The sequence below is a fragment of the Bradyrhizobium japonicum USDA 6 genome, from assembly GCF_000284375.1.
Lineage (GTDB): Bacteria > Pseudomonadota > Alphaproteobacteria > Rhizobiales > Xanthobacteraceae > Bradyrhizobium > Bradyrhizobium japonicum.
The window spans coordinates 1,019,251-1,249,936 of record NC_017249.1; the positions used below are offsets into that span (position 1 = coordinate 1,019,251).

General features: G+C 64.9%; 205 protein-coding genes, 1 tRNA gene, 2 pseudogenes and 1 riboswitch (2 of these 209 running past the window's edge). Of the genes and pseudogenes, 117 read left to right on the plus strand and 91 right to left on the minus strand.

Annotated features, from left to right (window positions below):
* The 3 genes from mtgA to BJ6T_RS04695 form a co-directional block, all read left to right on the plus strand.
* Positions 1-123: the end of a monofunctional biosynthetic peptidoglycan transglycosylase gene (gene mtgA, locus BJ6T_RS04685; RefSeq protein ID WP_014491140.1), read on the plus strand. It extends 552 nt beyond the left edge of the window; only the last 123 of its 675 coding nucleotides appear in the window; its start codon lies off the left edge, out of view; the stop codon is at positions 121-123.
* 168 nt (positions 124-291) lie between these two features.
* Entirely contained in the window at positions 292-474 is a 183-nt protein-coding gene (gene rpmF, locus BJ6T_RS04690) for a 50S ribosomal protein L32 (protein ID WP_007598106.1), read from the plus strand.
* Positions 475-617: 143 nt separating this feature from the next.
* Positions 618-1,253 (plus strand): hypothetical protein, encoded by a 636-nt coding sequence (locus BJ6T_RS04695; RefSeq protein ID WP_014491141.1) that lies wholly within the window; start codon positions 618-620, stop codon positions 1,251-1,253.
* Between the two features lie 22 nt (positions 1,254-1,275).
* Here the strand turns inward: BJ6T_RS04695 and BJ6T_RS04700 are convergent, their stop codons facing one another.
* Positions 1,276-1,536 carry a hypothetical protein gene (locus BJ6T_RS04700; protein ID WP_014491142.1) on the minus strand — a complete coding sequence of 87 codons (261 nt, stop codon included), beginning with the start codon at positions 1,534-1,536 and terminating at the stop codon, positions 1,276-1,278.
* 221 nt (positions 1,537-1,757) lie between these two features.
* Here BJ6T_RS04700 and BJ6T_RS04705 point away from each other — a divergent pair, with 221 nt between their 5' ends.
* Together BJ6T_RS04705 and BJ6T_RS04710 are read left to right on the plus strand one after the other, a co-directional pair.
* Positions 1,758-3,452: a bifunctional diguanylate cyclase/phosphodiesterase gene (locus BJ6T_RS04705; protein WP_028170380.1), complete on the plus strand. Its 1,695-nt coding sequence runs from the start codon at positions 1,758-1,760 to the stop codon at positions 3,450-3,452.
* Between the two features lie 168 nt (positions 3,453-3,620).
* A complete protein-coding gene (locus tag BJ6T_RS04710) occupies positions 3,621-4,799 on the plus strand; it encodes an IS481 family transposase (RefSeq protein ID WP_014490322.1) in 1,179 nt (392 codons plus the stop codon).
* Positions 4,800-4,913: 114 nt separating this feature from the next.
* Here BJ6T_RS04710 and BJ6T_RS04715 read toward each other — a convergent pair whose 3' ends face one another.
* Complete coding sequence (locus BJ6T_RS04715) at positions 4,914-5,282, minus strand: antibiotic biosynthesis monooxygenase family protein (protein ID WP_014491144.1); 369 nt, start codon at positions 5,280-5,282, stop codon at positions 4,914-4,916.
* A gap of 97 nt (positions 5,283-5,379) precedes the next feature.
* On the opposite strand from BJ6T_RS04715, the gene BJ6T_RS04720 reads away from it, so the two are divergent.
* Complete coding sequence (locus BJ6T_RS04720) at positions 5,380-5,844, plus strand: MarR family winged helix-turn-helix transcriptional regulator (protein ID WP_014491145.1); 465 nt, start codon at positions 5,380-5,382, stop codon at positions 5,842-5,844.
* On the opposite strand, the gene BJ6T_RS04725 is transcribed toward BJ6T_RS04720, so the two are convergent.
* The 7 genes from BJ6T_RS04725 to BJ6T_RS04755 form a co-directional block, all read right to left on the minus strand.
* Positions 5,845-7,353 (minus strand): tripartite tricarboxylate transporter permease, encoded by a 1,509-nt coding sequence (locus BJ6T_RS04725; protein WP_014491146.1) that lies wholly within the window; start codon positions 7,351-7,353, stop codon positions 5,845-5,847.
* A 4-nt stretch (positions 7,354-7,357) separates the two neighbouring features.
* Positions 7,358-7,843 (minus strand): tripartite tricarboxylate transporter TctB family protein, encoded by a 486-nt coding sequence (locus tag BJ6T_RS04730; protein WP_014491147.1) that lies wholly within the window; start codon positions 7,841-7,843, stop codon positions 7,358-7,360.
* 148 nt (positions 7,844-7,991) lie between these two features.
* The gene (locus tag BJ6T_RS04735; RefSeq protein ID WP_014491148.1) at positions 7,992-8,966 is read right to left on the minus strand and encodes a tripartite tricarboxylate transporter substrate binding protein; all 975 of its coding nucleotides are present in this window, start codon (positions 8,964-8,966) and stop codon (positions 7,992-7,994) included.
* Positions 8,967-9,172: 206 nt separating this feature from the next.
* Positions 9,173-12,040, minus strand: a complete 2,868-nt coding sequence (locus BJ6T_RS04740; RefSeq protein WP_014491149.1) for a PAS-domain containing protein — start codon at positions 12,038-12,040, stop codon at positions 9,173-9,175.
* A gap of 206 nt (positions 12,041-12,246) precedes the next feature.
* Entirely contained in the window at positions 12,247-13,122 is an 876-nt protein-coding gene (locus BJ6T_RS04745) for a GNAT family N-acetyltransferase (protein ID WP_014491150.1), read from the minus strand.
* Positions 13,123-13,237: 115 nt separating this feature from the next.
* Positions 13,238-14,218 carry an amino acid--[acyl-carrier-protein] ligase gene (locus tag BJ6T_RS04750; RefSeq protein WP_014491151.1) on the minus strand — a complete coding sequence of 327 codons (981 nt, stop codon included), beginning with the start codon at positions 14,216-14,218 and terminating at the stop codon, positions 13,238-13,240.
* A 65-nt stretch (positions 14,219-14,283) separates the two neighbouring features.
* On the minus strand, positions 14,284-15,501 hold the full coding sequence (locus tag BJ6T_RS04755) for an acyl-CoA dehydrogenase family protein (RefSeq protein ID WP_014491152.1): 1,218 nt from the start codon (positions 15,499-15,501) through the stop codon (positions 14,284-14,286).
* Between the two features lie 359 nt (positions 15,502-15,860).
* Here BJ6T_RS04755 and BJ6T_RS04760 point away from each other — a divergent pair, with 359 nt between their 5' ends.
* From BJ6T_RS04760 to mtnA, 3 genes are all read left to right on the plus strand, one after another.
* Positions 15,861-16,133 carry a phosphopantetheine-binding protein gene (locus BJ6T_RS04760; protein WP_014491153.1) on the plus strand — a complete coding sequence of 91 codons (273 nt, stop codon included), beginning with the start codon at positions 15,861-15,863 and terminating at the stop codon, positions 16,131-16,133.
* A gap of 269 nt (positions 16,134-16,402) precedes the next feature.
* Entirely contained in the window at positions 16,403-17,278 is an 876-nt protein-coding gene (locus tag BJ6T_RS04765; RefSeq protein WP_014491154.1) for an S-methyl-5'-thioadenosine phosphorylase, read from the plus strand.
* A gap of 18 nt (positions 17,279-17,296) precedes the next feature.
* On the plus strand, positions 17,297-18,406 hold the full coding sequence (mtnA, locus tag BJ6T_RS04770) for an S-methyl-5-thioribose-1-phosphate isomerase (protein WP_014491155.1): 1,110 nt from the start codon (positions 17,297-17,299) through the stop codon (positions 18,404-18,406).
* A gap of 75 nt (positions 18,407-18,481) precedes the next feature.
* Here mtnA and BJ6T_RS04775 read toward each other — a convergent pair whose 3' ends face one another.
* Positions 18,482-19,117, minus strand: coding sequence for an HAD-IA family hydrolase (locus BJ6T_RS04775; protein WP_014491156.1), 636 nt, complete (start codon positions 19,115-19,117; stop codon positions 18,482-18,484).
* A 108-nt stretch (positions 19,118-19,225) separates the two neighbouring features.
* On the opposite strand from BJ6T_RS04775, the gene BJ6T_RS04780 reads away from it, so the two are divergent.
* Together BJ6T_RS04780 and BJ6T_RS04785 are read left to right on the plus strand one after the other, a co-directional pair.
* Positions 19,226-19,984, plus strand: a complete 759-nt coding sequence (locus BJ6T_RS04780; RefSeq protein WP_014491157.1) for a S1 family peptidase — start codon at positions 19,226-19,228, stop codon at positions 19,982-19,984.
* Positions 19,985-20,110: 126 nt separating this feature from the next.
* A complete protein-coding gene (locus BJ6T_RS04785) occupies positions 20,111-21,613 on the plus strand; it encodes a flavin-containing monooxygenase (RefSeq protein WP_014491158.1) in 1,503 nt (500 codons plus the stop codon).
* Between the two features lie 236 nt (positions 21,614-21,849).
* Here BJ6T_RS04785 and BJ6T_RS04790 read toward each other — a convergent pair whose 3' ends face one another.
* Positions 21,850-22,776 (minus strand): response regulator, encoded by a 927-nt coding sequence (locus tag BJ6T_RS04790; RefSeq protein ID WP_014491159.1) that lies wholly within the window; start codon positions 22,774-22,776, stop codon positions 21,850-21,852.
* Positions 22,760-26,131, minus strand: coding sequence for a hybrid sensor histidine kinase/response regulator (locus BJ6T_RS04795; protein ID WP_014491160.1), 3,372 nt, complete (start codon positions 26,129-26,131; stop codon positions 22,760-22,762). The genes BJ6T_RS04790 and BJ6T_RS04795 overlap by 17 nt, the downstream gene beginning before the upstream one ends.
* A gap of 170 nt (positions 26,132-26,301) precedes the next feature.
* Between BJ6T_RS04795 and urtA the strand changes: the two genes are divergently transcribed.
* From urtA to BJ6T_RS04840, 9 genes are all read left to right on the plus strand, one after another.
* Positions 26,302-27,561: an urea ABC transporter substrate-binding protein gene (urtA, locus tag BJ6T_RS04800; RefSeq protein WP_028169955.1), complete on the plus strand. Its 1,260-nt coding sequence runs from the start codon at positions 26,302-26,304 to the stop codon at positions 27,559-27,561.
* A gap of 124 nt (positions 27,562-27,685) precedes the next feature.
* Positions 27,686-28,612, plus strand: a complete 927-nt coding sequence (gene urtB, locus BJ6T_RS04805) for an urea ABC transporter permease subunit UrtB (RefSeq protein WP_014491162.1) — start codon at positions 27,686-27,688, stop codon at positions 28,610-28,612.
* Positions 28,613-28,630: 18 nt separating this feature from the next.
* A complete protein-coding gene (gene urtC, locus BJ6T_RS04810) occupies positions 28,631-29,773 on the plus strand; it encodes an urea ABC transporter permease subunit UrtC (protein WP_014491163.1) in 1,143 nt (380 codons plus the stop codon).
* Positions 29,774-29,837: 64 nt separating this feature from the next.
* On the plus strand, positions 29,838-30,593 hold the full coding sequence (urtD, locus tag BJ6T_RS04815) for an urea ABC transporter ATP-binding protein UrtD (protein ID WP_014491164.1): 756 nt from the start codon (positions 29,838-29,840) through the stop codon (positions 30,591-30,593).
* Positions 30,594-30,663: 70 nt separating this feature from the next.
* Positions 30,664-31,353 carry an urea ABC transporter ATP-binding subunit UrtE gene (gene urtE / locus BJ6T_RS04820; protein WP_014491165.1) on the plus strand — a complete coding sequence of 230 codons (690 nt, stop codon included), beginning with the start codon at positions 30,664-30,666 and terminating at the stop codon, positions 31,351-31,353.
* Between the two features lie 28 nt (positions 31,354-31,381).
* On the plus strand, positions 31,382-32,611 hold the full coding sequence (fmdA, locus tag BJ6T_RS04825) for a formamidase (protein WP_014491166.1): 1,230 nt from the start codon (positions 31,382-31,384) through the stop codon (positions 32,609-32,611).
* Positions 32,612-32,705: 94 nt separating this feature from the next.
* Complete coding sequence (locus BJ6T_RS04830; protein ID WP_014491167.1) at positions 32,706-33,083, plus strand: FmdB family zinc ribbon protein; 378 nt, start codon at positions 32,706-32,708, stop codon at positions 33,081-33,083.
* A 55-nt stretch (positions 33,084-33,138) separates the two neighbouring features.
* Positions 33,139-34,179: an aliphatic amidase gene (locus BJ6T_RS04835; protein WP_014491168.1), complete on the plus strand. Its 1,041-nt coding sequence runs from the start codon at positions 33,139-33,141 to the stop codon at positions 34,177-34,179.
* Between the two features lie 187 nt (positions 34,180-34,366).
* Positions 34,367-37,501: an autotransporter outer membrane beta-barrel domain-containing protein gene (locus BJ6T_RS04840; protein ID WP_014491169.1), complete on the plus strand. Its 3,135-nt coding sequence runs from the start codon at positions 34,367-34,369 to the stop codon at positions 37,499-37,501.
* A gap of 197 nt (positions 37,502-37,698) precedes the next feature.
* On the opposite strand, the gene BJ6T_RS04845 is transcribed toward BJ6T_RS04840, so the two are convergent.
* The 5 genes from BJ6T_RS04845 to BJ6T_RS04865 all read right to left on the minus strand — a co-directional run bounded on the left by BJ6T_RS04845 (position 37,699) and on the right by BJ6T_RS04865 (position 45,297).
* Positions 37,699-38,529 carry an MlaD family protein gene (locus BJ6T_RS04845; protein ID WP_014491170.1) on the minus strand — a complete coding sequence of 277 codons (831 nt, stop codon included), beginning with the start codon at positions 38,527-38,529 and terminating at the stop codon, positions 37,699-37,701.
* Positions 38,530-38,673: 144 nt separating this feature from the next.
* Entirely contained in the window at positions 38,674-40,893 is a 2,220-nt protein-coding gene (locus BJ6T_RS04850) for an acetate--CoA ligase family protein (protein ID WP_014491171.1), read from the minus strand.
* 215 nt (positions 40,894-41,108) lie between these two features.
* Complete coding sequence (locus BJ6T_RS04855; protein WP_014491172.1) at positions 41,109-42,101, minus strand: glycosyltransferase family 2 protein; 993 nt, start codon at positions 42,099-42,101, stop codon at positions 41,109-41,111.
* A gap of 152 nt (positions 42,102-42,253) precedes the next feature.
* The gene (locus tag BJ6T_RS04860) at positions 42,254-42,823 is read right to left on the minus strand and encodes a class GN sortase (RefSeq protein WP_028169956.1); all 570 of its coding nucleotides are present in this window, start codon (positions 42,821-42,823) and stop codon (positions 42,254-42,256) included.
* A gap of 209 nt (positions 42,824-43,032) precedes the next feature.
* Positions 43,033-45,297: a marine proteobacterial sortase target protein gene (locus tag BJ6T_RS04865; RefSeq protein WP_014491174.1), complete on the minus strand. Its 2,265-nt coding sequence runs from the start codon at positions 45,295-45,297 to the stop codon at positions 43,033-43,035.
* Positions 45,298-45,483: 186 nt separating this feature from the next.
* Here BJ6T_RS04865 and BJ6T_RS04870 point away from each other — a divergent pair, with 186 nt between their 5' ends.
* The gene (locus tag BJ6T_RS04870) at positions 45,484-46,254 is read left to right on the plus strand and encodes a helix-turn-helix transcriptional regulator (protein ID WP_014491175.1); all 771 of its coding nucleotides are present in this window, start codon (positions 45,484-45,486) and stop codon (positions 46,252-46,254) included.
* Between the two features lie 48 nt (positions 46,255-46,302).
* Positions 46,303-47,793: a glycosyltransferase family 2 protein gene (locus tag BJ6T_RS04875; RefSeq protein ID WP_014491176.1), complete on the plus strand. Its 1,491-nt coding sequence runs from the start codon at positions 46,303-46,305 to the stop codon at positions 47,791-47,793.
* Here BJ6T_RS04875 and BJ6T_RS04880 read toward each other — a convergent pair.
* Both BJ6T_RS04880 and BJ6T_RS04885 read right to left on the minus strand, forming a co-directional pair.
* Complete coding sequence (locus BJ6T_RS04880) at positions 47,790-49,010, minus strand: ABC transporter substrate-binding protein (protein WP_014491177.1); 1,221 nt, start codon at positions 49,008-49,010, stop codon at positions 47,790-47,792. The genes BJ6T_RS04875 and BJ6T_RS04880 overlap by 4 nt on opposite strands.
* Positions 49,011-49,098: 88 nt before the next feature.
* Complete coding sequence (locus tag BJ6T_RS04885) at positions 49,099-50,649, minus strand: acyl-CoA synthetase (RefSeq protein ID WP_014491178.1); 1,551 nt, start codon at positions 50,647-50,649, stop codon at positions 49,099-49,101.
* Positions 50,650-50,915: 266 nt separating this feature from the next.
* Between BJ6T_RS04885 and BJ6T_RS04890 the strand changes: the two genes are divergently transcribed.
* The 8 genes from BJ6T_RS04890 to BJ6T_RS04925 all read left to right on the plus strand — a co-directional run bounded on the left by BJ6T_RS04890 (position 50,916) and on the right by BJ6T_RS04925 (position 60,788).
* Positions 50,916-52,052: an acyl-CoA dehydrogenase family protein gene (locus tag BJ6T_RS04890; RefSeq protein WP_014491179.1), complete on the plus strand. Its 1,137-nt coding sequence runs from the start codon at positions 50,916-50,918 to the stop codon at positions 52,050-52,052.
* Between the two features lie 113 nt (positions 52,053-52,165).
* Positions 52,166-53,329, plus strand: a complete 1,164-nt coding sequence (locus BJ6T_RS04895; protein ID WP_014491180.1) for an acyl-CoA dehydrogenase family protein — start codon at positions 52,166-52,168, stop codon at positions 53,327-53,329.
* Positions 53,329-53,985 (plus strand): glutathione S-transferase family protein, encoded by a 657-nt coding sequence (locus tag BJ6T_RS04900; protein ID WP_014491181.1) that lies wholly within the window; start codon positions 53,329-53,331, stop codon positions 53,983-53,985. The genes BJ6T_RS04895 and BJ6T_RS04900 overlap by 1 nt, the downstream gene beginning before the upstream one ends.
* Before the next feature lie 173 nt (positions 53,986-54,158).
* Complete coding sequence (locus tag BJ6T_RS04905) at positions 54,159-54,959, plus strand: helix-turn-helix domain-containing protein (protein WP_014491182.1); 801 nt, start codon at positions 54,159-54,161, stop codon at positions 54,957-54,959.
* 200 nt (positions 54,960-55,159) lie between these two features.
* A complete protein-coding gene (locus tag BJ6T_RS04910) occupies positions 55,160-56,026 on the plus strand; it encodes a beta-keto acid cleavage family enzyme (RefSeq protein WP_014491183.1) in 867 nt (288 codons plus the stop codon).
* Positions 56,027-56,139: 113 nt separating this feature from the next.
* Positions 56,140-57,756 (plus strand): acyl-CoA carboxylase subunit beta, encoded by a 1,617-nt coding sequence (locus tag BJ6T_RS04915; protein ID WP_014491184.1) that lies wholly within the window; start codon positions 56,140-56,142, stop codon positions 57,754-57,756.
* Positions 57,753-59,726: an acetyl/propionyl/methylcrotonyl-CoA carboxylase subunit alpha gene (locus BJ6T_RS04920; protein WP_028169957.1), complete on the plus strand. Its 1,974-nt coding sequence runs from the start codon at positions 57,753-57,755 to the stop codon at positions 59,724-59,726. Before BJ6T_RS04915 ends, BJ6T_RS04920 begins: the two co-directional genes overlap by 4 nt.
* Before the next feature lie 249 nt (positions 59,727-59,975).
* A complete protein-coding gene (locus tag BJ6T_RS04925) occupies positions 59,976-60,788 on the plus strand; it encodes a hypothetical protein (RefSeq protein ID WP_014491186.1) in 813 nt (270 codons plus the stop codon).
* Here the strand turns inward: BJ6T_RS04925 and BJ6T_RS04930 are convergent.
* The 7 genes and pseudogenes from BJ6T_RS04930 to BJ6T_RS04960 all read right to left on the minus strand — a co-directional run bounded on the left by BJ6T_RS04930 (position 60,760) and on the right by BJ6T_RS04960 (position 69,507).
* On the minus strand, positions 60,760-61,746 hold the full coding sequence (locus tag BJ6T_RS04930) for an ABC transporter ATP-binding protein (protein ID WP_014491187.1): 987 nt from the start codon (positions 61,744-61,746) through the stop codon (positions 60,760-60,762). The two genes, BJ6T_RS04925 and BJ6T_RS04930, sit on opposite strands and share 29 nt — an antisense overlap.
* Positions 61,743-62,750, minus strand: coding sequence for an ABC transporter ATP-binding protein (locus BJ6T_RS04935; RefSeq protein ID WP_014491188.1), 1,008 nt, complete (start codon positions 62,748-62,750; stop codon positions 61,743-61,745). Before BJ6T_RS04935 ends, BJ6T_RS04930 begins: the two co-directional genes overlap by 4 nt.
* Positions 62,750-63,643, minus strand: a complete 894-nt coding sequence (locus tag BJ6T_RS04940) for an ABC transporter permease (RefSeq protein WP_014491189.1) — start codon at positions 63,641-63,643, stop codon at positions 62,750-62,752. Before BJ6T_RS04940 ends, BJ6T_RS04935 begins: the two co-directional genes overlap by 1 nt.
* 189 nt (positions 63,644-63,832) lie before the next feature.
* Entirely contained in the window at positions 63,833-64,780 is a 948-nt protein-coding gene (locus BJ6T_RS04945; RefSeq protein ID WP_014491190.1) for an ABC transporter permease, read from the minus strand.
* Between the two features lie 35 nt (positions 64,781-64,815).
* Positions 64,816-66,414, minus strand: coding sequence for an ABC transporter substrate-binding protein (locus tag BJ6T_RS04950; RefSeq protein ID WP_014491191.1), 1,599 nt, complete (start codon positions 66,412-66,414; stop codon positions 64,816-64,818).
* Between the two features lie 371 nt (positions 66,415-66,785).
* A pseudogene (locus BJ6T_RS04955) lies at positions 66,786-68,334 on the minus strand (AMP-binding protein).
* 18 nt (positions 68,335-68,352) lie between these two features.
* On the minus strand, positions 68,353-69,507 hold the full coding sequence (locus tag BJ6T_RS04960; RefSeq protein WP_014491195.1) for an iron-containing alcohol dehydrogenase: 1,155 nt from the start codon (positions 69,505-69,507) through the stop codon (positions 68,353-68,355).
* A gap of 344 nt (positions 69,508-69,851) precedes the next feature.
* Between BJ6T_RS04960 and BJ6T_RS04965 the strand changes: the two genes are divergently transcribed.
* From BJ6T_RS04965 to BJ6T_RS04975, 3 genes are all read left to right on the plus strand, one after another.
* Positions 69,852-71,057, plus strand: coding sequence for an efflux RND transporter periplasmic adaptor subunit (locus BJ6T_RS04965; protein ID WP_014491196.1), 1,206 nt, complete (start codon positions 69,852-69,854; stop codon positions 71,055-71,057).
* Positions 71,054-74,224 (plus strand): efflux RND transporter permease subunit, encoded by a 3,171-nt coding sequence (locus BJ6T_RS04970; RefSeq protein WP_014491197.1) that lies wholly within the window; start codon positions 71,054-71,056, stop codon positions 74,222-74,224. Before BJ6T_RS04965 ends, BJ6T_RS04970 begins: the two co-directional genes overlap by 4 nt.
* A gap of 193 nt (positions 74,225-74,417) precedes the next feature.
* On the plus strand, positions 74,418-75,611 hold the full coding sequence (locus BJ6T_RS04975) for an ABC transporter substrate-binding protein (RefSeq protein WP_014491198.1): 1,194 nt from the start codon (positions 74,418-74,420) through the stop codon (positions 75,609-75,611).
* Positions 75,612-75,815: 204 nt separating this feature from the next.
* On the opposite strand, the gene BJ6T_RS04980 is transcribed toward BJ6T_RS04975, so the two are convergent.
* Genes BJ6T_RS04980 through BJ6T_RS04995 form a run of 4 tightly spaced genes read right to left on the minus strand, consistent with a single transcriptional unit; the run spans position 75,816 to position 80,414 of the window.
* Positions 75,816-76,202, minus strand: a complete 387-nt coding sequence (locus BJ6T_RS04980; RefSeq protein WP_014491199.1) for an MAPEG family protein — start codon at positions 76,200-76,202, stop codon at positions 75,816-75,818.
* Positions 76,203-76,229: 27 nt separating this feature from the next.
* Positions 76,230-77,312, minus strand: coding sequence for a lipocalin-like domain-containing protein (locus BJ6T_RS04985; protein WP_014491200.1), 1,083 nt, complete (start codon positions 77,310-77,312; stop codon positions 76,230-76,232).
* Positions 77,302-79,764 carry an FtsX-like permease family protein gene (locus BJ6T_RS04990; protein WP_014491201.1) on the minus strand — a complete coding sequence of 821 codons (2,463 nt, stop codon included), beginning with the start codon at positions 79,762-79,764 and terminating at the stop codon, positions 77,302-77,304. The genes BJ6T_RS04985 and BJ6T_RS04990 overlap by 11 nt, the downstream gene beginning before the upstream one ends.
* Positions 79,761-80,414, minus strand: a complete 654-nt coding sequence (locus BJ6T_RS04995) for an ABC transporter ATP-binding protein (protein ID WP_028169958.1) — start codon at positions 80,412-80,414, stop codon at positions 79,761-79,763. The genes BJ6T_RS04990 and BJ6T_RS04995 overlap by 4 nt, the downstream gene beginning before the upstream one ends.
* A 146-nt stretch (positions 80,415-80,560) precedes the next feature.
* Here BJ6T_RS04995 and BJ6T_RS05000 point away from each other — a divergent pair, with 146 nt between their 5' ends.
* Entirely contained in the window at positions 80,561-81,898 is a 1,338-nt protein-coding gene (locus BJ6T_RS05000) for an MFS transporter (RefSeq protein ID WP_014491203.1), read from the plus strand.
* A gap of 52 nt (positions 81,899-81,950) precedes the next feature.
* Here the strand turns inward: BJ6T_RS05000 and BJ6T_RS05005 are convergent, their stop codons facing one another.
* The 11 genes from BJ6T_RS05005 to soxX form a co-directional block, all read right to left on the minus strand.
* Positions 81,951-83,669, minus strand: a complete 1,719-nt coding sequence (locus BJ6T_RS05005; protein WP_014491204.1) for an N-acyl-D-amino-acid deacylase family protein — start codon at positions 83,667-83,669, stop codon at positions 81,951-81,953.
* Between the two features lie 80 nt (positions 83,670-83,749).
* Positions 83,750-84,967, minus strand: coding sequence for an MFS transporter (locus tag BJ6T_RS05010; RefSeq protein WP_014491205.1), 1,218 nt, complete (start codon positions 84,965-84,967; stop codon positions 83,750-83,752).
* Between the two features lie 280 nt (positions 84,968-85,247).
* Entirely contained in the window at positions 85,248-85,415 is a 168-nt protein-coding gene (locus BJ6T_RS46935; protein WP_014491206.1) for a hypothetical protein, read from the minus strand.
* Between the two features lie 82 nt (positions 85,416-85,497).
* Entirely contained in the window at positions 85,498-86,535 is a 1,038-nt protein-coding gene (locus BJ6T_RS05015) for an MBL fold metallo-hydrolase (RefSeq protein WP_014491207.1), read from the minus strand.
* A gap of 359 nt (positions 86,536-86,894) precedes the next feature.
* Positions 86,895-87,347 (minus strand): DsrE family protein, encoded by a 453-nt coding sequence (locus tag BJ6T_RS05020; protein ID WP_014491208.1) that lies wholly within the window; start codon positions 87,345-87,347, stop codon positions 86,895-86,897.
* Positions 87,347-89,098 (minus strand): thiosulfohydrolase SoxB, encoded by a 1,752-nt coding sequence (soxB, locus tag BJ6T_RS05025; RefSeq protein ID WP_014491209.1) that lies wholly within the window; start codon positions 89,096-89,098, stop codon positions 87,347-87,349. Before soxB ends, BJ6T_RS05020 begins: the two co-directional genes overlap by 1 nt.
* A gap of 56 nt (positions 89,099-89,154) precedes the next feature.
* Complete coding sequence (locus BJ6T_RS05030; RefSeq protein WP_014491210.1) at positions 89,155-89,460, minus strand: hypothetical protein; 306 nt, start codon at positions 89,458-89,460, stop codon at positions 89,155-89,157.
* A complete protein-coding gene (soxA, locus tag BJ6T_RS05035) occupies positions 89,457-90,320 on the minus strand; it encodes a sulfur oxidation c-type cytochrome SoxA (protein ID WP_014491211.1) in 864 nt (287 codons plus the stop codon). Before soxA ends, BJ6T_RS05030 begins: the two co-directional genes overlap by 4 nt.
* Complete coding sequence (gene soxZ / locus BJ6T_RS05040; protein WP_014491212.1) at positions 90,320-90,631, minus strand: thiosulfate oxidation carrier complex protein SoxZ; 312 nt, start codon at positions 90,629-90,631, stop codon at positions 90,320-90,322. Before soxZ ends, soxA begins: the two co-directional genes overlap by 1 nt.
* A 10-nt stretch (positions 90,632-90,641) precedes the next feature.
* Complete coding sequence (gene soxY / locus BJ6T_RS05045; protein WP_014491213.1) at positions 90,642-91,127, minus strand: thiosulfate oxidation carrier protein SoxY; 486 nt, start codon at positions 91,125-91,127, stop codon at positions 90,642-90,644.
* 25 nt (positions 91,128-91,152) lie between these two features.
* Positions 91,153-91,509 (minus strand): sulfur oxidation c-type cytochrome SoxX, encoded by a 357-nt coding sequence (gene soxX / locus BJ6T_RS05050; RefSeq protein WP_014491214.1) that lies wholly within the window; start codon positions 91,507-91,509, stop codon positions 91,153-91,155.
* Positions 91,510-91,756: 247 nt separating this feature from the next.
* Here soxX and BJ6T_RS05055 point away from each other — a divergent pair, with 247 nt between their 5' ends.
* Complete coding sequence (locus tag BJ6T_RS05055; RefSeq protein ID WP_014491215.1) at positions 91,757-92,428, plus strand: DUF938 domain-containing protein; 672 nt, start codon at positions 91,757-91,759, stop codon at positions 92,426-92,428.
* Positions 92,429-92,641: 213 nt separating this feature from the next.
* Here BJ6T_RS05055 and BJ6T_RS05060 read toward each other — a convergent pair whose 3' ends face one another.
* Positions 92,642-94,711 carry a prolyl oligopeptidase family serine peptidase gene (locus tag BJ6T_RS05060; protein WP_014491216.1) on the minus strand — a complete coding sequence of 690 codons (2,070 nt, stop codon included), beginning with the start codon at positions 94,709-94,711 and terminating at the stop codon, positions 92,642-92,644.
* Between the two features lie 197 nt (positions 94,712-94,908).
* On the opposite strand from BJ6T_RS05060, the gene BJ6T_RS05065 reads away from it, so the two are divergent.
* Both BJ6T_RS05065 and BJ6T_RS05070 read left to right on the plus strand, forming a co-directional pair.
* Complete coding sequence (locus BJ6T_RS05065) at positions 94,909-96,156, plus strand: MFS transporter (RefSeq protein ID WP_014491217.1); 1,248 nt, start codon at positions 94,909-94,911, stop codon at positions 96,154-96,156.
* Between the two features lie 183 nt (positions 96,157-96,339).
* Positions 96,340-97,578, plus strand: a complete 1,239-nt coding sequence (locus BJ6T_RS05070) for an MFS transporter (protein ID WP_014491218.1) — start codon at positions 96,340-96,342, stop codon at positions 97,576-97,578.
* A 127-nt stretch (positions 97,579-97,705) separates the two neighbouring features.
* Here the strand turns inward: BJ6T_RS05070 and BJ6T_RS05075 are convergent, their stop codons facing one another.
* On the minus strand, positions 97,706-98,200 hold the full coding sequence (locus BJ6T_RS05075) for a VOC family protein (protein ID WP_014491219.1): 495 nt from the start codon (positions 98,198-98,200) through the stop codon (positions 97,706-97,708).
* A 90-nt stretch (positions 98,201-98,290) separates the two neighbouring features.
* Positions 98,291-98,836: a carboxymuconolactone decarboxylase family protein gene (locus BJ6T_RS05080; protein WP_014491220.1), complete on the minus strand. Its 546-nt coding sequence runs from the start codon at positions 98,834-98,836 to the stop codon at positions 98,291-98,293.
* 136 nt (positions 98,837-98,972) lie between these two features.
* Between BJ6T_RS05080 and BJ6T_RS05085 the strand changes: the two genes are divergently transcribed.
* Positions 98,973-100,172: an acyl-CoA dehydrogenase family protein gene (locus BJ6T_RS05085; RefSeq protein ID WP_014491221.1), complete on the plus strand. Its 1,200-nt coding sequence runs from the start codon at positions 98,973-98,975 to the stop codon at positions 100,170-100,172.
* Between the two features lie 123 nt (positions 100,173-100,295).
* Positions 100,296-101,435 (plus strand): acyl-CoA dehydrogenase family protein, encoded by a 1,140-nt coding sequence (locus tag BJ6T_RS05090; RefSeq protein WP_014491222.1) that lies wholly within the window; start codon positions 100,296-100,298, stop codon positions 101,433-101,435.
* 288 nt (positions 101,436-101,723) lie between these two features.
* On the opposite strand, the gene BJ6T_RS05095 is transcribed toward BJ6T_RS05090, so the two are convergent.
* From BJ6T_RS05095 to BJ6T_RS05140, 10 genes are all read right to left on the minus strand, one after another.
* Entirely contained in the window at positions 101,724-102,761 is a 1,038-nt protein-coding gene (locus BJ6T_RS05095) for an amino acid ABC transporter substrate-binding protein (RefSeq protein WP_028155208.1), read from the minus strand.
* 85 nt (positions 102,762-102,846) lie between these two features.
* A complete protein-coding gene (locus tag BJ6T_RS05100; protein ID WP_014491224.1) occupies positions 102,847-103,440 on the minus strand; it encodes a L,D-transpeptidase in 594 nt (197 codons plus the stop codon).
* Positions 103,441-103,751: 311 nt separating this feature from the next.
* On the minus strand, positions 103,752-104,726 hold the full coding sequence (locus BJ6T_RS05105) for a hypothetical protein (protein ID WP_014491225.1): 975 nt from the start codon (positions 104,724-104,726) through the stop codon (positions 103,752-103,754).
* A gap of 84 nt (positions 104,727-104,810) precedes the next feature.
* Entirely contained in the window at positions 104,811-105,374 is a 564-nt protein-coding gene (locus BJ6T_RS05110; RefSeq protein WP_014491226.1) for a thioredoxin family protein, read from the minus strand.
* Between the two features lie 31 nt (positions 105,375-105,405).
* Positions 105,406-106,104 carry a cytochrome c biogenesis CcdA family protein gene (locus BJ6T_RS05115; RefSeq protein ID WP_014491227.1) on the minus strand — a complete coding sequence of 233 codons (699 nt, stop codon included), beginning with the start codon at positions 106,102-106,104 and terminating at the stop codon, positions 105,406-105,408.
* A gap of 318 nt (positions 106,105-106,422) precedes the next feature.
* On the minus strand, positions 106,423-107,034 hold the full coding sequence (locus BJ6T_RS05120) for a sigma-70 family RNA polymerase sigma factor (RefSeq protein ID WP_014491228.1): 612 nt from the start codon (positions 107,032-107,034) through the stop codon (positions 106,423-106,425).
* Positions 107,035-107,352: 318 nt separating this feature from the next.
* Entirely contained in the window at positions 107,353-108,084 is a 732-nt protein-coding gene (locus BJ6T_RS05125; RefSeq protein ID WP_014491229.1) for a response regulator, read from the minus strand.
* A gap of 24 nt (positions 108,085-108,108) precedes the next feature.
* Positions 108,109-109,854 carry an ATP-binding response regulator gene (locus tag BJ6T_RS05130; protein WP_014491230.1) on the minus strand — a complete coding sequence of 582 codons (1,746 nt, stop codon included), beginning with the start codon at positions 109,852-109,854 and terminating at the stop codon, positions 108,109-108,111.
* The gene (locus tag BJ6T_RS05135) at positions 109,824-111,824 is read right to left on the minus strand and encodes a sensor histidine kinase (protein ID WP_223154137.1); all 2,001 of its coding nucleotides are present in this window, start codon (positions 111,822-111,824) and stop codon (positions 109,824-109,826) included. The genes BJ6T_RS05130 and BJ6T_RS05135 overlap by 31 nt, the downstream gene beginning before the upstream one ends.
* A gap of 83 nt (positions 111,825-111,907) precedes the next feature.
* A complete protein-coding gene (locus BJ6T_RS05140) occupies positions 111,908-112,903 on the minus strand; it encodes a TRAP transporter substrate-binding protein (RefSeq protein WP_028169961.1) in 996 nt (331 codons plus the stop codon).
* Between the two features lie 201 nt (positions 112,904-113,104).
* On the opposite strand from BJ6T_RS05140, the gene ugpB reads away from it, so the two are divergent.
* From ugpB to BJ6T_RS05190, 10 genes are all read left to right on the plus strand, one after another.
* On the plus strand, positions 113,105-114,430 hold the full coding sequence (ugpB, locus tag BJ6T_RS05145; RefSeq protein WP_028169962.1) for a sn-glycerol-3-phosphate ABC transporter substrate-binding protein UgpB: 1,326 nt from the start codon (positions 113,105-113,107) through the stop codon (positions 114,428-114,430).
* Positions 114,431-114,654: 224 nt separating this feature from the next.
* A complete protein-coding gene (locus BJ6T_RS05150) occupies positions 114,655-115,614 on the plus strand; it encodes an aminoglycoside phosphotransferase family protein (protein ID WP_014491234.1) in 960 nt (319 codons plus the stop codon).
* 245 nt (positions 115,615-115,859) lie between these two features.
* On the plus strand, positions 115,860-117,482 hold the full coding sequence (locus tag BJ6T_RS05155) for an ABC transporter substrate-binding protein (RefSeq protein WP_014491235.1): 1,623 nt from the start codon (positions 115,860-115,862) through the stop codon (positions 117,480-117,482).
* A 232-nt stretch (positions 117,483-117,714) separates the two neighbouring features.
* Positions 117,715-118,728, plus strand: coding sequence for an ABC transporter permease (locus BJ6T_RS05160; RefSeq protein ID WP_014491236.1), 1,014 nt, complete (start codon positions 117,715-117,717; stop codon positions 118,726-118,728).
* 3 nt (positions 118,729-118,731) lie between these two features.
* Positions 118,732-119,631: an ABC transporter permease gene (locus BJ6T_RS05165; RefSeq protein WP_014491237.1), complete on the plus strand. Its 900-nt coding sequence runs from the start codon at positions 118,732-118,734 to the stop codon at positions 119,629-119,631.
* A 310-nt stretch (positions 119,632-119,941) separates the two neighbouring features.
* On the plus strand, positions 119,942-121,678 hold the full coding sequence (locus BJ6T_RS05170; RefSeq protein ID WP_014491238.1) for a dipeptide ABC transporter ATP-binding protein: 1,737 nt from the start codon (positions 119,942-119,944) through the stop codon (positions 121,676-121,678).
* 19 nt (positions 121,679-121,697) lie between these two features.
* Entirely contained in the window at positions 121,698-121,877 is a 180-nt protein-coding gene (locus BJ6T_RS05175) for a DUF4089 domain-containing protein (protein ID WP_014491239.1), read from the plus strand.
* A 6-nt stretch (positions 121,878-121,883) separates the two neighbouring features.
* Positions 121,884-123,278, plus strand: a complete 1,395-nt coding sequence (locus tag BJ6T_RS05180) for an AtzE family amidohydrolase (RefSeq protein WP_014491240.1) — start codon at positions 121,884-121,886, stop codon at positions 123,276-123,278.
* Between the two features lie 12 nt (positions 123,279-123,290).
* Positions 123,291-123,683, plus strand: coding sequence for an oxalurate catabolism protein HpxZ (gene hpxZ / locus BJ6T_RS05185; RefSeq protein ID WP_014491241.1), 393 nt, complete (start codon positions 123,291-123,293; stop codon positions 123,681-123,683).
* A gap of 4 nt (positions 123,684-123,687) precedes the next feature.
* Positions 123,688-124,410, plus strand: a complete 723-nt coding sequence (locus BJ6T_RS05190; RefSeq protein ID WP_014491242.1) for a GntR family transcriptional regulator — start codon at positions 123,688-123,690, stop codon at positions 124,408-124,410.
* A 108-nt stretch (positions 124,411-124,518) separates the two neighbouring features.
* Here BJ6T_RS05190 and atzF read toward each other — a convergent pair whose 3' ends face one another.
* Complete coding sequence (gene atzF / locus BJ6T_RS05195; RefSeq protein ID WP_014491243.1) at positions 124,519-126,324, minus strand: allophanate hydrolase; 1,806 nt, start codon at positions 126,322-126,324, stop codon at positions 124,519-124,521.
* Between the two features lie 203 nt (positions 126,325-126,527).
* Positions 126,528-127,034, minus strand: coding sequence for a MarR family winged helix-turn-helix transcriptional regulator (locus tag BJ6T_RS05200; protein ID WP_014491244.1), 507 nt, complete (start codon positions 127,032-127,034; stop codon positions 126,528-126,530).
* Between the two features lie 149 nt (positions 127,035-127,183).
* On the opposite strand from BJ6T_RS05200, the gene BJ6T_RS05205 reads away from it, so the two are divergent.
* Positions 127,184-129,034, plus strand: coding sequence for a feruloyl-CoA synthase (locus BJ6T_RS05205; RefSeq protein ID WP_014491245.1), 1,851 nt, complete (start codon positions 127,184-127,186; stop codon positions 129,032-129,034).
* Between the two features lie 352 nt (positions 129,035-129,386).
* Here the strand turns inward: BJ6T_RS05205 and BJ6T_RS05210 are convergent, their stop codons facing one another.
* A complete protein-coding gene (locus tag BJ6T_RS05210; RefSeq protein ID WP_014491246.1) occupies positions 129,387-129,893 on the minus strand; it encodes a MarR family winged helix-turn-helix transcriptional regulator in 507 nt (168 codons plus the stop codon).
* 83 nt (positions 129,894-129,976) lie between these two features.
* Between BJ6T_RS05210 and BJ6T_RS05215 the strand changes: the two genes are divergently transcribed.
* From BJ6T_RS05215 to BJ6T_RS05225, 3 genes are read left to right on the plus strand one after another with little or no spacing between them, the layout of a single operon-like run.
* Positions 129,977-131,185: a cytochrome P450 gene (locus BJ6T_RS05215; RefSeq protein ID WP_014491247.1), complete on the plus strand. Its 1,209-nt coding sequence runs from the start codon at positions 129,977-129,979 to the stop codon at positions 131,183-131,185.
* A gap of 12 nt (positions 131,186-131,197) precedes the next feature.
* Positions 131,198-131,521 (plus strand): 2Fe-2S iron-sulfur cluster-binding protein, encoded by a 324-nt coding sequence (locus tag BJ6T_RS05220; RefSeq protein WP_014491248.1) that lies wholly within the window; start codon positions 131,198-131,200, stop codon positions 131,519-131,521.
* Between the two features lie 52 nt (positions 131,522-131,573).
* Positions 131,574-132,785 (plus strand): ABC transporter substrate-binding protein, encoded by a 1,212-nt coding sequence (locus tag BJ6T_RS05225; protein WP_014491249.1) that lies wholly within the window; start codon positions 131,574-131,576, stop codon positions 132,783-132,785.
* Between the two features lie 213 nt (positions 132,786-132,998).
* Here BJ6T_RS05225 and BJ6T_RS05230 read toward each other — a convergent pair whose 3' ends face one another.
* Positions 132,999-134,261, minus strand: coding sequence for an NAD(P)/FAD-dependent oxidoreductase (locus BJ6T_RS05230; RefSeq protein ID WP_014491250.1), 1,263 nt, complete (start codon positions 134,259-134,261; stop codon positions 132,999-133,001).
* A gap of 314 nt (positions 134,262-134,575) precedes the next feature.
* Here BJ6T_RS05230 and BJ6T_RS05235 point away from each other — a divergent pair, with 314 nt between their 5' ends.
* The gene (locus BJ6T_RS05235) at positions 134,576-135,748 is read left to right on the plus strand and encodes an ABC transporter substrate-binding protein (RefSeq protein ID WP_014491251.1); all 1,173 of its coding nucleotides are present in this window, start codon (positions 134,576-134,578) and stop codon (positions 135,746-135,748) included.
* A gap of 209 nt (positions 135,749-135,957) precedes the next feature.
* Positions 135,958-136,251: a hypothetical protein gene (locus BJ6T_RS05240; RefSeq protein WP_144037983.1), complete on the plus strand. Its 294-nt coding sequence runs from the start codon at positions 135,958-135,960 to the stop codon at positions 136,249-136,251.
* A gap of 41 nt (positions 136,252-136,292) precedes the next feature.
* Here BJ6T_RS05240 and BJ6T_RS05245 read toward each other — a convergent pair whose 3' ends face one another.
* The 9 genes from BJ6T_RS05245 to BJ6T_RS45220 form a co-directional block, all read right to left on the minus strand.
* Positions 136,293-138,164 carry a bifunctional sugar phosphate isomerase/epimerase/4-hydroxyphenylpyruvate dioxygenase family protein gene (locus BJ6T_RS05245; protein WP_014491253.1) on the minus strand — a complete coding sequence of 624 codons (1,872 nt, stop codon included), beginning with the start codon at positions 138,162-138,164 and terminating at the stop codon, positions 136,293-136,295.
* A complete protein-coding gene (locus BJ6T_RS05250) occupies positions 138,161-138,898 on the minus strand; it encodes an ABC transporter ATP-binding protein (protein WP_014491254.1) in 738 nt (245 codons plus the stop codon). Before BJ6T_RS05250 ends, BJ6T_RS05245 begins: the two co-directional genes overlap by 4 nt.
* A 9-nt stretch (positions 138,899-138,907) precedes the next feature.
* A complete protein-coding gene (locus BJ6T_RS05255; RefSeq protein WP_014491255.1) occupies positions 138,908-139,651 on the minus strand; it encodes an ABC transporter ATP-binding protein in 744 nt (247 codons plus the stop codon).
* A complete protein-coding gene (locus BJ6T_RS05260) occupies positions 139,648-140,646 on the minus strand; it encodes a branched-chain amino acid ABC transporter permease (protein ID WP_014491256.1) in 999 nt (332 codons plus the stop codon). Before BJ6T_RS05260 ends, BJ6T_RS05255 begins: the two co-directional genes overlap by 4 nt.
* The gene (locus BJ6T_RS05265) at positions 140,643-141,518 is read right to left on the minus strand and encodes a branched-chain amino acid ABC transporter permease (RefSeq protein WP_014491257.1); all 876 of its coding nucleotides are present in this window, start codon (positions 141,516-141,518) and stop codon (positions 140,643-140,645) included. The genes BJ6T_RS05260 and BJ6T_RS05265 overlap by 4 nt, the downstream gene beginning before the upstream one ends.
* A 193-nt stretch (positions 141,519-141,711) precedes the next feature.
* Complete coding sequence (locus tag BJ6T_RS05270) at positions 141,712-142,842, minus strand: ABC transporter substrate-binding protein (protein WP_014491258.1); 1,131 nt, start codon at positions 142,840-142,842, stop codon at positions 141,712-141,714.
* A gap of 57 nt (positions 142,843-142,899) precedes the next feature.
* On the minus strand, positions 142,900-143,778 hold the full coding sequence (locus tag BJ6T_RS05275; RefSeq protein WP_014491259.1) for a shikimate dehydrogenase: 879 nt from the start codon (positions 143,776-143,778) through the stop codon (positions 142,900-142,902).
* 144 nt (positions 143,779-143,922) lie between these two features.
* Entirely contained in the window at positions 143,923-144,861 is a 939-nt protein-coding gene (locus BJ6T_RS05280) for a LysR family transcriptional regulator (RefSeq protein ID WP_028169964.1), read from the minus strand.
* Positions 144,862-145,110: 249 nt separating this feature from the next.
* Positions 145,111-145,287: a hypothetical protein gene (locus tag BJ6T_RS45220; protein WP_014491261.1), complete on the minus strand. Its 177-nt coding sequence runs from the start codon at positions 145,285-145,287 to the stop codon at positions 145,111-145,113.
* Between the two features lie 165 nt (positions 145,288-145,452).
* Here BJ6T_RS45220 and BJ6T_RS05285 point away from each other — a divergent pair, with 165 nt between their 5' ends.
* The 9 genes from BJ6T_RS05285 to BJ6T_RS05325 all read left to right on the plus strand — a co-directional run bounded on the left by BJ6T_RS05285 (position 145,453) and on the right by BJ6T_RS05325 (position 154,225).
* Complete coding sequence (locus tag BJ6T_RS05285) at positions 145,453-146,190, plus strand: helix-turn-helix transcriptional regulator (protein WP_014491262.1); 738 nt, start codon at positions 145,453-145,455, stop codon at positions 146,188-146,190.
* 83 nt (positions 146,191-146,273) lie between these two features.
* Positions 146,274-146,933 carry an acyl-homoserine-lactone synthase gene (locus BJ6T_RS05290; RefSeq protein WP_014491263.1) on the plus strand — a complete coding sequence of 220 codons (660 nt, stop codon included), beginning with the start codon at positions 146,274-146,276 and terminating at the stop codon, positions 146,931-146,933.
* 1 nt (position 146,934) lies between these two features.
* Entirely contained in the window at positions 146,935-147,153 is a 219-nt protein-coding gene (locus BJ6T_RS05295) for a hypothetical protein (protein ID WP_014491264.1), read from the plus strand.
* 295 nt (positions 147,154-147,448) lie between these two features.
* Positions 147,449-148,366, plus strand: a complete 918-nt coding sequence (locus BJ6T_RS05300) for a branched-chain amino acid ABC transporter permease (RefSeq protein ID WP_014491265.1) — start codon at positions 147,449-147,451, stop codon at positions 148,364-148,366.
* Positions 148,363-149,307: a branched-chain amino acid ABC transporter permease gene (locus BJ6T_RS05305; RefSeq protein WP_014491266.1), complete on the plus strand. Its 945-nt coding sequence runs from the start codon at positions 148,363-148,365 to the stop codon at positions 149,305-149,307. The genes BJ6T_RS05300 and BJ6T_RS05305 overlap by 4 nt, the downstream gene beginning before the upstream one ends.
* Positions 149,300-150,067, plus strand: coding sequence for an ABC transporter ATP-binding protein (locus BJ6T_RS05310; RefSeq protein WP_014491267.1), 768 nt, complete (start codon positions 149,300-149,302; stop codon positions 150,065-150,067). Before BJ6T_RS05305 ends, BJ6T_RS05310 begins: the two co-directional genes overlap by 8 nt.
* Positions 150,060-150,788, plus strand: coding sequence for an ABC transporter ATP-binding protein (locus BJ6T_RS05315; RefSeq protein WP_014491268.1), 729 nt, complete (start codon positions 150,060-150,062; stop codon positions 150,786-150,788). Before BJ6T_RS05310 ends, BJ6T_RS05315 begins: the two co-directional genes overlap by 8 nt.
* 153 nt (positions 150,789-150,941) lie before the next feature.
* Positions 150,942-151,823, plus strand: a complete 882-nt coding sequence (locus BJ6T_RS05320; protein ID WP_014491269.1) for a helix-turn-helix transcriptional regulator — start codon at positions 150,942-150,944, stop codon at positions 151,821-151,823.
* A gap of 110 nt (positions 151,824-151,933) precedes the next feature.
* Positions 151,934-154,225 carry a TonB-dependent siderophore receptor gene (locus BJ6T_RS05325; protein WP_014491270.1) on the plus strand — a complete coding sequence of 764 codons (2,292 nt, stop codon included), beginning with the start codon at positions 151,934-151,936 and terminating at the stop codon, positions 154,223-154,225.
* Between the two features lie 308 nt (positions 154,226-154,533).
* Here the strand turns inward: BJ6T_RS05325 and BJ6T_RS05330 are convergent, their stop codons facing one another.
* The gene (locus BJ6T_RS05330) at positions 154,534-155,970 is read right to left on the minus strand and encodes a glutamine synthetase family protein (RefSeq protein WP_014491271.1); all 1,437 of its coding nucleotides are present in this window, start codon (positions 155,968-155,970) and stop codon (positions 154,534-154,536) included.
* 199 nt (positions 155,971-156,169) lie between these two features.
* A complete protein-coding gene (locus BJ6T_RS05335) occupies positions 156,170-157,528 on the minus strand; it encodes an aromatic ring-hydroxylating dioxygenase subunit alpha (protein ID WP_014491272.1) in 1,359 nt (452 codons plus the stop codon).
* 113 nt (positions 157,529-157,641) lie between these two features.
* Here BJ6T_RS05335 and BJ6T_RS05340 point away from each other — a divergent pair, with 113 nt between their 5' ends.
* The 4 genes from BJ6T_RS05340 to BJ6T_RS05355 all read left to right on the plus strand — a co-directional run bounded on the left by BJ6T_RS05340 (position 157,642) and on the right by BJ6T_RS05355 (position 160,861).
* Positions 157,642-158,427 carry an IclR family transcriptional regulator domain-containing protein gene (locus BJ6T_RS05340; protein WP_014491273.1) on the plus strand — a complete coding sequence of 262 codons (786 nt, stop codon included), beginning with the start codon at positions 157,642-157,644 and terminating at the stop codon, positions 158,425-158,427.
* Between the two features lie 68 nt (positions 158,428-158,495).
* Positions 158,496-158,828 (plus strand): PRC-barrel domain-containing protein, encoded by a 333-nt coding sequence (locus BJ6T_RS05345; RefSeq protein WP_014491274.1) that lies wholly within the window; start codon positions 158,496-158,498, stop codon positions 158,826-158,828.
* A gap of 85 nt (positions 158,829-158,913) precedes the next feature.
* A complete protein-coding gene (gene ybaL, locus BJ6T_RS05350) occupies positions 158,914-160,650 on the plus strand; it encodes a YbaL family putative K(+) efflux transporter (protein ID WP_014491275.1) in 1,737 nt (578 codons plus the stop codon).
* Positions 160,601-160,861, plus strand: a complete 261-nt coding sequence (locus tag BJ6T_RS05355) for a hypothetical protein (protein WP_014491276.1) — start codon at positions 160,601-160,603, stop codon at positions 160,859-160,861. The genes ybaL and BJ6T_RS05355 overlap by 50 nt, the downstream gene beginning before the upstream one ends.
* A gap of 109 nt (positions 160,862-160,970) precedes the next feature.
* Here the strand turns inward: BJ6T_RS05355 and BJ6T_RS05360 are convergent, their stop codons facing one another.
* Positions 160,971-161,651, minus strand: a complete 681-nt coding sequence (locus tag BJ6T_RS05360) for a transglutaminase-like domain-containing protein (RefSeq protein WP_014491277.1) — start codon at positions 161,649-161,651, stop codon at positions 160,971-160,973.
* A 223-nt stretch (positions 161,652-161,874) separates the two neighbouring features.
* Here BJ6T_RS05360 and BJ6T_RS49560 point away from each other — a divergent pair.
* Positions 161,875-162,150 (plus strand): annotated as a pseudogene (locus BJ6T_RS49560) (B12-binding domain-containing protein); the annotation flags it as partial.
* 469 nt (positions 162,151-162,619) lie between these two features.
* Here BJ6T_RS49560 and BJ6T_RS05370 read toward each other — a convergent pair.
* Both BJ6T_RS05370 and BJ6T_RS05375 read right to left on the minus strand, forming a co-directional pair.
* Positions 162,620-163,015, minus strand: coding sequence for a group II truncated hemoglobin (locus BJ6T_RS05370; protein ID WP_014491279.1), 396 nt, complete (start codon positions 163,013-163,015; stop codon positions 162,620-162,622).
* A gap of 95 nt (positions 163,016-163,110) precedes the next feature.
* On the minus strand, positions 163,111-164,127 hold the full coding sequence (locus BJ6T_RS05375) for a helix-turn-helix transcriptional regulator (protein ID WP_259198793.1): 1,017 nt from the start codon (positions 164,125-164,127) through the stop codon (positions 163,111-163,113).
* Positions 164,128-164,155: 28 nt separating this feature from the next.
* Here BJ6T_RS05375 and BJ6T_RS05380 point away from each other — a divergent pair, with 28 nt between their 5' ends.
* The 5 genes from BJ6T_RS05380 to boxB all read left to right on the plus strand — a co-directional run bounded on the left by BJ6T_RS05380 (position 164,156) and on the right by boxB (position 170,593).
* On the plus strand, positions 164,156-165,697 hold the full coding sequence (locus BJ6T_RS05380; RefSeq protein ID WP_014491281.1) for a benzoate-CoA ligase family protein: 1,542 nt from the start codon (positions 164,156-164,158) through the stop codon (positions 165,695-165,697).
* 126 nt (positions 165,698-165,823) lie between these two features.
* Complete coding sequence (locus tag BJ6T_RS05385) at positions 165,824-166,642, plus strand: alpha/beta fold hydrolase (RefSeq protein WP_028169967.1); 819 nt, start codon at positions 165,824-165,826, stop codon at positions 166,640-166,642.
* 18 nt (positions 166,643-166,660) lie between these two features.
* Positions 166,661-167,188: a DUF309 domain-containing protein gene (locus BJ6T_RS05390; protein ID WP_014491283.1), complete on the plus strand. Its 528-nt coding sequence runs from the start codon at positions 166,661-166,663 to the stop codon at positions 167,186-167,188.
* 116 nt (positions 167,189-167,304) lie between these two features.
* Positions 167,305-168,993, plus strand: coding sequence for a 2,3-epoxybenzoyl-CoA dihydrolase (gene boxC / locus BJ6T_RS05395; RefSeq protein ID WP_014491284.1), 1,689 nt, complete (start codon positions 167,305-167,307; stop codon positions 168,991-168,993).
* A gap of 148 nt (positions 168,994-169,141) precedes the next feature.
* The gene (boxB, locus tag BJ6T_RS05400) at positions 169,142-170,593 is read left to right on the plus strand and encodes a benzoyl-CoA 2,3-epoxidase subunit BoxB (RefSeq protein ID WP_014491285.1); all 1,452 of its coding nucleotides are present in this window, start codon (positions 169,142-169,144) and stop codon (positions 170,591-170,593) included.
* Positions 170,594-170,766: 173 nt separating this feature from the next.
* Here boxB and BJ6T_RS05405 read toward each other — a convergent pair whose 3' ends face one another.
* Together BJ6T_RS05405 and BJ6T_RS05410 are read right to left on the minus strand one after the other, a co-directional pair.
* On the minus strand, positions 170,767-171,567 hold the full coding sequence (locus tag BJ6T_RS05405; RefSeq protein ID WP_014491286.1) for an SDR family oxidoreductase: 801 nt from the start codon (positions 171,565-171,567) through the stop codon (positions 170,767-170,769).
* Positions 171,568-171,671: 104 nt separating this feature from the next.
* Positions 171,672-172,730, minus strand: coding sequence for a polysaccharide deacetylase family protein (locus BJ6T_RS05410; protein ID WP_014491287.1), 1,059 nt, complete (start codon positions 172,728-172,730; stop codon positions 171,672-171,674).
* Between the two features lie 164 nt (positions 172,731-172,894).
* On the opposite strand from BJ6T_RS05410, the gene BJ6T_RS05415 reads away from it, so the two are divergent.
* The 13 genes from BJ6T_RS05415 to phoB all read left to right on the plus strand — a co-directional run bounded on the left by BJ6T_RS05415 (position 172,895) and on the right by phoB (position 184,814).
* Positions 172,895-174,289: an OmpA family protein gene (locus BJ6T_RS05415; protein ID WP_014491288.1), complete on the plus strand. Its 1,395-nt coding sequence runs from the start codon at positions 172,895-172,897 to the stop codon at positions 174,287-174,289.
* A gap of 2 nt (positions 174,290-174,291) precedes the next feature.
* On the plus strand, positions 174,292-174,588 hold the full coding sequence (locus BJ6T_RS05420; RefSeq protein ID WP_014491289.1) for a hypothetical protein: 297 nt from the start codon (positions 174,292-174,294) through the stop codon (positions 174,586-174,588).
* 232 nt (positions 174,589-174,820) lie between these two features.
* The gene (locus tag BJ6T_RS05425; protein ID WP_014491290.1) at positions 174,821-175,411 is read left to right on the plus strand and encodes a TetR/AcrR family transcriptional regulator; all 591 of its coding nucleotides are present in this window, start codon (positions 174,821-174,823) and stop codon (positions 175,409-175,411) included.
* Positions 175,408-176,340, plus strand: coding sequence for a haloalkane dehalogenase (locus BJ6T_RS05430; protein ID WP_028169968.1), 933 nt, complete (start codon positions 175,408-175,410; stop codon positions 176,338-176,340). The genes BJ6T_RS05425 and BJ6T_RS05430 overlap by 4 nt, the downstream gene beginning before the upstream one ends.
* A gap of 11 nt (positions 176,341-176,351) precedes the next feature.
* The gene (locus BJ6T_RS05435; RefSeq protein WP_014491292.1) at positions 176,352-176,579 is read left to right on the plus strand and encodes an Rdx family protein; all 228 of its coding nucleotides are present in this window, start codon (positions 176,352-176,354) and stop codon (positions 176,577-176,579) included.
* A gap of 439 nt (positions 176,580-177,018) precedes the next feature.
* On the plus strand, positions 177,019-178,074 hold the full coding sequence (locus tag BJ6T_RS05440) for a lysylphosphatidylglycerol synthase domain-containing protein (RefSeq protein ID WP_014491293.1): 1,056 nt from the start codon (positions 177,019-177,021) through the stop codon (positions 178,072-178,074).
* Between the two features lie 32 nt (positions 178,075-178,106).
* Entirely contained in the window at positions 178,107-179,405 is a 1,299-nt protein-coding gene (locus BJ6T_RS05445; protein ID WP_014491294.1) for an ATP-binding protein, read from the plus strand.
* Positions 179,406-179,549: 144 nt separating this feature from the next.
* A complete protein-coding gene (gene pstS / locus BJ6T_RS05450) occupies positions 179,550-180,563 on the plus strand; it encodes a phosphate ABC transporter substrate-binding protein PstS (RefSeq protein WP_014491295.1) in 1,014 nt (337 codons plus the stop codon).
* A 143-nt stretch (positions 180,564-180,706) separates the two neighbouring features.
* The gene (gene pstC / locus BJ6T_RS05455; RefSeq protein ID WP_028148027.1) at positions 180,707-181,696 is read left to right on the plus strand and encodes a phosphate ABC transporter permease subunit PstC; all 990 of its coding nucleotides are present in this window, start codon (positions 180,707-180,709) and stop codon (positions 181,694-181,696) included.
* Between the two features lie 4 nt (positions 181,697-181,700).
* The gene (gene pstA / locus BJ6T_RS05460; RefSeq protein ID WP_014491297.1) at positions 181,701-182,546 is read left to right on the plus strand and encodes a phosphate ABC transporter permease PstA; all 846 of its coding nucleotides are present in this window, start codon (positions 181,701-181,703) and stop codon (positions 182,544-182,546) included.
* On the plus strand, positions 182,543-183,364 hold the full coding sequence (gene pstB, locus BJ6T_RS05465) for a phosphate ABC transporter ATP-binding protein PstB (protein WP_014491298.1): 822 nt from the start codon (positions 182,543-182,545) through the stop codon (positions 183,362-183,364). Before pstA ends, pstB begins: the two co-directional genes overlap by 4 nt.
* An 11-nt stretch (positions 183,365-183,375) precedes the next feature.
* Positions 183,376-184,092, plus strand: a complete 717-nt coding sequence (gene phoU, locus BJ6T_RS05470; RefSeq protein WP_014491299.1) for a phosphate signaling complex protein PhoU — start codon at positions 183,376-183,378, stop codon at positions 184,090-184,092.
* Positions 184,093-184,106: 14 nt separating this feature from the next.
* Positions 184,107-184,814: a phosphate regulon transcriptional regulator PhoB gene (gene phoB, locus BJ6T_RS05475; protein WP_014491300.1), complete on the plus strand. Its 708-nt coding sequence runs from the start codon at positions 184,107-184,109 to the stop codon at positions 184,812-184,814.
* Positions 184,815-184,921: 107 nt separating this feature from the next.
* On the opposite strand, the gene BJ6T_RS05480 is transcribed toward phoB, so the two are convergent.
* Positions 184,922-185,434 carry a GcrA family cell cycle regulator gene (locus BJ6T_RS05480; RefSeq protein ID WP_014491301.1) on the minus strand — a complete coding sequence of 171 codons (513 nt, stop codon included), beginning with the start codon at positions 185,432-185,434 and terminating at the stop codon, positions 184,922-184,924.
* 456 nt (positions 185,435-185,890) lie between these two features.
* Between BJ6T_RS05480 and BJ6T_RS05485 the strand changes: the two genes are divergently transcribed.
* From BJ6T_RS05485 to BJ6T_RS05495, 3 genes are all read left to right on the plus strand, one after another.
* A complete protein-coding gene (locus BJ6T_RS05485) occupies positions 185,891-187,099 on the plus strand; it encodes an aspartate aminotransferase family protein (RefSeq protein ID WP_028169969.1) in 1,209 nt (402 codons plus the stop codon).
* Positions 187,099-188,022 (plus strand): ornithine carbamoyltransferase, encoded by a 924-nt coding sequence (argF, locus tag BJ6T_RS05490; protein ID WP_014491303.1) that lies wholly within the window; start codon positions 187,099-187,101, stop codon positions 188,020-188,022. Before BJ6T_RS05485 ends, argF begins: the two co-directional genes overlap by 1 nt.
* 255 nt (positions 188,023-188,277) lie before the next feature.
* Positions 188,278-189,285 (plus strand): Hsp33 family molecular chaperone, encoded by a 1,008-nt coding sequence (locus BJ6T_RS05495; RefSeq protein WP_028169970.1) that lies wholly within the window; start codon positions 188,278-188,280, stop codon positions 189,283-189,285.
* A gap of 167 nt (positions 189,286-189,452) precedes the next feature.
* On the opposite strand, the gene apaG is transcribed toward BJ6T_RS05495, so the two are convergent.
* On the minus strand, positions 189,453-189,845 hold the full coding sequence (gene apaG, locus BJ6T_RS05500; protein WP_014491305.1) for a Co2+/Mg2+ efflux facilitator ApaG/CorD: 393 nt from the start codon (positions 189,843-189,845) through the stop codon (positions 189,453-189,455).
* 179 nt (positions 189,846-190,024) lie between these two features.
* On the opposite strand from apaG, the gene BJ6T_RS05505 reads away from it, so the two are divergent.
* The 3 genes from BJ6T_RS05505 to BJ6T_RS05515 are packed head-to-tail and all read left to right on the plus strand — an operon-like array spanning position 190,025 to position 193,071.
* A complete protein-coding gene (locus tag BJ6T_RS05505; RefSeq protein WP_014491306.1) occupies positions 190,025-191,290 on the plus strand; it encodes an OpgC domain-containing protein in 1,266 nt (421 codons plus the stop codon).
* Positions 191,290-192,069: an SGNH/GDSL hydrolase family protein gene (locus tag BJ6T_RS05510; protein ID WP_014491307.1), complete on the plus strand. Its 780-nt coding sequence runs from the start codon at positions 191,290-191,292 to the stop codon at positions 192,067-192,069. The genes BJ6T_RS05505 and BJ6T_RS05510 overlap by 1 nt, the downstream gene beginning before the upstream one ends.
* Positions 192,070-192,081: 12 nt before the next feature.
* A complete protein-coding gene (locus tag BJ6T_RS05515; protein ID WP_014491308.1) occupies positions 192,082-193,071 on the plus strand; it encodes an SGNH/GDSL hydrolase family protein in 990 nt (329 codons plus the stop codon).
* Positions 193,072-193,195: 124 nt separating this feature from the next.
* On the opposite strand, the gene BJ6T_RS05520 is transcribed toward BJ6T_RS05515, so the two are convergent.
* Positions 193,196-194,383, minus strand: coding sequence for an O-succinylhomoserine sulfhydrylase (locus BJ6T_RS05520; protein WP_014491309.1), 1,188 nt, complete (start codon positions 194,381-194,383; stop codon positions 193,196-193,198).
* Between the two features lie 74 nt (positions 194,384-194,457).
* Positions 194,458-194,537, minus strand: a riboswitch (SAM riboswitch).
* Positions 194,538-194,646: 109 nt separating this feature from the next.
* On the opposite strand from BJ6T_RS05520, the gene BJ6T_RS05525 reads away from it, so the two are divergent.
* The 4 genes from BJ6T_RS05525 (at position 194,647) to BJ6T_RS05540 (ending at position 199,176) form a co-directional block, all read left to right on the plus strand.
* Positions 194,647-195,753: a 2'-deoxycytidine 5'-triphosphate deaminase gene (locus BJ6T_RS05525; protein WP_014491310.1), complete on the plus strand. Its 1,107-nt coding sequence runs from the start codon at positions 194,647-194,649 to the stop codon at positions 195,751-195,753.
* Positions 195,754-195,997: 244 nt separating this feature from the next.
* Positions 195,998-196,411, plus strand: coding sequence for a PAS domain-containing protein (locus BJ6T_RS05530; protein ID WP_014491311.1), 414 nt, complete (start codon positions 195,998-196,000; stop codon positions 196,409-196,411).
* A gap of 104 nt (positions 196,412-196,515) precedes the next feature.
* Positions 196,516-197,568 (plus strand): hypothetical protein, encoded by a 1,053-nt coding sequence (locus BJ6T_RS05535; RefSeq protein WP_014491312.1) that lies wholly within the window; start codon positions 196,516-196,518, stop codon positions 197,566-197,568.
* Positions 197,569-197,730: 162 nt separating this feature from the next.
* Positions 197,731-199,176 (plus strand): MATE family efflux transporter, encoded by a 1,446-nt coding sequence (locus BJ6T_RS05540; protein WP_014491313.1) that lies wholly within the window; start codon positions 197,731-197,733, stop codon positions 199,174-199,176.
* Here the strand turns inward: BJ6T_RS05540 and BJ6T_RS05545 are convergent.
* From BJ6T_RS05545 to BJ6T_RS05565, 5 genes are all read right to left on the minus strand, one after another.
* Positions 199,173-199,679: a hypothetical protein gene (locus tag BJ6T_RS05545; RefSeq protein WP_014491314.1), complete on the minus strand. Its 507-nt coding sequence runs from the start codon at positions 199,677-199,679 to the stop codon at positions 199,173-199,175. The genes BJ6T_RS05540 and BJ6T_RS05545 overlap by 4 nt on opposite strands.
* Before the next feature lie 100 nt (positions 199,680-199,779).
* Positions 199,780-200,181: an SRPBCC family protein gene (locus tag BJ6T_RS05550; RefSeq protein ID WP_028169971.1), complete on the minus strand. Its 402-nt coding sequence runs from the start codon at positions 200,179-200,181 to the stop codon at positions 199,780-199,782.
* 143 nt (positions 200,182-200,324) lie between these two features.
* Positions 200,325-200,684, minus strand: a complete 360-nt coding sequence (locus BJ6T_RS05555; protein ID WP_014491316.1) for a VOC family protein — start codon at positions 200,682-200,684, stop codon at positions 200,325-200,327.
* A gap of 55 nt (positions 200,685-200,739) precedes the next feature.
* Positions 200,740-201,579, minus strand: a complete 840-nt coding sequence (locus BJ6T_RS05560; protein ID WP_014491317.1) for a helix-turn-helix transcriptional regulator — start codon at positions 201,577-201,579, stop codon at positions 200,740-200,742.
* A gap of 94 nt (positions 201,580-201,673) precedes the next feature.
* Positions 201,674-202,249 (minus strand): methylated-DNA--[protein]-cysteine S-methyltransferase, encoded by a 576-nt coding sequence (locus tag BJ6T_RS05565; protein ID WP_028169972.1) that lies wholly within the window; start codon positions 202,247-202,249, stop codon positions 201,674-201,676.
* A 173-nt stretch (positions 202,250-202,422) separates the two neighbouring features.
* On the opposite strand from BJ6T_RS05565, the gene BJ6T_RS05570 reads away from it, so the two are divergent.
* The 13 genes from BJ6T_RS05570 to BJ6T_RS05630 all read left to right on the plus strand — a co-directional run bounded on the left by BJ6T_RS05570 (position 202,423) and on the right by BJ6T_RS05630 (position 216,842).
* Positions 202,423-202,496: transfer RNA gene (locus tag BJ6T_RS05570), tRNA-Gly, on the plus strand.
* A gap of 692 nt (positions 202,497-203,188) precedes the next feature.
* Positions 203,189-206,287: a VCBS domain-containing protein gene (locus BJ6T_RS05575; protein WP_014491319.1), complete on the plus strand. Its 3,099-nt coding sequence runs from the start codon at positions 203,189-203,191 to the stop codon at positions 206,285-206,287.
* Positions 206,288-206,477: 190 nt separating this feature from the next.
* On the plus strand, positions 206,478-207,059 hold the full coding sequence (locus BJ6T_RS05580; RefSeq protein ID WP_028169973.1) for a helix-turn-helix domain-containing protein: 582 nt from the start codon (positions 206,478-206,480) through the stop codon (positions 207,057-207,059).
* Entirely contained in the window at positions 207,059-207,571 is a 513-nt protein-coding gene (locus BJ6T_RS05585; protein ID WP_014491321.1) for a GNAT family N-acetyltransferase, read from the plus strand. Before BJ6T_RS05580 ends, BJ6T_RS05585 begins: the two co-directional genes overlap by 1 nt.
* 2 nt (positions 207,572-207,573) lie before the next feature.
* Entirely contained in the window at positions 207,574-208,038 is a 465-nt protein-coding gene (locus BJ6T_RS05590; protein ID WP_014491322.1) for a GNAT family N-acetyltransferase, read from the plus strand.
* An 88-nt stretch (positions 208,039-208,126) separates the two neighbouring features.
* Positions 208,127-209,170 carry a LacI family DNA-binding transcriptional regulator gene (locus tag BJ6T_RS05595; RefSeq protein ID WP_014491323.1) on the plus strand — a complete coding sequence of 348 codons (1,044 nt, stop codon included), beginning with the start codon at positions 208,127-208,129 and terminating at the stop codon, positions 209,168-209,170.
* An 84-nt stretch (positions 209,171-209,254) separates the two neighbouring features.
* Positions 209,255-210,712: a xylulokinase gene (gene xylB / locus BJ6T_RS05600; RefSeq protein WP_014491324.1), complete on the plus strand. Its 1,458-nt coding sequence runs from the start codon at positions 209,255-209,257 to the stop codon at positions 210,710-210,712.
* Entirely contained in the window at positions 210,709-212,031 is a 1,323-nt protein-coding gene (gene xylA / locus BJ6T_RS05605; RefSeq protein ID WP_014491325.1) for a xylose isomerase, read from the plus strand. The genes xylB and xylA overlap by 4 nt, the downstream gene beginning before the upstream one ends.
* Before the next feature lie 12 nt (positions 212,032-212,043).
* Positions 212,044-212,802 (plus strand): ATP-binding cassette domain-containing protein, encoded by a 759-nt coding sequence (locus tag BJ6T_RS05610; RefSeq protein ID WP_014491326.1) that lies wholly within the window; start codon positions 212,044-212,046, stop codon positions 212,800-212,802.
* Positions 212,802-213,884, plus strand: coding sequence for an ABC transporter permease (locus tag BJ6T_RS05615; protein WP_014491327.1), 1,083 nt, complete (start codon positions 212,802-212,804; stop codon positions 213,882-213,884). Before BJ6T_RS05610 ends, BJ6T_RS05615 begins: the two co-directional genes overlap by 1 nt.
* Before the next feature lie 94 nt (positions 213,885-213,978).
* Positions 213,979-214,911, plus strand: coding sequence for a sugar-binding protein (locus tag BJ6T_RS05620; RefSeq protein WP_014491328.1), 933 nt, complete (start codon positions 213,979-213,981; stop codon positions 214,909-214,911).
* A 106-nt stretch (positions 214,912-215,017) separates the two neighbouring features.
* Complete coding sequence (locus BJ6T_RS05625) at positions 215,018-215,995, plus strand: aldo/keto reductase (RefSeq protein ID WP_014491329.1); 978 nt, start codon at positions 215,018-215,020, stop codon at positions 215,993-215,995.
* A gap of 4 nt (positions 215,996-215,999) precedes the next feature.
* The gene (locus tag BJ6T_RS05630) at positions 216,000-216,842 is read left to right on the plus strand and encodes an amidohydrolase family protein (protein WP_014491330.1); all 843 of its coding nucleotides are present in this window, start codon (positions 216,000-216,002) and stop codon (positions 216,840-216,842) included.
* Positions 216,843-217,043: 201 nt separating this feature from the next.
* On the opposite strand, the gene BJ6T_RS05635 is transcribed toward BJ6T_RS05630, so the two are convergent.
* From BJ6T_RS05635 to BJ6T_RS05650, 4 genes are all read right to left on the minus strand, one after another.
* On the minus strand, positions 217,044-217,409 hold the full coding sequence (locus BJ6T_RS05635) for a nuclear transport factor 2 family protein (protein ID WP_014491331.1): 366 nt from the start codon (positions 217,407-217,409) through the stop codon (positions 217,044-217,046).
* Positions 217,410-217,564: 155 nt separating this feature from the next.
* Positions 217,565-217,915 (minus strand): RidA family protein, encoded by a 351-nt coding sequence (locus tag BJ6T_RS05640; protein WP_014491332.1) that lies wholly within the window; start codon positions 217,913-217,915, stop codon positions 217,565-217,567.
* 80 nt (positions 217,916-217,995) lie between these two features.
* Positions 217,996-218,904, minus strand: a complete 909-nt coding sequence (locus BJ6T_RS05645; RefSeq protein WP_028169975.1) for a CE1 family esterase — start codon at positions 218,902-218,904, stop codon at positions 217,996-217,998.
* A gap of 3 nt (positions 218,905-218,907) precedes the next feature.
* Positions 218,908-220,578 carry an FAD-binding dehydrogenase gene (locus BJ6T_RS05650; RefSeq protein WP_014491334.1) on the minus strand — a complete coding sequence of 557 codons (1,671 nt, stop codon included), beginning with the start codon at positions 220,576-220,578 and terminating at the stop codon, positions 218,908-218,910.
* Positions 220,579-220,827: 249 nt separating this feature from the next.
* Here BJ6T_RS05650 and BJ6T_RS05655 point away from each other — a divergent pair, with 249 nt between their 5' ends.
* The 5 genes from BJ6T_RS05655 to BJ6T_RS05675 all read left to right on the plus strand — a co-directional run bounded on the left by BJ6T_RS05655 (position 220,828) and on the right by BJ6T_RS05675 (position 225,332).
* Complete coding sequence (locus BJ6T_RS05655; protein ID WP_014491335.1) at positions 220,828-221,349, plus strand: Clp protease/crotonase-like domain-containing protein; 522 nt, start codon at positions 220,828-220,830, stop codon at positions 221,347-221,349.
* 121 nt (positions 221,350-221,470) lie between these two features.
* Positions 221,471-221,665 (plus strand): hypothetical protein, encoded by a 195-nt coding sequence (locus BJ6T_RS05660; protein ID WP_028160269.1) that lies wholly within the window; start codon positions 221,471-221,473, stop codon positions 221,663-221,665.
* 24 nt (positions 221,666-221,689) lie between these two features.
* Positions 221,690-222,280, plus strand: a complete 591-nt coding sequence (locus BJ6T_RS05665) for an SCO family protein (protein ID WP_014491337.1) — start codon at positions 221,690-221,692, stop codon at positions 222,278-222,280.
* Positions 222,281-222,527: 247 nt separating this feature from the next.
* Positions 222,528-223,463, plus strand: a complete 936-nt coding sequence (locus BJ6T_RS05670; RefSeq protein WP_028169977.1) for an ABC transporter substrate-binding protein — start codon at positions 222,528-222,530, stop codon at positions 223,461-223,463.
* Positions 223,464-223,688: 225 nt separating this feature from the next.
* Positions 223,689-225,332: a lysine--tRNA ligase gene (locus tag BJ6T_RS05675; RefSeq protein ID WP_014491339.1), complete on the plus strand. Its 1,644-nt coding sequence runs from the start codon at positions 223,689-223,691 to the stop codon at positions 225,330-225,332.
* 144 nt (positions 225,333-225,476) lie between these two features.
* Here the strand turns inward: BJ6T_RS05675 and BJ6T_RS05680 are convergent, their stop codons facing one another.
* The gene (locus BJ6T_RS05680) at positions 225,477-226,130 is read right to left on the minus strand and encodes a S24 family peptidase (RefSeq protein ID WP_014491340.1); all 654 of its coding nucleotides are present in this window, start codon (positions 226,128-226,130) and stop codon (positions 225,477-225,479) included.
* Positions 226,131-226,423: 293 nt separating this feature from the next.
* Here BJ6T_RS05680 and BJ6T_RS05685 point away from each other — a divergent pair, with 293 nt between their 5' ends.
* Positions 226,424-226,768 carry a DUF952 domain-containing protein gene (locus BJ6T_RS05685; RefSeq protein WP_014491341.1) on the plus strand — a complete coding sequence of 115 codons (345 nt, stop codon included), beginning with the start codon at positions 226,424-226,426 and terminating at the stop codon, positions 226,766-226,768.
* Entirely contained in the window at positions 226,765-227,862 is a 1,098-nt protein-coding gene (locus tag BJ6T_RS05690; protein WP_014491342.1) for a quinone-dependent dihydroorotate dehydrogenase, read from the plus strand. Before BJ6T_RS05685 ends, BJ6T_RS05690 begins: the two co-directional genes overlap by 4 nt.
* Before the next feature lie 135 nt (positions 227,863-227,997).
* Here the strand turns inward: BJ6T_RS05690 and BJ6T_RS05695 are convergent, their stop codons facing one another.
* From BJ6T_RS05695 to BJ6T_RS05710, 4 genes are all read right to left on the minus strand, one after another.
* A complete protein-coding gene (locus BJ6T_RS05695) occupies positions 227,998-229,323 on the minus strand; it encodes an MATE family efflux transporter (RefSeq protein ID WP_014491343.1) in 1,326 nt (441 codons plus the stop codon).
* A 1-nt stretch (position 229,324) separates the two neighbouring features.
* Positions 229,325-230,059 (minus strand): MBL fold metallo-hydrolase, encoded by a 735-nt coding sequence (locus BJ6T_RS05700; protein ID WP_014491344.1) that lies wholly within the window; start codon positions 230,057-230,059, stop codon positions 229,325-229,327.
* A gap of 22 nt (positions 230,060-230,081) precedes the next feature.
* Positions 230,082-230,387, minus strand: a complete 306-nt coding sequence (locus tag BJ6T_RS05705; protein ID WP_014491345.1) for a DUF6460 domain-containing protein — start codon at positions 230,385-230,387, stop codon at positions 230,082-230,084.
* A 71-nt stretch (positions 230,388-230,458) separates the two neighbouring features.
* Positions 230,459-230,686, minus strand: partial view of an ATP-dependent DNA ligase gene (locus tag BJ6T_RS05710; RefSeq protein ID WP_014491346.1) — the end only. 1,461 nt of this gene lie beyond the right edge of the window; only the last 228 of its 1,689 coding nucleotides appear in the window; its start codon lies off the right edge, out of view; its stop codon occupies positions 230,459-230,461.

Genomic DNA, 230,686 nt, shown 5'->3' on the forward strand with positions numbered 1-230,686 from the left:
CTGCCCAATCCGGTCAAACGGAGCGCCCGGACCCCCGGGCCTGGCGTCCGGCGGCTGGCGGGGACCTATGTGGCGAGGGCGCAGGCGAACTCGCTTTTGACCTGCTGGAGGGAAAATCGCTGATTTGGGCCCTTTTTGGACGCATTTTCCGGTTCAAAAGCCTAGATTTACGGCCAGCCTTCCTCTATAAGCCCGGCCTTGATCGGCATTCAGCTCGCCTCGGTTTGCGGGTGCTGAGCCGTCCCCTCGCGGACGATGCCCTGACAACACCAATCCCTAGAGGATATTGAAATGGCCGTTCCGAGAAGAAAAACCTCGCCGTCGCGTCGTGGCATGCGCCGCTCGGCAGACGCCATCAAGAAGCCGACCTATGTGGAAGACAAGGACTCCGGCGAGCTCCGTCGTCCGCACCATCTCGACCTCAAGACCGGCATGTACAAGGGCCGTCAGGTCCTGAAGAAGAAAGAGTCCTGAATTTAGGACCTTTCTCCGGGCAGGATCATTTCGCCTGCCTGATTTCGGCCACCCAATGAGATATGACAGTGACGGCGGCGGAGCCAATGCTTCGCGGCCGCATTGTCTTGTCCGGATATCTTGATCGAGAAGGCATTTCGCCGATGGTCGGTTTCCCGCTGCTCCTGATTCCACTCGCGGTCTACAACATCATCGCCTTCCTGATGCCGAGCGTGTCCTTCACGGACGTGCTGTTCAAGGTGCCGATGATCACGGGCGAGACCTGGCCGGTCACGCTCGCCGATGTGATGCTCGCGCTCGGTATCGTGTTGCTGCTGTTGGAGGTGGTCAAAGGCGCGCGGCCCGGCTCGAAATTCCTAATGGATCATCTGCTGTCGCTGATCGTGTTCGGTGCTGCCGCGGCCGAATTCGTGATGTGGCCCAAATTCGGCAACTCCACCTTTTTCCTGCTGGTGCTGCTCGCGATGGCCGATTTCCTCGGCGGTATCGCCCAGCGCACGCGCCGCCGCGTCACCTATGTCGCGGAGACGACAGTGCCGGCGCCGCGCAAGGCCAAGCGCCAGGCCGAAGCGGCAACGGACGACGCGGCGCCCGAACCCAGGTTCGAGCCGGTGCCTGCGCCGGCGGTGCCACCCGCGCCTTCAGCGCAGTCGGTCGCCGAATCCGTGCTGAAGGATCATCCCGCGCCGAAGCCAGCGAACCCGCCCTCGCCGGAAATCCCATCGCCGGATTTGCAACCGGGCAACGGCACGCCGCCGTCTCCCGACGCGCCGCGCTGATCTGCTTCAAGCCACCTCTGCTTCAAGCCACCTGCCGCGTGCGCGCGGTGACGCTTCCGAGCGGGTGCTTGTCGCCATAGGCCATCTGCGCATCCTCGGACGAGGCGCGGCCGAGCCGGCTGGCCTGAGGCAGGTGCTCAGCGTTGGCGATGAGTTGGGTGACGAAGCTCGGATCGGGACGGGGCAGCGGCGCCTTGTGGACCCACTGCAACGTCGGCAGCAGCGGCACCAGGTCCGTGCCCGTGCCGCTGTCCGCGCAGTCCGATCGATCAGTACTCAACATCGCAATCACCGTTGATCCGGCGAGGCCTGTCGCGTTTCGAGACGCTGGCGCCGGTGCGTGTCATGTACTCGCAAGGCTTATGCCGGCAGGGCCGGTTTGGTTCCGCGGGCCTGCGAAACATGGTTTCCAAATTGTTTATGAACTTGGCCTAGAGTCGGAGTCGAATCTGGCCGTATTCTGTGCCGACTCAGGACTCCCTGCTGTCCCGAAACGAGGCGATCTTGACCCCTGCATTGCCGCAAGCCTCCGACATCCTGGCCGCCCTTGGTCAGGCCGTTTTCGCCTGGGACATCGCCAGCGATTCCATCGTGTGGGGTGAGCAGGTCGCCAGCGTCTTTCCCGGCATCCCGCCCGAGCGGCTCGCGACTGGCGCCGAATTCGCCAAGCTGATCGAGCCCGCGCAGACGTTGCGGACCGCCGCGCTGGCGCAGACCTCGCCGGTGCACGGTGCCGACGGCACGCCCTACCGGGTCGAATACGGCGTGCGCATGAGCGCCGCCGATCCCGTGGTCTGGATCGAGGAGACCGGCCGCTGGTTCGCCGGCCCCGATGGCCGCCCGGTGCGCGCGATCGGCTCCATCCGCATCAACAATGAGCGCCACGCCCGCGACGAGGAATTGACCAAGCTGGCTCGCCTCGATCCCCTGACCGGCGAGCTCAATCGTTCCCACCTGATCGCGGCGCTGGCCGAGGCGATCGAGGAGACGACCCGCTTCCGCTCGACCGCAGCCTTCATGCTTGTCGGCATCGATCATCTCGCCCGCGTCAACGACGCCTTCGGCTTCGATGTCGCGGACGCCGTGATCCTCGACGTGGCCAAGCGCATCCGCGCGCGCCTGCGTGGCGGCGACGTGCTCGGCCGTTTCTCCGGCAACAAGTTCGGCCTGATCCTGAAGAACTGCACCGTCGATGACATGAACGTCGCCGCCGAGCGCTTCCTTGCCGGCATCCGCGACGAGGTGGCGCCGACCAAATCCGGCCCGGTCTCGGTCACGGCGTCGATCGGCGCGGTCAGCGTGCCGCGCTATGCCCGCAGCACCGACGAGGCCGTCAATCGCGCCCATGAAACGCTGGACGCGGCAAAACAACGCCGCGTCGGCTCGTTCGCGGCGTGGCGCCCGGATGCCGCGCGTGACGCACAGCGCCGCGTCAACATCCGTGTCACCGACGAGATCGTCACCGCGCTGAACGAGCGCCGCATCAAGCTCGCCTTTGAGCCGGTGGTCTCGGCCGCCTCGCGCGAGCGCGCGTTCCATGAATGCCTGGTGCGGATGGACCAGGGCGACGGCCAGGTGCTGCTGGCACCCGACATCGTGCCGGTCGCCGAGCGGCTCGGTCTGATCCGCCTGGTCGATCACCGCGTGCTCGAGCTCGTGGTTGCCGAACTCGCGGCCGCGCCCGACATCTGTCTCAGCCTCAACATTTCGCCAGACACGACGATGGATCCGGACTGGTGGGCGGGAATTGAGTCGCTGATGCTGGCCCACCCCGGCGTCGCCGAGCGGCTGATCGTCGAGATCACCGAGACGGTCGCGATCCAGGACATCGATGACGTGCGCGGCTTCGTCACGCGGCTGAAGAATTTCGGCAGCCGCATCGCCATCGACGATTTCGGCGCCGGCTACACCTCGTTCCGAAACCTGCGCAAGCTCGGCGTCGACATCGTCAAGATCGACGGCGCCTTCGTGCAGAACATCACCCGTTCCGCCGACGACCGCGCCTTCGTGCAGACCCTGATCGACCTCGCCCGCCGCCTCGACATCAAGACGGTTGCCGAGTGGGTGCAGGACGAAGAGGCCGCCGCCATGCTGCGCGACTGGGGCTGCGATTACATCCAGGGCCGCCTGATCGGGCTCGCCTCAGCCGACCGCCCATGGGGCACGCCGCCGGACAGCGCACTGCCCGCTGCGGGATAGAGCTGCGTCCTCGGCTTCGTCGGGTAACGACAAACTGTGGGGTGTGCTATCCACATGCTCGCTGTCATCGCCCGACTTGATGTTTAGACCGGACAGATCACTGACAGGTGTTCGGAGACATAGCTGACACATCAAACTGGCTGGATTGGTCGATTTGGGAGGCCGTCCATGCCCTGGAACGAGGTGTCGGTAATGGATCAACGACGCGAGTTTGTGCGGCTGGCTTTGCAGGAAGGCGCGAACCGGCGGGAGTTGTGCCGGCGGTTTGGGATCAGTCCTGAGGTCGGCTACAAGTGGCTGAAGCGTTGGCAGGCAGGGGACCATGATCTTCGGGATCAGTCCCGCCGACCGAAGAGTATGCCCAGGCGGAGCGAGCCTGCGATCGAGGCTCAGGTCTTGGCGATGCGCGACACGCATCCGGCCTGGGGGGCGCGCAAGATTGCTCATTGTCTGAAGCGCGCTGGCCAGGCCGTGCCGGTGCCTTCAACGGTCCATCAGATCCTGTGCCGGAACCAGCGGATCAAGCCGAGCGAGCAGGCTGCAGCTGGCTCTCCAGGGCATCGCTTTGAGAAGGACGCGCCCAATCAGCTCTGGCAGATGGACTTCAAGGGCCATATGCCGCTTGCCGGCGGGACGCGGTGCCATCCGCTCACCATGGTCGACGATCACTCGCGCTATGCCCTGTGTCTGAAGGCCTGCGCCAACGAGCAGCGTCCTGACGTGCAGAAGCACCTGACCGACACCTTCCGACGCTATGGGCTGCCGGAGGCCTTCTACCTCGACAACGGTTCTCCGTGGGGCGACACGTCCGGCGTCCGCTGGACCGCGCTGAAGGTATGGCTGCTCAGGCTCGGCGTCAGGGTCGTCCATGCCAGGCCGCGCCATCCTCAGGGCCGGGGCAAGAACGAACGCTTCCATCGCAGCCTGAAGGCGGAAGTGTTCGCCCTGCGCACGTTCCGCACCCTGGCGGAAGTTCAGCGGGCTCTCGATCGCTGGCGCATGCTCTACAATCTGGAGCGGCCTCATGAGAGCTTGGGCATGGGTGTCCCCGCCGATCGCTATCGGCCGAGCTCTCGCCCCATGCCGGACCGTGTCCCGCAGGTCCAATACGACGCCGGAGAGACCGTTCGCACGGTCTCCTCGACCCGGAGCTACATCGCCTTCAAAGGCCGAATGTGGAAAGTCCCTCAAGCCTTCTGCGGCGAGCAGCTCGCCGTCAGGCCGCTCGACCGCGACGGCCGTTATGGAATCTTCTTTGCCAGCTGGCAGGTCGCATCAATCGACTTGACCCGCGGCCAACCTGTCAGTGATGTGTCCGAACAGGTGTCAGCTATGTCCCCGGTCTAAACACTTGATCGGGCGATCCAGTATTCCAGAGACGGTTGTGTTTAAGCCGAGAAGCCGCGACGTCTGGATGCCCCGGTCAGGCCGGGGCATGACAGCTGAGTGGGAGGCGCGCAGCTATGCCAAGCAAATACCGGGCACCGCGACCTTCTGGAACAGATGCGGGCTCGCGACGGCGGATGCGGGATAAGCCGCGATCTTTGCGCGGAATTCCGGGTGGGTGAAAGCGGCGCGGAAATGCGCGTTGGATTCCCACACCGCGTAGTTCAGGTAGGTCGGGCTGTCGCCGACGGCGCGGTGAAGCTGGGTGGAGATGAAACCGGGCTGGCGCTTCATGAACGCGGCGTCGTCTCGCCACGTCTTGAGGAAGCCCTGCTCGTCCTCGGCGTCGAGCGTGAACACGTTCACGAGCACCACGGGGCCGGTTTCGAGCGCGATCTGACGGTCGATCGGGAAGGCAGGGTCGAGAGGGCGCATGAGGGGCACGACATTGCTCCGGTCAATTTGGTGTCATAATGTCAATTCGACAGTCCCGGATATAGTTGATTGACATCATGATGTCAATACGGATCAGTGGTGCCAAATGAACAAGACCAAACGGAACCCGGCGGGCGAAGCCCTGACCGGCCTCATCCTCGACCTGTTCCGTGCCAACAGCCTGCTTCTGACCGCCGGCGACCGACTGGTGACGTCGCTCGGCCTCACCAGTGCGCGCTGGCAGATCCTGGGGGCGATCGCCGACGCCGAGCGCCCGGAGCCGGTCGCCTGGCTCGCCCGCAATCTCGGCGCCAATCGTCAGAACGTGCAGCGGATCGTCAACGACCTCGCGCGTGATGGTCTCGTTGTCTTCGAGACGAACCCGCATCATCGCCGGGCGCAGCTTGTGGTGCTCACCGACAAGGGCAGGCAGGTCTACGATGCCGCCGGCCGCCTGCAGGTCCCGTGGGTCAACGGCCTGTCCGATGGCTTGTCAGTGAAGGAGATCGAGATCGCCCACCGGGTCCTCAACGCTCTGCGTGATCGACTCGAAGGAGCCGGCGAGGACTGATCACGCCCCCTCGTCCAGCGCCACCAGCTCGCGCTTCTTGCGCAGTGCGGGCAGCAGGGGCGCGATCAGCAGCACCATCGCCAGCGCGAGGCACGTCGCCGAGATCGGCCGCTGCACGAAGGTCCAGAGATCACCCTGCGACAGGATCAGCGATTTTCGCAGATTGTTTTCCAGCATCGGCCCGAGCACGAACGCCAGCACCAGCGGCGCCGGTTCGTAGCCGAGCTTGCGCATGAAATAGCCGATGATGCCGAACGCGATCATCACATAGACGTCGAACACGTTGTTGCTTGAACAGTAGACGCCGAGAATCGTGAACAGGATGATCAGGGGGAACAGGATGTTGTAGGGCAGCTTCAGGAGCTGCACCCACATGCCGATCATCGGCAGATTGAGGATCAGCAGCATGACGTTGCCGATATACATGCTGGCGACGATGCCCCAGAACAGGCCGGGGTTTTGCGTGATCAACAGCGGTCCCGGCTGGAGGCCGTGGATGACGAAGGCCCCTAACAGCAGCGCCATCACCACGTTCGGCGGGATGCCCAAGGTCATCAGCGGAATGAAGGCGCCGCCGGCCGCCGCGTTGTTGGCGGACTCGGGGCCGGCGACACCCTCGATCGCGCCATGGCCAAAACGCTCTGGTGATTTCGATAGCCGCTTCTCCAGCGCGTAGGAGGCGAACGAGGCCACCACCGCGCCGCCGCCAGGCAGGATGCCGAGTAAAAAGCCGAGCAGCGTGCCGCGCGCCACCGGGCCGGCGCTCGCCTGCCAATCGGCCTTGTTGGGCAACAGCTGCGTGATCTTGGCGTTGATGATGTCGCGCTTGATCGCCTGCTCGGTGTTGAGCAGCACCTCGGCGACGCCGAACAGGCCCATCACGACGGGCACGAGACCGATACCGTCGATCAGTTCCATGCGGCCGAATGTCAGCCGCGGCTGCGCCGTGATGCTGTCGAGCCCGATCAGCCCGAGCACGACGCCAATGCACGCCATCAAAAGCGCCTTCGGCATCGAGCCCTGGGTCAGGAAGGTGAGCACCACGAGGCCGAGCACCATCAGACTGAAATACTCGGCCGGGCCGAACGCGATCGCGATGCCGGCAAGTCGTGGCGCCACCAGCATCAGTGCGACCAGCGCAAACGTGCCGGCGATGAAGGAGCCGAACGCGGAGATGCCGAGCGCGGGGCCCGCGCGACCCTGCTTCGCCATCTGGTGGCCGTCGATGCAGGTGACGACGGAGGCGGCTTCGCCGGGGATATTGACCAGGATCGAGGTGGTCGAGCCGCCATACATCGAGCCGTAGTAGATGCCGGCCATCATGATGATGCCGGATTCCGGCGTGCCCGACAGCGTCACGGGCAGCAGCAACGACATCGCCGAGATCGGCCCGATGCCGGGCAGCACGCCGACCAGCGTGCCGATGAAGACGCCGATGAAACAGTAGAGCAGGTTGATCCCGGTCAGTGCGACGCCGAACCCATGCGCGACATTGGCAAGCGTATCCATGGGGTCAACCGATCCCGAACAGGCCCGAGGGCAACTGGATCAGAAGCAGCCGCTTGAGCACCCACCACATACCTGATGGCACCAGCACGGCGATCGGGATCGCCAGCGTCCAGCGCACGGGATCGATCAGCCGCAACAACAGCAGCAGCAACGGGATCGACGACAGCAGGAATCCCAGCGGCTCCAGGGCGAAGGAGAACGCAGTGAGGCAGGCGATGACGAGAAGCGGCTTGCTCCAGCGCACGTGCTCCCAGCGCGAGGCCAGCGTCGGGCCGCCCTCGGTGATCGCCGAGATGATGATGCTTGTTGCAAACACGCACATCAGGATGCCCGTGTAGAACAGCACGTAGCCGGAGCCGGGATCGTTGATGGTGCCGAGCTTCAGCTTCAGCCCCGACCAGATCACGAAGCCGCCGAGCGCGAGCCCGATCAACCCGCCCCACAGTTCGGAGTTGTCGAGGCGGAGTTTGACGTTGGTTTGGTTGTTCATGCGTGTTGCTCTCCGATCACCGTCACCCTGAGGTGGCGGAGCGCAGCGAAGCCCTCGAAGGGCGACGGTGCCCGTCCCCATCCTTTGAGGCGAGCCGCTAGGGCGGCTCGCGCCTCAGGATGACGCCAGCATATGTGGCAGCAGAACGCTACTTCTTCGCAAGCCCGAGCGTGTCGATCACCTTGCGCTCGGAATCCGTGACCTCGATGACGAATTTCTTGTAGTCCTCGGTGTTCTTGTAATTCGGCACCATGTCGTATTTGGCGAGCGTCGCGATGACCGCGGGGTCCTCGACCGCCTTCTTGAAGGCATCGTGCAGCTTGGCGACGATTTTTGGATCCATCCCCTTCGGGCCGGCGATGCCGAACGGGGAATCGTAGACCATGGGATAGCCGAGCTCCTTCAGCGTCGGCACGTCAGGGTAGTTCGGCGATCGCGCGCCGGTCCACACCATCAGCAGCTTCAGCTTGCCGGCATCGACCAGCGGCCGCCAGCCGGTGGAGTCGGCCTGCAGCATGGTGTGCTGGCCGAGCACGGCGGCGTTGGTCTCGGCGCCGCCCTTGAACGGCACTTGCGTCAGCTTGATGCCGGACATCGCCGCGATCTGCTCCATGCCGATGTGCAGTGAGGTGCCGGTGCCAGGCGTCGCGTAGGTCACCTTGCCGGGATTTGCCTTCGCGAACTCGACGACGTCCTTCCAGGACTTGAACTGCGACTCCGCGCTGGTGGTCACGCCGAACGTATAGCCGGTGAGGTGAATGATGTAGGAAAAGTCCTTTGACGGATCCCATGACACTTCCTGCATCAGCGGCAGGCGGAAAACGGTAATGGGGAGCTGTGAGATGGTGTAGCCATCCGGCTTCGCGGCCGCCGCCATGGTCGCGGGTCCCACCGTGCCGCCGCCGCCGGCCTTGTTGTCGATCACGATCGGCTGCCCCAGCACTTTCGAGGCGCTGTCGGCGATCGCGCGCATGGAGATGTCGGTTGATCCGCCGGCCGGCCAGGGCACGATCAGCGTGATGGGTTTGACGGGAAAGTCCTGTGCGCCGGCCGCGGTCGCGAGCAGCGCGCCCACAACATGCATGGCGGCAAAGGCAATCGTCTTCAGCCCGTATCGCGACATCCAAAATCCTCCCTCGCGGCGGCCTCGTTGGATCGCCGTTTCTCGTTGTTGTGACAACGATTGTTCCTGAAATCATGGGAGAAGAAAAGCGTATTGCGCGGACTGCCCGCAGGGGACGAGACGGCGATCCCGCCGGAAAAGGCACGTGCGACAATTCGTCGTTTGGACGCGTGCCGAGAGGCGGAATTTAAAGGGAGCCGGAGCCCTTACGCCACGCGCCGGACCGCGTTCAGCGTCTCGATGGTGCGTCCGACCTCGGCTGCCGGGCACGGCCTGCCGAAATAATAGCCCTGGACTGCGGTGCAGCCGCATTCGCGGACGAAGTCGAACTGCTCGATCGTCTCGACACCTTCCGCCGTGGTCTCGACGCCGAGCACGAAGCCGAGGCTGGCGATGGTGCGGACGATGGCGACGCTCTCCGGGCTTTCGCCGAGCGTGCCGACGAAGGAACGGTCGATCTTGATGCGGTCGAACGGAAACTTGCGCAAATAGCTCAGCGAGGAATAGCCGACGCCGAAATCGTCGAGGCTGACGCGCACGCCAAGCGCGCGCAGCTGGTGCAGGATCTCGATCGTCGCCTCGCTGTCGTCGAGCAGCGCCGTCTCGGTGACCTCGAGCTCGAGCCGCTGCGGCGGCAGGCCGGCTTCCGCAAGCGCGCTTGTGACCATCGCCACCAGTCCGCGCGAGCGGAACTGCACCGGCGACAAATTGACCGCGACAGTGACATCGGGCCAGGACGCCGCGGTCGCACAGGCCGTGCGCAGCACCCATTCGCCGATCGGGACGATCAGCCCGTTCTCCTCCGCGAGCGGAATGAATTCGGCGGGGGAGACGAAGCCGCGCGAGGGATGTTTCCAGCGCAGCAGCGCCTCGAAGCCGGTGAGCTCGGTGGTGTCGAGCCGCACTTGTGGCTGGAACACCAGATGGAATTCGCTGGCCTCCAGCGCTCCGCGCAGATCGTGCTCCAGCGCGTGCCGGCTGCGCGCCTCTTCCTCCATCTCGGGCTCGAACAGCTGGTAGGCGCCGCGCCCCTTGGCCTTGGCCTGGTACAGCGCGAGGTCGGCGCATTTCATCAACTCGTCCGCATCGAGCCCGTGATCCGGAGCGATGGCGATGCCGACGGAAACGCCGACATGGATCGACTGGCTTTCCAGCGGCGGCGGGTGGCCGATGATCTCGACCAGGCGGCGGGCGAGCCGTTCCGCCGATTGCGGCTGCGGTCCGCGCTGGAGAACGGCGAACTCGTCGCCGCCGAGGCGGGCGACGGTGTCATGCTCGCCGACATTCTCCTTCAGCCGTGTCGCGACCCAACGCAGAAGCCGATCGCCGGCGGCGTGGCCGAGGCGGTCGTTGACCGTCTTGAAATTATCGAGGTCGAAGCACAGCACGGCCATCGCACCGCCGGCGATCGCGACCTGGTTCAGTCCCTCGCCCATTTTCTCGCGGAACAGCGTGCGGTTGGGCAGGTCGGTCAGTGAATCGTGCTGCGCCATGTGCGCCACGCGGGCCTGGGCCTTATGGCGCTCGGTGACGTCCTCATAGGTGACGACCCAGCCGCCATGCTCCATCCGCTTGTGATTGAGCTTGATGATGCGGCCGTCGTTCAGGTGGCGGTGCAGCGTGTGCTCGCCCTCGCGCAGCCTCTCGACATAGTCGGCATAGATATTGGCGGCGGTCGTGTTCGGATGGATACCGAGATCACAGCTATGCTCCATGATCTCGCGCATCGAGACGCCGGGCTTCACGATGTCGGGCGACAGCCCATACATCTCGATATAGCGGCGATTGCAGACGATCACGCGCAGGCTCGAATCGAGCATGCACAGGCCCTGGCTCATGTTGTTCAGCGCGGCGTCGAAGCGACGATACTGCTCGCTTAGCTCCTCGATCGCGCGCTCGCGGTCGGTGATGTCCTCGTAGGTGGCGACGAAGCCGCCTTCGGGCAGCGCGCAGTAGCGCACCGAGACCACGGTGTCGTTCGACATGCGCCGGCGCATCGGCGAGGAATCGTGGTTCGCGATCCTCGCGCTGGCGGCTTCCAGCAGCTGTTGCGGACTGTATTCGGACGCGAACGCCCCGTTCGCCATCGACCGCTCGATCAGCTCGCCGAGATGCGTGCCAGGCCTGGTCTCCTCCGGCGACAGCCGGTAGATCTTGCGGTAGGTGGTGTTGCAGACGCGCAGGCGCATGTCGCTGTCGTAGAAGGCGAGCCCGTGCGCCATGTTCTCCAGCGCCGCATCGAGGATGAAGTTTTGCTGCCGCAACGCTTCTTCGTATTGCAACCGCTCGGTGACGTCCTCATGCACCGTCACCCAGCCGCCGTCGGGCAGGAAGCGGGAGACTGCCTGCACCATCCGGCCGTCATAGCGCATCACCAGCAGGGTCTTCGCTTTCCTGGCGCGCACGTCCTCTAGGCGCGTGTGGCGGAATTCATCAATCGGCATGCCCGGCAGGTTGCCGCGCGACAGCCAGTGTTCGATGGCCGTGTTGTGCGTGACGCCCGGTTTCACGATTTGGGGGTCGAGATTGTAGAGGTTCAGGAACCGCTCGTTGCAGACGACGACACGGCTGTCGGCATCGTACATGATGAGCCCGTGCGACATGTTGGCGAGCGCGTGCTGGCTGCGCTCGGTCTGTACGCGCAATTCCGCCTCGAGCCGGGCGAGCCGGCTGACGTCATCGCAGATCGTCATCCAGCCGCCGCCGGGAAGCGGCTTCAGCTCGAGCGCCATGACGAGTCCGCTCGCCAGTTTCTGCTCCGTGCGGAACGGCTTCCCGCCTGCGATCTGCGCGATCCGCTTGGTATACAGCGCGTCGAGCTCGTGTTGCGGGAAGTTGCCGCGCGCCGCGCTGTGCGCAAGCACTTCGCGGTAGCTCGTGCCGACATGCACGATGTCGGCCGACATGTTGAACAGCGACAGATAGCTCTGGTTGACCAGCACGATCCGGTTGTCGGCATCGTAGACGCAGACACCCTGCTCCATGTGGTCGAGCGCGAGCTGACTCAGCGAGACCAGGGCCTGCGGGCCCTGTTCGCGGCGTGCACCAGGTTCGTTGTCGCGGGGCGACGTCATGGGATCGACCGGGTCTCGGCGGGCAATAGACCTAACGCAACTTAATTCAACCGCGGAGGGTAACGAAGAGGCGGGAAAATTCCCTTAAGCGCCGTAGTTTACGGAGGGTGACCGGGGATGGAGAGACGTGTGCCGAGCGCGCGACAAACTCCGCTGTCGTCCCTGCGTTTGCATGGACGGCAGCGCATTCTTGGGCCGAGCGTCCCCTACGGCCCGTACAGCACGAGTTCCGTATCCGTGAGGTCGCCGAGCTGCGGCCGGTGCGGACCCTTGAAATACTTACGGCCGCGCCGCTCGGTGTAGATGCCGGCGAGGCCGGGAATCGGGCCATTGGAATCGATCGCCACCGAGATCTTGCCGAGCCGTAGCAGCAGCCGGCCGATGCGGCCTGCGCAGGCGGCGTATTCGGCGGCGCTGCGGCAATAGATCAGCTTCATCGCCGGCGGCGCGATGAAGCCGCGGCGGATGCGCACCGGCTGCAGGATGAAGGGGAACGTTCCCTTCGGGGTGCGGCAGACCAGGCTGAGGCAATTGTAGCGGGCATGCCGCGTGAGGAGCTGCGTCTCGTCGTCGGTCAGCCCTTCGATCGTCTTGGCGTGTTGCGAGATGACCTCGATCTTGCTCCAGCGCGGAGGGCGCGCGAGTGCGGGCACGGAGAAGAAGATGCCGTGGCAATAGGCACGAAAGCCCTGCGTCTCGATGATCGGCCAGGTCCACGGGGCCGGGCTGATGTTGAGATAGGTGACATCCTTGTGCCGCTGCGCGATCTTGGTCAGCAGCGGGGCGTAGTTGCGGTAGGCCGGATCGACAAACCAGCTCGACAGATTGCACTGGATGGCGGTCTCTTCGCCGTGCTTCCGCGCTGTGTAGATCAGCAGCAGCACGCCGACGGGCTCGCCGTCATTGTCGAGCATGTAGCCGAAGCGCGGATAGCCCTCCGGCACGGGCCGGAAGGCCTGCCGGCGCAGGCCCTGGATCCAGTAGTTGCGCGAGCGGCCGACGAAGCCGCGCGTCAGCAGGTCCGCGACCGCATCGACGTCGGCCTCGGTGATCTCGCGGCATCGGACCTTGGTGTGGATCACGCTCGTTTTACCCGTGGAAATGGCAGGCCTCGTTCGCTCTATCGCTTCAGCACGATCTTTTCGGAAAACCGCCCCGCACTTTGCGCTAACGCGGCCCTTCGGTCCGGATCAGGCTCTAGCGCCAGCCTTCACCATGGGCATCGGCCGTGGCCAACGGCTGCATGCCCATGATCTCCCGCACCTTGGCGGGCCAGGCGGCGAGATCGGTGCCGTGGGTGTGGAACATGGCGACGGCCAGGCGGTCCATGCCGAAGGCGACGCAGCCGGTATGCGCGGGTTCGCCATTGGCGTCCTCGATGCCCCAGGTCGTGCCGAAATGCTCGCGGTGATAGTTGAAGCTCATGCAGGCGGTCGGCTGATCCTCCGAACGGAGCGGGATCAGGAGCTCGAACTTGAGCTGCTGCTGCTTCTGGCTGACCGCCTTGATCTGGCCGACGCGGCCGAAGAAGGGGTCGCTGGCATAGTCGACGCGGAAGGTCAGGCCGAGGTCGCGGGCAATCGCCTGCGCGCGCACCATCCAGCGCTCGCGGAAATCGGCGACGTCGTCGGGGCCGCCGATGCAGACATATTCGCGCATCCGGAACGATTGCAGCCGGTCGAGATGTTTCGACGGCTCGCGGCGGAAGCAATCGGCGGCGACGTCGAAGCGCAGGCCGCCCTTCGGCAAAGGTCCGCGGCTCGCCGCGATCGGATAGACCGGGTAGCAGGCGGCGGGCGACAGCACGAGGTCGGCCGGCGAGAGCGATGAAGTCCAGTCGCCGCCGGCATCGAAGCGGCTCACCGCCGCGTTGATCTCGCGTTCGGTACCGTGCAGGCCGCAGACGCAGCCGAGCAGGTTCGGAAAGCTCTTGAGATAGCCGGATTTCTCGAGCTGGGCCCGGCTCATCACCGGAGGAAAGCGCATGACCTCGGTGCCGGTCTCGCGATGGCTCGTGATCAGCGCGGCGAGACGCTCCACGACGCCCTCATAGAGCGCGGTGCGGGCGTAAACGCCGTCCGAGCCCATGGGGTGGAACAGTTTGTCGGCGAGATGATCGAGCGGATCTGCGATTTGCGGCGCGGTCTCGGGCGAGCTGGGGAGAACAGCAATGTTCATGTTCGACTTCCTGCTATCTGAAATTGTTCTTTTTGGCCGAAAGGCACGTCAGTCGCGAAGGCTTTCTAGTCTCGAAGGCTTGCCGGAATGCCGCTCATCAGCGTCGAAGTGGCGGCGTTGGCGAGAATGCGGTCGTTGTTGATCATGATCGGCGAGGACAGCACGTCGCGCAGGTGGCGGCCCATGGTGAACTCGCCGTCGTTGCGGTAGCCGGAGAGGCCCGCGGTGCGCATCGCATGCATCACGGTCTCGACCGCGAGCTCGGAGGCCTGCACCTTCAACAGCGTGATCGAGGACTGGAAATCGAGCGAGCCCAGCGCGCGCTCGTCATGCTCGGCGCGGGCAAAGGTGTCGACATTGGCTGCGATCAGCGCGCGCAACTTGGCCAGCGACATCTTCGCGGCCGTGAAATGCGCCGCGGCGGGCGGCATCTGGCCGCCCGAGGTGCGGGCCGCCTTGCGAACGAAAGCCTGCGCACGGGTCACGGCCGCAGCGGCGATGCCGGCCCAGGCCGAGGACCAGCACAGATGCGCGAACGGCGTCATGGTCTGGGCATGGATCTTGTCATAGGATTCCGGAAAGATGCGGTCGGCCGGGCAATCGACCTTCAGCTCGAAGCCGGTCGAGCAGGTGCCGCGCATGCCGAGCGTCTCCCAGCCCTGCGTCTGCTTCAGCGAATAATCGTCCTTGGCGAGCGCCAGCAGAACCTGGTCGGAGGCGGCGGCCTCGGTGGCACGGCGGGCGATCGTGACGAGGCCGTCGGCCTCCGCACCGTAGGAGATCACGGTGGCGTCGCGCACCAGCGAGACTACGTCGCCGGCGTGGTCGACCGCCGCGGCGCTGGCGCGAATGTTGCCGCCGTTCTGGCCTTCGGTGGTGGAGGAGGCGAGCAGCCACTGGTCGCGGGCGACCCGGCGCATCATCGTTTCCATCCAGGGGATGCCGTGGCCGTGCCTGATGACACAGGCGACCTTGGTCGTGTGCATCGCGTAGATCATCGCGGTCGAGGCGCAGGCACGTCCGAGCGTGTAGCAGATGTCGGTGACGTCGTAGATCGAAGCGCCAAGACCGCCGAACTCGACCGGGATCATGACGCCGAGCAGCTTCTGCTCACGCGCGACCTCGAAAGCCTTGTGGGGGAAGCGGGCGTCGCGATCGACCCCGTTCGCGTCGGCAGCCGCCGCAGTGGCTGTCAGGGTAGCGCGTTCGATGAGGGAGGGGCCGTGTTCGAGAAAGCTCGCTTGCGTTTCGTCGACAGTGAGGACTGCTTCACGCACGTTCATACCCGTCCGCCTCCGGTTTGCCGTTCAGGATCGCCGGCATCATTCGCGATGCCGTGCAAGCGATCCTCCGACCATCTTTGCTTGTGAGACGAGGCTACGGATTTAATTCAAATTCGTCGATGAAATAGAGGGTAAACAAACCGCAATTCCGAACGAACAGTTAAGTTCGGGTTGTTTGCATCGCCGACAATTCCGCGATCGTGTTAGGGATCTGGAAGAACCCGGAATTCCAGACAATCTGAGTCATCGTTTACTAAGAAAGGCGAAGTAATGGTGGCGCCCATTGTCGGATCGGCCCGTCGCGCCCATCGTAGCCGGCAACCGGTCCGACCGTTGAATAGACAGATGGGAATTTACCGATGCAGGCCTTCGATACCGACGTGCGCGATCGCATCATCAAGCTGGTGAAGGGCATCCTCGAGCAGAACTCGCTCACCGCGGACATCACGCCACAGGCGAAGCTCGTCGATGCGGGCCTGACCTCGATGGACATGGTCAATCTGATGCTCGGCGTCGAAGCCGAGTTCGACTTCACCATCCCGCAGTCCGAGATCACGCCGGAGAACTTCCAGTCGGTCGAGACGCTGGAACGGATGGTCGCAACCCAGCTGCAGCTGGCGGCGGCGGCTTAATCAAGACCACCGGTGTCGTCCCTGCGAACGCAGGGACCCATACCGCGGAATCTATCGACCTGTTGAAGGTCGCGGCTCAGAACGACGAATCCTCGCCAAACTGCGCCCTGTGGCTATGGGCCCCTGCGTTCGCGGGGACGACAGTGAGTATGCAGCGCCGCTTTTCCGCTCCTCACAGCACCGGCATCGCCCCAGCGTCCCCGTTCCAAAACCGCCGCAAAACTGGCATAGCTTAACCATGTCGCACATGGCGAACGGGTGGAGCAGGCATGACGCAAGCGGTATTGGGCATCATCGGTGGCTCCGGCATCTACGATCTGCCGGGTCTCGAGGGCGCGCGCGAAGAAGTGATCAAGAGCCCCTGGGGCGAGCCGTCGGCCCCCCTGCGGCGCGGCTCGATTGCCGGCCTGCCGATCGTATTCCTGCCGCGGCACGACAAGGGTCACCGGCTGTCGCCCTCCGACATCAATTATCGCGCCAACATCGATGTTCTGAAGCGGGCCGGCGTCACCGACCTGATCTCGCTGTCGGCCTGCGGCTCGTTCAGGGAGGAACTGCCGCCCGGCACCTTCGTTCTTGTCGACCAGTTCGTCGATCGCACCCACAAGCGCGAGAGCTCGTTCTTCGGCAGGGGATGCGTCGCGCATGTGTCGATGGCGCATCCGGTCTCGCCGCGTCTGCGCATCCATCTTGCGGCGGCAGCTGAAGCCGAGGGCATCGCGTTTGCGCGCGGCGGCACCTATCTCTGCATGGAGGGGCCGCAATTCTCCACCTACGCGGAGAGCATGACCTACAAGACATCGGGCTATTCCGTGATCGGCATGACCAATATGCCCGAGGCAAAGCTCGCGCGTGAGGCCGAGATCTGCTACGCCACGGTCGCGATGGTGACGGATTTCGACTGCTGGCATCCCGATCACGATGCCGTCACCGTCCAGGACATCATCCGCGTGCTGACCTCGAACGCCGACAAGGCCAAGGCGCTGGTGGCGCGGCTCGCGAGGGACTTTCCGCGCGAGCACGAGCCGTGCCCGATCGGTTCGGACCGCGCGCTCGACACCGCGCTGATCACGGCGCCCGAGGCGCGCGATCCCGAGCTCTTGAAGAAGCTCGATGCGGTGGCCGGGCGCATCCTGCGGGCGTGATACGAAAGGCAGAATGCCATGAAGGTTGACGGCAAGCATTTCCGCAGCATCTGGCGCGAGCGCGACGGCTGGTCGGTCGGAGCGATCGACCAGCGCCGGCTGCCGCATGAGTTCGTCGTCGCGAAGCTGACCTCATGCGAAGACGCTGCGGTCGCCATCCGCGACATGCTGGTGCGCGGCGCGCCGCTGATCGGCGCGACCGCGGCCTACGGCATGGCGCTCGCCATGCGCGAGGACTCATCCGACGCCGGTCTCAAGCGTGCCTATGACACGCTGGTCGTGGCGCGGCCTACGGCGATCAATCTGAAATGGGCGCTGGACGAGATGCGCACGGCGCTCACGCCGGTCGATCCGGTTGAACGGGCGGAGGCGGCCTATGCGCGCGCCGACGAGATCGTCGAGCAGGACGTCGAGATCAACCGCGGCATCGCCGGCAACGGCCTGAAGCTGATCGAGGCGATCGTCGCAAAGAAGAAGCCGGGCGAGACGGTCAATGTGCTGACCCATTGCAATGCCGGCTGGCTCGCCACCGTCGACTGGGGCACCGCAACGGCACCGATCTATCTGGCGCATGAGCGTGGCATCAAGGTCCATGTCTGGGTCGACGAGACCCGTCCGCGCAACCAGGGCGCCTCGCTCACAGCCTGGGAGCTCGGCCATCACGGCGTGCCGCACACGGTCATCCCCGACAATACCGGCGGACACCTGATGCAGCACGGCATGGTCGACCTCGCCATCGTCGGCACCGATCGCGTCGCCGCCAATGGCGACGTCTGCAACAAGATCGGCACATATCTGAAGGCCCTTGCCGCGCACGACAACGGCGTGCCGTTCTATGTCGCGTTGCCATCGCCGACGATCGATTTCGCCGTTGACGACGGTATCCGCGACATCCCGATCGAGCAGCGCAGCGGCACGGAGGTCACCGACATGACCGGCCGCACCGCGGACGGCCGGCTGGAGACGGTGCGCGTCGTGCCGGAGGGCTCGCCGGTCGCGAATTACGCGTTCGACGTGACGCCGGCGCGGCTGGTCACCGGTCTCATCACGGAGCGCGGTGTGCTGAAGCCGGATAGAGCATCGCTGGCGGCCGCCTTTCCGGAGCGGATCGCCGCCGCGGCGGAGTAGTCAGTCAGCCAGGCAAGACCGTGCCGCGCAGTCATTGCTTCGCTGCGCTCGCAATGACGGAGAATGACGCGCCAGCTACCCCAGCTTCAGCCCCGTCGCCGCCTCAAGCTCCGCAATCGCCTGCGCCCCGCTCGTCACCTTGATCGTGGTCATGCCCATCTCACGCGCGGGTTTCAGATTGACGCCGAGGTCGTCCAGATAAACGCACTTCTTCGGATCGACCTTCAGCGTCTCGACCATCATCCTGTAGATGCGCGAGTCGGGCTTGCGCAGGCCGATCTTGGCGGATTCGATGACGTGGTTGAACAGAACCATCACCTCGGCGACGTAGAGCGAGCGCCCGGTCATGCTGCCGATCGCGTTGGCGGGCAGATTGTTGGTGATGCAGCCGGTCTTGAATTGCGCCTTGATGCGCTTGAGGGCCTCGACCATCTCGGGACGCAGATCGCCCTGAAGCAGCGGCAGCACGTCGCGGCCGCGCACCTCTGCGCCGAGCGCGCGCGATTCTTCCGCGAACAGCTTGTCGAAGGTGTCGATATCGACCTCGGCCCGCTCGAACTTCGCCCAGGCGTTTTCCAGGTGATTGGCGGCGTTGGTGCGCCGGATGATGTCGATGGGCAGGCCGCGCTCGGTCTCGTACCGCGCGAAGGCCTCGAATGGCGAGCTCGTCAGCACGCCGCCAAAATCAAAGATCACAGCCTCGATCGTCAAGATCCCGCCCTCGTCAATTCCTTTCCAAGAGCGCTAGCATGGGCTATCGGCAAGGGCCAGTCCGAAGCAATCCCGCCGTCACCGATGCCGACGCCAAAGCGTGTTCCCATGAAGAAGCTTGCAACCCTCATCGCAGCAGCGCTGCTGCTCGCCACGCCCGCACACGCCATCGTCGGTGGCGGCACGCCGCAGGCCGATGGTGTCGCGCGCGCGGTCGTCACCATCGTCGGCTCGCGTGGCAATTTCTGCACCGGCAGCCTGATCGCCCCGAAGGTCGTGCTGACCGTCGCCCACTGTGTGCAGCCCGGCGCGGATTACAAGATCGTCGATCGCGGCGCTGACGGTACGCCGCAACTGCTGAACGTGCGCACCGTCGCGATCCATCCCAACTTCAACATGCAGGCGATGCAGGCGCACCGCGCCACCGCGGACGTTGCATTGCTGCAACTGGAAATTCCACTCAAGGGAAAATCGACGGCGTCAGTCGGCGCGCCGACCATTCCAATCCAGGTCGGCAGCCGCTTCGTCATCGCCGGTATCGGCGTCACGGTGCGTGGCGACGGCAAGAGCGGCGGCGCGACGCGCGTTGCCGGGCTCGTGGCCACGGGCCAGCCCGGCACGTTCCAGATCCGGCTGGTCGATCCCGTAACCAACGGTGTTCGCGACGGAATTGGCGCCTGCACCGGCGATTCCGGCGGTCCGGTGTTCGAGGACAAGCCGAACGGTCCGGTGCTTGTCGGCGTCATCAGCTGGTCCACGGGGCCGAACGGGGCCGCCGGCTGCGGCGGATTGACCGGCGTCACGCCGCTCACGCTCTATCGCGACTGGATTTTGCAGACCGCGCGGAGCTGGGGTGCGGCGTTATAGTTTGACCACGAATTGATCTATGTCATTTTGAAGTGGAAGCGCGATGGGCGACCATGCCCGTCGCGGAGGAAACGCGCCGTCCGGTCAAGGGCGGCCACAAAAACAAGCAAGGCATAGAAGCAACAAATGAATGTCGCTGTTCGCAGTCACGCCACCACCAAACAGGTTTCAGAGCACTTCGATGTGCTGATCGTCGGCGCCGGCATCTCCGGCATCGGCAGCGCCTATCACATCGAAAAACAGCTTCCCGGCACGAGCTACGTCATCCTGGAAACGCAGGCGACGTTCGGCGGCACCTGGAGCACGCATCGTTATCCCGGCATTCGCTCGGACAGCGATCTCCATACCTTCGGCTACAGCTTCAAGCCCTGGGTCGGACCGCCGATCGCGACCGCCGAGGAAATCCTCGCTTACATGAACGAGGTGATCGACGACAACGATATCGCCCGGCACATCCGCTACAAGCACAGGATCAATTCCGCGAGCTGGTCGAGCGAACAGAATCTCTGGACCATCGAGGCGACGACGACGGACACCGGCGAGGCGAAGACCTTCACCGCCAACTTCCTGTGGATGTGCCAGGGCTACTACCGCCATTCGGAAGGCTACACGCCGGAATGGAAGGGCATGGACCGCTTCAAGGGCCGCATCGTCCATCCGCAGAGCTGGCCCGACGATATCGACCTCGCGAACAAGAAGGTCGTCGTGATCGGCTCGGGCGCGACAGCGGCGACGCTGGTGCCGAACATCGCCGACGCCTGCGCGCATGTCACCATGCTGCAGCGTTCGCCGACCTATTTCCGGCTTGGCCGCAACGCCATCGAGATCGCCGAAGAGCTGCGCCGGCTTCAGGTCGACGAGGAATGGATCCACGAGATCGTCCGCCGCAAAATATTGTTCGAGCAGGATGCTTTCACAAAGCTCTGCATCGCCAAGCCGGAGCAGGTGAAAAAGGATCTGATCGACCAGATCCGCGCGGTTCTCGGGCCGGACTACGACGTCGAGACGCATTTCACGCCGACCTACCGGCCGTGGCGACAGCGCATTGCCTTTGTGCCCGATGCCGATCTGTTCAAGGGCATCGCCAGCGGCAAGGCCTCCGTCGTCACCGACGAGATAGAGTGTTTCGTCGAGAACGGTATCCAGCTCAAGTCCGGCAAGCTGCTCGAGGCCGATATCGTCGTCACCGCGACCGGCTTCAATCTCGCCGCGCTCGGCGACATCGCCTTCGAGATCGACGGCAAGCCGCTCGCCTTCGGCGACACCGTGACCTATCGCGGCATGATGTTCACGGGCGTGCCGAATATGGTCTGGGTGTTCGGCTATTTCCGCGCGAGCTGGACGCTGCGCGTCGACCTCGTTGCCGATTTTGTCTGCCGGCTGCTCGGCCATATGAAGGCCAAGGGCACGAAGAAAGTCGAGGTCAGGCTGCGGCCTGAGGACCACAACATGCCGATCCTGCCCTGGATCGATCCGGAAAACTTCAATCCCGGCTACATCATGCGCAACATGGACCTGCTGCCCAAGCGCGGCGACAAGCCGGAATGGCAGCACAGCCAGGATTACTGGACCGAGAAGGACGAGATCCCGAAGACGGATCTGGACGACGGGGCGTTTGTTTACGGATGAGGGAGTCGTTGGTGTGGGGGGTGGCTGCGATCACCACACACCCTCCTGTCGTCCCGGGGCGCGCGTAGCGCGAGCCCGGGACCCATACTCCCAGGCGGTGGTTGTCCGGTAAGCTGGCAACTCCGAGTCTTCGCCAAATATCTCCCTGTGGCTAGTGGGTCCCGGGCTCGCGCTACGCGCGCCCCGGGACGGCACCGCTGGTTGGCGAATGGCGTACCAACTCAACAACAGGGCGCTCACGAATTCCTTCTTGTCGCATTCGTTGCAATCGCCGCCGCCGCGGTGCGGTTCTCCACGCCGAGCTTGGCGTAGATCTGCTCCAGGTGCTTGTCGACGGTGCGCGGGCTCAAGCCCAGGATCTGCGCGATGTCGCGGTTGGTCTTGCCCTTGCTGAGCCACGCCAGCACTTCGCCCTCGCGGGTGGTGAGGCCGAGCTCGCTGGTGAATTCGGGCGGCAGCGCAGTGCCGGACTCCTTGGACAGCCGCAGCAGGAATTCGTTCGGCGCGGTTTCGCCCATGTAGTAGAGCCGCAGTTGCGGATTGTCGGGCAGGGGAGCTGCCTGCGACTTCGAGCTGCCCTTGTCTTTCGCTTGCTCCAGCCATTGCAGGAGCGATGGCGGCAGGACGAAGTCGTCGGCCTGCGCGCCATGATGATCGGCCAGCAGTTTTTGCGCCTGCGGGGTGGCCCAGAGCACGTGGCCCTGGCGGTTGACCGCGAACAGGAAGCGGCCGGAGACGTCGAGCGCGGCGCGCGCGCTCTGGGTCAGGCGGGCGTTGCCGAGATGGACGCGGATGCGCGCCAGCATCTCTTCGATCACAATCGGTTTTGTCACGTAGTCGACGCCGCCGGCCTCCAGCCCACGCACGATGTGCTCGGTCTCCGCAAGGCCCGTCATGAAGATCACGGGCACGTTGGCAACGCCCGCATCGCGCTTGAGCCGGCGGCAGGTCTCGAATCCGTCCATGCCGGGCATCACGGCGTCCAGCAGCACGATGTCGGGCGTGATCTGGTCGACGATGCGCATCGCGGCCGCGCCGTCGAGCGCCACCATCACCGTCATCCCGGCGCCGTCGAGCGCGTCGGTCAGGAGCCGCAGCGTCTCCGGGGAGTCATCGACAACGAGCGCGACATCGCGCTTCCTCGACTCAATGCTCATGCGCATGCAACGTCTTCAATGTGGCCATGTACCGGTCGAGATCGAAGCGGTCGACCAGCGACCGCATTTCCGCGACGAAGTCGGCATGCTCGGGGTGCTCGCTGCCGATCTCGTCCAGCTTCAACTGGATGCCCTTGACGTAGCCGATCTGGCCGAGCCCCATCAGCGCCTCGATGTGCCGCACCGGTGGCCTTGATCCGCTCTCGGGCCGCCAGAACGGCACCGCGATCTGGTCCGAGCCGTACTGCCATTCGATCTTCAGGAGCTGGCGGATCGTCTCCAGCAGCCGGGGAATGTCGATCGGCTTCATCAGATAGCCGTCGTGGAAGGGCTGCGCCAGCGGCGTGCCGTGAGCCTCCAGGGCGCTCGCCGACACCATCAGGATGCGCGCCTGGTGATGGCCGCTCTTGCGCAAGGCCTCCGCGACGGCCCAGCCGTCCATGGTGGGCATCGAGATGTCGAGCAGGAACAGGTCGGGCCGGCAATGCTGTGCCAGCGCGAGGCATCCTGGCCCGTCGGGTGCGCTGAGCAGGATGAAGCCGAGCGGCGCCAGCACCTCGCGCAGGAGGTCGCGATGCACGGGGTCGTCGTCGGTGATGAGGATGGTCTTGCGTGCGCCCCGATAGCCGGAGACCGGCGCCTCCACCGGCGCGATGCGCAGCGGATTGGCGACTTCCGACAGCAGGATCTTGACCTTGAAGGTACTCCCGGCGCCAACCGTGCTCAGGACCTTGATGTCGCCGCCCATGACGCCGGCGAGCAGCCGGCTGATGGTCAGGCCCAGCCCGGTGCCGGTCTGCGGCTGCGAGACGCCGAGCGCGCCACGCTCGAAGGGCGCAAAGATGCGTTCGAGGTCGTCGCCCTGGATGCCGGGGCCGGTGTCGATCACTTCGAACTCGGCAACGGGGCTGCGATAGTGCACGACGAACTGCACGCTGCCGGTCTGGGTGAACTTGATCGCGTTGGAGAGCAGATTGATCAGCACCTGGCGCAGCCGCTTCTCGTCGGCGTAGACCACGACCGGCAAATGCGCGGGCCGCCTGAACACGAAGTCGATGCCCTTGGCGGCCGCCTGGAGACGGAACATGCCGACCAGCTGGTCGAGGAAATCGCTCAGCCGCACCTCGTCGCGCGACAGATACAGCCGCCCCGCCTCGATCTTGGAAATATCCAGAATGCCATCGATCAGGCCGGAGAGGTGATCGGCGCTGCGACGGACGACGCGGACTTGGTCGCGCGGCTTGGTGCTGAGCGTTGCGTCCTGTTCCAGGAGCTGGGCATAGCCGCTGATCGCGTTCAGCGGCGAGCGCAACTCGTGGCTCAGCCCCACCACGTAGCGGCTCTTGGCGAGGTTGGCGGATTCGGCGACCTCCTTGGCGCGCTGAAGCTCGGCGTCGGTGCGCTTGTGCGCGTCGATCTCCTGGATCAGCAGCGTCGTCTGCCGCCGCGTCTCGGCCTCGGCGGCGCGGCGGCTCTGCTGCGCCAGCACGAACAGCCAGGCCACCACGCCGATGATGATGCTGAGCGAGAAGAACACCTTCCAGAGCACGTTCGAGACGAGCAAATTCTCGCCGGGCACGCTCGCCGAGGTCTGGAGATAGATCAGTCCCAGCACCAGCGCGACGAGGCCGGCGGAGACCACGAACACCCCGACATAGTGGCCGAACTGCGAGTTGATCCGCTGATAGATCGGCTGCGGCAAGATCCTGCCGAGCGCTTCGGCGAACTGCACCTGCGCGCGCGCATGCGGTTTGCAGAGGTCGTGGCAGCGTGCATCGAGCGAGCAGCACAGCGAGCAGATCGGGCCGGCATAAGCGGGGCAGGACGTCGTGTCCTCCGGCTCGAAGCTGTGCTCGCAGATACAGCACTGGATCGACTCGATATTGGCCCAGCTCTTCTTCGGTTTGCGCGCGATGTAGTACTTTCCGTCGGTGAGCCAGGCGATGACGGGCGCGGTGACGAACGCGACCGTCAGCGCGACGAAGGCGGCGAGCGCCTTCATGGTCGGGCCGAACAGGCCGTAAAACGCCGCGATCGAGACGATGGTCGCGATCGTCATGGCGCCGACACCGACCGGATTGATGTCGTAGAGATGGGCGCGCTTGAACTCCATCTGCGGCGGGCGCAGGCCGAGCGGCTTGTTGACGACGAGATCGGCGACGAGCGCGCCGACCCAGGCGATCGCGACATTGGAATAGAGCGCCAGCGTCTGCTCCAGCGCCTTGTAGACGCCGATCTCCATCAACAGCAGCGCCACCGTCACGTTGAACACCAGCCAGACCACCCGGCCGGGGTGGCTGTGCGTCAGACGCGAGAAGAAGTTCGACCAGGCGATCGAGCCGGCATAGGCATTGGTGACGTTGATCTTGAGCTGCGACAGGATCACGAACGTGCCGGTGAGCGCCAGCGCCAGGTCCGGTTGCGACAGCACGTAGCGAAACGCTTCGAGATACATGTGCGCGGGCTCGGCCGCCAGCTCGCCCGAGAGGCCGTGGCTCAGCGCAAAGAAGGCGAGAAAGGAGCCCAGCAACAATTTCAGTGCGCCGAAGATGATCCAGCCCGGGCCCGCGATCAGCAGGGCGATCCACCACGACGTCCGCGACGTGCGGCGATCGCGCGGCAGAAACCGGAGGAAGTCGACCTGCTCGCCGATCTGCGCCACCAGCGAGAACACCACGGAGGATGCGACACCGAACAGCAGCAGATCGAAATGCCCGCTCGGGTCGCCATGCTCGCCGGCGAACTTGCGCCACTCCGTGAACGAGTAGGGGTTGGCCCAGGCGATCGCGGCAAAGGGCAGGATGTGCAGGATGATCCAGATCGGCTGCGTCCAGAGCTGGAAGCGGCTGATCAGCGTGATGCCGTAGGTCACGAGCGGAATGATCGCGACCGCGCTGATGAGATAGCCGATCGGGCGCGGAATGCCGAAGCACATCTCCAGCGCCGTTGCCAGGATCACCGCCTCGATGGCGAAGAAGATGAAGGTGAAGGAGGCGTAGATCAGCGACGTGACGGTCGAGCCGATATAGCCGAAGCCGGCGCCGCGGGTGAGCAGGTCAATGTCGATGCCGCATTTGGCTGCGTAATAGGCAATCGGTACGCCGCAGAAGAAGATGATGGTGGAGACGACGAGGATCGCGGCGCTCGCGTTGGTGACGCCGTAGTTCAGCGTGATGGTGCCGCCGATCGCTTCCAGCGCCAGAAAGGAGATGGCGCCGAGTGCAGTGTTGGCGACACGGGCGGCAGACCAGCGGCGCGCGCTCTTGGCGGTGAAGCGCAGCGCGTAGTCTTCCAGCGTCTGATTGGCGACCCACTGGTTGTACTGGCGCCTGACGCGGTCTATTCGCTGCCGCCCTGCCACTCGTTACCCCACTTCCGATACGGACCCGGAGCTCTCGCAATTTCCGTACCAGAAGCCTACGTCGGTATTTTGCGGTGCAGTATACGCGATCTTGCGTATGCTTGCGCTGCACAAATTCGAGCCATCCTCACGGCACCAATCGCGTGTCCTCGAACAAAAGTGGGGTGCTCATGTCAGACGAAGCAAACAAGGGCCTGTTGTCGCCGCTCCGGCGTAAACTATTGATGGGAATGGCCGCCGTGCCGGCCATCACGATGCTGCCGCGGGCGTCTTTTGCGCAGGCTCCTGCGACCTCGGCGGTCAACACCACGGGCCTCGCGGTCACCGACACCGAGGTGACGGTCGGCATCCTGCACTCGGCGACCGGCACCATGGCCATCTCCGAGACCGGCTCGATCGAGGCCGAAAAGCTCGCCATCGAGCAGATCAACGCCATGGGCGGCGTGCTCGGGCGCAAGATCAAGTTCATCCAGGAAGACGGCGCCAGCGACTGGCCGACCTTCGCGGAGAAGGCCAAGAAGCTGCTCGTCAACGACAAGGTCGCGGCGATCATGGGCTGCTGGACCTCGGCCTCCCGCAAGGCGGTGCTGCCGGTCATGGAGCAGTACAACGGCATGCTCTATTACCCGACCTTCTATGAAGGCCTCGAGCAGTCCAAGAACGTGATCTACACCGGCCAGGAGGCGACCCAGCAGATTCTCGCCGGCCTGAACTGGATCGCCAAGGAAAAGGGCGCCAAGTCGTTCTTCTTCATCGGCTCCGACTACATCTGGCCGCGCACCTCGAACAAGATCGCGCGCAAGCACGTCGAGAACGTGCTGAAGGGCAAGGTCGTCGGCGAGGAGTATTATCCGCTTGGCAACACCCAGTTCAACTCGGTCATCAACAAGATCAAGCTGACCAAGCCCGACGTGATCTTCACCGACGTCGTCGGCGGCTCGAACGTCGCGTTCTACAAGCAGCTCAAGGCCGCCGGCATCGACCTTTCCAAGCAGGCGTTGCTGACGATCTCGGTGACCGAGGACGAAATCGACGGCATCGGCGGCGAGAACATCGCGGGCGCCTATGCCTGCATGAAGTACTTCCAGTCGCTCGACAATCCGAACAACAAGGGCTTCGTGCCCGCGTTCAAGAAGATGTGGGGCGAGAAGACCGTGATCGGAGACGTCACCCAGGCTGCCTATCTCGGCCCGTGGCTGTGGAAGTTAACGGTGGAGAAGGCGGGCTCGTTCGACGTCGACAAGATCGCGGCGGCCTCGCCCGGCGTCGAGTTCAAGGGTGCGCCGGAAGGCTATGTCCGCATCCACGAGAACCATCACCTCTGGTCGAAGACCCGGGTGGGACGCGCCAAGCTCGATGGTCAGTTCGAGCTGATCTACGAGACCGCCGATCTCGTCGAGCCGGATCCGTTCCCCAAGGGCTATCAGTAAGTCGCGGCATCAGTCGCGCTTTCTCCCAAGCCTCTCCCTGGCGTGGACAGCAAATCCACGCCCAAGACCCCCGCGTCGCGAACCTGCTCGCGACGCGGGACCTTACCCCTGACGGAGAACATCGATGTTCGGCGACTACTCGCTTGGTGATCTTGGCTCCATCTTCGTCATGCAGGGTTTTGCGGGACTGATCCTGTTCTCGGTCTACGTCCTGATGGCGCTCGGGCTTGCGATCATCTTCGGCCAGATGGGCGTCATCAACATGGCTCACGGCGAGTTCATGATCCTCGGGGCCTACGTCACCTGGATGACCTCGAATTTCTTCCAGGCCTATTTGCCGAGCCTGTTCAGCGGCTACTTCTTCCTGGCGATGATCCTGGCCTTCGTCGCATCCGGCGCGCTGGGAATGCTGGTGGAATGGGTGCTGATACGGCATCTCTACAAGCGTCCGCTCGACACGCTGCTGGCGACCTGGGGCCTCAGCCTGATGCTGCAGCAGGCCTATCGTTCCGTGTTCGGCGCGCGCGAGGTCGGCGTCGAGCTGCCGCAATGGATGCTCGGCTCGCTGCACGTCACCGACAGCATCGAGGTGCCGATCAACGGCGTCTTCGTGATGTGCCTCACCGTGCTGATCACCATCGGCGTCGCCTATGTCATGTACAAGTCGCGCTGGGGCCGCCAGGTTCGCGCCGTCGTGCAGAACCGCATCATGGCCGGCGCGGTGGGCATCAACACCGAAAAGGTCGATCGCTACACCTTCGGTCTCGGTTGCGGCATCGCCGGTGTCGCCGGCAGCGCCTTTACGATGATCGGCTCCACCGGGCCAACCTCCGGACAGCTCTACATCGTAGATACATTCCTGGTGGTCGTGTTCGGCGGCGCCGCCAGTCTGATCGGCACCATCGCCTCGGCCTTCTCGATCTCGCAGACGCAATCCACCCTCGAGTTCTTCATGTCCGGCTCGATGGCGAAGGTGCTGACGCTGCTCGCGGTTGTCGGAATCCTGATGCTGCGGCCGCAAGGGCTGTTCGCCCTCAAGGTCCGCAAGTGAGAAACTGGGGCTGATGCAATGACCGACAATCGCTTCTTCAATCGCTCGGAGTTCATCGGAATTCTGGTGCTCGCGGTCTTCCTGGTGGTGGTCCTGCCGCTCACGCTCGATGTCTTCAGGCTCAATCTGGTCGCGAAATATCTGACCTATGCCTTCGTCGCGCTGGGGCTGGTGATCTGCTGGGGTTATGGCGGCATTCTCAGCCTCGGTCAGGGCGTGTTCTTCGGGCTCGGCGGCTACTGCATGGCGATGTTCCTCAAGCTCGAGGCATCGAGCGTGGAGAACACCAAGATCCAGTCGACGCCGGGCATCCCTGATTTCATGGACTGGAATCAAATCACCGCGCTGCCGCTGTTCTGGAAGCCATTCAGCAGCCTCACCTTCACGATCGCCGCCATCATTCTCGTGCCCGGCATCTTCGCTCTCATCATCGGCACCGCGATGTTCAAGCGCCGGGTCGGCGGCACCTACTTCGCCATCATCACCCAGGCGGTCGCGGCCATCCTCACCATCCTGATCGTGGGACAGCAGGGCTACACCGGCGGCATCAACGGCATGACCGATCTGCGGACGCTGAAGGGTTGGGACATCCGGCCCGATCACGCCAAGATCGTGCTGTACTTCTTTGAAGTCGGACTTCTGTTCGCCTGCATCATGATCGCGCAGTTCGTCCGGCACTCCAAGCTCGGACGCATCCTGGTCGCGATGCGCGAGAAGGAGGATCGGGTCCGCTTCTCCGGCTACAGCGTCGCGAATTTCAAGATCTTCGCCTTCTGCATCGCCGCCGTGTTCGCCGCGATCGGCGGCGCCATGTTCGCGCTCAATGTCGGCTTCATGTCGCCGTCCTTCGTCGGCATCGTGCCGTCGATCGAAATGGTGATCTACACCGCCGTCGGCGGCCGGCTCTCGATCCTAGGCGCGGTCTACGGCACGCTGCTGGTCAACTTCGCCAAGACCAGCCTGTCGGAAACCTTTCCCGAATTGTGGCTGTTTGGCCTCGGCGGCCTGTTCATCGCCGTGGTGCTGGCCTTCCCGAACGGCCTTGCCGGGATCTGGGGCGACTACGTGCAGCCGCGCATCGATCGCCTGATCTCGTCGCGCAAGCCGAAGCCCGAAGGTTGGACCGACAGCTCCGTCGCCGACGGCGCCCCGGCGGAGTGAGGAGATCATCATGCTCGTAGGTCACCACGATGCCGATGCCGCGCTGGCAGTGAGGAGATAGATCATGCTCGTCGGTCACCAGCCCGAGGAATTCCTGCTCGCCGTCGAAGCACTGACCGTGTCGTTCGACGGGTTCAAGGCGGTCAACGATCTCTCATTCTACGTCGACGAGAACGAGATCCGCGTCATCATCGGTCCCAACGGCGCCGGCAAGACCACCGTGCTCGATTTGATCTGCGGCAAGACCAAAGCAACGTCCGGCTCGATCCAGTTCCGTGGCAAGGAGCTGACGCGGATGAAGGAAAATGAGATCGTCAAGACGGGCGTCGGCCGTAAATTCCAGAACCCGTCGATCTACGACGATCTCACGGTGTTCGAGAATCTGGAGATCTCCTATCCGCGCGGCCGCTCGGTGTTCGGCGCGCTGACCTTCACCCGCGACGCCGCCGTGCGCGACCGGGTGCACGAAGTCGCCGAAATGATCTTCCTGAAGGACCGGCTCAACGTGAACGCCGATCTGCTCAGCCACGGCCAGAAGCAGTGGCTCGAGATCGGCATGCTGCTGATCCAGGATCCGGACCTCTTGATGCTGGACGAGCCCGTCGCGGGCATGAGCGTGTCCGAGCGCGCCAAGACCGCCGAGCTGCTCAACCGCATCATCAAGAACCGTTCGGTGCTGGTGATCGAGCACGACATGAAGTTCGTCGAGGACATCGCGCACAAGGTCACCGTGCTTCACCAGGGCCAGATCCTCTCGGAGGGCACCATGGAGAAGGTGAAGAACGACCCCAAGGTCGTCGAAGTCTATCTCGGCCATTAGCACATGATCCCGGAAAGTGGCGTCCAGTTTCCGGACAAGATCATGTGCAAGAAGTAAGGAGCGCGCGACGATGCTGGCTATTTCCGATCTTCACGTCGCCTACGGCCAGAGCGAGGTGCTGCACGGGCTCAACGTTAAGGTCGCGCCCAACGAGATCGTTGCGATCATGGGCCGCAACGGCATGGGCAAGACCACGCTGATGAAGTCGCTGATGGGCATCCTCCCCGCCAAGAGCGGCTCGGTGACCATGGACGGTGCCGAGCTCGGCGGCCTGCCGAGCTACGAGCGCGTCGCCAAGGGCCTCGCCTATGTGCCGCAGGGCCGCATGATCTTCTCGACCATGACGGTGAAGGAGAATATCGAGACCGGCCTCGTCGTTTCCGGCGGATCGGAGGTGCCGGCCGACATCTATGAATTGTTTCCGGTGCTGCTGGAAATGAAGGGCCGCCGCGGCGGCAATCTCTCCGGCGGACAGCAGCAACAGCTCGCGATTGCGCGTGCGCTCGCGACCAAGCCGAAAGTGTTGCTGCTGGACGAGCCGACCGAAGGCATCCAGCCGTCGATCATCAAGGAGATGGCGCGCACACTGAAGCGCATCCGCGACGAAAAGGGGCTCTCGATCGTGGTGTCGGAGCAGGTCCTGAGCTTCGCGCTCGACATCGCCGACCGTGTGCTGGTGATCGAGAACGGCGAGATCGTGCGCGACGATCCGCGCGACGCCGTCGATGCCGCGCAGGTCTCTAAATATCTGTCCGTCTAACCAACCGTGTAAAAAGGGGAGCATCTCGATGCCAGAGACACTGATCAAGGTCGATCTCACCAAGTCGGCTTACGATAATGACATGGTGCACAACCGCTGGCACCCCGACATCCCGATCGTGGCCTGGGTCAATCCCGGCGACGACTTCATCATCGAGACCTATGACTGGACCGGCGGCTTCATCAAGAACAACGATTCCGCCGACGACGTGCGCGACATCGATCTGTCGATCGTGCACTTCCTCTCCGGCCCGATCGGCGTCAAGGGCGCCGAGCCCGGCGATCTCCTCGTCGTCGACCTGCTCGATGTCGGTCCGCTGAAGGAGAGCCTCTGGGGCTTCAACGGCTTCTTCTCCAAGCAGAACGGCGGCGGCTTCCTCACCGACCATTTCCCGCTGGCGCAGAAGTCGATCTGGGACATCAAGGGTCTCTACACCTCGTCCCGCCATGTGCCCGGCGTCAACTTCGCCGGCCTGATCCATCCCGGCCTGATCGGCTGTCTGCCCGATCCGAAGATGCTGGATACCTGGAACAAGCGTGAGGCCGAGCTGATCTCGACCAACCCGACCCGCGTGCCCGGCCTTGCCAATCCGCCATTCGCGCCGACCGCCCATGGCGGCCGCGCCAAGGGCGACGTCAAGGCCAAGATCGGCGCGGAAGGCGCGCGCACCGTGCCGCCGCGTGAGCATGGCGGCAATTGCGACATCAAGGATCTCTCGCGCGGCTCGAAGATCTACTTCCCGGTCTATGTGCCCGGCGCCGGTCTCTCGATGGGCGACCTGCACTTCAGCCAGGGCGACGGCGAGATCACCTTCTGCGGCGCGATCGAGATGGCCGGCTGGCTGCATCTGAAGGTCGAGGTGATCAAGGACGGCATGGCGAAGTACGGCATCAAGAACCCGATCTTCAAGCCGTCGCCGATCACGCCGAATTACAAGGACTATCTGATCTTCGAGGGCATCTCGGTCGACGAGGCCGGCAAGCAGCACTATCTCGACGTTCACATCGCCTATCGCCAGGCCTGCCTCAACGCGATCGAGTATCTGAAGAAGTTCGGCTATTCCGGCGCCCAGGCCTATTCGATCCTCGGCACCGCGCCGTGCCAGGGCCACATCTCCGGCGTGGTCGACGTTCCCAATGCCTGCGCCACGCTATGGCTGCCGACCGAGATCTTCGACTTCGACGTCATGCCGTCGGCGGCAGGACCCATCAAGCACATCACCGGCGACATCCAGATGCCGATCTCGCCGGACAAATAGTCTCCCTGCGCGACGGGATGCGGGACGGCGCGACTTTGCCGCCCTGCATCCGCCGCAGGAATTCTCTCACAGGCAACAGCGTAGGGATGATGCGATGCCGGTCTATGAATATCTCTGTGACGATTGCGGGCCGTTCAAGGACCTGCGCCCGATGGCGGAATGCGACGATCCGCAAAGCTGTCCGCACTGCGAGACGATGGCGCCGCGAGTGATCCTGACCGCGCCGAATTTCTTCTGCATGCCGGCGGAAAAGCGCAAGGCGCACGCCGTCAACGAGCGCAGCACGCATGCGCCGCAGACGCTCGCGCAATACAAGGCCTCGCACGGTCCCGGCTGCGGCTGCTGCTCGTCGGGCAAGACCGTGAAAGACAAGAGCTCGTCGGACAGAAAGAAGCCGGCGCGACTCATGACCAAGAGCAGGAGCGGCGCCAAGGGCTTTCCGACCGCGCGCCCCTGGATGATCAGCCACTAACTCGGTCGCTCGATCGTCGGCAACCTCAAACAAATAAAAGACAGGAGCGCTCAAAATGCTTCACGGTGACATTTCCAGCAGCAACGACACCGTCGGCGTCGCGGTGGTCAATTACAAGATGCCCCGCCTGCACACCAAGGCCGAGGTGCTCGACAACGCCCGCAAGATCGCCGACATGCTGGTGGGCATGAAGGCGGGCCTGCCCGGCATGGATCTCGTGATCTTCCCGGAATACTCGACCCAAGGCATCATGTACGACTCCAAGGAGATGTACGAGACGGCCTCGGCGGTGCCAGGTGAGGAGACCGCGATCTTCGCGGAGGCCTGCCGCAAGGCGAAGGTCTGGGGCGTGTTCTCGCTGACCGGCGAACGCCACGAGGAGCATCCGCACAAGGCGCCCTACAACACCCTGATCCTGATCAACGACAAGGGTGAGATCGTCCAGAAGTACCGCAAGATCATGCCATGGGTGCCGATCGAGGGTTGGTATCCCGGCAATTGCACCTATGTCTCCGACGGCCCGAAAGGGATGAAGGTCAGCCTCATCATCTGCGACGACGGCAACTTTCCGGAGATCTGGCGCGACTGTGCCATGAAGGGCGCCGAATTAATCGTGCGCTGCCAGGGCTACATGTATCCGGCCAAGGAGCAGCAGGTCATGATCTCCAAGGCGATGGCGTGGGCCAACAACGTCTATGTCGCCGTCGCCAACGCCGCCGGCTTCGACGGCGTCTATTCCTACTTCGGTCACTCCGCGATCATCGGCTTCGACGGCCGGACGCTCGGCGAGTGCGGCGAGGAGGACTACGGCATCCAATACGCCCAGCTGTCGAAACATCTGATCCGCGATGCGCGCCGCAACGGCCAGTCGCAGAACCATCTCTACAAGCTGGTCCACCGCGGCTACACCGGCATGATCAATTCCGGCGAAAGCCCGCGCGGCGTCGCGGCTTGCCCCTATGATTTCTACAAGAACTGGATCGCCGATCCGGAAGGGACGCGGGACATGGTCGAGGCGATGACCCGTTCGACGCCAGGGACGGAAGAATGTCCGATCGACGGCATCCCGAATGGGTCGGCCCCGAGCAACTATTGAGCTGTTGGGGCGCGCTTTCTGCGCAAAATGAGAATTTGGCCCCCGAAACCGTGGCGCGGTTGCAACATGACCGCGGGATTCTGCCTCGGTTGTGGGTCAAACGGACGCATTCGGGCGGCGCCTTGGTTCTACGGAGCCTCGTCATGGCCTAAGTTCCCGGCGGAACTGCCGGGAATGGGGGCGTGGCGTGAGGGGCAAGGGGCTATGGAGGCGGCAGGGTCGGCTGCGCCGATGCGGCGCTGCGTCGCTCGCCGGCGCATCGCTGGTCTTCGTTGGCCTCGGCCTTGGCGCGACGCCGGCCAACGCGGCTTGCGCGCCTGATCCGGCCACGAGCGGCCAAACCGTCACCTGTAGCGGCACCGACACGGACGGCTTTCAAGCCGGGGCCGGCGTCGACAGCCTCAATGTCAACGTGCTCTCGGGCGCGATCGTGAACGACAACGGCGCGCTCTCGATCGGCGTCAACGATTCCAACACCGTCACCAACAATGGGACGGTGTCGGCAGGCTCGGGCCTCACCGGCATTGCCGTCGGAAATTTCAACACCGTGATCAACAACAGCACCATCACGGTGCTCGACAACGGCCTCGGCATCCAGGCCATTGATCACAACGTCATCACCAATGCCGGAATGATCACGACGGGCGACAGCGGCGCCGCGATCTCGGTTGGCGACAACAACACCGTCACCAATAGCGGCGCTCTGTCGGTCGGTGCGTCGGGCGCGGGCATCTTCGCCGGCCAGAACAACACGATCACCAACGCCGCGACCGGCACGATCGCGGGCGGCGACGGTGCAAGCGGCATTTTTGCGTTCGGCAGTGCAACCATCACCAATGCCGGCGCGATCACCGTCGGCGATTCCGGCGGGTTCTCCGGCGGCATTCTGGCGATCAGCAACAACAACACGGTCACCAACACCGCCACCGGCACGATCACGGTCGGGCAGAATGCCGCCGGCGTCTTCCTGCAAGGCGACTTCCAGACCGTCAGCAATTTCGGCACGATCACGGCAGGCGATTTTGGCGTCGGCATCGCCGTGCTCGGTGACGATGCCAAGATCACCAATGCTGGCACGATCACGGCGGGCGATAGTGGAACGGCGGGTATTTCGCTGCAGGGCGACCGGGCCACGATTAGCCAAAGTGGCACGATCAATGTCGGCGTGGGCGGTGCGGGTATCGCCTATACCGGCTCGTTGACCACGATCACCAACAGCGGGCGGATTACGGGCGGCGATTTTGCCGAGGGCATCCTGGCGTTCGGTGATTCCAACACCGTCACCAACAGCGGCACGATCACGGTGGGTGCGGCCGGCCTCGGCATCGACGTGAGCTCGTTCAGTACGACGAACCAGGTCGTCAATACCGGCACCATCACCGTCGGCGCAGGCGGCATCGGCATCAGCGTGAGTGGCGGCGGCAACGTCTTCAACTCGGGAACCATCAACGCCGCGACCGGCAACGCCGCGATCGAGTTCTGCAGCTGCGGCCCGAACATGCTCACGCTCGGGCCCGGCAGCGTCATCAACGGCTTCGTGGTTGGTGCCGGCACCGACACCTTACAGCTCGGCGGCGCCGGCAAGGATACGTTCAATCTCGACCTGATCGGCACCGGTCTCCAGTACGACGGCTTCTCGACTTTCAACAAGGTCGACAGCTCGACCTGGACGGTCACCGGCACCGGCAATCAGGACTGGAACGTGCTCGGCGGCACGCTTCTCCTCGCCGGCACCATCAACGGTACTGTATCCGTCTCCGCGGGCGGCACGTTCGGCGGCGTCGGCACGGTCGGCAACACCGTCGTCAATGGCGGCACGCTGGCACCGGGCAATCCGACCGGGACGCTCACCGTGTCCGGCGACCTCTCGTTTACATCGGCGTCGAGCTACATGGTGCAGGTCTCGGGCGCCAGCAATGGCTTTACGGTCGTGACCGGCACGGCGACGCTTGGCGGCGCCACCGTCGTCGTCGTTCCGACCGGCTCGATTGCGAAGCACTACACGATCCTCAATGCGGCAACGCTGCCGGATGCGTTCAATCCCGTTGTCGCGGGTCTGTCGTCGAACCTGCACGCGACGCTCAACTACGATCCCAATAACGTGTTCCTGGATCTCGCCTTGGGCTATGGCAGCGGCCTCAATATCAACCAGCAGAACGTCGCCAACGTGCTGACGAATCACTTCAACAGCACCGGCAGCTTGCCTGTGGCGCTCGCCAACCTTTCGCCGGCCGGCCTGACGCAGGCTTCCGGCGAGTCGGCGACGGGTGCTCAACAGACGACCTTTGACGCGATGAACCTGTTCATCAACCTGTTGACCGACGTGTTCGGCTCGGGGCGCGGCAGCACGCCGGGTGCGACGCCCTATGCCGACGAGCCGGGCGTGAATGCCTATGCCGCGACCGGCAAGGGCGCGCGTGACAAGACCACGCGCGATGCCTTCCCCTGGATCTACCGCAAGGCACCGGCCGCAACCTTCGCGCAGCGCTGGGATGTGTGGGCGGCCGGCTATGGTGGCTCGCAAACCACCGACGGCAATGTCGCGCTCGGTTCGAACAACACCACCAGCAGCGTCTATGGCACCGCCGTCGGCCTCGACTATCGCTTCTCGCCGTCGACGATCGCCGGCTTTGCGCTTGCCGGCGGTGGGACCGGCTTCAACGTCAACGGGCTCGGCTGGGGCCGCTCCGACCTGTTCCAGGCCGGCGCCTTCGTTCGTCACACGGCAGGGCCTGCCTATATCACGGCCGCGCTGGCCTATGGCTGGCAGGACGTCACGACCAACCGCGTCGTCACGGCCGCGGGCGTCGATCAGCTGCGGGCGCAGTTCAACGCCAACGCGCTCTCGGGCCGTGTCGAGGGCGGTTACCGTTACGCTACGCAGTGGATCGGCCTCACGCCCTATGCGGCGCTCCAGGCCACCATGTTCAGCCTTCCGAACTATTCGGAGTTCGCGATGGTCGGCAACAGCACCTTCGCGCTCAACTATGCCGCCAAGGACGTGACCAGCACCCGCACCGAGCTCGGCCTGCGCGCCGACAAATCATTCGCCGCCGCCGGTGGCCTGATGACCCTGCGCGGCCGCGTCGCCTGGGCGCATGATTACAATCCGGACCGCAACGTCGGCGCGGTGTTCCAGACCCTGCCGGGATCGGCCTTCGTCGTGAACGGCGCAGCGCAGGCGCGCGATTCCGCGCTGACCACCGCGGCGGTGCAGATGAACTGGATGAACGGCTGGTCTGCGTCGGCGACCTTCGAGGGCGAGTTCTCGAACGTCACCCGCTCCTACGCCGGCAAGGGCGTCGTGCGCTACGCGTGGTAGGGGCGACCTGCAAGCCACGGCGAGACTGCCATCCTCCCCTGGAGGGGGAGGATCGGTTCGCATGGAGCAAAGCGCAATGCGAACCGAGGTGGGGTGACAGCCTATCCGCATTGCGCGCTGCCCGTGGGGAGAGATCACCCCGCCCCGCTCGCGCTGCGCGCGATCGACCCTTCCCCTCCAGGGGAGGGTAAGAGTCTCTACTGCTTCTTCTGCGCAGGCTTGCGCGGCGGGCGCGGGGCGGCGGCAGGCGTCGGCGTGCCAGCCATCTTGTTGGCGGCTTCGCTGACGTCGAGCAGCGAGCGGCGGATGTCCTCGACGTAAGCAGCCGACTTCTTCTTCATGGCATCGGCGAGCTCGTGCAGTCCCCTGATCTTCTCGAACAGCTCGTCGGCCTTGCCGTCGGAAAAGCCGGGGACCACGCCTTCGATCTTGGTGACGGCCTTGTCGAAGCCCGCGAAGGCGCTGTCGACCTTCGCCATGACGGAGTCGATTTCGCCGCCCTTGCTTCTGAGATCGGCGGTGTAGTTCTCGAACGTGCGCAGGCCGTCCTTGATCGCGGGGGCATTGCTGACGATCGTGCGATCGACGCTGTGCAGGGTGTCGACGATGGATTCGGCGTCGCTGAGATCGGCGGTCAGCACGGGGATGCCGTCCGTATCCAGCGGCACCGGCGGCGCGGAGGGCGCGCCGCCGATCAACGAGATCGCGGCAACGCCGGTGAGACCCTGGAACTCGATGCCCGCAACCGTGTCCTTGCGGATCGGCGCGGTGTTGTCGAGCATCACCAGCGCCACGATCTTGCGCGGATTATCCAGCTTGATCGACAGGATCTGGCCCGCGGGAACACCGTCGAAATTGACCGGCCCGCCGCGGCGCAGGCCGCTGGCGGAGCCGCCCTCGAACACCACGCGCAACTGGCTCCGGTTCTGGGCGGTGCGCCATTTCTGCACGCCGAGCACGCCGCCGAACGCCACGGCGATGACCGCCAGCGTCGCCGTTCCGATTACGAGGTTGCTCGCGCGTGCCATGCAGGGCGATTTTACGGCCAAAGCGGGATGGTTGGAAGGACGATGCTGCGGCCGCAATACTAGAGCGGGCGGGTTAACGACTTGTCCGCCGTAGCTCGAAGCGCGAAGGCGGAAGCGTAACCCGCCAATCCGCCTTACGCGACATCAATGCCCTGCCGCGCGTTTTGCCGCAGCATTGTTCAATACGATCAGCGCGTCGACGGCGACGCCCGTTTTGGTGTTGATCAGGAACGGATTGACGTCGATCGAGGCGATCCGGTCGCCGGCATCTGCGATCAAATTCGACAGGCCGACCAGCGCCTTCACCGCGGACGCCTCGTGCAAGGCCGGCTTGCCGCGATAGCCGCGCATCTTGATGCCGGCCTTGGTGCGGCCGATCAGGAGCCGGGCCTCGGCCTCGTCCAGCGGTGCGCCGGCGAGCGCGACGTCCTTCATCAGCTCGATGTCGATGCCGCCGGTGCCGAACAGCACGACCGGACCCATCTCGGCATCGAGCGAGGCGCCGACCACGAGCTCGAGATCGGCCTTGACCTGCTGCGCGATCAGGATGCCGTCGAGCTTCGGCTTGCCCTTCAGCTTCGCTACCCGCGCGGTGATGTCGGCGAAGGCCTTCTTTACCTCTGCCGCGCTGGCGAGGTTCAGCACCACGCCGCCGATGTCGGATTTGTGCAGGATCTCGGCGCTGACGACTTTTGCCACGACCGGGAAACCGATCTGCTTCGCGATCTTCGCGGCGTCCGCCGCCGTCTGCGCAATCGCTTCCTTCGAGATCGGGATGCCATAGGCCTTCAGCAGCTTCTTCGAGGCGACCTCGTCGAGCGCGGCACCGCTCGCCGATTTCAGCGCCTTCTCCAGAACGGCGCGGGCGGCAGGCTTCGAGCTCGAGACGATGTCGGGTACTTCCTTGCGCAGCTTCGCATAAGCGAGCAGCGAGTTGATCGCGGTCACTGCGCGGTCCATGCCCTGCATGACCGCGAGATGCGGCAGCGATTTGCGCAAGCCCTTGGTGAACTCGGTGAAGCCGATCGACATCGCGCTGATGTAGATCACCGGCTTCGACGCCCGGCTCGCCATCTCGTCGACGATATGCAAATTGCGTTCACGCAGTTCGTGCGGCGCCTTGGGCAGCTCGGCATCGATGATGACGATGTCGATATCGGGATCGTCGATCATCAGCTTGATCGACTTCATGTAGACGGAGGGATCGACCACCGCGGCGAAGCCGGCATCGAGCGGATTGCCGACGATCGAGCCGGGCCCGAGCATCTTCTCCAATTCGGAGCCGACGTGCGGGCTCAGCGGTGCAAAGTTCAGGCCTTCCGCATAGAAGGCGTCAAGCAGCATGCCGCGCTTGCCGCCTGATAGCGTGACCGCGGCGAGCCGGTCACCCCTGGGGACGGCCGAGTGAACGAAGCATTCGGTGGTCTCGATCAGCTCGTCGAGCCCGCCGACCCGGATGACTCCTTCGCGCGTTGCGATGGCGTCGAAGGTCTCGATCGATCCTGCGAGCGCACCCGTATGCGCCATCGCCGCCGCGCGGCCGCCCTCGGAAGAACCGAGCTTGAGTGCGATCACCGGCTTGCTTGAGGCGCGCGCGGCCTTGCAGGCGTCGCGAAACGCCTTGGTGTTGCGCACACCTTCGAGGTAGACCACGATGACCTTGATGCTCGGATCCTCGGCGAAATAGCGCATCAGGTCCGGTGTCTCGAGCCCGGCCTCGTTGCCGGTCGTCACCATGTAACCGACCCCGACGCCGCGATCCTCCAGCGCCTGCCGGATCGCCATCACGATGGCGCCGGATTGCCCGGCAATCGCCACCGCACCCTGTTCCATGGTGACGACACGGTCGTCGATATTGGTGAAGAGCTTTTCGCCCGCGCTCAAATTGCCGAGGCAGTTCGGGCCGGTGACGGCGAGCCCCGTTTCGCGTATCGCGGCTTGCAATTCGGCAGCGAGCTTCTGGCTCTCCTCATCCTGCAGCTCGCTGAAGCCCGAGGTGACGATGGTGGCCGAGCGCGCGCCGGCCGCGGCGGCGTCGCGGATCACCTGCACGGCAAAGCGCGCGGGCACCAGCACCAGCACGTGATCGGGCTTTTCCGGGAGGCTCGCAAAATCCTTGTAGCAGGGCACACCCCAGATCGTCTCGCGCTTGGCGTTGACCGGATAGAGCCCGCCCTCGTAGCCGTACTTGACGAGGTTGTTCCAGATGCGCTCGGCATAATTGCCGGGCTTGTCGGTCGCGCCCACCAGCACGATGTTGTGCGGGTGCAGCATGGCGTGGATGCCCTTGACGACGTCGCTGGCATCGGGCGCTGGAGTCCATGGACGCGGAGAAACGGACGCAGCAGGTACCTGGGCTTCCATGGCGCTTTACCTCTTGTTCTTGTTGCAGCGCCCTGACTTGCACCGGCGTCTGGCGGGACTGATCGTGAAGGCTCCATGCCGCGCGGCGGAATGGTGCGTGCTTCACGACAAGGCTAGCATCACCAGACTTTTGGCGAAAGTGCGAACGATCGGACGACGTGCCACGACTCCGTGACGCTCATTCATTCAAATCGTGATCATGCCTCTGCCGTCGTTCAGTAACGCAGCAGGCGCAGCTTGTAGGCGTAGTGATAGGCCAACTGCCTCGCGAGATAGGGAGCGATGGCGCGCCGGATCTGCATCTGCGTCGGATCGAAGCCGAGAACACGGCGCCGCAGGATGCCCATCTCCCTGACGCCGAGCGCGTAGGTCGAAGCCGTCTTCTGTGCATCGTGGATGCGGAAGCAGGCGAGAAATCGCGGCAGGCGCACGAACTTGCATTCCGCGGCTTGCGCCCGCAGGATGAAATCCCAGTCCATCGCGTAGTGGAAGCTCTCGTCGATCGGCCCGATCCTGTCCCACACGCGCTTGCGCCAGAACATCGTCTCCTGGGGGATGTAGTCGGCATACTGCAAAGCCTTGCCGTCATGGGGCGGCAGCACGGCGCGTCCGACCTCGAGCCCCTCGCGGTCGACGAAGACGCGATGGCCGTAGACGACGTCGACATTGGGATGCGACATGAAGTAGTCGGCGACATAGGCGAGCGCTCCAGGAAGCAGCATGTCATCACTGTTGAGATAGGCCATGATCTCGCAATCGGCACCGGCGAAGCCGAGATTGATGGCGTTCGACTGCCCCTTGTCCGGCTCGCTCGTCCAGCTGATGCCCTCGCCTCGGCTCTTCAAGAGATCGAGCGTGCCGTCGATCGAGGCGCCGTCCTGCACGTGATAGGTCAGCTTCGGATAGTTCTGGCTGACGATGCTCTCGATCGTGGCGTCGAGATATTGCGCATGATTGTAGCTCGGCGTGACCATCGTGATCCGCGGCGCATTCGCCGGGATCGCAGGCGCGGGCGGGAAGGCAGTCAGGTTGAGCAGGCGCGGCGGATATTGCTCGAAGGTCCACATCGGCGGGCGTCGCCAGAGGCTCCGCAGCGAGGATCGTCTCTGTCCGGCAGCAATGAGGTCCTGATTCCGTTCCAGGAGCGCCACACGATTTTCGAGTTGCTCCAGCCGCTGTTCGAGGCGCTGCCTGAACTCGTCGTCCATTACAGGTTGTCCTGAAGATTACGGCGTCAAAAGATCAATCCGCTGTTCTTACAGGTCTATGGGCGACGACGCCAGTTCAGCGGTTCCATCAAGCGCGGTGCCCGGCTGTTCGGCGCGGTCTCTACCGATCCTGGATGGCCGTTTGCGAACCGCTATTCACCTGTCTCGATCAAGGTGGCATGCAGGACGTAGCGCTCGGGTCCGGGTGTGACGGCGTCAAAGGGCCAGCAGGTTGTGAGCACCAGTTCGACATCTTGCGCCGCGGGATCGATGCCGGACTCATCGAAGCGAACCACAGCGGAGGAATCCGCTCGATAGCGAAAGTGCTTTCCGTCACGGCGTGTGACATCGATTACGTCGCCAATGGCGACATTCCGCAGGAAGCGGAAATGTGTATCGCGGTGCGCAGCATATACCGCAATGCCGCGCTCGCCGGCATCAGCCGTTCGGTGGATATGGCCGGGTCCGAAAGCGAGGGCCTGGCCGCTGGTACCTTCCAGCACAATCGCGCTGGCGCCGATCCGCTTCACCTCGATCCGTGCGACCGGCCAGGTGTCGGCCCATGACCATGGCTTGACCACACCGCCGGTCGTAACGCTCCTGTCGAACGCGCGCTCCAGCAGCACCTGGGCGAGCCATGCCTTGGCATGAATGTAGGCGCCGTCGCCGAACAGGACAGTACCGATCAAAGCCAAAACCAGAGGCGAGATGAGGCGGGGCATGGTCTCCACATTCGTCGTTGCGAGCCACCGGGTCCGCGCAAAGCGCGGCCCGATGACAGGCTCCGCGAAGCAATCCAGAGTCTTTCCGCGGAGGCAGTCTGGATTGCTTCGCTGCGCTCGCAATGACGGCTGATAAAAAGGCGCGCGCGGCCGTTGGTATGGGACGGGCAGCCGCGCGCGCTGACAGAGGAGTTCGGGGGGCTCCTCTCTCAAGCGGCGTCGGTGAGCAAGGGCCGACGCCGGTTGAACACGAACAGGATCAAGGCGAGGACGATCAGGATGAAGCCTGCGATCATCTTGAGCTCGGCCGAGGTCGCGGTCTTTGGCAGGCGGATCGCATCCGGCGCTGCGGGCGTCGGCCGCTTCGTCGCCGGCTGGTTGCGCGCATCTGCATGACGTTCGCGCAACTGTGTGGGCGTCAGATGCAGCCGCTCGCCAAAAACCTTCTCGAAATCCCAGCCGGCCGGCAGGTTGAGCGGCAGCTCGCTGAGCTTGAGCGGCGCGCCCTCGGGGCGGCTCGGCGTCTTGTCGACCGCGACGAGGCTGGTCAACCGCGTGACGATCTGGTGGTCGAGCGCCAGCGTCAGGATCGCCTTGTCGGAGTCTTCGGGCGTCATCTCACGCATGGTACGCGCCACCTCGGCGTCGCCGATCTTGCGCTTGGCCCAGAGTTTTGACAGGCCCTTGCCTTCGGCGGCGTTTTGCAGCGGCAGCGTCACCGACCACGGGCGGTCGCCGACGCGTCCCTTGATCTCGAGCGAGCCGGCGAGCTTGTCGAGCTTTGCCGCCAGCACCAGCGGCTCGTCGCGATAGACGTCGGGAATGATCGCCGGCGTGACGTCGGCTTTGGCTTCGGAGAATTTTGCACTGAGGCCGGTCACTGCCGGGTTCTCGAGCTTGGCGAACAGGCCGCGCATGCGCTCCTCGACCTGTTCGACGGAGCCGATATGGGTGAAGGCGCCGCGGCCGAGCTCGGCGGCGCGCGTCATCAGATAGGTGTTGGGCGCGGATCCGATGCCGACCATGAACACGCGCGAGCGGCCCCGCATCGCTGTGATCGTTTCGAACAATTGCTGCTCGTTGCCGACCGCACCATCGGTCAGGAACACCACCTGGCGCACCATGCTGGTGTCGCCAGCCTTGTCGGTCAGCGCCGCGCGCATCGCCGGCACCATCTCGGTGCCGCCGCGGGCCTGCAAGGCACTGACGAACGAAGTGGCTTCACCGACATGCGTGGCGTCGGCCGGCACGGAGGCCGGGAAGAGCACGTCCATGGTGTCGTCGAAGCGGATGACGTTGAAGCGGTCGTTGGGTTGAAGGCGGGATAGGGCGTAAGTCAGGCTGGCCTTGGCCTGAACGATCGACGTACCGCCCATCGAGCCCGAATTGTCGATGACGAACACCACCTCGCGCGGCAGCGGCTTTTGCGTCGTCTGCTCGGCACTGGGCGGGGTGACGAAGGCGAGCAAATAATCGGCATCGCCGACACGCTCGCGGAACAGGCCAACCGACGGTGCCTTGTCCGCGGCCGGTTTCCAGGTCAACTCGAAATCGCGGTCGGCGGCCACCGCGCCGTCAGCGAGCGTGACGATTCGCGTCGCATTGTCCGGGCTCTCGACCTTGACATTATGGTGGTGACTCCTGACCTCGCCGAGCGCGAAGCCTGCCTTCAGGCGCATCGTGATGCTGGTCGGATTGACTGGCGCGTTCCTTGCGGGATCCAGCACCGGCGGCGAGATACGGTCGCGATCCGGCACCGGCTCTGAATTGCTTGCGCCCCAGCCCGAGCCGTCCTTGCGGAAGTCGACGCTCTGCACGATCGGCGCCGGATTGTAGCGCGGCCCGACCACCAGCGGCAGCCGCAGCGAATATTCATTGCCGGATTGATGCACCGGCTCCTGGTATTCGATCTGCACCAGCACGGTTTCGCCGGGGCCGATATTGGCGACCGAATTGGTGAAGATGTTCGGCCGCTCCTGCTCGGTGAGCGCGGCCTTCTGGCCGGCGCGGCGTGCCTGCTCGTAGATCACGCGTGCCTGCTGCCGCTCCTTGATGTCGCCGATGATGACGCGGTCGCCGACCACCATCTTCAGCGTGTCGACGGCGCCGCCGGCGGGAAGCGGATAAACGTAGGTCGCCTCGACCCAGTCCTTGGTCGGATTGCGGAAGGCCTGGGTGACGCGGGCGCGCAGCGTCGGGCCTGACACCGTGATGTCGACGTCGATGCCGAGGCGGATCGCCTCCGTGTAGGCGCCGTCCTCCTTCAGGAGAAGGGTGCCGGATTTGGCATCGCCGGGCTGGAGCAGGCTGGCCTGCTCCGTCGTCGCCGACCATCCGGGCTCAAAACTCACGAGCAGGGCCACGAAGGCGACCAGCATCACCGCGATGCCCTGCACCAGAAGAAACAATCCGAGCTTGATCAGCCGGCCCAGCATGGGGTGCTCGTCGCCGTCGGCTGTGTCGTAGCTATCCATTTCGCCTGCTCCCGAAGGGTGTTTGCTGGCTCGGAGCATCCGTCGGGAGCGCCTGAATGCGCGAGCAGAATGATCGGCAATGTTCCGCCGCGGCCGGCCCGGCGGGCCGCGGCCGGGATGGCCATGTACGGTTTTGTGCTGGTTTGTCCGCCCTGCTAGACTGGCGTCCGTGGAGCAGGGTTGACGATGCAGACGCAGGATAAAGTCACCGACAGGCAGCTTTCGGACGAGCAGAGCCGCGAGATCGCGGAGACCATTCGCGAGGAGCTCGCCAGGCGCCGGATTTCCCGGCAGGCGTTGGCCGAGCAGGCCAAGCTCAGCCTCTCGACGCTGGAGAAGGTGCTCGGTGGCCGCCGGCCGTTCACGCTGGCAACGACCGTGCGGCTGGAGCAGGCGCTGGGCGTCTCCTTGCGCAAAAGCGCCGCCTTGGTGACGCCTCCGGCCGCAAACGATGTCGCGCCCGACAGCCTCGGCTCGTATGCGCATCGCGCGGTGACCTGGCTCGAGGACGTCTACATCACGCTGCGGCCGTCCTTCGGCGCCAAGGATGCGATCTTCGCCTATCGCACCGAGATCGTCTGGGAGCCGAAGGTGTCTTCGCTGGTGTTCCGCGAGGGCGAGCGGACCGATGCCGCCTATGAGCACACCGGCGAGGTTGCGGTGCCGCATCAGTCCGGCTTCATCTATCTCGTCATCATCAAGCACGGCCAGCATCGCGTGATCACGGTGTCGCGGCCGACGGTTGCCGGCGAGATGTACGGCATCATCTCGACGCTCCGCGCCGGACCCGGCTCGCAACTGACACCGATCGCGGCGCCGATCGCCTATGTGCCGCTCCGCAACGTCGCGAAGCCGTCGCTGGGACGGGTCGGCCCCGACGACGCCAACCACGCATTGTATGGAAAGCATCTGCGCCGCACGGTGGAAGAATCGTTCGCGTTGTTTCTGTCGGTATAGTCCGCGAGAAAGAGTCGGGAATGGCGTCGCGTGCGGCTATAAGGGAACATGCAGGACGTGCCCGCACCATACGGCGGTGAATCTCCGCTGTTCTCCATCATCATCCCGCTGGAACATCACCGCGGGCAGTGGGAGCTGTCCTGGCTCGGCTGGACGTCGCAGACCGCCGACAAATCGCTCTACGAAATCATCCTGGTGGTGCCGCCTGATTTCAAGGCCCTCAACGAGCTGAAGGCGCTGGCCGGCGGCAAAGCGCGCCTCGAATTCACCAATTCGAACCATGACATCGGGCTCTGCGCCTTCGGCGCCGCCAAGGCCCGCGGCAAATATCTGTTCTTCACAGAGTCGCATTGCCGGCCCGAGCCTGACGTGATGGAGGCCTGCATCCGCGCGATCGGCGCTCGTCCCGACTGGGCCGGGTTCTCCTGCCAGTCGGTGCCGATCTGCCATAACCGGCTGTCCGTGGCCGAGGCCGCCATGTACCAGGACGACATCGAGTTCGGCATGATGCAGCATCCCTGGCGCAAGGTGCTGGACCAGTGCTTCGTGACACGGCGCGACGTCTATTGGGAATGCGGCGGCCTGCGCGAGGAGCTCGGCCATTTCGCCGAATGGGTGCTCGCCGCCGCGTATCACGCGAGGGGCCATACGATCGGCTATCTCGAGGAGGCGCGCTTCCATCATTACTATATCGGCGAAATAGGCGAGCTGAAGACATTCACACTCGATTTCGTGCGGGGCGAGATCCGCTATCTCAGCGAGGCGCGCAACGATCCCGGCAGCGAGCTGCTCGACATTCCGATCGAATGGAGCAGCCGCGGCAATTTCAACGTCGCGCTGGCGCGCAGCGCTTTTGGTGCACGGATGCGCGCCGGCGGCGTGACCGGGGAAGGCCTGCAGGCGATCGGGCGTTGGGGCGCGATCGCACTGGCCGGCGACCGCCTTGCGCTTGGTCTTGCACGTTTGTCGGCAGGCTATGCGTGCTGCGGCCTGACCCTGCTCGCCATGAGCGGCTCTCGCGGCAGCATCGCGCGCGGGCTGAAGCGTTATATCGCCGCGCTGATCCACTATCAGCGCCTCTATTGTATCCGTGGCATTCGGGGGAGCCTCGGCGGAGCTGCGCAGAGTCTCGGCGATCAGATGGTCGCACAGGCCGGCTTCCATGCCTGGGAGGTCTGGCAGGGCCGCAGCTTCCGCTGGAGCGAGCCGGAAGCGGCCGTGCGGATCGAGGCGCCGCCGGGGCGCGCCATCATTCGCATCGCGTCGCCGGAGATTCGTGGGCCGCTGGATCGGATCGGCGTGCAATTCTATCTCGACGGCGTGCGCGTTGCGGATGCCGCGACCGCGATCGACGCGGGTGCCTTCGTTCTTCAGCTCGATCTGCCGCCATCGGGCGGGGCGATCCTGGCATGGGCATGTCCGCGCTTTGCGGCCATCGATGACCCGCGCCGGCTCGGCCTGCCGGTCGCGGGGATCGACGTCAGTGCAGGCGAGGACGTCAACTGCACGTCTCCGCCCGTTGCTGCGATGCGTGGCTAGCCGCCCGTTTCGGCGCTGATGATGTCGCCGAACAGCTCCCACTGGCCCTTCTTGAACCGCCACATCTTGAGCTGCTCGATCGGCGCGAAGTCGGTGGCCGAGGTGTTGATCTTGATCCCCGGGATCAGCGTATCGGGGACGAAATCCTTAAGGCTCGCGGCCTGCTTCATCACGTTCTCACGGGTCAGATTGTCGCCCGACTGCTTCAGCACCTGCACCATCGTCTGGGCTGCGGCATAGGCGTAGACCAGATTGGCGTCCGAGATGTTCGCGCCGGGCATGTACTTGTCGATGAAGGTCATGAACTTCTTCATGCCCTCGTCGTTCTTCCACTGCGGATCCGACGCATCCTTCAGATAACCGGCCGACAGCACGCCCTCGGATGCTTCGAGTCCGGCCGGCTTCATCACCGCGCCGATCGACACCGAGACGTCCGTCATCAGGTGCATCGGCTTCCACTCCAGCTCCGCGATCTTCTTGATGGCCTGGGCCGCGAATTTCGGGGTCGCGATGTTCACGAAGACATCGGCGCCGGTGCCCTTGAGCTTGACGATATGAGCGTCGATCGACGGCTCCGAGGTCTCGTAGCTCTCTTCGGCCACGATCAGCTTCGATGCCTTGTCGCCGAACACGTCCTTGATGCCGGCGAGGTAGTCCTTGCCGAAATCGTCGTTGGCATAGAAGATCGCGACCTTGGCGTCCGGCTTCTCCTTCAGAATGTATTTTGCGAAGATCTGCGCCTCGACCCGGTAGCTGGGCTGGAAGCCCATGGTCCAGGGGAAGTTCTTCGGGTCGTTCCATTTGCTGGCGCCGGTGGCGAGGAAGAGCTGCGGCACCTTCTTGGAATTGTGATACTTCTGCACGGCGGTCTGGGTCGGCGTGCCCAGCGCGTTGAAGACCAGGAAGACCTCGTCGCTCTCGATCAACTTGCGGATCTGCTCCACGGTCTTCGGCGGCGAGTAGCCGTCATCGTAGGAGATCCAGTTGATCTTGCGGCCGTTGATGCCGCCCTGGTCGTTGATCATCTTGAAATAGGCTTCCTCGGTCTTGCCGATGATGCCGTAGGCGGAGGCGGGACCGGAATAGGCCTCGACATTGCCGATCTTGATCTCGGTGTCGGTGACGCCGGTGTCGTACGCCTTCTGCGCATACGCGGACGGGGTCGCAAGCAGCGTCAACGCCGTTGCTGCGGCAAGCAGGGAGAGTTTCTTGTTCATGAAAATTCCTTGGGGTTTTCTTTGCGGTTTCTTCTGGGTTGGAGCAGGCACGTCAGAAACGAAGAAGCGCCCGCAAGGGGCGCTTTGATCAGGCGTTGGCGACTTTCTTGTCGACTTCGGAGGCCACCGAGAATTCCTTCCGCAAGGTCGGCTTGTGGATCTTGCCGGTGGCGTTGCGCGGCAGCGCATCGACGAAGCGGACCTGTCGCGGGCATTTGAAGCGCGCGAGATTGGCCGCGCAATGGGCGAAGACATCCGCCTCGGTCAACCGCTGACCGGGCTTGGCCGCGACGATGGCGAGGCCCACCTCACCCCATTGCGGATCGGGAATGCCGATCACCGCGGCTTCCGCGATCGCGGTGAGCTGATGCAGGACGTTCTCGACCTCGGCCGGATAAACGTTCTCGCCGCCCGAGATGTACATGTCCTTCCAGCGGTCGACGATATAGTAGAAGCCTTCCTCGTCGACGCGCGTCGCATCGCCGGTGTGCAGCCAGCCGTCGGTGAAGGACGTCTTGTTCGCCTCCGGCCTGTTCCAGTAGCCCGGCGTGATGTTCGGGCCCTTGACCCAGAGCTCGCCGAGTTCGCCGACATCGGCATCGCTGCCGTCGGGGCGCACGATGCGGACTTCCGTGTGCAACACCGGCTTGCCGGCCGAACCTGCCTTGCGTGCCGCATCCTCACGATCCAGCACCAGCACGGCCGGCGAGGTCTCGGTCATGCCGTAGCCCTGCTGCAGCGCGACCCCGCGTGCCTCCCACACTTTGAGCAGCGGCACCGGCATCGGCGCGCCGCCGACACCGCAGACGATCAGTCGAGTAAGGTCGGTGGTCGTGAAGGCAGGATGCTGCGCCATGAACTGGTAGATCGCGGGCACGCCGAAAAAGACGTTGATGCCCTGCGCGGGATCGTTGATCAGGCCGAGCGCCGCGCCGGGATCGAAGGCGCGCATGATCATCACGGTGCCGCCGGCATGCAGCACCGGGTTGGTGTAGCAATTGAGCCCGCCGGTGTGGAACAGCGGCAGCACGGTCAGCAGCACCGAGGCCGGCCCGATGCAGGCGGGGCCGCCGAGATTGACGCAATTCCAGAAGGTCATGCCATGGGTGATGGTCGCGCCCTTCGGATGGCCCGTGGTGCCCGACGTGTACATGATGGTCGAGACGTCATCGAGCGTGACCTCCTCGGCGCGGGCGAGCGGCTTGGCGGCCGCGATCCCGGCCTCATAGGTGCCGCCGGGGCCCAGCAGCAGGCTGGTCGCGACGTTGCAGAGTTTTGCGACGCTCAGCGCGGTCTCGGCGAGATCGCCGTCGTGGATCATCACCTTCGGCGCGCAATCGCCGGTGATGAACTGGAGCTCGGGAACGGTGAGGCGGGTGTTCAGGGGGACGAAGATCGCACCTAACCGCCCGCAGGCGAACTGCACCTCCAGCGTGTCGGTCGTGTTCAGCGCCAGCACCGCGACGCGGTCGCCGCGCGACACCTTGAGCGCGTCACGGAGAAATCCGGCCAGGCGCGAGACGCGGTCGTCGAGCTGCGAATAGGTGAAGCGGCGCGCGCTCGCGAGGTCGATCACTGCGACCTTGTCAGGCGTGCGGCGGCCGTGATGGACGATCCAGTCGTAATAACGAACGGCCAAAAATCCCTCCCTCGGCGGTCTTGTGCCGCCTGTGTCCCTATTTGCCGGCACCATGCCCGGCGTGGCCCTGGGGCCAGCCGGAGTTTGTGTGCCACGTCTTTTTTTGACCCGGAGTTGGCCTGCGGGGGGCGAAAATCGTCTTGCGTTGAGTTGCTAGGCCTTAGGCTGCGTGGAGTGGTTCCTCCGGTCAGCCACTCTGCGCAAGTGAACGGCAGACGTTCCGGCCATGGTGGTCAACACGAATCCGCCAGCAGGGCGAGAGTACGATGAAGAGCCCGTTCTATACCGCCGAGCATGATGCCTTCCGCGAGGTGATGCGCCGCTTTGTCGAGAAGGAGATCACGCCCTTTGCCCATGAATGGGACGAGGCCGGCGAATTTCCCCGCATGCTCTATCGCAAGGCGGCCGAGATTGGCCTGTTGGGGCTCGGATTCCCCGAGGAATATGGTGGGATCGCCGCCGACCAGTTCATGAAGATCGTCGCGAGCCAGGAACTGGCGCGGGCGGGTGCCGGCGGCGTCAGTGCCAGCCTGATGAGCCACACCATCGGCTCGCCTCCGATTGCGCGGGCGGCGCGCCCCGAGCTGAAGGCGCGCGTGCTGCCGCAGGTGCTGTCGGGCGAGAAGATCTCCGCGTTGGCGATCACCGAGCCGGGCGGCGGCTCGGACGTCGCAAACCTCCGCACCAGGGCGCGGCGCGATGGCGATCACTACGTCGTGACCGGCGAGAAGACCTTCATCACCTCGGGGGTGCGTGCCGATTATCTGACCGTTGCGGTGCGTACAGGCGGCGAGGGCGCCGGCGGCGTCAGCCTGCTCCTGATCGAGGGCGACACGCCCGGCTTGTCCAGGACAAAACTGAAGAAGATGGGCTGGTGGGCCTCCGACACCGCGACGCTGCATTTCGACGAGTGCCGCGTGCCGGCCGAAAACCTGATCGGCGAGGAAGGCCAGGGCTTCAAGATCATCATGCGGAATTTCAACAGCGAGCGCATGGGCATGGCGGCCGGCTGCACCGCCTTCGCGCGGGTCTGCCTCGACGAGGCGATCGCCTATGCCAAGGAGCGCAAGACTTTTGGCAAGCCGCTCGCCCAGCACCAGGTCATCCGCCACAAGATCGTCGACATGGCGCAGAAGGTTTCGGCTTCGCAAGCGATGCTCGAAATGCTGGCCTGGCGGCTGGAGCAGGGCGAGAGCCCCGTCGCCGAAATCTGCATGATGAAGAACCAGGCGACGCAGACCATGGCGTTCTGCGCCTCGGAAGCCGTGCAGATCTTCGGCGGCGCCGGCTTCATGCGCGGCATCAAGGCCGAGCGCGTCTACCGCGAGGTCAAGGTCAACGCCATCGGCGGCGGCACCGAGGAGATCATGAAGGATCTGGCGAGCCGGCAGATGGGCTTGTGATGAGAGTCGTCCTGGGGCGCGCGGAGCGCGAACCCGGGACCTGGAGATGAGTTCTAACATATCGAGATTCCGGGTTCGACGCTTCGCGCCGTCCCGGAATGACAGGAAGCAAAATGCTATTCACCGCCGACCACGACGAGATCCGTCGTTCCCTGCAAAAATTCATCGCCAACGAGATCAACCCTCATGTCGATGAATGGGAGAAGGCCGACATCTTCCCGGCGCACGAGCTGTTCAAGAAGATGGGAAGCCTCGGTTTCCTCGGCTTGAACAAGCCAGCCGCGTTCGGTGGCTCCGGCCTCGATTATTCCTACGCCCTGATGATGGCGGAGGAGTTGGGCGCCATCACCTGCGGCGGCGTGCCGATGGCGATCGGCGTGCAGACCGACATGGCGACGCCGGCGCTGGCGCGATTCGGCTCGGACGAGGTGCGGCGCGAATTCCTCAGCCCCTCGATATCAGGCGATTACGTCGCCTGCATCGGCGTCTCCGAGCCCGGCGCCGGCTCCGACGTCGCCTCGATCAAAACCAATGCGCGCTCAGACGGCGACGACTACGTCATCAACGGCGGCAAGATGTGGATCACCAACGGCACCCAGGCCGACTGGATCTGCCTGCTCGCCAACACCGGCGATGGGCCGGTTCACCGCAACAAATCACTGATCTGCGTGCCCATGAAGAGCAAGGGCGTCACGGTGGCGCGAAAGCTCGACAAGATGGGCATGCGCTCCTCCGACACCGCGCAGATCTTCTTCGACAATGTCCGCGTGCCCAAGCGCAACCGCATCGGCGAGGAGGGCAAGGGCTTCACCTACCAGATGATCCAGTTCCAGGAGGAACGGCTCTGGGGCGCGGCGGCCTGCCTGAAGGCGCATGAATACATCATCAACGAGACCATCGAGTACACAGGCAACCGCAAGGCCTTTGGGAAGTCGATCCTCGACAACCAGGTCGTGCACTTCAAGCTCGCGGAGATGCAGACCGAAGTCGAGCTGTTGCGCGCGCTGATCTATCGCGCCGCCGAGCAGCTCGTGGCCGGCGAGGACGTGACCAGGCTTGCGACCATGGCCAAGCTGAAAGCCGGCCGGCTCGGTCGCGAGCTCACCGACGCCTGCTTGCAATATTGGGGCGGAATGGGCTTTACCAACGAGACGCCGGTCAGCCGTGCCTATCGCGACAGCCGGTTGACATCGATCGGCGGCGGCGCCGACGAGGTCATGCTGATGGTCCTGTGCAAGATGATGGGCACGCTGCCCGGCAGTAAAGGTATTTCCTGATGATCACGCTCTATCACTGCGACGCCGCGCGCTCGTTCCGTCCGCTCTGGATGCTGGAGGAGATGGCGCTGCCGTATGAGCTGAAGATGCTGCCGTTCCCGCCGCGCGTCTTCGCCAAGGAATATCTCGCGCTCAATCCGCTGGGCACGATTCCCTTCATGGTCGACGGCGAGACCAAGATGACGGAGTCCTCCGGCATCTGCCATTATCTCGGCATCAAGCACGGGCCGACGCCATTGATGGTCGGCCCCGAAGATCCCGCCTATGGCGCGTTCCTGAACTGGATGTATTTCAGCGATGCCACGCTGACCTTCCCGCAGACGCTGGTGCTCCGGTACACCCAGCTTGAGCCGGAGGAGCGCCGCAATCTGCAGGTCGCCACCGACTATGCAAAATGGTTCCTGGGGCGGCTGCGCGCCGTCGAGGCAGCGACGGCGAATGCCGAAACATTGTGCGCGGGCCGCTTCACCGCCGCTGACATTGTCATCGGCTACGCGCTCCGCCTCGCCAGCAACATCGGGCTCGCCAAGGATTTCGGGCCAAATGTCGCAGCCTATTGGGCGCGGTTGCAGCGGCGCGACGGCTTCAAGCGCGCGGTTGCTGCGGAGCAGAAGGCCGGTGCCGAGCAGAATGTTGCGCCGCGCGTGAGGGCGTAACCTGCGAGGATTGGGACTGCAGTCTCATGACGGTTCCGGATTGGCACATCGCCGTCCTGGAATGCCAAGGCTTTGCGCGTCATGACAGCGCTATCGCGCCGTGACAGCGCCCAAATTTCCGCTAAGGTGACCTCCGTCCGCAGCGGCCAAAGAGCCGCGCGAGGAGGATCCCAATGGAAGACAACGGTCGCGAATCCGACCATCTGATGCTGATCACGCCGGAGCGGGTATTCTATGCCGGCCTGCTCGGCCGTCCCCGCAAGCGCACTCCCGGTTGCTGCCACGTCTATGTCGCGGTGAAGGGCAGCCTGCATCTAACGATCGACGACGTTCTCGCCACCGGCGAGCTGTTCGTGACCCTGCCTAACCAGCGGCATTCCATCGCCAGCGACTATCGCACTGCAATCAGCGTGACGCTCGAGCCGGAAAGCATGCCGGACGGCGTGATCGAGGCCCTGGCCGAGCGGCTGACCGGACCCGACCGGGCCGTCTATGCCCGCAAGATCCTCGCCGCCTACGCCCTGCTGCGCCAGCGCCGCTATGGCGACATCACCACCGCCGAATTCGACGAGATGTGCTTTGGCGAGGCGTTGCCGCGTCGCGTGCTCGATCCGCGCGTGATGCGCGCCGTCGCCCGCATCGGCCGCTTCTCCGGCGAGCCGGTGACGGCGGATACGTGCGCCGCCGAAGCGGGCCTCTCGGCCTCGCGCTTCCTGCATCTGTTCAAGGAGGAGACCGGCATCTCGTTCCGCTCCTTCCGCGCCTGGAAGCGTGCGCGGCATTTGCTGCACTTCGCCAACCAGGACCTCAACCTAGCCCACCTCGCGCAGGACATCGGCTATCCCGACTCGACCCATTTCAGCCATTCGATCCGGCGCTTCTATGGATTGAAACCGCGTGCAATCTTCGTCGGTTCGCGCGACCTTGCGATCTACCGCAGCACCGAGACGGTGCGGCTGGCGGAGGCCAGCTAGGCGCGCTCTCGTAGGGTGGGCAAAGCGAAGCGTGCCCACCATCTTCGCCAGGCGTTGAGACGTGTGGCGGGCACGGCGCAAAGCCCCTTTGCCCACCACACGATAGCTCGTCTTTAGCTAGCTTCTCCGCGCAAGAAGCCGCATGCCGCTCATCACATGATCGCAAGCGTTGAATTCTCAACGTGCGAGATATTAGTGGCATGAGCGACAAGGCCGTCATCACCTGCGCGCTGAACGGCGTGCTCACCGACCCGAAGCAGCACAACGTGCCTGTGACGCCCGAGCAGATGGCACGCGAAGCCAAGGCTGCGTTCGATGCCGGCGCCAGCATCATGCACATCCATCTGCGCCAGCAGGCGCCGGACAAGGGACATCTGCCGTCCTGGGACGTGAGCGTCAGCAAGGAGATCCAGCAGGCCATCCGCGAGGCCTGCCCCGGCGTCATCATCAATCACACCTCGGGCGTCTCGGGGCCGAACTACAGCGGCGCGCTCGACTGCATCCGCGAGACCAGGCCCGAGATTGCGGCCTGCAACGCCGGCTCGCTGAACTATCTGAAGGTCAAGGCCGACAACACCTGGGCCTGGCCGCCGATGATGTTCGACAACGCGGTCGAGAAGGTGAAGGACTATCTCGACGTCATGAACGCGGTCGGAACCATCCCCGAGTTCGAATGTTTCGACGTCGGCATCGTCCGCTGCGTCGGCATGTACCACCAGGTCGGCATGTACCAAGGCCCGCTGGAATATAACTTCGTGATGGGCGTTGCCTCCGGCATGCCGTCCGATCCTGATCTCTTGCCGATCCTGATCAAGCTGAAGCGCCCCGAGGCGCATTTCCAGGTCACGGCGATCGGCCGCGAGGAGATATGGCCGCTGCATCAGCGCTGCGCCGAGCTCGGAGGCCATCTCCGCACCGGTCTGGAGGACGCCTTCTATCTTGCCGACGGCAAGAAGGTGACGTCGAACGGCCAGCTGATCGAGGCCATCGCCGCCTGCGCCCGCCGTGCGGGCCGCGAGATCGCAAGCCCCGCCGAGGCGCGGAAGATCTTTGGGACGAATCGGTAAGGTATCGCCTCAACCGTCATTGCGAGCGAAGCGAAGCAATCCAGGGTTTTCCGCGGTGACGGTCTGGATTGCTTCGTCGCTTCGCTCCTCGCAATGACGAGCAGGATAGAGTTATGTCCATTCTCGACAACACCATTTCCCCCGGCAGCACTGCCTATCACGCCAACCGCGACGGCATGCTCGCGCTGATCGAGCGCATGCGCGCGCTGGAAGAACGCACGCGTGCGGCGTCGGCGGCGGCAAAGGATCGCTTCCACAAGCGCGGCCAGCTGCTGCCGCGCGAACGCGTCGCGCTGGTGCTCGATCCCGGCGCGCCCTTCATCGAGCTGTCGACGCTTGCCGGCTACATGTTCGACGTGCCGGATGCGAACAAGAGCGTGCCCGGCGGCGGCGTCATCGCCGGCATCGGCTTCGTCTCCGGCGTCCGCTGCATGGTCAGCGCCAATGATGCCGGCATCGATGCCGGTGCGCTCCAGCCTTACGGCCTCGACAAGACGCTGCGGGTGCAGGAGCTCGCGCTCGAAAACAAGCTGCCTTACGTTCAGCTCGTCGAAAGCGCGGGGGCCAATCTGCTGCGCTACCGCGTCGAGGACTTTGTCCGCGGCGGCAACATCTTTCGCAATCTCGCGCGGCTTTCGGCGGCCGGGCTGCCGGTCGTCACCGTCACGCACGGCTCGTCGACCGCGGGCGGCGCCTACCAGACCGGCCTGTCCGATTACATCGTCATGGTGCGCGGCCGCACCCGCGCCTTCCTTGCCGGACCGCCGCTGCTGAAGGCCGCGACAGGCGAGATCGCGACCGAGGAAGAGCTCGGCGGTGCCGAGATGCACACGCAGGTCTCCGGCCTCGGCGATTACCTCGCGGAGGACGACCGCGATGCGCTGCGCATCGCGCGCGAGATCATGGCGGCGCTGGAATGGGAGCGGCCGGGCCGGGCGGTTTCACAGTTCAAACCGCCGCGCTACGACCAGGACGAGCTGCTCGGCATCATGCCGATGGACCACAAGCGCACCGTCGACATGAAGCAGGTGATCGCGCGCATCGTCGACGATTCCGACTTCACCGAGATGGCGCCCAATTACGGCCCCGCCACCGTCTGCGGTCACGCCCGCATCGAGGGCCAGGCGATCGGCATCATCACCAACAACGGCCCGCTCGATCCCGCCGGCGCCAACAAGGCGACGCATTTCATCCAAGCCTGCTGCCAGACCCGCACGCCGATCCTCTATCTCAACAACACCACCGGCTACATGGTCGGCAAGGCCTATGAAGAAGCCGGCATGATCAAGCATGGCTCGAAGATGATCCAGGCGGTCACGTCTGCGACGGTGCCGCAGATCACCATCTATTGCGGCGCCTCGTTCGGCGCCGGCAATTACGGCATGTGCGGGCGCGGCTTCCATCCGCGCTTCTGCTTCTCCTGGCCCAACGCCAAGACCGCCGTGATGGGCGGCGAGCAGGCTGCCGAAACCATGGCGATCGTGACCGAGGCCGCCGCCGCGCGTCGCGGCAAGCCGGTCGAGAAAGAGAAGCTGGACGCGATGAAGGCGCAGATCATCGGCGTGTTCGACGGCCAGATGGACGTGTTCTCGACCAGCGCGCGCGTGCTCGACGACGGCGTGATCGACCCGCGCGACACCCGCGCGGTGCTGTCCGAGGTGCTCGCGATCTGCCGCGAGGGCGATGCGCGCACGCCCCAGCGCATGCAATTCTCGGTGGCCCGCCCATGAGGAACGGATCAGTGCAACACCGGCCGTTCTTCAAGGTCTTGGTCGCCAACCGCGGCGAGATCGCACTGCGCGTGATGCGCAGCGCGCGGCAGCTCGGCCTCGGCGTCGTTGCGGTCTATTCGGATGCCGATCGCGATGCGCTCCATGTGCGACAGGCCGACCAGGCCGTGCGCATCGGCGAAGCCCTGCCGGCGCAATCCTATCTCAACATTCCCGCGATCATCGCCGCAGCCAAGGCGAGCGGCGCGGATGCCGTCCATCCCGGCTACGGCTTCCTCGCCGAGAACGAGGAGTTTGCGCAAGCGTGCAAGGATGCCGGCCTCGCCTTCATCGGCCCCTCGCCGCAGGCGATCGAGGCGATGGGCAACAAGGCCGGCGCCAAGGAGATCATGAAGAAGGCCGGCGTGCCCTGCGTGCCCGGCTATCAGGGAGCCGACCAAAGCGACGAGGTCATGCTCGCGGAAGCCAGGAAGATCGGTTTCCCCGTGATGATCAAGGCGGTCGCCGGCGGCGGCGGCCGCGGCATGCGGCTCGTCACCGATGCCGCATCCTTCCCCGATGCGCTGCGCAGCGCGCGGTCGGAGGCGAAGGCCTCGTTCGGAGATCCCACGGTCATCCTCGAACGCGCCATCCAGAATCCCCGACACATCGAGATCCAGGTGTTCGGCGACAGCCACGGCAACGCCATCCATCTCGGCGAGCGCGACTGCTCGGTGCAGCGGCGACACCAGAAGCTGATCGAGGAGGCGCCGTCGCCGGCGGTCACGCCGGAGTTGCGCGCGAAAATGGGCGAGGTCGCTGTCGCCGCGGTCAAGGCCTTGCGCTATGAGGGCGCCGGCACGCTGGAATTCCTGCTCGACGCCAGCGGTGAGTTCTACTTTATGGAGATGAACACGCGGCTCCAGGTCGAGCATCCCGTCACCGAGGCGATCACCGGGCTCGATCTCGTCGAGCTGCAGCTGCGTGTCGCGCGCGGCGAGCCATTGCCGGTGAAGCAGCAGGATATCCGATTCACGGGCCACGCGATCGAGGTGCGGCTGTGCTCGGAAGATGCCGCGCAGGATTTCATGCCGCAGTCCGGCCGCATGGCGCGCTGGCAGGTGCCTGACAGCATCCGCGTCGAGCACGCGCTGCAATCGGGCGCGGAGATCCCGCCGTTCTACGATTCCATGATCGCCAAGGTGATCAGCCATGGCGCGAATCGCGAGGAGGCGAGGGGGCGGCTGATCGTCGGCCTGGAGCAACTCACTGCGTTTGGCGTGACCACCAATCAGGCGTTTCTGATGTCCTGCCTGCGCCATCCCGGATTTGCCAGGGGCGAGGCGACGACAGCCTTCATCGGCGCACATCGCGACGAACTGTTGGCGCCGCCGGCGAATGCTGCATTCGATACGGCGCTGGCGGGCTTGCTGCTCTATGTCACCAATCCGCGCGCGCCGTCATGGCAAGGTGGCCGGAGCCTGGCGGCAACGTTCCCGCTGCCGGCGAAAGTCGAGATCGCCGGCCACACCCACGAGCTCGAAGTCACGCGTGAGCGCGATGGCGGCTACATCGTCGCCGCCGACGGCCGTCAGGACAAGTTCGAGATCGACCAGCTCGATCCCGACGCCATCCGCTTCCGCCACGACGGCGTGATGGACAGCGCGAAATTCCTGCGCGACGGCGACCGGCTCTACCTCCAGCATCGCGGCATGCCGCTTGCGGTCACCGATCTCACCCTCGCCGCGCCCAAGGCGCCCGCAACCAATGGCGGCGATGGCAAAGTCCGCGCCGCCATGAACGGCCGCGTCGTCGCCGTGCTGGTCAAGCCCGGCGACCGCGTCACCGCCGGTCAACCGGTGATGACCTTGGAAGCAATGAAGATGGAGCACGTCCACAAGGCCGGCATCGACGGCGTGGTCGCCGCGATCGACGTTGCGGAGGGCGAGCAGGTCACGACGGGCAGGATAGTCGCGGAGATCGGGACTTAGTCGGCGCGGCGAGCGCCGCACTCGTAGGGTGGGCAAGGGCGCGTAGCGCCGTGCCCGCCAACGTCCGGCGATTGCGAGGGCGGGCACGCTTCGCTTTGCCCACCCTGCGCCACTGCACTCGGGCGCCCCAATAAATCCAAATAATTCCAATATGATGCGACCTGCTTGATCTCGCTCATAATTATTATTGAACATTGTTCAGTTTTGGGCTACTAATATTGAGCGATGTCAAATCATGTGGAGGCCTGCGTGTTGCGCGCAAATCACCACGCCCGAGAGACCGATGCCTTGCTGCCGTCAGGGTCCCGCCGGCTCTCGTTCGCCGCGCCGCAAGTCCGCGAAAAATATCTGATTGGCGCGCTCTCCATCCTCACGCTGGTGGCGCTCCTCGCGCCCGCGCTGCCTGCCTCCGCGTGGCACACACCGCATTTCGTCGACACCCGCACGTGGCTGGGTCTGCACAACGCCGGCGATGTGCTGAGCAATCTCGCCTTCCTGGCAATGGGCGTCTGGGGCCTGGTGCGGCTGCGAGCCCGCAATGATGCGCTCGTGGGTGCACGCTTTCTCTTTGTGGGACTGATCCTCACCTGCATAGGATCGAGCATCTATCATCTCGACCCCGACACGCCGCAGCGGCTCGTCGCCGATCGTCTCGGCATGGCGGTGGCGTTCGCCGGCTTTCTGGGCATCGCGGCCGGCGAGCGCGTCAGCGTGCGTGCCGGTCAGGCGGTGGTGGCGCTGGTGACGGTTGCGGGCCTGCTCGCGGCCTGGGTGGCACGTGAAAACCTCACGCCATGGGTGGTCGTGCAGTTCGGTGGGATGGCACTCGCTGTGGGACTGGCGTTGACCCCGCCTCGGCCCGGCGCCCTTGGCGTGCCGTTCGGCGGCGTGATCTTCTTTTACGCGCTGGCCAAGCTTTTCGAACTGGGTGACGTGACCATATTTGAAGCGACAGGCCACATTGTCTCGGGCCACACGCTCAAGCATCTGGCCGCCGCGCTGGCGGCCTGGCCGGTGATCCGGGCGTTGGGCTCTACTGACCCTGCCCCGTCCCCTCGTTGAGCAGACACGCCACCTGATGCCTATCACCAGCGTCCACCAGCGCCGGCCGCTCCGTCTTGCACCGCTCCATCGCAAACCGGCAGCGGGTGTGAAACGCGCAGCCAGATGGCGGATTGACCGGGCTCGGCACGTCGCCGTCGACCAGCGGCGCGAGCTTCTTGGCAAACGGGTTTGCAACCGGCACTGACGCAAGCAGGGCCTGCGTGTAGGGATGGCGCGGATTGCGGAACAGCTCGTCCTTGTCGGCGATCTCGACGATGCGGCCGAGATACATCACGGCGACGCGGTGGCTGATATGGGCGACCACGGCGAGGTCGTGGGCGATGAAGAGATAGGAGAAGCCGTGCTGCTTTTGCAGGTCGATCAGGAGATTGATCACCTGCGCCTGGATCGAGACGTCGAGCGCGGAGACCGGCTCGTCGCAGACGATCAGGCGCGGCCCCAGCGCAAGCGCCCGCGCGATGCAGATGCGCTGGCGCTGGCCGCCGGAAAATTGGTGCGGGAAGTTGCGCATCTGATCGGGCCGCAGGCCGACCTGCTCGAACAGTTTTGCGGTACGCGCTTCCAGCTCCTTGCCGCTTGCGAGCCCATGCACGGCGAGCGGTTCACCGACGATGTCGCCGGCGGTCATGCGCGGATTGAGCGAAGCGAACGGGTCCTGGAACACGATCTGCATTGAGCGGCGATGCGGCCGCAGCGCGGTCTTGGAGAGACGGGTGATGTCCTCTCCATCAAGGCGGATCTGGCCTGAAGTCGGCTCGACCAGCCGCAGCACGCTGCGCGCCACCGTCGACTTGCCGCAGCCGGATTCGCCGACAAGGCCGAGCGTTTCGCCGGTATGAACCGAGAACGAGACGCCGTCGACCGCATGCACGGTGCCGACCTGCCGCCGCAACACGCCGGCGCGCACCGCATAGTGCTTCTTGAGATCGGTGACTTCGAGCAGCGCCTCGGTCATGCCACCTCCGCCACTTCGGCTGCGCGCCAGCACGCGGCGAGATGGCCGCCGCCCCAGTCCGCCAGCGGCGGATATTCGGCCTCGCAGCGCTTGATCGCGAGCTTGCAGCGTGGCGCGAAGGCGCAGCCTTTCGGCAACCGCACCAGCGACGGCACCGTGCCGGGAATCTCGTTCAGCCGAGCCTGCGCCGGCATGCCGGACGCCGGCACCGCCGGGATCGAGGCCATCAGCCCGCGCGTATAGGGATGCTTTGGCGCCGCGAACAGCGCCTCCACCGTTGCCTCCTCCACCTTCTTCCCCGCATACATCACGATCACCCGCTGCGCGGTCTGCGCGACGACGCCGAGATCATGCGTGATCAGCACGAGGCCGGTGCCGAGCTCCTTCTGAAGGTCGAGGATCAGCGCCAGGATCTGTGCCTGGATGGTGACGTCGAGCGCGGTGGTCGGCTCGTCCGCGATCAGCAGCGCCGGCCTGCAGGCCAGCGCCATCGCGATCATCGCGCGCTGGCGCATGCCGCCGGAGAGCTGATGCGGATATTCCCGCGCGCGCCGCGCCGGTTCGGGAATGCGTACCAGCCGCAGCATCTCGACCGCGATGTCGCGCGCTTCTCTGGCCGGCATCGCCCGGTGCAGCCGCACCGCCTCGACGATCTGGTCGCCGATCCGCATCACCGGATTGAGCGAGGTCATCGGCTCCTGGAAGATCATGGAGATGCGATTGCCCCTGACGGCGCGCATCTCGGCTTCATCCAGCGCCAGCAGCTCGGTGCCTTCGAGCGAGACCGACCCGCCGACGATGCGGCCGGGCGGATCGGGCACCAGCCGCATCAGGGACAGCGCGGTGACGCTCTTGCCGCAGCCGGATTCGCCGACGATCGCCAGCGTCTCGCCGCGCCTCACGGTGAAGGAGACATCGTCGACGGCTTTGAACAGGCCGGAATTGGTGAAGAACACCGTCTTCAGGTTCTTCACATCGAGCACGAGATCGGATTTGTCTGCCATCAGCCGCGCTGCCGGGGATCGAGGATGTCGCGCAGGGCGTCGCCGAACAGATTGGCGCCGAACACGGCGAGGCTGATCGCGATGCCCGGGAAGATCACCAGCCACGGCGCGGTGCGGACATATTCGGCCGCGGATTCCGAGAGCATGCGGCCCCACGACGGATAGGGCTCGGGAATGCCGAGGCCGAGGAAGGACAGGGAAGCCTCGGTGAGGATGGTCGAGCCGAGTTGCGCGGTCGCGAGCACGATCAGCGGCGCCAGCGTGTTCGGCAGCACGTGGCGCAGCGCGATCCTCACCTCGCTCATGCCGATCGACTTGGCGGCTTCGACAAAGGGCAGTTCGCGCAGCGCCAGCGTGTTGGCGCGAATGACGCGCGATACCGTCGGGATCAGCGGAATGGCGATGGCGATGATGACGTTCGGCAGGGACGGGCCGAGCGCGGCGGTCATGATCAACGCCAGGACCAGCAGTGGAAGCGCCTGAAGAATGTCGGAGATGCGCTGGAATACGAGATCGACCCAGCCGGAGAGATAGCCGGAGGTCAGCCCGACAATGACCCCGATGGTGCCGCCAAGTGCCGTCGAGCCGATACCGACGGCCAGCGAAATGCGCGCGCCGTGGATGATGCGGCTGAACACGTCGCGGCCGAAGGAATCCGTGCCCATCCAGTGCGTCGCGCTCGGCCGCGCCAGCGCACGGGCGGCGTCGATGGTCAGCGGATCGTAACGCGCGATGAAGTCGGCGAAGATCGCCGTTAGCACAAACAGCGTCATGATGATCAGCCCGGCCGCGCCCAGCACGTGGCGCTGCGCCAGGAATAGCACGCGCCGCCAGCCGCCGGTCGCATGCGCGCCGGCCCGCCTCAGTTCAACGTCATAGTCGATTGCGGCCATGGGGCTCTATCTTCCCCCTCTCCCCGCGCGCGGGGAGAGGGTTGGGGTGAGGGGGCTCTCCGCGGAGGAGGTGAGAGTTGGACGCGCGGAGACTCCCCCTCACCCGGATTGCTGCGCAATCCGACCTCTCCCCGCAAGCGGGGAGAGGTGAAGGAGAGTGCGCTCGCGGCGTGAACAAAAATCATGCGGCTAATCCGTGTACCGGATACGTGGGTCGAACACCGCGTAGAGCATGTCGACGATGAAGTTCGCGCTCACCACCACGACCGCAATCAGCATCACGAGGTTCTGCACGATCGGGTAGTCGCGCCAGCGGATCGCCTCGACCAGGAAGCGCGCGACGCCGGGGATGTTGAACACGGTCTCGGTGACGATCAGGCCGCCGATCAGGAACGCCGCCTCGATGCCGATCACGGTGATGACGGGCAGGATCGCGTTCTTGAGCGCGTGATGATAGTTCACCGCGGCATCGGACGCGCCCTTGGCGCGGGCGGTGCGGATATAGTCCTGCCGCAGCACCTCGAGCATCGAGGATCGCGTAATGCGCATGGTCAGCGCCGCGCTGCGGAAGCCGACGGCGGCCGCCGGCACGGCGTAGGTCGCGAACGCCTCGAGCCAGGTCTTCGGATTCGGATTGAAGATCGGCATCTGGTTGAACATCGCCACCGACGCGGTGAGGATCAGCAGGCCGAGCCAGAACGAAGGCAGCGACAAGCCGCTGAGGCTGACGACGCGCAACGCGTAATCGAGCCGCGTGCCCTGCTTCACCGCGCTGATGACACCGAGCGGGATGCCGATCGACGCCGAGAACAACAGCGCCAGGCCCGCGAGCCGCGCGGTGATCGGGATCCGCGGCAAAATCTCCTGAAGCGCGGGCTTCTCCGAAACATAGGAGTAGCCGAAATCGCCGCGCAGAAAGCCGCTGATCCAGTGCCAGTACTGCACGACCAGCGGCTGGTCGATGCCGAGCTCCTTCTCCAGATTGGCCTTGTCGGCGGGATCGACATAGCCGGCCGCGGCAAACAGGATGTCGACGATGTTGCCGGGCACGATGCGCAGCAGGAAGAAGATGACGACCGAGATCCCGAACAGGGTCACGAGCATCAGGAACAGGCGCCGCACCAGATAGGCAAACATGCATCGCCTCCTGTCGAAACCGTCAGCCGCCTGCGCTACTTGTCCATCCAGACGTCCTCGTAGCGATACCCATTATAGGAGCTGTTCGACATCACCGTTACGCCCTTGACATAGGGCTGCCAGCAGGAGCCGGTGCGCGCGTGGAAGATGATCGGGCGGGCGACGTCCTCCTGCAGCTTCTTGTCGATGTCCCACACCAGCTTCTTGCGCTTGTTGACGTCGGTCTCCTGCGACTGCACGTCGAACAGCTTCTCGATCTCCTTGTTGCAGTAATTGGTGTAGTTGCGCTCGGAGCCGCAGGAATAGTTCTCGTAGAACGACTGGTCGGGATCGTCGACGGCGTTTCCGGTCAGGTTGAGCCCGAGCATGTAGTCCTTGCGTGCGATCTTCGGGAACCAGTTCGCGGTCTCGACCACGTCGAGCTCGCCGTCGATATAGATGCTCTTGAGCTGGTCGATCAGGATCACCGCAGGATCACGGTAGACCGGGATGTTGCGGGTCGAGACCTTGACGGCGAGATGCTTGTCCGGCCCGTAGCCGGCCTTCTGCATCAGCTTCCTGGCTTCCTCGCGGTTGGCGTTCACGTCGGGGCCATAGCCGGGAATGCTCTCGAGCATCTCCTTAGGCATGCCCCACAGCCCGTTCGGCGGCGGCAGCAAGGTGCCGCCGACATCGCCCTGGCCCTCGAACATGATCGAGATGAACGCCTTGCGGTCGAGCGCCAGCGCCATGGCGCGGCGGATGTCGATGTTGTCGAACGGCGGTGCGGAGGAATTGACGATGATGTTGGTGGCGACATTGTTGGGCTCGACCACGCAGACTGCGTTCGGCGCCTGCGATTTGACGTCTTTCAGCAGCGGAATGCTCACTTCGGTCGGGAACGCCATGTCGAACTTGCCGGCGACGAAGGCGAGGATCGCGGTCGAACGGTTCGGGATGATGGTGAACTCGATGCCGTCGAGATAGGGCCGCCCCTCGCGCCAATAGTCGGGATTGCGGGTCAGCTTGATCGATTCATTGGCCTTGAACTCGACGAATTTGAACGGGCCGGTGCCGATCGGGTGCGTGCGCATGTCGCCGGGCGAGACGTGACAAGGATAGACCGGCGTGTAACCCGAGGCGAGCAGGGCCAGCAGCGACGGCTGCGGCCGCTTCAAGTTGAAGGAAACCTCGAGGTCGCCCTTGGTGGAGACGTCGTTGACCTGTTCGTACCAGGTCTTGCGTGGATTCTGCCGGAACTTCTGCTGCGACTTGCCCATCAGCATGTCGAAGGTGCATTTGACGTCTGCGGAGGTGAAGGGCTTGCCGTCATGCCATTTCACGCCCGGGCGCAGCTTGAAGGTCAGCGTCTTGTTGTCGTTGACCCAGGCCCAGCTCTCGGCGAGTTCCGGAATGATGTTGTCCATCCTGTTCTGCGCCTCGTCCTGCTTGTAGATGACGAGGTTGTTGAACACAGGCATGAAGGGAACATTGAGCGAATAGGTCGCGCCTTCATGGATCGAGGCATTGCCGGGGCTGTCGCGGTGGTACATCCGCAGGATTCCGCCCTGCTTGGGCCCGCCGGCGAGCACGGTCGTCGAGGCCGTCAGCACAGATAGCGCCGCCACTGCGGCGAGCGCCCACACGCTCCGCATGCTCATCCTCCCTGGACATTCGTCTTTTGGGCCTTTGCGGCCTGTTTGTCAGACGATAGCGACGCGCGTGCAGCGAGGCAACCGGCAAGGCCGCTCGCCGCCTCGACAATTCGGATGACGGAAGGCCGCAGGCGTTCACACTCTCTTCATGTGAGAGTGCAGGTGCGAACAAGGACCAGATGTAACGGCGTTGCCTCTAGCCGCGATGAAGGTGCGCTCCCTCGCCCCGCTTGCGGGGAGAGGGTTTGGGGTGAGGGGGAGTCTCCGCGAGGGGGTGACAGTTGGATTCGCGGAGAGTCCCCCTCACCCGGAATCCGCGCAGCGCGCGCATTCCGGCCTCTCCCTGCGCGCGGGGAGAGGCGAAGAGCATCTCACACGATCCGCGACGTCTTGTTCCCCCAATAGCGGTCCCGCAGCAGCCGCTTGTACAGCTTGCCCGTCGGCAGCCGCGGCAGTTCCTTCTCGAAATCGACCGAGCGCGGCACCTTCTGCCGCGACAGCGATTGACCGCAGAAGGCCATCAGTTCCTCGGCGAGCGCCTCGCCCGGCACCACGCCGGGCATCGGCTGCACCACCGCCTTCACCTCTTCGCCGAGATCGGGGTTGGGCACGCCGAACACCGCGGCATCGGCGACCTTCGGATGGGTGATGAGCAGGTTCTCGCATTCCTGCGGATAGATGTTCACCCCGCCGGAGATGATCATGAAGGTGGCGCGGTCGGTCAAATAGAGGAAACGATCTTCGTCGACATAGCCGACATCGCCGACCGTGCTCATGCTGCCGTCGGCCGAGCGCGCTTCCCTGGTCTTCTCGGGGTCGTTGAAATATTCGAACGGCGATGCCGTCTTGAACCAGACCTGGCCCGGCGTGCCGGTCGGGCACGCCTTCATGTTGTCGTCGAGGATGTGGAGGTCGCCGAGCAGCACCTTGCCGACGGTGCCGCGGTGGCTAAGCCATTCCGCGCTGTTGCAGGCGGTGAAGCCGAGGCCCTCGGTCGCGCCGTAATATTCGTGGATGATCGGCCCCCACCATTTGATGATGTCATCCTTGACCAGTGCCGGGCAGGGCGCTGCGGCGTGGATCGCGATCTCCAGCGATGACAGGTCGTAGCGGCCGCGCACCTCCTCCGGCAGCTTCAGCATGCGCGAGAACATCGTCGGCACCAGCTGGGTGTGGGTGATGCCCCATTGCTGGACGAGCTGGAGATAACGCTCGGGATCGAACGTGTCCATGATGATCACGGTGCCGCCCATGCGGATCGTGAGGTTCACCGCGGCCTGCGGCGCCGAGTGATAGAGCGGGGCAGGCGACAGATAGACCATGCCCTCGCGGTAGTGCCAAAGCTTTGTCAGGAAATCGAACAGCGGCAGATTGTGTTTGGGCGGCTCCTCCGGCAGCGGGCGCAGGATGCCTTTCGGCCGCCCGGTCGTGCCGGATGAATAGAGCATGGCGGTGCCGAGCCATTCATCGGCGATCGGAGCCCTGGGCAGGTCGGCCGTCACCTCGGCAAGGCCGACGATGCGGTCGCTCTCGCCGGGGCCGTCGGCGACGATGCAGAGCTTGATGTCCGGACAGGCCTTGATCGCCTCGCGGGCGATCGAGTTTCGCGACGGAGGTGATCAGGATTTTCGACTGGCTGTTGACGAGGAGATAGGCGAGCTCGCCCGGCGTCAGGAATGAGTTGATGCAGGTGTAGTACAGCCCGGAGCGCTCGCCCGCGCCGCAGGCTTCGAGGTAGCGCGAATTGTTCTCCATGAAGATCGAATAATGGTCGAGCCGCTTCAAGCCGTGCCTGCGGAACAGATGCGCCAGGCGGTTGCTGCGCGCATCGAGCTCGCGATAGGTGACGGCCTCGCCGGTCGCAGCCATGATGAAGGCGGGCTGGAGCGGACGTAGACGGGCATGCTGACCTGGATACATCAGTCCTCCGGCTTGAAATTATGCGGCGAGAAGCAGTATTTCGCGAATGTCGGCGGGGCCCTCGATCTTGCGCGGGTTGCGCGGGATCCAGTTGGTGCGCATCGCCTGTTCGGCGATGGCGTCGAAATGCTCAGGCGAGACGCGCACGTCCGATAGGCTGCGCGGCATGCCGAGCGAGCGGATGAAGGCATCGAGCACGTCGCCGGCGTTGTGGCCGGGAAAACCCATCGCGGCGGCGACGATCGTCTGGCGCTCGGCGTTGTCGCGCGCATTCCAGCGCATCACCGCCGGCAGCATGATGCAGGAGGTGTAGCCGTGCGGCACGTCGAAGGCCGCACCGAGCACATAGCCGATGCCGTGGCTCGCGCCCATCGGCACGCCGGCGGCGAGCGCGCCCATCGACAGCCAGGTGCCGATCTGCGCATCCATGCGGGCGTCGAGGTCGGCGGGGTCGGCCTTCACCCGCGGCAGCGCGTCGGCGAGCATGGCCAGCCCCTTCACCGACTGCGCATCGGCATAAGGGTGCGTCTCGCGCGAGCAGATCGCCTCGACGCAATGGTCGACGGCGCGGATGCCGGTGGAGAGAAACAGCCATTCCGGCGTGTGCACGGTGATGGCGGGATCGAGGATGGTTGCACGCGGCACCGTGAGCGGATGCCGCAGCATCTGCTTCACATGCGTGGCGCGGTCGGTGACGCCGGCGATCGCGCTGAACTCGCCGCCGGCGATCGTGGTCGGCACGCTGACCTGGCGCACGTCAGGGGCGGTCATCTCGGGCGCGACGCCCTTGTGGACGCGGATGCGTTCGATGCCCTCGACGTCGTCGATGCCGTTGGCAAGGCAGAGCTGCACCGCCTTGGCGCCGTCGGTGATCGAGCCGCCGCCCACGGTGACGATCAGGTCGGCGTTCACTTCGCGTGCGGCATTGGTGGCGGCGATCACCGCCTCGCGCGGCGTATGCGCCGGCATCGCGTCGAACAGGCCGGCGCAGCGCGCGCCGAGCGCGTCTTTGATCTTCGCGATTTCATCGGTCTGCCGGTTCAGCGTGCTGGAGACCATCAGGAAGGCGCGGCGCGTCCCCAGCCGGTCCATCTGCGCAACGACGGCCTCGGCCGCGGGATGGCCGAACACGACCTCCTCGATCGCGCCGTAAACGACACGTCCCTGGTGCACGCCTGTCCTCCCAGGACAATTTGGCTTTGTTTTTCTGGGAGTAATCTAGCCGAGCGGACGGCGTCCGTCATGTGTGAAGGCGCTGGCGGCTTTCTCACCCTCCCCCTCCAGGGGAGGGTGGCGAGCGCAGCGTCTTGATTGCTGACCTTACGCCGACGCGCATGCGCATCAACCGCCGCTTGCCATCATCTCGCTCGCTGTCAACCCGCCATCCGGCCAGGGCATTCTTCGAAGCATTGCGCGTGGATTGGTCTTGAAGAGTTCATCATTGCCAACCATCTTGTGGCGCCCGCGGGTAGAGGCGTACCCTGCGTTTTTCGGCGGCTCTTATGCGAGGACCTGGGATGACTGAACCGGACGGAAGCGAGCAGTTTGACAAAAAGCACGATTTCGTTCAGTCGCGGCCTTATGCAATTGCCGGCATTCTCGCAGCGGCGTTCGCGCTCGCCGGTTGTGGGCAGCCCGCCTCGCAGGCGTCGGCGCCACCGCCCGCGCCGGTGACCGTCGCCCAGCCCGTCAAGCGCACCGTCACCGATTGGGACGAGTTCACCGGCCGCTTCGAGGCGGTCGAGGAGGTGCAGGTGCGCCCCCGTGTCGGCGGCTTCGTCAACTCCGTCGAGTTCCAGGACGGCGCGATCGTGCATCAGGGCGACCTGCTCTACGTCATCGACCCGCGCCCGTTCGAGGCGGTGGCCGAGCAGGCGGACGGCCAGTTGTCCGACGCGCGTGCCAAGGTGGAGCTTGCCAAGCGCGAGCTCGACCGTGGCCTGAACCTGGTCCAGACCAGCGCGGTCTCCGAACAGGCCGTCGACCAGCGCCGCCAGGCCCTGCAGGCGGCGCATGCCGCGGAGACGCAGGCCGCAGGCGCGCTGAAGGCCGCCCGGCTCAATATCGAGTTCACCCATGTGACCGCGCCGCTCACCGGCCGCGTCAGCCGCCATCTCGTCAGCCCCGGCAACCTCGTGCAGGGCAGCGATACCGGCACCTCGACATTGCTCACCTCGATCGTCGCGCTCGATCCGATCTACGTTTATTTCGACATGGATGAAGCAACCTTCATCAAGTACAGCAGGCTGTGGTTCGAAGGCCGCCGCCCGAGCTCGCGCGACACCGCGAACCCGGTGCAGGTGACGCTCGCCGGCGAGACGAAGCCGTCGCATGAGGGCACCATCAACTTCCTCGACAACCGCCTCGATGTCTCCACCGGCACATTGCGCAGCCGCGCCGTGATCAAGAACACCGACCTCTCGATCCTGCCGGGCCAGTTCGGCCGTGTCCGCCTGATCGGAAGCGCGCCGTATGAGGCACTGCTGATTCCCGATGTCGCGGTCGCGACCGACCAGTCCCGCAAGATCGTGTTCGTGGTCAAGCCGGACGACACCGTCGAGGCGCGTCCCGTGGTGCTCGGTCCGCTCGATGACGGCCTGCGCGTGATCCGCGAGGGGCTGAAGGCGGAGGACCGCGTCATCGTCAACGGCATCCAGCGCGCCCGCGTCGGCGCCAAGGTCGCCCCGCAGACGGCTCCGGCCCCGGTTGGTGGCAAGTCATGAACCTTGGCCGTCTGTCCATCAACCAGCCCATCCTGGCGATGGTGCTGTCGATCGTGCTGCTGATCGTCGGCGCGCTCGCCTACACCACGTTGCCGGTGTCCGAATATCCGCAAGTGGTGCCGCCGACCGTGGTCGTCACCACGCAGTACCCCGGCGCCTCCGCCCAGACCGTGTCCGACACGGTCGCAGCTCCCATAGAGCAGGAGATCAACGGCGTCGAGGACATGCTGTACCTCTACAGCCAGGCCACCTCGAACGGCCAGCTCACCATCACCGTCACCTTCAAGCTCGGCACCGACCTCGACAAGGCCCAGGTGCTGGTGCAGAACCGCGTCGCGATCGCCCAGCCGCGGCTACCCGAGGAAGTCCAGCGCAACGGCGTCACCACGCGCAAGAACTCGCCCGACATCCTCATGGTCGTGTTCATGCTGTCGCCGGACGACACGTTCGACCAGCTCTACATCTCCAACTACGCGCTGCTCCAGGTCCGCGACCAGCTGCTGCGGCTCGACGGCGTCGGCGACATCCAGATCTTCGGCGCACGCGACTATTCGATGAGGTTGTGGCTCGACCCCGACCGTATCGCCAATCTCGGCCTGACCTCCACCGAGGTGATTGCCGCGATCCGCGCGCAGAACATCCAGATCGCGGGCGGCCAGGTCGCCGAGCCGCCGATCACCGACCGCGCCTTCCAGCCGAACCTCGTCTTCACCGGACGGCTGAAGGATCAGAGACAGTTCGAGGATATCCTGATCAAGGCCGGCTCGGACGGCCGAACCGTGCGCCTGCGCGATGTCGCCCGCATCGAGCTCGGTGCGCTCTCCTACTCCACCAACAGCTTCCTGTTGCGCAAATCGGCGGTCGGCATGCTGGTGACGCAGCGGCCCGGGTCGAACGCGCTGGCGACCGCGAAAAGCATCTCCGACACCATGGCCAAGCTGAAGGAGAGTTTTCCGAGGGGCCTCGACTACAATATCGGCTACAATCCGACCGAGTTCATCGCGCAGTCCGTCCATGAGCTGATCAAGACCATCTACGAGGCCATGCTGCTGGTGGTCGTCGTCGTGCTGGTGTTCCTGCAGGGCTGGCGGCCGGCGATCATCCCGATCATCGCCATTCCGGTCTCGCTGGTCGGCACCTTTGCGGTGATGGCGGCGCTCGGCTTCTCCATCAATAATCTCACGCTGTTCGGCCTCGTGCTCGCCGTCGGTATCGTCGTCGACGACGCCATCGTGGTGGTCGAGAATGTCGAGCGGCACCTCGAGCATGGCCTCAGCCGGCGCGATGCGGCACTCAAAACCATGGAGGAGGTCGGCGGCGCGCTGGTCTCGATTGCGCTGGTGCTCTGCGCCGTGTTTGTGCCGACGGCATTCCTCGGCGGCATTTCCGGGCAATTCTTCCAGCAATTCGCCGTCACCATCGCGGTTGCGACCGCGATCTCCTGTTTCTGTTCGCTGACGCTGTCGCCGGCGCTGGCCTCGCTGATCCTCACGCCGCACGAGGAGAAGCGACCGCCGGCTGCCTGGAACGTCATCGCGCGGGCGTGGGGTGCCTTTACCGGCGTCTTCAACCGCGTGTTCGACCGGCTCTCGCATGGCTATGCGGGCCTTGCCAATTTCGTGATCCGTCATTCCGTCGCGATGCTGCTGATCTACGTCGTGCTGATCGGCAGCGCTGGCTGGCTGATCGGGACCACGCCGCAGGGCTTCATCCCCGCGCAGGATCGCGGCTACGTCATCGTTTCCGTGCAATTGCCCGGCGCGGCGTCACTCGCGCGCACCACCGAGATAGTGCGCGAGATCGAGCGGATTGCGCTGGATACCCCGGGCATCATCCGTGTTGCCGTCTTCGCCGGATTCTCCGGGGCCACGCGCACGCAGCAGGGCAACGCAGCGGCGCTGTTTCCGGTGTTCGACGAGCCCGAGGCGCGGCTGAAGAAGGGGCTGACGGCGAACGCCATCACGGCCGAGCTGCGCAAGCGGCTCGCCGCGCTCCAGGGCGCGTTCATCATCGTCATTCCGCCGCCGGCCGTGCCCGGCATCGGCACCGGCGGCGGCTTCACCATCCGCATCCAGGACCGCCAAGGCCGCGGGCCCGAGCTGCTCGCCGCAGCCACCGACGAGCTTGTCGCCGCGGCGCGCAAATCGCCGTTGCTGCTCGGCCCCACAGTGTTCTCCCCGTTCACGGCCAACACGCCGCAGCTCTTCGTCGACATCGACCGCACCAAGGCGCAGAAGCTCGGCGTACCCATCGCCAGCATCAACGACACGATCCAGACCTACTTCGGATCGACCTATGTCAACGACTTCAACCTGTTCGGCCGCACCTATCACGTCACAGCGCAGGCGGACTTCCCGTTCCGGAAAGAGCCAAGCGATCTCTCGCGCCTGCGCACGCGCAACGCCTCCGGCGACATGGTGATGCTCGGCAGCGTGGTCGAGTTCAAGGACGTCTCCGGCCCCGACCGCGTCGCGCGCTACAATCTCTATGCTGCGTCCGAGCTCCAAGGCGAGCCGGCGCCGGGCGTCAGTTCGACGACGGCGCTCAACACCATCAAGAAGCTCGCGGACGATATCTTGCCGAGCGGCTTCACCTTCGAATGGACTGACCTCTCCTACCAGCAGATCACCGGCGGCAATGCCGGCCTGCTCGTGTTCCCGATCTGCGTGCTGTTCGTCTATCTCGTGCTCGCCGCGCAATATGGCAGCTGGACGCTTCCATTCGCGGTGATCCTGATCGTGCCGATGTGCTTGCTCGCCGCTACCATTGGCGTGCGGATCATGGGGCAGGACGTCAACATCCTCACCCAGATCGGATTCGTCGTTCTGGTGGGGTTAGCTGCAAAGAACGCGATCCTGATCGTCGAGTTCGCGCGCGACATCGAGAAAGAAGGCAAGCCCCGGCTGGAGGCCGTGATCGACGCCTGCCGCCTGCGCCTGCGGCCGATCCTGATGACCTCCTTCGCCTTCATCCTCGGCGTGCTGCCGCTGGTGATATCGTCCGGCTCCGGCTCGGAGATGCGGCAGGCGGTCGGCGTCGCCGTGTTCTTTGGCATGATCGGTGTCACCCTGTTCGGCCTGCTATTCACCCCGATCTTCTATGTGGTGGTGCGGAACCTGGCGGAAGGGCGGAACGAGGGGAAGAAGCCGGAGGTGGTGGCCTCTTAGTGCAAGTGGTGACCGCCAGCGTACCTTCACTCCCTGTGGTTATGGGTCCCGGCTGCGCGCGCCCCGGGACGACAGCGGTTGTTTGGCGCGCAGAATCCCATACTAACGACCAACATGAAATGGATGGGCAGGCGCGGGGTTCTTCACTAGTATCCGCGCGATTTCAAAACAGAAAACTGCTGGGAGCCAACATATGAAATCAGCACTTTTGGCCGCTGTCGCAACCTCTGCTCTGTTGCTCGCCGGGCCGGCCTCCGCGCAAGGCGTCAAGATCGGCATTCTCAACGATCAGTCCGGCGTCTATGCCGATTACGGCGGCAAATACTCGGTCGAAGCCGCCAAGATGGCGATCGAGGATTTCGGCGGCGAAGTGCTTGGCCAGAAGATCGAGATGGTCACCGCCGATCACCAGAACAAGCCGGATCTCGCCACGTCGATTGCGCGGCGCTGGTACGACGTCGAGAACGTGGACATGATCACGGAGTTGACGACCTCCTCGGTCGCGCTCGCGATCCACGAGCTCTCCAAGGAAAAGAAGAAGATCGACATCGTCGTCGGCGCCGCGACCTCGCGCCTCACCGGCGATGCCTGCCAGCCCTACGGCTTCCACTGGGCCTATGACACCCGTGCGCTTGGCGTCGGCACCGGCGGCGCGCTGACGAAAGCGGGCGGCGACACCTGGTTTTTCCTCACTGCCGACTATGCCTTCGGCTATGCGCTGGAGAAGGACACCAGTGAGATCGTCACCGCCAATGGCGGCAAGGTGGTCGGCTCGGTCCGCGTGCCGCTCAACTCGTCGGATTTCTCCTCCTTCCTGCTCCAGGCGCAGAGCTCGAAGGCGAAGATCGTCGGCCTCGCCAATGCCGGCCTCGACACCACCAACTCGATCAAGCAGGCGGCCGAGTTCGGCATCGTCTCTGGCGGCCAGAAGCTCGCCGGCCTCCTGATGACGCTCGCCGAGGTGAACGGTCTCGGCTTGCAGGCCGCGCAAGGCCTGGTGCTGACCGAGGGCTATTACTGGGATATCAACGACCGCACCCGCAAATTCGGCGAACGTTTCTTCAAGCGCACCAGCCGGATGCCGAACATGATTCAGGCCGGTACCTATTCGGCGACGCTGAGCTATCTCAAGGCGGTCAAGGCCGCCGGCACCAAGGATCCGGATGCGGTCGCCAAGAAGCTGAAGGAGCTGCCGGTCGACGACGACTTTGCGCAAGGCGGCAAGGTGCTCGAGAACGGCCGCATGGTCCACGACATGTATCTGTTCGAGGTCAAGAAGCCGTCGGAATCGAAGAAGCCGTGGGACTATTACAAGCTGCTCGCAACCGTCCCCGGCGACAAGGCGTTCTTCGCCGCCAAGGACAGCGGCTGCCCGCTGACGAAGTAGCGGGAAGAGACGGGGTCAGCGCCACGATCTCCCTGTCGTCCCCGCGAACGCGGGGACCCATAACCCCAGGGAGAAGTGTGGCGCGAGACTCCCACTACGAGCCTTCGCAAGACTACTCCCTGTGGGCATGGGTCCCGGATCAGCGCTCCGCTTCGCTGCGCTTGTCCGGGACGACGGCGGAATTTGTGGCCGCAGCTCGTCTCCTCACACCAGCCGCAGCACCACCGCCCCCAGCGCCCCCGCCCACAGCGCAATCGCTGCGATGCCCTGGATCGCAAAGCCCGGGCCGCGCTTTGCCGCCGCCTGCGAATAACCGATGAAGTAGACGATGCGGCCGATGATCCAGACCGCGCCGATTCCCGCTGCAATGGCGTCGCCGATATAGATCGCGAACAGCCAGAGCGCCGGCAGGAAGACCGGCATCCATTCCAGCGTGTTTGCCTGGATGCGGAAGGCTCGCTCGAAATCCGGATGGCCCGACATCGCCGGCACCTTGACCCCGGTCTTGGTGCGCGCGCGCGAGACGTTGATGCAGGTGAACATATAAAATGCGATCGCCAGCAACGTGACGAGGGCGGTGAGATGATACATCACTGTTTTCCTTGAAGAGGTCGCGCCTCAATAGCCGGTCAGCTCGAGATAGCCAACGCCGTCATGCGTGCCGGCAAAGCTGATCGGTCCTTCCCAATAGGAGAAGCCGGTCCCCATCCAGGCTTTTGGATTAAGCGGCCTGCAGACAATCGAAAATGATCGTGAGGGGATCGCGATCTGCCATTCCACCGGCAGCTTGCGTCCCGCGATCTCGGCGGTCGCTTTCGGACTCATCTGGATATCGCCACCCGCGATCATCTGCGTGTCGCCCGCGGCGCTGATCCAGTTGCCGAACGGATAGTCCTGGCCGTCCTTCTGCCGCAACCGGTACAGCATCAACTTGTCGCCGGATGCGAGATGGAGCGACAGCCAGTCCCAGCCGGTCTGGTCGGTATCGAGCGGCTGGCTGCTCCATTCGCGGTCCATCCAGGCCTGACCGGAAACATCGGCCGGCCTGTCGTCGATGGTGAGCGTGCCGCGCGCGCGGTAGAACGGCTGGCTGTAGTAGTAAGAGGCCTGCCCGCGCTCGGACTTGCGGCTGAAACCGTGATCGCCCTGCAGCACCACAGGTCGGTCGGCCTCCAACGTCAACGCGTAGCTGAAGTCGGTGCCCGAAGCCCTCAGCGTCAGCGGCGCCAAAATGCGATCGTCGGTACGCTCGGACCCTTTCATCTCCCAATCGTCGATCCACGCCGCAAATGGCTTTGCGGTGACGCCGGCCTGTCCAATGCCGCCGCGCGCAAACACCTCGCTGAAGCGGTGGGTGTCGGCGCGCGTCACTGCCGCATGCGCCATCCAGATCTGCTGATTGGCCCAGCCTTCGCCTTGCGGGCCCGGCTGCGCCGCCTGGCGGAACAGCGTCCATTGCAGGCCGCAAGCCGCGCCGCTGCCATCGACGAGATTCGCGGTGAGATACCACCATTCGATGCGGAACTCCGGATGGGGACCGTGATCGGCCGGAAAGCTGAACGTCTTTCCCGGCGTCACCTTCGCAAAGCCGTCGGCGGTCTCGCCGAGCCCGGCATAGCCCTGCGCGCCGGCGCGGCGGGCAGCCGCGAGGGCGAAGATGCCGCCGGCGAAGGCGCGCCGCGATATTCTGTCAGCGCTCATTGGCAAACACCTTGACGAGGCTCGCCGGCTGCATCCGCGCCAGTCGTATCATCGGCAGCAGCGCGGCAAGCAGCGAAGCGATCAGCGCGACCGCGACCAGCTCCACCAGCTGCAGCGGAAACACGTGGAACGGCAGCCGCCAGCCGAACGCCTTCACATTGACGATGGCGATCAGGCACCACGCCACCAGCAATCCGAGCGGCACGGCCAGCAGCGCTGTGAACAGCGCAACCGACAATGTCTTGGTCAGTTCGATCGCGGCAAGGCGCGGCCGCGTGATGCCGATCGCCCACAGCGGCGCGAGCTGGGGCAGGCGTGAATTCGCCAGTGTCAGCAGGCTGGTCAAGAGCGCGATGCCGGCCACGCCGAGCGTGAAGGCATTGAGCGCCGACGTCACCGCAAAGGTGCGGTTGAAGATCCGGATCGATTCCGCCTTCACCGTCGCCTGGTCCGCGACGCTGCGGTCGTCGAGCGCGAATTGCTTCTGCAACGCCGCGATCAGGCCGGGGATATTTTCCTTCGCGACCATCAGGCCGATCCGCGTCTGCGGCGTCTGCGGAAAGTGCCGGATCAGCGCCGCGACGTTGACGGCGAGCTGCCCCTTGGGGTTGCCGTAGTCGGCATAGATGCCGGCGATGTCGAGCTCCCAGGTGCCGCCCGGCGCCGGCACCTCGATGACATCGCCGACGCGCACATTCAGCCGTCGGCTCAGCTGCTCGCTGATGAAGGCGGCATTGCCCGGCACGAGCTGGGTCCAGGCGCGCGGCGCGGCCTCCAGCAGTGGCCAGCGCTCGCGATAGAGTGCGTGATCGGGCAGGCCGAGCAACTCGACCGGCTGCCCCTGAACCTGCGTATCGGCGCGTCCGCCCGACAGGATCGCCTGTACGTCGGCGCGCTCCTTCAGCCAATTCCGGATCGCCACGCCTTGCGCATTGTCGGAGGCGCTGATGTAGACGTCGGCGGCAAGCCGGCCGTTGAGCCAGCCGACGAAGGTGCGGCTGAAGGTTTCCACCATGGTGGACACCCCGACATTGACGGCCAGCGCGAGCAGCAGCGCCATCAGGGCCAGCGACAAGCCGGAGAGCTGTTGCCGGCTGTCCGCCCAGAACCACAGCGCCAGCGGCCCCTTCGCCCAGCGCTGGCCCGCGAGCAGGATGATCTCGAGGAAGGTAGGCAGGATCAGCGCCGCGCCCAGCATCAGCGCCCCGAGCACGCCGAATCCCGCAATCAGCGATTGCCCGTAGTGCAGGAGCAACAGCGCGACCGCAAACACGGCGCAGGCCGCACCGCTCTGCAGGACCAGCCAGCGGCGCTGCCGCTGCTGCCAGGCGTACGGCTGTGCGGTCGCCAGCACCGGCATCCTGACCGCCTTGATCAGGCTGGTCGCGGCGGCCACGATCGCGCCGGCGATGCTGATGCCGATGCCGGCGAGCCACCATTCGGAGCGCAATGTGAGCTGTCCCGGGATCTGCGCGCCATAGAGCCCGCGCAGCGACGCCGCGACGTCGGGCAACAGCGCAGCCGCGATGAAATAGCCGCAGACGAGCCCGATCAATCCCGCGACCAGCGCCAGCGCCACCAGCTCCACCACCAGCACCGTGTTGACCAGCCGCGCCGAGGCACCGCAGGCCCGCAACGTGCGCAGCATCGGCAGCCGCTGCTCGAAGGCGAGGCCGACGGCGGAGTTGACGATGAAGAGACCGACGAAGAACGACAGCAGGCCGAAGGCGGTGAGGTTGAGATGGAAGCTGTCGGTGAGGCGCTCCAGCTCCGTCTCCGCATTCGGCTCGACCCGTTGCAACTGCTCGCCGACGATACTGGCCAGCGGCGCCGGCTTGCCCTTCGGCTTGCCGATCAAAAGCCGCGACACCTGGTCCGGCTTGTTCAGCAGGTGCTGCGCGACGCCGATGTCGACGACCAGCACGCCGGGCACGAGCTGCGGCAGCACGCGCAGCGGCGGCAGTTTTGCGCCGTTGCTGATCGGCGGTGCCGCGCCTTCCTGTTCCTGCAGATCGGTCAAGGTCTCCCGCGCCGCCAATGTCTGGCCGGGCGGCGCAACGAAACTGCTCAAATCCGAGGCGCCAAGGCGTGGCGCGTTGCCGACGTCGGCCGGCATCGTCACCGGCTCGATGCCGAGCAGCCGCACCGAACGTCCGTTGACCTGGACGCGGCCTTCCAGCACCGGCGAGACCGGCCAGCCCGCGCGGCGGAGTTTTATGAACAGCTCCTGCGAAAAGGTCGCGGCATCAGGCGCCACCAGCATCGCCGTGCGCACGCCGCCGAACGTCGCCGCCGCGCGGTCATAGGCATTGCGGGCCTGCTGGTTGATCGCCTGCACGCCGCTCCACAATGCGGTCGCCGCGATCAGTCCGATCAGGAGCGTCGCGAACTGCATCTTGTGCCGTCGCCAGTGGCTCAGCAGCACCGCGAGGACCCAGAGCGCGCGCCTCATGCGATCCGCCCCGCATGCAAGGTCACGTGGCGGTCGAGCGTGCCGGCGAGATGCAGGCTGTGCGTCACCATCAGGAAGCCGCAGCCGGTGCGCGTGACGAGGTCGCGTGTCAGCGCCAGCACGTCGTCGGCGGTATCCTCGTCGAGATTGCCGGTCGGCTCGTCCGCGAGCAGCAGTGAGGGCTTTGTCGCCAGCGCCCGGCCGATCGCGACCCGCTGCTGCTGGCCGCCCGATAATTGCTCTGGATAACGCTTGAGCAGATTGCCGAGCCCGAGCCGCTCGACCAGCTCCTTTGACCATGCCGCATCATGCCGGCCGGCGATCCGCGCCTGGAAGGCGAGATTGTCCGCCACCGACAGGCTCGGGATCAGGTTGAACTGCTGAAAAACCAGGCCGATCCGGTCGCGCCGCAGCTCGGCCCGGCCCGCGTCCGAGAGCTTGGTGACCTCGGTGTCCTCCAGGCGAATTGTGCCGCTGTCGGCCGCATCGAGACCCGCGATCAGGTGCAACAGCGTGCTCTTGCCGCTGCCGGACTCGCCGGTCAGCGCGACACGCTCGCCGGCCTTGAGGTCGAGGTCGACACCGCGCAGCACATGGACCGGCTCGCCGGCCGAGGAGAAGGTCTTTGAGAGGTTTCGGATGCTCAGCAAGGTCAATGCGCCGGACGGAATTAACTCAATGCTGCGTAGCACACTTGCCGTGGAAATGCCGGGGTTGCGTTGGCCTTGAAGCCGTTGTTAGCTCCCAAGACGGCCAAATCAAAAACGTGCCGACAAAAAGACATACGGGGAGATTGATGAGCGCTCAGGGAACGCCCGACGTTGCGGGCAGGACGGCAGGGGAAGGCAAGGCAACGCCGAAGGGCGCCTGGACCGTCACATTTCTCCTCTTTCTCTTCATGGTCGTGAACTTCGCGGACAAGATCGTCGTCGGTCTCGCCGGCGTGCCGATCATGACAGACCTGAAGCTCGACGCCGAGCAATTCGGCCTGCTCGGCTCCTCGTTCTTCTTCCTGTTCTCGATCTCGGCCATCGTGGTCGGCTTCATCGTCAACAAGGTGCCGACGCGCTGGGTGCTGCTGACGCTGGCGGTGATCTGGGCGCTGGCGCAGTTCCCGATGGTCGGCACCGTCTCGTTCACCACGCTCCTGATCTGCCGCATCGTGCTGGGCGCGGGCGAGGGCCCGGCCTTCTCGGTCGCGGCGCACGCCATCTACAAATGGTTCCCCGACGAGAAGCGCACGCTGCCGACCGCGATCCTGTCGCAAGGCTCGGCCTTCGGCGTCATCCTGGCCGTGCCGGCGTTGAACTGGGTCATCGTCAATCATTCCTGGCACTACGCCTTCGGCGCGCTTGGCGTCGTCGGCCTGCTCTGGGTCTGTGCCTGGCTGACGTTCGGCAAGGAAGGCCCGCTCGAGGACACCCAGGTTCTCGCCGTCACCGAGCCGAAAATCCCTTATGTGCAGCTTCTGACCTCGCGCACCTTCCTCGGCTGCGTGATCGCGACCTTCGGGGCCTATTGGGCGCTGTCGCTCGGCCTCACCTGGTTCACGCCGTTCATCGTCAAGGGCCTCGGCTTCTCGCAGAGTCAGGCCGGCTTCGTCTCGATCCTGCCCTGGGTGTTCGGCGCCACAATCGTCATCCTCACGGGCTGGATCTCGCAGGTGATGATGGCGCGCGGCTACACCACGCGCATCTCGCGCGGCGTGCTCGGCTCGGTGCCGCTGATCCTCGGCGGCCTGATCCTGGCGATGATGCCGCATGTCTCGGGCGCTGGCTGGCAGATCGCGTCGCTCGTCATCGGCTCGGGCCTCTGCGGCGCCATCTACGTCGTCTGCCCGCCGATGCTCGGCGAGTTTACGCCGGCCTCGCAGCGCGGCGCTGTCATCGCCATCTATGGCGCGCTCTACACGCTCTCCGGCATCATCGCGCCGAGCGTGATGGGCGCCGTGATCCAGCGCGCCGGCAGCATGCTCGACGGCTACCTGACCGGCTTCACCATCAACGCGGTGGTGATGGTTGGCTCCGGTGTCATTGGCCTGCTGCTGCTGTGGCCGAACACGGAAAAGGCCAGGCTGACCCGCGGTGCGGCCCCGCAAGGCGCAGCACTGAAGGGTGCGGTCTCGCCGACGTAAGGGCGGTCTTCTTACCCTCCCCCTCCAGGGGAGGGTAAGCGGCCACGCTGCGCTAGCTCGCCACCCCCTGCGCACCCCGGATCAACTTCCCCGGCCGGCGTCCCGTCGCCTCACCGTGCCGCCGCGTCACCACGCCCGACACGATCGTCGCCTCATAGCCGTCGACATCCTGCAACAGCCGCCGCCCGCCGACCGGCAGATCGTAATGCACCTTCGGCGGATGCAGATGCAGCCGGTCGTAGTCGATCACGTTGACGTCGGCCTTGTAGCCGGGCGCAACGAGCCCGCGATCGGTGAGGCCGACCGAGAGCGCGGTCTTGCGCGACTGCGCGGCGACCACGAAGGGAATCGTGAGCTTCTCGCCGCGCGTGCGGTCGCGGGTCCAGTGCGTCAGCAGATAGGTCGGGAAGCTCGCGTCGCAGATGATGCCGCAATGCGCGCCGCCGTCGGAGAGGCCGGGCACCGATTGCGGATCGATCAGCATCTCCCGCGTCGCGTCGAGATTGCCGTCGGCATAGTTGAGGAAGGGCACGTAGAGCATGCCCTTGCCCCCATCCGACAGCATCGCATCGTAAGCGAGCTCTTCCGGCTGGCGGCCCTGCTTGCGCGCCTGCGGGCCCAGCGCGTTCTCCGGCGGCTGCTCGTAATCGGGGGGATCGCCGAGCAGGAACATCTTGTCGTAGTTGGGCCGGAAGAACAGCGGATCGTCGGTCGCGGTCGCCGTCTCGCTCAGGATCGCCTTGCGCACCTCCGGCTGGTGCAGCCGCGCCAGCCGCTCCTTCAGCGGCAGATGCGCGATCGCCTTGTAGCTCGGATGGGTCTGGAACGGATTGCGCGACAGCTCGAGCCCGAGCAGCAGGCCGACCGGGCGCGCCGCGATCTGCGCGGTGATGGAAAGGCCGCGCCTGGCGGCCGCGTTGATCTCGTCCAGCGTCTGGCGCCAGCGCTGCGGCGCCTTGTCGTTCTGCGTGATCGAGAACGAGATCGGGCATTTGGTGGCGTCGGCCACCCGCAGCATCATCGGCAGATCTTCGTGGAGGGTGGAGAGGTCGAGCACGAATTGCAGCACGCTGCGGCCCTCGCGATGCATCGCGCCGGCAATGGCGGTGAGCTCGTCCTCGCCGGCCTTCAGCGTCGGCGTGAAATCGCCGGTCGAAGTGCGGTGGTTGAGCGTGCGCGAGGTCGAGAAGCCCAGCGCGCCCGAGCGCACCGCTTCGCCCGCGAGCTTCGCCATCGCCGCGTTGTCTTCCGCCGTCGAGGGATCGCGGCGTGCGCCGCGCTCGCCCATGACATAGACGCGTAGCGCGGCATGCGGCAGCTGCGCACCGACATCGATGTCGAAATCGCGCTTCGACAGCCAATTCATGTAGTCCGGAAAGCTCTCCCAGGCCCAGGGAATGCCGGCGCTCAGCACCGGCTCCGGAATGTCCTCGACGCCCTCCATGAGCTGGATCAGGCGGGTGTGGTCGGCGGGCTTGCACGGCGCGAAGCCGACGCCGCAATTGCCCATGATGGCCGTGGTGACGCCGTTCTGCGACGACGGCGTGATGTCCTGGCTCCAGGTGACCTGGCCGTCATAATGGGTGTGGACGTCGACGAAGCCGGGCGTGACGAGCTTGCCGCGCGCGTCGATCTCTTCCCGTCCCTTCGCGGAGATCTTCCCGACCTCGGTGATCTTGCCGGCAGTGATGGCGACATCAGCCTCGAACAATTCGCCGCCGCTTCCATCCGCGACGGTGCCGCCGCGGATCACGAGGTCAGGGGTGCTCATGGTGTTTCTTCCCAGTTTGTCGTTTTGCTTGAGCGCATTTTCGGGCGCGCAAGCGAAGTGTCAACCGCGGGGAAGTGCGCTCAGGGTTGCGTCGCAGCCTTGGCAGGCTTCCGTTCCGTGAACGGCGACAGCACCACGGTTGCCACCATGAAGATCACGGACGCCCCGAACACCCAGTGCGGCGCGCTCTGGTCCATGATCCAGCCGAACAGCAGCGGGCTGACGATGCCGCCGAGATTGAAGCCGGTGGAGACGATGCCGAAGGCGCGGCCCGCGGCGCCGGCAGGCGCGGCATTGCGCACCAGCATGTCCCGCGAGGGCGCGATCACGCCGGAGAGGAAGCCCGCCATCATCATCGCGGCCGTCAGCATCCAGCCGGGCAGCGTGACCAGCGCGATCAGCAGCACGATCGCTGCGTTCGCGGCAAAGCAAGCGGCTGCGACATAGCCGTGGCGCGCGGTGTGGTCGGCGAGGAAGCCGCCGGCGAGCACGCCTGCGGCGCTGGCGGCGAGGAACGCGGTGAGTGCGACGTTGGCGGCGGAGTAGGACGCGCCGTAGCCACTCATCAGCGCCACCACGCCGAAATTGTTGATGCCGGCGACCGACAGGCTGAGCAGCATGAACAGCGCGGTGAGCGTGATCAGCGCCGGCGTGATCACGGCCTGCTTCGGCGCGTTCTCGTTGCCCGGCTTGGTCTTGTGCGCGCCGGCATCGGGAATGTTCATGACGACCAGCAGCAGGGCCACCAGCACGGCGATCCCGCCTGACGCGATCAGCGCACCCGTGCCGCCGGAGATGGTGACGAGCGCCGCGACGATCGCCGGCGCCACGGCGCCGCCGAGATAGCCGGCAAAGGTGTGGACCGAGAAGGCGCGGCCCATCCGCGCCTCATCCATGTGTTCGGCCAGGATGGCGTAGTCGGCGGGGTGGTAGACGCTGTTGGCGAGACCCAGCAGCACCGCGCAGGCAATCAGCGAGGCATAGCTGAGATGCAGGCCGAGCAGGATCAGCGCGAAGCCGCCGAGCGCGAGCCCGCCCAGCAGGATCTTGCGTGCGCCAAAATGGTCGACGAGATAGCCGGTCGGCGCCTGCGTCAGGCCGGATACGACCGCCGAGACGGTGAGCGCGAAGCCGAGCTCGATATAGCCGACGCCGAGCTGGCTCTTCAGGAACGGAAACAGCATCGGCAGGACCAGCAGATGGAAATGGCTGACCCAATGCGCGATCGAAATCCCGGTCAGCGTGCGCAGCGCGCTGTCCGCCTTGCCTTGTTGCGGTGCAGCGAGAACGTCGACCATTGCAGTTCCGTTTCACGTCCTAAAGGGGGACGCGCAAACTATCGGGCAGAGCCGTTATTTGTCCATGAACGCGGGCGCATGGCAGGTAGCGCGGACGCATCCCGCTGTCGTCCCTGCGAACGCAGGGACCCATACCGCGGAATCTATCGATCGTGGTTGGTCGCAGTACCGAACGACGCCCCCCCGCCAAACTACTGCCTGGGATTATGGGTCCCTGCTTTCGCAGGGACGACAGCGGAGAGTGTGGCGCCAGGGTCGGGTCAAAACCAGCAGCGATCCCTCACAACGGCTCGTCATCATTGCCGTAGCGGTCGCGTTTCGGCGTCGCGATGTCGCCGTCGTCGCAATCGTCGTCGTCGAGCGGAGGCGGGGGCTTCTTCGCCCTGTCGTCCGCTTGCTTGTCATCAGCGACTTTGGGCGGCCTGCTGGGCTTGCCGGTCTTGGCCATGGATGAATCCCGGATGGTGATGCGTCATCCGCTTCTACCCCGAAAATATGTGCGGTTCCTGACTTACCGCAAGAAGGGGGCGTCAGTGCATCACCGGCCCGCCGGCCTTCTTCCAGGCATCGATGCCGCCGGCAATGTGGGCGGTGTTGGAAAGACCGGCTTCCTTGGCGGCGGCCACCGCCATCGCCGAGCGTTCGCCGAAGGCGCAGAAGAACACGACGCGGCGGCCGGTGGCGGCCGCGACTTCGCGCAGCATGCCGCCGGGCTTCAGGCTGTCTTCGACGGACGGATAGGGCGTATGCAGCGCGCCTTCGAGCATGCCGTGCTTCAACCGCTCATTGGTCTCGCGCAGATCGACCAGCAGGATGTCGGGACGGCCGAGGATGCGGATCGCCTCGACGGCGCTGACCGCGCGGCCCTCTTTCTCCAACTCCTCCTGATGCAGGCCGACATGCATGTTGGCGGGCACCGCGACGTCCATCATCTTCGGATTGGGCAGCTTCAGGTTCGCCATCAGCTCGATATATTCGTCGACCGAACGCACCTGGAGCCGCGGATTGTAGCGCCTCTCCTCGCCGATGGTGGAGACGGTGTCGCCCTTGTAGTCATGCGCCGGGAACACCATCGTCTCGTCCGGCAGCTTGAGCAGGCGATTGAAGATCGAATCGTATTGCGCGCGCGACGAGCCGTTCTGGAAATCGGTGCGGCCGGTGCCGCGGATCAGAAGCGTGTCGCCGGTGAAGACGCGGTCGCCCATCAGGTAGGAGTAGGAATCGTCGGTGTGGCCGGGCGTGTACATCACGTCGAGCGACAGGCCCTCGATCGTCACCTTGTCGCCGTCGGCGACCCGCATCGCCACCACGTCGGCCTTGGTCTGGTCGCCCATCACGGTCATGCAATGGGTGCGGTCGCGCAGCTCGCCGAGACCGGTGACGTGGTCAGCATGGAGATGGGTGTCGACGGCTTTCACCAGCTTGAGGTCGAGCTCGCGCAGCAGCTGGCAGTAGCGGTCGACCTTCTCCAGCACGGGATCGAGGATCAACGCCTCGCCGCCGGGGCGGCTGGCGAGGACATAGCTGTAGGTGCCCGAAACGCTGTCGAAGAGCTGGCGAAAGATCATGGCAAGACCCGGCGTGGAACTGGTTTCGAGGATTCTACTACGCCAGAGGCTGGAAAGAGAAGCAATTCACTGTGTAGAGAGTGAAATTTAGAAAATTCTTACTCTGCGTGATGGGGCGGGGGGCGGTTTTGCCGCAGATCCTCGCCCCACCACCGCTGTCATCGCCCGCGAAGGCGGGCGATCCAGTATTCCAGAGGCCGTGGTGGGATACGGAGGGGCCGCGGCGTACTGGATTCCCCGCTTGCCGCCTACGCTAAAGCTTCGGCGCCCCTAGACCTCAGCCCCGGCGAAGCCTTGGCGTAGCCGGGTCGCGGGGAATGACACCGAGGCTGTCGCGGCGTCGTGCCACGGCCGAAGGCTCAGGGCCGCACCACCGTGTACCCATTCTCAGCCAGGAACAGGATCTGCCCGACCCCGACCTGCACCGGCGTCGCAGCGGGGATGAACTCCGGCCGTTTTCCGCTCTCCCGCTCGATCGTGTCGAGCGTGTTGAGGCAGATATCGAAGCGCACGCCCTGTGCGATCAGGCTTTCGACCTGCTTGCGGCGTTCGCTGCCGGTGAACAGGAGATCAATGCCGGGGCCGAACGCCACCACCTCGATCGCGACCTTGTCGGGATCGTAGGCCTTCAGGAGATTGTTGGCGACGCTCAGCACCAGCGCGTGCTTCTTCACATCGCCGTCGGAGAGCTGAAGCACGATCCTGTGCTCGGCGAACGGCTTGTCCTGGAGCGGCACCTGCTGTGCCGAGGCCCATGGCGTGGCGAAGGTGAGCGCCGCCAGCAGCATCGCGCGACAGATCCGCCACCGCATCATCCCTGTCCTGCAATGCCTGGATTGCCCTCGACGCCCTTCAGCGTCACGCCGGAGCCGAGTCGCTCCTGAAACATCCGGCCCGAGCGCAGATATTTGGCGACGACATCCCACACGGGTGCGCCCTGCTGGCCGTTGACCGAGGCCCAGCCCGCGACCTTGTAGCGGTGGCTCGCGCTGAGCGCCTTGCCGCCATTGAGCTTCAGCTCGGAGATGCGGCTGCCGACCGTACCCGTTGGCGTGCAGGTGTAGCTGAGCCCGCCGGCGCGCACCATGTCGCCGCCCTGCTGGTAATAGGGGTCGGGGTTGAAGAGGTTGTCGCAGATGTCCTCCAGCACATCCTTGATCTGGGCGCCGGTCATCTCCTGCACATAGGTCTCGGGATAGGTGATCGCGGTTTCCGCGAGCACATCCTCCATGGTCAGCGGCTGGCCGGATAGTGCGGTGACGCCCCAGCGGAAGCCCGGCGATAGCGCGATCTCGGCGTCGAGTTCGCTGCGCAGCGCGGTGCAGATCAGCTCGTCGACGGGGCCGGCGAAATTGTCGCGGCGATAGAGCAGGCGGTCGGGCGTTGCGATCTTCTCCGACCAGTCGGTCACATGCGGCGCGCGCACCCGGCCGATCAGCTCGGCCATGCCAGGGTCGGGCTTCAGCAACTCGGAATAGACCGGCAGCAGATGATACCTGACATCGCCGACCTTGCCCTTGTCGAGCGCGAGATCGAGGACGCCCAGGAATTTTCCGTTGGAGCCGGCATTGGTCACGAGCGTGGTGCCGCTGGCGTTCTTCACCGCGATGGGCTGCGGGATCGCATCATGGGTATGGCCGCCGAGGATGACGTCGATGCCGGTGACGCGGCTCGCGAGCTTGAGATCGACGTCCATGCCGTTGTGCGACAGCAGGACGACCGCATCGACCTTCTCGGTGGCGCGCAAGGCATCGACATGCTTCTGCAACTCCTCCTCGCGGATGCCAAAAGTCCAGTCCGGCGTGAACCGCTTCGGATGCGCGATCGGCACATAGGGGAAGGCCTGGCCTATGATCGCAACGCGATGGCCGCCGAGCTCCTTGATCATCGAAGGCTTGAACACGCGTCCGCTCGCCTTGTCGAAGGCGGGAGCGTCGTTGAATGCGGCTTCCTCGGTCAGGAAGACGTTCTGCGCCAGAAATTCGCCCTTGAAGCGCTCGAGATTGTCGCGCAGCGCCTGCTCGCCATAGGTGAATTCCCAATGCCCGGTCATCGCCTCGATGCCCAGCAGATTGGCGACCTCGACCATGTCGCGGCCCTGCATGATGTTGGCAAGACCCGTGCCCTGCCAGAGGTCGCCGCCGTCGACGAGCACGGAGTGCTTTTCGCCGGCATCGCCGCGCAAGCGATCGATCAGTGTCTTCAGATGGGCGAAGCCGCCGAGCTTGCCGAAGCGGCCCGCGGACTTCTCGAATTCGAAACAGCTGAAGGCATAGGCATCGGCGCTGTCCGAGCGGATCCCGAACCGTTCGAGGAAGGCGCGGCCAACCAGATGCGGCGGCCGTCCTGCCATCTCGCCGATGCCGATATTGACGCTGGGCTCGCGGACATAGACCGGGTTGAGCTGCGCATGCGTGTCGGTAGTGTGCAGGATGCGCGCATTGCCGAACCGTTCGAGGTCGTAAATGCTCGCGGCCTCGGCGCCGCGCGCGAGCCGCGGCAGGCTGAGCGATGTGGCGACAGCAGCGGTGCTCTTCAGGAAATCGCGGCGGCGGATGGCCATCCAGAAATTCTCCGCGCCTCTCAACGGCAATTCGACGGTTCCACGAGATTTTTAGTCTAGCGGATTTCCATCGCCTTCCACGCCTCTTTTTCAGACGTCGCCTGGAAGATCGAGGCCTTCGCCAGCGCCTCGGCCTCCTTGGCAGCGGCAACCGCGCGGTCGAAATCGCCGCCGTCGGCCGCCTTCTTGGCTGCCGCCAGCGCAGATACGGTCACGGTCCACTGGTTGCGCATGCCGGCTGCCTCCTTGGAGGCGGCCTCCGCGGTGGCATAGGCCGCCTTGTAGTCCGCCTCGTTTGCCGCGCGCGCCGCTGGCGCGAGGCTCAATGCGAGCAGCATGGCGAGAGGAAGTGACAGCTTCATGGCCGCGCTCCCGGCCCTGAAATCGGCAGGCCGTTGGCGACGTAGGACAGGAAATATTCGACGTCGCGATATTCATCGGCCTGTGGCTCCAGCGGAACCGCGCGGGTCTGGCTGTTGCAGGTGACGAAGCGGCGGCTGGTCGTGCCCATGCCGCTCCATTCGGAGCGGTAGATCGGCATCGCGTTCAGAATGCCGAGTGCCGGCGCCAGGATCTCGGCGCGGATGCGCTCGCCCGGGCTCTGCACATGGCAGCTCGCGCAGGAGAAATTCATCTGGCCGCGGCGCGTGTAGAAGTAGCGCTTGCCGTTCTCGTACGCGGCGAGCGCGCGCGGGTCGTCGGGGATCTTGATGTCCATCGGCTTGCCGCGCGAGGTGAACGCCATGTAGGCGGTCAGCGAGGCCATCTCGTCCTTGACGTAGGAGTAGGGCGCCTCGCCATTGGCCTCGCGGCAGCGGTTGAGCGCGAGCTCCAGCGTGACGACCTTGCCTTCCGCAGTGTCGAAGTAAGGATAGTTCTGGCGGATGCCGATGCCGCCGTTCGGGAAGCAGTCGGCATAGGTCTTGCCGTTCCTGAACGGGGTCGCAAACATCTCCTTGCCGGCGTCGAGCGCGAACTCGTAGGGCGGGAATTCCTCCTTCTCCTGCCACTGCCGCTTCATGTCCTCGTTCATCGAATAAGGACCGTTGACGAAATCCTCGTGCTTCACGGTCGGAAACTTCTGGAAGAAGAAGTTCTGGAACGCTTTCGCATCGGCAACGGGATCGACCTTGTCGGCCGCGATCACGCGCGGAGAGGTGAGGGCGAACGCGACCAGCGCGGCGCTCACCGAACCAAGCAGGAGACAGAAGCGGACATTCATCACGAAATCTTCGCGGTGGTCGTGTCCGATCCGCCCTTGTTGTCGGTCCAGGAGACCTTGAGGTCGTCGCCCTTCCTGGCGCCCTTGAAGCTGAACTTGACGTAGGGGTCCTTGGAGACCGCGGTGCCCCAATCCGCGACGAAGACGTCCTTGCCGTTACATTCGAACTTCAGCCGCTGGACGAAGTGCGCCGGAATCACCTCGCCCTTGGCGTCCTTCACCAGGCCGGTGTCCATGGGGTGCTGGATCAGCGCCTGCACCTCGGTGATGTCGCCGTTGGCCGTGGCGCGGACGCGAATGCTGGATGCCATCTGGATTCTCCTAACCGCCGCAGCCGCCGACTGTGACTTTGACTTCCTTGGTCGCGCTGTAGAGCTTGCCGTCGGCTTCCACGATCGCGGTCACGTTGGTGGTCTTGGCCATCTTCAGGCGGTTGGCGACAGCGGGGACCGTGCCATCGGGAATCTTGTAGCTTGCCGCGAGCGCGTTCGGATTCTCGGCCACGAAGAACGAGATCGAGGTGACCTTGTCGAGCGTCGTCGTCACCGAGATCGGCACCACGCCGCCGTTCTCGGCGATCTCGGGTGCGTCGAGCTTGACCTTGTCGGAGGGCTCGGCGGTCTTGCCGTAGAGCGCCTTGATCGCGTCCGCCTCGCTCTTCTGCTTGAATGCTTCTTCCGGATATTTGTCGTTGGCCGCTGCACGCGCGGGCGCGAACGGCAGGTGGCCGAGGCCGAGCAGCGCGACGCCGGCTGCGCCCTGAAGGATCAGGCGCCGCGTCGGATGAGGGCCGGTGGTCGTGGTCATCGGAGGTCTCCTGGCGTGCCTGAAGTCACAGGGTCTGGAGGAAATCAACGATCGCGCTGATCTCCTGCTCGGTCAAAATCCGGTTCCGGCCGAACGGCGGCATCATGGTCTGCGGATTGCGCTTGGTCTCGTCGAAGATGATCGCGACCAGCTCGTTGCGATCAGGGTATTTTGACTTGATGTCCTTCAGCTCCGGCCCGATCGTACCTGGCAGGTCGCCGCCCTTGATGACGTGGCAGGTCAGGCAATTGCCCTTGCCGCGGTCGAAGGCGAGCTTCTGGCCGTCGGCCACGGCGGATTGCGCCCGCACGGGGCCTGCGGCAAGGCCGGCGGCGATCGCCAGCAGGACGTAAAGGACGGGCATCCGTGGAAAGGCGGTCAAGGCGTCATTCCGAGGCGTTATGTCGATGATCTCGTTCGCGGAAATATGGTGTTCCAAAGCACAAAGGGCATCGGCTGACAATCAAGACTATGCGCGCGGCAAAATGGAGTTAATATCTTCCGCATTGCAACTAAGGAGACTACTTGTTCGGCGGATTCGGGCCAGGAGCGCTGTGGCCGGCTGTTTTCAGGGCGTTTGGGCGCCCATCGTGTTTTTTCCCGTTCTCGTTTTTTCAAGGGGACCTCAATTGGCTGAATATGTCGTCGAATTTGGCAGGGACGGCGGACGGGTCGAGCCGGATGGGCGGCTCGATGCACCGGCATTTCATCGCAATCACGAGCCGCTCTGGGCGGCGCTGGAAAAGCATCTCGTAGGCCTGACCGGCAACGTGGTCGAGCTCGGCAGCGGAACCGGCCAGCACGTGGTCCATTTCGCCCAGCACACGCCCGGCCTGATCTGGTGGCCGAGCGACCTCAACCAGCGCCACCTCAAGAGCATCGAGGCCTGGCGCGTTCATTCGGGCCTGCAAAACATCCGCTCGCCGCTGCGGATCGATCTCACCGACCCCGACTGGTGTCCGGAGATGCGAAGCGGGCAGGGCCCGACGAGTCTGGCCGCATTGTTCTGCGCCAACGTGATCCACATCGCACCGTGGAGCGTGGCCGAGGGCCTGTTCGCCGGTGCCGGCCGTTACTTGCGCGCCGACGGCAAGCTGTTCCTCTACGGCCCGTTCAAGCGCGACGGCAAGCACACCGCGCTCAGCAATGCCGTGTTCGACACCTCGTTACGCGAAGGCAATCCCGAATGGGGCGTGCGTGATATCAGCGACGTCGAGACGCTCGCGCGCGGAGCCGGCCTTCGCCTCGTCGACACGATCGAGATGCCGGCAAACAATCTGACGCTGGTGTTTGCGCGTTAGCCGCGACGGCGGTGCGCTCCCTCACCCCTTGCAGGGGAGGGCGGGGGAGAGGGGTAGCCCAGGAAACGGACTATCCATCGACGACCTGCCGCACGCGCAAATCGAGCGAGTCCCCGTCTGACCCTCTCTCCCCGCCCCCGCATGGGGGGAGGGAATGAGAGAGCGGTGGCCGCCTCAGGTCGTAAAACTACACACGCGCAGACGACGCATCGACTACGCCTCCCCGTCCCGCCACCCGATCCTGTCCTTCAAGAACCGGAAGCCGATCACCTCGAACCCCGCGCGCTCCTTGTTGTCCTTGCCGTAGCCGTGGCCGCCCGCTTCCGGCTCGTAGAACCAGGCCTCGTAGCCCATCGCCTGCAGCTTTGCGGCCATCTTGCGCGCGTGGCCGGGATGAACGCGGTCGTCGCGGCGCGTGGTGGCGATCAGGATCGGCGGATAGGACTGGCCGGCCTTCACGTTGTGATAGGCCGAGTAGGTCTGCAGCCACGCCCACTCTTCGGGCTTATCTGGGTCGCCATATTCCGCGATCCAGCTCGCGCCCGCGAGCAGTTTTGTGTAGCGGCGCATGTCGATTAGCGGGATGGTGCAGAACAGCGCGCCGAAGCGCTCGGGGTAGCGCACCAGCATGTTGGTGATGAGGATGCCGCCGTTCGACCCGCCTTGCGCCGCGATCCGCTTTGGCTTCGTCACGCCGCGTCGCACGAGATCGGCGGCAACGGCCGCGAAATCGTCGTGCGAGAGTTTCTTGCCGGCGAGGCGCCCGGCGTCGTGCCAGCGGGTGCCGAACTCGCCGCCGCCGCGCAAATTCGCCTGCACGATGGTGCCGCCGCGTTCGAGCCACAGCTTGCCGAGCGAGGGGTTGTAGTACGGCTTCACCGCATGGGCGAAGCCGCCATAGGCGCTCATATAGACCGGCGCATCGCCGGTCTCGCCGGTGGGACCGGTCTGCACATAGGGAATGCGCTCGCCGTCGATCGAGATCGCCTCGTGCTGTGTGACCACGAGGCCGTCGGCGGTGAACGTCTTCGGCGCCTGCTTCAGCACGGTCGGGCTTGCGACGCCGCGCTCCAGCAACAGCAGCGACGGCGGCGTGAGCGGATCCTGCACATTGGCGAGCAGGTCGCCATTGCTCTCGGACGGATGGCGATCGAGCGGCCAGATGTCGACGACGCCGATCTCGGGGAGGCCGGGAAGCGTCTCGCGGCTCCAGCCCGTGGCTGATGGCGTGCAGATCTCGAAGCGCGGCCTGAGTTCGTCGAGGATCGACAGCACCAGCTTGCCGTCCGCCCAGAACAGGCCTTGCAACGCGCGTCGCGGCGCCGGCTCGAACAGGACCGCGAAATCGCGGTGGCCGGCGAGGAACGCGGAGAGCGAGATGCCGAGCACGGTGTCGGTGGCATAGGTCCGCGCCTCGACCTGCCAGTCCTTGCGCAGCTTCATCGCGAACCAGTCGCCATGGGCCTGCATCCAGATGCCGGTCGGCAGATCGAGCTTCGTCGTCGCGCCGGCCGCATCGCGCAGCCAGATCGCATGATTGAAGAAGTCGATCTGGTCGACGATCCACACCCGCGGCGCCGGCCCCGTGTCGTCGGCCATGCCTGACATCGCCATGTGATCGGCCGTGGTCTCGAGGATCGCTTGCGCCTGATCGACAGGCTGGCCGCGCCGCCACACGCGAACGGTCCGCGAGTATCCGGAAGCAGTCGCCATGCCCTCGCCATGGGCGCTCGACAGCAGCAGCGTATCGGCATCGATCCAGTCCACGCCGCCCTTGGCCTCCGGCAGCGTAAACCCGTCCGCGACGAAGCTTTTCGTGTCGAGGTCGAATTCCCGCAAGGTGACGGCGTCGCTGCCGCCGCGCGACAGGCTCAGAATCGCCCGCGAGCGTCCCGGCATCGTGGCGATCCCGCTCAGCAGCCAGTCCTCGCCTTCGCTCGTCGCGAGCTGGTCGATGTCCAGCATGATCTCCCACGCCGGATGCGGTTTGCGAAATTCCGCCAGCGTGGTTCGCCGCCACAGGCCGCGCGGGTTGGCGGCATCCTTCCAGAGATTGTGCAGGTCGCTGCCGCGCCGGCTGACATAGGGGATGTTGTCGGGACGATCGTAGATCGCCGCGAGGACATCGCGGTCGCGCTCGAAGGCCGCGCCCCCGAACGCGGCGAGCGTCAGTTGATTCTGCCGCGCGACGAAATCGAGCGCCTGCTTGCCTTCGATCTCCTCCAGCCAGAGCCAGGGATCGTCGTCGGGAGCGCTGAGCGTGGGCCGGTCGTCGACGGACATAAACGATACTCCCAGAGGTCGCGGCGGATAGGATTTGATCGAACGCAAGCCGTCAATAGCGCGGGCGGGTATCATCCGCCCGATTGCGTCAGCGGCATGGCCTGCGCCCGTTTGCGCCGGTTGCCCGCCCTCCCGCGCCCCTCCATAGTGCCGGGAATCAACAAGGCCCTTGCGAGCCCCTTCGGGCGGAAATGCCGATGCTAGACGTGACTTCAGCCCACGAAATCGCCGCCGACGCCCGCGTGCGTGCCAATGTGGTGCGCCTTGCCGCGGCGCAGGCGCTGACCGGCGCCAACTCGGCGGTGATCTTCGCCACCGGCTCGATCGTCGGCGCGACGCTCGCGCCCGACATGTCGTTCGCGACCGTGCCGATCTCGATGTACGTGCTGGGGCTCGCCGCCGGCACGCTGCCGACCGGTGCGATCTCGCGCCGCTTCGGCCGCCGCGCAGCCTTCATCGTCGGCACGGGTCTGGGCACGCTCACCGGCCTGTGCGGCTCGTTCGCGATCCTGCATGCATCGTTCGCGCTGTTCTGCGTCGCGACCTTCCTTGGCGGCCTCTACGGCGCGGTGGCGCAATCCTATCGCTTCGCCGCCGCCGACGGCGCCAGCGCGGCCTACCGACCCAAGGCGGTGTCCTGGGTGATGGCGGGCGGCGTGTTCGCCGGCGTGCTCGGTCCGCAGCTCGTGCAATGGACCATGGACGTCTGGTCGCCCTATCTGTTCGCCTTCAGCTTCCTGGTGCAGGCTGCCGTCGCGCTGGTCGCGATGGGCATCGTCGCCGGCGTCGATATGCCCAAGCCCGCACCGGCAGATCTGCACGGCGGCCGGCCGCTGCTCGACATCGTGACCCAGCCGCGCTTCATCGCGGCCGCGCTGTGCGGCGTCATCTCCTATCCCATGATGAACCTGGTGATGACCTCGGCGCCGCTGGCCATGAAGATGTGCGGCCTCAGTGTCAGCGATTCCAATTTCGGCATTCAATGGCACATCGTCGCCATGTACGGCCCGAGCTTCTTCACGGGCGCACTGATCTCCCGCTTCGGCGCGCCTGTCATCGTGGCTGCCGGCCTGCTGCTGGAGGCCGTGGCGGCCGGCATCGGTCTCTCCGGCCTCACCGCGATGCATTTCTGGGCCACGCTGATCGTGCTCGGCGTCGGCTGGAATTTCTCCTTCATCGGCGCCTCCGCGCTGGTGCTCGAGACGCACCGTCCGCAGGAACGCAACAAGGTGCAGGCCTTCAACGATTTCCTGGTGTTCGGCATGATGGCGATCGGCTCGTTCTCCTCCGGTCAGCTGCTGGCGAATTACGGCTGGTCCGCGGTGAACATGGTGGTATTCCCGCCGGTGGTGCTCGGCCTCGCCGTGCTCTCGCTGGCGTCCTGGGCCCGCCGCCGCAAGGCGCGGCTGGATGCGGCGATGGGCGAGTTCCCGGATGCGATCTGACGCATGATCCGGAAAAGTGGGCAGCGGTTTTCCGATAAGATCATGCTCAATAGATTGGCGGGAGGCTGTCAGCAGCGTTGATACTTCGATCGCGGTCGAAGTGATTTTCTGGTCCTGCATCGTTACATGATGCTCGTCATGGAGACGTTGTCCCGACGCGGGGACGTCGAAGGAAAAGCGCCAATGCTCGACAATCCTCGGCACGACGCGCCCATCGACGAATCCTCCCTCCGCTACGAAGGCTGGCGCATCGTCGCGGTCTGCTGCCTGCTCGCGACCTTCGGCTGGGGGCTCGGCTTCTACGGCCAGAGCGTCTATGTCGCCGAGCTCCAGCGCGCGCGGGGCTGGCCGGCCTCGCTGATCTCCTCGGGCACGACGTTCTTCTATCTGTTCGGTGCGCTGCTCGTCGTCTTCGTCGGCGAGGCCGTCAGAAAATATGGCCCGCGGCTCTGCCTGATCGCCGGCACGCTGGCGATGGCGGCGGCCGCGGTCGCGATCGGCGCGGTGCGCGAGCCCTGGCAGCTCTATCTCGCCGACGCTGTGCTCGCCTTCGGCTGGGCCGGCACCAGTCTCGCCATGATCACCAACACGATCAGCCTGTGGTTCGACCAGAAGCGCGGCATGGCGATCAGCCTGGCGCTCAACGGTGCCAGTTTCGGCGGCATCGTCGGCGTGCCGCTGCTGGTGACCCTGATCGGCCACATCGGCTTCGCCAGCGCGATGTACGCGGCCGCCGGCGCGATGCTGGTGTTGCTGCTGCCGGTGATCCTCCTTCTCGTCGGCCGGCCGCCCGATCTTCACGGCTGGCACGCGACGGCGAAGGCGAAGCCGCAATCGTCGGCGGAAATCCGCGCATGGGCGTTGCGCGACGTCGGGTTCCTCACGGTGACGATTGCGTTCGCGCTGGTGCTGTTCGCGCAGGTCGGCTTCATCGTGCACATGATCTCGTTCCTCGATCCCGTGATCGGCCGCGAGCGCGCGGCGGTGGCGGTCGCGGTGCTGACCGCGATGGCCGTGATCGGCCGCGTGCTGTTCTCGATGGTGATCGATCGCCTCAACCAGCGGCTTGCCTCGGCGCTGTCGTTCCTCAGCCAGGCGGCAGCGCTTTGCGTCGTCATCAATTTGCACAACGACTATGTGCTGATCGCGGCCTGCGCGGTGTTCGGCTTCTCGGTCGGCAATCTCATCACGCTGCCGTCGCTGATCGTGCAGCAGGAATTCGACTCCGCCTCGTTCGGCGTGCTGATCAGCCTCAATACCGCGATCAACCAGGTGACCTACGCGTTCGGCCCCGGCGTCGTCGGCTTCCTCCGCGATTGGTCCGGTGGGTACGCGCTGCCGTTCTATCTGTGTATTGCGCTGGAGGTGGCGGCTGCGGCGCTGATCATGGTGCGGGGGAGGCCGCGAGCGAAAGCGGCGTAAAGGCGCGACGGCGCCTCAACGCACTCCGTCATTGCGAGCGCAGCGAAGCAATCCAGACTGCCGCGGCGGAAAGATTCTGGACTGCTTCGTCGCTTCGCTTCTCGCAATGACGAGGAGAGAGCGGAGTTTACGCCTCGCGCTGCTTCAGCAACGCCTCGACATCCAGCCGCTTCGTGAACATCGCAAGCTTGCCATCCGGCCCGAGCGGCCACTGCTCTTTCGGCTTGTCCCAGTACAGCTCCACGCCGTTCTGATCCGGATCGCGCAGATACAACGCCTCGCTGACGCCGTGATCGCTGGCGCCGTCGAGCGCAATGCCGGCCGTGAGCACGCGGTGCAGCGCATCCGCCAGCGCGGGCCGCGTCGGATAGAGGATCGCGGTGTGGAAGAGGCCTGTCGTGCCCGGCGGCGGCGGCGAGCCGCCCTTGCTCTCCCAGGTGTTGAGCCCGATATGGTGATGATAGCCGCCGGCCGAGATGAACGCCGCGCCCGAGCCCATGCGCTGCATCAGCTCGAAACCGAGCACGCCGCAATAGAAGCCGAGCGCACGATCGAGATCGGCGACCTTGAGATGAACGTGGCCGATCCTTGTGCCGGCGGCGACGGCTGGGCTTTGCGACATGGTGCTGCTCCGTTGACCAACTCCAGATAAGGCCGGCTCCGGGACAGTGCTACCTGCCTGTCCCGAAACCCATCGTTTCCGGATATGAAACTATGAGAGCTCCGGCACCTCGCCCTCCGGCAGCTCGAACTCGAACGTGTTCAGCGTCATGGATACCATTGTGTAATAGCCGCACAGCCCGATCACCTCGACCACGCCGCGCTCGCTGAGGACCTTCACCGCCGCATCATAGAGGCCCTTCTCGACGCCATGGCCTTCATGCAGCGACTTCGCGACGTCGTAGATCATCTGGCCCTTGGGATCGTCGAAGACAGGCGTGCGGCGGTCGCGGATCGCGTCGATGATCTCCGGATCCATGCCGCCCTGGAGCGCCAGGCGCTTATGCGCATACCATTCGTAATGCGCAGTCCAGTGCCGCGCCGTCACCAGGATCGCGATCTCCGAAAGCTTGGCGGGGAATATTGTGTCGTAGCGCAGCACTTCGCCAAGCCGCGTGGCGTGACGGGCCATGTCGGGGCTGTTGAGCCAGGCCATCATCGGCGCCGGCGGCTTGCCGCGCTTGCCGGCAATCGACTCGTCATAGGTCTGCCGCTGGCTCTCGTTCATTTCGCCAGGCGAAAGGAGTTTCAGGCGCATTGTTATTTCCTCTTTGTTTTCAAGCTCGCCGTGGCGGCGACTATAGCCGAATGCAGCGCCACGGAAGTGGTTGAATTCCACGGTGCGATGGCTCAGAGTCGCGCCCAACAAGTCTTTTTGATTGATGGAAACGACCATGAGCGAATCTGAAGCCGCCGATCTCGAACAATTCCGCGAGCAAACGCGCGCCTGGCTGGAAGCCAACTGCCCGCCGGAGATGCGCAAGCCCGTGACCTCGGACAGCGACGTGTTCTGGGGCGGGCGCAATACGAAATTCGCGTCCGAGCCGCAGCGCATCTGGTTCGAGCGCATGCGCGACAAGGGCTGGACCGTGCCGGACTGGCCTAGGGAATATGGCGGCGGTGGCCTCAGCGCTGCCGAGCATAAGGTGCTGCGCGCCGAGATGGCCAGGATGGGCGCGCGTCCGCCGCTGTCGAGCTTCGGCATCTGGATGCTGGGGCCGGCGCTGCTCAAATACGGCAACGAGGCGCAGAAGAAGGAGCATCTGCCGAAGATCGCGGCGGGCCTGATCCGCTGGTGCCAGGGCTATTCCGAGCCGAACGCCGGCTCCGATCTCGCCTCGCTCCAGACCCGCGCGGAGAGCGACGGCGATGATTTCGTCATCACGGGCTCGAAGATCTGGACGTCTTACGCCAATTACGCCGACTGGATCTTCTGCCTGGTCCGCACCGATCCCGCGGCGAAGAAGCACGACGGCATCAGCTTCATCCTGTTCGACATGACCTCGAAGGGCGTGACGACCAAGCCGATCCTGCTGATCTCGGGTTATTCGCCATTCTGCGAGACCTTCTTCGACGGCGTCCGCGTGCCGAAGTCGCATGTGGTCGGCACCGTCAACCGCGGCTGGGACGTCGCAAAATATCTGCTCCAGCATGAGCGCGCGATGATATCAGGCATGGGCGAGCGCGGCGTCGGCCGACCGCTCGGCCAGATCGCGGCGGATTCCGTCGGCACCGATGCACAAGGCAAGCTCGACGATTCCATGCTGCGCGGCCGGATCGCGAGCTTCGACGTCGACGAGGCCGCGCTCGCCGCCTGCGCCGAACGCGCGGTCGATCTCGCCAAGGCCGGCCAGGCGCATCCGGCGTTCTCGTCCGCGATGAAATATTACGGCACCGAGCTCAACAAGCGCCGCCACGAGATCCTGATGTCGGCCGGTGGCGTCAACGCGCTGGAATGGGAGAGCGAGCGCTCCAGGCAAGGCGCCCGCCCGCGCGCCTGGCTGCGCACCAAGGCCAACTCGATCGAGGGCGGCACGACGGAGGTGATGCTCGGCATCGTCGCCAAGCGCATCCTGGATTTGCCGGGGGCCTAACCGTCGTTCCGGGGCGGTCCGCAGGACCGAACCCGGAACTTCGAGATTCCGGGTTCGATGCTGCGCATCGCCCCGGAATGACAGCAACAATATGCATTCCACGCGATACCAGAGACTTTGCACATGGCCCTCGTCCTCACCGAAGAACAATCGATGCTCCGCGACTCCGCGCGCGGGCTGATCAGCGACAAGGCGCCGGTATCGCACCTGCGATCCCTGCGTGACGCCAAGGATCCGACCGGCTTCTCCAAGGAGCTGTGGCATTCCTTCGCCGAGATGGGCTTTGCCGGCCTCCTGGTGCCGGAAGAGTTCGGCGGCAGCGGTCTCGGCTTCATGGAGGCCGGTGTCGTGATGGAAGAGATCGGCCGCACCTTGATGCCGTCGCCGTTCCTCGCCACCAGCGTGGTCGCGGCCTCGGCGCTGAACCGCGGCGGCAATGCTGCGCAGAAGTCGGAATTCTTGCCGAAAATTTCCAACGGCTCGCTGCTCGCGACGCTCGCGATCGACGAAGGCGCCAAGCACCGCCCGCTTCAGACCAGCCTGCAGGCGGTGCGCGCCGGCAACGGCTTCAAGCTCTCCGGCGCCAAGGCGCTGGTCGTCGACGGCCACGTTGCCGATCTCTTCATTGTCGCCGCGCGTACGGCTGGCGCCGCCGGCGAGCGTGAAGGGCTGACGCTGCTCCTGGTCAATCCCAAGGCCAAGGGCGTCGCGATCGAGCGCACCATCATGGTCGATGCGCACAACGCGGCGCGGATCGAGCTTGCCAATGTCGAGGTCAACGCCGATAGCGTGCTCGGCGAGGTCGATCAGGGCGCAGCGCTGCTCGATGGCGTGCTCGACATCGGCCGCGGCGCGGTCGCCTCCGAAATGGTGGGCTTGAGCGAAGAAGTCTTCAACCGCACCGTCGAGTACCTCAAGAACAGAAAGCAGTTCGGCAAGCTGATCGGCGAATTCCAGGCGCTGCAGCATCGCGCCGCCGAGCTCTACGTCGACATCGAGATCACCCGCGCCGCCACGATGAAGGCGCTGCAGGCACTCGATGCCGACGTCGCTAAGGCCGCATCGAGCGTCGCCGTGGCCAAGGCCCGCGCCGGCACCACCGCCACCCGCGCGGTGCAGGAAGGCGTGCAGATGCATGGCGGTATGGGCATGACCGACCAGTTCGACATCGGCTTCTTCATGAAGCGCGCCAGGGTGTGCGAGGAGCTGTTCGGCGACGCGAATTACCACACCGAGCAGCTGGCAAGAGCGCGGGGGTATTGAGGCGAGTGGCTGTGAGGCGCGAGGACGTGCCTCACACGCAGTGTCGTCGCCCGGCTTGACCGGGCGACCCAGTACGCCGCGGCCCCTCCGGATACGATTGACGTCTCGGAATACTGGATCGCTCGGCCAAGCCGGGCGATGACAGTTGAGAGTGTGGAGAGTGCCTGCCCCAAGCTCCGTGATGGCCGGGCTTGTCCCGGCCATCACGTTCTTACGGTGCCTCAAAAACGTAGATGCCCGGGACAAGCCCGGGCATGACGATTGAGAGCGTGGCTGAGCCAGAAGCTGCTACCGCATCGGCGGCGCGTACTGCACGCCGCCGGCATTCCACAGCTGGTTCATGCCGCGCGGGATCTTCAGCTTGGACTTCTCGCCGATGTTGCGTTCGTACATCTCGCCGTAATTGCCGACGTGACGGATGATCCGGACGACCCAGTCCTTGGTGAGGCCGAGCTGCTCGCCATAATTGCCCTCGGTGCCGACCAGGCGCATCACTTCCGGCTTCTTCGACTTCAGCGCCTCGTCGATGTTCTCCGAGCTCACGCCGAGCTCCTCGGCGTTGATCATCGCGTAGAGCGTCCACTTCACGATCATCATCCAGTCGTCGTCGCGCTGGCGCACCACGGGCGCGAGCGGCTCCTTGGAGATCATGTCCGGCAGGATCATGTTGTCGCCGGGCTTGGAGAGGTTCAGCCTGAGCGCATAGAGCTGGGAGACGTCGGCGGAGAGCGTGTCGCACTTGCCGGTGTCATAGGCCTTCACGACCTCGTCCAGCTTGTCGAACTTCATCTCTTCATACTTCATGTTGTTGGCGCGGAAGTAATCGGCGACGTTGAGCGCCGTCGTGGTCCCGGACTGCACGCAGACCTTGCTGCCGGTCAGGTCCAGCGACGTCTCCTTGTTGCGCGAACGCGGCAGCATGAAGCCTGCGCCGTCGTAATAGGCGACCGCCGGGAAGTAGAGGTCGTAGTCGAGCTCGCGCGCCATGCTCCAGGTCGAGTTGCGCGAGAGAATGTCGACTTTCCGGCTCTGCAATTCCTTGAAGCGCTCGTTGGCGTCGAGCGCGACGAACTTCGCCTTGCTCGGATCGTTGAAGATCGCGGAGGCCACCGCACGGCAGAAATCGACGTCGAAGCCGGTCCAGTTGCCCTTGTCGTCGGGGATCGAGAAGCCCGGCAGGCCCTTGTTGACGCCGCACAGCACCTCGCCGCGGCGCACGGTGCGCTTCAGCGTGCGGGTATCGTAGAATTCATAGATGATGGCCAGGACGGCGACCAGCACGGCGACTGCGAGCCCGATCAGCAGGCCGCCTCGAAATGTGCGCATCATGTTGCTCTCTCGAAAAATCGGGAAAAGGAATTGGGAGGAGGGCGCAGAGCATGATCCGGAAGATCGTGCTCAAACGATGAACTTAGAGCTCGGGCTTCTGCCGGATGACCACCTTGGTGCCGACAGGGACGCGATCATAGAGATCGGCGACGTCGCGATTGACGAGACGGAAGCAGCCTGAGGACACCTTGGTGCCGATCGTATCAGGACGGTTGGTGCCGTGGATGCGGTAGACGGTGGTGCCGAGATACATGGCGCGGGCACCGAGCGGATTGCCGGGGCCTCCGGCCATGAAGCGCGGCAGATAGGGCTGGCGCTGGATCATCTCCGGCGGCGGCGTCCAGTCCGGCCACTCCTTCTTGTTGGTGATGGTCACCAGCCCCTGCCACTGGAAACCGTCGCGGCCGACGCCGATGCCGTAGCGGATCGCGCGCCCGCCGGGCTGCACCAGATAGAGGTGCCGTTCGGCGGTCGAGACGATGATGGTGCCCGGCACTTCAGTGGTGCGGAAATAGACCACCTGCTTCTGCCATTCCGGCTCGAGCTGGTAGGCGTCGTCGGCGACCAGCCCCGGCTCGTCGCCGCGGTCGGGCTGCTGGGCGGAGGCGTATGAGGTGGTCAGGACCAGGCCCAGCGCCGCGATGAACGCCCCGGTCAGGCGACGATAATCCGTCATTTCAAGCTCTCCCCGCTGCCACAGCGAAATTTTCAGGAACCATCAAATCTCAGGGGCATGTTCATGGCAAGTTGATGGCGCGCCCGGCTGGTATGTCACGAGAATGCTTTGGTTTTTGACGGGCCTCCCGCAATGCCACAAACAGGGGATGGCGCGAAAAGCAGTGATGGTGACATTTCCGGGGAGATGGTCCGTCAAATCCATCTCCGTGATGCCCGGGCTTGTCCCGGGCATCCACCTTCTTCGCGCCGCGGGCAAAGACGTGGATGGCCGGGTCAAGCCCGGCCATGACGATGTGGACATAGCGCGCGTCAGATCTTGTTGCTCTCCGCCGCGATCCCGAGCCGCCGCACGATCTCCGTTCCCACCGCCCGGGCCTCGATCCGCGAGCCGATGCGCGGGCTGCGAAAGCGTCGCCCCGAGCGCAATCGGATCGTGACGATGCAGTGCTCGTCCTCGGATCGGCCGCGGCGGTCGACGGTGATCGTCTTCACGTCGTGCCCCTCGATATGGTCGGCGCGCGGCGTGCCGTCGCCCCACAGGCGTTCGACGCGGATATCGCTCTCGCGGATGATCCAGAACGCGCCGGTCACGAGGTTGGCGTATCGGTAAACCGCGAAAGCGGCGATCGCGCCGAGCGGCAGCAGCAGGATATCGACATGGCTGGGCGGCCATCCACGCCAGAGCTTGTAGGCGTAGGGAACGGCGGACAAGGCCACGGCGATCAGCGCGACGATCCTTATGTCCCGTGCGGAAAACGCCTCGAGCGGCTCGCCGAGACGCATTTCGGAATTGCTGGCATCGAGCGGATTGACGGGTGACTCGACGTCGGGGACATCGAACTGCGCGGCGATCCGCGCCACGGTGTCGCGTACATGCGTGACGTCCGAGATCGGCGGGGAAGTCAGGCGTTCCCCCGAGGCCAACGTGAAGGCCAGCTGGAAACGGGCTTTCGCCCGCTTGCTGCCGGGAACCTGTAATCCCCTGATGTCGTCTTTCGCGACGATCCTGGTCCGGAGCTTTCCGAACGGTCGCTGTTGCCCGATCAGGATCTCGTTCGGCGTGATGATCCACACCACCGCAGGCGCCAGCATGATGCCGACGACGAACGCTGCTCCGACGAGCAGCGCGGCCACCGAGACGATCACCTCCAACGTGTCGTGCGTGAACAGGCCCGGCGTGAAGCACAGCGCCACGGCGGCCGCGAAGCCGGACATGACCAGCCGCTGCGCGATCGAGGCGCCTTCGCGAAGGCGAATGTCGGTGCTGGTGGTCGCGTCGGCCATTGCGGGCGGCTGATTCCGTTGCCGCGAAACTCCACGGGCGGGTCCGTGGAGTCAAGCAGCAAGGGCGGCCGCGGCGATCCGGCCTCAGCTATTGGCGTTCAGCAGCTTTGCCACGGTGCGGTCGATCTCGTCGTATCGGCCCTCGCCCTCGTGCTGGAACACGATCTTGCCGCTCTGGTCGATGATGTATTGCGCCGGCCAATACTGGTTCTGGTAGGCGTTCCAGGTCTTGGAATCATTGTCCTGCGCCACGGGATAGGTGATGCCGTGGCGCTTGAGCGCAGCCTGCACATTGGCGGCGGAGCGCTCGAACGGGAATTCCGGCGTATGCACGCCGACCACGACGAGGCCCTTGTCCTTGTACTTGGCGTAGAGGTCGGTGACGTGCGGCAGCGTGTTGACGCAGTTGACGCAGCCATAGGTCCAGAAGTCGACCAGCACGACCTTGCCGCGGAGGTCGGCGATCCTGAGCGGTTTCGAGTTGAACCAATTGTTGATGCCGGTGAAGTCGGGCGCGGTCTGCCGGCTTGCGGCAGCGGTGACGACAGGGGTGGCGCGCGCGGCCTCGCCGCAGATGCCGGGGATGACGGCGCCTGTCACGGCCATGCCGATCAGTGCGGCGGAGACGGCGAGCAGTTTGAAAGTCATGGAAGCGTCCTCCGGTGAAGATGAGGGGTGATCAGAGGCCGATCTGGCCGGTGGGATAGAATCCGGTGAGCCACGCCACGATCAGCGTGTCGTATTGGAAATAGGCCGCGATCGCGAAGGCGATCACGACGACACCAAAGCCCTGCTGCAGCCGCGGCGAGATCCGCGCGAGGCTGCGCACCCGCGTGGTCGCAGCCTGTCCGCCATAGGCGATTGCGAGCATCGGGATCGCTGCGCCGACGGCATAGGCAATCAGCAGCACGCCGGCCCAGCTGGCGTTCTTCGACGTCGCGACCAGCGTCAGGATCGAGCCGAGCACGGGACCGGCGCAGGGCGTCCAGACCAGGCCAAGCGTGGTGCCGAGCACGAGGCCGCCGAGCGCGCCCTCGCGCTGCACGGCGCCGGCATTGCCGAGATCGAGCCAGCCATTGAGCCGGATCGAGAGCCATTCGAACGGCGCCGGCCACAGCATCAACAGGCCGAAGCCGAGCAGCAGGACCGACGCGGCCTCGCGCAGCACGTTCGGATCGAAATCGAACAGCCGCGTGATCGCGCCCAACAGCAGCGCGGTCGCCGAGAACGAGATGACGAAGCCGAGCGCGATCATCGCGGGCCGCAAGTGCCCCACCCGCCCGATCGAGGCGCCGAGCAGGATCGGCAGCATCGGCAGCGTGCAGGGCGCGGCGATGGTCAGGATGCCGGCAAGGACGGCGAAGACAAGTTCGAGCATCGGGCACTCGTGAGGAAGGTCACGAGGGCAATTCGGGATCGATGCGCGGGTTGTTACGTGGCCTCACGCCTTCGTGAGGGGCGGCTGCGAGCCTGCCGCGGCTTTATCGGCCCCAAACACAAAACGACCCGGAGGGGGGCATCCCGTCCGGGTCGCTGGAAGTCTTGGGAGGTTTAACGAAACCGTATGCGAGCTTTATAGGAGGGAAGCTTTTCCGCGTGATGTTGTGCTTCGTTTCAATTGTTTCGTCGGCGGTAACACTTCCGTGTCCGGGGACAGGGCCGAAAATGCGGTCCTATCCTATTGAAATCCTTGGCCCTAGGCGGCGAAACGGTCGACGCCGGCGCCCTTAAGCAAATCGGCCAGCTGCTTGCGGGCATAGAACATCCGGGTCTTCACCGTGCTCTGCGGGATGCCGATGATCTGACCGACCTCCTCCACCGACTTCTCATGGTAGTAGACGAGGTTGATGATCTCGCGATGCGCGGGCGACAGCTTTTGCACGCAGGCGCGCAGGATGGCGCTGGTGTCGCTGCGGTCGAGCGAGGTCTCGGGCGTCTCGGCGTCGTCAGGAATCTGGCGCACGTCGTCCTGGTCGATGTCCTCGAAGCGGCGCTGGCGCATCGCGGTCAGCGCTTTGAAGCGCGCGATCGAGAGCAGCCAGGTCGAAACCTGCGAGCGGCCCTGGAATTGGCCTGCGGTGCGCCACACGTCGAGGAACACCTGGCTGACCAGGTCTTCCGCAGTGGTCGCGTCACGCACGATGCGCAGGATGAAGCGATAAACCCGCACATTGTGCCGGCAATAGAGGATGTGCATCGAAGTCCGGTTGCCGTCGGCAATGCTTTCCAGAAGCATCTCGTCCGAGGTCGCCTGCGCCGCAATGATGCTCTGGCTGGCTTGGGCGTTGATGGCGATGACGTTCGGCATTGACTTGCTCCCCGTAGCGCCGCAACCGAGCGGCGTTTCCTTGGACCAAAGTGTTAATCAGCGAACGTTTCGGGACGTCTGCACGAAAAGCGGAAAATGGTTTCGTGCGCCGCCAAATTGTTTCGTCGGACAGGCCGCGACGAAACATTCGGGGCGAAAAGCCGTGGAATTTCAATGTACGGAAAATACGGGGGTGGGGATTGGGGAGCGCCCGGGGCAGCCGGGAACGAAATTCCGGGCTTTGCGTTCGGTCGCGCCACCCATGCCGTCATTCCGGGGCGCGAAGCGAGCCCGGGACAGTGGTAGGTGCCGCGCGCTCTACGCCTTCTCGCCCGCGGGCGAGAACAGATAGCCGCCGCCGCGGATGGTGCGGATCACGGCCGGCTTGGTCGGGTCGGGCTCGATCTTGCGGCGGATGCGCATGATGCGCAGATCCACGGCGCGGTCGAAGGCTTCGGCGTCGCGCGCATTGGCCAGTTCGAGCAGGCGCTCGCGCGACAGCACGCGCTTCGGATTGGCCGCAAACACCTTCAGCAGCCCGAACTCGGACGCGGTGAGCGGATGCTCGTTGCCTTCGTCGTCGCGCAAGGCCTGCGCTTCGAGGTCGAGCCATTTGGTGCCGAAGCGCACCAATTGATCCTTGTCCGATTTGGCGGGCGTAGTCTCGACCGCCTTCACCGGTGCGCTCCGCCGCAACACCGAGCGGATGCGCGCCATCAGCTCGCGCAGCTCGCAGGGCTTTGCCACGTAATCGTCGGCGCCGAGCTCGAGACCGACGACGCGGTCGATCGGGCTCGCGGTCGCCGTCAGCATGATCACGGGCACGTTGATGCGGCTCTTGAGGTCGCGGATGATCGAGAGGCCGTCTTCCTCGGGCATGTTGAGGTCGAGCACGACGAGATCGGGCATGCTGCCGTCGATCGCGGTGCGCAAGCTCTTGCCGCCGTCGCACAGCGTCACGGTGAAGCCGTGCATCTTGAGGTAATCGCCGACCATCTCCCGGGCCGGGGCCTCGTCGTCGACGATCATGATGTGCTGGCTTTGGGTCATGTCACTCAGATCCCGGTACTCGAATCACGGCAACTCGGTCGCGGGCAGGGTGATGGTGAAGGTCGATCCCTTGCCGGGACCGTCGCTCTCAGCCGTCACCTCGCCGCCATGCATGTCGATAATACGCTTGACGATGGAAAGCCCAAGCCCCGTCGAGCTCTCGCCCGCGGTCGGTTTGGCCGACAGCCGCTGGAACCGGCCGAACAGGCGGCCGAGATCCTCCGGCGACAGGCCGGCGCCCTCGTCGCTGACGCGGACGACGGTATCGCTGGCTTCATGGGTGACGGCGACGGTGATCCTGCCGCCGATCGGTGAGTATTTGATGGCGTTGCTGATCAGATTGTCGATCGCCTCGCGGATGCGGTCGGTGTCGCACATGGTGACGATGTTGGGTGGCGCCGTGACGTGGATGGCCTGCTGCTTGTTGACCGCGAGCGGCTGGTTGGCGTCGGCGACCTCTTTTACCAGTGCCGCGACGTCGACCGGCTCGCGGCGGATGGTGATGTCGAAGGCATCGGCCATCGCGTCCGAGATCAGATGATCGACCATCGTGGTCAGGCGCTTCGTGGCATCGCGGATGTGATCGACCTGGGCGACCACGCCGTCGGACGAGGCGCCGGTCGAGATCAGCTCCTTCAACATCTCGGTACGGCCGAGGATGACGCCGAGCGGGTTCTTGAGATCGTGGGCGACGGTGCCGAGAATCTCGTTCTTGAAGCCGTTGGCGCGCTGCAGCCGCAGCCATTGCGCCGAGAGGCGGCGGTTGGCCTGCATCAGCGCGCGGGTGCGCTGGGCGACGCGGTCCTCGAGCTGCGTGTTGGCGTCCTGGAGCTGCTGGTAGAGGATGACGTTGTCGAAGGCGATCGAGAGCCGGCTGGAGAAGATCTCGACCAGCGAGCGGTCGGTCTCGGACAGCTCGCGCTCGGCCTGCAGCAGCACCACCACCTCGCGGCCTGAGCCGGTCCGCAGATAGATCACGCTGCGGTGGTCGGCGAATTCGTTCTTGCGGCCCTGGAACGCGGCTTCCACCATCGTCCGCAGATCGGGGTCGAGCGCCTTCGACGAGGTCGTGCCGATGAAGCGGCTGTAGCAGCCGCTGCCGGCGAGCACGGAGAGCTCGGGGTCCACGCCGCCATTGTCGCGCAGGACCAATATGCCGGCGCAATCGACATTGAGCAGCGAGGCGAGCTGGGTCAGCACGCCCTCGGCGAGCCGCTGCATCGACTTGAAGTCGTACAGCGTCGAGGCGGCATCGATGATGATCTCGAGCCCGCGCCGCGTCTGCACCATGCGCTCGAGCTGCTGATAGGAGCGCAGCGCCGCGGTCAGCGAGGTGAACAGCTTGTCGGCGGTGAGCTCGGTCTTGGCCTTGTAGTCGTTGATGTCGTACTGGACGATCACGCGCCGCTCCGGCGCCTGGCCGGGCTGTCCCGTGCGCAGGATGATACGTACGGTCTCGTTCTTGAGCTCGTTGCGGATGAACTCGACCAGTTCGAGGCCGGCGACATCGGTCTCCATGATGACGTCGAGCAGCACGGCGGCGATATCGCCATGCGCGGCCATCAGCTTGCGACCTTCCGCCGCGGAATGGGCGGAGAGGATCTCCAGCCCCTGGCCGTTGAGGCTGTAGTCGGACAGCGCGAAGCGGGTGCCGTCATGCACGGCGGGATCGTCGTCGATGACGGCGATCTTCCACTTCCGTGCGTTCTGGTCCTCCGGTGCGGTACCGGTATCGTCGATCAGGTGGAGGACATCGTCCTGTTCGGCCATTGAGAAGTCCCGTCAGTCTCTGTGCTTTGCGCGCCGCCCTTGGCGACCCGGGGCATGATAATGCGAAAAGTAGTGCCTTGTCCCAGCTTGGATTCCAGCATCATGCGCCCGCCGAGCTGCTGGGTGACAAGGTTATAGACGATATGAAGCCCGAGTCCCGTACCACCTTCATTGCGCCGGGTGGTAAAGAATGGGTCAAAGGCCTGGCGCTGCACGTCAGGGGTCATGCCGGCACCGTCATCGGCGAAGATGATCTCGATGTCGTCGGTCCCGCGCGGCCGCGCCGAGATCGTGATCGTGCCGGCGCGGCCGTCGGCAAAGGCGTGGTTGGCGGCGTTGAGGAAAAGGTTGGTCAGGATCTGGCCGTAGGAGCCGGGATAGCCGTCGAGCAGGAGCCCCTCGGGCACGTCGGCCTGGAGCGTGATCGGCGAGCGCTTCAGGACAGGACGCAGGCTGGCGATGATCTGGTCGGTAGCTTCGCTGAGTGAGAACTGCCGCCGCTCGGCATGCGAACGGTCGACCGCGACCTGCTTGAACGACTGGATCAGCTCGCCGGCGCGGGTGAGGTTGGCGACGAGCTGCTGCGAGGCATCGCGCGAGGACTGCACGAACTCCTCCAGCTGCGAGCGGCGCAGGCCGCCGTCGCCCTTGAGCTGGGCTTCGAAGATCTCGGTGCGCCGGGCAAAACTCGAAGCGACGGTCAGGCTGATGCCGATCGGGTTGTTGACCTCGTGCGCGACGCCGGCGACGAGGCCGCCGAGCGCCGCCAGCCGTTCGGCGTCGATCAAATTCTGCTGCGCGGTGTTGAGCTCGAGCAGCGCGCTCTCGGCCTTCTCCTTGGACGCGCGCAGCTCGTCCTCGGTCTCGCGCTTCGCGATCGCGTTCTCGCGGAATACCTCGACCGCGCGCGCCATGGCGCCGACCTCGTCGCGTGCCTTGGTGCCCTGCACCTCGCGGTCGAGGTCGCCGAGCGTGATCGCGCGCATCGCGGTCATGATCTGCTGCAGCGGCAGGCGGATCGACAGCGCGATCAACACGCCGGCGGTGAGGATGATGCCGAGGAAGATCACCGCGATCGACAGCACCCGCCGCGAGATATCGGCCAGGGTACGATCAAACGTCTCCTGCGCCTTCTGCTCGCGCTGGCGCATCTTGGTGGAGAGGTCGTCGATGGCGCCGATCGCCTCGGCCTGGCTGGCGTCGATGGTGTTGCGCAGCAATTCGGTGCGGCTCGTCAGCTGCTCGGAGAGTTTCGCGAAACCCTCGCGCAGCGCCATGGTGCGGGTCCCGAGCCGTTGCAGCGCCATGCGCTGCAGGTCGTTGTCGGCGAGATCGATCATGACCGGGATGGTCTTCTCGATCGTCTCGGTGTTGCGGCGCGCATCGTCGGCGGCACCGGGCGAGAGCGACAGATAGTAGGAGTTGGCGGCCACCAGCATCGCGGTGAAGGCCTCGCGGGACTTGCCGAGCGAGGGCCAGATCAGGGCGTCGCGATGGCCGGTGGCGCCCTCGATGATGGAATAGAGACCGGCCATGTCCCTGGCCGGGCCCTGCACCTGCTCCTCATAGGTCTTGGCGATGGTCGCCTGCACGCTGCGCAGCTCGCCGAAGCCGTTGAGGAAGCGGTCGGTGGTGCGCTCCAGCTCCTCGACCGAGCCCGACAGCATCGGGTCCTTGGCGGCACGGTCGGTCAGCGTGCCCAGCACCGCCTCGCGCAGCAGCAGGATTTCGGCGAACAGGTCCGGGCTCGGCTGGTTGATGTAGCGGTGGATCAGATTGTGCAGGCGCCCGGTCTCGCTCTCGAGCAGCGCCAGGATGCGGTCGGACTCGCGCACCTGGCGGACGTCGCCCCAGGCCGAGCCCAGCACCTGCGTGCCGTTCCAGATCAGCCCCACCAGCACCACGACCACGGCCGAGTTCAGCGCCGCGATCGACAGGATGCGCCAGCGGATCGGCACCGCGCGGAGCATCCCGACCAGGCGTGCGCGCAGCCGCCCGAGCGGGCCGGGCGGCCTGTCTGCGTGCTCGCTGGGTCCAGGTGCAGCCAAGCGGCTCACTCCACCTTGCGAATGCGTTCGATCAGCGCGGCCGCGGCGGGATCGCGCCCCGCCTTGGCATAGATCGCAGCCATCGCGTCCTCGAACGGCTTGCGGTCGATATCCCTGGCGACGGTGATGCCGGCGGCTTCAGCCTTGTGCTGCGACTGCTCCTCGAGGTCGTGCCACTTCTCGCGCATGAACCGGCCGGAGCGAGCCGCGGCCTCGCGGAAGATCTGTTGGTCGTCGGCCGACAGGCTTTTCCAGGCCTTCAGCGAGATCACCAGCACTTCCGGGCTCATCGTGTGTTCGGTGAGCGCGAGGTGGCCGGCATGTTTGTAATGGTCTGTCGTCACGAAAGATGGCCAGTTGTTTTCGGCGCCGTCGATCAGATGGTTGGCAAGCCCGGTGAGCACCTGCCCATAGGGCATCTCGACCGGCTCGGCGCCGAGCGAGCGAATCATCTCGCTCATCAACTCCGACTGCTGCACCCGGATCCGCAATCCCCTGAGGTCGGCGACGCCTCTGATCGGACGGACGCCGTTGTAGATCGACCGCGCGCCGGAATCGTAGAAGGCGAGTCCGACGAAGCCGTAGGGCTCGAAACTGCCGAGGATCTCGCTGCCGATCGGCCCGTCCAGCACCTTCTGCATGTGCTCGATGGACCGGAACAGGAACGGCATGGCGAGCACGTTCATCGCCGGGACGAAGTTGCCGATCAGCGCCACATTGGTCCGGTTGAGGTCGATCGCGCCGACCCTGGTCTGCTCGATGGTCTCCTTCTCTTCGCCGAGCTGACGGGAATGGAACACCTTGACCTCGTGCCGGCCGCCGGTGCGCTCGGCGATCAGCGCGCCCATGTAGCGGAGCGCCTGGACGGTCGGGTAATCCTCGGCCTGGGTGTCGGCGGCGCGGAATTCGCGCGCAGCAGCGCCCGTCGCGCAGACCGCGAGCAGAAGCGCGACGAAGATCACCCCGGTCCGCGAGAGTTCGGCACGGTTCAGCACTGGCACACTCAACCCCTCAGTGGTGGAGTCTATGGCTAAGCAAAAAGGTTCAATGCAATCTAGCAGATGGTTAAGGGAAGGCCATCCCGCCGCACCCGGCGGGGCGATTGTGCGGCGCGGCCGCCGTTCATTCCCGGTTGAAACAGGAAATGCCGCGCCTTAAGCAGGTATGGTCGCCTTTTGCCGCGCGACACGGGAAGAGCCATCGTGATTTCAGCATCGCGTCTTTTGCGGATCGTCGCCGCTTTCATCGTCCTCGCAATGCCTCTTCAGGCGCGCGCCGCCACCGACATCGCGCTGTGGCACGCCATGTCCGGCGAGCTCGGCCGGCAGCTCGAGAAGCTCGCCGCCGACTTCAACGCCTCGCAATCCGATTACCGCATCGTGCCTGCTTACAAGGGCAACTACACCGAGACCGTGACGGCGGCGATCTTCGCCTTCCGCTCGCGCAGCCAGCCCGCGATCGTCCAGGTCAACGAGGTCGCGACCGCCACCATGACCGCGGCCAAGGGCGCGATCTATCCCGTGTTCACCATGATGCGGGACATGAACGAGCCGTTCTCGCTGGGCGATTACCTTCCCGCAGTCTCCGGCTATTACACCGATGCGGCCGGCAATCTGTTGTCCTTCCCGTTCAATTCCTCGACGCCGATCCTCTATTACAACAAGACCATGTTCCGCGACGCCGGCCTCGATCCGGAGACGCCGCCGAGGACATGGCCCGAGCTTGGGCTTGCCGCAAAACGCCTGCGCGACCGCGGCGCGGCCTGCGGCTTCACCACCTCCTGGCCGTCCTGGATCCACATCGAGAATTTCTCCGCCTTCCACAATCTGCCGCTCGCGACGCGGACCAATGGCTTTGCGGGACTGGATGCCGAGCTGACCATCAATAACCCGGTCGTCGTGCAACACATCGCCCAGCTCGCCGAGTGGCAGAAGGACAAGGTGTTCGACTACGGCGGCCGCGGCCAGTCGGCCGAGCCGCGCTTCCAGAAGGGCGAATGCGGCATCTTCATCGGCTCCTCGGCGACGCGGGCCGACATCAAGGCGAATTCGAAGTTCGATATCGGCTACGGCATGATGCCGTACTGGCCCGATGTGAAGAACGCGCCGCAAAACTCGATCATCGGCGGCGCCACGCTGTGGGTGCTGCGCGACCGCCCGCGCCAGGAATACAAGGGCGTGGCGCGGTTCTTCGCCTATCTGTCGCAGCCCGGCGTGCAGGCCGCCTGGCACCAGAACACCGGTTATCTGCCGATCACCCGCGCCGCTTTCGAGCTGACCCGCGCGCAGGGGTTTTACGAGCGCAATCCGGGCTCAGCGATCTCGTTCGAGGAGATCACGCTGCATCCGCCGACGGAGAATTCGAAGGGCATCCGGCTCGGCTCCTTCGTGCTGATCCGCGGCGCGATCGAGGACGAGCTGGAGCAGGCTTTTACCGGCCAGAAGGGCGCGCAGGCTGCGCTCGATGCCGCGGTCGAGCGCGGCAACAAGCTGCTGCGCCAGTTCGAGCGCGCCAGTCCGGACCGGTAGCGGCGTGTCGAGATTGGATATCGCCGTAGCCGCAAGCGAGGTGCGCTCCCTCCCCCGCTTGCGGGGGAGGGCAGGGGAGAGGGTGTCTCCGCAACGGGACAATCCCCCAGAGGAGAGAGCCCCCACCCGGCGCTTCGCGCCGACCTCCCCCGCAAGCGGGGGAGGTGCACCGCCAGCTCGGTTCGCACTGAATCAATCAAGCTCGTATCGATGAGCGAGCCCGAATGACCTCCGCTCCATTGCAGAAGTTACCGGCTTTCACCGACGCAAACAGCTTTCGCGCCTTTCGCTCCGATCCTCCGCGATGGCTGCCGATCGCGCTCGATATCGCACGCAGCCACGGTCTCGATACCAGTTCGCCGCACGTGTTTGCGACCGGCACCAATCTCGTTGTCAGCCTCGGCGAGAAGCTGATCCTGAAAATCTTCCCGCCGCAGCTCGGCGCGCAATTCGTCTCCGAGCGCGGGTCGCTGGCGCAGCTTGCCGGCCGCCTTCATCTGCCGATCCCGGAGATCGTCGCGGAGGGTGAGCGCGACGGCTGGCCCTACCTCGTCATCACGCGCCTTGCCGGCATGCTCGGCTCGGAGGTGTGGCCGCAACTGGCGGAAGATCAGAAAGAGCGCCTGCTGCGCCAGATCGGTGAGACCATCGCCGCCGTGCAGCACGCGCCGCTTGGTCCGCTGGCGGAGATCGAGCCGCGCTGGGATGCGTTCATGCGCGCCCAGATGCAGGGCTGCGAGGCGCGGCACACGCGCCTTGGCCTTGCGCCGAAATTCCTCGAAGGCCTCGACAATCTCCTGCGCGATGCCGCAAAACTGATCCCGATGGATGCGCCGCCGGTGATCCTGGTCGGCGAATATATCCCCCAGAACTTCCTGCTCTCCTGTGACGACGGCAACTGGTCGCTCGCCGGCCTGTTCGACTTCGGCGACGTGCTTGCGGGATGGCGCGATTACGATCTGCTCGGCCCCAGCGCCTTCATGGCGGCGGGACGGCCGGGGAGGGTGCGCAGCCTGCTCGAGGGCTTTGGCTATGCGAAGCTGGATTTCGCACTGAGGCGCCGGCTGATGGCCCTGATGCTGCTGCACCGCGCCAGCGACCTCAACAGCCACGTCTGTATCGAGGGCTGGCAGGACAGGGCGAACGATCTCGTCGAACTCCAGGATCTGATCTGGCCGGGCTGAACCGGCCGGAGCGCATGCGACGGCCTGCTCAATCCGGTGGCGCTCAATCTTTCAGCCTATTTTTGGAGCATAATCGCATCTTTGTATGCAATTTACCGGCCTGTCCAAAGCGCGACCAATCGCCGAAGTATTAAAAATATGATTATAAATCAGTGTCTTATTTGGAAATCAGGATACCATTAAGCGCTGGCACGAACCTTGCGAATCCCTGTTCCAACCAGAAACTTTTGCGTTGGAGCAATTTCATGAAGCGCCGCGATTTTCTCAAGTCCGTGTCCGGATTGGCCGCAGGCGCGGCGCTTCCGGCGATGCCACAGGTCATCTCCACCGCCTATGCCGATGCGCGGTCGGAGACGCTGCTGATCGTCTCGGAAGGCGGCCCGAACAATCTCGACATCCACGGCGTCGGCACCAACGTGCCCGGCTATGAAGTGTCCTGGAATTGCTACGACCGTCTGATCAGCCACGAGATGAAGACCGGCCCCGGCGGCGTGCCCTATTACGACCGCGACAAGTTCAAGGGCGAGCTCGCCGAGGACATGAAGATCGACGATATGTCGGTCACCTTCAAGCTGCGCAAGAACGCCAAATTCCACGACGGCACGCCCGTCACCGCGAAGGACGTGAAGTGGTCGCTCGACCGCGCCGTCAGCGTCGGCGGCTTCCCGACCTTCCAGATGAGCGCGGGCTCGCTGACCAAGCCGGAGCAGTTCGTCGTGATCGACGACTACACCGTGCGCGTCGACTTCCTGAAGAAGGACAGGCTGACGATCCCCGATCTCGCAGTCATCGTGCCCTGCATCGTCAATTCCGAGCTGGTGAAGAAGAACGCCAGCGAGAAGGACCCCTGGGGTCTCGAATTCACCAAGCAGCAGACCGCGGGCTCCGGCGCCTACAAGGTGACGAAGTGGACCGCCGGCACCGAAGTCATCATGGAGCGCAACGAGGATTGGGTCTGCGGTCCGCTGCCGAAGATCAAGCGCGTGATCTGGCGCATGGTGCCGCAGGCCGGCAACCGCCGCGCGCTGCTGGAGCGCGGCGACGCCGACATCTCCTACGAACTCCCGAACAAGGATTTCCAGGAGATGAAGGCGAACGGCAAGCTCAACGTCGTGTCGCTGCCGTTCTCCAACGGCATCCAGTATATCGGCATGAACGTCACCAAGCCGCCGTTCGACAACCCGAAGGTCCGCCAGGCGGTCGCCTATGCGCTGCCCTATCAGAAGATCATCGACGCGGTGATGTTCGGCCTCGCCAACCCGATGTTCGGCGCGCCGAAGGACAAGCCGACCGAAGTCGCCTGGCCGCAGCCGCACAAATACAACACCGACATCGAGAAGGCGAAGGCGCTGATGGCGGAGGCAGGCCTCGCCAGCGGCTTCGAAACCACGATCTCGTTCGACCTGAATTTTGCCGGCGTCAACGAGCCGCTCTGCGTGCTGGTGCAGGAGTCTCTGGCGCAGATCGGCATCAAGACTACCATCAACAAGGTGCCCGGCGCCAACTGGCGCACCGAGCTGAACAAGAAGGAGATGCCGCTCTTCACCAACGTGTTCTCGGGCTGGCTCGATTACCCCGAGTACTTCTTCTACTGGTGCTATCACGGCAACAATTCCGTCTTCAACACCATGAGCTACAAGTCGGCGGAGATGGACAAGCTGATCGACGGCGCCCGCACGGCAGCCGCCACCGGCGACACCGCGACCTACGATGCCGACGTGAAGGGCTTCGTCGATCTCGCTTTCACCGAGATCCCGCGCATCCCGCTGTACCAGCCCTTCGTCAACGTCGCGATGCAGAAGAACATCAGCGGCTACCAATACTGGTTCCACCGCCGCCTGGATTACCGCGCGCTGGCGAAGGGGTGAGCGGTCATGGCGCGCGACTTGGCCGCGACGCTAGCTGTATTTCGGAGTGAGGCGGGCACCGGCCTCTCGCTCCCTCCCCCTTGCGGGGGAGGGCCGGGGAGAGGGGTAGCCACGAACTCAGATCTCTCCCAGGGCCATCCCTCTCCCTAACCCTCCCCCGCAAGGGCGGAGGGGACGCAGCGGAGCAAGTGGCGCGATCTCATTTCGAAGCAAAGCGCGAGAGGGCATCATTATGCTGACCATGATCGGCAAGCGCCTGATGTTCGCGATTCCCTCGCTGATCGGGGTCGTCATTGTCACCTTCCTGCTGACGCGCGCGTTGCCCGGCGATCCCGCCGCCTACTTCGCCGGTCCCGCAGCGACCAAGGAAGCCGTCGAGCAGATCCGCAAGAAGCTCGGCCTCGACAGGCCGCTGATCGAGCAGTTTTTCCGCTACACCAACGACCTCGCACACGGTGATTTCGGCAACTCGCTCACCACGGGACAGCCGGTCGCGACCGAAATCCGCAACCGCCTGCCGGCCTCCGCCGAACTCACGCTGCTCGGCCTCATCGTTTCGATCGTGATCGCGATCCCGCTCGGCGTGCTGGCGGCGACGCGGCCGGGATCATGGGTGGATCATCTCTGTCGGGTCACGACGACGGCCGGCGTGTCGCTGCCCGTGTTCTTCACCGGCCTCGTGCTGGTCTATGTCTTCTATTTCCGGCTCGGCTGGTCGCCGGCGCCGCTCGGCCGCCTCGATGTGTTCTACAGCGCGCCGCCGACGGTGACCGGCTTCTACCTGATCGACACCCTGATTGCGCGCGACTTCGAGGCGTTCCGCTCTGCGCTGAGCCAGCTCATCCTGCCGGCGACGACGCTCGCGATCTTCTCGCTGGCGCCGATCGCGCGCATGACGCGCGCCTCGATGCTGGCGGTGCTGTCGTCGGAGTTCGTCCGCACTGCCCGCGCCAGCGGCCTGTCGCCGACAACGGTCATCGTCACCTACGCGTTCCGCAATGCGATGCTGCCCGTGATCACCACGCTCAGCATGGTGTTCTCGTTCCTGCTCGGCGCCAACGTGCTGGTGGAAAAAGTGTTCGCCTGGCCAGGCATCGGCTCCTACGCGGTGGAAGCGCTGATCTCGTCCGACTTCGCGCCGGTGCAAGGTTTTGTGCTGACCATGGCGGTGATGTACGTGCTTTTGAATCTCGTGATCGACATTCTCTATGGCGTGATCGATCCGCGTGTCAGGTTGGAGGGCTAAATCATGAGCTCCGTTGCGCCTGCTGTCGAACCCGTGGGTCCCGCGCGGACATCAGGGCTGGTCGCGATCCTCGAACAGACCCGCTACGTTCTCGGCGAGAACAAGGTCACGGGCTTCGCCTTCGCGCTGCTGATCGTGATCCTCATCGCGGCGATCTTCGGCCCCTACGTGGTGCCGTATGATCCGCTCGCTTCCGATACCGCGGCAGCGCTGAAGCCGCCGTCGATGGCGCACTGGTTCGGTACCGATCAGCTCGGCCGCGACATTTTTAGCCGCGTCATCGTGGCGACGCGGCTCGATACGTTCATCGCCGTCGCCTCCGTCGTGCTGGTGTTCCTGATGGGCGGCCTTGCCGGCATCGCGGCCGGCTATTTCGGCGGCTGGACCGACCGCATCGTCGGCCGCATCGCCGACACCATCATGGCGTTCCCGCTGTTCGTGCTGGCGATGGGCATCGTCGCCGCCCTCGGCAACACCGTGCAGAACATCATCCTGGCCACGGCCATCGTGAACTTCCCGCTCTACGCCCGCGTCGCGCGCGCCGAAGCCAATGTCCGCCGCAATGCCGGCTTCGTTCAGGCCGCGCGGCTCTCCGGCAACGGCGAATTCCGCATCCTGCTGGTGCATATCTTGCCGAACATCATGCCGATCATGATCGTGCAGATGTCGCTGACCATGGGCTACGCCATCCTCAATGCCGCGGGCCTCTCCTTCATCGGTCTCGGCGTTCGTCCGCCGACCGCCGAATGGGGCATCATGGTCGCGGAAGGCGCGGGCTTCATGGTGTCGGGCGAATGGTGGATCGCGCTATTCCCGGGCCTCGCTCTGATGATCGCCGTGTTCTGCTTCAACCTCCTCGGCGACGGCCTCCGCGACATCGTCGACCCGCAGCGGAGGACGTGATGATTGAGCTTAGACCGAGCGTCTTGCTTCGCCTCTCCCCGCGTGCGGGGAGAGGCCGGGCCGCGTTAGCGGACCGGGTGAGGGGGGCTCTCCGCGAACTCCTCTGGCAATCGTCTGCGTGGATAGAAGCCCCTCACCCCAACCCTCTCAGCGCGAGCGAAGCTCGTCGCGCCCCCGTAAGAACGGGGAGAGGCAGCGAGAGGCCGGTGCCCGCCTCACCCGCAAATTACCGCCAGAAATTCTTCAATGAATCCAGCCCCGTTCTACTGTGCATGGGGTTGTTTTCGACATTTTTGATCGGGAGGCCTTCATGACCGCCCAGCCCCTGCTCGACGTCCAGGACCTCACGGTCGAATTCTCCACCCGCCGCGGCATCGTCAAGGCCGTGCAGCACGTCAACATCTCCGTCGCCAAGGGCGAGACGCTCGCCATCGTCGGCGAGTCCGGCTCGGGCAAGTCGGTGACGTCCTATGCGGTGATGCGCATCCTCGATCGCGCCGGGCGGATCGCCGAGGGCTCGGTGATGTTTTCCGGCATCGACGTGAAGGCCGCCACCGAAGACCAGATGCGCGATCTGCGCGGCCGCGAAGTCTCGATGATTTTTCAGAACCCGCGCGCGGCACTCAATCCGATCCGGAAGGTGGGCGACCAGATCGAGGACGTGCTGCGCACCCATGTGCAGCAGGCGATGGTTTCGGACCACGGAGAAAAGGCGATCGAGGCGCTGGAGCAGGTCAAGATCGCCCGCCCCCGCGAGCGCTACCACGCCTATCCGTTCGAGCTGTCAGGCGGCATGTGCCAGCGCGTCGTCATCGCGCTCGCGCTCGCCTGCAATCCGCAGCTCCTGATCGCGGACGAGCCTACGACGGGTCTCGACGTCACCACCCAGAAAGCGGTGATGGACCTGATCGTCGAGCTGACCAAGCGCAAGGCGATGTCGACCATCCTGATCACGCACGACCTCGGTCTCGCCGCCGCCTATTGCGACCGCGTCGTGGTGATGGAGAAGGGCCGCGTGGTCGAGACCGCGAAAGCCGCCGACATCTTCGCCAACCCGCAGCACCCCTACACCAAGAAGTTGATGCGCGCGACACCGCGACTTGGGGTATCGCTGCGCGATCTGCTGCCGGAAGAAGAGGGGGCAACCTCATCTGCATCCGTTGCCGCCGCGCCTGACCAGCACACTTCTCAAAGCGAAGGGAAGAGCGACCAGCCTCTCCTCCTCATCGAAAAGCTCGTCAAGGAATACCCCCGCCAGGGCGCCACGGCCACGCTCGGAAAACTGTTCGGCCGCAAGCCTCCTGTGGAGCCGGACGTCTTCCGCGCCGTCGACGGCATCAGCCTCTCCATCGGCCATGGCGAGAGCGTCGGCCTGGTCGGCGAATCCGGCTGCGGCAAATCGACCACGTCGATGATGGTGATGCGCCTCTTGGACCAGACCGCGGGCCTGATCCGGTTCGACGGCGAGGATATCGGCGCCATCGCGCCTGCCTCCTTCGCCCGGCTGCCGCAGCGCAGCCGCATCCAGATGGTGTTCCAGGACCCGACCGACAGCCTCAACCCGCGTTTCACCGCCGCCCGCGCCATCGCCGACCCCATCATGCAGCTCGGCGACATCAGGGGCCGCGATGCGTTGCGAGCCCGCTGCGAGGAGCTTGCGACCATGGTCGGGCTGCCGCACAATCTGCTGGATCGGTTTCCGCACCAGCTGTCCGGCGGCCAGAAGGCCCGCGTCGGCATCGCGCGCGCGATTGCCCTGCACCCGAAACTCGTCATCCTGGACGAGCCAACCGCGGCGCTGGACGTCTCGGTCCAGGCCGTGGTCCTCAATCTGCTTCAGGACCTGAAAGCGCGCCTAGGTATGAGTTACCTGTTCGTCTCGCATGATTTGAACGTAGTGCGCTTGTTGTGCGATCGTGTCATTGTCATGCGGACAGGTCGAATCGTCGAAGAGGGCTCTTCCGAAAAGGTCCTCAGCGACCCGCAGGACGACTACACCAAGGAGCTGCTGACGGCGATCCCGCATCCGCCGTTGCCGGTTCACTGAGAGATTGTTTGGGAGCGTGATGGCCGAGCCGCTGGACGACTATATCGACGCCGTATCGAAAGCGCTGGCACTGCCGATCGAGGAGGCCTGGAGGCCGGCGGTGCGCGCTAATCTCGAAGTCTCGCTCCGGCTTGGCCGACTGGTCGACGAATTCGCGCTGCCGGACGAGACCGAGCCGGCGCCGATCTTCACGATCTGACCCGCCATGACCACCAAGCCAGAAATGACGGCTGCGGACATCGCCAGGGCTGTGGCCGGCGGCAAGATGTCGGCACTCGATGCCACCGAAGCAGCGCTTGCGCGCATCAAGCAGCACGATGGTGTCCTCAATTCCTTCACCGACGTCACCGCCGAGCGCGCCCGTGCGAAGGCGCGTGCGATCGATGCCGACATTGCTGCCGGCAAGGAGGTCGGCCCGCTCGCCGGTGTTCCCTTCGCGGTGAAGAACCTGTTCGACGTCGCGGGGCTTCCGACGCGCGCGGGCTCGAAGATCAACCGTGACCTCGCGCCTGCCAAGCGCGACGCCACGCTGATCGAGCGGATGGAGGCCGCCGGCGCCGTGCTGGTCGGCGCGCTCAACATGGGCGAATACGCCTATGACTTCACCGGCGAGAACGTCCATGACGGTCCCTCGCGCAATCCGCATGACACGACCCGGATGACCGGCGGCTCCTCCGGCGGCTCGGGGAGCGCCGTCGGCGGCGCGCTGGTGCCGATCGCGCTCGGCTCGGACACCAATGGTTCGATCCGCGTGCCGTCCTCCTTCTGCGGCATCTTCGGTTTGAAGCCGACCTATGGCCGGCTGTCGCGGGCGCGCTCGTTCCCGTTCGTCGCGAGCCTCGATCATCTCGGCCCGTTCGCGCGCTCGGCGGCCGATCTCGCGCTCGCCTATGACGCGATGCAAGGGGTGGATGCGGACGATGCCGCCTGCACCACGCGCGGCCTCGAGCCTACGCTGCCGCTGCTTGCCAATCCGGTGTCGGACCTGCGCATCGCGATTGCCGGCGGGCACTTTCAGAAGAACGTGTTTCCCGAGGCCGTCGAAGCGGTGAGCCGCGTCGCCAAGGCGCTCGGCGCGACAAGGATCGTTGACGTGCCCGAAGCCTCGCGCGCCCGCGCGGCGGCCTATGTCATCACCACCACCGAAGGCGCCTCGCTGCATCTCGATCGACTGCGCAAGCGCCCGAACGATTTCGATCCCGCCGTGCGCGACCGGCTGATCGCCGGCGCGATGGTGCCGGCGCCGCTGGTCGACCGCGCGCAAAAATTCCGCCGCTGGTATCGCGCGCAGCTCGCCGAGATATTCAAATCCGTCGACGTGCTGATTGCGCCGGCCACGCCCTGCACCGCGCCGAAGCTTGGCCAGGTGAATTTCACGCTCGACGATGTCGAATTGCCGGTTCGCGCCAATATCGGCATCCACACCCAGCCGATCTCGTTCATCGGATTGCCGGTGGTCGCCGTGCCGGTGCCGCTCGAGCCGCTGCCGATCGGCGTTCAGATCATCGCCGCGCCCTGGCGCGAGGACATCGCGCTGCGCGTCGCGCACGCATTGGAGAAGATGGGCGTGGTATCCGCGCCGTCGCCAAGGGGACTTTGAGAGGAATTTAAAATGGAGATCGATCTCCCCGAGGTGATCGCAGAAGTGAAGGCCGCATTCGAGCGCTATGAGCAAGCCCTGATCACCAACGACGTCGCCGTGCTCGGCGAACTCTTCCGCAACGATCCCCGCACGCTGCGCTACGGCATCGGCGAGAACCTCTACGGCTATGAGGCGATCTCCGGCTTCCGCGCCGGGCGCTCGCCGGTCGGCCTCAACCGCCGCACCGCGAAGACCGTGATCACCAGCTATGGCCGCGACACGGCCGTGGCCTCCACCCTGTTCTACCGCGACACGGCTCCCGGCAAGGTCGGCCGGCAGATGCAGACCTGGATTCGCTTCCCGGAGGGCTGGCGCGTCGTCGCCGCCCATGTCAGCATCATCGACGAGTCGAAAGAGACCTGACCGTATGACGCTTGACGATCTTCCGCCCGGAACACTGCCGGCCGAGCCGGTGGTTCCGCGCGTCGACCGGGCGCAGCCCAGCGTGCACAAGATCACCCGCGCCGAGGAATTGCGGCTTCAACTCGCCGACGAGATCGTGCGCGGAACCCTGGCCCCCGGCGCGCCGCTTGATGAAACCGACATCGCGCGGCGCTTCAGCGTCTCGCGCACGCCGGTCCGCGAGGCATTGCGCCAGCTGGTGGCGAGCGGCCTCGTCGAATCGCGCGCCCATCGCGGCGCGGTGGTGGCGCAGCCCTCGGTCGAGCGTCTCAAGAGCATGTTCGAGGCAATGGCGGAGCTCGAGGCGCTGTGCGCCGGCCTTGCCGCGGAGCGCATGTCGGCGGCCGAGCGCCACGGTCTCGAAGCCATCCACGAAGAGCTGCGCGTGCTCAGCTACGCCGGCAATCCCGATCGCTTCCACGAGGTCAACGAGCGCTTCCACAACGCGATCTATGCGGGATCGCAGAACGGCTACATCGCCGAGATCACGCTGGCGACGCGCGTCCGCGTGCAGCCGTTCCGCCGCGCCCAGTTCCGCAACCTCGGCCGATTGGCAAAGTCGCAAGCCGAGCACGACCGCGTCGTCGTCGCCATCATGCGCGGCGACAAGCAGGGCGCCGCCGCCGCCATGCGCGCGCATATCGAGCTGGTGCGCGGGGAGTATGAGATCTACGCGGTGTCGGTGTAGAACCGCGCACTCCGTGCCGTAGGGTGGGCAAAGGCGCAAAGCGCCGTGCCCACCATCTGTCCTAACTGCTGATGGTGGGCACGCTGCGCTTTGCCCACCCTACGAGACCTAAGTCGTCGCGGCTTCCTTCACATAAGCGCGCCAGCCGCCATACGCGGTGATATCGCGCGCCTCGCCCAGCACCTCCGGCTCGACGAGAAAGCCCTTCACGCTGCGGCCATCCGCAAGCCTGATTGTGCCGATTGCCATCGGCGCTGGAATCGCATTGACGAATTTGCCGAACGCGGATGACGACAGCGACCAGATCTCCAGCTCGATCGACGCGCCCGTGCCAGCCTCGACGCGCAGCATGCCCGGTTTCGGGGGCGTGGTCTTGAGTGCGTAGAGCTTGTAGTCCGGCGCGGTCTTCGTTGCCTCGATCAGCCTTCCGTTCAGCGCCGTCACTTCGCCGTTCAGCGCCATGCCGGAGAGATGCGCGCCGACGACCGCGATCGGAATCTCGTCGCCGCCGTTTCTTGCGAGCGGCGCCAGCGGTGCCTGCGCCACGCCCTTCGCTCCAACGGTCAGTTTCGTATCCGCATGGAAGACGCGGCCGATGCTCGCAAGCAGCGCATCGCGCCCCGCAGGCGCGAGCAGCGTGATGCCGAACGGAATGCCATCCGCGCGCATCGACGCGGGCACTGCAAGACCACAGAGATCGAGCAGATTGACGAAATTGGTGTAGGTGCCGAGCCGGCTGTTGAGCTCGATCGGATTGGCCAGCACCTGCGCGGTCGTATACGCGGTCGGCGCGGTCGGCAGCACCAGCGCGTCGATGTTCGTAAAGGTCCGCTCGGCGATCTTGCGCAAGCCCTGCAGGCGATAGAGTGCAGAGAATGTCTCCGCCGCCGTCAGCCGCGAGCCGGCGACGGTGATCTCGCGCGTCACCGGATGAATCGAATCAGGCGCGGATGCCAGCAGATCCTTGATCACGAGATAACGCTCGGCGACCCACGGCCCCTCATAGAGCAGCCGCGCCGTCTCGTAGAACGGCTCGAGGTCGAACTCGACCAGCTCAGCGCCGAGCGCGGTCCAGCGCTTCAGCGCATCGCCGTAAGCGGCTTCCGCCTTCCTGTCGCCGAAGAAGATCAGCTGCCCGTTGCGGGGCACGCCGAGGCGCAAATTCGCGGGGAACGGCGTGATCGCGCCAAGCGGCCGGTCACGCGAGAACGGGTCGGCCTGGTCCGGCCCCGCCATCACGGAGAGCGCGAGGGCGGCATCGTCCACGGTCAAAGCGAATACCGAGATGCAGTCGAGCGTGCGGCAGGCCGGCACCAGGCCGGCAGTCGAGATCATGCCGAGGCTCGGCTTCAGGCCGACGATGTTGTTGAGCATCGCCGGCACGCGGCCGCTGCCGGCGGTGTCCGTGCCCAGCGACAGCGGCACGAGTCCGGCACCGACCGCGACCGCCGAGCCCGAGCTCGAGCCTCCGGGAATGAGATCCTCGCGGATCGAATTCTTTGGGATGCCATAAGGCGAGCGCACGCCGACGAGGCCGGTTGCGAACTGGTCGAGATTGGTTTTGCCGATGATGATCGCGCCGGCCGCGCGCAGACGTTCCACCGCGGTCGAATCATGCGTCGGCGTATACGAGAAGGCCGGGCAGGCCGCGGTGGTCGGAAATCCCAGCGCGTCGATATTGTCCTTCACCGCAACCGGCACGCCGTAGAGCGGCAAGCTGGAGGCATCCCTTGCGGCAAGCTTCTCGGCTTCCGCGATCGCGTCCTTCTCGTCGCGCAGGCTGATGAAGACTGCGGGATCGTTGTGATCGCGGATGCGCTGATAGGTTCGCGCGACGGTCTGCGCAGGCGTGATCGTGCCCGCGCGATGCGCGGCCACAATCGTGGCGATCGTTTCAGGCTGCTCAGCCCCCATTTCAGCCCTCATGGCGACAAAACTCCGGCAACAGGTCTTACCCGGATTGAAGCAAGCGATGTGCCATTGTGTACACAATCCGGGCAGGCGCGATGCCTTGGATATTATCGAGGGATCAGTGGCTTGTAAGATATTTCGATGATTGTTGGGCGTCGTGCCAGCGCCCCCATACGGGCATTTGCACAAATATTGGGCGGCGTCGATCAGGTGAAGCCGGCGAGGATCTGGAGCAGCCGCTCCCGGTTCTCCTTGCCGATCTTCTCCACGACATGCCGCTCGTGCTCGGCGGCGAGGCGCTTGAACTTTGCCAGCGCCGTCTCACCCGGTGCGGTGAGGTGCAGCGCGTGGGAGCGGCGGTCGGCCTTCGACTTGACCCGCTTCACCAGCTTGCGCTGTTCGAGGCTGTCGAGCAGATGCACCAGCCGGGCGCGCTCGATGCCGAGACGCTTCGCCACCGCCATCTGCGACAGGCCCGGATTGGCGCCGATGACCGTCAGCACGGAATACTGCGTCGGCTTGATGTCGACCTCGCCGAGCGTCTTGATGAAGTCCTGAAAGATCCAGATCTGGAAGCGACGCACCGCATAACCGGCGTGCCCGACCAGTGCGTCGAGGCCGATCTCGTCCGCGTCGTTCGGCCGCGCCGCGCCATTGCCGGCACGTTTGCGTGGGGAGGGGCGGGGCTCAGTTCGGGCTGCGCTGGCTGTCACGTGATCTCTCCTGCCGTGCAACCTTAGCGTCCCGAAGGCCCATGCGGAAGATTGTTGTTGACGACAACAATTGTCGTGCCCAACAATATGGCCAAAGCGGCCCGGAACGAGGCTGCCGCCGATCCGGACGTCCGGGCGAGGAGGAAACCATGACAACCGCCGCACGCGGTGACGCTTCGAGCCTGTTCGCAACGCCCAAGACCGTCGCCGAGCATCGCGCCGACGGCAGCATCGTGCTGCGCTCGCCAGAACCCTTGCGCGACAGCGCGCGCTGCATCGGCGACTGGCTGGAGCATTTTGCGCGGCAGACGCCTGACACGATCTTCCTCGCCGAGCGTGACAGCGCCGACACGCCCTGGGCCACCATGACCTATGCGGGCGCCCTGCGGCGGGTACGCGCTGCGGCGAGCTGGATTTTGGCGCAACAGCTCAGCGCCGAGCGTCCCGTCGTCATCCTCTCCGACAACAGCATCGACCATGCGCTGCTTGCACTTGCGGCCCAGCATGTCGGCGTGCCCTCGGCCGCGATCTCGCCGGCCTATTCGCTGATGTCGAAAGATTTCGACAAGCTCAAGAGCATGATCGCGCTGCTGGAGCCCGGCGCGATCTACGTCTCCGCGACCAAGCCATTCGCTGCCGCGCTCGCGGCGATCAAGCCGCTGCACAAGGCGCAGATCATCAGTGGCAATGCCGGCGATGCCGATGCGCTGGCCTTCCGTGACATCGCGGCGACGCCCGAAACGGGCGACGTCGCAAAAGCCTTCGCCGCGGTGACGCCGGATACAATCGCAAAATTCCTGTTCACCTCGGGCTCGACCGGCACCCCGAAAGCCGTCATCAATACGCAGCGCATGCTGACCTCGAGCCAGCAGGCCAAGGCGCAGACCTGGACGTTTCTCGAACCGGGCCGCGGCGATCTCGTCATTCTCGATTGGCTCCCCTGGAGCCATACGTTCGGCGCCAACCACAATTTCAATCTCGTGCTGCGCAACGGCGGGGCTCTCTATATCGACGGCGGCAAGCCCGCGCCCGGTCTCTTCGCGACGTCACTCGCCAATCTGAAAAACGTGATGCCGACGGTCTATTTCAACGTGCCGCGCGGCTTCGACATGCTGATCGCAGCGCTGCGCGGCGACGAGGAGCTGCGCCGCCGCTTCTTCGGCGAGGTGAAATTCGCCTTCTATGCCGGCGCTGCGTTGCCGCAGAATCTCTGGGACGCGCTCGAGCAGCTTTCGGTGGAGACTGTTGGTCGTCCGCTGCCGATGGTGTCGGCCTGGGGCTCGACCGAGACGTCGCCGCTGGCGACCGACTGTCATTTCCTCGCGGAGCGCTCGGGCAATATCGGCGTGCCCATTCCCGGCACCGAGCTGAAGCTCGTCACGTCAGGGGACAAGCTGGAGGTGCGCGTGCGCGGCCCCAATGTCACGCCGGGTTACTGGAAGGCGCCGGAGCTGACCAGGCAGGCGTTCGACGACGAAGGCTTCTATCTGATCGGCGATGCCGTGAAGCTTGCCGATGCGGAACGGCCTGAGCGCGGGTTGTTCTTCGACGGCCGCGTCGCGGAGGACTTCAAGCTCAACTCCGGCACCTGGGTCAGCGTCGGTACGCTGCGCGTCGCGGGCATCGCGGCGCTCGCACCGCTGGCGCAGGACATCGTCGTCACCGGCCATGGCGGCGACGAGGTGCGGTTCCTGGTGTTCCCGAACATGGCGGCGTGTCGTGCCCATGCTGGTTTATCCGAGGCGGCAAGCGTGAACGATGTGGTGGCACACGACAAGGTGCGGGCCGCCATCGCCCAAGGTCTCGCAAAACTGAAGCAGCAGGGCACCAACTCCTCCGGCCACGCCACGCGCGCGCTGCTGCTCGCCGAGCCGCCGTCAGTGGACGGCGGCGAGATCACCGACAAGGGTTACATCAACCAGCGCGCCGTGCTGACGCGGCGTGCCGATGCGGTGGCGCGGGTGAACGATGATGCGTCGGGTGAGTGGATCGGTCTGTAGCCACGGGCAGATCAAGTCGGAGTGAGGCCGCGCTCTCGCCACATCGTCATTGCGAGCGCAGCGAAGCAGTCCAGAATCCCTCCGCGGAAAGACTCTGGATTGCTTCGCTGCGCTCGCAATGACGGGGATGGGTCGAGCAGCTCGTAAAATACGCCAGCCATTCTGCCGCAATATCTTGCACGATTCTTTTGTTGCTTAAGCAACTAGTTTATGCGAACCGTTCCGGACAAGGATGACGGCGGGGGAACCGCTGCGCCTGATCCTGGAGGAAACGATGCTCGGCAGAGAGGGTGCCGCGGGCAAATGCCGGCGTATGCCTGGAGGCGGTGATGCCGCGCGCTTCACGCGCGCGTCAACTGGTGCTGCTGCCGGTCACTGCGCCGAGATTTTCGTGCAGCCGGCGCAGCAGATCGATCAGCACCTCGCGCTCGTCCTTGCTCAGGCAGGACAACAGCCGCCGCTCGCGCTCGAACGCCGCGACGATCACCTTGTCATGGGTGGCGCGGCCCTTCGCCGTCAGCGAGATCGAATGGGTGCGGCCGTCGTTCGGGTCGGTGCGAATCGAGACCAGCCCGCGCTTCTCGAGGCCGGCAAGCGTCCGGCTCACCGGCCCCTTGTCAAAACCGATGACGTGGCAGATCCGCGAGGCCGGAATGCCGGGCTCGATCGCCAGCAGCGACATGATCCGCCATTCCGTGACGTTGACGCCAAACTCGCGCTGGTAGAACGCGGTGGCGCTGTTCGAGAGCTTGTTGGCGATGAAGGTGACGAAAGCCGGGACGTAACGGTCGAGATCGAGCGTCGGCCCGGTTTCGGCGGGTGCGGGCCTTTGGCGGGCTCTGGTCGAAGACGGCGGCATATCGGCTTCTTGTCTCGCGGCGTGTCCGAAGACCTAAGGGCAAGCGCGGCCCTTTCACAAGATCAAAATGAGGGAGGACTTCAATGAGCGCACCTGGCTCCGCCGTATCAGGCGTCCCGCATCTCGACGTCGATCCCTTCGACATGAATTTTTTCACCGACCCCTATTCCACGCACGAGCGGCTGCGGGAGGCGGGGCCGGTCGTCTATCTCGACAAGTGGAACGTCTATGGCGTGGCACGCTATGCCGAGGTCCACGCCGTGCTGAACGATCCCGCGACGTTCTGCTCCAGCCGCGGCGTCGGCCTCTCCGATTTCAAGAAGGAGACACCGTGGCGGCCGCCCAGCCTGATCCTCGAGGCCGATCCGCCCGCGCATACGCGGACCCGCGCCGTGCTCTCGAAGGTGCTGTCGCCGACGGTGATAAAGCAGGTGCGCGACCGCTTTGCCGCGGCGGCCGAGGAGCGGGTGGACGCGCTGATCGAACGGCGCAGCTTCGACGCGATCGCCGACCTCGCCGAGGCCTATCCGCTCTCGATCTTCCCGGATGCGCTCGGGCTGAAATCCGAGGGGCGCGAGCACCTGATTCCCTACGCGAGCGTCGTGTTCAACGCATTCGGGCCGCCCAATGAACTGCGCCGGGAGGCGATTGCGCGTTCTACGCCCCATCAAGCCTATGTTGCCGAGCAGTGCCAGCGCGAGAACCTTGCGCCCGGTGGCTTCGGCGCCTGCATTCATGCCCAGGTCGACGAGGGCGCGATCACGGCCACCGAAGCACCGCTGCTGGTGCGCTCGCTGTTGTCGGCCGGCCTCGACACCACTGTCAACGGCATCGGCGCGGCCGTCTATTGCCTCGCGCGCTTCCCCGAACAATGGCAGCGTCTGCGCAGCGATCTCACGCTCGCGCGTAGCGCCTTCGAGGAAGCGGTTCGTTTCGAAAGCCCGGTGCAGACCTTCTTCCGCACCACCACACGTGAGGTCGAGCTGTCAGGCGCGACGATCGGTGATGGTGAGAAGGTGCTGATGTTCCTTGCCGCCGCCAATCGCGATCCGCGCCGCTGGGACAAGCCCGACAGCTACGACATCACGCGCCGCTCGTCCGGCCATGTCGGTTTCGGTTCCGGCATCCACATGTGCGTCGGCCAACTCGTCGCGCGCCTCGAAGGCGAAGTGATGTTGACGGCGCTGGCGCGGCGTATCGAGAAGATCGAGATCACGGGCGAGCCGAAACGCCGCTTCAACAACACGCTGCGCGGGCTCGACAGCCTGCCGGTCACCATCACCCCGGCCTGACGAGGAGCCTTGATGCCAGCCATTACTTTCATCCATGCCGACGGCAAGTCCGACCGTGTCGAGACCTCAGGCGGCGAAAGCGCCATGCAGGCCGCGACCCGCCATGGTCTCGACGGCATCCTGGCCGAGTGCGGTGGCAATGCCATGTGTGCGACCTGCCACGTCTATATCGACGCAGCCTGGCTCGGGCGCCTGCCCGCGATGGCTGATGACGAAGACGCGCTGCTCGACGGCACCGCCGCCGAGCGGCTGCCGAACAGCCGGCTGGCCTGCCAGATCATGATCACGCCCGTGCTCGATGGGCTGGTGCTGAGATTGCCGGAACGGCAGGTCTGAATTCCAGAACGTGCCGGCGGCAACCGGCGCGACACACAAAGGGGAGGGAACGATGAAACACCTGAAATGGACACTTGCGCTGGCGACGAGCCTGATGAGCGGCGCGGCAAGCGCCGAGATCTCCGACAATGTCGTGCGCGTCGGTGTGCTCAACGACATCTCGGGCATCTTCCAGGACACCAACGGTATGGGCTCGGTCGAGGCCGCGCGGATGGCAGCCGAGGATTTCAACGGCGGCGGCAAGAACATCAAGGTCGAGATCGTCTATGCCGACCACCAGAACAAGGCCGATGTCGGCAACGCGATCGCGCGCAAATGGCTCGATGTCGAGGGCGTCGATGCCATCGTCGACGTGCCGAATTCGGCCGTCGGCCTCTCCATCAACACGCTGCTGCGCGACAGCCGCATGACGTTCCTGGCGTCGTCGACCGCAAGCTCGGATCTCACCGGCAAGGCCTGCTCACCCAATACGATCCAATGGGTCAACGATGCCTGGGCGACCGGCAACACCACGGCGGCCGCGATGATGTCGCGCGGCGGCAAGGACTGGTATTTCCTCACGGTTGACTATGCGCTCGGCAAGGGCATCGAGGCGGAGGCTCAAAAATATATCGAGGGCCACGGCGGCAAGGTGCTGGGCTCCAGCAAGCACCCGCTCGGCACCTCCGACTTCGCCTCGTTCCTGTTGCAGGCGCAGGGCTCGAAAGCGCAGGTGATCGGCCTCGCCAATGCCGGCGGCGACACCATCAACGCGGTGAAGCAGGCGGCCGAGTTCGGCATCCAGCAAAGTGGGCAGAAGCTCGTCGCCTTCCTGCTCTTCATCAACGACGTCCATGGCATGGGCATCAAGGTCGCCCAGGGCCTCCAGCTCATGGAAGCGTTTTACTGGGACATGAACGACGACACCCGCGCCTTCGCCAAGCGATTTGCGGCGCGGCCCGGCATGAACGGCAAGATGCCGAGCGGCAACCAGGCCGGCGTCTATGCCTCGACGCTCGCTTATCTGAACGCGGTCGCCGCGACCGGCAGCGACAATGCGAAGGACGCGGTGCCCGAGATGAAGAAGTTCAGGGGCAAGGACAAGCTGTTCGGCGACACCACGATCCGCCAGGACGGCCGCGTCGTGCATCCCATGTATCTGTTCGAGGTGAAGAAGCCGGAGGAGTCGAAATATCCATACGACTATTATAAGCTGGTCTCGACGATTCCCGCGGACCAGGCGTTTAGGCCGCTGGCCGAGGGCGGGTGCGAGTTGGTGAAGTAGTGCCGCGAGCGCGGCTGCACCCTCTCCCCTTGTGGGAAGGGTGGCTTCGCAAAGCGAAGCCGGGTGAGGGGTTCTCTCCTCACGAATGGTATTGCGAGTGGAGAGAACCCCTCATCCGGCGCCGTAGCCGAAGCTCTGCTTCGGCGTTCTTAAGAACGGCGGCCGATGGCCGCCTACGCCACCTTCTCCCACAAGGGGAGAAGGAAGAAAGAGCTACGCCACCTTGCTACTCCCCTGCGTGATCAACCGCGCCGCGCGCTGGTCGCGGGCGTAGATCCAGAGCCAGCTCAGGGCGACGCTGAGGCGGTGGCGCAGCCCGATCAGGAAGTAGATGTGGGCGATGCCCCAGATCCACCACGCGATGGTGCCGCGCAGCTTGACCTTGCCGAAATCGATCACGGCCAGCCGCTTGCCGATCTGTGCGAGGCTACCGGAGTGCTTGTAACGGAATGCACCTTTGTTCTCGCCACGCAGGCGCGCCTTGATGGTCTCGGCGACGTGCCGGCCCTGCTGCTTGGCGGCCGGCGCGATGCCGGGCACCGGCTTGCCCTCCCAGGCGTTGATCAAGACGGTGTCGCCGATCGCAAAGATCTCGGGATGACCGGGTATCGTCAGGTCGTCTTCGACCTCCACGCGCCCGGCGCGATCGCTTGGTGCGCCCAGCCATTCGGCGGCGGGCGAAGCGCGCACGCCGGCGGCCCAGATCCGCGTCTTTGCTTCGAGCAGCTTGCCGCCGAACACGACGCCCTCACGGTTGATCTCGGTGACGACCTGGCCCAGCACGACCTCGACGCCGATCTTTTCCAGCGAGGCCTGCGCATAGGCCGAGAGATCATCGGGGAAGCCCGCGAGCACGCGCGGTCCGGCCTCGATCAGCACCACGCGTGCCTTGTGGGTGTCGATGTTGCGGAAGTCGGCGGGGAGCGTGTGGTGCGCCATTTCGGCGATGGTGCCGGCGAGCTCGACGCCGGTCGGGCCGGCGCCGACGATGACGAAGGTCAGCCGCGCCGCGCGTTTGGCCGGATCGGTTTCGCGCTCGGCGCGCTCGAATGCCACCAGGATGTGACGGCGCAGCGTGGTCGCGTCTTCCAGCGTCTTCAGGCCGGGGGCGAACTGCTCCCACTCGTCATGGCCGAAATAGGCATGGCGCGCCCCGGTGGCGAGCACCAGCGTGTCGTAGGGCACCTCGCTGCCGTCGTCGATCAGCACGCAGCGCCGGTCGGCATCGACGCCGCTCACCGTCGCAAACAGGGTCGTCACCTCGCGCCGGTCGCGCATCAGGTGCCGGACCGGCCAGGCGATTTCGCTGGTCGCGAGCGAGGCGGTCGCGACCTGGTAGAGCAGCGGCTGGAACAGATGATGGTTGCGGCGGTCGATCAGCGTGATCTCGACCGGCGCACCCGCAAGCCGGTAGGTCGTCTCCAGCCCGCCGAAGCCGGCTCCGACGATGACGACGCGGTGGGGATTTGCGGCCATGATGACACCCTCGAATCTCGCTGCTGCTCTCCTTCATGTAAGTGCGCTTTGGGCGCCGTAGTCCAATAGCCGTCATCAATCGCGGCATAGGTTGGGCGTATCGATATGCCCTGTGAAAAAGCGCCGCAGCCTTGGACCGGTCTTGGCCGAAGTGAGTAGAATTATATTTCTTGCCATCCTCGATTGGGGCGAAATATGGTGCAGGGGCGGGCGCTGAGCCATTGGCGGCGCGATAGATTTTGCGTTCAATAGAGACAGACCCGGGGGCGGCGATCACCCCGTTTCCGGGATCAATAATAAGGAGGGGAGTGGTTATGAGGACGGCATTCTGGCTGGCGGGCGCAGCGGCGCTGGTGCTGGCAAATCAGGCTTTCGCCGGCGACACCATCAAGATCGGCTTCGTTTCGACCTTCAGCGGCCCGACCGCCGTGATCGGCAACGACATGCGCAATTCCTTCGAGCTCGCGCTCGACCACATCGGCCGCAAGATGGACGGCAAGCCGGTCGAGGTGATCTACGAGGACGACGGGCAGAAGCCCGATGTCGGCAAGCAGAAGACCGAGAAGCTGGTGCAGTCCGACAAGGTCGATTTCATCGTCGGCTATATCTGGTCGAACGTGCTCTTGGCCTCGCTCAAGACCGCGGTGGATTCGAAGACCTTCCTGATCTCGGCCAATGCCGGTCCGTCGCAGCTCGCCGGCGAACTGTGCTCGCCTTACGTGTTCTCGACCTCCTGGCAGAACGACCAGACGCCCGCCGCCATGGGCCTCTACATGAACCAGAAGGGCGTCAAGAGCGTGTTCCTGATCGGGCCGAACTACGCGGCCGGCAAGGACATGCTCGCGGGCCTGAAGAGCACGTTCAAGGGTGAGGTCAAGGGCGAGGAATACACGGTCTGGCCGAGCCAACTCGACTTCTCCGCCGAGCTCTCCAAGGCGCGCGCCTCGGGCGCCGAGTCGATCTTCGTGTTCTATCCCGGTGCGGCCGGCGTGCAGTTCCTCAATCAATATGCGCAGGCCGGCCTGAAGAGCACGATGCCGCTCTACACCGCCTTCACCGTCGACGAGCTGTCGCTGCCGCTCCAGAAGGAGAACGCGCTCGGCGTGCCCGGCGCGCAGGAATGGGTCAACGACCTCCCGAACGAGCAGAACAAGCGCTTCGTCGCCGACTACCGCAAGAAGTACCCCAATCTGCGCCCGACCTATTACGGCGCGCAGGCCTATGACGCGGCCCAGCTCATCAACAGCGCGGTGGTCGCTGTGAAGGGCGACACCAGCAAGAAGGACGCGATGAAGGCCGAGATGGAGAAGGCCAACTTCAAGTCGCTGCGCGGCCCGTTCAAATACGGCAAGAACCACATCCCGGTGCAGAGCTTCTATCTCCAGGATGTGGTCAAGGACGGCGAAGGCCAGCTCTCGCTGAAGACCGTCGCGACCATCGTTGAGAACGACCAGGACCGCTTCCACGACAAGTGCGCGATGAAGTGAGGTCTCTTCTCCCCCTCTCCCCGCTCTCGGGGAGAGGGGAATCTCTCGTGTCCCATGCGCCGATGTGCTGCGACAGATTCATGACGGCATTCATTCGACCCGCGCCCGCGCAAGGTCGCGCGCCGGTCTGATTTTAGACTCAAATCCGCCCACGACTCATTCGAACCTGGCTGGATAAGGTCGGGGGCATGTCCTCGGGGGACTTGCCGATGAGTGATAAATATTTGCCGCCGCACAGCAAGACGCGGAAAATCAATTCAACTGCGGACGACGTTATGTCCGACGATGCGCTCGAACGTCTGTCGCCACAGCTCCTGGAAGAATTCAACGACGATGAATCGCCGTCGAACGAAGTGATGCGATTGCTCGAGGAGAATGCGCGGCTTCGAGCGCTCGCGGTCGAGCTCTCGAACCTGCTCGGCGATCTGCCGAGCGGCGAGTGGGATGCTGCGTTGGCGTCTCCAGACGCGATCCGTTCTATTCGCCGAAAGATTGCGACATAGCCGTTGCAGCGAGAGGAGGCGCGACCTCCGCCGTACCGGCTTCACACCCGCGGCATGCTCGCGGGTCGTACCTCGCGGGCCTGCGCCGCGAGCCTGATGCCGGCATTGGCCGCGCCAAATCCCTGATAATCCCGTCGCTCCACGATCTCGAAGAAGAAGCGCTCGTCGAAAATGTGCGTGTAGACCTGGAAGAACTCGCCGTCGCCTTCGCGGTCGTAGAGGATGTGGTTGGCGCGCAGCTGCGCCATCAGGTCGGGCGCGAGGTCATATTTGGCTTCGATGTCGTCGTAGTAGTTATCGGGGATATCCAGGAAATCCGCGCCACGCTTGCGCATCGCGGCGACCGTCGCAAAAATGTCCCGGCAGGAGAACGCGACGTGCTGCACGCCCGAGCCGAAGAACTCCGAGATGAAGCGCGCCGGCAGGGTGCGGTTGGCGGATGAGCCGTTGAGCACGAAGCGCAGGCTCTGGTCGGCGTTGATGACCGCCTGACTCTGCACGAGGCCACGCGGGTCGGCGATCTCCATCTGCGGCAGCCGCTTCAGGTCGAGGATGCCGGTGTAGAACAGCAGCCAGGACAGCATCTCGTCATAGGGCATCGACTGCGCGATGTGATCGACGGCGAGCAGGGCGTCTGCGTTCGTGTCACTTGCGACCGGCTCGAAATCGGTGTCCCAGTTCTTGCCGGCCTGATCGAGGAAGTAGAGCAGGCTGCCGCCGACGCCATGGATCGCGGGAATCTCCAGCTCGCCGGGCCCGACCGGCTGGTAGAAGGTGCGCGCCTTCAGCGCTTCGGCGCGCTGCATGGCAAGACCGGCATTGTCGACGTCGAGCGCAATCGCGCAGACGCCGGGGCCGTGCGTGACATAGTGCGAATGCGCAAAGCCGTCGGTCTCGCAATTGATCACGAGCTCGACCTTGCCCTGCGACCAGCGCTCCACGGCCTTGCTGCGATGCTTGCCGGTCTTGCGGAAGCCGAGCTGCGCGAGCAGGCGCGCGAGATCGCCGGCCTTGGTCTCGTTGACGGCAAACTCGATGAAGCCGGTGCCATGGCTCCTGGCCTTCGGTGCCAGCGGCTTGCCGGCAAGTTTCGGCCAATCCGGCGCGAGCTGGTCCTCCAGCAGAATCAGCGAACGCAGGCCGTCGACCGCGGTCTGCGCGGACGAGCCGGCGCGGAACTGGTCGTTGAAGATTTCGAGCGACAGCGGCCCGGCATAGCCGGTCGCTGCGATGGCCTGCATGAATTCGCCGACCGGCAGATCGCCCTGGCCGGGGAAGGAGCGGAAGTGCCGGCTCCACGAGAGAATGTCGAGCTCGAGCTTCGGCGCGTCGGCGAGCTGCACCAGAAAGATCTTGTCGCCGGGGATCGAGGCCATGGCGCGAACCGGAAAGCCGGGCGCGAGCGCGTGAAAACTGTCGAGGATGACGCCGATCGCGGGATGATCGGCGCGGCGCACGATCTCCCAGGCGTCGCGGTAGTCGTTGACATGGCGGCCCCAGGCCAGCGCCTCATAGCCGACGCGCAAGCCGCGCTTGGCCGCGCGCTCGCCGAGCTCGCGAAAATCGTCCGCGGCGCGATCGATGCCGCCGAGCGAGGCGGGCGAGACGTTGGAGCAGATCAGCAGCAGATCGGTCCCGAGCTCCTGCATCAGGTCGAACTTGCGCTCGGCGCGGGCAAAGTTGCGCGTCCGCTGCGGCTCTGGCATGCCCTCGAAATCGCGGAACGGCTGGAATGCGCAAATTTCGAGATTGAGATCCTTGCATAGCTGCGCCACCTCGCGCGGACTTGCGCCGAACGACAGCAGATCGTTCTCGAAGATCTCGACCGAGTCGAACCCGGCCGATGCGATGGCGCGGAGCTTCTCGTCCAGGCTGCCTGAGAGCGAGACGGTCGCGATCGAACGCTTGTTCATGCTGCGTTGTCCTCCATGGCGCCGCCGAGAAAGAGCTGGCCGATGCGCGGATCGTTCAGAATTCGCTTCGCGCCGTCGACCATGCGGGTCTGGCCGAGCTCGAGCACGATGCCGATGTCGGAAATCTCCAGCGCCGAGCGCGCGTTCTGCTCGATCATCAGGATGGTGACGCCGCGGTCGCGCAAGCCTTTCAGGATGTCGAAGGTCTGCTGCACCATCAGCGGCGACAGGCCGATCGAGGGCTCGTCGATCAGCACGAGCTTTGGCTCGAGCAGCAGCGAGCGCGCGATCTCGAGCTGCTTCTGCTCGCCGCCGGAGAGTGTGGAGGCCTGCTGCGCCGACTTGCGGCGCAGCGCGGGAAACAGGTCGAGCGCGGCTTCGATCCGTGCGGGCAGGTCGATGCCCTTGCCGGCGGCGACGCCGCCGAGTTCGATATTGTGGCGCACCGACAGCTCCGGAAAGATGTTGCGACCCTGTGGCACGTAGCAGATGCCGGCATTGAGCAGCGCGCGCTGGCTCAAATTGGTGACGTCGCGGCCCGCAAAGCTGATCTTGCCTTCGCGCAGCTTCAACAGGCCGAAGATCGCCTTGAACACCGTCGACTTGCCGGCACCGTTGGGGCCGATGATGGTGGTGATGGTCGCCTGCGGCACGGCGAAGGTGGTGCCGTTCAGGATCGTCATCTTGCCGTAGCCGCCGACGAGATTGTGAACCGAGAGGATCGGGTCGCTCATGATGGCTTCCTAATGTCCGAGATAGGCTTCGATCACGGCGGGATTTTTCCGCACTTCGTCCGGCCGTCCCATCGCCAGCACCTTGCCCTCCGCCATCACCATCACGCGCGAGCACAGGGACATCACGAATTCCATGTTGTGCTCGATCACGACGAAGGTGGCGTTCTTCTCGCGGTTGATCGCGACCAGGCGATCCTTCAGGTCCGACAGCATCGACGGGTTGACGCCGCCGGCGGGCTCGTCGAGCAGGACGAGGCGCGGCCCGCCCATGAAGGCCATCGCGGCATCGAGCAATTTTTGCTGGCCATAGGAGAGCCCGCCGGCCGGCTCGTCGGCGAGATGGTCGAGCTTGAAGAAGCCGATCATCTGGTTGGCGGTCCCGGTCAGCCCGGCGTCGGAGCGTCCGACCAGGCGCGAGGCCATATTGCCCTGGTGCTCCTGTCCCGCGAGGATCAGGTTCTCGCGCACCGAGAGCTTTGGGAAGACCTGCAAGAGCTGGAAGGTGCGGCTGACCCCGAGCTTGTTGAGCTCGGCGGGACGCAGGCCCGTAACCACCTTGCCGTCGAGCCTGACCTCGCCGCCCGATGGTGTGAGCTGGCCGAGGATGCAGTTGAACAGGGTCGACTTGCCGCAGCCGTTCGGGCCGATCAGGCCGAGGATCTCGCCCTCGCGGACGTCGAATGAGACGCCATCGACGGCGCTGATGCCGCCGAAATTCTTCTTGATGCCGGTGACTTCCAGGACCGCGCTCATTGCACCGTCTCCAGCCGGGACTTTGCGACGGCGCGCAGCGCGGAGGCCGCCTTGGTGCGGCGCTCGGCGAGGTAGCGGTCGAGAATTCCCAGAATGCCGGTCGGCGACCAGATCAACAGCAGCATCACCGCGACCGCGTAGAGCATCAGATAATACCCTTCCGTGAAGCGCAGCCATTCCGGTAACAGCACCGCGATCATCGCGCCGAGGAAGGGGCCGAAATAGAAGCCGGCACCGCCGACGATCACCATCATCAAGAGGTCGAGCGAGAGCGACAGGTTGAACGGCACGGGATCGATATATTGCGTCAGCGGCGCATAGAGCGCGCCAGCAACGCCGCCGAGCGCCGAGCCGATCGCGAAGGCCATCAGCGTATAGCGCCTCGTGTCAACGCCGAGCGACTGCGCGCGCAGCGGATTTTCGCGCAACGCCATGAAGGCGCGGCCCCAGGGCGAGCGGATCAGCCACCACACCGCGAGCGACACGATCGCAAGCGAGCCGAGGCAGACATAGTAGAAGGGCAGGGGCTTGTTGGTCGCGATGCCGAAAATGTGCGGCCGCGGAATGTTGGAGATGCCGTAGATGCCGCCGGTGAGCCAGCTTTCGTTGCGGAACACCAGGAAGGCGAGGGTGGAGAAGGCGAGCGTGACGAAGGCGAGATAATGATGCTGCACGCGCAGCGCGGGATAGCCGAGCACCCAGCCGACCGCGAAGCTCAAGACGATCGCGACCACGATCGCCGCCGGCAGCGGCCAGCCATGGGTAGTCATGATCGCGGCGGCATAGGCGCCGATGCCGACGAAGGCGCCTTGCGCCAGCGAGACCTGGCCGGCATAGCCGAGCGTCAAATTGAGCCCCATGGCGGCGATGCTCATCACCGCCCATTGGCTCAGGATGAACAGGCCGTAGCGGTTGAAGTTCATGGGGACGATGATCAGGCCGGCAATGACGATGAGGCCGAGCGCGATCTTCAACGGTTTGGCGAAGCCGCTCATACGGTGCGCTCCTCGGCGCGGCCGAGCAAGCCCTGCGGCCGGAACAGGATGACGGCGATCAGGAAGATCATCGGCACGGCGGCGCGGTATTGCGTCGAGACATAGGCGGCCGCGAGATTGTCGAGCACGCCGATCAGGAGGCCGCCGGCGATGGCGCCGCGCACCTGGTTGAAGCCGCCGACGATCGCGGCGATGAAGGCGGCCTGGCCCAGCACCTCGCCGGAGGAGAATTTTGCGAGGTAGATCGGCGTGATCAGAAGCGACGCCAGCGCGACCAGGAAGGCGTTGATCAGGAACGTCAGCAAGATCATGCGCTCGACCGGCACGCCGATGATGCGCGCCACCGTCGGGTTCTGCGCCGCCGCCTGCATCTGGTGACCGAGCGAGGTGCGGTTGAGAAGGCTCGTCAGGCCGAAGACGGCAAGAATGGCGAGGACGAGGACGCCGATGCTTTGCAGCGAGACGGCATGTCCGAGAATGGAGATATCACCGGTCGGCACGATCGAGGGGAAGGGCGAGGCCTCCGCGCTGAAGAACTGCTTCACGGCCTCCTTGATGCCGATCGCGAGCGCCATCGTCGCGATCGCCAGCGGCAGTACGCCATGGCGCATCATCGGATCGACCAGCAGCATCTTGAAAGCGAGGCCCAGCAGGATCATCGAGAGCAGGATGCCGAGGATGATCGCGAGCCAGAACGGCGCGCCGGCATGCATCGTCGCCAGCATCAGGAACGCCGGCAGCATCACGAACTCGCCTTGCGCAAAATTGATGGTTTGCGAGGTCTGCCACAGCAGCGTGAAACCGACCGCGACCAGCGCATAGATCGCGCCGGTGGCAAGTCCCGCGACCAGAAGATCGAACAGATTGGACATTTTCCCCTCCCGCCGCTCCGTCGTCTCCCCCCGCCTTCTTGCTTCTCCCTCTCCCCGTTCTAACGGGGAGAGGGCGGGGTGAGGGGCTCTCTCCGCAAATTCAACTTTCACCGCGACTGCAGAGGCGGCCCTTCACCCCAACCCTCTCCACGCGAAGAGCGGGGCGAGGGAGAGGAGAGGCGAAGCGAAGCCCTCACTTCACCTTGGGCAGCACCTGCTTCACCACCTGCTTGCCTTCGACCACCTCGACCAGAAAGCTCTGCCGGTCGATGTCGCCGGTCTCGCTGAACGTGACGTCCATCAGGATGCCCGGCTCGTCCGCGGCCTTGATGGTCAGGCCGTGCAGCGTGTCGGCGAACGCCTTGCTGTCGACCTTGCCCATCTTCTCGGTGGTGGCCTTGACCATGTAGACGGCGAGATAGCCCTTCAGGCCGTTATGGTCGGGCACGTAATTGTACTTCTTGGAAAACTTGTCGCGGAACGCCTTGATCAGGTCGACCGGCGCGTCCGTGGTGAGGCCGACATGGCCGCGCGCGCCGTTGGCGGCATCGCCGGCGAGCTCGATCACCTTCTGGCCGATCAGCGTGGTCTCGCCCATCAGCGGCGCGGTGACGCCTTGGCGCTTCAATTCTTTCAGGATGCGCGCGCTCTCTTCTTCATTCAGGTAGACGAACACCGCATCGGGATTGGCGGCCTTGATCTTGCCGACGTCGGCGGCGAAGTCAGCTTGTCCCGCTTCGGTCGAGAGATCGGCGACCACCTTGGAGCCGAGCCGGTCGAGTTCCTTGACGACGACATCGCGTCCGCCGCGGCCGAAGTCGTTGTTGACCCAGACCACCGCGACCGTCTTCGCCTTCATGTCGTCGTGGATGTATTTTGCGACCTTCGGCATCGACGATTGCTGGCCGAACGAGGTGCGGAACAGGAACTTGTTGCCGGCTTGCGTCAGTTCGGCGGCTTCGCCGCCCATGATCTGCGCGATGCCGGCTTCGGCCGCGAGCGGCGCCGTCACCTTGACCGAGCCGGAATAGCCGGGCCCGAGCAGCACATAGGGCTCGGCGTCGAGCGCCTTCTGCACCTGGGCGCGGGCAACGCCGGGGTTGGACTGCGAATCGGCGTGGGTGACCTCCAGCTTGCGGCCGAGCACGCCGCCCTTGGCGTTGATCTCCTCGATGGCGAGGTCGATGCCGTTCTTCCAGTTGGTGCCGACGGTGGCGCCGCCGCCCGAGAGCTCGGCGACGTCGGCGAGCTTGATCGCCTGCGCGTGGACGCTGGTTGCAGTCGCGAAGGCAAGCAAGGCGCCTGCCACTAGGGTCAATTTCATGGTCACTCCTCCCATTTTCGTTGATGTGGTCCGCGGCCTTGTGTCCGGCCGCTTCGGTTACGCGGCGTGGTAGGCAGCGCTTCGTGCCGCCATCACCTCGTCGAATGCCTCTCCCATGACCTCGGTCGATGGGGCAAGGCCCGTGAACAGTTCGAAGGCGTCGGCGGCCTGGTAGATCGCGAGCTCCCGCCCGGTCATGATCCGTGCGCCCTTGGCCTGTGCCGCCGCCAGCAGCGGCGTGATCAGCGGCGAATAGACGGCGTCCGCGACCCACATTTTCTCGTGCAGCAAGGTCGCCGGCACCGGCATGCCCCGGTTCGGCAGCATGCCGACCGGCGTGCCGTTGACGAGGCCGGTTGCGCCATCGAGCGCGTCCTCGACGCTTTTCGCCACCGTGGCGCCGCCGTGCCTGGCAAGCAATGAAGCGAGCTTTTCGGCGCGCGCCGTCTCGCTGTCGAAGATGCGGAGGCCGGAGACCTTCAGGCTCGCCAGCGCAAAGGCGATCGCCTTGCCGACACCGCCCGTTCCGATCACGGCGACTGCATTTCCGGACGGCGCCAGCAGCGGCGCGACCGCGCGCGCAAACCCGGTCGTGTCGGTGTTGTGGCCGATCAGCCGGCCGTCCCTGGCGACAACGGTGTTGACCGCGCCCATGGCGGCCGCGCCCGGCGCCAATTCGTCGAGCAGCGGGACCACCGCTTCCTTGTAAGGGTAAGTCACGTTGACGCCTGCAAAGCCGAGCCGCCGCACGCCCTCGAGCATCATGCGGAGCCCGGCCGCATCGGCGCCGGCGACCTCGATGAGCTGGTAGTGACCGCGCAGGCCAAGCGCCTCGGCCGCCCGCTCGTGCATGGCAGGGGAGGCGGAATGCGCGATCGGCGCCCCGATCAGGCCGGTGAGAAGCTTCTTGCTGGCGGCGTATCCGCGCTTGGACATGGTTGGCTATCGTCTCGTTGGGAGCGTTGGGTCCTGGCCATTAGCGGGGAAATCCGCACAATTCCAAGGGGGCTTCCAGTTGCGACGATAGCCTTTCCCGTGCCTAACACAATTACCCATTTATTGGGCAAACCTAACATAATGTTATTTCTTCCGCCCGCGTGCCGGGGCGGCCTTGCCCTCGCTGCGGGACGGCTCCACCGTGCGCATCTCGGCGCGCAGTGACTCGATGAAATACTCGACATGGAGCGACAGCGGCGCGCCGCGCTTCACCGCGATATAGGTCTCGAACCGCGTCGGCTCGGTGATCTTCAACAGCTCGATTCCCGGATAGCCGCCATGGGCCACCGTGAACTGGTCGATGATGGCGATGCCGAGCCCTGCCTTCACCAGCGCACACACCGTGGTGCCGAAGCGCGCGCGGATCGTGATGTTGTAGTCGAGCCGGTGGCGCGCAAAGATCCCGGCCATGATCCGGCCGTAGGGATCGTTGGGATCGATGCCGATCAGCGGATAGCGGGTGATCTCGGCCGCCGAGACCTGCTTGCGGCCGGCAAGCTCGTGACCCGGCGGCACGATGCAATAGAGCTCACCCGAAGCGAGCGGCATGAAGTCGAGCCCGGAATGCTCGAGCCGATAGCTCATCGCCACGCACTCGCCGCGGCCGAGCAGGAGGTAGTCGATGGCCTCCTCGAGCTTGAGGATGTTGATGTCGATGCCGAGATCGGGATAGCGGCGCCGGACGCGCTCGATCGCACGCGGCACCATCACCTGGGAGATGCTCGGCACCGAACCGATGCGCAATTCCGACAAACCGCCGCGGCCGATTTTGGAGATGAGCTCGGAGAGGTCGTCGACCTTCTTGTAGACGCCGTTGATCTGCTCAAAGATGTTCTCGGCTTCCGGCGTCGGGAAGTAGCGTCCGTTCTGGCGCTGGAAGAAGCGGATGCCGAGCGTGCGCTCGGTGTATTTGACCAGCCGGCTGATCCCCGGCGCCGACACGTTGAGCAGCTTCGCCGCGCCGCCGATGGTACCCGTCACCATCACGGCACGGATCACTTCAACCTGGCGCAGCGTCATCATGTCGTGGGCATCCCAAAAGAGGATCGTGGCGGCGATCATCTCACGAGAGCCGTGATGTCATCCAGCGGCAAGTGTGCGACGGAGCGGGCGGCGCTTTACCCTCCCCCTCCAGGGAGGGTAAGAGCGCAACTCGCTCACCGGCAACAATTGCTGATTAACTTCGCAGTCAGAATGTTTCGGCCAAAATCGGCACGTTCGAATGGACGGGCGCCGCTCGCGCGGAACGTACGCCTCACCTGTAACTGCGTTCTAGCTCGCCGGGCTCTCGGGCGACGCGCTGCCGGGCCGCTCCGCGCGTTCGCGCTGCAGCACCTCGCGCGCGTACTCGATGATCTTCTGCTTGTTTGCCGTTTCGCGGACGGCGAAAAACACGCGGTTGAGTTCCAGGCCGAGCACGCTGTTGAGGGCGATGTCCTCGTCTTCCATCGTGATTTTCCCGCTTCAGACGCCATAGGTGTAACTTGACGTCACTTCCTCCACAAGTAGATTAAATCTGCGGTGCAGACGAAGGCCGGTAAACTACGGAAGCAGCGAATTGAGGCAGCTCCCAAATACGTGCTATACCGACGGCGAGGCTCAGGAAACGCACCGATGTCCGCCGTAGACGCCGTAGATTATGGCCGGGAAGCGCTCGACTTCATCGAAGGCCTGGGGACCTATCGCAAGGTACCTGACGCCATGAATGCGCTTGAGGCGGCGTTCGGTCGCTTCGGCTTCGAGACCATCATCGTGACGGGGTTGCCGAATCCCGATCAGCGGTTCGCGCAGATGGTGCTTGCCAAGCGCTGGCCGGCAGGATGGTTCAATCTCTACACCCAGAACAATTACGACCGCGTCGACCCCGTCGTGCGGCTGTGCCGGCAATCGGTCAATCCGTTCGAATGGGCGGAAGCGCCTTATGATGCCGAGCTCGAGCCGGACGCGGCCGAGGTGATGAACCGTGCCACCGATTTTCGCATGTCGCGCGGCTTCATCGTGCCGATCCACGGGCTCACCGGCTACGAGGCGGCGGTGTCGCTCGGCGGCGTCCATCTCGACCTCAATCCCCGCAGCAAGCCGGCGTTGCACCTGATGGCAATGTATGGCTTCGACCATATTCGCCGCCTGCTCGATCCGGCGCCGCATCTCTCGACGCGTCTCACCCCGCGCGAGCGCGAGGTGATCGCCTGGGCCTCGCAGGGCAAGTCGGCCTGGGAAATCGGCGAGATCCTGCACATCACGCAGCGTACCGCCGAAGAGCATCTTGCAACCGCCGCGCGCAAGCTCGGTGCCGTCAACCGTACGCATGCGGTTGCACTGGCGATTCGCAACAAGATCATCAATCCCTAAGCGACGTACTGGGAAATTTCCCAATATCGAACCTGCCTCTTTTCGCGGAGGCTGCCCCTCATTCAGGCTGAATGGGGGTTTTCATGATTCACGCAATTTCTTCGGTCAATCGCCACCTTTACGAAGACGTACTCGAACAGCACTTCCGACTACGCCACGACATCTTCGTCGAGGAGCGGCACTGGGAAACTCTGCGCCGGCCTGATTGCCGCGAGGTCGATTCCTACGACGACGAGGACACCGTCTATCTGCTCGCGCTGGAAGGCCGGCGCGTCGTCGGCGGTCACCGGCTCTACCCCACCACCAAGCCCTCGATGATGAGTGAGGTCTTCCCGCATCTGGCATCGGTTCGCGGTTGCCCTGCGAATCCGCTGGTCTGGGAATGGTCGCGCTACTTCGTCGTGCGCGATCGCCGCGACGGCGCTCTCAACCTGCAACTGATGGCGGCGGTGCAGGAGTTCTGCCTCAATCAGGGCATCGCGCAGGTCAGCGCGATCATGGAGACGTGGTGGCTGCCGCGCTTCCATGAGGCCGGCTTCGTCGTGACGCCGCTCGGTCTGCCTGCGCTGGTGGAGAACGCCTGGACCATGGCGGCGACCATCGACATTCGCCGCGAGACCCTCGATGCCCTGCATGATCGCATCGGCATGGATTCGATCGTACAACAGGACGGCCCGCGTCTGGACGCCGTCGCCCGTGCCAACCTCTGCGGCCTTGCTGCCGCGCAACGAAAGAGCGCCTGAGATGTCGAACATGATGCGGGACAGCCAGATCATGGCGCAGACCAAGGACGAGAATCTCGGCTACATGTCCGACATGGCGCTCGAGCTGGCGCAGATGGCGGAAGACACCGGATTGGCAACGCTCGCCTATCTGTTCCGGATGGCGGCGCTGGAAGCCTCGACGGCCGACAGCGTGCTGGCCGAGCCGGATGATCTTCCCCGGCAGATGACGTCGCACTAGACGCCTTCTCCTACTTCCGTCGACCTTCGCGCCCTCTCCCAGGCTTGCCTGGGGGAGGGCGATCGTTTGGGTGCGGCAGGTTGACCCATGCTGCGCGGCAGCCTTCTTGCAGGGCCAATTTCGATCGCATGCACCGGCATGCAACAAAGTGCATGTCTGGTGTTGAATCGCTCTTGCCTCGGAACGATACTGCCATTACCCATTTTCCGCCTTGAAGAGGCAGGGGGAGCTCTTTCACTGATGGCGACCGTGTTCGAACTTCGGCGCGACACCGCGTGCGCCTGAAAGAGTTTTGATGCTGCTCGTCGTCGAACAATTCTTGAACGGATTGCAGTTCGGTCTGCTTCTGTTCCTGCTCGCCGCCGGCCTGACGCTGGTGTTCGGGATCATGGATCTCGTCAACCTCGCGCACGGCTCGCTCTACATGATGGGCGCCTATTTCGCCGCGACTTTTGCGGCCTGGACCGGCAGCTTCCTGCTTGGTGCGCTGATGGCGCTCGGCGCGACTTTGGTGCTCGGCATCGTGCTGGAGATGACGGCGCTGCGGCATCTCTACGGCCGCGACCATCTCGACCACGTGCTCGCGACCTTCGGCCTGATCCTGTTCTTCAATGAAGCCGTGCGGCTGATCTGGGGGCCGGCCGGGCTTGCGCTGCCGCTGCCGGCCTGGCTCACGGTGCCGGTGCCGATCCTGCCCGGCATCCACTATCCCGCTTATCGTCTCGCCATCATCGTGGTGGCGCTGCTGGTCGCGCTGCTGCTCTATCTCGGCGTGATGCGCACCCGCATCGGCATGCTGATCCGGGCCGGCGCCTCCAACCGCGAGATGATCGGCGCGCTCGGCATCAACATCAAGCTGCTCTACACGCTGGTGTTCGGCCTGGGCGCGGCGCTCGCCGGCCTCGCCGGCCTGATGCAGGCGCCGATCCTCACCGTGCAGATCGGCATGGGCGAGAACATCCTGATCCTCGCCTTCGTCATCATCGTGATCGGCGGCATCGGCTCGATCCGCGGCGCGTTCCTCGCCGCGATTTTCGTAGGCATGATCGACACGCTCGGCCGCGCCTTCCTGCCCAACCTGTTGCGGCAGGTGCTGAGCGGCGCCGCCGCCTCCACCGCCGCGCCCGCGCTGTCGTCCATGCTGATCTATCTGCTGATGGCGATCGTGCTGGTGGTGCGGCCGGAGGGGCTGTTTCCGGCCAGCCGTCGATGAAGGCTTTCACTGTGAGCAAGGCCGTGACGGCCCTGATGCTGGCGGGCCTCGTGCTGCTGCCGCTCTATTCGCAGCTGTCCGGCAACATCTTCATCCTGACGCTGTTTACCCGCATCGTCATCCTGGCGCTGGCGGCCGCGAGCCTCAACCTCATCATGGGCTTTGGCGGCATGATGAGCTTCGGCCACGCCGCCTATCTCGGCATCGGCGGCTACGCGGTCGGCATGCTCGCGCAGGAAGGCGTCGGCTCCGGCTTCATCCAGTTCCCGGTCGCGCTCGCGGCTTCCGCGATCTATGCGCTGGTGATCGGCGCGCTCTCGCTTCGTACGCGTGGCGTCTACTTCATCATGATCACGCTGGCGTTTGCGCAGATGGCCTATTACGTCGCCTCGGGCCTCGCACGTTACGGCGGCGATGACGGTCTCACCGTCTACAAGCGCAGCGACTTCTCCGGCCTGATCAACCTGTCGAACCGCACGCAGTTCTATTATCTCTGCCTCGCCTGCCTGTTCGCCGTGATCGTCCTGATCTGGCGCATCGTCAATTCGCGCTTCGGCCTCGTCTTGCAGGGGCTGCGCTCCAACGAGCAGCGCATGCAGGCGATCGGCTTTCCGGCAAAACGCTACCAGCTCGTCTGCTTCGTCATCTCAGGCACGATGTGCGGCCTTGCCGGCGCGCTGCTTGCCAACAACACCGATTTCGTCAGCCCGGCCGTGATGTACTGGACCCGCTCCGGTGACCTCATGGTGATGGTGATCCTGGGGGGCATGGGCACGCTGTTCGGCCCGGTGATGGGCGCGGTGGTGTTTTTGCTGCTGGAAGAATTCCTGTCGCAGATCACCGAATACTGGGCGCTGATCATGGGCCCGCTGTTGCTGCTGATCGTGCTGTTCGGCCGCGGCGGCATCATGGGCCTGCTCGGGAGGCTCAATCGTGGCTGAACCGCTGCTCCGCGTCGAAAAGCTGGTGCGCCGCTTCGGCGGCATCGTTGCGACGGACAACGTCTCGCTCGACGTCGCGGCCGGCGAGCTGCACGCCATCATCGGCCCGAACGGTGCCGGCAAGACCACGCTGATCAGCCAGCTCACCGGGCACCTCGAACCGCATTCCGGCAGCGTCTCGCTGGCGGGGCGCGACATCACCTATCTGCCGGCCTATCGCCGCTGCGCGCTGGGGCTCGCCCGTTCGTTCCAGATCACCTCGCTGCTGCTCGACTTCACTGCCGCCGACAATGTCGCGCTGGCGGCGCAGGCGCATGCAGGCCACTCGTTCCGCTTCTTCGCCAACGCGCGCAAGGAAAAGGGCTTGCGCGATTCCGCGCATGCCGCCCTCGACCGCGTCGGCCTGTTGCACCGCGCCGACGTCGTGGTGTCCAGGCTCAGCCATGGCGAGCGGCGCGAGCTCGAGCTTGCGGTTGCGCTCGCCAGCAAGCCGAAATTGCTGTTGCTCGACGAGCCGATGGCGGGCCTCGGCGTCACTGAGTCCCAGCGCATGGTGAGACTGCTCCAGGAGCTGCGCAAGGAGGTCTCGATCGTGCTGGTCGAGCACGATATGCCGGCGGTGTTCGCGCTCGCCGACCGCATCTCGGTGCTGGTCTATGGCCGCGTCATCGCTTCGGGCGATCCGGCCGCGATCCGCGCCAACGAGGACGTCAAACGCGCCTATCTCGGCGACCAGCACGTGGTGACGCACCATGTCTGAAACGGTGATGGCTGACACGCTGCTCGACGTCGACGGCATCGAGACCTGCTACGGCCTCTCCCAGGTGCTGTTCGGCCTGTCGCTGTCGATCAAGGCGGGCGAGATGGTCTCGCTGATGGGCCGCAACGGCATGGGCAAGACCACGACCATCCGCTCCATCATGGGCCTCACTCCGGCGCGCGCCGGAACGATCCGCTTCGCCGGCGCAGAAGTCCGGCAGCTGCCGTCCTACAGAATTGCAAAACTCGGGGTCGGCCTCGTCCCCGAGGGGCGCCAGATCTTCCCGAACCTCACGGTGCGCGAAAATCTGGTCGCGGCCGCAGCCGATCGCTTCGGCAGCAGCAATCCCTGGACGCTCGCCGCGATCTACGTGATGTTTCCGCGCCTCGCCGAGCGTGCCGCCAACATGGGCAACCAGCTCTCTGGCGGCGAGCAGCAGATGCTCGCGATCGGCCGCGCGCTGATGACCAACCCAAAACTGCTGATCCTCGACGAAGCGACCGAAGGCCTCGCCCCGCTGATCCGCGAAGAAATCTGGAACTGCCTGTCGCTGCTCAAGAGCCGGGGACAGTCGATCCTGGTCGTCGACAAGAACGTCGATCACCTCGCCCGCATCTGCGACCGCCACTACATCATCGAGCGCGGCAAGACGGTGTGGAGCGGCACGTCCGTCGAGCTGATGGCGGAGCCGGATCTCCAGCACAAATATCTGGGCATCTGACGCGCTCCTGGATCTGGTTGCCGTATCGTCCGTGCGGGATCGCCGCGCGCGCAGAACCGCGTCGAGGACGTCAGTTTCGAAGCTCTCCAAACTGCGCGCAGAGGTCTTGAGTGCGCCGCCGCCAGCCGCCAATGTCGCGGCGTAGCGGATTCGATGCAGGACTTTTACAATCAAATTGCCGGACGGCCTGACGACGACATCATCGGCTCCGCACAGCGAGGCGCTGCGACAGCGCCTCAATGGCTGGATTTCCCGGGCTGTGTGTTCATCAGAGGTGAGTTTCGCGCCGATCCCGATCGGCCCGCGATCGTAGCGCCGGGCTTGTTCATCTCCGTCGCACTCGATGAAGGCGCAGGCCGCGGCATTCTGACGCGCGCAACCGGCGAAAGGCAGATGACGGCGATTGCCGTGCGCGAATCCCTTTCCGTGGGAGGCTCGGTTCGCTGCGGCGAACGTCCTGCGATCGGCCTGGCGCTTCCCCAAGCCTCGATCGACGGGCTTGGACTCGGCGACGAGGTTCGGGCGCTGTTCAAGACCGACGCGTTGGGCACGGCCATCGTCCGTCTCCCGGCGTCTCCGCGTGTGCACGCCCTCGCGGCAGAAATGTTCTCGCCACCGGTGGCCGGAAACGCGACGCAATTGCTGCTGTCGGCGCATGCCGCCGAGATCGTGGTCCACGCCTTGTCCGGCGAGCGCGGGATCGCGCTCGATCCTGCGGCCGACCTCCAGCGGGTGCGGTTGCAATCGGTCAAGGCGCGCATGGATGCCGATCTCGCTTATCCCTGGAGCATCGACGAGCTGGCGCGGAATGCGGGGCTGAGCCGCCGGTCCTTCAACCAGAAATTCCAGATGGCGTATGGCGAGAGCGCGATCGACTATTTGCGGGCTCGCCGGCTCGATGCCGCACGTGACTTGCTGATTCATCAACGCTTGTCGGTCACCGAGGCGGCCTTTCGGGTCGGCTATGCCCATCCGGCCAATTTCGCGACGGCGTTCCGCAGGCACTTCGGCTATTCGCCGAGCCGCTGTCAGTGAACTTGAACGCCTCCACGTGCGATCAAAGGTGATTTGCGCGCGCGCAAAGGCGGCGTGCGCCTCGATCTGGTTACTCCCGGGTTGTTCGAACACGGAACTCGGGGAAGACAATGACGCGCAACGACGGGCGGACGCTCGGCTGGGAACGGATGGCGAGAACCGGTCTGAGAGCGGCCGGCCTGGGAATAGTCCTGCATGCAGCGCCGTCGGTCGCACAGACCTCCGGGACCAATTCGACGCCGACGGCGGCGACATTGCCTCCCGTCACGGTGGAGGCACCGATCCAGGCGCGTCCGCGTACCCAGCCCGCTCAGCGAGCTTCGCAGTCGTCGCGCGGCCGCGTCGCGACGCAACGCAATGCCAGGCCCGCGCCAGCCGGAAATCCGGGTGTGCGCGAGGCCGGTGCCGGTCGCGCCAACGCGTCGAGCGAGAGCAGCTATGTTGCAGACAGCAGCTCGGCGGGTACCAAGACCAACACGCCCTTGCTCGAGACGCCGCAGTCGATCTCGGTCGTCACGCGCAAGGAACTCAATGATCGTGCCGTCCAATCGCTGACAGAGGCGGTTGGCTATGAACCCGGCGTCCGCATCGATGCGTCCGGCTTCGATCCGCGGTTCGACGCCATCGCGATCCGCGGCTTCGACATCACCTATAACGGCGTTTATCTTGACGGCCTACGGCTCGTCGGAGCCGGTCTCAGCGTGTTCAAGACCGAGCCTTATGGGGTCGACAGCATCACCGTGGTCCGTGGACCGAGTTCGGCCCTCTATGGCCTCGGCTCCCCCGGCGGACTGATCGACCTGTCGAGCAAGCTGCCGACCAGCCAGCCGTTTCACGAGGTGCAAACGGTGTTCGGCGACCGCGATCGCATTCAGGGCAATTTCGACCTGTCGGGCCCGGTCGATGCCAACGGTCAATTTTCGTATCGGCTGGCCGGCGTGGTGCGCGACGCGGACGTGTTCGTGCCGGGCGGCAAGGACAATCGGACCTACATCGCTCCCGCCGTGACCTGGAAGCCGGATCAATCGACCACCCTCACGATTCTCGGGTCCTATCAGAAGTCGAAGACGCCCGGATCGATGTTCACCTATTCCACGGGCACCGGCACCACCACGGACATCTTTACGGGCAGTCCGTCCTACAATTCGCTCGATCAGGAGCAGGGACGTGTGGGCTACCTGTTCGAGCATGCGTTCAACAACGACGTGACCGTCCGCCAGAAATTCCGCTACGTCGATGTCGATGCGGTCACCCGTTATGTCGGCTTTCTCGGCGCTCCCGTGGGCAATGTCGTCTCGCGCTACACCGGCTACGTCCACGACACGCTGCAATCGGCCATCATGGACAACCAGGTCGAGGCCAGGCTATCGACCGGACCCGTGCAGCACACACTCCTGGTCGGCACCGACTACACCTCGTCGAAGTTCAACGACAAGCAGGGATTCGGCTTCGGCGTCTCCGATCTCAACCTGGCGACGCCGGTCTACGCGCCGGAATCCATTCCCGATCCCGCGATCTCATCCTCGACGGCCCAGCGGCAAACCCAGTCCGGGGTGTATGTTCAGGACCAGGCCAGGCTCGATCACTGGATCCTGACATTGAGCGGCCGCAGCGACTGGGTCAGCACCACGGGTGAGGATCTGTTCGCGCTGACCCGGCAGACGCAGTCCGATCAGGCCTATAGCGGGCGAGCCGGGTTGACCTATGTGTTCGATTCCGGCGTTGCGCCTTACGTCGCCTATTCGACCTCGTTCTTTCCCAATCTCGGCGTCGATCCGTCGGGCGCGTTCTTCAAGCCGACCACCGGCAAGCAGACTGAAGTCGGTGTGAAGTACCAGCCGCAGGGCACGAGGAGCTTCATTACCGCGGCGGTGTTCGATTTGACCCAGGACGGCGGCCTGGTCACGACGGGGACGGGCGTGACGGTCCAGCGTGGCGAGATTCAAAGCCGCGGCTTCGAGTTGCAGGCGCTTGCCAGCCTAGGTGGCGGTTTCGACATCACCTCGTCGTACACCTATCTCGACATGGTGACCAAGCAGGCCGCTGACGACTCGCTGATCGGCAAGTTTCCCTCGGGCAATCCTCCGCACACGGCGACGCTGTGGGCGAACTATGCCCTGCCGCTGGCCGGACCGTTCGCGGGATTGAGCGTCGGTGGCGGCGCGCGTTACATGTCCTGGAGCTACGGCGATGATGCGAACACGTTCAAGAACAGCTCGGTAACCCTGATCGACGCGGCGCTGAAATATGATTTTGGCCAGGCGGCGAAGGAGCTGAGGGGCCTTCAGTTCCAGGTCAATGCCAAGAACCTGTTCAATCTGCACTACACCACGTGCCAGGTCGGTTATTGCTACCGCGGCGCGCCGCTGACCGTCATCGCAACGCTAGGCTATCGCTGGTGAATCAGCTTGCGCATTCGAACCCCGGTTATTCGGTCAATATGCCTTACCCAAATCGCTGGGCGACTAACGCGCCAGGTGGTGCGTGCCGATCTCAACCAAGGTGGTCCGGCAGGACAGGCGGTAGATCAGGCTGAACAACTGAACCCACATGATCGAACTCCGCTGTTGATCATATGCAGGGATACTAGGCCCCGAGTCTTTCCGGCCGTTTTCGAGGGACAGGGAAAATGGCTTCGTCGGCGGGCGCCGTGATGTCGTCGGAACAGGCCGGACGAAGTCGCCTCACGCGGGCGTGAGACGTATCTCGGTCAAAACACCTCGAAATATTCGCGGTGCTCCCAGTCGGTCACCTCTGACAGGAAGCGGTCGATCTCGGCATTCTTGATGTGGGTGTAGTAGTCGACGAACTCAGGCCCGAACTTCTCGCGGAAGAACGGATCGTCCTTCAGCGCGGCGACCGCATCGCGCAAGCTTTTCGGCAACGGCGGCGCCTTGGTCTCGTAGGGCGTGTCGGCGGACGGGCCGGGGTCGAGCTTGCGGTCGACGCCGTCGAGGCCCGAGAGAATCTGGGAGGCCATGTAGAGATAGGGATTGGCGGCGGGCTCGCCGATCCGGTTCTCCAGGCGCGTTGCGGCATCATTGGCGCCGCCGAGCACGCGGATCATCACGCCGCGATTGTCGCGGCCCCAGATCGCGCGGTCCGGCGCCAGCGAATAGGAACGGTAGCGCTTGTAGCCGTTGATGGTCGGCGTGGTGAACACGGTCGAGGCGCGGGCGTGGTCGAGCAGGCCGGCAAGGTACGCCCGGCCGAACGCGCTGAGCGGCTCGCTGCCGTCCTTCGCCATGAACTGATTTTCGCCGGACGCGCGCGAGACGATCGACTGATGCAAATGCCAGCCGCTCGCGAACACGTTCGGCAGTTTCGGCCGGCACATGAAGGTGGCGTGATAGCCGTGGCGGCGCGCGATCTGCTTCACGGCAGAGCGGAACAGCACCATGTTGTCAGCGGGCTCCAGCCCCCTCTTCGGTGCGAAGGTGAATTCGCACTGGCTCGGCCCGAACTCGACCTCGACCGAGCGCAAGGGCAGTCCGAGCGCGACGATATCGCGGCGCAGGATCTCCAGCACCGGCTCCATCTGATCGAAGCGCTGCTCGGTGAGGTATTGATAGCCGTGGCTGAGCAGACTCACCGACGGCGGCGTGCCGGGCTGGCCGGCATCCTCGGGGCGCATATGCGCGTCGTCGAGCTTGAAAATGTGGAATTCAACCTCGAGGCCGGCGACGAAATCGTGGCCGCGGCCGCTGAGATCATCGAGCACCTTGCGGTACAGGCCGCGGGTCGCGAACGGTACGGGACGGCCGTCGCCAAAATGGAGATCGCAGAGCACCCAGCCCGTCGCGGGCGCCCATGGCAGCACGCGGAACGTGGTAGGGTCGGCGACCATCAACACGTCGGCCGCGCCCTCCATCTCCTTCATGCCGAATCCGCCGCCTGACGTAAACACCGGAAACACCGTGCGGTGCGAGGTATCCTTGGCGAGCATGGTCGTGGTGATGGAGCAGCCACTCTCCAGCGAGGCGATCGCCTCGGCGGCGATGATGGTCTTGCCGCGCAAAATGCCGTGCTGGTCCGGGAAGGCGAGGCGGATGACCTCGAGGTTCTTTTCCTCGACGATGCGGCGCAGGCGGGCTGCGGCGTCCCTCTGCTCATCCGACCACAGCGCATGACGCGCGACGAAAGTCACTGCTATCTCTCCTTGATACTCGGTCCGAGCATAGCCCACGCTGTCACCGTCCGCCTTGTGCGCGTTGCGCACTGGGGCGGACGATCCAGTACTCCAGAGGCGGTAACGTATCCACGAGAGGCCGCGGCGTACTGGATGCCCCGCCTTCGCGGGGCATGACAGCGGAGTATGTGGCGCCCGCCGCTGATTGACGGCATTATCACTCCGCCGCCGTCAGCCGATGCACGTTGTCGGCGATCTCCTTCGGCACCGGCGCGGCCCAAGGTGCGCCGCGGCGGCGCTTGACGTCGACCTCCATCCAGTAGAGCTCCCAACCCTGGGTCGGCCCAATGCCGTCCATGGTGGCCGGTCCCTGGATGCTGCGCGCCCTGCTCTCGTCCAGGAACAGCATCGGCTTCTCGCCGCCGCCGACCTTCTCGATCTCCTGCCGCAGCAGGCGGCGGTACTGCACGATCGCCTTGTCGCTCGAGCCGAGATGCTCCTTGGTGCGGTCCTGGATCGCGCCCATGGATTCCACCGCCCACTGGTCGTGGACGTTGATGTCGGTGCCCATGCCGGTATAGGTCGCGGTCGCCTGCTCGTGCGGATCGAAGCCGTAATCGTTGCCGCTGTTCTTGCGCGATTTGTAGTCGGGCAGCTCATAGAGCTCGAGCCGCTGATCGCGCATCTTCTGCTTGTCGACCGCGTTGGTGTAGCTGGTGAAGATCGCGTACCAGTAGCAGTTCTCGTCGTCGACCGGCACGTGCCACTGCGTGATCGTCATTTCCGTGCTCATGGGGATGACGAAGCCGTGCGGGAAGAGCTGGTTGGTGACGCGCACATGAGTGCGCTCCTCGTCGATCTCGCGCAGCGCGATCAGCCGCAGGCCATATTCGGTGTGCTCGACATTGATGATCGGACGGTCGTATTCGCGCAGGATCTTTGTCATCGGCAGATCAGAGCCGGCGGAGGCGCCGCGGAACTGCTTGCCGTAAGCCGTCGACGTATCCTCGTCCTCGAAGAAGCGGTGCAGATAGGAGGCGTGTGCGGGATCGATGCCGACCTCGAGGGCCTGAAGCCAGTTGCAGGCCATGTGGCCCTTGAACGCAAAAGTGTGCGTGCCGGGCGCGACAAAGCAGTCGAGCTCCGGAAATGCCGGCGGCTCACCCTCGCCGAGATAAGCCCACAGGATGCCGCTCTTCTCGACCACGGGATAGGAACGCTGGCGAATGTTCTGGCAGAGTTTTGAATCCTTCGGCTCGGCCGGCGTCTCGATGCACTGGCCAGTGGCGTCGAACAGCCAGCCATGGAAGGCGCAGCGCAGGCCGCCATGTTCGAGACGTCCGAAGGCGAGGTCGGCGCCGCGATGGGCGCAGTGACGGTCGATCAGGCCGTAGCGTCCGCTCTCGTCGCGGAACAGCACCAGGTTCTCGCCGAGCAGTTTGACGGGGCGGATCGGGCGCGCGCCCTCCAGCTCGTCGACCAGCGCCGCCGGCTGCCAGTAGCTCCGCATCAGCTTGCCGCAGGGGTCCTTCGGACCGGTACGGGTGATCAGGTCGTTCTGCTCCTGGCTCATCATGGCGGCTGCGTCCTTTGTCGGAGAGGCGTTTGTTCGCCTATTGAACGAATGGGCGAATTATGCCATGCATTAGTCCGGCGGCAAGCAATATTTTGCAGGATGTTCCCGGACCTATGCCCAAGCTGAAGCGCAGCGAAAACGACGAGCGGGCGACGGATTTCGTCGAGAGCCTCGATCGCGGCCTGCGCCTGCTGCAATGTTTCGGCACGACCACCGGTCCGATGACGCTGAGCGATCTCGCCCGCGCCGCAGAGCTGCCGCGCGCCACCGCCCGGCGCATGCTGTTCACGCTTCAGCGCGGCGGCTTCGTCGCCGGCGACGGCAAGCTGTTCTCGCTGACGCCGCACGTGCTGACGCTCGCGGCGTCCTACCTGCGCTCCAGCCAGCTCGTCGCCGTGCTTCAGCCGGTGCTCGATCGCGTCGCCACGGCAGCTCAGGAAATCTCCTCGCTCGCGGTGCTCGACGGCGACGACGTCGTGTTTGTCGCGCGCAGCAGCCCGGCGCGGATGTTTTCGGGTGGGCTCGAGATCGGCTACCGGCTGCCGGCGTTCTGCACCTCGGTCGGCCGCGCCATGCTCGGGCAGTTCGATGATGCAGCGCTTGCCGCACGCCTGAAGACAATGAAGCGCGAGATGTTGACGCCGCAGACGGTGACGGATCCCAAGGCGCTGCTCGCCAGCATCACAGCCGATCGCGACCAGGGCTATTCGCTGGTCGATCGCGAGGCAGAGCCGCATTTCCGCTCGATCTCGGTTCCAGTGCGCCGCTACGACGGCGTGATCGTCGCCGCCATCAACATGGGCGCCCATGTCGATCGCGTGCCGGCAGGGGAGCTGGTTGACCGGTTGCTCCCGCTGCTCCGCGAAGGCGCGGAGTCCGTGCGGTCGCAGCTGTTATAGCAACGATCGTTGGCGCCGCGCGTCCGCGGGCCTATAATCTCGTCAAGCAAGACAACAGGGAGGACGCCATGAAACACACCATGGTTCCCAGTGATCGCGTGGAGCACGTCTGCGTCTACGGGCGCGACGGCGCGAAGCTCGGTTCGATCGAGCGGCTGATGCTCGACAAGGTGACCGGCACGGTCGCCTACGCCGTGATCAGGACCGGCGGGCTGCTCGGCACGCACCACCATTATCCTGTGCAGTGGGGCGCGCTGAAATACGATCCTGCGCGGCAGGCTTTTCGTGTCGAGGTGACGCAGGACGAACTCGCCAGCGGACCGTGCGAGTTCGACGGCGACGAATTCGACTGGGGCGATCGTTCGCGGCCCTACGCGCACCCGAATTATTGGTCGATCTGACGGCGCGATCGCGGCAGGCGTCGCGCGCTGAGCCGCCTCACTTGGTCGCGGTGCGCCGACGCGCTCGCTGTGTCAAAAGGCAAAAATGCCGCATGACACACCTCTCATCGCCACCATCGTCGTCGGACTGGGACTAGCTTTCGTACTCGGAACTATAGCGCAGCGGTTCCGCATTCCGCCGCTTGTCGGCTACCTGCTCGCCGGCGTTGCCGTCGGCCCGTTCACGCCGGGCTTCGTCGCCGACCAGGCGCTTGCGACTGAGCTCGCCGAGCTCGGCGTTATCTTGCTGATGTTCGGCGTCGGCCTGCATTTTTCGCTCCAGGATCTGCTGAGCGTCCGCAACATCGCCGTTCCCGGCGCCGTCGTTCAAATCGCCGTTGCGACGCTGATGGGGCTCGGCCTTGCATGGCTGATGGGCTGGAGCGTGGGTGCGGGACTCGTGTTCGGACTGGCGTTGTCGGTCGCAAGCACTGTTGTTCTGCTCCGCGCGCTCCAGGAGCGGCGCCTGATGGAGACCGATCGCGGCCGCATCGCGGTCGGCTGGCTCATCGTCGAGGACCTCGCGATGGTGCTCGTGCTGGTGCTGTTCCCGGCGATCGCAAGCCTTCAGGGCGCCAGCGGCGACAAGCCAGCCTTCGAGCCGCTGGCTGCGCAGGCCGGCTTCGGGCTTGCCGGCATCGTGATGCTGACCCTGGCCAAGATCATCGTGTTCATCGGGCTGATGCTGGTGGTCGGGCGCCGGGTGATTCCCTGGATCCTGCACTACATCGCGCATACCGGCTCGCGCGAATTGTTCCGTCTTGGCGTGCTTGCGATCGCGTTGTGCATCGCGTTCGGTGCGACGAAGCTGTTCGATGTCTCGCTGGCGCTGGGCGCGTTCTTCGCCGGCATGATGCTGCGGGAATCGCCGCTCAGCGCGCGCGCCGCGCAGGAATCGCTGCCGCTGCGCGATGCCTTCGCGGTGCTGTTCTTCGTCTCGGTCGGCATGATGTTCGATCCGATGAGCGTGGTCCGCGAGCCCTGGCCGCTGCTCGCGACGCTGGCGATCATCATGCTCGGCAAATCACTCGCGGCGTTCCTGATCGTGGCGCTGTTCCGGCATCCGGTCGCGACCGCGCTGACGATCTCGGCGAGCCTGTCGCAGATCGGCGAGTTCTCGTTCATCCTGGCCGAGCTCGGCGTCGCCTCGCAGATCCTTCCCAGCGACGGTCGCGACCTGATCATGGCCGGCGCGATCCTCTCCATCATGCTCAACCCGCTGATGTTCGCGGCCGCCACCTGGCTCGCGCCGCGTCTCGACCCGCGCCGGGATTCACCGCAGGCCGCGGCCGCCGTGCCCGAACCGATCCGCACCACGGACCTGACCGACCACACGATCGTGATCGGCTATGGCCGCGTCGGCGCGCTCGTCGGCGATGCCCTGAAGCAGCGGCAATTGCCGTTCCTTGTCGCCGAGGTCGGCGAGAATGCGCTGGCGAAGCTTAAGCAGGGCGGCATCGAGACCGTCATGGGCAATGCCGCGCAGCCCGAAATTCTCGGCGCCACCAATCCGTCACGGGCGCGGCATCTCGTGATCGCGATCCCCGAGGCGTTCGAGGCGGGGCAGATCGTGCAGCAGGCGCGCGCGGCCAATCCGGACATCCGCATCATCGCGCGGGCGCATGCGGATGCCGAGGTCGATCATTTGAAGGGGCTGGGGGCGGATGTGGTCATCATGGGCGAGCGGGAGATCGCGCGCGGCATGATCGAGGAGCTGGAGAGGAGATATCCGGATGCTGCCCAGCAAGATCCCCGAGCGCTCGCGGTCGGTTCGGTCGTTTGACCTGATCACGCCACAGGGCCGGACCTACCGCTTCCCGCCGCCGACATTGTCGCAGCGGTTGTTCCGGTTGCTGTTCGCGCATGCGGAGACGGTGGCGATTTCGGCGGCGATCCTGGCGTTGATTTATGTGGCGGGCTTTGCCGCCGAAGCACTCGACCGTTCGGTGTTCGACGCGTGCAACGATCGGGTGGGATTGCGCAGGGTGGGTTAGCCTCGGCGTCGTGAGATGTGCCGTCGCGCCGTCGAGCACACTGCGCTCCCTCCCCTCTTGCAGGGGAGGGAACAGAGCGCGTGCTCAGTGAGAGGACTGCCCCGAAATCTCACCGCCCCTCCGCCTCGCGCTCCATGTCACGGCCCGACAGGTCCTCGCCCTGCATGTTGGCATAGTCCCTCGCCATCTCGCGCATCAGGAACTTGGCCGGCACGTCGTGATAGGTGCCGCGGTCGTTGACATATTGCATATAGGCGCGGCCCTCGCCGTCGAAGGGATGCAGCAGCGCGTCGGTGTGTCCGTCGAAATCGAGCGGGGCCACGCCGACCTTGGCGCAGAGCGTGTCGTTGAAGGTCGGCGTCGCCTTGCGCCAGGCGCCGTCGACATGCACTTCCGTGAAGCCGTGCCAGGTGAAGATGTCGGTGCCCATGCTCGCGCGCAGCTTCTCGGTGGTGAGATGGTTCTTCACATCCGCAAAGCCGACCCGGGCGGGAATGCCGTGGACGCGGCAGGCGGCGGCATAGAGCGAGGCCTTGCCGACGCAATAGCCTTGCCCCGCGGCAAGCACGCTCGATGCACGAAACGTGTCGGCGACGCGCATGCTGACGTAAGGGTTGTAGCGGATGCCGTCGCGCACCGCCTTGTAGAGCACACTCGCCTTCTCGCGGGCGCTGGCGTCCGCGTGCACGGCGGCCTCGGCGAATTGCCGCACGGCGGGATGATCGCTGTCGATGTACTCGCCGGGATCGGTATAGAGGCGGCGTATCGTGTCGGGCAGGGGTGCTGTCATGCGTCAAGCTTAGCAGGCAGCCTCCGCGCGACTCAAATTCGTTCGTTGCAAGCCGCCTATGCCGCACGCGACACTACCCGGTCACCACTTGCGTTGAGACGTTGCCGCTTTCGAAAGCGGCAATGCTGCGTTACGCTTACCGGAGCCGACGCCCTTAATGTGGTCCTTGGGGAGTCAGAGCGTGCTGAAATGGTGTGCCCATTGCCAGCAATTCATCGGCGAGATGCGGCCGTACGCCGACTTCAGCATCACGCACGGGCTGTGCCGGAAATGCTCGGGTGAACAGCCCGATTTGCTCAGCGGCGATGAATATGCCCATGCGGTCGCGCTGCGGGACATCTTTCAGGCGCTGTTTGCCGCGGGTCGCAGGAGCGATTTCGACGCGGCCGGGCCGCTGGTCGACAACGCCATCGCCGTCCATTGCCGGCCGGTCGACATTCTCATCGGCATGATCGCGCCGATGCTCTACGAGATCGGCAACGCCTGGGAGCGCGGCACGCTCACCGTCGCTGGCGAGCACGAATTCACCGCCTTCGCCGAGCGGGTAGTCGATCTTGTCGAGGCCAAGATGAGGCAGGCCTGGTCGCAGCCGGCGCGGCATGCAGGCGACGGCTGCTATCTCCTGATGAACGCGCCGGGCAATATCCACGTGGTGGGCATTCGCATCCTCGGCCTCTGGCTGCAAAACCAGGGATGGCGGACGCGCCATGTCGACGATCTCACCGTTCTCGATGTCCTGTCCGAGCCGGCGATCGCGGGTGAGCCCAAGACGCTGCTCGTTTCGATCGCCCTACGCGAGCAGTGCGACGCCGTCGCGTCGCTCATCGAGCGCGTGCAAGCATTGCCGGCGCCCAGCCGTCCAAACATTTTCCTCGGCGGCTACGCCGTGAAAACCCACCTGGTGCCGCGGATCCCCGGAGTGAAGCTTGCCGCCGACATCAGCGGCACTCGGCCTCGACTGAACGCGGCTAGCTGCGGTTGCGCATCCAGTCGGCCAGGCCCGATATCGCGCGATCGAGATCCTGCCGCGCGGCGCTGTCTGTCACCGTCTCCTCCATCGCACCGCGCATGCAGAGCAGCCACGCATCGCGCTCGGCATCGCCGATGGCAAAGCCGATATGCCGCTGCCGCAGCCGCGGATGGCCCTTCTCGGGAGTATAGAGCTTTGGGCCGCCGGTCCATTCGGTGAGATAGCGCTTCAGCACGTCCCTGATCAGGCCGAGATCATCCGCATGCATGGCGCGGATCATCTGCGCCTCCGGCAGCGTGTCCATGCGGTCGTAGAAGCGGTCGACGAGGGCATCGATCGTGGTGCTGCCGCCGATCCGCTCGAACATGGAGGTGGTGACGTCGCTGGTGGTCATTCATCAAGTCCTGGTGTGTGCTGTCTGGCCCTTCATATCGTTCTCTTTCGAGAAACGAAAAGGGACGCAAGGCGCAGCCGCACGCGCGGATAAACTTACAGCGCCACGCTGCGCAGGCCGAAACTTCGCGCCTCGTTCTGCAGCACCGGCCGCACCGCATCGATGAGGCGCGCGGCGGCGGCATCGACGCTGAGCCCTGCCGTATCCACCACCGCCGTCGCGCGCGAATACAGCGGTTCGCGGCTCAGCAGGATGTTGCGCAGCTCGGCCATTGCGGAGCGGTCGTCCGCCATCGGGCGCAGGTCACCCTGGCGGCGCACGCGGGCCATGTGCTCCTCGGGCTCGGCCTTCAGCCAGATCGTGTAGAACGACGACAGGATCTGGTCGAAGGTCAACGGCTCCGACACGATGCCGCCGCCGGTCGCCAGCACCATCAGCTCGTTGCGCGCGAGCAGCTGTTGCAGCGCTGCCTGCTCCATGCGGCGAAAGCCTTCCTGGCCGTAGAGCGCGATGATCTCGGCGACCGAGAGCCCGTTCTGCTGCTCGACCTCCTTGTTGAGCTCGACGAAGCTCCAGCCGACCTTCTTCGCCAAAATCTTGCCGAGCGTGGATTTGCCGGCGCCGCGCAGGCCGATCAGCGCGATGCCGCAGAACGGCGCGCGCCGCGGCGCCGACGCGCTGCCGCCGGCGAGAACGTCCTTGGCCTGAGCGATTTGCGCCGGCGTCGCCTTGCGCAGGAGATCGCGAAACATCTGCCAGTCCGGCGTCGGGTCGGCCGAGGGAAGCAGGTCTTCCAGATGCGCACCCATCGCGTCGGAGACGCGGCGCAGCAGCACGATCGAGACATTGCCCTTGCCGCTCTCGAGCTGCGCGATGTAGCGCTCCGAAATTCCCGATACCTTGGCGAGCACCTTGCGCGACATGCCGCGCAGCGCGCGCATGGTGCGCACGCGCTGGCCGAGCTGTTCGAGAAATCGGGATTCGGCGTCGGGACTGTCGGTCATGGACTGCAGATCATGGGCCTTCTTGAGAGGGTGTCCTGCGGCGCGTTTTAATGAAACATAGTGCCTGCCGGCATTGACAGCAAGCCGCCGCGGTGTCTTTCTATGAATTATAATTCTAAATTCGGGGGAGAAGTCCGTGAGCGAGGGATCCTATAACGCGGTGACCTGGCTGCTCGACCGCAACGTCGAGGACGGCAGGGGCGGCAAGCTCGTCTTCGACGACACCGTCTCGCGGCTCACCTATGGCGAGCTCCAGCGCGAGACCCGGCGCGCTGCCAACATGCTGCGCCGGCTCGGCGTCCGCCGCGAGGAGCGCGTGGCGATGATCATGCTGGACACGGTCGATTTTCCGATCGTGTTCCTGGGCGCGATCCGCGCCGGCATCGTGCCGGTGCCGCTGAACACGCTGCTGACCGCGGACCAATACGCCTACATCCTCTCAGATTGCCGCGCGCGCGTGCTGTTCGTCTCCGAGGCGCTCTACCCCGTTATCAAGGACGTCGTGGGCCGCATGCCGGATCTCGAGCACGTCGTGGTCTCCGGCGCCAAGCAGAACGGTCACAAGCAGCTTGCTGAAGAGCTCGCTGATGAGAGCGACCAGTTCACTACCGCTGCGACGCATCCGGACGAGCCGGCGTTCTGGCTCTATTCGTCCGGCTCGACCGGCATGCCCAAGGGGGTGCGCCATCTGCATTCGAACATGCAGGCGACCGCCGACACCTATGCGAGCCAGGTGCTTGGTATTCGCGAGAGCGACGTCTGCCTGTCTGCGGCAAAACTGTTCTTCGCCTATGGCCTCGGCAATGCGCTGACGTTTCCGATGTCGGTCGGCGCCACCGTGGTGCTGAACAGCGAGCGCCCGACGCCGGCGCGCATGTTCGACCTGATGAACAGGTACAATCCCTCGATCTTCTACGGCGTGCCGACATTGTTCGCGGCGATGCTCAACGACGAGACGATGAAGGCCGAGCGCGGCGGCAAGTCGCTCCGCATCTGCACCTCGGCCGGCGAGGCGCTGCCGGAATCCGTCGGCAACAGCTGGAAGGCGCGCTTCGGCGTCGACATCCTCGACGGCGTCGGCTCGACTGAGCTGCTGCACATCTTCCTGTCGAACGCGCCCGGCGACATCAAATACGGCTCCTCCGGCAAGCCGGTGCCGGGCTATGCGGTGCGGCTCGTCAACGAGGCCGGCCAGGATGTCGCCGACGGCGAGGTCGGCGAACTCCTGGTCGATGCGCCCTCCGCCGGCGAGGGCTACTGGAACCAGCGCCACAAGAGCCGCCGCACCTTTGAAGGCCCCTGGACCCGCACCGGCGACAAATATGTCCGCGACGCCGAAGGCCGCTACACCTTCTGCGGCCGCGCCGACGACATGTTCAAGGTCTCCGGCATCTGGGTCTCGCCGTTTGAGGTCGAGAGCGCGCTGATCACGCATCCCGCCGTGCTCGAAGCCGCCGTCGTGCCGGAAGCCGATCCGGAAGGCCTGCTGAAGCCGAAGGCCTTCGTCGTGCTACGCCCCGGCGCGGCGACGGCGGACTTGCAGGAGATGCTGAAGGAGCACGTCAAGCAGAAGATCGGCCCGTGGAAATATCCGCGCTGGATCGACGTGGTGGAGTCGCTGCCGAAGACGGCGACGGGGAAGATCCAGCGGTTCAAATTGCGCGAAGGCGCAAATTGAGCGTGACTGTGTGGCGTATGACTCGCGCTGTCGCGGCGAACTCCACTGCGCTCCCTCCCCCGCAAGGGGGAGGGAACGACTGAGATCGCGGAAGCATCTTGTCCGATCGCTGAAAGAAGAATGCACATGACCAACCTCACCCCCACCGGCTTCCTCAGCATCGGCAGCGCCAGCCTCGAATACAAATGGCTTGCCCCGCAGGACGCCGATGCACCGACCATTGTCATGCTGCACGAAGGCCTCGGCTCCGTCGGCCTGTGGGGCGACTTGCCCGAGAAGCTGCAGCAAGCCACCGGCGCCGGCATCTTCGTCTATTCGCGCGCGGGCTACGGCCAGTCGAGTCCGGTCACGCTGCCGCGGCCGCTCGATTACATGCAGCGCGAGGCGCTGGATGTGCTGCCGAAGATCCTCGACGCGATTTCCTTCAAGCGCGGCCTCCTGCTCGGCCATTCCGACGGCGCCTCGATCGCGACGATCTATGCCGGTGCGCATCAGGATCACCGCTTGAACGGCCTCGTGCTGATGGCGCCGCATTTCATCGTCGAGGACATCTCGGTGAAATCCATCGCGGCGATCAAGTCGACCTTCGAGACCACCGACCTCAAGGCAAAGCTGGCGCGCTGGCACAAGGATGTCGACAATGCCTTCTATGGCTGGAACCGCGCCTGGCTCGATCCGAAATTCCGCGACTGGGACATCTCGGAATATCTCGCCTACATCCGCGTTCCCATCCTGGTCGTGCAGGGCAAGGACGACCAATATGGGACACTGCGACAGGTCGATATTGCGCAGGAAGAGTGTTATTGTCCGGTAGATTTGAAAATTATTTCAGACGCGGGACATTCCCCGCATCGTGAAGCGCCGGGGGCGACGCTTGACGCGATTGAGCAATTTGCAAGAGCGGCCCTGCGCGACGATCAGGGACTTCAAGGACGCGCCGCATGATCCTGCGGAGGCACATGTATGAATGTGCCTTCGGATGCGAGCGGCCCGTTGCCGTGGCCGCGATGGGCCTATGTGCCGGGCGAGACCGGCGGGGTCGACGCGGACTACGAGACGCTTGATTTGGCCAAGGCGCTGGTGCCCCCGGCGTTCCGCGGCTACGTGCCGGCGCGCCATCCGGCGCTGCGCTACGGGCTCGCGCTCAACGACCGCGGCTATTTCTGGGAATCGCAGGAGGTGCTGGAAGCGGTCTGGGCCGCAGCCCCGCAAGGCGGCCGCGAGCGCATTCTGCTGCGCGCCTGCATTCACATCGCCAATGCCAATTTGCGACTGCGCATGCAGCGGCTGCATTCGGCCGCACGCCTGTTCGGCGACGCGCAGGCAGAGTTGCGGGCGCTGAACTCGCGCAAGGCGGCCGCGGGCGGCGACGGCTTTGTCGAGAGCTTCCCCATTCCGGCGCTGACGGCTCTGCTCCAGGCCAAGCTGGGCCGTCCCCAGCTCTCCAAGGCGGACTGGATCACCCTCGGCGCCATTGTGCGGTCTCGATAGGCCTCATGAAACAAAGTGCATGCAGCAACCGTTAAGGGCTAGACGCGTTCGAAAAGATGCACTATTGTGCATCTAACGCTACAACCAAAACGCATAATCAAGCTCAAGGGTGGCCCATGGCCGGGGAAGATCGGCGCCTCGCAGGCGGCGCGACATTCATCGATTTCCAGACCGAACCGTCCCGCTACAAGCACTGGAAGCTCGCGGTCGATGGCGACGTCGCCACCCTGACCATGGATGTCGACGAGAATGGCGGCCTGTTCGAGGGCTATCTGCTCAAGCTCAACTCCTACGATCTCGGGGTCGACATCGAGCTGGCGGACGTCGTCCAGCGGCTGCGCTTCGAGCACCCCGAGGTGAAGGTCGTGGTGATGCGTTCGGCCAAGAACCGCGTGTTCTGCGCCGGCGCCAACATCCGCATGCTCGCGGGCTCGACCCATGCCCATAAGGTGAACTTCTGCAAATTCACCAACGAGACCCGCAACGGCATGGAAGACTCGTCGGAGAATTCCGGCCAGCGCTTCATCACGGTGGTGAACGGCTCGGCCGCCGGCGGCGGTTATGAGCTGGCGCTCGCGACCGACCACATCATCCTCGCCGATGACGGCTCGTCGGCCGTTGCTCTGCCGGAAGTGCCGCTGCTCGCGGTGCTGCCGGGCACCGGCGGCCTCACCCGCGTCGTCGACAAGCGCAAGGTGCGCCGCGACCACGCCGATTTCTTCTGCACCATCGAGGAAGGCGTGAAGGGCAAGCGCGCCGTGCAGTGGCGTCTCGTCGACGAGATCGCGCCGAACTCGAAGCTCGAGGCCAAGATCGCCGAGCGCGCCAAGGAGTTCGCAGGCCAATCGAAGCGCAAGGGCAGCGGCAAGGGCATCGCGTTGACGCCGCTCAAGCGGGTCATCGACGAGACCAGCATCCGCTACGGTTTTGTCAGCGTCGACATCGATCGTACGGCGCGCATCGCCACCATCTCGATCAAGGCGCCCGAGGCCGCGCCGCCGGCCGACATCGATGCCATGATGGCGCAGGGGCCTTCGTTCTGGCCGCTCCAGGTCGCGCGCGAGCTCGACGACGCCATCCTGCATCTGCGCATCAACGAGCTCGATATCGCGATGCTCGTCTTCAAGAGCCATGGCGACCGCGCCCATGTGCTGGCATCCGATGCCTTCCTCGAAGCCAACAAGGCGCACTGGCTGGTCAACGAAATCAGGCACTACTGGAAGCGCGTGCTGAAGCGCATCGACGTCACCTCGCGCACGCTGGTGACGCTGGTCGAGCCCGGCTCCTGCTTTGCCGGCACGCTCGCCGAGCTCGTCTTCGCCGCCGACCGCTCCTACATGCTGATCGGCACGCGCCAGGGCGACAACCGTCCACCGCCGTCGATCGAACTCTCCGCGATGAATTTCGGTCCGTATCCGATGAGCCACGGCCTGACCCGGCTGGAATCGCGCTTCCAGGCCGATCCGTCCGACGTCGAGCGTGCGGAAGCCACCATGGGCACCGCGCTCGACGCCGAGCAGGCGGAAGAACTCGGCCTCGTCACCTTCGCGCTCGACGACATCGATTGGGACGATGAGGTCCGTGTGTTCCTGGAGGAGCGCGCCAGCTTCTCGCCCGACAGCCTCACCGGTATGGAAGCCAGCCTGCGCTTCGTCGGCCCCGAGACGATGGAATCGAAAATCTTCGCGCGCCTCACCGCATGGCAGAACTGGATATTCCAGCGCCCGAACGCGGTCGGCGAGGAAGGCGCACTGCGCCGCTACGGCAGCGGCCAGAAGCCGAAATTCGATATGACGCGGGTGTAGCCACTCGCGTGTCCCGGGCGCGGCGCAGCACGAAGTGATGCGACGCAGAACCGGAACTCACAGGACCAAAGAATAGGTCCCGGCTCAGCAGTGCAGCACTTCGCGCCGCACTGCGTCCGGGACACGAGACAGATCAAGGAGCACGGCCATGAACATGAACATCATGAACGTCGACTACTCGACCAAGATTCCGAACAACGTGAATCTCGCCGAAGACCGCCAGGTGCTCAAAGCCCTGGAAGGCTGGCATCCCGGCTACATGGACTGGTGGAGCGACATGGGCCCCGAGGGTTTCCAGGAGTCGCTCGTCTACTTGCGCACCGCCTATTCCGTCGATCCGCGCGGCTGGGCCAAGTTCGACTACGTCCGCATGCCCGAATATCGCTGGGGTATCCTGCTTGCGCCGCAGGAAGAAAACCGCGTCGTGCCGTTCGGCGAGCATTATGGCGAGCCGGCCTGGCAGGAAGTCCCCGGTGAATATCGCGCCATGCTGCGCCGCCTGATCGTGATCCAGGGCGACACCGAGCCGGCTTCCGTCGAGCAGCAGCGCCATCTCGGCAAGACCGCGCCCTCGCTCTACGACATGCGCAACCTGTTCCAGGTCAACGTCGAGGAAGGCCGCCATCTCTGGGCGATGGTCTACCTGCTCCAGAAGTACTTTGGCCGTGACGGCCGCGAGGAAGCGGATGACTTGCTGCGCCGCCGCTCGGGCGATGCCGATGCGCCGCGCATGCTGGGTGCCTTCAACGAGGCGACGCCGGACTGGCTGTCCTTCTTCATGTTCACCTACTTCACCGACCGCGACGGCAAGATGCAGCTGCACTCGCTCGCGCAGTCGGGCTTCGATCCCCTGTCGCGCACCTGCCGTTTCATGCTGACGGAAGAAGCGCACCACATGTTCGTCGGCGAGACCGGCATCACCCGCGTCGTGCAGCGCACCTGTGACGCGATGCGCGAAGCCGGCATCACCGATCCCACCGACATCGCAAAGGTTCGTGCGCTCGGCGTGATCGACCTGCCGACGATCCAGAAGAAGTTGAACCTGCACTATACGCTGTCGCTCGACCTGTTCGGCTCGGAAGTATCGACCAACGCGGCCAACGCCTTCAACACCGGAATCAAGGGCCGTTATCACGAGACCCAGATCGACGACGATCACCAGCTCAAGAACTCGACCTATCCGGTGCTCAAGCTCATCAACGGCGAGATCAAGCTGGTCGACGAGCCGGCGCTGACCGCGCTCAACATGCGCCTGCGCGATGATTACAGCCAGGATTGCGTCAAGGGCATGCTGCGCTGGAATAAGGTGATCTCCACCGCCGGCTACGATTTCAAGCTGACGCTGCCGAACGTCGCCTTCCACCGCCACATCGGCGAGTTCAAGGACGTGCATGCCACGCCCGACGGCATTTTGATCGATGATGCCACCTGGGCCAAGCGCAGGGACGATTGGCTGCCCTCGACCGCCGACGGCGACTTCATCACCTCGCTGATGCAGCCCGTCACCGAGACCGGCAAGTTCGCCTCCTGGATCTCGCCGCCGAAGGTCGGCATCGACAACAAGCCCGGCGATTTCGAGTACGTGAAGATCGAGTCGTAAGCGGGACGAACGCTCGCGCCACACGAATGCTGTCATCACCCGCCTTGTGCGCAATTGCGCACTGGAGCGGGTGATCCAGTATTCCAGAGACGGCTGTGCTTTAGCCGAGAGGCCGCGGCGTACTGGATGCCCCGGTCAAGCCGGGGCATGACAGTGGGGTGTGAGGCGAGGGCCTACCCCGCGATCTCCAGCCCGGCATTCGCATACACCACGCCGCCATCCACCGCGATGGTGTTGCCGACCACGTAATCACCCGCGCGCGAGGCGAGGTAGATCGCCACACCGGCCATGTCCTCATCGGTTCCGATACGCCGCGCCGGAATGCGCTTGGCGACCTCGTCCGCATGGTCGCGCGCGGCGCGGTTCATGTCGGACTTGAACGCGCCCGGCGCGATCGCGGTGACGTTGATGTTGTCCTTGATCAGCTTCGTCGCCATGCGCCGCGTCAGATGGATCACGGCGGCCTTGCTGGCGGCGTAGGAATAGGTCTCGCTCGGATTGACGAAGATGCCGTCGACCGAGGCGATGTTGATCACCTTGGCCGGCCGCTCGTGCGACGCCGCCGCGCGCAGCGGCTTTGCCAGCGCCTTGGTCAGGAAGAACAGCGACTTGACGTTGAGGTCCATCACCTTGTCCCAGCCGCTCTCCGGGAATTCGTCGAACTCCGCGCCCCAGGCCGCACCCGCATTGTTGACGAGGATGTCGAGCTTCGGCTCCAGCTTGATGATTTCGGAGGCCAGCCTGTCGCAGCCTTCGATGGTCGAGATATCGATCGGCAGCGCGATGCATTCGCCGTCATATTGGGTGGAGAGCTCTTTCGCCGTCGCCTCGCACGGCCCGGCCTTGCGCGCGGTGATGTAGACCTTCGCCGCGCCTTGCGCGAGGAAGCCCGCCGCGATCATCTTGCCGATGCCACGCGACCCGCCGGTCACGAGCGCGACACGGCCTTTGAGCGAGAACAGATCGTTGAACATGGTGCCTCCCTTGGTTGGCGACGTTTTGAGCGCGGCGGAGAGGGGAGTCAATCTCCGCCGTCGCTCTTACGGAGCGGTTCTCAGGATGAGGTCTGAGTGATGGATCAGGCCGCGGCGATCCGGCGAAAGCCGTTCCACATCGCGGTCGCGGCGCCAGAGGTCAGCACCGGCAGAATTCGCGCGTCCTGGTAATTGCCGTTGAGCGAGACGCGCGGCAGCGCGGTCATGTGGCCGGCATTTTCTGCGAACAGCATGCCGGGCCGGGTCGTCACCGCGGTCTTGAAGCCGGCCGATGCGGCGAGAGCGAATTCGCGTTCGCCCGCCGCTTCGCGGTCGCCATAGGGGTAGGCGAAGTGCAGCACGGTACGGCCCAGCGCCTGCTCGATCCGCGCGCGGCTTACCGCCATCTCCTGTGCGGCGATCCCCTCGTTCTGCCTGGCGAGATTGCAATGGCTGATGGTGTGCGCGCCGATCGTGACCAGCGGATCGGCGGCAAATGCCTTCACCTCGTCCCAGGACAGGCACAGGCTGCGGCACAGCGCGGCCATGTCGACGTCGTATCTGGCGCAGAGCGCCTCGATCTCGCGCTTGAGATCATGTTCGCCCGGTAGCGCGCGCAGCCAATCGTGCAGGCGGTCGAACGCCATTTGTTTTGCAGCGGGGGTCGTTGCGTCCAGCCGCAGCGCGGAATTGCCGATCTGGATGTCGATCTGTTCGGTCTTGGCGATGACGGTTTCCAGCGCGGTCCACCACAGACGTCCGGTGCCCTCGGCAAACTCGCTCGCGACATAGACGGCCAAGGGCGCGTCAAATTCGCGCAGAACCGGCAGCGCGAATTCGAGATTGTCGCGGTACCCGTCGTCGAGGGTGAAGGCGGCGAAGGGGCGGGTGAACCGGCCCTGCACCAGCCGCTCATGCAGCTCGTCCATGCTGACGATGTCGATCCCGCGCGAGCGCAAATGGCTCAGCGTGGCGCGCAGGAAATCGGGGGTGACTTCGAGGTGCCGGTTCGGCTGGAACGCGGCCTCGCGGGCCGGCCGCACGTGGTGCAGCATGAAAATGGCGCCGACGCCCGACAAGAGCGGGCGCAACAGGTGGTGCGCCCCGCTGAAATAGAGTGCCCCGAGCCCGGCGCGGATGACGTTGTTTCGGAGTTGTTTCATGACCGGCTGGCGAACTCTGGCATTCCACTTTCAACTTACGGAAGAACCCTTGAAGAAAAAGTTATTCCAATTGTCGACGCATGGCCTTCGGAAGGGCATCATTTCCGGTTTGACAGCCCGCCAAGGGTTTGTTTTGTCTCCGGTTCCAGAGTTCGGGTCGTTGAATGCAGAAGCTTTTCAGGTGGGCCAGCAAATGGTGGCCAGGGCTGATCCCCCTGGCCGTCATGTGGGGATTTGCGGCCTGGAATAATACCTTGCCGGTCGAGGCGGACCTGTCCGCCCGCAGCTCGGCGGCGCTCAAGGAGACCGTTCTGGACAAGACCCGGATCGCGGTGGACGGCCGGGACGTTAGCTTGGCCGCGGACGCCTTTTCCGAGGAGGGGCGCCGCGATGCCGTGATGGCGGTCGAGCTCGTTCCGGGCGTGCGTCTGGTCGACGACCGGACCCGCCTTGTTCCCGAAGCAACGCCCTTCGTCTGGAATGCCGAGCGTGACGTGGTGCGGGTGACGCTGTCCGGCTCCGCGCCCCTGCCATCGATGAAGGCGCGCCTGACCGAGGCCGCGCGCAAGGAGGTCAGCGGGACCGAGGTCGCCGATCAGATGGGCCTCGCGCGCGGCGCGCCGCCGCGGTTCGAGGCGGCCGCGATGCTGCTGCTCGACCAGATCGGCAAGCTCAAGGACGGCAAGATCACGATATCAGACACCAAGGTCAATCTGTCGGGCATGGCGCGCGACCTCGGCGGCCGTGAGGCGATCGCGGCCGCGCTCAAGAACCTGCCCGAGGGCTTTTCGGTCGCCGCCAACGATGTCAAGGCGCCGCCCTACATCTTCCAGGCCTACAAGGATCCGGTCGCCGCGACCGTGACGCTGACCGGCTACGTGCCCGACAACAGCGTGCACGCGGCCATTGCAACGAGTGCCTCGCGAAAATTCTTCACCGAAAAGGTCGTCGACAATCTCAAGGCCAGCGTCGGCGCACCCGGCTCCTTCAACACTGCCGTGGTTGCAGCGCTCGGCGCGTTGTCGCGGCTGTCGACCGGTACGCTCGTGGTGTCCGATCGCGAAGTGAAGCTGTCGGGCGATGCGCTCTACGAGGGGGCCGCCAACGACATCCGCGCAGGCCTCGGCAAGGACTTCCCGAAGAACTGGCAGTACAAGCCGGAGATTACGGTGAAGCCCGCCGCGGGCCCGGTCGATGGGACGGTCTGCCAGCAATTGTTCTCGGAGCTCCTGAACAAGGGCAAGATCCGCTTCGCAACGAAACGCGCCGACATCGACCCGGATTCCGCCGGTATTCTCGACCACCTGATCGAGACGGCGCTGCGCTGCCCCACCACCAATATCGAGGTGGCCGGCCACACCGATGCCGACGGTGAGGACTCCTTCAACCAGGCTCTCTCGGAGAAGCGTGCGCAGGCTGTGATCGACTATCTGGTCAAGGCCGGGCTGCCGGCCACCCGCTTCACTCCGGTCGGCTATGGCGCGACGCAGCCCCTCGCCGGCAATGACACCGACGAAGGCAAGGCGCAGAACCGCCGCATCGAATTTCTGGTGAGGTGACGATGCCCTATCTCGTCTCGTTCCATCTGGGCTGGCTGATCGGCTCGCTGCTGCTGGGCTTTTGCATGGGCTGGATCTCGGTGGTCCAGCGCGGCAACGGCACTTCGAAGGTGGCCGCGCGCTGGCTCGCCTTGCTTGCCGTCGCCCTGGTCGCAGCCTCCTTCACACATGCGGTGCCCGGCCGCTTCGGCTATTGGCTCGATCTCGGGCTGGTCATGTTCGCCTGCTACCTCGTCGGCTGCACCATCGGCGCCTGGCTGCGCGACAGGGTGGTCTCGCGGAGCCAGCCGGCGGCCTGAGCCCTTGGGCTCGGTGAAAGATCGACAGTCGCCGCCGCGACGCACCGGAAAGTTTGGTTCGGGTGATTTGGGTGAGGCGGCCATCGCTCTCTCGCTCCCTCCCCCTTGCGGGGAGGGTCGAGGAGAGGGTACCTTTCGATCCAACCTTGCGATAACGGCCTGATCGGCAAGCAAATTGCCGAACGATCAGAATGCACTTGACTTTAATACGTACGTGCATATTGTTTTTCTCATGCCAAAGCCCTCACTCAAAGACGCCATCCTCGATGCCGGCCTGAAGGTCATGTTCAGGACCGGCTATCACGGCACCAGCGTGCGCGACGTCACCGCTGCGGCAGGCGCGCCGCAGGGGTCCTTCACCAACCATTTTCGCTCCAAAGAGGTGTTCGCCTCCGAGGTGCTCGACCGCTACTTCGAGACCACGAGGGGACTGGTCGCGGAAGCGCTCGACGACACCTCGCTGACCCCGCGCGCGCGGCTGCGCCGCTATCTCGACATCATCACCGGCCGGCTCGAGGCCGACGGCTATGGCCGCGGCTGCCTGATCGGTGATCTCAGCCTGGAGGCGTCAGCCAGCAGCGAAATGCTGCGCGCGCGTCTCGCCGAAATCTTCGCCGAATGGCGCGCGCCGTTCGCCGCCTGCATCAGGGACGCCCAGACGTGCCGCGAGATCGCATCCGAATTCGCGCCCGAAGAGCTTGCCGATTTCCTGCTCGCGTCCTGGCAAGGCGCGATCCTGCGCATGAAGGTCGACCGCAATCCCAACGCCCTCGAACGTTTCAAGACCATCGCCTTTCAAACCGTCTTCAGGGAGCTGACATGAGCAAGCCAACTGGAATCGAGATTCTCCAAGCGTCTGTGCTGGGAAGCACGATGGCCTATCGCGAGGGGGGAGATCGCGATGCGCCCGCTGCCCTGTTCCTGCACGGCAACCCGACGTCGTCGCATATCTGGCGCAACATTCTGCCGCTTGTAGCGCCGGTCGCACATTGCATCGCGCCCGATCTCGTCGGCTTCGGCCAATCCGGCAAGCCCGACATCGGCTATCGCTTCGTCGACCACGTCCGCTATCTCGATGCATTCATCGAACAGCGCGGCATTAAATCGGCCTATCTTGTCGCGCAGGACTGGGGCACCGCGCTCGCGTTCCATCTCGCCGCGCGCCGGCCGGATTTCGTGCGCGGCCTTGCCTTCATGGAGTTCATCCGCCCGATGCCGACCTGGCAGGACTTTCACCACACCGAGGTCGCGGAGGAGCAGGACCACGCCGAGGCGGCGAGGGCGGCGTTCCGCAAATTCAGGACGCCGGGCGAGGGCGAAGCGATGATCCTCGAGGCGAACGCGTTCGTCGAGCGCGTGCTGCCCGGTGGCATCGTCCGCAAGCTCGGCGAGGACGAGCTGGCGCCTTACCGTGCGCCATTCCCCACGCCGGAGAGCCGCCGGCCCGTTCTCGCCTTCCCCCGCGAACTGCCGATCGCAGGCGAGCCTGCCGACGTCTACGAGACGCTCCAATCCGCGCATGCCGCGCTCGCTGCATCGTCCTATCCGAAGCTGTTGTTCTCGGGCACGCCCGGTGCGCTCGTCGCGCCCGAATTCGCCGAGCGGTTCGCAGCCTCGCTGAAGCACTGCGCATTGGTCCGCCTCGGACCCGGCCTGCACTTCCTCCAGGAGGATCACCCCGAGGCGATCGGCCGCTCCGTCGCAGGCTGGATCGCCGGCATCGAAGCCGTGCGCCAGCAGCGCGCTGCCTGAAGGCGGGCGAGATGGCTGATGTGACCATCATCTATTGCCGCCCCTGCGGCTACGAGAAGCGCGCCAAGGACGCCGCTGCTGCGCTGCGGCAGCATCTGACGCTGGAGCCGTCTCTCGTGCCCGCCAAGGGTGGGATCTTCCAGGTCAAGGTCGGCGACAGGATCGTAGCCAGCCGCAGCAAGGGCCACTTTCCCGGTACCGACGAAATCGTAGCCGCCGTTACTTCCGCGTGGCGCTGATCCGGGACGGAATCGGACCGCCTCCGAGGCCGCGGCCTTTCGGCCCACCTGAAATCCCTGAACAACAGCGCCAGTCACCCCTCTTTCACCAGGCGGGGTCGGCCCATAGATTGACGTCGGCTTAAGTCGTGACGGAACATTGTGCGGTCGAAATCATCAAAACTTCATGGCGACTGCGCAGGATTGCCATGGAGATTCGCGTCAGTCTTGCCGCCGAAAGCGCCAATCCGTGCATCAGGAGCTCGCAACCCTGCCTAAAATATTGAAGGCACGAGTATTTGTTCGAATTGCTGAATTCCACTCCGCCGCAAAACGCGCTAGTGGAAGGGCATGGGGCATGCGCGATGCCGGAGCCGGCGGCAAGGGTTCGTTGAATGCCTGTGCGTCGTCCGCCTGTCCGCCGGCCACCCCGGCCGCTGAAGCGTTGTTCGAGGTCTAGATGCTGGAAGCCATACGCAGGGCGATGACGTTTCTGCGCCAGAAGCAAGTCCTGCATAAGCTTGGAGTTGTGATCAGCGTCGCGGTCATCGGCATCGCTTGCTATGTGCTCTACCACATGCTGCGGGGCATCGACGTCAACGAGGTCCTCGAAGCGATCAAGAGCACCGAGCCGAGCCAGATTGCGATGGCTGCGCTGTTCGTGGCCGCGGGCTATTTCACCCTGACCTTCTACGATCTGTTCGCGGTGCGCGCGATTGGCCACACCCATGTGCCCTACCGCATCAATGCGCTCGCCGCCTTCACCAGCTATTCGATCGGCCACAATGTCGGCGCCAGCGTCTTCACCGGCGGCGCGGTGCGCTACCGCATCTATTCGGCCTATGGCCTGAACGCGATCGACGTCGCAAAGATCTGCTTTCTCGCCGGCCTGACCTTCTGGCTCGGCAATGCCGCGGTGCTCGGCCTCGGCATCTCCTACCATCCGGAAGCCGCAGCCTCGATCGACCAGCTTCCGCCCTGGCTGAACCGGATGCTGGCGATGATGATCATCGTGGGGCTGGTCGCCTATGTGGTCTGGGTCTGGACCCAGCCGCGGGTGGTCGGCCGCGGGCCCTGGACCGTGGTGCTGCCGGGCGGCCCGCTGACGCTGCTCCAGATCGCCATCGGCATCATCGATCTCGGCTTCTGTGCGCTCGCGATGTACGTGCTGGTCCCGGACGAGCCCAATCTCGGCTTCGTCGTGGTGGCGGTGATCTTCGTCTCGGCGACGCTGCTCGGTTTCGCCAGCCACTCGCCGGGCGGGCTCGGCGTGTTCGATGCCGCCATGCTGGTCGGCCTCTGGCAGATGGATCGCGAGGAACTGCTGGGTGGCATGCTCCTGTTCCGCGTCCTCTATTATCTCTCCCCCTTCGTCATATCTGTAATCTTGCTGACGTTTCGCGAGGTTATAATCGGCGCTCGATCGAAGCGCTTGCAGCAGGCGGCGCTCAAGCTCGACCCCGGCCCGGCGCGTGAAGCCGCCTATGTGAGAGAGCGCAGCGACAGCGGCGCCTGACCGGCGCATCCCCTTAGGAGAAGCCCGCCCCGATGGCGATCGACGCCCCATCTTCTCCCTCGGCGCAGCCCTGGTCCGACCGGCTGCGGCACTCGACCGTTATCCTGATCGCCGCGGCGCTGGCGCTGTCGGTGGTGGTCTCGCTCGGCGAATTGTCGGTGATGCGGGCGGCGACGGTGTTCCTCTGCATCGCGGCCGCGGCGCTGATCCCCTGGCGGCTGCACGACAATGCCGCCTCGCGCGACGACACCCGCCGCGTCAACCCGGTCGAGAGCGCGGCGGTGGCCGCGGTCGTCGCTGGCATGCCGGATCCGGCCGTGCTGCTCGACCGCGCCGGGCGCGTCATCCATCTCAATGCCGCCGCCGCCCAGCTGGCGCCGGCGCTGCGCAAGAACGAGCTCGCCCAGTTCGCGCTGCGCTCGCCGGAGATCATCACCGCGCTGCGTGAATCGATCGCCACCACCGAGCCGCGGCGCGCGACCTATCTCGACCATGTCCCGGTCGATCGCTGGATGGAGCTGATCATCACGCCGGTGCCGGTGCCGACCTCCTTCGGCGGCGCCGACAAATGCATGCTGATGACCTTCCACGACCAGACGCCGCTGCGCCGGGTCGAGGAGATGCGCGCGGACTTCGTCGCCAATGCCAGCCACGAGCTGCGCACGCCGCTTGCCGCGCTGTCGGGCTTCATCGACACGCTCCAGGGCCAGGCCAAGGACGATCCCAAGGCGCGCGAGCGGTTCCTCGGCATCATGCACAACCAGGCGACCCGGATGGCGCGCCTGATCGACGATCTGCTCTCGCTGTCGCGGGTCGAGCTGTCGGCCCATGTGCGGCCCGACACCCTGGTCGACCTGCTGCCGATCATCTTCCAGGTCGCCGACGGGCTCGAGCCGCTGGCGCGGGAGCGCCAGGTCGAGGTCGAAACCCATCTGCCCGAAACGCCCGTGATGATCGCGGGCGACCGCGAGGAATTGCTCCGCCTGTTCGAGAACCTGATCGAGAACGCGCTCAAATACGGGGCGTCGGGCGGACGTGTCATCGTGTCGCTGGCCGCGGCAGCAGCCACTGATGGAACTCAGGAAATCCGGGTCATGGTCCGCGATTTCGGCCCCGGCATCGCGCCCGAGCACCTGCCGCGACTGACCGAGCGGTTCTACCGGGTCGACGTCGGCGACAGCCGCTCGCAGGGCGGGACGGGGCTCGGATTATCGCTGGTGAAACATATTCTTAACCGCCATCGCGGCCGGCTTTTGATCGAGAGCGTGCCCAAGCAGGGCGCCGTTTTCACGGCCTGTTTTCCCCAGGCGAAGACGGCGGCTTCAACCTGATATTCAAGCGATTTCAATTGCTTGGATGTGTCATCCAGCTGTCACGAAACCTTCGTAAAAGCACAGCCGACCGCTCCTAAAGGGGCGGCACGGGGAGCGCGATCGGGCGCGGATGGCGCTTCGCTCCCCTGTATGGAGACCACCATGAATTTCATCAAAACGATCGTCGCTGCCGGCTTGGTCGCCGCATCGGCGACGGCGGCCTTTGCTGCCGACATTACGGGTGCCGGTGCGACGTTCCCGTTCCCGATCTATTCCAAGTGGGCCGACGCCTACAAGAAGGAGACCGGCAACGGTCTGAACTACCAGTCGATCGGCTCCGGCGGCGGCATCAAGCAGATCCAGGCCAAGACCGTGACCTTCGGCGCCAGCGACGCGCCGCTCAAGGCCGAGCAGCTCGAGAAGGACGGCCTCGTCCAGTGGCCGATGGTGATGGGCGCCATCGTTCCGGTCGTCAACATCGAGGGCGTGAAGCCCGGCGAGCTGGTGTTCGATGGCGAGACCCTGGCAAGCATCTATCTCGGCAAGATTACCAAGTGGGACGACGCCGCGATCAAGAAGCTCAATCCGAACGTGAAGCTGCCGTCGGACGCGATCACCGTGGTCCGCCGCTCGGATGGTTCGGGCACCACCTTCAACTTCACCAACTATCTGTCCAAGGCCAGCGCGGACTGGAAGAGCAAGGTCGGCGAGGGCACCGCGGTCGAGTGGCCGGTCGGCGTCGGCGCCAAGGGCAACGAAGGCGTGTCGGGCAACATCAGCCAGACCAAGAACTCGATCGGCTACGTCGAGTACGCCTATGCCAAGCAGAACAAGCTGACCTACACCGGTCTCGTCAACAAGGCCGGCAAGCCGGTGCAGCCGACCGTCGAAGCCTTCCAGGCCGCCGCGTCCAACGCCGACTGGGCCAAGGCTCCCGGCTACTACGTCATCCTGACCGACCAGCCCGGCGACAAGTCCTGGCCGATCACGGCGGCGACCTTCATCCTCATGCACAAGGATGCCACCGACAAGGCAGCCTCGCAGGAAGCCATCAAGTTCTTCCGCTGGGCCTTCAAGAGCGGCGGCAAGGCGGCTGAAGAACTCGACTACATCCCGATGCCGGACCCGGTCGTCCAGCTGATCGAGAAGACCTGGGCTGCCGAGATCAAGAGCTAAGCGCTCTTGTCCCGGACTGGGCGCCGGGATCTCACAAGACCTCCGCTCCGGATCGGCCTCGCGCCGCATCCGGAGCGTAAGACCAACAACAAGACCGACAACAAGCGTATATCAAACGGGCACAGGGGATCGGCGTGGCAGAGATGGCCGTTCAGAGCGATGTAATCGACGACGCCGGACCTTATGACCGCGCCAAGGCCTTGAGCGCCTTCAAGCTCGGCGACGTCACCTTCTACTGGATCACGCGGCTCTCCGCGATCTCGGTGCTGCTCATCCTCGGCGGCATCATCATTTCGCTGATCGTCGGCGCCTTCCCGGCGATGAAGGAATACGGCCTCTCCTTCCTGTGGACGCAGCGCTGGGCGCCGTCCGCCGATCCGCCGGTGCTCGGCGCGCTCGGACCGATGTACGGCACCCTCGTGACCTCCTTCATCGCGATGCTGATCGCCATTCCCGTGGGTCTCGGCATTGCGATCTTCCTCACCGAACTCTGTCCGCAATGGCTGCGCCGCCCGATCGGCATGGCGATCGAGCTGCTCGCCGGCATCCCCTCGATCATCTACGGCATGTGGGGCTTCTTCGTGCTGGGCCCGTTCCTTGCCAACACCTTCCAGCCCTTCATGATCAAGATCTTCGACGGCGTCCCCGTGCTGGGCGCCATCTTCGCAGGTCCCCCGTCCTATCTCAGCCTGTTCAACGCCGCGCTGATCCTCGCGATCATGGTGCTGCCCTTCATCACCTCGATCTCGGTCGACGTGTTCAAGACGGTGCCGCCGGTGCTGAAGGAAGCCGCTTACGGCGTCGGCTGCACCACCTGGGAAGTCGTCCGCAGCGTGGTGATCCCCTACACCCGCGTCGGCGTCATCGGTGGCGTCATGCTGGCGCTGGGCCGCGCGCTCGGCGAGACCATGGCCGTGACCTTCATCATCGGCAACTCGTTCCGCATTTCCTCCTCGATCTTTGCCCCGGGCACCACGATCTCGGCGGCGATCGCATCCGAGTTCGCCGAGAGCGACGGCCTGCACCAGTCCGGCCTGATCCTGCTCGGCCTGCTGCTGTTCGTGCTGACGTTCTTCGTGCTCGCAGCGGCGCGGCTGATGCTGATGCGGCTGGAAAAGAAGGCGGGGAACTAGCGCCATGAACCCGATCTATTCACGCCGCCGCCGCAAGGACATCGTCGTTCGCGGTCTCTGCATGGCCGCCGCCGCCTTCGGCGTCACCTGGCTTGCGCTGATCCTGATCACGCTGCTCTACAACGGCATCGCCGGTCTGAACCTGGAGATCTTTGTCGCGGACACTCCGCCTCCGGGCTCGACCGAAGGCGGCCTGCGCAACGCCATCGTCGGTTCGATCATCATGACCGTGCTCGGCGTCGGTATCGGCGCGCCGCTCGGCCTGTTTGCCGGCACCTATCTTGCCGAGTACGGCCGCAACGATCGCCTGACCTCGGTGATCCGCTTCATCAACGACATCCTCCTGTCGGCGCCCTCGATCATCATCGGCCTGTTCATCTATGGTGCGGTGGTGGTGCCGATGCGCGGCTTCTCGGCGATCGCAGGCGCGCTCGCGCTCGCGGTCATCGTCATCCCGGTGGTGCTGCGCACTACCGAGGACATGTTGCTGCTGGTGCCGAACGCGCTGCGTGAGGCGGCGTCCGCGCTCGGCCTGCCGCGCTCGCTGGTGATCAAGCGCATCGCTTATCGTGCCGCCCGTTCCGGCCTCATCACCGGCGTGCTGCTCGCGACCGCCCGCGTCGCCGGCGAGACCGCGCCGCTGCTCTTTACTGCGCTGTCGAACCAGTTCTTCAGCCTCGGCCTGAACAAGACGATGGCGAACCTGCCGGTCACCATCAACAACTTTGTCCAGAGCCCCTACGCCTATTGGAAGCAGCTCGCCTGGAGCGGCGCGCTGCTGATCACGATTACCGTGCTTGCCCTGAACATTGGCGCGCGCATCCTTGGCGCCGAGAGGACCGCAAAATGAGTGAGCTTTCCGTATCGATGAGCGCGGCCGGTGGTTTGCCGCAGGCGCCGGTGTTGCCCGAGGCCCCGGCCAAGGTGACGGTGCGCAACCTGAACTTCTATTATGGCGAGCACCACGCGCTGAAGAACATCAATCTGGCGCTCGGGACCAACCGAGTCACGGCGTTCATCGGCCCGTCGGGCTGCGGCAAGTCCACCCTGCTGCGCATCTTCAACCGGATGTACGATCTCTATCCGGGCCAGCGCGTCACCGGTCAGCTGATGCTCGACCAGACCAACATCCTCGACCCCAAGCTGGACCTCAATCTGCTGCGCGCCCGCGTCGGCATGGTGTTCCAGAAGCCGACGCCGTTCCCGATGACGATCTACGAGAACATCGCCTTCGGCATCCGTCTCTATGAGAAGATCTCGAAGTCCGAGATGGACGACCGCGTCGAAAAGGCGCTGCGCGGTGGCGCGCTGTGGAACGAGGTCAAGGACAAGCTCAACGCCTCCGGCCTGTCGCTCTCCGGCGGCCAGCAGCAGCGCCTCTGCATCGCCCGCACGGTCGCGGTGCGGCCCGAGGTGATCCTGTTCGACGAGCCCTGCTCGGCGCTCGACCCGATCTCGACCGCCAAGGTCGAGGAGCTGATCCAGGAGCTGTCCGAGAACTACACGATCGCGATCGTCACCCACAACATGCAGCAGGCGGCGCGCGTCTCCGACAAGACCGCCTTCATGTATCTCGGCGAGCTGATCGAGTTCGACGACACCAGCAAGATCTTCACGTCGCCGACCGACCGGCGCACGCAGGATTACATCACCGGCCGGTTCGGCTGAGGAGACGGAACATGGGTTCTGAACATACCGCAAAGGCCTTCGACACCGACCTCCAGGAGCTCACGCGCCTGGTCGCCGAGATGGGAGGCATCGCCGAGCGCATGATCGTCGATTCCGTCGACGCGCTGATCCGCCGCGACGTCGCGCTCGGCCAGCGCGTCGTCACCATCGACGCCGATCTCGACGCGCTTCAGAAGAAGATCGAGGAGCGCGCCGTGCTCACCATCGCGCGCCGCCAGCCGATGGCGGTCGATCTGCGCGAGATCGTCGGCGCCATGCGCGTCGCGACCGATCTCGAGCGGATCGGCGACCTCGCCAAGAACATGGGCAAGCGCGTCGCGGCGCTGGAGACGGATTTCCATCCGCTCAAGCTGTTCCGCGGCCTGGAGCACATGACCGATCTCGTGCAGCAGCAGGTCAAGTCGGTGCTGGATGCCTATGCCGCGCACGATCTACCGGCGGCGATGGCGGTGTGGAAGGGCGACGAGGAAGTCGACGCCATCTGCACCTCGCTGTTCCGCGAGCTGCTCACCTACATGATGGAGGATCCGCGCAACATCTCGTTCTGCATCCACCTGATGTTCTGCGCCAAGAACATTGAGCGCATCGGTGACCACGCCACCAACATTGCCGAGACCGTGTTCTACATGATCGAGGGCCAGGCGATCACCGACAAGCGGCCGAAGGGCGACATGACGACCTTCGCCACGACGGTCCCGAACACTTAAGGAGCGACGACACCATGGGCGCACGCATTATGGTGGTTGAGGACGAGGAAGCTCTCACCGAGCTTCTCCGCTACAACCTCGAAGGCGACGGCTATGACGTCGAGACGGTGATGCGCGGCGACGACGCCGACACCCGCCTCAAGGAGCACATCCCCGATTTGATCGTGCTCGACTGGATGCTGCCGGGCCTCTCCGGCATCGAGCTGTGCCGGCGGCTGCGCACCCGGCCCGAGACCAAGCAGCTTCCGATCATCATGCTCACCGCGCGCGGCGAGGAGAGTGAGCGGGTGCGGGGTCTTGCGACCGGCGCCGACGACTACATCGTCAAGCCGTTCTCGGTGCCGGAGCTGCTGGCACGCGTGAAGGGCCTGCTCAGGCGCGCCAGCCCGGAGCGGCTCGCCACCGTGCTCGCCTATGGCGACATCGAACTCGACCGCGACAAGCGCCGCGTGGCGCGTTCGGGCCGGCCGATCGATCTCGGCCCGACCGAATATCGCCTGCTGGAGTTCTTTCTGGAGCATCCCGGCCGCGTGTTCTCGCGCGAGCAGCTGCTCGACAGCGTCTGGGGCCGTGACATCTACATCGACGAGCGCACCGTCGACGTCCATATCGGCCGCCTGCGCAAGCTGCTCAATCTCGGTCGCGAGCAGGACCCGATCCGCACCGTCCGCGGCGCGGGCTACGCACTGGACGATCGCTTTGCGAAGGCGGAGCAGGCGTAAGGTCCGCTGCAAGCCGGCAAACAAAAAGCGCGCCACCCGGCGCGCTTTTTTTCTTGCTCGATCGTCCCGGCTCTGTGCCGGGACAAGGTTGTCTGCTGGAGCTGTACTCAGCGCGGACCCGGCTTCGCCGGTGCACGCCGGCGATCCGCCGCGGGCTGATACGCCACGCGCGAGTGCTGGGCGCAGTAGGGCAGGCCGGAGAGCGCCTTGCCGCCGCAGAAGAAGAAATCCGGGCTCGAGGGGTCGCCGACCGGCCAGTGGCAGGTGGCCTCGTTCAGCTCCAGCAGAGACAGCCGCTGGCTCATCGGCACGACGTTGTCGTAGGTGACCGGTTCGGCCTCGACCTCGACTTCGAAGGCTTGCGCCAGCGCGGTGTTGCCGCGTGCGATCGGGCGGGTCACCCGCATCATGTGCTGGGCGGGGCGCGCCTTGCGCGGCCGCGGCGCTGCCGATGAAGGGCTCTTGGCGCGGCCCGACAGGCCGAGCCGGTGCACTTTGCCGATTACGGCATTGCGGGTCACATTGCCGAGTTCAGCGGCGATCTGGCTGGCCGAAAGTCCGGCCTCCCAGAGCTTTTTCAGCTGCTCGACGCGATCATCCGACCAGGTCAAAACGGTCATTGCACCCTTTCCTTCGCCGGCGCCTGCCATCCTGGCGGCCGCACGGCGAATGCCTAAGCCTCGAAAAACCCGTGCCGCCAGAATCCCTTAAGGCTCGCCGGGCGCGCCAGATGCGCCCGAACGCTTACGCCGGTACATGAGGACTCTTGGGATCAGAACTGCTGCACGAGATGTCGTATCTGACAAGCCAAACGCTACAATATGGCGTGACTCACGCGCAAGAGTCCGCCGACTCGCTTCCACATGTTCCGTGGCGGAAATACGCAAAATCGCCACCGCAAGACTACGGATTCTGGGTTTCGCGAGGCTTTCCGGGCGGCATTGACACCGGTTTCATCAGGCATAAGATAGTCACACGTGCCGCCCTTAAAAGGCGGCACGTTTCGTTTTCCGGGCCGGTCGATGGTGCGTTGCGCAATGCACGCTCACGCCGTCCGCAACATTCAAGTGATCGTCATGACTAACAGCGCAGCGCCGCATTTGCTCCCCGTTTTCGCCAGGTCCGACCTCGGTTTCGAGCGCGGTGAAGGCTGCTGGCTGATTGCGACCAATGGCGATCGCTATCTCGATTTCACCTCGGGCGTGGCGGTGAATGCGCTCGGCCATGCTCATCCTGCGTTGGTCAAGGCGTTGCAGGAGCAGGCCACCAAACTCTGGCACATGTCGAACCTGTTCCAGAGCCCGGACGGCGAGAAGCTTGCCGCGCGTCTGTGCGATGAAAGCTTCGCGGACTTCGTGTTCTTCTGCAATTCCGGCGCTGAAGCGCTGGAAGGTGTGATCAAGCTGGTCCGCCATCATCACTTCTCCAAGGGGCATCCGGAGCGTTACCGCATCATCACCTTCGAAGGCGCCTTCCACGGCCGCACGCTGGCAACGCTCGCCGCGACCGGTTCGGCAAAATATCTCGAAGGGTTCGGCCCGCCGATGGACGGCTTCGACCAGGTCCCGCATGGCGATATCGAAGCCGTCAAGAAGGCGATCGGTCCGCAGACCGCCGGCATCCTGATCGAGCCGATCCAGGGCGAGGGCGGCGTACGTTCGGCAACGCCCGCCTTCCTGAGGGCGTTGCGCCAGCTCTGCGACGAGAAGGGCCTGCTGCTCGCGTTCGACGAGGTGCAGACCGGCATGGGCCGCACCGGCGATCTGTTCGCGCATCGCCGCACCGGCGTCACGCCTGACGTGATGTCGCTGGCCAAAGCGCTCGGTGGCGGCTTCCCGATCGGCGCGGTGCTGGCGACCGCGGACGCGGCTGCGGGCATGGGGCCCGGCTCGCACGGCTCGACCTTCGGCGGCAATCCGCTCGCGATCTCGGCTGCCAACGCCGTGCTCGACGTCATGCTCAAGCCCGGCTTCTTCGACCACGTGCAGAAGATGTCGCTGCTGCTCAAGCAGAAGCTCGCCTCCGTGATCGATCGTTATCCCGACATCGTCAGCGAAGTGCGTGGCGAAGGCCTTCTGATCGGCATCAAGGCCGTGGTGCCGTCAGGCGATCTCGGCGCGGCATTGCGCAACGAAAAATTGCTCACGGTCGGCGCCGGCGACAATGTCGTGCGCTTCCTGCCGCCCTTGATCGTCACCGAAGCCGAGATCGAGGACAGCGTCGGGCGGCTCGAGCGCGCCTGCGCCGCGATCTCGTCCAGTCAGACCAAGCGGGCGGCAAGCTGATGAGCAAGTCTCCGAAGCACTTTCTGGATATCAACGAGCTCCCGTTGTCGGAGCTCAAGAGCATGCTCGCGGCCTCCTCCGCCATGAAGGCAAAGCAGAAAGCGCACCAGCCGGTGAAGCCGCTGGAAGGCAAGACGCTGGCGATGATCTTCGAGCGTCCGTCCACGCGCACCCGCGTTTCGTTCGACGTCGCCATGCGCCAGCTCGGTGGCGAGCCGATCATGCTGACCGGCGCCGAGATGCAGCTCGGCCGCGGCGAGACCATCGCCGACACAGCGCGCGTGCTGTCGCGCTATGTCGACGCCATCATGATCCGCATCCTCAATCACGAGGCCCTGCTGGAGCTGGCGGAATATGCGACGGTGCCCGTCATCAACGGCCTGACACGGCGCTCGCATCCTTGCCAGGTGATGGCCGACCTCATGACCTACGAAGAGCATCGCGGCCCGATCGAGGGCAGGACGGTGGCCTGGACCGGCGACGACAACAATGTGCTGGCGTCCTGGGCGCATGCCGCCGAGCGTTTCAAGTTCAAGCTCAATGTCGCGACGCCGCCGGAGCTCGCGCCGAAAAAGGTGATGCGGGACTTCATCAAGGCTACCGGCGCGCCGATCGTGCTCGGCACCGATCCCGAGGCCGCCGTGAAGGGGGCCGACTGCGTCGTCACCGACACCTGGGTGTCGATGGGCGACAAGGAAGGCGAGCACCGTCACAACGTGCTCAAGCCCTATCAGGTCAATTCGAAGCTGATGTCGCTGGCCAAGCCCGATGCGCTGTTCATGCATTGCCTGCCCGCCCATCGCGGCGAGGAAGTCACCGACGAAGTGATCGACGGCCCGCAATCGGTCGTGTTCGACGAGGCCGAAAACCGCCTGCATGCGCAGAAGGGCATTCTGGCCTGGTGCTTTGACGCGGTGAAGTAATCTCACTTGTAGCCCGGATGGAGCCGGCGAAATCCGGGTTTGTGTCCGCAGTTGGAGTGGTCCCGGATTGCGCTGCGCTCCATCCGGGCTACGCGGGCTATCGCGTAATCCTGTGGCTATGGGTCCCGTATCAGCGCTTTGCGCGCCCCGGGACGACATCGAATTTGCAGGATCCTGTGCGATCATAGGTGCATCCGGAACACGCGCCCCTTGAGCCCTCTTCCATTTTCCTCCATCGACCCCAGATAAAGCGCCATGGTTTCCCAATCCCCTGACATGAATACCGGGCCTGAAGGCCCGGTTCGCGCACCATCAGCGGTTCCCATCGATGACGCTGTGCTGCCTTACGAGGTGGACGCACTCGACGTGCGCGGCCGCCTGGTGCGGCTCGGTCCCGCGCTCGACGAGATCCTGACCAAGCACGATTATCCCGCTGCCGTGGGCAAGCTGCTCGGCGAGGCCATCGTGCTGACGACGCTGCTCGGCTCGGCGCTGAAGTTCGAGGGCCGCTTCATCCTCCAGGCCCAGACCGACGGTCCGGTGTCGTTCCTGGTCGTCGACTACATGGCGCCGGATCGCCTGCGCGCCTATGCGCGCTACGATGCCGAGCGCCTCGGCGAGACAAAAGATTCCGGCACGCTCCTCGGCAACGGTCATCTCGCCATGACCATCGACCAGGGTCCCGACATGAGCCGCTACCAGGGTCTGGTCGCGCTCAACGGCGGCGGCCTGGAAGATGCCGCCCACGAATATTTCCTGCGCTCCGAGCAGATCCCGACGCGCGTGCGTCTCGCGGTCGGCGAGGAGTGGCGCTCGAACGACGGCGGCAAGCATCGCTGGCGCGCCGGCGGCATGCTGATGCAGTTCCTGCCGAAGGCGCCCGAGCGCGCGCGGCAGGCCGATTTGCATCCCGGCGATGCGCCCGAAGGCGCGGAGGTGCATGCTGTCGCCGAAGACGACGCCTGGGTCGAGGCGCGTTCGCTGGTCGAGACCGTCGAGGACGTCGAGCTGATCGACCCCGAACTCTCCGGCGAGCGGCTGCTGTTCCGCCTGTTCCACGAGCGCGGCGTGCGTGTGTTCAATCCGCTGGTGCTGAAGGCGCAATGCTCCTGCTCGCGCGACGCGGTTGGTGCGATGCTGAAGAGCTTCTCGCCCGACGACCGCGCTGCCATGGTCAAGGACGACAAGGTCGTCGTGACCTGCGAGTTCTGCTCGTCGGTGTACCAGTTCACGCCGCACGAGGCGGGCGTGGAAGACGCGTAGGGGTCGCATCCTCCGTCATTGCGCGCCACACACTTGGTATCCTCGCCCGACTTGATCTGGCGATCCAGTCGTAGGGTGGGCAAAGCGCAGCGTGTCCACCATCTTATGCGTCGCGCTCGGAATGGTGGGCACGGCGCTTTGCGCCTTTGCCCACCCACGGCGCCGCGCTAGTTCAACACCCGCTTGTTGTCCGGGCTGTCCAGCGAGAACGTCGGTACGTCGATCTCGAAGCGTTCGCCGCTTTCGCTGACCATCTGGTAGCGGCCGGTCATGAAGCCCGAGGCGGTCGCGAGCGGCACGCCGGAGGTGTATTCGAAGCGCTCGCCGGGAGCCAGGGTCGGCTGCTCGCCGACGACGCCCTCGCCCCTGACCTCCTGCTGGCGGCCGGTGGCATCGGTGATGATCCAGTGCCGCGTCTTCAGCTGCACAGTTTCGTCGCCGGAATTGGTGATGACGATGGTGTAGGACCAGAAATAGCGGGAGCGGTCGGCCGACGACTGCTCCGGAACAAAGTTCGGCTCGACGGTCACTTCGATTTGGCGGGTCACGGCGCGATACATGGCTGCCATCATAACGAAAACCCGGCCGGGAACCAACGCCCGCAGGCGGTTTTGGCGACATCGTGCCGCCAGAATTGCCGAGGAAGTAGACCCAATGTGATCCGGCCGCTTTGCGAGACGACGGCCGGACCTGTACACTCCTTGATACGTCGCGATTTGCGGAAGGGTTTCGGGCCCCGATGACCATTGCCGACCAAGTGACGGGATCGACGATCGCGGGAACCGGCAAGCCTGCGGAGGCCAGACCTGCGGAGGCGAAGCCGTGCTCCGCCGCGCCGGCCATCACGCTGCCCGCCATCGGCGAGCGCGAGCTCCGGCTCGACCTGTTCCGCGGACTCGCGCTGTGGCTGATCTTCGTCGACCATCTGCCGCCGAGCCTTTTGACCTGGTTCACGATCCGCAATTACGGCTTCAGCGACGCCACCGAGATCTTCATCTTCATCTCCGGCTACACTGCGGCGTTCGTCTACGGTCGTGCCATGCTCGAAAGCGGCTTCGTCGTCGCCACCGCGCGCATCCTGCGGCGCGTCTGGCAGATCTATGTCGCGCACGTCTTTCTGTTCACGATCTTCCTCGCCGAAATCTCCTACGTTGCGACCAGGTTCGAGAACCCGCTCTACACCGAAGAGATGGGCATCATGGATTTCCTCAAGCAGCCCGATGTCACGATCGTGCAGGCGCTGCTGCTGCGTTTTCGTCCGGTCAACATGGACGTGCTGCCGCTCTACATCGTGCTGATGCTGGCGCTGCCCTTGATCTTGTGGCTGATGAAATGGCGGCCCGACGTGACGCTCGGTCTCTCGGTCGTGCTCTACGAAGTGACCTGGGAATACGACCTCTATCTGTCGGCCTATCCGAACGGCTTCTGGGCGTTCAATCCCTTCGCCTGGCAATTGCTTTTCGTATTCGGTGCATGGTGTGCGCTCGGAGGTGCGCGACGGATGTCGCGCATCCTGGCGTCCCGCGTCACGATGTGGATATCGATCGCCTATCTGGTCGCGGCGTTCTACGTGACGCTGACCTGGTATGTGCCGCAGCTCTCCCACTTCATGCCGAGGCGGCTCGAGCAGTGGATGTATCCGATCGACAAGGCCGATCTCGACGTGCTGCGCTTCACGCATTTCCTGGCGTTCGCCGCACTCACCGTTCGCTTCCTGCCCCGGGAATGGCCGGGCCTGAAATCGCCTTGGCTGCGGCCGCTGATCCTCTGCGGCCAGCATTCCCTGGAGATCTTTTGTCTCGGCGTCTTCCTCGCCTTCGCCGGCCATTTCATCCTGGCCGAAGTCTCCGGCGGCGCAGCCATGCATGCGCTGATTAGTCTCTCCGGAATCCTGATCATGTGGGGCGTGGCCTGGGTGATTTCGTGGTACAAGCGCGTGGCTGACAAGAGCGGTGCGAAAACCAAAAACGCCGTCGGCAACGCCGATCTGGCGGGAGGGGGCTGATGAAGGCGAAGGTTCTCCTGAGCCTGGTCCTGCTGTGCGGCAACCTCGCCGCGCCCCTGGCGCGCGCGGGCGATGCCGTGCAGGCTGCTCCGGCCGCGCCCCCGGCCTGCGAATTGCCATCCTATCTACTCACCACTGACAGCCAGCTTCCGAGGGTCGCCGATGCCATCAAGGCCGGCAAACCGCTCGAAATCCTGGTCATCGGCAGCCGTTCGACCACGATTCCGGCTTCGGAGGACAGCTCCTATCCGGCGCGCATGCAGGCCATCCTGCAGGACAGGCTGCTGCCGTCGGAGACCGTGCACGTCTCCGTAGAAATACAGAGCAAGAAGACGGCCGAGGAGGCGGCCGCCACCTTCGTTAAGCTGATGGAAGCAAAAAGGCCTACTTTGGTCATCTGGCAGACCGGGACTGTGGATGCTATCCGAGCGATTGATCCCGATGATTTTCGCGGGGCGGTGACCGAAGGGGTTTCCGCGTTGCAAAAAGCAGGGGCTGACGTCGTGTTGATGAACTTGCAGTACAGCCCGCGTACCGAAACCATGATCTCGGTGCCGCCCTATCTCGACAATATGCGGGTGGTGGCGCAGGAGCATGACATCCCGCTGTTCGACCGTTTCGCGATCATGCGGCAGTGGAACGATCAGGGTCAGTTCGACCTGTTCAGCCCGTCCCGCGGGCCAGAGCTGGCGAAACAGGTCCATGATTGCCTTGGCCGGGCGTTGGCACAGTTCGTGATCGACGCAGCCCATCTGGGGCCGGCTGAGCAGCAAAATTGAGGTCTAGCGTTAATGAGTTCTCTCCGCCCTTTTTGCCTGACGGCATGGCTGGCTGCCCCCGCGGCGGCTCTGCTGTTGCTGACGCCGGTGTCGCTGGCACCGGTGCAGGCGCAGGCGACGCAGGCAACGCCCGCGCCGCAGCAGGCCGCTAGTCCGGCTTCCACGTCGCCCTCCCAGACCACCGTCGCCGCGACGTCCCACGAGCAGCGCGGCGTGACCGCGCGCGCCATCGACAAGGTGAAGCAGGTCGCGAAATCCGCCGGCGACATTTTCAGCCGCGTGCCCTGCCTCACGCCGAAGGGTGGCTCGAAGACCATGGGCTCGCTGCCGCATGTCGCGGGCAAGCTCGCCGCCGGCAAACCCGTCGTGATCGTCGCGTTCGGCTCGTCGTCGACGGCCGGCTATGGCGCGAGCTCGCCCGATTTCAATTATCCGAACCGTCTCGCCGCGCAGCTCCGCCGGCAATATCCGACCGCCGACATCACCGTCATCAACGCCGGCGTCGGCGGCGAGGACGCGCCCGAGATGATGAAGCGCCTCCAGAAGGAGGTGATCGACGTGCATCCGGATCTCGTGATCTGGCAGGTCGGCACCAATGCGGTGCTGCGCAATCTCGATCCCGGTGACACCGCCAAGATGGTCGAGGACGGCATCTCCCGCATCCAGGCCGCCGGCGGTGCCGACATCGTGCTGGTCGATCCGCAATATTCGCCGGCCGTCAACCAGCGCAAGGAGAGCGCCGGCAAGATAGTGCACCTGCTCGGCAAAGTCGCCGAGCTTCGTCACGTCGGCATCTTCCCGCGTTTCGAGGTGATGCGCGACTGGCACGAAAATCAATCGATCCCGGTCGAGAGTTTCGTGATCGCCGACGGCCTGCATATGAACGATTGGGGTTATGCCTGCTTCGCCCAGCTCCTCGGCGACGACATCATCCGCTCCGTCGGCCAGATCAAGCTCGGCGTCAACGTGCCCGCGGACGTGCGGACGTATCGGCCGATGTGAGCTTCCGTAGGGTGGGCAAAGGCGCGCCATTCGCGCGCCGTGCCCACCATCTATCGGCGATATGATCGTGAATGGTAGGCACGCTCCGCTTTGCCTACCCTACGATTCCGAGCTCGTGGAGCCCTCACGCCTTCTCCAGCGCTGCGGTCAGATCCTCGATCAGATCATCCGCATGCTCGAGCCCCGCCGAGAAGCGGATGAAGCCCTCGCTGATGCCGAGCGCGGCGCGGTCTTCCGGCTTGAGGCGCTGATGCGTCGTGGTCGCCGGATGCGTGACGAGGCTCTTGGCATCGCCGAGATTGTTCGAGATTTTTGCAAGCTTGAGCTCGTTGAGCACGCGGAACGCGCCCTGCTTGCCGCCCTTGACCTCGAAGCCGACCAGCGTCGAGCCGCCGCGCATCTGCTTCTTCACGAGAGCTGCCTGCGGATGATCGGCGCGGCCGGGATAGACCAGCCGTGAAATCTTCGGATGGCTCGCCAGCACGTCGGCGATGCGTCCCGCCGTCTCGGTCTGCGCGCGCACGCGCACACCGAGCGTTTCCAGGCCCTTGAGCAGGACCCACGCGTTGAACGGCGAGATCGACGGGCCGGTCTGGCGCATGAAATTGTGGATGTGCTCGGCGATGAACGCTTCCGACGACAGGATGATGCCGCCGAGACAACGGCCCTGGCCGTCGATGTGCTTGGTCGCGGAATAGACCACGACGTCGGCCCCTAGCGCGAGCGGGCTCTGCCAGATCGGCGTCGCGAACACGTTGTCGACGACGAGCCGCGCGCCGCCGCTGTGCGCGATCTCGGCGATCCCTGGAATGTCGAGCACGTCGAGCGTCGGATTGGTCGGGCTCTCCAGGAAGAACGTCTTGGTGTTCGGCCTCAAGGCGCGCTGCCATTGGTCGAGATCGAGGCCGTCGACCAGCGTGGTCTCGATGCCGTAGCGCGGCAAGAGGTCCTGAATGACGTAGAGGCACGAGCCGAACAGGGCGCGGGAAGCGACCACGTGATCGCCGGCCTTGAGCGGCGCCAGGATCGCGGTCGTCACCGCGGCCATGCCGGTCGCCGCCGAGCGGGCGGCTTCGGCGCCTTCGAGCTCGATCATGCGGCGCTCGAACATCGCGATGGTCGGGTTGGAGTAGCGCGAATAGATGAAGCCGGGGTCCTCGCCCTTGAACCGCGCCTCGCACTCCTCGGCGCTGTTGTAGACGTAGCCCTGGGTCAGGAACAGCGCCTCCGACGTCTCGCCATATTGCGAGCGCAGGGTGCCGGAATGGACCAGACGGGTTTCGGGACGGTAGTTGGCGGTCGACTTCGACATAGGTACCTCCGACATGACCGTCTCGTCGAAAACGGTCACAAAAAAACCGGCCTGGATATCTCCACGGGCCGGGATCACAGAGGTCCCCGGCCTGTTTAGCGACTTATTTAACGTGGCTGCAAGCCGGCCGGCTCAAATCACCACGGGATAAGTCATGCTCATATTCCGCAATGCCCTTTTCGTCAAGGCGTCCATCGGATAGCCGTAAAAAGCTGTATTTTCCGCATGTCCGGATACATTTGCCCCCTGACGAGGACCCAAGTTTGACGTTCACGGTCGCCGCCGACGCCAATGGTATCCTGCCCGACCGCATGATCGCGGCGATGGCGGAAGCGGGGCTGATCCTGCCTGCCTACGATTTCGTCGAGAGCCAGATCCAGCCGGCGAGCCTCGACCTCCGCCTCGGCGATATCGCCTATCGCGTTCGCGCCAGCTTCCTGCCCGGTCCCGGCGCGACCGTCGCCGAGCGCATCGACGAGTTGAAGTTGCACGAGTTCAGCCTCACCGATGGCGCGGTGCTGGAGACCAACTGCGTCTACATCGTGCCGCTCCTGGAAAGCCTGGCGCTGCCGCCGGAGATCGTCGCGGCCGCCAACCCGAAAAGCTCGACCGGCCGGCTCGATGTCTTCACTCGCGTCATTGCCGACGGCACCCGCCGCTTCGACATGATCGGCGCCGGCTATCACGGCCCGCTCTACGCCGAGATCAGCCCGAAGACGTTTCCGGTGCTGGTCAGCGAGGGCTCGCGCCTGAGCCAGGTGCGCTTCCGCACCGGCGATGCCATCCTCAACATCGACGATCTCGAGGCGCTGCACGCGACCGAGCGTCTCGTCGATCTCGACGATGCCGATCTCACCGGCGGCGTCGCCGTTTCCGTCGACCTCTCCGGCGAGAAGGCCAACGGCTTCGTCGGCTATCGCGCCAAGCGCCACACCGGCGTCGTCGACGTTGACCGCCGCTCCGGCTACGCGGTGGAGGATTTCTGGGAGCCGATCTCGGCGCGTCCCGACGGCAGCCTGATCCTCGATCCCGGCGAGTTCTACATCCTCGCTTCCAAGGAAGCCGTGCAGGTGCCGCCCGATTACGCCGCGGAGATGGTGCCGTTCGATCCCCTGGTCGGCGAGTTCCGCGTGCACTATGCCGGCTTCTTCGATCCCGGCTTCGGCTATGCCGGCGCCGGGGGGCAGGGCGCGCGCGCCGTGCTCGAAGTACGCTCGCGCGAGGTGCCGTTCATCCTCGAGCACGGCCAGATCGTCGGCCGTCTCGTCTACGAGAAGATGCTGGCGCGCCCCGACGCGATGTACGGCCAGCGCATCGGCTCGAACTACCAGGCGCAGGGGCTCAAACTATCGAAGCATTTTCGGGTGTAGTGCTGGCCTCACTCTCCGCCGTGATGCCCCGGCTTGACCGGGGCATCCAGTACGCCGCAACCTATCGGCTCTACAACAGATGCCTCTGGAATACTGGATCGCCCGATCCCGTCTCCGCCAAGGGCTTCGCCGGGCCAACAACTCACTCGGCCGCCGAAGCCTTAGCGAAGGCGGCAAGTCGGGCGATGACACCGAATGTGTGGCAGGATACGAACCAAGTTCCGGCTACGTGCGAGGCCTCCCGATGAGCCATCCATCCGAACTCGACGCAAGGATCGTCGATGACGTCGCGGACGCGCTGATCTATTCCGATCGAGCGGGCACGATCACACGCTGGAATCGGGCATCAACCACGCTGTTCGGCTTCTCGGCGGACGAGGTGCTCGGCCAGAACCTCGATCTGATCATTCCCGAACATCTGCGCGCCGCGCACTGGAAGGGCTTCGAAGCTGCGCTTGCCACCGGCGCGATGAAGCTCGCGGGCAGGCCGACGCTGACCCGCGCGCTGCACAAGAGCGGACGCAAGCTCTACATCGAGATGACCTTCGCGCTGGTGCGCGATGCCGGCGGTGCCGTGGTCGGATCGGTCGCGATGGCGCGCGACGTCACCGAACGCGTCGAGCGCGAGCGCGCGGCCAGGCTTGCGCAAAAATCGTGATGCGGAATTGACGGGCCAGCGTGCAGGGCACTCTGCCTGAGCGTCAGGTTGTCTCGCACCTGTCGCAGTGACACACTCGATCAAAACAACGATCGGGAGCGAACATGACCGCCGCAACAGACGCAGCACAGGAAGCGCAATGGAAGCGCTGGCGCGCGGTCGCCGACCTCTATCACGCCTACTTCACCGGCCTCATCCTCACCGTCGTCACGCGGCGCGGCACGGCGGATGCTGCCGAATTCGTGTTCCGCGTGTTTCGCCGCCAGCAGCAGGAGCGCTTCCTGCCGGGGCTCGAAAAGCTCGGTCTCAGTCATCTGCCGCCGGCGGTGGCCGCCGCGCAATATCACTATCTCTCCAACTGGATCGGCGGCGTGCATGTCGAGTACATGTATGAGAGCGACCGCAAAGCCTGGATCCGCTATCCGCCGCCGCGCTGGATCTGGAAGGGCACCGCGATCTGCGGCGTGCCGGGCGAGGTGAGCCGCGCGATGCTGCGCGGCTGGCACGCCAACAATGGCGTCGCGCTCGGCGATCTCAGGCTCGGCTTCGTCTGCACCAAGCAGAGCGTCGACGGTCAGGACGGGCTCGAAGGCTATTATCATCAGTACGACCACCCGCTCGAGCTGGATCAGCGCCTGGTGTTCGCGCGCCATCTGGAAGCGCCGTTGTTCGACGCCAAGACCGCGCCTGCCTTGCCCGTCGCGAGCTGGCCGAAGCCGCGGCTGGAAAAAGCCTACCGCAACTACGCGATGGAATATGTGCGCACCGCCGCGCCCGTCATGGTGCAATTGTTCGGCCCGGAAGACGCCGGCTATCTCCTGCACCTCACCGGCAAGCTGATCGGGATGCAGTATTTTGACGAGGTCGCGGCGGCGCTGTCTATGGGCCGCGGTGGCGCGCGCGAGTTCGCAGCGTTCCTGAATGCGCTGTTTGCCGCGCAGGATGACTCTGCCGAGACGACAGGATCGGAAGGCACGTTTGAATTTCGCCAGCGGAGCTGGAAGCTGATGGATGACGTCGCCGACTATCATCGCGGCTGCGCCAAGGTGCTGGAAGGGTTGTTCGAGGGGCTCGCTGCCGGATGCGGGCGGCACATCGGCGTGCACCTGCGCCCGACAGCGGGCGGTCGGCCGCCGCTGGTCTGGACCATTGAGTAATTCCACCACTTGAAATGCGCTGCCGCAGGGCACGCCTGCATACGGCGCAGGAGGAATCGGTAATTGCCGTGCTAAGCCTTTCATCGCGCCTTCCGCGCGAAGAAATTTATTGGCACACCTACGCATTGCCGCGCCGCAAATGGCCTGTGCCCGGGAGAGGACATGTCCGACATCGCCGAAATTCCGGTCGATGAACAAGAGCGGCCGCTGCCGCTGCCTCCGCGCCCGGTGCGAAGCGCGCTGATGGACGGGCCGATTCTGCGCACGCTGCTCGGTCTCGCCTGGCCGAACGTGGTCGCGCTGTCGGCCGGCACCTGTGTGGTGATCGCGGAGACCTCCTATATCGGCCGGCTCGGCGTCGAGGCGCTGGCAGCAATGGCGCTGGTGTTTCCGACAGTGATCCTGACCATGACGATGTCCGGCGGCGCCATGGGCGGCGCCGTGGCGTCGGCCATCGCGCGGGCGCTCGGCGCAGGCGATCGCGAGCGCGCCAGCACGCTCGCCGCGCATGCGCTGCTGATCGGCATCACCTTCGGCCTCGTCTTCATGCTGGGCATGCTGATCTTCGGGCCGCGCGTTCTGGAAATGCTCGGCGGCCGCGGGGATGTGCTGACGCATGCGGTCGCCTACACGCAGGTGTTTTTCGGCGGGGCCGTGCTGCCCTGGCTGCTCAACACCATGGCCGGCGTGTTGCGCGGCACCGGCAACATGAAGCTGCCGTCGTTCCTGATTCTCAATTCGGCGGCCTGGCAGGTCGTGCTCGGCGGCACGCTTGGCCTCGGGCTCGGCCCGGTGCCGCAGCTCGGCATGCGCGGCGTCGCCGCCGGCGCGCTGATCGCCTATTCGATGAACATCTGCGTGATGGGCTGGTACCTGTTCTCCGGCCGCGCCCGTGTCGTGCCAAGACTGCGCGGCCTGCGCATCCAATGGGCGATGTTCTTCGATATCCTGAAGGTCGGCGCCATTGCCTGCTTCTCGCCGCTGCAATCGGTGCTGACGATCTCGATCTTCACGCACATGCTGGCGAAGTTCGGCACTGCGATTCTTGCCGGTTACGGCATCGGCGCGCGGCTCGAATTCCTGCTGACCTCGATCGCGTTCTCGTTCGGCATCGCCTCGGTGCCGATGATCGGCATGGCGGTCGGCGCCGGCCGCATCGCCCGCGCGCGGCGCATTGCCTGGATCGCCGGCGCGAGCGCATTCATTGCCGTCGGCGCGCCGGCGTGCCTGGTCGCGACCTTCCCGGATCTCTGGGTCAACATCTTCACCGACAGCGCCACCGTGCGCGCGACCAGCCATCAATATCTGTCGACGGTGGCGCCGTTCTACGCCTTCATCGGGCTCGCCTCGACGATGTATTTCTCGTCGCAGGGCGCAGCCAAGGTGATCGGGCCGGTGCTGGCGCAGACCGCGCGCCTGATCTACATCGCGGCGATCGGCTGGTGGCTGTCGACACATGACGCCACCGCGCAGAGCTTCTTCTGGCTGGCCGCCAGCTCGATGGTCGTGCTCGGCCTGCTCTCGTGCTCCAGCGTGGTGCTGACACGCTGGGGGCCGCGTGAGAGCAAGGCTGCGATCAGGCCTGCTCTCTCGGGTATTGCCGACTAGCGGTGCCTGTGGCGGCGATGGCCGCCACCGCCGGCATTGGCGAGCCGCATCAGTTGCGGGATCATCGCCATCATGTCGCCGCCGCCGGAGCCGCCGAGCATGCCCATGATATCGCCGCCGCCCATGCCGCCCATTCCGGTCGGCATATAGCCGCCACCGCCCATCGGCGTGTAGCCGCCGTAGTTCGGCGCGCCAAAGCCGCCGCCGAGATTGCCGCCGCCGAGGCCACCCAGGCCGCCGCCCCCCATCATGCCGCCGAGCCCGCCGCCGCCGTTCTCCATCATGCGGCTCATCATCGGACCCATGGTCTGCATCAGCATGGCGAAGCGGCGCTTGCCCATCTTCGCCTTCATCATCTCCAGCATCGGCGCCATCTGGGTCATCATGTCCTCGCCGCCGGCGCCTCCGCCGCCGAGGAACTGCGCCTTTGCCGGCGCGCTTGAGATCGAAAACAGCAGCAGCACGGCGGCTGCCTGGCAGATCACCTTGTCCGCACCTCTCATGGCCTGCTCCTCGCGTGCGTGGCTCCGCCGGGAGAGCGGAGCCAACCGGACGCACGCGGCCATGGTTAGGGCCGGCGAGGGCAGGGCTCTGTGAGAAAGATCACGCAGCCACGGCCGGGAACGCCCGGTGTATCGCGGCGACGGCGTCCCTGGTCTGCCCCTGGACGTAAGCCGCAAGCTCATTCGGCAGCATGTCGATGATCCAGACAAGGCGGCAGCTCGCCTCGCCCTCGGCGATCACCTGCACCGAGGCGCTGTAATGCCTCAGCCGCTCGTTGTTGATGGCGTAGACCAGCCGCTGCCGCGCGTCGTCGCAATCGACCAGCACCTCGCGCGCCACTGATCCATTGGCGAAGGTGACGATGCGTGCATCGCCGTCGAGCGTGCAGGCGGTGACGAAGCCCGGCGCCAGCCGCTGCGGCAGCGCGCCGAAATCGCGTACGGCGTCCCAGACGTCGCGGGCGGGAACGGGAAGGGAGATGTCGTTGTGGATGGAGGCCATGAAGGTGTCCTTGATTGAGAGGTTCGTAGGGTGGGCAAAGGCGCGCTCTTTGCGCGCCGTGCCCACCATTCATCGGCACTGTTGCACGGGAGGGTGGGCACGCTACGCTTTGCCCACCCTACGAGTGCTCGTGCGCGGCGGCTCTACGTGCAAACCGCCTCGATGTTGTTGCCATCGGGATCAATCAGGAACGCCGCGTAGTAGGTCGGGCTATAGTCCTTGCGCGGGCCGGCGCCGCCATTGTCGCGGCCGCCGCTGTTCAGGCCCTCGCTGTGGAATGCCTTGACCGCATCATGGTCCTTGGCGCGAAACGCGATATGCGCGCCGTCGGCCTTGCGTCCCTTGTTCAGGTGCAGCCAGAGCGCCGGCTCGCCCTTCGGCCCGAATCCCGCATAGCCGTCGCCGCTGGAGCACAGGGCGTAGCCGAGCGGGGCCAGTATCGCGGTGTAGAAGCGCGTGGCGGCGTCGAGGTCGGCAACACGCAGTCCGATGTGGTCGTACATGATCGTCTCCATTGCAAAGCGCGCCGCAACTGGCGCGCGCCGGAGACGACCCTATTCAGTTGAGGGTCGCGCGCTCTTGGAGAATCTTGCGCTCGCCCTTCGACGCCTGCCGGAACTTCGTCGGTGACACTCCGGCAGCGCGATGGAAGGTGCGGACGAAATTGGAGAGATCGCCGAAGCCGACGTCATAGGCGACGTCGGTGACCGCGATGTCATCATCTGTCAGCAGCCGCGCCGCATGGCGTAGCCGCGAGCGCACCAGATATTGATGCGGGGTGACGCCGAGCACGGCCGAGAACAGCCGCAGGAAATGGAACGGGCTGAGGTCCGCCTGCCGCGCCGCCTGTTCGAGATCGACCTCGGCATGCGAGTTGGCGTCGATCCACAGCGCGACTTCGACTGCGCGGCGGCGGTCGCGTGCGGTGGGCGTGGCCGGCTTGCGCGCCTTGCCCGAGACGACATCGATGAAGCGGCCGGCCAGAATTTGACCGACCTCGTCGAGACCGAGGTCGCTGTTGCCATCTGCCGCCGTCTGGGCGAGCTCGCCCAGCACCATCAGCTCGGGCAGCGGCGGTGTCGCGCCGACGTGCCAGATCTCGCGCCGCCCTCCGAGGGCATCGACCAGGTCTTCGCTGAAGAAGAAGCCCAGGCAGACATCGCCGCTGACATGCTCATGCGTGCAGGTGTATTCCTCGCGGGGAGCCCCGACCAGCATCGAGCCCGCCACCAGCTCGAAGAAGCCGGCGCGACACCGGCAGCCGAAGCTGCCGGAGCGGACATAGGCAATGGAATGGCCGGTGCGGCACTCCGCGAACGGCTTGTCGTCCGGTCCCGCATCGCAGCGAAACTCGGAGACCGTGATCGATTGCGTGGTCAGCAGCGTGGTCGCGTCCATGCCACCTATCTAGGCATGATCGGACAAGTGTGTAGCGGTTGTCCGACAAGATCATGCCCAAAAAACAAAGCTAAGGTGCGATCGCGATCGCGCCTTAGCTGGGCCTCGGTGGGGCAACGGGCAGCAACACCTCGAACAGCGTCTTGCTCGCGACCGGATGGGCGCCCTCGAGCGCCAGCAGCCGCCGCTTGGAGATCACCCCGCCGTAAGGCGAGAGCCGGTCGGCGTAATTGCCGGCCTCCAGCACCCGGTGGCAGGGCACGATCAGCATGTAGGGATTTTTGGCGATCGCCTGCGCCACCGAATGCGCGGCGCCGGAGGCGCCCAGCGCCTTGGCGATCTCGTGATAGGTGCGCGTCTCCCCGCGCGGAATGGCACAGGCGGCTTCATAAACGCGCCGGTGGAAGCCGGGGACGCCGCCGGCGTCCAGGCTGACCTCGGAAAAGTCAGGGTCGCCGCCCTGCAGCAGGCCCACGATGCCCTCGATCGCAAGCTCGGCAGTCAGCGGAGGCTGCTGCTCGCGCGCCTCGGGATGGACCGCGAAAATCCGGCGGCGGGTGTCGATCTCCCGCGCCTCCGGCAATTGCACGGCGACCACGCCGGTGCTGCTCCAGACGATGCCGCAGCGCCCTATGGCCGTGTTGAATATCGCGTAGCCACGCCCCACCATGCACACGCCCCACTCAGTGCACGTCTCTCCCCAGACACGTGATCATAACACCGCCACAATCCGGCGCACCTGGAATCTTGCCAGGACGTTAACAACCGTCCGGCCAGCCGCGCCAAAGCGCTTGGCGAGCGGCGCCGTCTCGGCTAATCAGGGTTGGCGTGAGACGCGCATTCGCGGGCGTAGTTCAATGGTAGAACGGCAGCTTCCCAAGCTGCATACGAGGGTTCGATTCCCTTCGCCCGCTCCAATAAGCTTCATGCCCGCTGATTTGCAGCGGCTGAAGTCCCCATAATGCACGCACAGGGCTCCCGATTGCCGAGACAAGGCAATGAATTTGGAGAGCACATTCAAGAAATTTTCTTGAACGAACGATCTCGCGCCGATGCGGCGGTTTGATTGCGGTCGTGCAGCGAGACAGCCAACGACGTTCTGTCTGATCCTGCCCGGCTGCTCATCGGGACTGCGCGCGCTTTCCGAGGTTCAAGATCACGGCGGCGCTCGATCATTTTCGCACCCGGCGACCAGCCGGTGTAATGACCCTCGATGAATTCGCAAGGCCCGAACGTCTTCCGGGCGGATCGAACGCCCTTCGACGATTCGATCGATGACCTTGGCGCCAAGGACGAGGCAGCCTTCAGAGCTACCACAGCGACCAAACTTTGCTCAATTGTTGGTCGGAGACGAAGCAAGACTCATGAATGCCGATTGTCCGAGCATGCGCGTTGTGGTTCGGACCTTGCTGCAAGCCATGCACCATCATTCGCGAGCTTTGTCGCGATGACGCATCGAGCGACATCAAGCGCGCGACATCAAGCGCGCGTCATCCAGAGCCACTAAACTTGCCTTGGACAGCAGGGACTCATTGGTGCCGCGTTTCTGTTTCTGATTGTCGCGCAAAACATTCGGACCCGGCCTGTTGCCGGGCAAACGGAGGCATTGATGACGAATTCAGCACCTGTTTTCACTCCTTCCGTCACGCGCGTCTCGACCAGCGCAACCGGGGCGCAGGCGGATGACCAGAGTTACCAGCCTGTGTTGTCGGCCGACGGCACGAAAGTGGCATTCGAATCCTATGCCGACAATCTGGTGCCCGGCGATACCAACGGTGCACCCGACATCTTCGTGAAGGACCTGACGACCGGCGCGATTACGCTCGTGTCAACCAATGCCAGCGGGGTGCAGGGGGATAGCTGGAGCTACCAGCCGGTTTTTTCGCCCGATGGTACCAAGCTGGCGTTCTCATCTGCTTCCGACAATCTGGTGCCGGGCGATACCAATCAAGCTTGGGACGTCTTCGTGAAGGACCTGACCACCGGTGCCGTCACGCGCGTGTCGACCAGTGCCAGCAGGGCACAAGCGGACGGCTTCCAGAGCTCCAATCCGATATTCTCGCCCGACGGCACCAAGGTTGCGTTCTATTCCGATGCCGACAATCTCGTGCCTGATGATACCGACCATTTGCGCGACATCTTCGTGAAAGACCTGACCACAGGCGCGATAACGCTCGTGGGCCCCAGCCCCTACAACGGGGGAGCCGGCACCAACGGTGGGGATCAGAATGGCTATACCTATGCCCCCTCGTTCTCGCCCGATGGCACCAAAATCGTGTTCGGGTCCGCCAGGGGGTTTGGCGCCGGCAATGACATCTACATCAAGGATCTTTCCACCGGGACCACCACACTGGTGTCGGTCAGCGCCAGCGGCGGCGTTCACGGGAATGGCGGCAGCTACGACCCGGTGTTCTCGCCCGATGGCACCAAGGTGGCGTTCTATACTTTTGCCGACAATCTCGTGCCGGGTAGTTTCAATATCGGAATCGGCAACATCGTCATTAAGGATCTGACCACAGGCGTGGTCACGTTGGTATCGGCCAATGCCGGCGGAGCCCCGCAGAACGACGGCGAAGCCCAAAAACCCGTGTTCTCGCCTGATGGCACCAAGATTGCGTTCTATTCCGCAGCCGACAATCTCGTGCCGGGTGTCAATGGCTATGAGATCTATGTGAAGGACCTGATCACCGGCGCCGTCACTGTTATCTCGACCAGCGCGAGCGGGATGCAGGCAAACGGCTACAGCCAGCTTCCCGGCTTCTCGGCTGATGGCACCAAGTTGGTATTCGAGTCCTCGGCCAGCAATCTGGTGCCGGGCGATACCAACGGCACTTCCGATATCTTCGTGAAGGAAATTGGTATGCCGTCCGTCATTGATGTGAAGCTGACGGACAATGGCGCCGCCCATGTTTCGACATCGGGGGCGGTGTTCTTTACCGACGCCGACACCACCGACACTCACACGGCCTCGGTGGCATCGCAAAGCGGCAATCTCGGCACACTCACGGCTACCGTCGACGATGCCCATGGCGAGGTGACATGGAGCTATGATGTTTCTCACGCCAACATCGTTACGCTCCGGGCTGGGCAGACCCATGCCGACACCTTCACCTTGACCCTCGACGACGGCCACGGCGGTTCGGCGACGCAGAGCATCATCGTGACGCTGACGGGAATCGATGATGCCCCCGTGATCCACTCGGCCACCACGGCAAGCTTCGCGGAGAATGGCACTGGTCTCGCCTACCACACCGCGGCGACCGACGTTGACAGCCCGACGCTGCTCTATTCGCTCTCCGGTGCCGATGCGGCGCTGTTCGACGTGTCGATCATAGGCGATGTGACGTTCAAATCTGCGCCCGACTTCGAGGCGCCGCAAGACGCGAACCACGACAACGTCTATGACATCACCGTCGAGGTCAGCGACGGGACAGAGATGACGACAAAGAACGTCGCGATCACGGTCACTGACGTGAATGACACCAGCGGCGGCGACGTTCTGACTGTCACCGGCTCGACCGGCTTCACGTCGATTGACCGGGCCACGATCAATGTCAGCGTGACCGGCAATTTGCACGAGACCGGCAGCGCCGGTGTCATCAGCAACAGCACGATCAATGATCTCGGCTCACTAACCGAGACCCAGGCGATGCTCGCACTCGTGAACGATACGATCATCGGCGGTTCGCTCGGCGCGATCGTCGCCCATGGTGGCACCATCACCTTCGACAATGTGCATCTGGACGGGACGTCGCTGGACGCGACGTCAGGCGGACTTATCGAATCCGTTGCAGTCAGCACCAACGCCTTCAACAATGTGACGCTCAAGGCTGGCGCCGTGTTTGACGACAGCGCCGGAAGCGCTCTGAATGTCAGCGGCACGCTGAACAACGGCGGCACAATCGAGCTCTTCAATGCCGCGAAAGCCGTCCTGACCGGCGACGCCACGGTTATCGGCAATGGCGAGATCAAGCTCGATCCGGGCTCCTCGATCCTGAACAGCGGTGGGCATCACACGCTTAAGCTTGAAGGCGGCACGATCGACGGCGCCGGCACGATCGGAAACGGAGATCACGGCCTCACCTTGGCTATCGGTGTCTCCGGCACGCTCGAGGCGAACGGGTCCCAGCCGCTTGCGGTGAACACCGGCAATTCCGTCACCAGCAACGGCCTGATCGAAGCCATTCACGCCTCGCTCAATTTCGACGACGGCGTTTTCAACACATTTGGAACGATCACTGCCGATCAGGGCGGCACGATCGCCTTCAGGAATGGCTTGACCAATGGCGCCATCGTCAATGTGCACACCGGCAGTGAGCTGGATGTCTCGGGCAACCTCGTCAACAACGGCACTGTCCTGGATAGTGGCATGCTCAAGGTCGATAATTTGAGCGGGACTGGAGCTGTCAACGTCAACAACGGGACATTGGTGGTCACTGGTAATCTAGGCAGCAATGTCGTTCTGACGGGTACGGACTCATTTGTCTTCGGACCCGATGCCAAACAAACATCCGGTGTCATCTCAAACTATACGCCAGGCACAACGTTGGTGCTGGATGGCTTCGACGCCAAGGTGAACGCAGCATTTGACGCTCAGACCGGTATTTTGACACTGACAGACGCGGATCATCATGCGATGACGCTTCACCTCGCGCCTGGGTCCTTGATCCCGCAAGCCCATGGCGCGGCGCCGGATTTCCTCGTCTAGCGAATTTCCACGGAAAGTCCCGTCGAACCCGCCATGTCCAGGCGGGCTGTGGCAAGACGCCAGAGAACTCGCCACGCAAAAATTCTAATATATTAGCTCCTCGTTCCCGGCACGCGCGGCTCGCCCGTCTTAAGCTTCTCTCGCCCTGATGGGTGCGGTCCTCGTGTCGGGCAATGCTTGGATGACAACCATGGACCAGCAGAAACTCGACCGCGCGATCGGTCGTCGCTTGAAGACGTTGAGGACGCAGGCGGGCATGACGTTGAACGAACTCGCGACGCGCTCCGGTGTCAGCCGGGCCATGATCGGGAGGGTGGAGCGGGCGCAGAGCAGCGCCACCGCTGCGCTGCTCAACAAGCTCTGCGCGGCGCTCGATGTCACCCTCAGCGACGTCGTCGCGCTTGCGGAGAAGCCGCCGGAGCGGCTGATGCGGCTTGCCGACCAGCCGCTTTGGCGCGATCCCGACAGCGGTTACCGTCGGCGGCACGCCTCGCCGCCGGATGCGGCAAGCGGCATCGAGATCATCGTCGTCGATCTGCCGGCGGGCGCGCGTGTCTCCTACAGCCCCTGGGGCCGCAACGCGTTCACCCAGCAGCTGCTGATGCTGGTGGGGGCGGTCTGCGTGCACATCGATGCCAAGACCGTGCGGCTGCGCGATGGCGATTGTCTCGATTTCGACGTGATGCGGGCGGTGACCTTCGAGAACGAAACCAAACAGGATGCGCGCTACGTGATCATCACGCGGCGCGGCACATCGTACGGGAAAATGTGATGTCGCTGATCGTGCGGGACGCCACGCTGGAGGATGCCGAAGATATTTTGGCCATCTACAATTACGCCGCGATCAACACCACGGCGGTGTGGACCGACGGACCGGCCGATCTGGATTCGCGGCGCGAGTGGATGCGCGCTCGGCAAGCAGCCGGCTATCCCGTGCTGGTCGCGATGAAGGGCAGGGACCTCGTCGGCTTCGCGTCATTCGGCGATTTCCGCCCGTTTCCCGGCTATCGCCACACCGTGGAGAATTCGGTCTATGTCGGCGAGCAGCATCATCGGCTCGGCGTCGGCCGCAGCCTGATGGCCGCGCTGATCGAGCGCGCTACTACGCTCAACAAGCACACGATGGTCGCCGCGATCGAGGCCTCGAATTCCGCCTCGACCGGGCTGCACGCGTCTTTCGGCTTTGCTGAGGTTGGCCGTATGCCTGAGGTCGGCTGCAAGTTCGGCCGCTGGCTCGACATGGTCCTCATGCAGAAGCGGCTTTCAAGTGGGGTGAGGCCGTGACGATGGAGGTCCGCACCGGCGACACCTTTGATCCGCGCGTCATTGCGCTGCTCGATCATCACGTCACGGCTGCGCGGGCGCAGACCGCGCCGGGCAGCGCCCATGCGCTCGATCTCGCGGGGCTCCGCGCGAGCGACGTCGCGTTCTGGACCGGCTGGGACGGCGAGACGCTGGTCGCCACCGGCGCGCTGAAGATGCTCTCGGCCGACCATGGCGAGGTGAAGTCGATGCACACGCTGCAAACCACGCGGCGGCGCGGCTTCGGCGGCCAGATGCTCCGCCACATCATCGCTGAGGCCCGCGCGCGTGGCTTGGAGCGGCTCAGCCTCGAGACCGGCTCCTGGGATTATTTCAAGCCCGCGCATGCGCTCTACCAGGCGCACGGTTTTGTGCTCTGCGGCCCGTTCGAGGGCTATGTCGAGGATCCCAACAGCCTGTTCCTGACGCGCGACCTGACGGGCGGCTGAGGCGGCGCGGCGCAACCTGGGCCTGAAAACATCGCCGTGCGCATCAAAATGAGTTGCGTACCTCAAAACACCTCGATAACCTTCAGCCATGGCCGAAACTCTCACCGCGACCGCGCTGACGCTGAAGGACATCGCCCGCGAGGCGGGCGTCAGCCTCGCGACGGTCGACCGCGTCCTGCACAACCGCCCGGGCGTGCGGCCCGATACGGTCCGGCGCGTCAGGGCGGCGATCGAGCGCAACGCCTTCCAGCCGCACGTCGCCGCCGCCGAGCTCGCCCGCAGCCGTGCCCGCCGCTTCGCCTTCGTGATGCCGGCGGGGCCGAACCCCTTCATGCAGCAGATCGAGGCCTATCTCGGCGAGATGTCGGCCTGGCTCTCAGCCCGCCGTCTCGGCGTCGAGGTCGTCGCCACGGATGTGTTCGACCCGTCCGTGCTCGCGGCCTCGCTCGAGGCGCTGTCCGGCGATTACGACGGCGTTGCCGTGGTGGCGCTGGACCATCCCGGGGTCCGCGCCGCGATCAACGATCTCGTCGACGCCGGGACGCGGGTCGTGACGCTGGTCTCGGACGTGCCGTCCTCGCGACGCCACCATTATGTCGGCATCGACAACATTGCGGCGGGGCGCGCCGCCGGCGCGCTGGTCGGTCGGCTGGTCGGCCAACGGTCCGGCAAGGTCGCGATCGTCGCGGGCTCGCAGGGCCTGCGCGACCATTCCGAACGCATCTTCGGCTTCAGCCAGGTGATGGCGTCGGAATTCCCCGATCTCAGCGTGCTGCCGGTGCTGGAAGGCCGCGACGAAGACGGCCGTTCGGAACAGGTTCTGGCGCAGCTGCTCGGCAGGCATGCCGACATTGTTGGCCTTTATAACGTCGGCGCCGGCACGCAAGGCGTCGCCAAAGCGTTGAGCGATGCCGGCCGCGGCAAGCAGGTAGTGTTCGTCGGACACGACGTTACCGCACTGACGCGCCGGCTGCTGTTGCAGGGCGTGATGGATGCCGCGATCTCGCAGAACCCCGGGCATGAAGCGCGCGCCGCGGTACGCGTGCTGCTCGCGCTTGCGCGCGGCGAGCCGATCTTGCGCGAACAGGAGAAGATCAGGATCGACATCGTGATGCGGGACAATTTGCCCTAGGGGCGGGTGGATATTCAAAAGCGGCCGGTTGCGGAAAGGGCGACTCTGAGATCGCGCACCGCAACAGGCGAAAGGGAGGACGGCGTGTATCTCGGTATCGACATCGGCACATCCGGTGTGAAAGCGGTGCTCGTGAGCGAAACCGGCGCGATCGTCGCGACGGCCGCGCGCGAGCTTGCGCTGTCGCATACCGCGCCGCTGTGGTCCGAGCAGGATCCCGACGCCTGGGTCGATGCGGCGGTTGGCGCCGTCGACGATCTCGCCGCCCGCCATCCGCGCGAGGTCGCTCAGGTGCGCGGCATCGGACTGTCCGGCCAGATGCATGGCGCGACGCTGCTGGACGAGGATGGACGGCCCCTGCGCCCCGCTATTCTCTGGAATGACGGCCGCTCGCACGCTGAATGCGTCGCGCTCGAGCGGCGCTGCCCGTCGCTGCACACGATCGCCGGCAATCTGGCGATGCCCGGCTTCACCGCGCCAAAGCTGCTCTGGGTCGCGCGGCACGAGCCGCAGATCTTCGAGCGCGTGGCAAAGGTGCTGCTGCCGAAGGCCTATGTGCGTTATCGCCTCACCGGCGAGATGGTCGAGGACATGTCCGACGCCGCGGGCACGCTGTGGCTCGATGTCGGTCTGCGCCGCTGGTCGGCGCTGCTGCTGCATGCTGTCGGGCTCGATCTCCACCACATGCCCCGCCTCGTCGAGGGCAGCGAGGTCAGCGCAGTGCTCGCGCCGGAATTCGCACGGCGCTGGGGCATGGCCAATGACGTCGTGATCGCCGGCGGTGCCGGCGACAATGCCGCGAGCGCCATCGGGCTCGGCGCGATCGCGCCGGGCGACGCATTCCTGTCGCTCGGCACATCCGGCGTGGTGTTCCGCGTCACCGACCGGTTTGCTCCGGCACCGGCGTCGGCCGTGCATGCGTTCTGCCATGCGCTGCCCGGCCTCTGGCATCAGATGGGCGTGATGCTGTCGGCCGCCGCATCGCTGGCCTGGCTCGCAGGCGTGATGGAGACGCCGGCCGCCGCGCTCCTGGCGCCGCTCGGCGAGCGTGTCGACGGACCGAGCTCGATAAAATTCCTGCCTTATCTCGACGGCGAGCGCACGCCGCACAACGATGCCGCCGCCAGCGGCGCCTTCGTCGGCCTGCGCGGTGCGACCGGGCGCAGCCAGATCGTGCAGGCCGTGCTGGAAGGCGTCGCCTTCGCCGCGCGCGACAACCTCGCGGCGCTGAGCGCGGCCGGCGGGCCAATCGCGGAGGTCGATCTCGTCGGCGGCGGCTCGCGCTCGCCGCTGTGGGCGCAGATCTGCGCCGACGTGCTCGGCATTCCCGTCCACCGCGTCGAGGAGGGCGAGGTCGGGGCCGCGCTCGGCGCCGCACGGCTCGGCCGGCTCTCCGCCACCGGCGAAGATCCCGCGGAAGTGTGCAAGCGCCCGCGGCGGCTCGCGAGCTTTGCACCCCGCGCATCCGTCACTGCGGCCTATGACGAGGCCTATTGGCGGTGGCGCGAACTTTATCCTGCGTTGAAGGAGAGCCTTAAGTGAACGCGCCAGCCAAATTCTTCGATGCAAGCGCCCCTGTCGCCTTCGGCGGCAATGATGCGGGAAACACGCCCGCCTTCCGCTGGTACGACAAGGACCGGCTCGTGCATGGCCGCAGGCTCGAGGATCATCTGCGCTTTGCGGTCTGCTACTGGCATTCGTTCTGCTGGCCGGGCGGCGATCCCTTCGGCGGCGAGACCTTTCTGCGCCCCTGGCATCAAGGTGCCGATGCGATGGCGCAGGCACGCGCCAAGGCCGATGTCGCTTTCGAGCTGTTCCGCCTGCTGGACGTGCCCTTCTTCACTTTCCACGACGTCGATGCGGCTCCGGAAGGCACTTCGCTCAGCGAGTCCGTCGCCAATCTCAATGCGATCGCCGATCTGTTCGAAGCGAAGATGGCCTCCGCAAAAGTCCGCTTGCTCTGGGGCACGGCCAATTTGTTCACGCATCGCCGCTACATGGCGGGCGCCGCGACCAATCCGGACCCCGAAATCTTCACCTATGCCGCCGGCCAGGTCCGCGCCGCGCTGGAGGTGACGCACCGGCTCGGCGGCCAGAACTATGTGCTGTGGGGCGGCCGCGAGGGCTACGAGACGCTGCTCAACACCGATCTCAAGCGCGAGCTCGACCAGCTCGGCCGCTTCGTCTCGCTGGTCGTCGAGCACAAGCACAAGATCGGCTTCAAGGGCCCGATCCTGATCGAGCCGAAGCCGAAGGAGCCGACCAAGCATCAATATGATTTCGACGTCGCCACCTGCTACGGCTTCCTGGAACGCTACGACCTCCTGAACGACGTCAAGCTCAACATCGAGCAGAACCACGCCATTCTTGCCGGCCACTCCTTCCATCACGAGGTCGCGCTCGCCGAGGCGCTCGGCATCTTCGGCTCGCTCGACGTCAATCGCGGCGACGATCTGCTCGGCTGGGACACCGACCAGTTCGCGATGAACGTGCCGGAGCTGGCTCTGGTGTTCCACGAGATCCTGAATCGCGGCGGCTTCACCTCGGGCGGGCTCAATTTCGACGCCAAGATCAGGCGGCAGTCGATCGACCCCGACGATCTGATCCATGCCCATGTCGGCTCGATGGATGCCTGCGCGCGCGCGTTCCTCGCCGCCGCCGACATGCTCGATGCCGGCGCCCTCACCGCGCCGCTCGCGCAGCGCTACGAGGGGTGGGCGGAACCCGAGGGCCGGGCCATTCTCGGCGGCCAGCGCTCGCTCTCCGAACTTGCCGACCGCGCGCTCAGCGCCGGCTTCGACCCGCGGCCGCGCTCGGGGCGGCAGGAATATCTGGAATCCCTGGTCAACCGCTACGTCTGAGGAAGGCCGCTGATGACAAAGGCTGAAGCGACACCGGTCCTCGAGCTGACCGGCATCGGCAAGGAGTTCGGCGCAATCCGCGCGCTGCACGGCGTCGACCTGCAGGTCCAGCCCGGCGAGGTCGTCGGCCTGATGGGCGACAACGGCGCGGGCAAGTCCACGCTGGTCAAGATCATCGCCGGCAATTTCCGTCCCAGCCATGGCGAGATCCGCTTTGCCGGCAACGCTGTCCATTTCAACCGGCCCGTCGATGCCCGCGGCGTCGGCATCGAGGTCGTCTACCAGGACCTCGCGCTCGCCGACAATCTGACGGCTGCTGCCAACGTCTTCCTCGGCCGCGAGTTGAAGCGCAGGTTCGGCCCGCTCGCATTGCTCGACCACAAGGCGATGGCGGCGCGTGCGCTGGAGCTGTTCGGCGAATTGCGCTCGGAGACGCGGCCCGACGATCTCGTCAAGCAGATGTCCGGCGGCCAGCGCCAGGCGGTTGCGATCGCGCGGACGCGCCTCTCCAACGCGCGGCTGGTCATGATGGACGAGCCGACTGCCGCGATCTCGGTGCGCCAGGTCGAGCAGGTGCTCGGCCTGATCCACCGGCTGAAGGAGCAGGGCGTCGCCGTCATGCTGATCTCGCACCGCATGCCCGATGTGTTCGCGGTGTGCGACCGCGTGATCGTCATGCGCCGCGGCGAGAAGCGGGCCGACAAGCCGATCCACCAGACGTCGCCCGAGGAAGTCACCGCACTGATCACCGGCGCGAAGGAGGCGGCGTGATGGCCATGCCCTTGGAATCTCCGATCAGCTTCACCAATGTCGGCCGGATCAGATGGTGGCAGCGCGGCATCTTCGCCTCCCAGACCGGCTATGTCCTGCTCGCGCTGGCGATGCTGCTGGTGGTGATGCATTTCGCCAGCCCCTATTTCTTCACCGAAGGCAACATGCAGAACGTGGCGAAGAATTTCTCGTTCATCGCCATCGCCACCCTCGGCGTCACCTTCGTGATCATCACCGGCGGCATCGATTTGTCGGTCGGCTCGATGATGTGCTTCTCCGCCATGATCACCTCGATGGTCATGACCGAGCTGTCGGCGCCCGGCTCGCCCGCAGGCTCGTTGTTCGTGCATATGGCCGCTGACGGCAAGACCGTGCTGGCCAACGTGCCGGGTCTGATCCTGCTGATCTCGATCCTCGCGGGGCTCGGCGTCGCGCTGATCGCGGGCCTCGTCAACGGCTTCTGTATCGCCGTGCTCGGCCTGTCGCCCTTCGTCACCACGCTTGGCATGCTCTCGATCGTGCGTGGGCTCGGCTATGTCGTCTCCAACGGCCGCGGCAGTTTTCCGGGCGGGCCGGACGCTGATTACTTCTACGCGCTCACCTCGGGCGACGTGCTCGGCGTGCCGGTGCCCTTCATCTACCTCGTGGTCCTCGCGATGGCGATGGCCGTGGTCCTGCACCACAGCTCGTTCGGCCGCCACGTGTTCGCGCTCGGGGGCAACGAGAAGGCGGCCGAGCTCACGGGCATACCCGTCGTGCGGGTGAAGATCGAGGTCTATGTGATCTGCGCGCTTGCCGCGGGGCTCCAGGGCATCATCATCTCCGGCTGGCTCGGATCGGCGCCCGCCAACATGGCGACGTCCTACGAGCTCAACGTGATCGCGGCGGCCGTCATCGGCGGCGCCAACCTCGCCGGCGGCATCGGTGGTCCGTTGGGGGCCATCGTCGGCTGCGTGCTGCTGGAAGTGATCCGCAACGGCCTCGTGCTGGCACAGGTCAGCTCCTACTGGCAGCAGACGCTGGTCGGCGTGATCATCATCCTGGCCGTGCTGGTCGACCGCATCCGCTCGCGGATGACCTGAAATGACGTCGTTCCGGGAGGGCAACGAAAATGTCGCCTGTCCGCTCCCCGGACGATCCTGAGAGGATGGGCGCCAGAGAAGGGTGGAGGAAACAATGAGGAAACTTCTTCTTGCCGGCATCGCCGTCGCGATGATGGCGACGCCGACGTTTGCCGCGAACTACCGTTTCGTGATCGTGCCCAAGGCGATGAACAATCCGTTCTTCGATTTCGCGCGCGACGGCTGCCTGAAGCGTGCCAAGGAGCTCGGTAACGTCGAGTGCATCTACAAGGGGCCGGTGGAGCATGAGCCGGCGACGCAGGCGCAGATCATCCAGGACTTCGTCACCCAGAAGGTCGACGGCCTCGCCATCTCGGTCGCCGACGTTGCGGCCATGACAAAGTCGATCGAGGCGGCGACCGCGGCCGGCATCCCCGTCATCACCTTCGATGCCGATGCGCCTGGCTCCAAGCGGATCGCCTATATCGGCACCAACAACAAGGAGTTCGGCGTCGCGCTCGGCAAGGAGCTCTTGAAGCTGCGGCCCGATGGCGGCAAATACGCGATGGTCTCGGGCGGTCCGGGCGCCAAGAATCTCGCCGAGCGCGTCGACGGCGTCCGCGAGGCGCTGAAGGGCTCGAAATGGACCGAGGTCGCGGGCTCACCGACCTTCTGCAACGACGATCCGGCGCTGGCGGTCCAGCAGATGACGGATATGCGCACCGCAACGCCCGACCTCGCCGCCATCGTTCCCATCGGCGGCTGGCCGATGTTCGCCCCCGAAGGCTTCAAGGCTTTCGCCTCCAGGAACAAGAAGGACATCGACGCCGGCAAGTTCACGCTGGTCGTCGCCGATACGCTGAAGATGCAGCTTGAACTGCTGCGCGACGGCTATGCCAATGCGCTGGTCGGCCAGCGTCCGTTCGAGATGGGCGAGAAGGCGATGGACACGCTGCTCGCCATCAAGAAGGGCGAGAAGGTGCCCGAGATCGTCTATACCGGCCTCGATCTCGTGACCAAGGACAACGTTGCGCAGATGTTGAAGTAGGAGCGCTGCCAGCCCCGTGCTCCTGCGCGCCTCTCCCGCTTGCGGTTTCCGCAAGCGGGAGAGATGATTGGACGGTTGGAAGGAAGACTTTTGGAAGGCAATGGGAATGAAACGGTCGCGGCTCGGCTCCCTCGACGTCACCTCAATCGGTCTCGGTTCGGCCCCGCTCGGCGGATTGTTCACCGCCGTCAGCGATGCCGATGCGCTCGCCACGATCGAGCGCGCCTGGTCGGCCGGCATCCGCTTCTACGATACCGCGCCGCTCTACGGCTTTGGCCTCGCCGAACGGCGGATCGGCGCCTTCCTGCGGCAGCAGCCGCGCGACTCCTACGTCATCTCGACCAAGGTCGGTCGCCTGCTGCGCGCGCCTGATGGCGCCGCCGCCGAGGACGCGCACTACAAGGGCACGTCGCGCGAGCGGCCGGTGTTCGACTTCTCCCATGACGGCGTGATGCGTTCGGTGGAGGAGAGCCTGACGCGCCTTGGGCTCGACCGCATCGATGTCCTGCTCGTGCATGATCCCGACGATCACTATGACGACGCCGTGGCCGGCGCCTTCCGCGCGCTCCAGCGCCTGCGCGCCGACGGCACGGTCAAGGCGATCGGTGCCGGCATGAACCAGTCGGAAATGTTGGTCCGTTTTGCCCAGGCCGTTCCGGTCGACTGCTTCCTGCTCGCCGGCCGCTACACGCTGCTCGACCAGGGCGCGCTGGATGCGCTGTTTCCGGTCTGCCGCGAGAGGAACATCGGCATCCTGCTCGGCGGCATCTACAACAGCGGCATTCTGGCCAATCCGCATCCCGGCGCGAAGTTCAACTATCAGGACGCCGACGCGGCGCTGATCGCGCGTGCGCTCGAGCTAGACGAGCTCTGCCGCAAGCACGGGACCGAGCTGAAGGCCGCCGCGCTCCAGTTCTGCATGGCCCATCCGGCGGTCACAATTGCCGTGCTGGGCGCGCGCAACGCCGCGGAAGTTTCCGACAACATCACGATGTCGGAGAAGACGGTGCCGCAAGCCTTCTGGCAGGAGCTGCGTGCGCGCAAGCTCGTCGATGCGCGCGCGCCGTTGCCGGGGGGAGCGTGAGGGCATGATCATCGACGGCCATCAGCATTTCTGGGATCCGTCGCGCGCCGACTATCCCTGGATGGACGCGCCGGAATTGGCCTCGATCCGCCACGCCTTCGGCCCCGCCGATCTCGCGCCGCTGTTGAAAGCAAACGGCATCGACGCGAGCATATTGGTGCAGTGCCGCTCCGCGCTGGAGGAGACCGAGGAATTCTTGCGGATCGCGCATGCGGCACCCTCGGTGATTGGCGTCGTCGGCTGGGCCGATCTGACGGACGGTGCGCTTGGCGATACGCTCGACCGCTTGCGCGCCTCGCCCGGCGGCGACAAGCTGGCCGGCATTCGTCACCAGGTGCATGACGAGGCCGATCCGGACTGGTTGCTGCGCGAGGACGTTCAACGCGGCCTCACCGCAACGTTCGCCCGCGATCTCGCCTACGATTTCCTCGTCCGCACCCGCGAATTGCCCGCCGCGATCGCAACTGCACAGGCCTTTCCGCAAGCGCGTTTCGTGCTTGACCACGCCGCAAAGCCGCCGATCGCCGATGGCGGAAGCGCCGAATGGGCCGATCGCATCGCGGCTCTCGCGGCCTGCGGCAATGTCTGGTGCAAGATTTCGGGCCTCGCGACGGAAGCGGTGTGGCGTGACTGGGATGCGGAGCGACTGTTTCCGTTCGTCAAACATGCCGCAACATGTTTTGGCGAGGATCGCCTGATCTTCGGTTCGGACTGGCCGGTGTGTCTGCTTGCCGGGAGTTATGGCGAGATCAAGCGAGCGCTGGAAGCGTGCCTGGCGAAGCTTGGGCCGCAGGTGCGGGACAAGGCGTTCGGGGTGAATGCGAAGACTGCGTATCGGTTGCCTTGATTGCAGTCGATGCGGGCTTCTTTCTTCCTTCTCCCCTTGTGGGAGAAGGTGGCGCGAAGCGCCGGATGAGGGGTATGCCTCCGCGAACTCAACTCTCAAGATTCTCGCGCGGAGAGATACCCCTCACCCCAGTGAGCCTGCGTCTGCGAGCGGAGATGCCCTCTCCCGCAAGGGGAGAGGGCACAGCAACGGGCAGTGTCGTTACGCGCTCGCGGGCACCTGGTCCAGAAATCCCGTGATGCTCCTGATGCGGCCGTCCTTCAGCACGGCGAAGTCGGTGCCCTTGATAGGGCTGTCGACACCGTCGGGACCCAGGCCCCACGAAAAGCGAACGTGTTCGCCGTAGCCGTTGGGCTCGCCGATCAGCGTGAACTTGAAGTCGGGGAAACGCTGCTGCACGCCCGCGATCAGCGCGTCGATGCCGTCCCGGCCATCGCCCTTCATCAGGGGATCGACATAGCTCGCATCCGCCGTCCAGTTTTCGCTGAGCAGTTCGCGACGGCGGCCTGCGGCGCGCTCGTTCCAGAGCTCGATGTAGCGGCGGGCGATGGTGACGGGGTCGGTCATGGTGCTCTCCTTCGATGGCGCCGTGTTCGGCTGTCTCGACTATCGAAGGTTCGCACGCGCAGATCGATTACCTCGGAGGTCATGCATACGCAGAAAAGAAGCGCGATGATGCTCTCATCGCGCTTCGGACGTTCGCAATGATCTCAGCGCGAAATTTACTTCGCCGCGGTGACCATGATCTCGACGGTGTACTGAGCCGCCGCGAGCTTGGCTTCGACGGTGGCGCGAGCCGGGGTGTTGCCGGGCGAGACCCAGGCGTCCCACACCGCGTTCATCTCGGCAAAGGTCTTCATGTCGGTGATGTAGATCGTGGCCGAGAGCAGCTTCGACTTGTCGGTGCCGGCCTTGGCGAGATGGCTGTCGATGGTCGCCAGGATGTCCTGGGTCTGCTTCGTGACGCTTTCACCGGCGGCCTTGTTGGCGACGACTCCGGCGAGATAGACGGTGTTGCCGTGCACGACGACCTGGCTCATGCGCGGGCCGGTTTCGAAACGCTGAATGCTCATTGGGGGATCTCCTGGTGGGAATGGCGGCCCTGTCTAACCCAGCGCTCTACTGTATGCCACCCCGCCAATGCATGCGTCGTTTACGGAAACTGACTGAAGAACGACCAGATCGTTTCGGCGCCGTCGATGTCGCGGTTCTGCGGCCCGAGCAGGCTGGTTGCAATCTTCGGGAAGCGGGCATCCGGAGCGAAGCCGGGCATGCGGTGGCCGCCATGGTTGATGCGATAGAGCACGACGTCGTGCCCTTTGGGACAGCGTGAGGAGATCCGTGTGACCGTGGACTGGTCCGCCGGCGCTTTCTCGGGCAAGTCGGTCACCTCGGCGTCGTCGGTCTCGCAGCCATTGAGCTTGCGCCAGAAGGCCAGCGTCTCTTCGGTGGACCAGAATCCGTCTGCGGCATAATAGCTCGATCCGCGTCCGCCCTCGTAGGGGACCAGCGGGTCGGCCGTGCCGTTGATGAGCAGCATCGGCAGCGGCCGCGATGGATGACAGGTGACTGCGGTCTCATCCGTGAGGTTCATGATCACGCTCGCGCCCGCCGCAAACAGATCGGCGCGCGCGCAAACCAGCGTCATCGCCATGGCGCCGCCATTGGAGATGCCGGCGACATAGACGCGCTTCGGGTCGGCGGTGCCATTCGTCACCAGCGTCTCGACCAGCTTTGCGATGAAGGCGACGTCGTCGGTGCCCTCGGGCGGGCCGCGGAGCGCCGGTCCAGCCTTCGTCCGCGCATCGGCCCAGGCATGGTTGAGCCCGTCGGGAAAGACCACGGCAAAACCTTCGCGCTTGGCGACCTGCGGCCACGCCGTTCGCGCGACCATGTCGGCGCCGCGCTGGGTCTTGCCGTGCAGCACGACCACGAGCGGCACCAGCCGCTTCGCCGGCAGTTGCGCGGTGTACGATCGCTTCACGCCGTGTGTCTCGGCGGATGCAGCAGAAGCTGCGGCCAATGCCGCAAGAAGCGCCCCGATCTGCATCCACCTCCGCATGATCTAGCCCACGGCCTTCGCCGCGGCACGGCCGGCATTGCGGCCCGAGAACAGGCAACCGCCGAGGAAGGTGCCTTCCAGCGAACGATAGCCGTGCACGCCGCCGCCGCCGAAGCCTGCGGCTTCGCCGACCGCATAGAGGCCGGGAATGACGCTGCCCTCGCTGCCGAACACGCGCGAGTCGAGATCGGTCTCGAAACCGCCGAGCGTCTTGCGGGTGAGGATGTTGAGCTTGACCGCGATCAGCGGCCCCTGCGCGGGATCGAGGATGCGATGCGGAGAGGCGGTGCGGATCAGCTTGTCGCCGATATAGCGCCGCGCATTGTGGATGTTCATCACCTGCGCATCCTTGACGTAGGGATTGGCGATCTCGCGGTCGCGCGCCTCGATCTGCATCCTGACGTGCTCGAGTTTGAGGAGGTCGCTGCCGGCGAGCTTGTTCATGGCCGCGACGAGATCCTCGATCTTGTCGCGTACGATGAAGTCGACACCATGGCTTTTGAATGCCTCCACCGGCGCCGGCGCGCCCTTGTTGGTGGCGCGGCGCAGGGTCATCCGCCAGCTCTTGCCGGTCAGATCAGGATTCTGCTCCGAGCCCGACAGCGCAAATTCCTTCTTGATGATGCTCTGGGTCAGGATGAACCAGGAATAATCATAGCCCGTGGACATGATGTACTGGAGCTGGCCGAGCGTGTCGGAGCCGGGAAACAACGGCGCCGGCAGCCGCGTGCCTGTTGCGTCGAACCACATCGAGGATGGGCCGGGCAGGATGCGGATGCCGTGGCGCGGCCAGATCGGATTCCAGTTCTGGATGCCTTCGACATAATGCCACATACGGTCGCGGTTGATCAGCCGCGCGCCCGATTTCTCGGTGATGCCGATCATGCGGCCGTCGACATGCTCGGGCACGCCGGAGATCATGAACTTCGGCGGCTCGCCAAGCCGCTTCGGCCAGTTCTGCCGCACCAGCTCGTGATTGCCGCCGATGCCGCCGGACGCCACGATCACGGCCTGCGCCTTCAGCGCGAACTCGCCGACCACGTTGCGCGACGAGCTCTTGCCACGTTCGACATTGTCAGGGGCGAGCACGGCGCCGCTGATGCCGTCCACCGTGCCGTTGGTGATGGAGAGCGCATCGACGCGATGGCGGAACCTGAAGGTCAGCCGGCCGCTCTTCATGGCCTCGCGCGCGCGGCGCTCGAACGGTTCGACGATGCCGGGGCCGGTTCCCCAGGTGACGTGGAAGCGCGGCACCGAATTGCCGTGGCCCATCGCGTCGTAGCCGCCGCGCTCGGCCCAGCCGACCACCGGGAAGATGCGATGCCCCATCGCGCGCAGCCAGTCGCGTTTCTCGCCCGCCGCAAACGCCACATAGGCCTCGGCCCACTGGCGCGGCCAGAAATCCTCGTCGCGGTCGAAGCCGGCGGTGCCGATCCAGTCCTGCATGGCGAGGTCGAAGGAGTCCTTGATGCCGAGCCGGCGCTGCTCGGGAGAGTTGACCAGGAACAGGCCGCCGAACGACCAGAACGCCTGGCCGCCGAGCGACTGCTCGCCCTCCTGGTCGACCACGATCACCCGCTTGCCGGCATCGGCAATTTCGGTTGCGGCCACCAGTCCCGATAGTCCCGCACCGACGACGATGACGTCTGTCTGCTCTACCAAGTGTTCGGCCATTAGTTCCCCCCTGTAGTTGTCCGGATTGAAGCCAGCCGTTGCAACTGAGATCAAGGGCTTGGCGCGTAAGGCATCGTTAACTTGTTCCAGTTTGGGACCGAGTCGGGCCTGGTGCAGCGCGGGCGCAACACTGGATTTGAATTTGTTTTGAGCCAGCCGGCGTGCCTAGACAAAACCACGGTTACGACCGACGCTAGCAACACATCACCACCTGACACGCAGATTCGAATTCGACTGGGGCGGGGGACAATGAAGTTTCTGACGGGGTTGCTCGCGGCGGTTCTCCTGATCGCGGGCATGGGGGCTTCCCACGCAGTGGTTCGGATTGCGGATGACCGCGGTGGCCGGATCGGAACCTACGTCGACAGATACCAGGATCTGCGGCAATCGGGCGACACCGTCATCATCGACGGCCTCTGTGCCTCGGCCTGCACCATCGTCCTCGGCGCCATCCCGCGCGACCGCATCTGCGTGACGTCACATGCCACGCTCGGCTTCCACGCCGCCTGGGATTTCGGCACCAACGGCCGCGCCGTCACCAATCCCGAAGCGACCCAGATGCTCTATGCGATGTATCCCTCGCAGGTGAAGCGCTGGATCAACCAGCGCGGCGGCCTCACCCCGCACATGCTCTTCCTGAGGGGCAAGCAGCTCCAGGCCATGTACAAGCCCTGCTACCTCGACGCGCAGGCCTCGACCAACCGACCCCTGCGCCGGGCTCTCCCGCAAGCGGAAGAGCTGGAGTCCGCTCGGGGCCAGCTGCTTCGCTGACGTCATCGGCACGATCTGATTCAAGGAAGCATTCCTTGGAACACCCGCGGCGCTTGCCCGGGCCCGGGCCAACGCCTATTTGAATGGCAAGGGAACCGGGGCCTTCGCCCCGATCGTTGTCATGGCTCAACCACTGCACCCGGCCCAACCGCTACAGGACAATTCGCCCACTGCCGGCCGGCTGCCGTTCGTGCTGCTGTTGGCTGGCGCGGGGATCGGCGGTCTGGTCGTGCTCGGCGCGCTGGCGCTCTGGTTCCACTACGGCAGCCAGGTGTTCTTCGAAATGATCAGGACCGGCTTTGCCGCCTGCTTCTGACCTGCGACAGGAAGTTTTCCGCTCATGAGCTCCACCGCCCGTCCGCTGGTGATCGCGACCGCCTTCGCTGCAAGCCTCGTCGTCGGACTGCTGATCGTTTTCTGGGCGATGGGCGGGGTCAGCAAGGTGGCGCAGCCCGCCGCGATCGGCGGCCCGTTCCAGCTCACCGACCAGCACGGCAAGGCCGTCACCGACAAGAACCTGAAGGGCAAGCCGACCCTGATCTTCTTCGGCTACACCCATTGCCCCGACGTCTGCCCGACTTCGTTGTTCGAGATCTCGGAGGTGCTGCGCGCGATGGGCAAGGATGCCGACAAGGTCAATGCCGTCTTCATCTCGGTCGATCCCGAGCGCGATACGCCGGCGACGATGAAGGACTATCTGTCGAGCTTCGACCCGCACCTCGAAGGGCTCAGCGGCGACCCCGCCGAGACCGCCAAGGTGATCACCTCCTACCGGGTCTATGCCAAGAAGGTCCCGACCAAGGACGGCGACTACACCATGGACCACACCGCGCTGATCTACCTGATGGACCGCGACGGGCGGTTCGTATCGCCGTTCAACATGAAGCGGACGCCGGAAGAGGCCGCGGCCGATTTGAAGCGGTATCTCTAGGTGTTTGGCGGAATGATCGCGCGGCGTTCTCGGTGTAACCTCTCCCGCTTGCGGGAGAGGTCGGCGCAAAGCGCCGGGTGAGGGCTCTCTCCTCTTGGTGATTGTCCCTCTGTGGAGACACCCTCTCCCCAACCCTCCCCCGCAAGCGGGGGAGGGAGCGCACCCAGCCCGCAATCGGCGCTCGCGTTCCCGGCGGGATGGTCTATAACGCCCTCCGATCCCAACGGAATTTGTTCATTTCCCGCCGATGGTCCCGTCGCGACAGGCAAAATCGTCCAAAACCGTGCGCCGCGTCCTGACCGGGCTGGTCGTCGGTGCTTGCCTCCTCGCAGGCCTGACCGGCGCAGACGCGCAGGCGCCCGCCAAGCAGCCCCCGGCGGCGCCCCAGGCCACGCCGCAGGTCGCCCCTCAAGCCGCCCCCCAGGCCGTGCCCGGCTTCTGGGACCCGCGGCGGCGGCCGGAGCGGCCCGACCTGTCGCGCCTGACCGTGATCCGCTTCCTGACCGAGACCGACTATCCGCCGTTCAACTACACCGGCGCCGACGGCAATCCGGCCGGTTTCAACGTCGATCTCGCCCGCGCGCTGTGCGAGGAGATCAAGGTCACCTGCACGGTGCAGATGCGCCGTTTCGAGACGCTGGTCGACGCGCTCTCCTCCAACCGGGGCGATGCCATCATCGCCTCGATGGCGGTGAGTCCGCAGCTGCGCGCCCGCGTCGATTTCACCGATCCCTATTACCGCGTGCCGGCGCGCTTCGCCTCGCGCAAGGATGCGGTGATGCCGGAGATCCGGCCCGAATATCTCGAGGGCAAGAAAGTCGGCGTCATCGCCGGCTCCGCGCACGAAGCGTACCTCAAGGCGATGTTCACCGACGCCGAGCTGCACCCCTATCCCAACGACGACGCGATGCGCACCGCCTTGCGCAAGGGCGAGGTCGACTTCATCTTCGGCGACGCCATCTCGCTGGCGTTCTGGATCAACGGCACGGATTCCGGCGATTGCTGCGCCTTCTCCGGCGGCCCCTTCGTCGAGAGCCGCTTCTTCGGCGAGGGCATCGGCATCGCCGTGCGCAAGGGCAACGACGTGCTGCGCCAGGCCCTGAACTGGGCCCTGTTCCGCGTCTGGGAGAAAGGCCGCTACACCGATCTGTGGCTGCGGTATTTCTCGGTGAGCCCGTTCTGAGCTCTTCACCTCGCCCCGCTTGAGGGGAGAGGTTGGAATTCAAGCGCAGCTTGAATTCCGGGTGAGGGGGACTCTCCGCGAGTCCAACGCTCACCGTGAGCGTGGAAGCCCCTCACCCCAACCCTCTCCCCGTAAGAACGGGGAGAGGGAGCAAGCGCGGCGATCACCCCGCAAAATTGCATTCTGCCCGGAAATCGCTATTTTCCGCGGCCCGGAGGCCCCTGAATGTCTGTCATCGATCTTGCCGCGAACCCGAGCGATCTGCGTGCACTCGCCGAACAATCCAACGCCTGGCCGTTCGAGCAGGCGAAGGCCATTGTCGCGCGGCTGAAGAAGAGCCCGAAGGACGAGGTGCTGTTCGAGACCGGCTACGGCCCGTCCGGCCTGCCGCATATCGGCACGTTCGGTGAGGTCGCGCGCACCTCGATGGTGCGCCATGCCTTCCGCGTGCTCACCGAGGACAAGATCAAGACGCGCCTGCTCGCCTTCTCCGACGACATGGACGGGTTTCGGAAAGTGCCCGACAACGTCCCCAACAAGGAGATGCTGGCTGCGCATCTCGGCAAGCCGCTGACGCGGGTGCCGGATCCGTTCTCCAACGAGTACCCGTCGTTCGGGCACCACAACAACGCGCGGCTGCGCGCGTTCCTCGATCATTTCGGCTTCGACTACGAGTTCGCGAGCTCGACCGACTATTATACGTCCGGCCGCTTCGACGCGACGTTGCTGAAGATGCTCGCCGCCTACGACAAGGTGATGGCGATCATCCTGCCGACGCTCGGCCCCGATCGCCGCGCGACCTATTCGCCGTTCCTGCCGATCAGCAAGACCACCGGTGTCGTGTTGCAAGTGCCGATGATCCGCCGCGACGTCGAGGCCGGCACCGTGACCTATGTCGATCCCGACACCAACCAGGAAGTCGAGACGCCCGTCACCGGCGGCAACGTCAAGTGCCAGTGGAAGGCCGACTGGGCGATGCGCTGGGTCGCGCTCGGCGTCGACTACGAGATGGCCGGCAAGGATCTCATCGACTCCGTGAAGCTGTCCGGCGCGATCGCCAGGGCGCTCGGCGCCACGCCGCCCGAAGGTTTCAACTACGAGCTTTTCCTCGACGAGAAGGGCCAGAAGATCTCGAAGTCGAAGGGCAACGGCCTCACCATCGACGAATGGCTGCGCTACGCTTCGCCGGAATCGCTGTCGCTGTTCATGTATCGCGAGCCGAAGGCGGCCAAGCGGCTGTATTTCGACGTCATCCCGCGCAATGTCGACGACTACCAGCAGTTCGTCGATGGCTTTGCAAAGCAGGATGGCAAGCAGCAGCTTGGCAATCCGGTCTGGCACATCCACAACGGCCATCCGCCGAAGGGCGACATGCCCGTCACGTTCCAGCTCCTCTTGACGCTGGTGTCATCGTCGAACGCGGAGAATGCCGAGACGCTGTGGGGCTTCATCGGCCGCTATCGTCCCGGCGTCAGCCCGCAGACGCATCCGAAGCTCGATGCGATGGTCGGCTATGCCATCAACTATTATCGTGACTTCGTGGCGCCGACGAAGCAGTTCCGCGAGCCGACCGAGGTTGAGCGCGCCGCGTTGCAGGATCTGCGCGATGCGCTGTCGCAGCTTCCGCAGGAATCCTCAGCCGAGGACATCCAGAACGTCGTCTACGAGATCGGCCGCCGCGAGCCGTTCCTCGACCAGGTCAAGAAGGGCAAGGACGGCCGTCCGGGCGTGACGCTCGACTGGTTCAACATGCTCTACCAGGTGCTGCTCGGGCAGGAGAAGGGCCCGCGCTTCGGCTCCTTCGTTGCGGTCTACGGCGTGCAGAACGCGGTCAACATGATCGACGGCGCACTGGCGCGAAGCGCGTAGCCGTACTCTCACTGTCATCGTCCGCCTTGTGCGCAATTGCGCGCTCGGGCGGACGATCCAGTATTCCGGCGGCGTTCGTGATTGAACCGAAACGCTGCGGCGTATTGGATTTCCCGCTTTCGCGGGGAAATGACAGCGGGATGCTCACTGGCTCGCCCACACGATTCGCGCGATCCAGCCGACGTCGCTCGGCGCCATCGTGTGCTCGGCCTGCGATGCATTGAGCGGCTGCAATTCCAGTGCCTTTGCCGTGCGGCGCTTCAGCGTCGCGACCGTCACCTCGCCCGCCTTGGTCTTCACCACCACGCGATCGCCTCTGCGGATCGGCGCGCGGGGCGAGATCAGGATGACGTCGCCGTCGCGATAGGCGGGGGCAAGCGCATCGCCGGAAATCTCCAGGGCAAAGGCGCGACTGTCCTCGGCGGTTGGAAGCGCAAGTTCGGTCCAGCCCTTGCCGGATGGAAAACCGGACTCGTCGAAAGCGCCGCTCGCGCCGGCTAGCGCGAGGCCGAGCAGCGGCACCGAGCGGCCGTCGCTGGCGTCGTCACCGATCAACCCGGCAAAGGTGTCCATCGAGGAGCCGGCCGCCGCCAGCGCTTTCGCGATCGATTCGGTGGATGGCCAGCGCTCGCGCCCGTCGGGAGTGACTCGCTTGGACTTGTTGAAGGTGGTGGGATCGAGCCCGGCCCGCTTGGCGAGGCCGGACGGCGAAAGACCGGCACGCTCCGCCAGCCGATCCAGCGCTCCCCAGATCTGGTCATGAGTCAGTATCCTCTGCGCTTTGGCCTGTCTGACCATGGAAGGTCCAGCCCGTCGCAACTCAGGAAAACTGTCCTCAAATCAACCGGTTTTCCGTTTTTCGCGCAAGGGGTGGTGGGGGAAGCATTTTCAAGCGAAGCGGATACCGGTTCGCATCAGGAAAACGCGTCAAAACAAGAATTTAAAGCCCCGTTCCGATTTCATCGGAACGGAAATGGCTCTAAGCCTTGAGTTCGGAGGGGGCGGCCATTACGGTCGCGCCCGGGTTTTGAGGACCCGCACGAGACGAAAAAACCCAAAAGACTCAAAGAGCAAACAAGGCTGCGTGAGCGGTGGTCAAGATCTACAAAATCTGTCCGGCCTCGGCCTGGCGCGAGGCGGAACGGCAGGGTGTCTACCGGGGCAGCGCGGACGATTCGCGCGACGGTTTCATCCATTTTTCGACCGCGCCTCAGGTTCCCGAGACCTTGCGCAAGCACTATTTCGGGCAGCGCGCGCTGTTCCTGGTCGAGGTCGATTGCGACGCGCTCGGCAGCGAATTGCGCTGGGAGCGCTCGCGCAATGACGAGCTGTTTCCGCACCTCTATGGCGAGCTCGATCTCGGCGCGGTGCTGTCGGTGATGAACCTCAACATGCGCTCCGATGGCGGCCACGACGTTCCGGAGCTTAACCCGTGATCCGCGCCTTCGACGCCTTTTCGCTGCCGGTGCTGCGCTGGCTCGATCCGGAAGATGCGCATCGCCTCGCGATCCAGGGCCTGCGCTTCCTGCCGCCGGTCAAGCCGCGGCCTGACGATCCCAAGCTGGCAGTGCGTGCCTTCGGGCTCAACTTCCCCAATCCGATCGGCATGGCCGCGGGCTTCGACAAGAGCGCCGAGGTGCCGGATGCGTTGCTGCGGCTCGGCTTCGGCTTCGTCGAGATCGGTTCGGTGACGCCGAAGCCGCAAAGCGGCAATCCGCGGCCGCGGCTGTTTCGTCTGGAGCGCGACGAGGCCGTGATCAACCGCATGGGCTTCAACAATGACGGCGCTGAAGTCGCGCTGCGCAGGCTCGCGGCGCGTGCGCAGCACGGCGGCATCATCGGGGTCAATGTCGGCGCCAACAAGGATTCGCCGGATCGCGTCGGCGATTACGTCAAGCTGATCGAGACCTTTGCGCCGGTCGCGAGCTATTTCACCGTCAACGTCTCCTCGCCGAACACGCCGGGTCTGCGCAATTTGCAGGAAGGTGCGCTGCTGGACGATCTCCTCGCCAGGGTAATCGACGCGCGCGAGCGGGTGCGCCAGAAGGCCGGCGACACGCCGGTGCTGCTCAAGATCGCGCCTGACCTCAGCCTCGCCCAGCTCGACGACGTCGTGCAGGTGGCGCGCTCGCGCCGGGTCGACGGCATGATCGTGTCGAACACGACGATCGCGCGGCCGAGCACGCTGCGTGAGGAAATGCGCGCCAAGGAGCAGGGTGGCCTGTCCGGCCGGCCGCTGTTCCGCCTGTCGACGCGCATGGTCGCGGAGACCTATGTGCGCGTCGAGGGCGCGTTCCCCTTGATCGGCGTCGGCGGCGTCGATTCCGGCGGCGCCGCGCTGACCAAGATCCGCGCCGGCGCGAGCCTGATCCAGCTCTATTCGTCGCTGGTCTACAAGGGACTCGGCCTCGTCGACGAGATCAAGCGTGATCTCACCTCGACGCTGCTCCGCACGGGGCGGGATTCGCTATCCGAAATCGTCGGCGCCGACGCGGCGACGCTGACGGCGGAAGACTGGCCGGGGATGTGAGGCGGTCTCATTCCCCTGATACAGCGCAGCGCGCCGGCTTCGGCGTGGTGCGCTGCTGATTCGGGGCCCACAGAAGCTAGGTCCGGCGCTGCGCGGCAGAGTTTCACGCCTGCAGCGCGTCCGGGACCACGAGAGCTACGATTTCGGAAACGTCGCCCGATACAACGCCGGATAGCGCGCGCCCTGCAAGCCGCCGCGTGCCACGTAGAACGCGATCAGCGCGCTCCACAGCCCGGCATTGCCGAACGATTGCAGCGCCCACCAGGCGCCGAGAAAGGTCGTGAACGATAACAGCATCAAATTGCGCATCTCGCGTGCCCAGGTCGCGCCGACATAGATGCCGTCGAAGCCGAAGGCGAACACGCCGGGGATCGGTGCAACCACGATGAACGGCAGGAATTCGCGCGCAGCGCGGCGGACGTCCTCGCTCGCTGTCATGACATTGATCAGGTTCGGCCCGAACAGCGCGAACAGCACCGCGACGACCAGCGCGAAGCCAAGGCCCCACAGCAGCACCAGCCGGGTCGAGTCCGCAAAGCCCCTGGAATCGCGTGCGCCAAACGTGCGCCCGCAGAGCTGCTGGGCTGCGTTCGCAAGACCGTCGAGGAAGAACGCGCTGACCAGCAGGAAATTGTTCAGCACGGAATTCGCCGCCAGCGTGACGTCACCGGCGCGTGCGCCCTTGGCGGTGAAGAACAGGAACACGGCAATCAGCGCCGCGGTGCGGATCATGATGTCGGAGTTCACCGCCAGCAGCCGCATCAGTTTTGCCCGGTCCAACAGCGTGGCGAGGGGCACCGCAAAGCCGCCATCCGCATAGCGCCGGCAGACGATCACGCCGAGCACGAAGCCAATCGTCTCCGAGAGCAGTGCGGCGATCGCCGCGCCCGCAATGCCGGTGTCGTAGACCAGCACCAGCAAGATCGTCGCCGCCATGTTGATGAGGTTGATGACGACCTGCAGCAGCAGTGCCGGATTGGCGCGCGCCTGTCCCACCAGCCAACCGAGAACGACGTAGTTGGCGAAGGCGAACGGCGACGACCAGATCCGGATCATGAAATAGGTCTTTGCCGCGCGCGTGACGCCTTCGCTGCCGCCCATCAGGTCGAACAGCGCGGTGGCCAGCGGCAATTGCAGCACGATCAGCGTGGCGCCGATCAGGCCCGCGACAATGAAGCCGCGCACCAGGATCACGGTCTGCTCGCGCGTTTCGCCCGCGCCCAGCGCCTGCGCGGTGAAGGCGAGTGTGCTCATGCGCAGGAAGCCGAACAGCCAGAACAGGCAGTCGAAGATGACGGAGGCCATCGCGACGCCGCCAAGTAGTGCGGCATCGTCGAGCCGCCCGATCGCGGTGGTCGAGACCACGCCGATCAGCGGCGTGGTGAGGTTCGCGACCATCGCGGGACCGGCGATGGCGAAGACCTGGCGGGAGCCTATCCCTAAGTGAACGGGCGCGTGCATGTCAGAACACGAGCACCATGCCGTCTTCGGCGGCGAGATGCGGGACGTCGTCCAGGCGCGACAGCATGTCGTCGCTCATATGGGTGAGGACAAGCCGCTTGGCGCCGATGGCGGGGAGGTGCTGTTCCAAGGTCTTCAGGCTGAGATGGTTCTTGACCACCTTCTCGTACATATAGGCTTCCGCAATGAAAAGGTCCGCGCCATGCGCCAGCGGAATGAGCGTCTCCGTCCATTCGGTGTCGGCGCTGTAGGCGAGCGTGCGGCCTTCGACCTCGACGCGGTAGGCCAAGAACGGCCCGCCGGATTCGCCGTGCACCACCGGGTAGGGCGTCACATTCACCCCGCCAAAGCTCTGGCTTCGCCCGGGCGCTAGTTCGATGAGGTTCAGCTCGAAATGCTGCTTGGTCTTCGAGGAGTGCTCGAACAGCGCCTCCATCACTTGGCCGAGCCGCGTCTCGAGGCCTTGCGGGCCCGCGATCGTCAGCGGCCGGGTCCGCCGCGAGAATTGCGCATCGAGCAGGACAAACGGCAGCCCGGCAAAATGGTCGCCGTGGAAATGCGTGATGAGAATGAGGTCGATCTCGTTGCGATCGATCTCGAGCCGCTTCAACGCCGGCAGCGCCGACGTGCCGCAATCTATCAGGAAGTTGGCCGCGCGCCCCGAGATGTGGAAGCAGGTGTTGAGCCTGCCGCCCGAGCCGAAGGCGTCGCCGCAGCCGACAAAGCGCAATTGCATCGGCTGCGGGCTCCCAAATCCTTTACCTGTTGCGCGGCGCGCCGAACACGCGCGAGAGCAGCCAGATCGGGATCACGATGACCGCGCCGAGCAGGAAGTAGCGCCACAGCCAGTTCACCGCGTCGAAGCCGAGATCCCACAGACGCTGGAACAGCAAGCGGATGCTGTAGATGATGTTCCAGGGATCGAAACCGATCGCGGCGAGCACGACGCCGACCAGGATCGAGAGCAGGACCAGGCGAAACGCGACCGCCAGCGGCGAGCCGCCGAGAAAGCGGTTCAGCCCATCGCTGCGGCCGGCCGGCAAATCTCTGACGTCTTGGACCATCTCAAACTCCTCGCGGGGATTCGCCCTATTATAGGTCACGGCGGGGCACATGGGGAACCCGCATTCCCTCGTCAATGGCTGTCGGCGGAAGCCGCAACCTTAATTGTTGGTAGGGATTCGTCAGCCTTCAGCATGTTTTCCAGCGTTTCCAACCGGTCGGCCTCGCGCGGCGGCTTGTCCCAGCGCAGCCGGCTGATGCGGGGAAAGCGCATGGCGACGCCGGATTTGTGCCGCGGGGAACGCTGCAGCCCCTCGAACGCCACCTCCAGCACCAGCCCCTTGTCACGCTCGTGCACGAC

Coding starts and splice junctions, on each gene's coding strand:
- BJ6T_RS04985 (WP_014491200.1), bottom strand. CDS start 77,312: ATGAGCGCTGACAGAATATCGCGGCGCGCCTTCGCCGGCGGCATCTTC.
- BJ6T_RS05010 (WP_014491205.1), bottom strand. CDS start 84,967: ATGGTCGACGTTCTCGCTGCACCGCAACAAGGCAAGGCGGACAGCGCG.
- BJ6T_RS05485 (WP_028169969.1), top strand. CDS start 185,891: ATGACTAACAGCGCAGCGCCGCATTTGCTCCCCGTTTTCGCCAGGTCC.
- BJ6T_RS05320 (WP_014491269.1), top strand. CDS start 150,942: ATGCAGGACTTTTACAATCAAATTGCCGGACGGCCTGACGACGACATC.
- BJ6T_RS05300 (WP_014491265.1), top strand. CDS start 147,449: ATGCTGCTCGTCGTCGAACAATTCTTGAACGGATTGCAGTTCGGTCTG.
- BJ6T_RS05430 (WP_028169968.1), top strand. CDS start 175,408: ATGAGCAAGCCAACTGGAATCGAGATTCTCCAAGCGTCTGTGCTGGGA.
- BJ6T_RS04850 (WP_014491171.1), bottom strand. CDS start 40,893: ATGGAAGCCCAGGTACCTGCTGCGTCCGTTTCTCCGCGTCCATGGACT.
- BJ6T_RS05620 (WP_014491328.1), top strand. CDS start 213,979: ATGAGGAAACTTCTTCTTGCCGGCATCGCCGTCGCGATGATGGCGACG.
- BJ6T_RS04830 (WP_014491167.1), top strand. CDS start 32,706: ATGCCGGTCTATGAATATCTCTGTGACGATTGCGGGCCGTTCAAGGAC.
- BJ6T_RS05275 (WP_014491259.1), bottom strand. CDS start 143,778: ATGTCCAAGCGCGGATACGCCGCCAGCAAGAAGCTTCTCACCGGCCTG.
- BJ6T_RS05565 (WP_028169972.1), bottom strand. CDS start 202,249: ATGGTGGGGCGTGGCTACGCGATATTCAACACGGCCATAGGGCGCTGC.
- BJ6T_RS04710 (WP_014490322.1), top strand. CDS start 3,621: ATGCCCTGGAACGAGGTGTCGGTAATGGATCAACGACGCGAGTTTGTG.
- BJ6T_RS05385 (WP_028169967.1), top strand. CDS start 165,824: ATGACCAACCTCACCCCCACCGGCTTCCTCAGCATCGGCAGCGCCAGC.
- BJ6T_RS05645 (WP_028169975.1), bottom strand. CDS start 218,904: ATGCGGAGGTGGATGCAGATCGGGGCGCTTCTTGCGGCATTGGCCGCA.
- urtE (WP_014491165.1), top strand. CDS start 30,664: ATGCTGGCTATTTCCGATCTTCACGTCGCCTACGGCCAGAGCGAGGTG.
- BJ6T_RS04785 (WP_014491158.1), top strand. CDS start 20,111: ATGAATGTCGCTGTTCGCAGTCACGCCACCACCAAACAGGTTTCAGAG.
- BJ6T_RS05075 (WP_014491219.1), bottom strand. CDS start 98,200: ATGTCGCAAAGCCCAGCCGTCGCCGCCGGCACAAGGATCGGCCACGTT.
- BJ6T_RS05545 (WP_014491314.1), bottom strand. CDS start 199,679: ATGAGAGGTGCGGACAAGGTGATCTGCCAGGCAGCCGCCGTGCTGCTG.
- BJ6T_RS04940 (WP_014491189.1), bottom strand. CDS start 63,643: ATGGCCGCAATCGACTATGACGTTGAACTGAGGCGGGCCGGCGCGCAT.
- BJ6T_RS04780 (WP_014491157.1), top strand. CDS start 19,226: ATGAAGAAGCTTGCAACCCTCATCGCAGCAGCGCTGCTGCTCGCCACG.
- BJ6T_RS05120 (WP_014491228.1), bottom strand. CDS start 107,034: ATGCCGAACGTCATCGCCATCAACGCCCAAGCCAGCCAGAGCATCATT.
- BJ6T_RS04880 (WP_014491177.1), bottom strand. CDS start 49,010: ATGAACAAGAAACTCTCCCTGCTTGCCGCAGCAACGGCGTTGACGCTG.
- BJ6T_RS04910 (WP_014491183.1), top strand. CDS start 55,160: ATGAGCGACAAGGCCGTCATCACCTGCGCGCTGAACGGCGTGCTCACC.
- soxA (WP_014491211.1), bottom strand. CDS start 90,320: ATGAATGTCCGCTTCTGTCTCCTGCTTGGTTCGGTGAGCGCCGCGCTG.
- BJ6T_RS05390 (WP_014491283.1), top strand. CDS start 166,661: ATGAATGTGCCTTCGGATGCGAGCGGCCCGTTGCCGTGGCCGCGATGG.
- BJ6T_RS04895 (WP_014491180.1), top strand. CDS start 52,166: ATGCTATTCACCGCCGACCACGACGAGATCCGTCGTTCCCTGCAAAAA.
- BJ6T_RS05445 (WP_014491294.1), top strand. CDS start 178,107: ATGGCGATCGACGCCCCATCTTCTCCCTCGGCGCAGCCCTGGTCCGAC.
- urtD (WP_014491164.1), top strand. CDS start 29,838: ATGCTCGTCGGTCACCAGCCCGAGGAATTCCTGCTCGCCGTCGAAGCA.
- BJ6T_RS04755 (WP_014491152.1), bottom strand. CDS start 15,501: ATGAACGTGCGTGAAGCAGTCCTCACTGTCGACGAAACGCAAGCGAGC.
- pstB (WP_014491298.1), top strand. CDS start 182,543: ATGAGTGAGCTTTCCGTATCGATGAGCGCGGCCGGTGGTTTGCCGCAG.
- BJ6T_RS04740 (WP_014491149.1), bottom strand. CDS start 12,040: ATGACGTCGCCCCGCGACAACGAACCTGGTGCACGCCGCGAACAGGGC.
- rpmF (WP_007598106.1), top strand. CDS start 292: ATGGCCGTTCCGAGAAGAAAAACCTCGCCGTCGCGTCGTGGCATGCGC.
- BJ6T_RS05515 (WP_014491308.1), top strand. CDS start 192,082: ATGAGTTCTCTCCGCCCTTTTTGCCTGACGGCATGGCTGGCTGCCCCC.
- soxY (WP_014491213.1), bottom strand. CDS start 91,127: ATGACCACGACCACCGGCCCTCATCCGACGCGGCGCCTGATCCTTCAG.
- BJ6T_RS04990 (WP_014491201.1), bottom strand. CDS start 79,764: ATGAGGCGCGCGCTCTGGGTCCTCGCGGTGCTGCTGAGCCACTGGCGA.
- BJ6T_RS05675 (WP_014491339.1), top strand. CDS start 223,689: ATGTCTGTCATCGATCTTGCCGCGAACCCGAGCGATCTGCGTGCACTC.
- BJ6T_RS05015 (WP_014491207.1), bottom strand. CDS start 86,535: ATGATCTTTCGCCAGCTCTTCGACAGCGTTTCGGGCACCTACAGCTAT.
- BJ6T_RS05085 (WP_014491221.1), top strand. CDS start 98,973: ATGAGCGAATCTGAAGCCGCCGATCTCGAACAATTCCGCGAGCAAACG.
- BJ6T_RS04730 (WP_014491147.1), bottom strand. CDS start 7,843: ATGAACAACCAAACCAACGTCAAACTCCGCCTCGACAACTCCGAACTG.
- BJ6T_RS04980 (WP_014491199.1), bottom strand. CDS start 76,202: ATGTATCATCTCACCGCCCTCGTCACGTTGCTGGCGATCGCATTTTAT.
- BJ6T_RS05415 (WP_014491288.1), top strand. CDS start 172,895: ATGCAGAAGCTTTTCAGGTGGGCCAGCAAATGGTGGCCAGGGCTGATC.
- BJ6T_RS05695 (WP_014491343.1), bottom strand. CDS start 229,323: ATGCACGCGCCCGTTCACTTAGGGATAGGCTCCCGCCAGGTCTTCGCC.
- BJ6T_RS05110 (WP_014491226.1), bottom strand. CDS start 105,374: ATGACTTTCAAACTGCTCGCCGTCTCCGCCGCACTGATCGGCATGGCC.
- BJ6T_RS05280 (WP_028169964.1), bottom strand. CDS start 144,861: ATGATGACGCTGCGCCAGGTTGAAGTGATCCGTGCCGTGATGGTGACG.
- BJ6T_RS05625 (WP_014491329.1), top strand. CDS start 215,018: ATGAAACGGTCGCGGCTCGGCTCCCTCGACGTCACCTCAATCGGTCTC.
- BJ6T_RS05235 (WP_014491251.1), top strand. CDS start 134,576: ATGAGGACGGCATTCTGGCTGGCGGGCGCAGCGGCGCTGGTGCTGGCA.
- BJ6T_RS04790 (WP_014491159.1), bottom strand. CDS start 22,776: ATGCGCATGAGCATTGAGTCGAGGAAGCGCGATGTCGCGCTCGTTGTC.
- pstA (WP_014491297.1), top strand. CDS start 181,701: ATGAACCCGATCTATTCACGCCGCCGCCGCAAGGACATCGTCGTTCGC.
- BJ6T_RS04720 (WP_014491145.1), top strand. CDS start 5,380: ATGAACAAGACCAAACGGAACCCGGCGGGCGAAGCCCTGACCGGCCTC.
- BJ6T_RS04905 (WP_014491182.1), top strand. CDS start 54,159: ATGGAAGACAACGGTCGCGAATCCGACCATCTGATGCTGATCACGCCG.
- BJ6T_RS04750 (WP_014491151.1), bottom strand. CDS start 14,218: ATGAACATTGCTGTTCTCCCCAGCTCGCCCGAGACCGCGCCGCAAATC.
- BJ6T_RS05480 (WP_014491301.1), bottom strand. CDS start 185,434: ATGACCGTTTTGACCTGGTCGGATGATCGCGTCGAGCAGCTGAAAAAG.
- boxB (WP_014491285.1), top strand. CDS start 169,142: ATGAACATGAACATCATGAACGTCGACTACTCGACCAAGATTCCGAAC.
- BJ6T_RS05260 (WP_014491256.1), bottom strand. CDS start 140,646: ATGAGCGGCTTCGCCAAACCGTTGAAGATCGCGCTCGGCCTCATCGTC.
- BJ6T_RS05550 (WP_028169971.1), bottom strand. CDS start 200,181: ATGGCCTCCATCCACAACGACATCTCCCTTCCCGTTCCCGCCCGCGAC.
- BJ6T_RS04915 (WP_014491184.1), top strand. CDS start 56,140: ATGTCCATTCTCGACAACACCATTTCCCCCGGCAGCACTGCCTATCAC.
- BJ6T_RS05245 (WP_014491253.1), bottom strand. CDS start 138,164: ATGAACAAGCGTTCGATCGCGACCGTCTCGCTCTCAGGCAGCCTGGAC.
- BJ6T_RS05265 (WP_014491257.1), bottom strand. CDS start 141,518: ATGTCCAATCTGTTCGATCTTCTGGTCGCGGGACTTGCCACCGGCGCG.
- BJ6T_RS46935 (WP_014491206.1), bottom strand. CDS start 85,415: ATGGCCAAGACCGGCAAGCCCAGCAGGCCGCCCAAAGTCGCTGATGAC.
- BJ6T_RS04725 (WP_014491146.1), bottom strand. CDS start 7,353: ATGGATACGCTTGCCAATGTCGCGCATGGGTTCGGCGTCGCACTGACC.
- BJ6T_RS05495 (WP_028169970.1), top strand. CDS start 188,278: ATGGTTTCCCAATCCCCTGACATGAATACCGGGCCTGAAGGCCCGGTT.
- BJ6T_RS05315 (WP_014491268.1), top strand. CDS start 150,060: ATGTCTGAAACGGTGATGGCTGACACGCTGCTCGACGTCGACGGCATC.
- BJ6T_RS05615 (WP_014491327.1), top strand. CDS start 212,802: ATGGCCATGCCCTTGGAATCTCCGATCAGCTTCACCAATGTCGGCCGG.
- BJ6T_RS04760 (WP_014491153.1), top strand. CDS start 15,861: ATGCAGGCCTTCGATACCGACGTGCGCGATCGCATCATCAAGCTGGTG.
- boxC (WP_014491284.1), top strand. CDS start 167,305: ATGGCCGGGGAAGATCGGCGCCTCGCAGGCGGCGCGACATTCATCGAT.
- BJ6T_RS05670 (WP_028169977.1), top strand. CDS start 222,528: ATGGTCCCGTCGCGACAGGCAAAATCGTCCAAAACCGTGCGCCGCGTC.
- BJ6T_RS04890 (WP_014491179.1), top strand. CDS start 50,916: ATGAAGAGCCCGTTCTATACCGCCGAGCATGATGCCTTCCGCGAGGTG.
- BJ6T_RS04735 (WP_014491148.1), bottom strand. CDS start 8,966: ATGTCGCGATACGGGCTGAAGACGATTGCCTTTGCCGCCATGCATGTT.
- BJ6T_RS05335 (WP_014491272.1), bottom strand. CDS start 157,528: ATGATGAGCCAGGAGCAGAACGACCTGATCACCCGTACCGGTCCGAAG.
- soxB (WP_014491209.1), bottom strand. CDS start 89,098: ATGGCCATCCGCCGCCGCGATTTCCTGAAGAGCACCGCTGCTGTCGCC.
- BJ6T_RS05290 (WP_014491263.1), top strand. CDS start 146,274: ATGATTCACGCAATTTCTTCGGTCAATCGCCACCTTTACGAAGACGTA.
- BJ6T_RS05125 (WP_014491229.1), bottom strand. CDS start 108,084: ATGACCCAAAGCCAGCACATCATGATCGTCGACGACGAGGCCCCGGCC.
- urtB (WP_014491162.1), top strand. CDS start 27,686: ATGTTCGGCGACTACTCGCTTGGTGATCTTGGCTCCATCTTCGTCATG.
- BJ6T_RS05585 (WP_014491321.1), top strand. CDS start 207,059: ATGTCGCTGATCGTGCGGGACGCCACGCTGGAGGATGCCGAAGATATT.
- BJ6T_RS05175 (WP_014491239.1), top strand. CDS start 121,698: ATGGCCGAGCCGCTGGACGACTATATCGACGCCGTATCGAAAGCGCTG.
- BJ6T_RS05225 (WP_014491249.1), top strand. CDS start 131,574: ATGAAACACCTGAAATGGACACTTGCGCTGGCGACGAGCCTGATGAGC.
- BJ6T_RS05095 (WP_028155208.1), bottom strand. CDS start 102,761: ATGCGCACATTTCGAGGCGGCCTGCTGATCGGGCTCGCAGTCGCCGTG.
- BJ6T_RS05540 (WP_014491313.1), top strand. CDS start 197,731: ATGTCCGACATCGCCGAAATTCCGGTCGATGAACAAGAGCGGCCGCTG.
- BJ6T_RS04855 (WP_014491172.1), bottom strand. CDS start 42,101: ATGGACGACGAGTTCAGGCAGCGCCTCGAACAGCGGCTGGAGCAACTC.
- BJ6T_RS05285 (WP_014491262.1), top strand. CDS start 145,453: ATGTCCGCCGTAGACGCCGTAGATTATGGCCGGGAAGCGCTCGACTTC.
- BJ6T_RS04965 (WP_014491196.1), top strand. CDS start 69,852: ATGACTGAACCGGACGGAAGCGAGCAGTTTGACAAAAAGCACGATTTC.
- BJ6T_RS05215 (WP_014491247.1), top strand. CDS start 129,977: ATGAGCGCACCTGGCTCCGCCGTATCAGGCGTCCCGCATCTCGACGTC.
- BJ6T_RS04975 (WP_014491198.1), top strand. CDS start 74,418: ATGAAATCAGCACTTTTGGCCGCTGTCGCAACCTCTGCTCTGTTGCTC.
- BJ6T_RS05305 (WP_014491266.1), top strand. CDS start 148,363: ATGAAGGCTTTCACTGTGAGCAAGGCCGTGACGGCCCTGATGCTGGCG.
- BJ6T_RS05170 (WP_014491238.1), top strand. CDS start 119,942: ATGACCGCCCAGCCCCTGCTCGACGTCCAGGACCTCACGGTCGAATTC.
- pstC (WP_028148027.1), top strand. CDS start 180,707: ATGGCCGTTCAGAGCGATGTAATCGACGACGCCGGACCTTATGACCGC.
- BJ6T_RS05345 (WP_014491274.1), top strand. CDS start 158,496: ATGAAACACACCATGGTTCCCAGTGATCGCGTGGAGCACGTCTGCGTC.
- BJ6T_RS05210 (WP_014491246.1), bottom strand. CDS start 129,893: ATGCCGCCGTCTTCGACCAGAGCCCGCCAAAGGCCCGCACCCGCCGAA.
- BJ6T_RS05060 (WP_014491216.1), bottom strand. CDS start 94,711: ATGTCCGTCGACGACCGGCCCACGCTCAGCGCTCCCGACGACGATCCC.
- BJ6T_RS05255 (WP_014491255.1), bottom strand. CDS start 139,651: ATGAGCGCGGTCCTGGAAGTCACCGGCATCAAGAAGAATTTCGGCGGC.
- BJ6T_RS05250 (WP_014491254.1), bottom strand. CDS start 138,898: ATGAGCGACCCGATCCTCTCGGTTCACAATCTCGTCGGCGGCTACGGC.
- BJ6T_RS04700 (WP_014491142.1), bottom strand. CDS start 1,536: ATGTTGAGTACTGATCGATCGGACTGCGCGGACAGCGGCACGGGCACG.
- BJ6T_RS05630 (WP_014491330.1), top strand. CDS start 216,000: ATGATCATCGACGGCCATCAGCATTTCTGGGATCCGTCGCGCGCCGAC.
- apaG (WP_014491305.1), bottom strand. CDS start 189,845: ATGTATCGCGCCGTGACCCGCCAAATCGAAGTGACCGTCGAGCCGAAC.
- BJ6T_RS05505 (WP_014491306.1), top strand. CDS start 190,025: ATGACCATTGCCGACCAAGTGACGGGATCGACGATCGCGGGAACCGGC.
- BJ6T_RS05005 (WP_014491204.1), bottom strand. CDS start 83,669: ATGAGCACCCCTGACCTCGTGATCCGCGGCGGCACCGTCGCGGATGGA.
- BJ6T_RS05655 (WP_014491335.1), top strand. CDS start 220,828: ATGAAGTTTCTGACGGGGTTGCTCGCGGCGGTTCTCCTGATCGCGGGC.
- BJ6T_RS05510 (WP_014491307.1), top strand. CDS start 191,290: ATGAAGGCGAAGGTTCTCCTGAGCCTGGTCCTGCTGTGCGGCAACCTC.
- BJ6T_RS04900 (WP_014491181.1), top strand. CDS start 53,329: ATGATCACGCTCTATCACTGCGACGCCGCGCGCTCGTTCCGTCCGCTC.
- urtC (WP_014491163.1), top strand. CDS start 28,631: ATGACCGACAATCGCTTCTTCAATCGCTCGGAGTTCATCGGAATTCTG.
- BJ6T_RS05155 (WP_014491235.1), top strand. CDS start 115,860: ATGAAGCGCCGCGATTTTCTCAAGTCCGTGTCCGGATTGGCCGCAGGC.
- BJ6T_RS05130 (WP_014491230.1), bottom strand. CDS start 109,854: ATGGCCGAACAGGACGATGTCCTCCACCTGATCGACGATACCGGTACC.
- BJ6T_RS05270 (WP_014491258.1), bottom strand. CDS start 142,842: ATGAAATTGACCCTAGTGGCAGGCGCCTTGCTTGCCTTCGCGACTGCA.
- BJ6T_RS05065 (WP_014491217.1), top strand. CDS start 94,909: ATGCTAGACGTGACTTCAGCCCACGAAATCGCCGCCGACGCCCGCGTG.
- BJ6T_RS04865 (WP_014491174.1), bottom strand. CDS start 45,297: ATGGATAGCTACGACACAGCCGACGGCGACGAGCACCCCATGCTGGGC.
- BJ6T_RS04870 (WP_014491175.1), top strand. CDS start 45,484: ATGCAGACGCAGGATAAAGTCACCGACAGGCAGCTTTCGGACGAGCAG.
- BJ6T_RS04860 (WP_028169956.1), bottom strand. CDS start 42,823: ATGCCCCGCCTCATCTCGCCTCTGGTTTTGGCTTTGATCGGTACTGTC.
- BJ6T_RS05700 (WP_014491344.1), bottom strand. CDS start 230,059: ATGCAATTGCGCTTTGTCGGCTGCGGCGACGCCTTCGGCTCGGGCGGC.
- BJ6T_RS05440 (WP_014491293.1), top strand. CDS start 177,019: ATGCTGGAAGCCATACGCAGGGCGATGACGTTTCTGCGCCAGAAGCAA.
- BJ6T_RS04970 (WP_014491197.1), top strand. CDS start 71,054: ATGAACCTTGGCCGTCTGTCCATCAACCAGCCCATCCTGGCGATGGTG.
- BJ6T_RS05340 (WP_014491273.1), top strand. CDS start 157,642: ATGCCCAAGCTGAAGCGCAGCGAAAACGACGAGCGGGCGACGGATTTC.
- BJ6T_RS05435 (WP_014491292.1), top strand. CDS start 176,352: ATGGCTGATGTGACCATCATCTATTGCCGCCCCTGCGGCTACGAGAAG.
- BJ6T_RS05240 (WP_144037983.1), top strand. CDS start 135,958: ATGAGTGATAAATATTTGCCGCCGCACAGCAAGACGCGGAAAATCAAT.
- BJ6T_RS05135 (WP_223154137.1), bottom strand. CDS start 111,824: ATGCTCCGCGCGGTGCCGATCCGCTGGCGCATCCTGTCGATCGCGGCG.
- BJ6T_RS05520 (WP_014491309.1), bottom strand. CDS start 194,383: ATGTCGAAGTCGACCGCCAACTACCGTCCCGAAACCCGTCTGGTCCAT.
- BJ6T_RS05555 (WP_014491316.1), bottom strand. CDS start 200,684: ATGTACGACCACATCGGACTGCGTGTTGCCGACCTCGACGCCGCCACG.
- BJ6T_RS05420 (WP_014491289.1), top strand. CDS start 174,292: ATGCCCTATCTCGTCTCGTTCCATCTGGGCTGGCTGATCGGCTCGCTG.
- urtA (WP_028169955.1), top strand. CDS start 26,302: ATGTCAGACGAAGCAAACAAGGGCCTGTTGTCGCCGCTCCGGCGTAAA.
- fmdA (WP_014491166.1), top strand. CDS start 31,382: ATGCCAGAGACACTGATCAAGGTCGATCTCACCAAGTCGGCTTACGAT.
- BJ6T_RS05575 (WP_014491319.1), top strand. CDS start 203,189: ATGACGAATTCAGCACCTGTTTTCACTCCTTCCGTCACGCGCGTCTCG.
- BJ6T_RS04920 (WP_028169957.1), top strand. CDS start 57,753: ATGAGGAACGGATCAGTGCAACACCGGCCGTTCTTCAAGGTCTTGGTC.
- BJ6T_RS05355 (WP_014491276.1), top strand. CDS start 160,601: ATGCTGCCCAGCAAGATCCCCGAGCGCTCGCGGTCGGTTCGGTCGTTT.
- BJ6T_RS05635 (WP_014491331.1), bottom strand. CDS start 217,409: ATGACCGACCCCGTCACCATCGCCCGCCGCTACATCGAGCTCTGGAAC.
- BJ6T_RS05680 (WP_014491340.1), bottom strand. CDS start 226,130: ATGGTCAGACAGGCCAAAGCGCAGAGGATACTGACTCATGACCAGATC.
- BJ6T_RS05410 (WP_014491287.1), bottom strand. CDS start 172,730: ATGAAACAACTCCGAAACAACGTCATCCGCGCCGGGCTCGGGGCACTC.
- BJ6T_RS05610 (WP_014491326.1), top strand. CDS start 212,044: ATGACAAAGGCTGAAGCGACACCGGTCCTCGAGCTGACCGGCATCGGC.
- BJ6T_RS05020 (WP_014491208.1), bottom strand. CDS start 87,347: ATGCGGTGGCGGATCTGTCGCGCGATGCTGCTGGCGGCGCTCACCTTC.
- hpxZ (WP_014491241.1), top strand. CDS start 123,291: ATGGAGATCGATCTCCCCGAGGTGATCGCAGAAGTGAAGGCCGCATTC.
- BJ6T_RS05535 (WP_014491312.1), top strand. CDS start 196,516: ATGACCGCCGCAACAGACGCAGCACAGGAAGCGCAATGGAAGCGCTGG.
- BJ6T_RS05190 (WP_014491242.1), top strand. CDS start 123,688: ATGACGCTTGACGATCTTCCGCCCGGAACACTGCCGGCCGAGCCGGTG.
- pstS (WP_014491295.1), top strand. CDS start 179,550: ATGAATTTCATCAAAACGATCGTCGCTGCCGGCTTGGTCGCCGCATCG.
- BJ6T_RS05360 (WP_014491277.1), bottom strand. CDS start 161,651: ATGACAGCACCCCTGCCCGACACGATACGCCGCCTCTATACCGATCCC.
- BJ6T_RS05295 (WP_014491264.1), top strand. CDS start 146,935: ATGTCGAACATGATGCGGGACAGCCAGATCATGGCGCAGACCAAGGAC.
- soxZ (WP_014491212.1), bottom strand. CDS start 90,631: ATGGCATCCAGCATTCGCGTCCGCGCCACGGCCAACGGCGACATCACC.
- BJ6T_RS05030 (WP_014491210.1), bottom strand. CDS start 89,460: ATGAAGCTGTCACTTCCTCTCGCCATGCTGCTCGCATTGAGCCTCGCG.
- BJ6T_RS05705 (WP_014491345.1), bottom strand. CDS start 230,387: ATGGTCCAAGACGTCAGAGATTTGCCGGCCGGCCGCAGCGATGGGCTG.
- atzF (WP_014491243.1), bottom strand. CDS start 126,324: ATGGGGGCTGAGCAGCCTGAAACGATCGCCACGATTGTGGCCGCGCAT.
- mtnA (WP_014491155.1), top strand. CDS start 17,297: ATGAAGGTTGACGGCAAGCATTTCCGCAGCATCTGGCGCGAGCGCGAC.
- BJ6T_RS05530 (WP_014491311.1), top strand. CDS start 195,998: ATGAGCCATCCATCCGAACTCGACGCAAGGATCGTCGATGACGTCGCG.
- BJ6T_RS05115 (WP_014491227.1), bottom strand. CDS start 106,104: ATGCTCGAACTTGTCTTCGCCGTCCTTGCCGGCATCCTGACCATCGCC.
- BJ6T_RS05425 (WP_014491290.1), top strand. CDS start 174,821: ATGCCAAAGCCCTCACTCAAAGACGCCATCCTCGATGCCGGCCTGAAG.
- argF (WP_014491303.1), top strand. CDS start 187,099: ATGAGCAAGTCTCCGAAGCACTTTCTGGATATCAACGAGCTCCCGTTG.
- BJ6T_RS04930 (WP_014491187.1), bottom strand. CDS start 61,746: ATGACCGAGGCGCTGCTCGAAGTCACCGATCTCAAGAAGCACTATGCG.
- phoB (WP_014491300.1), top strand. CDS start 184,107: ATGGGCGCACGCATTATGGTGGTTGAGGACGAGGAAGCTCTCACCGAG.
- BJ6T_RS05370 (WP_014491279.1), bottom strand. CDS start 163,015: ATGACCACCAGCGACGTCACCACCTCCATGTTCGAGCGGATCGGCGGC.
- BJ6T_RS05650 (WP_014491334.1), bottom strand. CDS start 220,578: ATGGCCGAACACTTGGTAGAGCAGACAGACGTCATCGTCGTCGGTGCG.
- BJ6T_RS05405 (WP_014491286.1), bottom strand. CDS start 171,567: ATGTTCAACGATCTGTTCTCGCTCAAAGGCCGTGTCGCGCTCGTGACC.
- BJ6T_RS04950 (WP_014491191.1), bottom strand. CDS start 66,414: ATGCGGAGCGTGTGGGCGCTCGCCGCAGTGGCGGCGCTATCTGTGCTG.
- BJ6T_RS05230 (WP_014491250.1), bottom strand. CDS start 134,261: ATGGCCGCAAATCCCCACCGCGTCGTCATCGTCGGAGCCGGCTTCGGC.
- BJ6T_RS05180 (WP_014491240.1), top strand. CDS start 121,884: ATGACCACCAAGCCAGAAATGACGGCTGCGGACATCGCCAGGGCTGTG.
- BJ6T_RS05660 (WP_028160269.1), top strand. CDS start 221,471: ATGGCTCAACCACTGCACCCGGCCCAACCGCTACAGGACAATTCGCCC.
- BJ6T_RS05580 (WP_028169973.1), top strand. CDS start 206,478: ATGGACCAGCAGAAACTCGACCGCGCGATCGGTCGTCGCTTGAAGACG.
- BJ6T_RS05090 (WP_014491222.1), top strand. CDS start 100,296: ATGGCCCTCGTCCTCACCGAAGAACAATCGATGCTCCGCGACTCCGCG.
- BJ6T_RS05160 (WP_014491236.1), top strand. CDS start 117,715: ATGCTGACCATGATCGGCAAGCGCCTGATGTTCGCGATTCCCTCGCTG.
- BJ6T_RS05080 (WP_014491220.1), bottom strand. CDS start 98,836: ATGCGCCTGAAACTCCTTTCGCCTGGCGAAATGAACGAGAGCCAGCGG.
- BJ6T_RS05205 (WP_014491245.1), top strand. CDS start 127,184: ATGACAACCGCCGCACGCGGTGACGCTTCGAGCCTGTTCGCAACGCCC.
- BJ6T_RS05100 (WP_014491224.1), bottom strand. CDS start 103,440: ATGACGGATTATCGTCGCCTGACCGGGGCGTTCATCGCGGCGCTGGGC.
- BJ6T_RS05325 (WP_014491270.1), top strand. CDS start 151,934: ATGACGCGCAACGACGGGCGGACGCTCGGCTGGGAACGGATGGCGAGA.
- BJ6T_RS04765 (WP_014491154.1), top strand. CDS start 16,403: ATGACGCAAGCGGTATTGGGCATCATCGGTGGCTCCGGCATCTACGAT.
- BJ6T_RS45220 (WP_014491261.1), bottom strand. CDS start 145,287: ATGGAAGACGAGGACATCGCCCTCAACAGCGTGCTCGGCCTGGAACTC.
- BJ6T_RS05000 (WP_014491203.1), top strand. CDS start 80,561: ATGAGCGCTCAGGGAACGCCCGACGTTGCGGGCAGGACGGCAGGGGAA.
- BJ6T_RS04945 (WP_014491190.1), bottom strand. CDS start 64,780: ATGTTTGCCTATCTGGTGCGGCGCCTGTTCCTGATGCTCGTGACCCTG.
- BJ6T_RS04875 (WP_014491176.1), top strand. CDS start 46,303: ATGCAGGACGTGCCCGCACCATACGGCGGTGAATCTCCGCTGTTCTCC.
- BJ6T_RS05665 (WP_014491337.1), top strand. CDS start 221,690: ATGAGCTCCACCGCCCGTCCGCTGGTGATCGCGACCGCCTTCGCTGCA.
- BJ6T_RS04935 (WP_014491188.1), bottom strand. CDS start 62,750: ATGGCAGACAAATCCGATCTCGTGCTCGATGTGAAGAACCTGAAGACG.
- BJ6T_RS05560 (WP_014491317.1), bottom strand. CDS start 201,579: ATGGACGCGACCACGCTGCTGACCACGCAATCGATCACGGTCTCCGAG.
- BJ6T_RS05105 (WP_014491225.1), bottom strand. CDS start 104,726: ATGGCCGACGCGACCACCAGCACCGACATTCGCCTTCGCGAAGGCGCC.
- BJ6T_RS05595 (WP_014491323.1), top strand. CDS start 208,127: ATGGCCGAAACTCTCACCGCGACCGCGCTGACGCTGAAGGACATCGCC.
- BJ6T_RS05165 (WP_014491237.1), top strand. CDS start 118,732: ATGAGCTCCGTTGCGCCTGCTGTCGAACCCGTGGGTCCCGCGCGGACA.
- BJ6T_RS05070 (WP_014491218.1), top strand. CDS start 96,340: ATGCTCGACAATCCTCGGCACGACGCGCCCATCGACGAATCCTCCCTC.
- BJ6T_RS04835 (WP_014491168.1), top strand. CDS start 33,139: ATGCTTCACGGTGACATTTCCAGCAGCAACGACACCGTCGGCGTCGCG.
- BJ6T_RS05150 (WP_014491234.1), top strand. CDS start 114,655: ATGACCTCCGCTCCATTGCAGAAGTTACCGGCTTTCACCGACGCAAAC.
- ybaL (WP_014491275.1), top strand. CDS start 158,914: ATGCCGCATGACACACCTCTCATCGCCACCATCGTCGTCGGACTGGGA.
- phoU (WP_014491299.1), top strand. CDS start 183,376: ATGGGTTCTGAACATACCGCAAAGGCCTTCGACACCGACCTCCAGGAG.
- BJ6T_RS04845 (WP_014491170.1), bottom strand. CDS start 38,529: ATGGCACGCGCGAGCAACCTCGTAATCGGAACGGCGACGCTGGCGGTC.
- BJ6T_RS05220 (WP_014491248.1), top strand. CDS start 131,198: ATGCCAGCCATTACTTTCATCCATGCCGACGGCAAGTCCGACCGTGTC.
- BJ6T_RS04695 (WP_014491141.1), top strand. CDS start 618: ATGGTCGGTTTCCCGCTGCTCCTGATTCCACTCGCGGTCTACAACATC.
- BJ6T_RS05590 (WP_014491322.1), top strand. CDS start 207,574: ATGGAGGTCCGCACCGGCGACACCTTTGATCCGCGCGTCATTGCGCTG.
- BJ6T_RS05640 (WP_014491332.1), bottom strand. CDS start 217,915: ATGAGCATTCAGCGTTTCGAAACCGGCCCGCGCATGAGCCAGGTCGTC.